Annotated in this window: 213 protein-coding genes, 4 tRNA genes and 1 pseudogene (1 of these 218 running past the window's edge); 98 read left to right on the top strand and 120 right to left on the bottom strand. The window is 66.3% G+C overall.

Annotation, left to right across the window (positions count from 1 at the left end):
- The 3 genes in view from ACZZZD_RS01700 to uxaC are tightly spaced (at most 3 nt apart) and all read right to left on the bottom strand, a layout consistent with a single transcriptional unit that may run on beyond the window.
- A protein-coding gene (locus ACZZZD_RS01700; protein WP_463432066.1) for a UxaA family hydrolase crosses the window boundary here: on the bottom strand, positions 1-1,433 show its 5' portion. Its footprint begins 67 nt before the window's first position; only the first 1,433 of its 1,500 coding nucleotides appear in the window; it begins with the start codon at positions 1,431-1,433; its stop codon lies off the left edge, out of view.
- Positions 1,434-1,436: 3 nt separating this feature from the next.
- Positions 1,437-2,921 (bottom strand): mannitol dehydrogenase family protein, encoded by a 1,485-nt coding sequence (locus tag ACZZZD_RS01695; protein WP_463432064.1) that lies wholly within the window; start codon positions 2,919-2,921, stop codon positions 1,437-1,439.
- Positions 2,918-4,333, bottom strand: coding sequence for a glucuronate isomerase (gene uxaC, locus ACZZZD_RS01690; RefSeq protein ID WP_463432062.1), 1,416 nt, complete (start codon positions 4,331-4,333; stop codon positions 2,918-2,920). The genes ACZZZD_RS01695 and uxaC overlap by 4 nt, the downstream gene beginning before the upstream one ends.
- A 177-nt stretch (positions 4,334-4,510) precedes the next feature.
- Between uxaC and ACZZZD_RS01685 the strand changes: the two genes are divergently transcribed.
- The 3 genes from ACZZZD_RS01685 to ACZZZD_RS01675 all read left to right on the top strand — a co-directional run bounded on the left by ACZZZD_RS01685 (position 4,511) and on the right by ACZZZD_RS01675 (position 7,551).
- Positions 4,511-6,742 carry a glycoside hydrolase family 88 protein gene (locus ACZZZD_RS01685; protein WP_463432060.1) on the top strand — a complete coding sequence of 744 codons (2,232 nt, stop codon included), beginning with the start codon at positions 4,511-4,513 and terminating at the stop codon, positions 6,740-6,742.
- Between the two features lie 84 nt (positions 6,743-6,826).
- Positions 6,827-6,902: transfer RNA gene (locus ACZZZD_RS01680), tRNA-Thr, on the top strand.
- Positions 6,903-6,924: 22 nt separating this feature from the next.
- Positions 6,925-7,551, top strand: coding sequence for a TetR/AcrR family transcriptional regulator (locus ACZZZD_RS01675; protein WP_346497511.1), 627 nt, complete (start codon positions 6,925-6,927; stop codon positions 7,549-7,551).
- Here the strand turns inward: ACZZZD_RS01675 and ACZZZD_RS01670 are convergent.
- From ACZZZD_RS01670 to ACZZZD_RS01660, 3 genes are all read right to left on the bottom strand, one after another.
- Entirely contained in the window at positions 7,548-8,300 is a 753-nt protein-coding gene (locus ACZZZD_RS01670; protein ID WP_463432058.1) for a prepilin peptidase, read from the bottom strand. The genes ACZZZD_RS01675 and ACZZZD_RS01670 overlap by 4 nt on opposite strands.
- A 161-nt stretch (positions 8,301-8,461) precedes the next feature.
- The gene (gene feoB, locus ACZZZD_RS01665) at positions 8,462-10,336 is read right to left on the bottom strand and encodes a ferrous iron transporter B (RefSeq protein ID WP_463432056.1); all 1,875 of its coding nucleotides are present in this window, start codon (positions 10,334-10,336) and stop codon (positions 8,462-8,464) included.
- Positions 10,336-10,602 carry a FeoA family protein gene (locus ACZZZD_RS01660; RefSeq protein ID WP_463432054.1) on the bottom strand — a complete coding sequence of 89 codons (267 nt, stop codon included), beginning with the start codon at positions 10,600-10,602 and terminating at the stop codon, positions 10,336-10,338. Before ACZZZD_RS01660 ends, feoB begins: the two co-directional genes overlap by 1 nt.
- Positions 10,603-10,752: 150 nt before the next feature.
- On the opposite strand from ACZZZD_RS01660, the gene ACZZZD_RS01655 reads away from it, so the two are divergent.
- The gene (locus ACZZZD_RS01655; RefSeq protein ID WP_463432052.1) at positions 10,753-11,244 is read left to right on the top strand and encodes a c-type cytochrome; all 492 of its coding nucleotides are present in this window, start codon (positions 10,753-10,755) and stop codon (positions 11,242-11,244) included.
- Positions 11,245-11,248: 4 nt separating this feature from the next.
- Here ACZZZD_RS01655 and ACZZZD_RS01650 read toward each other — a convergent pair whose 3' ends face one another.
- From ACZZZD_RS01650 to ACZZZD_RS01635, 4 genes are all read right to left on the bottom strand, one after another.
- Positions 11,249-14,455: an efflux RND transporter permease subunit gene (locus ACZZZD_RS01650; RefSeq protein WP_463436055.1), complete on the bottom strand. Its 3,207-nt coding sequence runs from the start codon at positions 14,453-14,455 to the stop codon at positions 11,249-11,251.
- Positions 14,455-15,573 (bottom strand): efflux RND transporter periplasmic adaptor subunit, encoded by a 1,119-nt coding sequence (locus ACZZZD_RS01645; RefSeq protein WP_463432050.1) that lies wholly within the window; start codon positions 15,571-15,573, stop codon positions 14,455-14,457. Before ACZZZD_RS01645 ends, ACZZZD_RS01650 begins: the two co-directional genes overlap by 1 nt.
- A gap of 112 nt (positions 15,574-15,685) precedes the next feature.
- Positions 15,686-16,438 (bottom strand): hypothetical protein, encoded by a 753-nt coding sequence (locus tag ACZZZD_RS01640; RefSeq protein WP_463432048.1) that lies wholly within the window; start codon positions 16,436-16,438, stop codon positions 15,686-15,688.
- 20 nt (positions 16,439-16,458) lie between these two features.
- Complete coding sequence (locus ACZZZD_RS01635) at positions 16,459-17,223, bottom strand: class II aldolase/adducin family protein (protein WP_463432046.1); 765 nt, start codon at positions 17,221-17,223, stop codon at positions 16,459-16,461.
- 174 nt (positions 17,224-17,397) lie between these two features.
- On the opposite strand from ACZZZD_RS01635, the gene ACZZZD_RS01630 reads away from it, so the two are divergent.
- The 3 genes from ACZZZD_RS01630 (at position 17,398) to ACZZZD_RS01620 (ending at position 19,881) form a co-directional block, all read left to right on the top strand.
- Complete coding sequence (locus tag ACZZZD_RS01630) at positions 17,398-18,525, top strand: DUF2336 domain-containing protein (RefSeq protein WP_463432044.1); 1,128 nt, start codon at positions 17,398-17,400, stop codon at positions 18,523-18,525.
- A gap of 31 nt (positions 18,526-18,556) precedes the next feature.
- Positions 18,557-19,342: an NAD kinase gene (locus tag ACZZZD_RS01625; RefSeq protein ID WP_463432042.1), complete on the top strand. Its 786-nt coding sequence runs from the start codon at positions 18,557-18,559 to the stop codon at positions 19,340-19,342.
- 62 nt (positions 19,343-19,404) lie between these two features.
- Positions 19,405-19,881: an Hpt domain-containing protein gene (locus ACZZZD_RS01620; RefSeq protein ID WP_463432040.1), complete on the top strand. Its 477-nt coding sequence runs from the start codon at positions 19,405-19,407 to the stop codon at positions 19,879-19,881.
- Between the two features lie 50 nt (positions 19,882-19,931).
- On the opposite strand, the gene spbR is transcribed toward ACZZZD_RS01620, so the two are convergent.
- Both spbR and ACZZZD_RS01610 read right to left on the bottom strand, forming a co-directional pair.
- A complete protein-coding gene (gene spbR / locus ACZZZD_RS01615; protein ID WP_463432038.1) occupies positions 19,932-21,071 on the bottom strand; it encodes a SpbR family protein in 1,140 nt (379 codons plus the stop codon).
- A gap of 88 nt (positions 21,072-21,159) precedes the next feature.
- The gene (locus ACZZZD_RS01610) at positions 21,160-21,957 is read right to left on the bottom strand and encodes a transglycosylase SLT domain-containing protein (RefSeq protein WP_463432036.1); all 798 of its coding nucleotides are present in this window, start codon (positions 21,955-21,957) and stop codon (positions 21,160-21,162) included.
- Positions 21,958-22,124: 167 nt separating this feature from the next.
- Here ACZZZD_RS01610 and ACZZZD_RS01605 point away from each other — a divergent pair, with 167 nt between their 5' ends.
- Positions 22,125-22,859: a TonB family protein gene (locus ACZZZD_RS01605; RefSeq protein ID WP_463432034.1), complete on the top strand. Its 735-nt coding sequence runs from the start codon at positions 22,125-22,127 to the stop codon at positions 22,857-22,859.
- Here ACZZZD_RS01605 and ACZZZD_RS01600 read toward each other — a convergent pair.
- A complete protein-coding gene (locus tag ACZZZD_RS01600) occupies positions 22,856-23,866 on the bottom strand; it encodes an NAD(P)/FAD-dependent oxidoreductase (RefSeq protein ID WP_463432032.1) in 1,011 nt (336 codons plus the stop codon). The genes ACZZZD_RS01605 and ACZZZD_RS01600 overlap by 4 nt on opposite strands.
- Before the next feature lie 50 nt (positions 23,867-23,916).
- Positions 23,917-25,764 (bottom strand): phosphoenolpyruvate carboxykinase (GTP), encoded by a 1,848-nt coding sequence (locus ACZZZD_RS01595; protein ID WP_463432030.1) that lies wholly within the window; start codon positions 25,762-25,764, stop codon positions 23,917-23,919.
- Between the two features lie 139 nt (positions 25,765-25,903).
- Between ACZZZD_RS01595 and ACZZZD_RS01590 the strand changes: the two genes are divergently transcribed.
- On the top strand, positions 25,904-26,596 hold the full coding sequence (locus ACZZZD_RS01590) for a DUF938 domain-containing protein (RefSeq protein WP_463432028.1): 693 nt from the start codon (positions 25,904-25,906) through the stop codon (positions 26,594-26,596).
- Here ACZZZD_RS01590 and ACZZZD_RS01585 read toward each other — a convergent pair whose 3' ends face one another.
- A complete protein-coding gene (locus ACZZZD_RS01585) occupies positions 26,597-27,088 on the bottom strand; it encodes a hypothetical protein (protein WP_463432026.1) in 492 nt (163 codons plus the stop codon).
- A gap of 279 nt (positions 27,089-27,367) precedes the next feature.
- On the opposite strand from ACZZZD_RS01585, the gene ACZZZD_RS01580 reads away from it, so the two are divergent.
- Positions 27,368-28,135 carry a pseudouridine synthase gene (locus tag ACZZZD_RS01580; protein ID WP_463432024.1) on the top strand — a complete coding sequence of 256 codons (768 nt, stop codon included), beginning with the start codon at positions 27,368-27,370 and terminating at the stop codon, positions 28,133-28,135.
- Between the two features lie 10 nt (positions 28,136-28,145).
- On the opposite strand, the gene ACZZZD_RS01575 is transcribed toward ACZZZD_RS01580, so the two are convergent.
- From ACZZZD_RS01575 to ACZZZD_RS01540, 8 genes are all read right to left on the bottom strand, one after another.
- Complete coding sequence (locus ACZZZD_RS01575) at positions 28,146-28,898, bottom strand: ATP12 family chaperone protein (protein ID WP_463432022.1); 753 nt, start codon at positions 28,896-28,898, stop codon at positions 28,146-28,148.
- Positions 28,899-28,914: 16 nt separating this feature from the next.
- A complete protein-coding gene (locus ACZZZD_RS01570) occupies positions 28,915-30,327 on the bottom strand; it encodes a putative 2OG-Fe(II) oxygenase (protein ID WP_463432020.1) in 1,413 nt (470 codons plus the stop codon).
- Between the two features lie 68 nt (positions 30,328-30,395).
- Positions 30,396-31,376, bottom strand: coding sequence for an RluA family pseudouridine synthase (locus tag ACZZZD_RS01565; RefSeq protein WP_463436054.1), 981 nt, complete (start codon positions 31,374-31,376; stop codon positions 30,396-30,398).
- 74 nt (positions 31,377-31,450) lie between these two features.
- On the bottom strand, positions 31,451-31,846 hold the full coding sequence (gene crcB / locus ACZZZD_RS01560) for a fluoride efflux transporter CrcB (RefSeq protein WP_463432018.1): 396 nt from the start codon (positions 31,844-31,846) through the stop codon (positions 31,451-31,453).
- A 40-nt stretch (positions 31,847-31,886) separates the two neighbouring features.
- On the bottom strand, positions 31,887-32,378 hold the full coding sequence (locus ACZZZD_RS01555; protein WP_463432016.1) for a CC0125/CC1285 family lipoprotein: 492 nt from the start codon (positions 32,376-32,378) through the stop codon (positions 31,887-31,889).
- Between the two features lie 62 nt (positions 32,379-32,440).
- The gene (locus ACZZZD_RS01550; RefSeq protein WP_463432014.1) at positions 32,441-33,163 is read right to left on the bottom strand and encodes an RluA family pseudouridine synthase; all 723 of its coding nucleotides are present in this window, start codon (positions 33,161-33,163) and stop codon (positions 32,441-32,443) included.
- Positions 33,164-33,202: 39 nt separating this feature from the next.
- Positions 33,203-33,646 (bottom strand): hypothetical protein, encoded by a 444-nt coding sequence (locus tag ACZZZD_RS01545; protein WP_463432012.1) that lies wholly within the window; start codon positions 33,644-33,646, stop codon positions 33,203-33,205.
- Positions 33,647-33,713: 67 nt separating this feature from the next.
- A complete protein-coding gene (locus ACZZZD_RS01540; RefSeq protein WP_463432010.1) occupies positions 33,714-35,027 on the bottom strand; it encodes a replication-associated recombination protein A in 1,314 nt (437 codons plus the stop codon).
- Positions 35,028-35,102: 75 nt separating this feature from the next.
- On the opposite strand from ACZZZD_RS01540, the gene ACZZZD_RS01535 reads away from it, so the two are divergent.
- Entirely contained in the window at positions 35,103-35,528 is a 426-nt protein-coding gene (locus ACZZZD_RS01535) for a VOC family protein (protein ID WP_463432008.1), read from the top strand.
- On the opposite strand, the gene bla is transcribed toward ACZZZD_RS01535, so the two are convergent.
- Complete coding sequence (gene bla / locus ACZZZD_RS01530; protein ID WP_463432006.1) at positions 35,525-36,412, bottom strand: subclass B3 metallo-beta-lactamase; 888 nt, start codon at positions 36,410-36,412, stop codon at positions 35,525-35,527. The two genes, ACZZZD_RS01535 and bla, sit on opposite strands and share 4 nt — an antisense overlap.
- 73 nt (positions 36,413-36,485) lie before the next feature.
- The gene (locus ACZZZD_RS01525) at positions 36,486-37,889 is read right to left on the bottom strand and encodes a Do family serine endopeptidase (protein WP_463432004.1); all 1,404 of its coding nucleotides are present in this window, start codon (positions 37,887-37,889) and stop codon (positions 36,486-36,488) included.
- Positions 37,890-38,713: 824 nt separating this feature from the next.
- Between ACZZZD_RS01525 and ettA the strand changes: the two genes are divergently transcribed.
- Entirely contained in the window at positions 38,714-40,381 is a 1,668-nt protein-coding gene (gene ettA, locus ACZZZD_RS01520; RefSeq protein ID WP_463432002.1) for an energy-dependent translational throttle protein EttA, read from the top strand.
- Positions 40,382-40,410: 29 nt separating this feature from the next.
- Complete coding sequence (locus ACZZZD_RS01515; RefSeq protein ID WP_463432000.1) at positions 40,411-41,337, top strand: 2-hydroxyacid dehydrogenase; 927 nt, start codon at positions 40,411-40,413, stop codon at positions 41,335-41,337.
- 2 nt (positions 41,338-41,339) lie between these two features.
- Here the strand turns inward: ACZZZD_RS01515 and ACZZZD_RS01510 are convergent, their stop codons facing one another.
- The gene (locus tag ACZZZD_RS01510) at positions 41,340-41,726 is read right to left on the bottom strand and encodes an EF-hand domain-containing protein (protein WP_463431998.1); all 387 of its coding nucleotides are present in this window, start codon (positions 41,724-41,726) and stop codon (positions 41,340-41,342) included.
- 119 nt (positions 41,727-41,845) lie between these two features.
- Between ACZZZD_RS01510 and ACZZZD_RS01505 the strand changes: the two genes are divergently transcribed.
- The 5 genes and pseudogenes from ACZZZD_RS01505 (at position 41,846) to metH (ending at position 48,347) form a co-directional block, all read left to right on the top strand.
- Positions 41,846-42,805: an ArsR/SmtB family transcription factor gene (locus ACZZZD_RS01505; protein WP_463431996.1), complete on the top strand. Its 960-nt coding sequence runs from the start codon at positions 41,846-41,848 to the stop codon at positions 42,803-42,805.
- Positions 42,805-43,755, top strand: a complete 951-nt coding sequence (metF, locus tag ACZZZD_RS01500) for a methylenetetrahydrofolate reductase [NAD(P)H] (protein ID WP_463431994.1) — start codon at positions 42,805-42,807, stop codon at positions 43,753-43,755. The genes ACZZZD_RS01505 and metF overlap by 1 nt, the downstream gene beginning before the upstream one ends.
- A 151-nt stretch (positions 43,756-43,906) precedes the next feature.
- Positions 43,907-44,990: pseudogene (locus ACZZZD_RS01495) on the top strand (homocysteine S-methyltransferase family protein).
- A gap of 10 nt (positions 44,991-45,000) precedes the next feature.
- A complete protein-coding gene (locus ACZZZD_RS01490; RefSeq protein ID WP_463431992.1) occupies positions 45,001-45,681 on the top strand; it encodes a class I SAM-dependent methyltransferase in 681 nt (226 codons plus the stop codon).
- Entirely contained in the window at positions 45,681-48,347 is a 2,667-nt protein-coding gene (gene metH, locus ACZZZD_RS01485) for a methionine synthase (protein ID WP_463431990.1), read from the top strand. The genes ACZZZD_RS01490 and metH overlap by 1 nt, the downstream gene beginning before the upstream one ends.
- Positions 48,348-48,399: 52 nt before the next feature.
- Here metH and ACZZZD_RS01480 read toward each other — a convergent pair whose 3' ends face one another.
- Positions 48,400-48,954, bottom strand: coding sequence for a hypothetical protein (locus tag ACZZZD_RS01480; protein WP_463431988.1), 555 nt, complete (start codon positions 48,952-48,954; stop codon positions 48,400-48,402).
- A 139-nt stretch (positions 48,955-49,093) separates the two neighbouring features.
- Positions 49,094-52,036, bottom strand: a complete 2,943-nt coding sequence (locus ACZZZD_RS01475; protein ID WP_463431986.1) for a TonB-dependent receptor domain-containing protein — start codon at positions 52,034-52,036, stop codon at positions 49,094-49,096.
- Positions 52,037-52,291: 255 nt separating this feature from the next.
- Here ACZZZD_RS01475 and ACZZZD_RS01470 point away from each other — a divergent pair, with 255 nt between their 5' ends.
- Positions 52,292-52,831, top strand: coding sequence for a hypothetical protein (locus ACZZZD_RS01470; protein WP_463431984.1), 540 nt, complete (start codon positions 52,292-52,294; stop codon positions 52,829-52,831).
- Positions 52,832-52,835: 4 nt separating this feature from the next.
- Here the strand turns inward: ACZZZD_RS01470 and ACZZZD_RS01465 are convergent, their stop codons facing one another.
- A complete protein-coding gene (locus tag ACZZZD_RS01465; protein WP_463431982.1) occupies positions 52,836-52,982 on the bottom strand; it encodes a hypothetical protein in 147 nt (48 codons plus the stop codon).
- Positions 52,983-53,048: 66 nt separating this feature from the next.
- Between ACZZZD_RS01465 and ACZZZD_RS01460 the strand changes: the two genes are divergently transcribed.
- Positions 53,049-53,951: an MBL fold metallo-hydrolase gene (locus tag ACZZZD_RS01460; protein ID WP_463431980.1), complete on the top strand. Its 903-nt coding sequence runs from the start codon at positions 53,049-53,051 to the stop codon at positions 53,949-53,951.
- Here ACZZZD_RS01460 and ACZZZD_RS01455 read toward each other — a convergent pair.
- Both ACZZZD_RS01455 and ACZZZD_RS01450 read right to left on the bottom strand, forming a co-directional pair.
- Positions 53,948-54,619, bottom strand: a complete 672-nt coding sequence (locus ACZZZD_RS01455; protein ID WP_463431978.1) for a DUF1499 domain-containing protein — start codon at positions 54,617-54,619, stop codon at positions 53,948-53,950. The genes ACZZZD_RS01460 and ACZZZD_RS01455 overlap by 4 nt on opposite strands.
- Before the next feature lie 17 nt (positions 54,620-54,636).
- Entirely contained in the window at positions 54,637-56,265 is a 1,629-nt protein-coding gene (locus ACZZZD_RS01450) for a long-chain-fatty-acid--CoA ligase (protein WP_463431976.1), read from the bottom strand.
- 168 nt (positions 56,266-56,433) lie between these two features.
- Between ACZZZD_RS01450 and udk the strand changes: the two genes are divergently transcribed.
- Entirely contained in the window at positions 56,434-57,081 is a 648-nt protein-coding gene (gene udk / locus ACZZZD_RS01445; protein WP_463431974.1) for a uridine kinase, read from the top strand.
- A gap of 901 nt (positions 57,082-57,982) precedes the next feature.
- Here udk and ACZZZD_RS01440 read toward each other — a convergent pair.
- Positions 57,983-58,765, bottom strand: coding sequence for a thiazole synthase (locus tag ACZZZD_RS01440; RefSeq protein WP_463431972.1), 783 nt, complete (start codon positions 58,763-58,765; stop codon positions 57,983-57,985).
- 115 nt (positions 58,766-58,880) lie between these two features.
- Between ACZZZD_RS01440 and ACZZZD_RS01435 the strand changes: the two genes are divergently transcribed.
- Together ACZZZD_RS01435 and ACZZZD_RS01430 are read left to right on the top strand one after the other, a co-directional pair.
- Complete coding sequence (locus ACZZZD_RS01435) at positions 58,881-59,153, top strand: type II toxin-antitoxin system Phd/YefM family antitoxin (protein ID WP_463431970.1); 273 nt, start codon at positions 58,881-58,883, stop codon at positions 59,151-59,153.
- Complete coding sequence (locus ACZZZD_RS01430) at positions 59,150-59,536, top strand: type II toxin-antitoxin system VapC family toxin (protein ID WP_463431968.1); 387 nt, start codon at positions 59,150-59,152, stop codon at positions 59,534-59,536. Before ACZZZD_RS01435 ends, ACZZZD_RS01430 begins: the two co-directional genes overlap by 4 nt.
- On the opposite strand, the gene thiS is transcribed toward ACZZZD_RS01430, so the two are convergent.
- Positions 59,537-59,737, bottom strand: a complete 201-nt coding sequence (gene thiS, locus ACZZZD_RS01425; RefSeq protein ID WP_135193027.1) for a sulfur carrier protein ThiS — start codon at positions 59,735-59,737, stop codon at positions 59,537-59,539.
- Positions 59,738-60,104: 367 nt separating this feature from the next.
- Here thiS and aroQ point away from each other — a divergent pair, with 367 nt between their 5' ends.
- From aroQ to lepB, 6 genes are all read left to right on the top strand, one after another.
- Positions 60,105-60,551, top strand: a complete 447-nt coding sequence (aroQ, locus tag ACZZZD_RS01420) for a type II 3-dehydroquinate dehydratase (RefSeq protein ID WP_463431966.1) — start codon at positions 60,105-60,107, stop codon at positions 60,549-60,551.
- Between the two features lie 46 nt (positions 60,552-60,597).
- Positions 60,598-61,083: an acetyl-CoA carboxylase biotin carboxyl carrier protein gene (gene accB, locus ACZZZD_RS01415; protein WP_463431964.1), complete on the top strand. Its 486-nt coding sequence runs from the start codon at positions 60,598-60,600 to the stop codon at positions 61,081-61,083.
- Between the two features lie 9 nt (positions 61,084-61,092).
- Positions 61,093-62,448, top strand: a complete 1,356-nt coding sequence (gene accC, locus ACZZZD_RS01410) for an acetyl-CoA carboxylase biotin carboxylase subunit (protein ID WP_463431962.1) — start codon at positions 61,093-61,095, stop codon at positions 62,446-62,448.
- A gap of 29 nt (positions 62,449-62,477) precedes the next feature.
- On the top strand, positions 62,478-63,494 hold the full coding sequence (locus ACZZZD_RS01405; protein ID WP_463431960.1) for a 2-hydroxyacid dehydrogenase: 1,017 nt from the start codon (positions 62,478-62,480) through the stop codon (positions 63,492-63,494).
- A complete protein-coding gene (aat, locus tag ACZZZD_RS01400; RefSeq protein WP_463431958.1) occupies positions 63,491-64,171 on the top strand; it encodes a leucyl/phenylalanyl-tRNA--protein transferase in 681 nt (226 codons plus the stop codon). The genes ACZZZD_RS01405 and aat overlap by 4 nt, the downstream gene beginning before the upstream one ends.
- Before the next feature lie 92 nt (positions 64,172-64,263).
- On the top strand, positions 64,264-65,028 hold the full coding sequence (gene lepB / locus ACZZZD_RS01395) for a signal peptidase I (RefSeq protein ID WP_463431956.1): 765 nt from the start codon (positions 64,264-64,266) through the stop codon (positions 65,026-65,028).
- Between the two features lie 178 nt (positions 65,029-65,206).
- Here lepB and ACZZZD_RS01390 read toward each other — a convergent pair whose 3' ends face one another.
- Genes ACZZZD_RS01390 through ACZZZD_RS01380 form a run of 3 tightly spaced genes read right to left on the bottom strand, consistent with a single transcriptional unit; the run spans position 65,207 to position 66,620 of the window.
- The gene (locus ACZZZD_RS01390; RefSeq protein WP_463431954.1) at positions 65,207-65,548 is read right to left on the bottom strand and encodes an EF-hand domain-containing protein; all 342 of its coding nucleotides are present in this window, start codon (positions 65,546-65,548) and stop codon (positions 65,207-65,209) included.
- A 26-nt stretch (positions 65,549-65,574) separates the two neighbouring features.
- A complete protein-coding gene (locus ACZZZD_RS01385) occupies positions 65,575-66,231 on the bottom strand; it encodes a DUF2155 domain-containing protein (RefSeq protein WP_463431952.1) in 657 nt (218 codons plus the stop codon).
- The gene (locus tag ACZZZD_RS01380; protein WP_428154832.1) at positions 66,228-66,620 is read right to left on the bottom strand and encodes an NADH:ubiquinone oxidoreductase subunit NDUFA12; all 393 of its coding nucleotides are present in this window, start codon (positions 66,618-66,620) and stop codon (positions 66,228-66,230) included. The genes ACZZZD_RS01385 and ACZZZD_RS01380 overlap by 4 nt, the downstream gene beginning before the upstream one ends.
- Positions 66,621-66,827: 207 nt before the next feature.
- Here ACZZZD_RS01380 and ACZZZD_RS01375 point away from each other — a divergent pair, with 207 nt between their 5' ends.
- The 3 genes from ACZZZD_RS01375 (at position 66,828) to ACZZZD_RS01365 (ending at position 70,976) form a co-directional block, all read left to right on the top strand.
- Positions 66,828-69,458: a TSCPD domain-containing protein gene (locus tag ACZZZD_RS01375; RefSeq protein WP_463431948.1), complete on the top strand. Its 2,631-nt coding sequence runs from the start codon at positions 66,828-66,830 to the stop codon at positions 69,456-69,458.
- Between the two features lie 57 nt (positions 69,459-69,515).
- Entirely contained in the window at positions 69,516-70,007 is a 492-nt protein-coding gene (locus ACZZZD_RS01370; protein ID WP_463431946.1) for a pentapeptide repeat-containing protein, read from the top strand.
- A gap of 81 nt (positions 70,008-70,088) precedes the next feature.
- Entirely contained in the window at positions 70,089-70,976 is an 888-nt protein-coding gene (locus tag ACZZZD_RS01365; protein ID WP_463431944.1) for a pentapeptide repeat-containing protein, read from the top strand.
- Positions 70,977-71,277: 301 nt separating this feature from the next.
- On the opposite strand, the gene tuf is transcribed toward ACZZZD_RS01365, so the two are convergent.
- The 4 genes from tuf to rpsL all read right to left on the bottom strand — a co-directional run bounded on the left by tuf (position 71,278) and on the right by rpsL (position 75,765).
- Positions 71,278-72,468, bottom strand: a complete 1,191-nt coding sequence (gene tuf, locus ACZZZD_RS01360; protein WP_159844820.1) for an elongation factor Tu — start codon at positions 72,466-72,468, stop codon at positions 71,278-71,280.
- A 109-nt stretch (positions 72,469-72,577) separates the two neighbouring features.
- Positions 72,578-74,656 carry an elongation factor G gene (gene fusA, locus ACZZZD_RS01355; protein ID WP_463431941.1) on the bottom strand — a complete coding sequence of 693 codons (2,079 nt, stop codon included), beginning with the start codon at positions 74,654-74,656 and terminating at the stop codon, positions 72,578-72,580.
- A gap of 179 nt (positions 74,657-74,835) precedes the next feature.
- Positions 74,836-75,309 (bottom strand): 30S ribosomal protein S7, encoded by a 474-nt coding sequence (rpsG, locus tag ACZZZD_RS01350; RefSeq protein WP_135195309.1) that lies wholly within the window; start codon positions 75,307-75,309, stop codon positions 74,836-74,838.
- An 81-nt stretch (positions 75,310-75,390) separates the two neighbouring features.
- Entirely contained in the window at positions 75,391-75,765 is a 375-nt protein-coding gene (gene rpsL / locus ACZZZD_RS01345; RefSeq protein ID WP_008260482.1) for a 30S ribosomal protein S12, read from the bottom strand.
- Between the two features lie 709 nt (positions 75,766-76,474).
- On the opposite strand from rpsL, the gene ACZZZD_RS01340 reads away from it, so the two are divergent.
- Positions 76,475-77,245 carry a hypothetical protein gene (locus tag ACZZZD_RS01340; RefSeq protein WP_463431925.1) on the top strand — a complete coding sequence of 257 codons (771 nt, stop codon included), beginning with the start codon at positions 76,475-76,477 and terminating at the stop codon, positions 77,243-77,245.
- Between the two features lie 60 nt (positions 77,246-77,305).
- Here the strand turns inward: ACZZZD_RS01340 and rpoC are convergent, their stop codons facing one another.
- Both rpoC and rpoB read right to left on the bottom strand, forming a co-directional pair.
- Positions 77,306-81,502 carry a DNA-directed RNA polymerase subunit beta' gene (rpoC, locus tag ACZZZD_RS01335; RefSeq protein WP_463431923.1) on the bottom strand — a complete coding sequence of 1,399 codons (4,197 nt, stop codon included), beginning with the start codon at positions 81,500-81,502 and terminating at the stop codon, positions 77,306-77,308.
- A 205-nt stretch (positions 81,503-81,707) separates the two neighbouring features.
- Positions 81,708-85,823 carry a DNA-directed RNA polymerase subunit beta gene (gene rpoB, locus ACZZZD_RS01330; RefSeq protein WP_463431921.1) on the bottom strand — a complete coding sequence of 1,372 codons (4,116 nt, stop codon included), beginning with the start codon at positions 85,821-85,823 and terminating at the stop codon, positions 81,708-81,710.
- A 399-nt stretch (positions 85,824-86,222) separates the two neighbouring features.
- Between rpoB and ACZZZD_RS01325 the strand changes: the two genes are divergently transcribed.
- The 5 genes from ACZZZD_RS01325 (at position 86,223) to ACZZZD_RS01305 (ending at position 92,893) form a co-directional block, all read left to right on the top strand.
- Complete coding sequence (locus ACZZZD_RS01325) at positions 86,223-86,774, top strand: FKBP-type peptidyl-prolyl cis-trans isomerase (RefSeq protein ID WP_463431919.1); 552 nt, start codon at positions 86,223-86,225, stop codon at positions 86,772-86,774.
- A 57-nt stretch (positions 86,775-86,831) separates the two neighbouring features.
- Positions 86,832-87,848: an alpha/beta fold hydrolase gene (locus ACZZZD_RS01320; protein WP_463431917.1), complete on the top strand. Its 1,017-nt coding sequence runs from the start codon at positions 86,832-86,834 to the stop codon at positions 87,846-87,848.
- A gap of 128 nt (positions 87,849-87,976) precedes the next feature.
- Positions 87,977-88,579: a hypothetical protein gene (locus tag ACZZZD_RS01315; RefSeq protein WP_463431915.1), complete on the top strand. Its 603-nt coding sequence runs from the start codon at positions 87,977-87,979 to the stop codon at positions 88,577-88,579.
- A 133-nt stretch (positions 88,580-88,712) separates the two neighbouring features.
- Positions 88,713-90,680 carry a M61 family metallopeptidase gene (locus ACZZZD_RS01310; protein WP_463431913.1) on the top strand — a complete coding sequence of 656 codons (1,968 nt, stop codon included), beginning with the start codon at positions 88,713-88,715 and terminating at the stop codon, positions 90,678-90,680.
- Positions 90,681-90,916: 236 nt separating this feature from the next.
- The gene (locus tag ACZZZD_RS01305; protein WP_463431911.1) at positions 90,917-92,893 is read left to right on the top strand and encodes a M61 family metallopeptidase; all 1,977 of its coding nucleotides are present in this window, start codon (positions 90,917-90,919) and stop codon (positions 92,891-92,893) included.
- Positions 92,894-93,059: 166 nt separating this feature from the next.
- Here the strand turns inward: ACZZZD_RS01305 and ACZZZD_RS01300 are convergent, their stop codons facing one another.
- Positions 93,060-93,740, bottom strand: a complete 681-nt coding sequence (locus ACZZZD_RS01300; protein WP_463431909.1) for a type 1 glutamine amidotransferase domain-containing protein — start codon at positions 93,738-93,740, stop codon at positions 93,060-93,062.
- 121 nt (positions 93,741-93,861) lie between these two features.
- Between ACZZZD_RS01300 and ACZZZD_RS01295 the strand changes: the two genes are divergently transcribed.
- Both ACZZZD_RS01295 and ACZZZD_RS01290 read left to right on the top strand, forming a co-directional pair.
- Entirely contained in the window at positions 93,862-94,773 is a 912-nt protein-coding gene (locus tag ACZZZD_RS01295) for a CE1 family esterase (RefSeq protein ID WP_463431907.1), read from the top strand.
- A gap of 10 nt (positions 94,774-94,783) precedes the next feature.
- Positions 94,784-95,050: a hypothetical protein gene (locus ACZZZD_RS01290; protein ID WP_463431905.1), complete on the top strand. Its 267-nt coding sequence runs from the start codon at positions 94,784-94,786 to the stop codon at positions 95,048-95,050.
- A gap of 114 nt (positions 95,051-95,164) precedes the next feature.
- Here ACZZZD_RS01290 and rplL read toward each other — a convergent pair whose 3' ends face one another.
- Both rplL and rplJ read right to left on the bottom strand, forming a co-directional pair.
- Positions 95,165-95,548, bottom strand: a complete 384-nt coding sequence (gene rplL, locus ACZZZD_RS01285) for a 50S ribosomal protein L7/L12 (RefSeq protein WP_135193045.1) — start codon at positions 95,546-95,548, stop codon at positions 95,165-95,167.
- Between the two features lie 62 nt (positions 95,549-95,610).
- Positions 95,611-96,126 (bottom strand): 50S ribosomal protein L10, encoded by a 516-nt coding sequence (rplJ, locus tag ACZZZD_RS01280; protein WP_135193046.1) that lies wholly within the window; start codon positions 96,124-96,126, stop codon positions 95,611-95,613.
- Positions 96,127-96,444: 318 nt separating this feature from the next.
- On the opposite strand from rplJ, the gene ACZZZD_RS01275 reads away from it, so the two are divergent.
- A complete protein-coding gene (locus ACZZZD_RS01275) occupies positions 96,445-97,152 on the top strand; it encodes a glutathione S-transferase (RefSeq protein WP_463431901.1) in 708 nt (235 codons plus the stop codon).
- Here ACZZZD_RS01275 and ACZZZD_RS01270 read toward each other — a convergent pair.
- From ACZZZD_RS01270 to ACZZZD_RS01255, 4 genes are all read right to left on the bottom strand, one after another.
- Entirely contained in the window at positions 97,149-97,706 is a 558-nt protein-coding gene (locus tag ACZZZD_RS01270; protein WP_463431899.1) for a DUF2059 domain-containing protein, read from the bottom strand. The genes ACZZZD_RS01275 and ACZZZD_RS01270 overlap by 4 nt on opposite strands.
- A gap of 69 nt (positions 97,707-97,775) precedes the next feature.
- Positions 97,776-98,225, bottom strand: a complete 450-nt coding sequence (locus ACZZZD_RS01265) for an NUDIX hydrolase (RefSeq protein ID WP_463431897.1) — start codon at positions 98,223-98,225, stop codon at positions 97,776-97,778.
- A gap of 123 nt (positions 98,226-98,348) precedes the next feature.
- Positions 98,349-99,422, bottom strand: a complete 1,074-nt coding sequence (locus ACZZZD_RS01260) for an AI-2E family transporter (RefSeq protein ID WP_463431895.1) — start codon at positions 99,420-99,422, stop codon at positions 98,349-98,351.
- A 90-nt stretch (positions 99,423-99,512) separates the two neighbouring features.
- On the bottom strand, positions 99,513-99,929 hold the full coding sequence (locus tag ACZZZD_RS01255) for a winged helix-turn-helix transcriptional regulator (protein ID WP_463431893.1): 417 nt from the start codon (positions 99,927-99,929) through the stop codon (positions 99,513-99,515).
- Positions 99,930-99,982: 53 nt separating this feature from the next.
- Here ACZZZD_RS01255 and ACZZZD_RS01250 point away from each other — a divergent pair, with 53 nt between their 5' ends.
- Both ACZZZD_RS01250 and ACZZZD_RS01245 read left to right on the top strand, forming a co-directional pair.
- A complete protein-coding gene (locus ACZZZD_RS01250; protein WP_463431891.1) occupies positions 99,983-100,591 on the top strand; it encodes an NAD(P)-dependent oxidoreductase in 609 nt (202 codons plus the stop codon).
- A 10-nt stretch (positions 100,592-100,601) separates the two neighbouring features.
- Positions 100,602-101,093, top strand: coding sequence for a nuclear transport factor 2 family protein (locus tag ACZZZD_RS01245; RefSeq protein ID WP_463431889.1), 492 nt, complete (start codon positions 100,602-100,604; stop codon positions 101,091-101,093).
- A gap of 130 nt (positions 101,094-101,223) precedes the next feature.
- Here ACZZZD_RS01245 and rplA read toward each other — a convergent pair whose 3' ends face one another.
- The 8 genes from rplA to aspS form a co-directional block, all read right to left on the bottom strand.
- Positions 101,224-101,913 (bottom strand): 50S ribosomal protein L1, encoded by a 690-nt coding sequence (gene rplA / locus ACZZZD_RS01240; protein WP_159844895.1) that lies wholly within the window; start codon positions 101,911-101,913, stop codon positions 101,224-101,226.
- A 3-nt stretch (positions 101,914-101,916) separates the two neighbouring features.
- Positions 101,917-102,348: a 50S ribosomal protein L11 gene (gene rplK, locus ACZZZD_RS01235; protein ID WP_135193053.1), complete on the bottom strand. Its 432-nt coding sequence runs from the start codon at positions 102,346-102,348 to the stop codon at positions 101,917-101,919.
- 230 nt (positions 102,349-102,578) lie between these two features.
- Positions 102,579-103,154, bottom strand: a complete 576-nt coding sequence (nusG, locus tag ACZZZD_RS01230) for a transcription termination/antitermination protein NusG (RefSeq protein ID WP_346495953.1) — start codon at positions 103,152-103,154, stop codon at positions 102,579-102,581.
- Between the two features lie 13 nt (positions 103,155-103,167).
- The gene (gene secE / locus ACZZZD_RS01225; protein WP_159844902.1) at positions 103,168-103,482 is read right to left on the bottom strand and encodes a preprotein translocase subunit SecE; all 315 of its coding nucleotides are present in this window, start codon (positions 103,480-103,482) and stop codon (positions 103,168-103,170) included.
- Positions 103,483-103,552: 70 nt separating this feature from the next.
- A tRNA-Trp gene (locus tag ACZZZD_RS01220) sits at positions 103,553-103,628 on the bottom strand.
- 95 nt (positions 103,629-103,723) lie between these two features.
- Positions 103,724-105,058 (bottom strand): hemolysin family protein, encoded by a 1,335-nt coding sequence (locus ACZZZD_RS01215; protein ID WP_463431883.1) that lies wholly within the window; start codon positions 105,056-105,058, stop codon positions 103,724-103,726.
- A 96-nt stretch (positions 105,059-105,154) separates the two neighbouring features.
- On the bottom strand, positions 105,155-105,289 hold the full coding sequence (locus ACZZZD_RS01210; protein ID WP_280643891.1) for a hypothetical protein: 135 nt from the start codon (positions 105,287-105,289) through the stop codon (positions 105,155-105,157).
- Between the two features lie 148 nt (positions 105,290-105,437).
- Complete coding sequence (aspS, locus tag ACZZZD_RS01205; protein WP_463436053.1) at positions 105,438-107,270, bottom strand: aspartate--tRNA ligase; 1,833 nt, start codon at positions 107,268-107,270, stop codon at positions 105,438-105,440.
- Positions 107,271-107,434: 164 nt separating this feature from the next.
- Between aspS and ACZZZD_RS01200 the strand changes: the two genes are divergently transcribed.
- The 5 genes from ACZZZD_RS01200 (at position 107,435) to ACZZZD_RS01180 (ending at position 112,935) form a co-directional block, all read left to right on the top strand.
- Complete coding sequence (locus ACZZZD_RS01200) at positions 107,435-107,722, top strand: YciI family protein (protein WP_463431880.1); 288 nt, start codon at positions 107,435-107,437, stop codon at positions 107,720-107,722.
- 86 nt (positions 107,723-107,808) lie between these two features.
- Positions 107,809-108,498, top strand: a complete 690-nt coding sequence (locus ACZZZD_RS01195; RefSeq protein ID WP_463431878.1) for a P-loop NTPase family protein — start codon at positions 107,809-107,811, stop codon at positions 108,496-108,498.
- A gap of 132 nt (positions 108,499-108,630) precedes the next feature.
- Complete coding sequence (locus ACZZZD_RS01190) at positions 108,631-109,134, top strand: DUF3617 domain-containing protein (RefSeq protein ID WP_463431876.1); 504 nt, start codon at positions 108,631-108,633, stop codon at positions 109,132-109,134.
- A gap of 97 nt (positions 109,135-109,231) precedes the next feature.
- Positions 109,232-111,448 (top strand): RNA degradosome polyphosphate kinase, encoded by a 2,217-nt coding sequence (locus ACZZZD_RS01185; RefSeq protein WP_463431874.1) that lies wholly within the window; start codon positions 109,232-109,234, stop codon positions 111,446-111,448.
- Entirely contained in the window at positions 111,448-112,935 is a 1,488-nt protein-coding gene (locus tag ACZZZD_RS01180; RefSeq protein ID WP_463431872.1) for a Ppx/GppA phosphatase family protein, read from the top strand. The genes ACZZZD_RS01185 and ACZZZD_RS01180 overlap by 1 nt, the downstream gene beginning before the upstream one ends.
- Positions 112,936-113,101: 166 nt before the next feature.
- On the opposite strand, the gene rnd is transcribed toward ACZZZD_RS01180, so the two are convergent.
- On the bottom strand, positions 113,102-114,250 hold the full coding sequence (gene rnd, locus ACZZZD_RS01175; protein ID WP_463431870.1) for a ribonuclease D: 1,149 nt from the start codon (positions 114,248-114,250) through the stop codon (positions 113,102-113,104).
- A gap of 79 nt (positions 114,251-114,329) precedes the next feature.
- Here rnd and purM point away from each other — a divergent pair, with 79 nt between their 5' ends.
- Positions 114,330-115,367, top strand: coding sequence for a phosphoribosylformylglycinamidine cyclo-ligase (gene purM, locus ACZZZD_RS01170; protein WP_463431868.1), 1,038 nt, complete (start codon positions 114,330-114,332; stop codon positions 115,365-115,367).
- A gap of 149 nt (positions 115,368-115,516) precedes the next feature.
- Here purM and ACZZZD_RS01165 read toward each other — a convergent pair whose 3' ends face one another.
- Entirely contained in the window at positions 115,517-117,127 is a 1,611-nt protein-coding gene (locus ACZZZD_RS01165; protein WP_463431866.1) for a S10 family peptidase, read from the bottom strand.
- Positions 117,128-117,270: 143 nt separating this feature from the next.
- Between ACZZZD_RS01165 and purN the strand changes: the two genes are divergently transcribed.
- Positions 117,271-117,873 (top strand): phosphoribosylglycinamide formyltransferase, encoded by a 603-nt coding sequence (gene purN, locus ACZZZD_RS01160; RefSeq protein ID WP_463431864.1) that lies wholly within the window; start codon positions 117,271-117,273, stop codon positions 117,871-117,873.
- A 153-nt stretch (positions 117,874-118,026) separates the two neighbouring features.
- Here the strand turns inward: purN and ACZZZD_RS01155 are convergent, their stop codons facing one another.
- Complete coding sequence (locus ACZZZD_RS01155; protein ID WP_463431862.1) at positions 118,027-118,887, bottom strand: glucose 1-dehydrogenase; 861 nt, start codon at positions 118,885-118,887, stop codon at positions 118,027-118,029.
- A gap of 16 nt (positions 118,888-118,903) precedes the next feature.
- Positions 118,904-119,713: an SDR family NAD(P)-dependent oxidoreductase gene (locus ACZZZD_RS01150; RefSeq protein ID WP_463431860.1), complete on the bottom strand. Its 810-nt coding sequence runs from the start codon at positions 119,711-119,713 to the stop codon at positions 118,904-118,906.
- A gap of 119 nt (positions 119,714-119,832) precedes the next feature.
- Between ACZZZD_RS01150 and ACZZZD_RS01145 the strand changes: the two genes are divergently transcribed.
- The 5 genes from ACZZZD_RS01145 to ACZZZD_RS01125 all read left to right on the top strand — a co-directional run bounded on the left by ACZZZD_RS01145 (position 119,833) and on the right by ACZZZD_RS01125 (position 123,031).
- Entirely contained in the window at positions 119,833-120,405 is a 573-nt protein-coding gene (locus tag ACZZZD_RS01145; protein ID WP_463431858.1) for an SRPBCC family protein, read from the top strand.
- A gap of 39 nt (positions 120,406-120,444) precedes the next feature.
- Complete coding sequence (locus tag ACZZZD_RS01140) at positions 120,445-121,623, top strand: zinc-dependent alcohol dehydrogenase (RefSeq protein ID WP_463431856.1); 1,179 nt, start codon at positions 120,445-120,447, stop codon at positions 121,621-121,623.
- 11 nt (positions 121,624-121,634) lie between these two features.
- Positions 121,635-122,210: an ATP-dependent DNA ligase gene (locus ACZZZD_RS01135; protein ID WP_463431854.1), complete on the top strand. Its 576-nt coding sequence runs from the start codon at positions 121,635-121,637 to the stop codon at positions 122,208-122,210.
- Positions 122,207-122,614 carry an ATP dependent DNA ligase gene (locus tag ACZZZD_RS01130; RefSeq protein WP_463431852.1) on the top strand — a complete coding sequence of 136 codons (408 nt, stop codon included), beginning with the start codon at positions 122,207-122,209 and terminating at the stop codon, positions 122,612-122,614. The genes ACZZZD_RS01135 and ACZZZD_RS01130 overlap by 4 nt, the downstream gene beginning before the upstream one ends.
- Before the next feature lie 165 nt (positions 122,615-122,779).
- Entirely contained in the window at positions 122,780-123,031 is a 252-nt protein-coding gene (locus tag ACZZZD_RS01125) for a hypothetical protein (RefSeq protein ID WP_463431850.1), read from the top strand.
- A gap of 160 nt (positions 123,032-123,191) precedes the next feature.
- On the opposite strand, the gene ACZZZD_RS01120 is transcribed toward ACZZZD_RS01125, so the two are convergent.
- The 10 genes from ACZZZD_RS01120 to guaB all read right to left on the bottom strand — a co-directional run bounded on the left by ACZZZD_RS01120 (position 123,192) and on the right by guaB (position 132,123).
- Positions 123,192-123,953 carry a Crp/Fnr family transcriptional regulator gene (locus tag ACZZZD_RS01120; RefSeq protein ID WP_463431848.1) on the bottom strand — a complete coding sequence of 254 codons (762 nt, stop codon included), beginning with the start codon at positions 123,951-123,953 and terminating at the stop codon, positions 123,192-123,194.
- Positions 123,954-124,130: 177 nt separating this feature from the next.
- Positions 124,131-125,123 carry a beta-propeller domain-containing protein gene (locus ACZZZD_RS01115; RefSeq protein ID WP_463431846.1) on the bottom strand — a complete coding sequence of 331 codons (993 nt, stop codon included), beginning with the start codon at positions 125,121-125,123 and terminating at the stop codon, positions 124,131-124,133.
- 31 nt (positions 125,124-125,154) lie between these two features.
- Positions 125,155-125,355 carry a hypothetical protein gene (locus ACZZZD_RS01110; RefSeq protein WP_463431844.1) on the bottom strand — a complete coding sequence of 67 codons (201 nt, stop codon included), beginning with the start codon at positions 125,353-125,355 and terminating at the stop codon, positions 125,155-125,157.
- A 178-nt stretch (positions 125,356-125,533) separates the two neighbouring features.
- Positions 125,534-126,052, bottom strand: a complete 519-nt coding sequence (locus ACZZZD_RS01105; RefSeq protein ID WP_463431842.1) for a hypothetical protein — start codon at positions 126,050-126,052, stop codon at positions 125,534-125,536.
- A gap of 276 nt (positions 126,053-126,328) precedes the next feature.
- Entirely contained in the window at positions 126,329-127,885 is a 1,557-nt protein-coding gene (gene guaA, locus ACZZZD_RS01100) for a glutamine-hydrolyzing GMP synthase (protein WP_463431840.1), read from the bottom strand.
- On the bottom strand, positions 127,882-128,583 hold the full coding sequence (locus tag ACZZZD_RS01095) for a 5'-methylthioadenosine/S-adenosylhomocysteine nucleosidase (protein WP_463431839.1): 702 nt from the start codon (positions 128,581-128,583) through the stop codon (positions 127,882-127,884). The genes guaA and ACZZZD_RS01095 overlap by 4 nt, the downstream gene beginning before the upstream one ends.
- The gene (locus tag ACZZZD_RS01090) at positions 128,580-128,960 is read right to left on the bottom strand and encodes a lysozyme inhibitor LprI family protein (RefSeq protein WP_463431837.1); all 381 of its coding nucleotides are present in this window, start codon (positions 128,958-128,960) and stop codon (positions 128,580-128,582) included. Before ACZZZD_RS01090 ends, ACZZZD_RS01095 begins: the two co-directional genes overlap by 4 nt.
- A complete protein-coding gene (locus ACZZZD_RS01085; protein WP_463431835.1) occupies positions 128,957-130,258 on the bottom strand; it encodes an RsmB/NOP family class I SAM-dependent RNA methyltransferase in 1,302 nt (433 codons plus the stop codon). Before ACZZZD_RS01085 ends, ACZZZD_RS01090 begins: the two co-directional genes overlap by 4 nt.
- Position 130,259: 1 nt before the next feature.
- A complete protein-coding gene (locus ACZZZD_RS01080) occupies positions 130,260-130,661 on the bottom strand; it encodes an MAPEG family protein (RefSeq protein ID WP_463431833.1) in 402 nt (133 codons plus the stop codon).
- A gap of 4 nt (positions 130,662-130,665) precedes the next feature.
- Positions 130,666-132,123, bottom strand: coding sequence for an IMP dehydrogenase (gene guaB / locus ACZZZD_RS01075; RefSeq protein ID WP_463431831.1), 1,458 nt, complete (start codon positions 132,121-132,123; stop codon positions 130,666-130,668).
- Positions 132,124-132,250: 127 nt separating this feature from the next.
- Here guaB and ACZZZD_RS01070 point away from each other — a divergent pair, with 127 nt between their 5' ends.
- The gene (locus ACZZZD_RS01070) at positions 132,251-132,796 is read left to right on the top strand and encodes a DUF2061 domain-containing protein (RefSeq protein WP_463431829.1); all 546 of its coding nucleotides are present in this window, start codon (positions 132,251-132,253) and stop codon (positions 132,794-132,796) included.
- Here ACZZZD_RS01070 and ACZZZD_RS01065 read toward each other — a convergent pair.
- Both ACZZZD_RS01065 and ACZZZD_RS01060 read right to left on the bottom strand, forming a co-directional pair.
- Entirely contained in the window at positions 132,793-133,845 is a 1,053-nt protein-coding gene (locus ACZZZD_RS01065) for a DUF2332 domain-containing protein (RefSeq protein WP_463431827.1), read from the bottom strand. The genes ACZZZD_RS01070 and ACZZZD_RS01065 overlap by 4 nt on opposite strands.
- Entirely contained in the window at positions 133,842-134,552 is a 711-nt protein-coding gene (locus ACZZZD_RS01060) for an RlmE family RNA methyltransferase (protein WP_463431825.1), read from the bottom strand. The genes ACZZZD_RS01065 and ACZZZD_RS01060 overlap by 4 nt, the downstream gene beginning before the upstream one ends.
- 73 nt (positions 134,553-134,625) lie before the next feature.
- Here ACZZZD_RS01060 and ACZZZD_RS01055 point away from each other — a divergent pair, with 73 nt between their 5' ends.
- The 3 genes from ACZZZD_RS01055 to ACZZZD_RS01045 all read left to right on the top strand — a co-directional run bounded on the left by ACZZZD_RS01055 (position 134,626) and on the right by ACZZZD_RS01045 (position 137,314).
- Positions 134,626-135,087 (top strand): peptidylprolyl isomerase, encoded by a 462-nt coding sequence (locus ACZZZD_RS01055; RefSeq protein WP_463431823.1) that lies wholly within the window; start codon positions 134,626-134,628, stop codon positions 135,085-135,087.
- A 72-nt stretch (positions 135,088-135,159) separates the two neighbouring features.
- Entirely contained in the window at positions 135,160-136,260 is a 1,101-nt protein-coding gene (locus tag ACZZZD_RS01050) for a glycosyltransferase family 4 protein (RefSeq protein ID WP_463431821.1), read from the top strand.
- On the top strand, positions 136,253-137,314 hold the full coding sequence (locus ACZZZD_RS01045) for a glycosyltransferase family 4 protein (protein ID WP_463431819.1): 1,062 nt from the start codon (positions 136,253-136,255) through the stop codon (positions 137,312-137,314). Before ACZZZD_RS01050 ends, ACZZZD_RS01045 begins: the two co-directional genes overlap by 8 nt.
- Here the strand turns inward: ACZZZD_RS01045 and ACZZZD_RS01040 are convergent.
- From ACZZZD_RS01040 to ACZZZD_RS01010, 7 genes are all read right to left on the bottom strand, one after another.
- Entirely contained in the window at positions 137,254-138,459 is a 1,206-nt protein-coding gene (locus ACZZZD_RS01040) for a glycosyltransferase family 4 protein (RefSeq protein WP_463431817.1), read from the bottom strand. The two genes, ACZZZD_RS01045 and ACZZZD_RS01040, sit on opposite strands and share 61 nt — an antisense overlap.
- A complete protein-coding gene (locus ACZZZD_RS01035) occupies positions 138,456-139,694 on the bottom strand; it encodes an O-antigen ligase family protein (RefSeq protein WP_463431815.1) in 1,239 nt (412 codons plus the stop codon). Before ACZZZD_RS01035 ends, ACZZZD_RS01040 begins: the two co-directional genes overlap by 4 nt.
- The gene (locus ACZZZD_RS01030; protein WP_463431813.1) at positions 139,679-140,593 is read right to left on the bottom strand and encodes a glycosyltransferase family 2 protein; all 915 of its coding nucleotides are present in this window, start codon (positions 140,591-140,593) and stop codon (positions 139,679-139,681) included. Before ACZZZD_RS01030 ends, ACZZZD_RS01035 begins: the two co-directional genes overlap by 16 nt.
- Positions 140,590-141,738: a UDP-galactopyranose mutase gene (glf, locus tag ACZZZD_RS01025; protein WP_463431811.1), complete on the bottom strand. Its 1,149-nt coding sequence runs from the start codon at positions 141,736-141,738 to the stop codon at positions 140,590-140,592. The genes ACZZZD_RS01030 and glf overlap by 4 nt, the downstream gene beginning before the upstream one ends.
- Positions 141,722-142,966 (bottom strand): oligosaccharide flippase family protein, encoded by a 1,245-nt coding sequence (locus ACZZZD_RS01020; protein ID WP_463436051.1) that lies wholly within the window; start codon positions 142,964-142,966, stop codon positions 141,722-141,724. The genes glf and ACZZZD_RS01020 overlap by 17 nt, the downstream gene beginning before the upstream one ends.
- Before the next feature lie 111 nt (positions 142,967-143,077).
- Positions 143,078-143,491, bottom strand: a complete 414-nt coding sequence (locus ACZZZD_RS01015) for a DUF2177 family protein (protein ID WP_463431809.1) — start codon at positions 143,489-143,491, stop codon at positions 143,078-143,080.
- Positions 143,492-143,501: 10 nt separating this feature from the next.
- Positions 143,502-144,527 (bottom strand): SAM-dependent methyltransferase, encoded by a 1,026-nt coding sequence (locus ACZZZD_RS01010; protein ID WP_463436049.1) that lies wholly within the window; start codon positions 144,525-144,527, stop codon positions 143,502-143,504.
- Between the two features lie 336 nt (positions 144,528-144,863).
- Between ACZZZD_RS01010 and ACZZZD_RS01005 the strand changes: the two genes are divergently transcribed.
- The gene (locus ACZZZD_RS01005; protein ID WP_463431807.1) at positions 144,864-145,607 is read left to right on the top strand and encodes a CoA transferase subunit A; all 744 of its coding nucleotides are present in this window, start codon (positions 144,864-144,866) and stop codon (positions 145,605-145,607) included.
- Positions 145,607-146,263 carry a 3-oxoacid CoA-transferase subunit B gene (locus ACZZZD_RS01000; RefSeq protein ID WP_463431805.1) on the top strand — a complete coding sequence of 219 codons (657 nt, stop codon included), beginning with the start codon at positions 145,607-145,609 and terminating at the stop codon, positions 146,261-146,263. The genes ACZZZD_RS01005 and ACZZZD_RS01000 overlap by 1 nt, the downstream gene beginning before the upstream one ends.
- Before the next feature lie 23 nt (positions 146,264-146,286).
- Here the strand turns inward: ACZZZD_RS01000 and ACZZZD_RS00995 are convergent, their stop codons facing one another.
- Positions 146,287-147,066: a hypothetical protein gene (locus ACZZZD_RS00995; protein WP_463431803.1), complete on the bottom strand. Its 780-nt coding sequence runs from the start codon at positions 147,064-147,066 to the stop codon at positions 146,287-146,289.
- A 76-nt stretch (positions 147,067-147,142) separates the two neighbouring features.
- Here ACZZZD_RS00995 and trmFO point away from each other — a divergent pair, with 76 nt between their 5' ends.
- Entirely contained in the window at positions 147,143-148,534 is a 1,392-nt protein-coding gene (gene trmFO, locus ACZZZD_RS00990; protein ID WP_463431801.1) for a methylenetetrahydrofolate--tRNA-(uracil(54)-C(5))-methyltransferase (FADH(2)-oxidizing) TrmFO, read from the top strand.
- A gap of 18 nt (positions 148,535-148,552) precedes the next feature.
- Here the strand turns inward: trmFO and ACZZZD_RS00985 are convergent, their stop codons facing one another.
- Positions 148,553-149,758, bottom strand: coding sequence for an MFS transporter (locus ACZZZD_RS00985; protein ID WP_463431799.1), 1,206 nt, complete (start codon positions 149,756-149,758; stop codon positions 148,553-148,555).
- A 65-nt stretch (positions 149,759-149,823) separates the two neighbouring features.
- On the opposite strand from ACZZZD_RS00985, the gene ACZZZD_RS00980 reads away from it, so the two are divergent.
- Positions 149,824-150,315 carry a MarR family winged helix-turn-helix transcriptional regulator gene (locus tag ACZZZD_RS00980; protein WP_463431797.1) on the top strand — a complete coding sequence of 164 codons (492 nt, stop codon included), beginning with the start codon at positions 149,824-149,826 and terminating at the stop codon, positions 150,313-150,315.
- Position 150,316: 1 nt separating this feature from the next.
- Here ACZZZD_RS00980 and ACZZZD_RS00975 read toward each other — a convergent pair whose 3' ends face one another.
- Both ACZZZD_RS00975 and ACZZZD_RS00970 read right to left on the bottom strand, forming a co-directional pair.
- A complete protein-coding gene (locus ACZZZD_RS00975; RefSeq protein WP_463431795.1) occupies positions 150,317-150,952 on the bottom strand; it encodes a squalene/phytoene synthase family protein in 636 nt (211 codons plus the stop codon).
- Positions 150,949-151,965, bottom strand: coding sequence for a polyprenyl synthetase family protein (locus ACZZZD_RS00970; protein WP_463431793.1), 1,017 nt, complete (start codon positions 151,963-151,965; stop codon positions 150,949-150,951). Before ACZZZD_RS00970 ends, ACZZZD_RS00975 begins: the two co-directional genes overlap by 4 nt.
- Before the next feature lie 122 nt (positions 151,966-152,087).
- Between ACZZZD_RS00970 and ACZZZD_RS00965 the strand changes: the two genes are divergently transcribed.
- The 4 genes from ACZZZD_RS00965 (at position 152,088) to ACZZZD_RS00950 (ending at position 154,826) form a co-directional block, all read left to right on the top strand.
- Positions 152,088-152,846 (top strand): tRNA1(Val) (adenine(37)-N6)-methyltransferase, encoded by a 759-nt coding sequence (locus tag ACZZZD_RS00965; RefSeq protein ID WP_463431791.1) that lies wholly within the window; start codon positions 152,088-152,090, stop codon positions 152,844-152,846.
- Positions 152,847-152,922: 76 nt separating this feature from the next.
- A complete protein-coding gene (locus tag ACZZZD_RS00960) occupies positions 152,923-153,396 on the top strand; it encodes a hypothetical protein (protein ID WP_463431789.1) in 474 nt (157 codons plus the stop codon).
- Positions 153,397-154,506, top strand: coding sequence for a tRNA guanosine(34) transglycosylase Tgt (gene tgt / locus ACZZZD_RS00955; protein WP_463431787.1), 1,110 nt, complete (start codon positions 153,397-153,399; stop codon positions 154,504-154,506). It begins immediately after the preceding gene.
- A gap of 2 nt (positions 154,507-154,508) precedes the next feature.
- Positions 154,509-154,826, top strand: coding sequence for a hypothetical protein (locus ACZZZD_RS00950; RefSeq protein WP_463431784.1), 318 nt, complete (start codon positions 154,509-154,511; stop codon positions 154,824-154,826).
- On the opposite strand, the gene ACZZZD_RS00945 is transcribed toward ACZZZD_RS00950, so the two are convergent.
- The 4 genes from ACZZZD_RS00945 to ACZZZD_RS00930 form a co-directional block, all read right to left on the bottom strand.
- Positions 154,810-154,947 (bottom strand): hypothetical protein, encoded by a 138-nt coding sequence (locus tag ACZZZD_RS00945; RefSeq protein ID WP_287928592.1) that lies wholly within the window; start codon positions 154,945-154,947, stop codon positions 154,810-154,812. The two genes, ACZZZD_RS00950 and ACZZZD_RS00945, sit on opposite strands and share 17 nt — an antisense overlap.
- A 46-nt stretch (positions 154,948-154,993) precedes the next feature.
- Positions 154,994-155,548, bottom strand: coding sequence for a hypothetical protein (locus tag ACZZZD_RS00940; protein WP_463431781.1), 555 nt, complete (start codon positions 155,546-155,548; stop codon positions 154,994-154,996).
- Between the two features lie 31 nt (positions 155,549-155,579).
- A complete protein-coding gene (locus ACZZZD_RS00935) occupies positions 155,580-157,355 on the bottom strand; it encodes an SLC13 family permease (RefSeq protein WP_463431779.1) in 1,776 nt (591 codons plus the stop codon).
- A 115-nt stretch (positions 157,356-157,470) separates the two neighbouring features.
- Entirely contained in the window at positions 157,471-158,037 is a 567-nt protein-coding gene (locus ACZZZD_RS00930) for a hypothetical protein (protein WP_463431777.1), read from the bottom strand.
- A 126-nt stretch (positions 158,038-158,163) separates the two neighbouring features.
- Between ACZZZD_RS00930 and rpmG the strand changes: the two genes are divergently transcribed.
- The gene (rpmG, locus tag ACZZZD_RS00925) at positions 158,164-158,331 is read left to right on the top strand and encodes a 50S ribosomal protein L33 (protein WP_003164451.1); all 168 of its coding nucleotides are present in this window, start codon (positions 158,164-158,166) and stop codon (positions 158,329-158,331) included.
- A gap of 189 nt (positions 158,332-158,520) precedes the next feature.
- On the opposite strand, the gene ACZZZD_RS00920 is transcribed toward rpmG, so the two are convergent.
- Together ACZZZD_RS00920 and ACZZZD_RS00915 are read right to left on the bottom strand one after the other, a co-directional pair.
- The gene (locus tag ACZZZD_RS00920; protein WP_463431750.1) at positions 158,521-159,882 is read right to left on the bottom strand and encodes a PleD family two-component system response regulator; all 1,362 of its coding nucleotides are present in this window, start codon (positions 159,880-159,882) and stop codon (positions 158,521-158,523) included.
- Positions 159,879-160,244, bottom strand: coding sequence for a response regulator (locus ACZZZD_RS00915; RefSeq protein WP_463436047.1), 366 nt, complete (start codon positions 160,242-160,244; stop codon positions 159,879-159,881). Before ACZZZD_RS00915 ends, ACZZZD_RS00920 begins: the two co-directional genes overlap by 4 nt.
- A 106-nt stretch (positions 160,245-160,350) precedes the next feature.
- Here ACZZZD_RS00915 and ACZZZD_RS00910 point away from each other — a divergent pair, with 106 nt between their 5' ends.
- The 3 genes from ACZZZD_RS00910 (at position 160,351) to ACZZZD_RS00900 (ending at position 163,867) form a co-directional block, all read left to right on the top strand.
- Positions 160,351-161,619: a DNA polymerase IV gene (locus tag ACZZZD_RS00910; protein ID WP_463431748.1), complete on the top strand. Its 1,269-nt coding sequence runs from the start codon at positions 160,351-160,353 to the stop codon at positions 161,617-161,619.
- A 175-nt stretch (positions 161,620-161,794) separates the two neighbouring features.
- On the top strand, positions 161,795-163,090 hold the full coding sequence (locus ACZZZD_RS00905) for a nicotinate phosphoribosyltransferase (RefSeq protein ID WP_463431746.1): 1,296 nt from the start codon (positions 161,795-161,797) through the stop codon (positions 163,088-163,090).
- Positions 163,091-163,126: 36 nt separating this feature from the next.
- Positions 163,127-163,867 (top strand): polysaccharide deacetylase family protein, encoded by a 741-nt coding sequence (locus tag ACZZZD_RS00900; protein WP_463431744.1) that lies wholly within the window; start codon positions 163,127-163,129, stop codon positions 163,865-163,867.
- A 130-nt stretch (positions 163,868-163,997) separates the two neighbouring features.
- Here ACZZZD_RS00900 and ACZZZD_RS00895 read toward each other — a convergent pair whose 3' ends face one another.
- A complete protein-coding gene (locus ACZZZD_RS00895; protein WP_463431742.1) occupies positions 163,998-164,912 on the bottom strand; it encodes a hypothetical protein in 915 nt (304 codons plus the stop codon).
- A 113-nt stretch (positions 164,913-165,025) separates the two neighbouring features.
- Between ACZZZD_RS00895 and ACZZZD_RS00890 the strand changes: the two genes are divergently transcribed.
- Both ACZZZD_RS00890 and ACZZZD_RS00885 read left to right on the top strand, forming a co-directional pair.
- Entirely contained in the window at positions 165,026-165,484 is a 459-nt protein-coding gene (locus tag ACZZZD_RS00890; RefSeq protein WP_463431740.1) for a RidA family protein, read from the top strand.
- Positions 165,481-166,626: a GNAT family N-acetyltransferase gene (locus tag ACZZZD_RS00885; protein ID WP_463436046.1), complete on the top strand. Its 1,146-nt coding sequence runs from the start codon at positions 165,481-165,483 to the stop codon at positions 166,624-166,626. Before ACZZZD_RS00890 ends, ACZZZD_RS00885 begins: the two co-directional genes overlap by 4 nt.
- A gap of 52 nt (positions 166,627-166,678) precedes the next feature.
- Here ACZZZD_RS00885 and clpA read toward each other — a convergent pair whose 3' ends face one another.
- The 3 genes from clpA to ACZZZD_RS00870 all read right to left on the bottom strand — a co-directional run bounded on the left by clpA (position 166,679) and on the right by ACZZZD_RS00870 (position 169,984).
- Entirely contained in the window at positions 166,679-168,979 is a 2,301-nt protein-coding gene (gene clpA, locus ACZZZD_RS00880; RefSeq protein WP_159845017.1) for an ATP-dependent Clp protease ATP-binding subunit ClpA, read from the bottom strand.
- Positions 168,980-168,992: 13 nt separating this feature from the next.
- Entirely contained in the window at positions 168,993-169,322 is a 330-nt protein-coding gene (gene clpS / locus ACZZZD_RS00875; RefSeq protein ID WP_159845019.1) for an ATP-dependent Clp protease adapter ClpS, read from the bottom strand.
- Positions 169,323-169,492: 170 nt separating this feature from the next.
- Complete coding sequence (locus ACZZZD_RS00870) at positions 169,493-169,984, bottom strand: phasin family protein (RefSeq protein WP_463431738.1); 492 nt, start codon at positions 169,982-169,984, stop codon at positions 169,493-169,495.
- Between the two features lie 276 nt (positions 169,985-170,260).
- Here ACZZZD_RS00870 and ACZZZD_RS00865 point away from each other — a divergent pair, with 276 nt between their 5' ends.
- Together ACZZZD_RS00865 and ACZZZD_RS00860 are read left to right on the top strand one after the other, a co-directional pair.
- Positions 170,261-171,742, top strand: coding sequence for a D-alanyl-D-alanine carboxypeptidase (locus ACZZZD_RS00865; protein ID WP_463431736.1), 1,482 nt, complete (start codon positions 170,261-170,263; stop codon positions 171,740-171,742).
- A gap of 63 nt (positions 171,743-171,805) precedes the next feature.
- The gene (locus tag ACZZZD_RS00860; protein ID WP_463431734.1) at positions 171,806-172,870 is read left to right on the top strand and encodes a PA0069 family radical SAM protein; all 1,065 of its coding nucleotides are present in this window, start codon (positions 171,806-171,808) and stop codon (positions 172,868-172,870) included.
- Here the strand turns inward: ACZZZD_RS00860 and ACZZZD_RS00855 are convergent, their stop codons facing one another.
- Positions 172,871-173,266 carry a hypothetical protein gene (locus ACZZZD_RS00855; protein WP_463431732.1) on the bottom strand — a complete coding sequence of 132 codons (396 nt, stop codon included), beginning with the start codon at positions 173,264-173,266 and terminating at the stop codon, positions 172,871-172,873.
- 2 nt (positions 173,267-173,268) lie between these two features.
- Positions 173,269-174,513 carry a class I SAM-dependent RNA methyltransferase gene (locus ACZZZD_RS00850; protein WP_463431730.1) on the bottom strand — a complete coding sequence of 415 codons (1,245 nt, stop codon included), beginning with the start codon at positions 174,511-174,513 and terminating at the stop codon, positions 173,269-173,271.
- A gap of 205 nt (positions 174,514-174,718) precedes the next feature.
- Between ACZZZD_RS00850 and ACZZZD_RS00845 the strand changes: the two genes are divergently transcribed.
- Positions 174,719-175,372 carry a glycine zipper 2TM domain-containing protein gene (locus tag ACZZZD_RS00845; protein ID WP_463431728.1) on the top strand — a complete coding sequence of 218 codons (654 nt, stop codon included), beginning with the start codon at positions 174,719-174,721 and terminating at the stop codon, positions 175,370-175,372.
- Between the two features lie 148 nt (positions 175,373-175,520).
- Here the strand turns inward: ACZZZD_RS00845 and ACZZZD_RS00840 are convergent, their stop codons facing one another.
- From ACZZZD_RS00840 to ACZZZD_RS00820, 5 genes are all read right to left on the bottom strand, one after another.
- Positions 175,521-176,252, bottom strand: a complete 732-nt coding sequence (locus ACZZZD_RS00840) for a TlyA family RNA methyltransferase (protein ID WP_463431726.1) — start codon at positions 176,250-176,252, stop codon at positions 175,521-175,523.
- A 25-nt stretch (positions 176,253-176,277) separates the two neighbouring features.
- Complete coding sequence (locus tag ACZZZD_RS00835; protein WP_463431724.1) at positions 176,278-179,031, bottom strand: valine--tRNA ligase; 2,754 nt, start codon at positions 179,029-179,031, stop codon at positions 176,278-176,280.
- Between the two features lie 117 nt (positions 179,032-179,148).
- Complete coding sequence (locus ACZZZD_RS00830; RefSeq protein ID WP_463431722.1) at positions 179,149-179,757, bottom strand: DUF2497 domain-containing protein; 609 nt, start codon at positions 179,755-179,757, stop codon at positions 179,149-179,151.
- 163 nt (positions 179,758-179,920) lie between these two features.
- The gene (locus ACZZZD_RS00825; protein WP_463431720.1) at positions 179,921-181,456 is read right to left on the bottom strand and encodes a TolC family outer membrane protein; all 1,536 of its coding nucleotides are present in this window, start codon (positions 181,454-181,456) and stop codon (positions 179,921-179,923) included.
- Between the two features lie 141 nt (positions 181,457-181,597).
- Complete coding sequence (locus ACZZZD_RS00820; RefSeq protein WP_463431718.1) at positions 181,598-182,227, bottom strand: protein-L-isoaspartate O-methyltransferase family protein; 630 nt, start codon at positions 182,225-182,227, stop codon at positions 181,598-181,600.
- Positions 182,228-182,362: 135 nt separating this feature from the next.
- Here ACZZZD_RS00820 and ACZZZD_RS00815 point away from each other — a divergent pair.
- Positions 182,363-182,436 (top strand) — tRNA-Cys (locus tag ACZZZD_RS00815).
- A gap of 54 nt (positions 182,437-182,490) precedes the next feature.
- On the opposite strand, the gene ACZZZD_RS00810 is transcribed toward ACZZZD_RS00815, so the two are convergent.
- Positions 182,491-183,321, bottom strand: a complete 831-nt coding sequence (locus ACZZZD_RS00810; protein WP_463431716.1) for a TrmH family RNA methyltransferase — start codon at positions 183,319-183,321, stop codon at positions 182,491-182,493.
- A 42-nt stretch (positions 183,322-183,363) separates the two neighbouring features.
- On the opposite strand from ACZZZD_RS00810, the gene ACZZZD_RS00805 reads away from it, so the two are divergent.
- The 7 genes from ACZZZD_RS00805 (at position 183,364) to mnhG (ending at position 189,642) form a co-directional block, all read left to right on the top strand.
- Positions 183,364-183,438, top strand: a tRNA-Asn gene (locus ACZZZD_RS00805).
- A 251-nt stretch (positions 183,439-183,689) separates the two neighbouring features.
- Positions 183,690-186,608: a monovalent cation/H+ antiporter subunit A gene (locus ACZZZD_RS00800; protein ID WP_463431714.1), complete on the top strand. Its 2,919-nt coding sequence runs from the start codon at positions 183,690-183,692 to the stop codon at positions 186,606-186,608.
- Complete coding sequence (locus ACZZZD_RS00795) at positions 186,605-186,949, top strand: Na+/H+ antiporter subunit C (RefSeq protein ID WP_463431712.1); 345 nt, start codon at positions 186,605-186,607, stop codon at positions 186,947-186,949. Before ACZZZD_RS00800 ends, ACZZZD_RS00795 begins: the two co-directional genes overlap by 4 nt.
- The gene (locus tag ACZZZD_RS00790; RefSeq protein ID WP_463431710.1) at positions 186,946-188,541 is read left to right on the top strand and encodes a monovalent cation/H+ antiporter subunit D; all 1,596 of its coding nucleotides are present in this window, start codon (positions 186,946-186,948) and stop codon (positions 188,539-188,541) included. The genes ACZZZD_RS00795 and ACZZZD_RS00790 overlap by 4 nt, the downstream gene beginning before the upstream one ends.
- On the top strand, positions 188,538-189,026 hold the full coding sequence (locus tag ACZZZD_RS00785) for a Na+/H+ antiporter subunit E (protein WP_463431708.1): 489 nt from the start codon (positions 188,538-188,540) through the stop codon (positions 189,024-189,026). Before ACZZZD_RS00790 ends, ACZZZD_RS00785 begins: the two co-directional genes overlap by 4 nt.
- Positions 189,023-189,304 (top strand): K+/H+ antiporter subunit F, encoded by a 282-nt coding sequence (locus tag ACZZZD_RS00780; protein ID WP_205681316.1) that lies wholly within the window; start codon positions 189,023-189,025, stop codon positions 189,302-189,304. Before ACZZZD_RS00785 ends, ACZZZD_RS00780 begins: the two co-directional genes overlap by 4 nt.
- Positions 189,301-189,642 carry a monovalent cation/H(+) antiporter subunit G gene (mnhG, locus tag ACZZZD_RS00775; RefSeq protein ID WP_463431705.1) on the top strand — a complete coding sequence of 114 codons (342 nt, stop codon included), beginning with the start codon at positions 189,301-189,303 and terminating at the stop codon, positions 189,640-189,642. The genes ACZZZD_RS00780 and mnhG overlap by 4 nt, the downstream gene beginning before the upstream one ends.
- Before the next feature lie 79 nt (positions 189,643-189,721).
- On the opposite strand, the gene ACZZZD_RS00770 is transcribed toward mnhG, so the two are convergent.
- Positions 189,722-190,480 carry a hypothetical protein gene (locus ACZZZD_RS00770; RefSeq protein WP_463431703.1) on the bottom strand — a complete coding sequence of 253 codons (759 nt, stop codon included), beginning with the start codon at positions 190,478-190,480 and terminating at the stop codon, positions 189,722-189,724.
- 111 nt (positions 190,481-190,591) lie between these two features.
- Here ACZZZD_RS00770 and ACZZZD_RS00765 point away from each other — a divergent pair, with 111 nt between their 5' ends.
- Positions 190,592-191,197 carry an LOG family protein gene (locus ACZZZD_RS00765; protein ID WP_159845085.1) on the top strand — a complete coding sequence of 202 codons (606 nt, stop codon included), beginning with the start codon at positions 190,592-190,594 and terminating at the stop codon, positions 191,195-191,197.
- A 105-nt stretch (positions 191,198-191,302) separates the two neighbouring features.
- The gene (locus tag ACZZZD_RS00760; protein WP_463431700.1) at positions 191,303-191,596 is read left to right on the top strand and encodes a CC_3452 family protein; all 294 of its coding nucleotides are present in this window, start codon (positions 191,303-191,305) and stop codon (positions 191,594-191,596) included.
- 16 nt (positions 191,597-191,612) lie between these two features.
- On the opposite strand, the gene gltX is transcribed toward ACZZZD_RS00760, so the two are convergent.
- From gltX to ACZZZD_RS00745, 3 genes are all read right to left on the bottom strand, one after another.
- Positions 191,613-192,947 (bottom strand): glutamate--tRNA ligase, encoded by a 1,335-nt coding sequence (gltX, locus tag ACZZZD_RS00755; protein WP_463431699.1) that lies wholly within the window; start codon positions 192,945-192,947, stop codon positions 191,613-191,615.
- A gap of 76 nt (positions 192,948-193,023) precedes the next feature.
- Entirely contained in the window at positions 193,024-193,458 is a 435-nt protein-coding gene (dksA, locus tag ACZZZD_RS00750) for an RNA polymerase-binding protein DksA (protein ID WP_463431697.1), read from the bottom strand.
- Positions 193,459-193,637: 179 nt separating this feature from the next.
- Positions 193,638-194,063, bottom strand: coding sequence for a flagellar assembly protein FliX (locus tag ACZZZD_RS00745; RefSeq protein ID WP_463431695.1), 426 nt, complete (start codon positions 194,061-194,063; stop codon positions 193,638-193,640).
- Between the two features lie 182 nt (positions 194,064-194,245).
- Between ACZZZD_RS00745 and ACZZZD_RS00740 the strand changes: the two genes are divergently transcribed.
- From ACZZZD_RS00740 to ACZZZD_RS00725, 4 genes are all read left to right on the top strand, one after another.
- The gene (locus ACZZZD_RS00740; protein ID WP_463431693.1) at positions 194,246-195,367 is read left to right on the top strand and encodes a flagellar basal body P-ring protein FlgI; all 1,122 of its coding nucleotides are present in this window, start codon (positions 194,246-194,248) and stop codon (positions 195,365-195,367) included.
- A gap of 2 nt (positions 195,368-195,369) precedes the next feature.
- Positions 195,370-195,672 carry a rod-binding protein gene (locus ACZZZD_RS00735; protein WP_135195238.1) on the top strand — a complete coding sequence of 101 codons (303 nt, stop codon included), beginning with the start codon at positions 195,370-195,372 and terminating at the stop codon, positions 195,670-195,672.
- A complete protein-coding gene (locus ACZZZD_RS00730; RefSeq protein ID WP_463431692.1) occupies positions 195,669-196,106 on the top strand; it encodes a flagellar basal-body protein FlbY in 438 nt (145 codons plus the stop codon). Before ACZZZD_RS00735 ends, ACZZZD_RS00730 begins: the two co-directional genes overlap by 4 nt.
- Before the next feature lie 88 nt (positions 196,107-196,194).
- Entirely contained in the window at positions 196,195-197,772 is a 1,578-nt protein-coding gene (locus ACZZZD_RS00725; RefSeq protein ID WP_463431691.1) for an EAL domain-containing protein, read from the top strand.
- A 214-nt stretch (positions 197,773-197,986) separates the two neighbouring features.
- On the opposite strand, the gene ACZZZD_RS00720 is transcribed toward ACZZZD_RS00725, so the two are convergent.
- Positions 197,987-199,498: an ABC-F family ATP-binding cassette domain-containing protein gene (locus ACZZZD_RS00720; RefSeq protein ID WP_463436044.1), complete on the bottom strand. Its 1,512-nt coding sequence runs from the start codon at positions 199,496-199,498 to the stop codon at positions 197,987-197,989.
- A gap of 31 nt (positions 199,499-199,529) precedes the next feature.
- Positions 199,530-199,655 carry a hypothetical protein gene (locus ACZZZD_RS00715; RefSeq protein WP_277928840.1) on the bottom strand — a complete coding sequence of 42 codons (126 nt, stop codon included), beginning with the start codon at positions 199,653-199,655 and terminating at the stop codon, positions 199,530-199,532.
- Positions 199,656-199,804: 149 nt separating this feature from the next.
- On the opposite strand from ACZZZD_RS00715, the gene ACZZZD_RS00710 reads away from it, so the two are divergent.
- Positions 199,805-200,299, top strand: a complete 495-nt coding sequence (locus tag ACZZZD_RS00710; protein WP_463431690.1) for a group III truncated hemoglobin — start codon at positions 199,805-199,807, stop codon at positions 200,297-200,299.
- A 105-nt stretch (positions 200,300-200,404) separates the two neighbouring features.
- Entirely contained in the window at positions 200,405-203,350 is a 2,946-nt protein-coding gene (gene uvrA / locus ACZZZD_RS00705; RefSeq protein ID WP_463431689.1) for an excinuclease ABC subunit UvrA, read from the top strand.
- A gap of 52 nt (positions 203,351-203,402) precedes the next feature.
- Here uvrA and ACZZZD_RS00700 read toward each other — a convergent pair whose 3' ends face one another.
- The 9 genes from ACZZZD_RS00700 to flgK form a co-directional block, all read right to left on the bottom strand.
- Positions 203,403-204,284: a hypothetical protein gene (locus tag ACZZZD_RS00700; protein ID WP_463431688.1), complete on the bottom strand. Its 882-nt coding sequence runs from the start codon at positions 204,282-204,284 to the stop codon at positions 203,403-203,405.
- Between the two features lie 82 nt (positions 204,285-204,366).
- Positions 204,367-204,996, bottom strand: a complete 630-nt coding sequence (locus ACZZZD_RS00695; protein ID WP_463431687.1) for an ABC-type transport auxiliary lipoprotein family protein — start codon at positions 204,994-204,996, stop codon at positions 204,367-204,369.
- 20 nt (positions 204,997-205,016) lie between these two features.
- Positions 205,017-205,955 carry an MlaD family protein gene (locus tag ACZZZD_RS00690; RefSeq protein ID WP_463431686.1) on the bottom strand — a complete coding sequence of 313 codons (939 nt, stop codon included), beginning with the start codon at positions 205,953-205,955 and terminating at the stop codon, positions 205,017-205,019.
- A 12-nt stretch (positions 205,956-205,967) separates the two neighbouring features.
- Positions 205,968-206,756 (bottom strand): ABC transporter ATP-binding protein, encoded by a 789-nt coding sequence (locus tag ACZZZD_RS00685; protein ID WP_463431685.1) that lies wholly within the window; start codon positions 206,754-206,756, stop codon positions 205,968-205,970.
- Positions 206,753-207,868, bottom strand: a complete 1,116-nt coding sequence (locus ACZZZD_RS00680; RefSeq protein ID WP_463431684.1) for an MlaE family ABC transporter permease — start codon at positions 207,866-207,868, stop codon at positions 206,753-206,755. Before ACZZZD_RS00680 ends, ACZZZD_RS00685 begins: the two co-directional genes overlap by 4 nt.
- A 229-nt stretch (positions 207,869-208,097) precedes the next feature.
- Complete coding sequence (locus ACZZZD_RS00675; RefSeq protein WP_463436042.1) at positions 208,098-209,456, bottom strand: UdgX family uracil-DNA binding protein; 1,359 nt, start codon at positions 209,454-209,456, stop codon at positions 208,098-208,100.
- A 203-nt stretch (positions 209,457-209,659) separates the two neighbouring features.
- Positions 209,660-210,898 carry a putative DNA modification/repair radical SAM protein gene (locus ACZZZD_RS00670; RefSeq protein ID WP_463431683.1) on the bottom strand — a complete coding sequence of 413 codons (1,239 nt, stop codon included), beginning with the start codon at positions 210,896-210,898 and terminating at the stop codon, positions 209,660-209,662.
- A 65-nt stretch (positions 210,899-210,963) separates the two neighbouring features.
- Positions 210,964-211,929: a flagellin gene (locus ACZZZD_RS00665; RefSeq protein ID WP_463431681.1), complete on the bottom strand. Its 966-nt coding sequence runs from the start codon at positions 211,927-211,929 to the stop codon at positions 210,964-210,966.
- A complete protein-coding gene (flgK, locus tag ACZZZD_RS00660) occupies positions 211,926-214,043 on the bottom strand; it encodes a flagellar hook-associated protein FlgK (RefSeq protein ID WP_463431679.1) in 2,118 nt (705 codons plus the stop codon). The genes ACZZZD_RS00665 and flgK overlap by 4 nt, the downstream gene beginning before the upstream one ends.
- Positions 214,044-214,442: 399 nt before the next feature.
- Between flgK and ACZZZD_RS00655 the strand changes: the two genes are divergently transcribed.
- From ACZZZD_RS00655 to ACZZZD_RS00630, 6 genes are all read left to right on the top strand, one after another.
- Positions 214,443-216,404, top strand: a complete 1,962-nt coding sequence (locus tag ACZZZD_RS00655; protein WP_463431677.1) for a flagellar hook-length control protein FliK — start codon at positions 214,443-214,445, stop codon at positions 216,402-216,404.
- Positions 216,405-216,408: 4 nt separating this feature from the next.
- Positions 216,409-217,137: a flagellar hook assembly protein FlgD gene (locus tag ACZZZD_RS00650; protein ID WP_463431675.1), complete on the top strand. Its 729-nt coding sequence runs from the start codon at positions 216,409-216,411 to the stop codon at positions 217,135-217,137.
- 48 nt (positions 217,138-217,185) lie between these two features.
- Positions 217,186-218,976 (top strand): flagellar hook protein FlgE, encoded by a 1,791-nt coding sequence (gene flgE / locus ACZZZD_RS00645; RefSeq protein ID WP_463431673.1) that lies wholly within the window; start codon positions 217,186-217,188, stop codon positions 218,974-218,976.
- Positions 218,977-219,148: 172 nt separating this feature from the next.
- Complete coding sequence (gene sciP, locus ACZZZD_RS00640) at positions 219,149-219,433, top strand: CtrA inhibitor SciP (protein ID WP_026108337.1); 285 nt, start codon at positions 219,149-219,151, stop codon at positions 219,431-219,433.
- 92 nt (positions 219,434-219,525) lie between these two features.
- Positions 219,526-220,737, top strand: a complete 1,212-nt coding sequence (gene mnmA / locus ACZZZD_RS00635; RefSeq protein ID WP_463431671.1) for a tRNA 2-thiouridine(34) synthase MnmA — start codon at positions 219,526-219,528, stop codon at positions 220,735-220,737.
- An 86-nt stretch (positions 220,738-220,823) separates the two neighbouring features.
- Complete coding sequence (locus ACZZZD_RS00630) at positions 220,824-222,749, top strand: S9 family peptidase (RefSeq protein WP_463431669.1); 1,926 nt, start codon at positions 220,824-220,826, stop codon at positions 222,747-222,749.
- A 93-nt stretch (positions 222,750-222,842) separates the two neighbouring features.
- Here the strand turns inward: ACZZZD_RS00630 and ACZZZD_RS00625 are convergent, their stop codons facing one another.
- The 3 genes from ACZZZD_RS00625 to ACZZZD_RS00615 are packed head-to-tail and all read right to left on the bottom strand — an operon-like array spanning position 222,843 to position 224,487.
- Entirely contained in the window at positions 222,843-223,190 is a 348-nt protein-coding gene (locus ACZZZD_RS00625) for a VOC family protein (RefSeq protein WP_463431667.1), read from the bottom strand.
- 58 nt (positions 223,191-223,248) lie between these two features.
- On the bottom strand, positions 223,249-223,950 hold the full coding sequence (locus ACZZZD_RS00620) for a helix-turn-helix transcriptional regulator (protein WP_463431665.1): 702 nt from the start codon (positions 223,948-223,950) through the stop codon (positions 223,249-223,251).
- Positions 223,951-223,998: 48 nt separating this feature from the next.
- Complete coding sequence (locus ACZZZD_RS00615) at positions 223,999-224,487, bottom strand: winged helix-turn-helix transcriptional regulator (RefSeq protein WP_135195212.1); 489 nt, start codon at positions 224,485-224,487, stop codon at positions 223,999-224,001.
- Positions 224,488-224,517 lie beyond the last annotated feature (30 nt).

Below are 224,517 nucleotides of genomic sequence, written 5' to 3'. Positions count from 1 at the left end.
GACGGTTCGCCCGAGGCGACGTCCAGCATCTTCTGGAAGATGACGGCGCCCACCTCGGCCATCGGGGTCCCGGTCAGGACGGGCGAGGCGTCGATGTCCATGTCCCCGTCCATCCAGTTCGCCAGTTTGGCGTTGGAGGCGACCTTGATCGACGGGGCGGGCTTGGCGCCGAAGACCGAACCCCGGCCCGTGGTGAAGACGATCAGATTGGCGCCCGAGGCGATCTGGCCCGTGGCCGAGCACGGGTCGTAACCGGGGCTGTCCATGAAGCTGAGCCCCTTGGCCTGCAGCGGTTCGGCATAGCCGATCACGTCGTTCAGGGGGGTCGAACCGGACTTGGCCACCGCCCCCAAAGACTTCTCCAGGATGGTGGTCAGGCCGCCCTTCAGATTGCCGGGCGACGGATTGTTGTTCAGCTCCATCTGATGGCGGTCGGCATAGTCGCGCCACCACGCCAGACGCGCGTTCAGCTTGTCCGCCACGTCCTGCGACGCCGCACGCCGCAGCAGCAGGTGTTCGGCGCCCCAGATCTCGGGCGTTTCCGACAACATGGCAGAGCCGCCGTGTGCGACCAGCAGGTCCACCGCCGCGCCCAGGGCCGGGTTGGCGGTGACGCCAGACCAACCGTCCGAGCCGCCGCATTGCAGGCCGACGGTCAGATGCGAGGCCGACACGGGTTGGCGCTGGACCTGCGCGGCCTCTTCCAGCAGTTCGCGCACGACCTCGGTCCCGGCCTCGATAGCGCGGGCGGTGCCGCCGGCCTCCTGGATGGTCAGGGCGCGCAGATGCGGGCCGGATTGAAGGCCTTCGTTGGCCAGCCAGGCGGGGATCTGGTTGGCCTCGCATCCCAGGCCCACGATCAGGATCGAATGGAAGTTCGGATGTCTCGCGTAGCCCGCAAGAGTCCGCTGCAGCAGGGTCACGTCGCTGGACAGCGACGACCCGCCGCATCCGCCCTGATGGGTGAAGGCGACCACCCCATCGACGCCTGCGGGCAGACTGGAATCCGGGAAGGCGTCGGCGATACGGCGCGCAACGGTGGCCGAACAGTTCACGCTGGTCAGGACGCCGATATAGTTGCGGGTGCCGACCCGGCCGTCCGGGCGAACGATGCCGTTGAAGGTCGCGCCCGATAACGGCGCGGGCGGACGCACGTCGGCGCCGACCTCAGCCTCACGCCCGTCCTCGGCCATGGCCAGGTTGTGGACGTGGACGTGATCCCCGGCCGCGATGGCGGTCCTGGCGCGGCCGATGACCTGACCGTAGCGGCGGACCAGACCGCCCTCCTCCACCGCATGGCGAGCGATCTTGTGCCCGGTGGCGATGTCGGCGCGCGCCGGCGCGTCCAGACCGTCGGGCGTGTCGCCTGTCACGATGTCGTCCAGGGCGATGGCGACATCGTCGGCGGGGTTAAGGATCAGGACGCGAGACATGGACTACTCCGCGACCAGACGCGCGGCCTCGACCGCGCCGTTCTGGCTGAGCGACAGATAGGCGCCCGTGACCGCGACCGCGAACCGGTCGTCGGCGGCGAGCGCGGGCGGGAAGACGGCGGACAGGCTCAGCAAGGCCGAAACCCGCGCCTGGTCGTCAGCGGCGCCGGCCAGCAGTTCGGCGGTTTTCGACGCCAGCGGATCGTCGACGACGACGATCTCGCCGCCTTCGGTCACACCCGACTGCCATTTCATCCAGGCTGCGACGCCCAGCGCCATGGCCGCGATGTCCAGCCCCGCCGCCAGACGCTCCGCGGCGCCGGTCAGCAGGCGTTGGGGCAGTTTCTGCGAACCGTCCATGGCGATCTGACGCGTGCGGTGCATCAGGGCGGAGTTGGAGAACCGGGCCATCAACTCGTCGCGATAGGCGGGAATATCCAGACCCGGCGGCGGGTTCAGCGTCGTCTGGGCCTCGTCCCACAGGGCCTCGACATAGGCGCGGAAGGCGGGAACCGCGACGGCCTCGTGGACATGCTCATGCCCCGACAGGGCGCCCAGATAGGCGATGGCCGAATGGGCGCCGTTCAGCAGACGCAGCTTGGCGTCCTCCCACGGTTCGACCGCGTCGGTCAGTTGCACACCGAGCGCGGCGAAGTCCGGACGTTCGCCGGCGAACCGATCCTCGATCACCCACTGGGTGAAGGGTTCGGCCTTGACCATGCCCTGGTCCTCGACGCCGAGACGGGCGGTCAGGCGGGCGATGTCGTCGGGGATGGTCGCCGGAACGATCCGGTCGATCATGGTCTGGGGGAAGGCGCCCTCGGCCTCGATCCAGTCGGCTAGGCCAGATCCCTCAGAGTTGGGGTCGATGTGACGCGCCATGGCGATGACGCCGGCGCGGATGCGCTTGCCGTTGTGGGGGATGTTGTCGCAACTGATGACGGTGAAGGGCTTCAACCCCGCCGCCTTCCTCGCCCGCAGCGCCGCGACGATGAAGCCGGGCGCCGTGCGAGGCGCGGTGATGTCCGCAAGATCGGCGGCGACATCCGCGTCGTCCAGCAGCAGGTCGCCCGTCGCCGAGTCGAGGCGATAGCCCTTCTCGGTCACGGTTAGGGTGACGATGTGGACATCCGCGTCGGCCATGGCCGCGACCAGGGCGGCGGGATCTTCTGGCCCGACCAGAACGCCGCGAGCGGCGCCGATGACGCGCAGATGCTCGTCCGATCCGTCGCGGACGACCAGGGTGTAGAGCCCGTCCTGCAAGTTCAACTGGTCCCGCACGCCGGGCGACCGGAGAGAGGCGCCCACCACCCCCCAGCGCAGATCGCCGCTCGCCAGCGCATCGTCGAACACGACCGCCTGGTGGGCGCGGTGGAAAGCGCCGATGCCCAGATGGACCACGCCGGTCTTCACCTGTGCGCGGTCGTAACCGGGAACGGCGACCTCGTCGGGCAGGCCGTTCAGGGCCGCTTGGTTCAGCCTGCTCACAGCTTGTAGGCCGCCTTCACCAGACCATACGTCAGGGCGTGGGCCAGTTCGTGGGCCTCGTCCTCTTCCATCCGGTGTTCGACCACCAGCTTGGCCAGGAAGCCGCAGTCCATGCGACGTGCCACGTCATGGCGCGCCGGGATCGACAGGAAAGCGCGGGTGTCGTCGTTGAAGCCGACGGTGTTGTAGAAGCCGGCCGTCTCGGTGACCTGTTCGCGGAAGCGACGCATGCCCTCGGGACTGTCGTGGAACCACCAGCTGGGGCCCAGCTTCAGCGCCGGATAGTGGCCGGCCAGGGGCGCCAGTTCGCGGCTGTAGCTGGTCTCGTCCAGGGTGAAGAGGATCAGGGTCAGGCGCGTGTCTGACCCGAACCGGTCCAGCAGCGGCTTCAGCGCCCGGACGTAATCGGTCTGGGTCGGGATGTCGCAACCCTTGTCGCGGCCAAAGCGGTTGAAAACGGTGGCCGAGTGGTTGCGGAAACTGCCGGGGTGCAATTGCATCACCAAGCCGTCTTCCACTGACATGGCGGCCATTTCAGTCAGCATCTGCCCCCGGAACAGTTCGGCGTCGGCGGCGCTGGCGGGCGCCGTCGAGACGCGGCGGAACAGGGCCTCGGCGTCGGCCTTGGACAGGTCGGCGGTGAAGGCGGTCGGGTGACCGTGATCGGTCGAGGTGGCGCCCATCTCGATGAAGACCGCACGGCGGTCGCGCAGCGCCTGCAGATAGCCGCCCCACGACAGGGTATCGCGGCCGGTCTGCTCAGCCAGGATCTTCAGATTGTCGCGGAAGCCCTCATAGTCGGGGTCCAGCACCGGGTCGGGGCGATAGGCGGTCAGCACCCGCCCCTTCCAGCCCGAGGCCGCAATGGCCTTGTGGTGTTCCAGCGTGTCGAGCGGGCTCTCGGTCGTGGTCAGGACCTCGATATTGTAGCGGTCGAACAGGGCGCGGGGCCTGAAGGCGTCGGTCTGCAGCGCCGCGTCGATGATGTCGTAGTAGTGATCCGCCGTCTCGGCCGACAGGCGCACGTCTATGCCGAAGGCCTCGGCATAGACCCAGTCATGCCACAGGCGCGACGGCGTGCCGCGGAACAGGTGATAGTTTTCGGCGAACCGACGCCAGATCTTGCGCGGATCGGTCTCGACCGGACCGCCGTCGGCGCGCGGAACCCCCAGATCCTCCATCGCCATCCCCTGCGAATGCAGCATGCGGAAGACATAGTGGTCGGGCGTGATCAGCAGTTCGGCCGGATTGGGGAAGGGCTGGTTCAGCGCGAACCAGCTGGGGTCTGTATGGCCGTGCGGGCTGATGATCGGCAGGCCCTTGATCTCGGCATACAGGCGACGCGCGACCGTGCGGGTGTCGGCGTCGGCCGGAAACAGGCGGTCGGGATTGAGCTTGAGCGGATGAGCCATGACGTCCTTCACTGTTCCTCGATGCGGAGACGTTGGATCGCCTCACGAGTCTGATCTCACCAGATACAATGTCGCATCGGAAAAGACACCGGTTACCTTGGCGAGAAGCGATGTCCATCTTATGGTACTAGAAAGCAAATAATGGAAGGCGTCGCCTGTCGGCGCTTCGGAGGATGTATGGCGTACCGTTCGTTCGCAGGCCTGACGGCCGTTTTGATGGCGACAACCTTGCTGGTCAGCCCGACGGCGGCGCAGACCGCCCTGCCCCCCGGCGTCGAAACCGCCTGGCTGGAGCCGACCCCGAGGCCGGCGCTGAATGCCGATCCGACCCGCCTGCCCTCGCGCGCCGAGGCCCTGGCCGCCGCCGAATATGTCACGACGTCGCAGATCGCGGCCATGGCGAGCGAGCCACTCGCTCTGTCGACCGGCAGCAATCTGACGCAGATGTCGTCCAACTGGGTGGCCGCCACCTTCTATGTCGGGGCGGCGCGTCTGGCGCGTGTGTCGGATGATCCCGAGACCCTGCGGTTCCTGACCGCCGTGGCCGAACACTATAATTACAGCGTGCGCGGCGCCCGGTCGGGGCCGACCATGCTGAACGCCGACGATATCGCCATCGGCGACCTGTACGAGGAACTCTACGCCCGACGTCGTCAGGAAGGCCTGCTGATGCCCCTGCGCCAGCGGCTGGACTGGCAGGTTCCGCACCTGAACCGCTCGGTCGAGACCCCGGCCCTGGTCTGGTGGTGGGCCGACGCCCTGTTCATGGCCCCACCGGTGCTGGCGCGGATGTCGGCCCTGACCGGCGATCCCAAATATCTGACGGCGGCCGACCGGGAATGGCGACGCACGGCCGAGCATCTGTGGGTCCCCGAAGAGCGGCTGTTCTTGCGCGACGAACGGTTCAAGGAACGCAAGGAGGCGAACGGCGCCGCCATCTACTGGTCGCGAGCCAACGCCTGGACCATGGCGGGTCTGGCGCGGTGGCTGGAGAGCCTGCCCGCCGATCATGCGAACCGGGCCTATTACGTCGATCTGTTTCAGAAGCTGTCGAGCCGGATACTGGAACTGCAGCAGGACGACGGCCTGTGGCGCGCCAGCCTGTTGGCGCCTGAGGTCTATCCCGAGGCCGAGACCTCGGGGTCGGGCTTCTATGTCTATGGCCTGGCGTGGGGCATCAACCACGGCCTGCTGGATCGCGAGACCTATCTTCCGGCGGTGACCAAGGGCTGGGCGGCGCTGAACCGCCATGTCCTGCCCAGCGGCCTGATCGGCGCGGCGCAGAAGACCGGCGACCAACCCGTCTCGACCAAGCCTGAGGAAACCGGCCTCTACGCCACCGGCGCCTATGTGCTGGCAGGGCTGGAAGTCGCGGACCTGAACGGCCCGGCCCAGGCCCTGCCCCAGGCCGAGCCTGAGCGCGACACGCCCGAGGTCATCGCCGCCACGACGCCGACGCCTCCGGCGCCCGTCACCGTCGTCGGCGAAGAGGAACTGCGTCGCCGCGCCGACGAGATGCGCGCCACCGCCGCCCTGTCCTATGATCCAGCCGGATTGAACCGACCCTCGACCATCGAGCGCCTGACGCCGCCGACGGCCGAAGAACAACGCCCGCGCGCCGTCGCCCGTTTCGCGCCGGATCGGTTCGACGACCTGCTCTGGGAGAACGACCGCGTCGCCCACCGCATCTATGGCCCGGCGCTGGAAGGTCGCGAGCCGCCGTCGGGATCGGGTATCGACGTCTGGGCCAAGCGCGTCCGCTACCCCTTCATGGACCGACAGCTCAAGTTCCCCAACTATCATACCGACCGGGGCGAGGGCCTGGACTACTACGATGTCGGTCGCGGTCGCGGCGCAGGCGGCCTGGGCGTCTGGCAGGACAACAAGCTGTGGACCAGCCGCAACTTCAAGACCTATCGCATTGAAGAGACAGGCGGAGACGAGGCGCGCTTCAGCGTCGATTACGCCCCCTGGCCCGTCGATGTGAACCGCCGGGTGTGGGAGACGCGCGACTTCTCCCTGCCGATGGGGTCCAACTTCACTCGCATGACCTCGACACTGAACTCGGACAGCACCGAGCCCCTGATCGTCGGTATCGGCATCACCCGGCGCACCAATGACCACGGCTCCAGCTTCGTCACCCGCGACGCCGCCAACGGCCGCCTGATGTTCTGGGAGCCGGAAAACCCCGAGCACGGCAGTATCGGCGTCGCCATTCTGGTCGATCCGGCCATGGTCGAAGGCTTTACGCAGGACGCCGACAACTATCTGATCCTGCTGCGCGTCACGCCGGGCCAGCCCTTCACCTACTATATGGGATCGGCCTGGGACGGCGGCCTGGACTTCAAGACCCGCGAGGCCTGGGAAAGCTTCGTCGCCGCCTATACGCCGCCGGTTCCCTGGCGCTGAAGGCCGATTTGTCCGCCCGGGACGCAAGCCCGTCTTGCGTCCCGGCGCGAGGCTGGACATAAGGGCCGAACACCGCACACGCGGGCCGGCTTAGCTCAGTTGGTAGAGCGCCAGTTTTGTAAACTGGATGTCGCGGGTTCGATTCCTGCAGCCGGCACCATCTCTATGCGACCATCGGGGACATGGCCGACACAACCAACAAGCTGGGCCACAAGATCGGTGCGCGCGGTGGGAGAACCCGCCAGGCGATCCTCGACGCGACCCAACGCCTGTTGAACGAGCGGCATTATGGCGAAATTCGCGTCGCCGACCTGGCCTCGGCCGCCGGTGTGTCACCGTCGAATTTCTACACCTATTTCAAGACGGTCGAAGAGCCTGTTCTGGCGCTGTGCGAAGTTGCAGCCACCGATTTCCAGGGCCTGGCGGCGCATTTCCAGGCCGACTGGCCGGGCGACAAGGCTTTCGCCATCGCCCGCGCCTTCATCCTGGACGTAATGGCGATCTGGCGAAGCCACGGCCAGGTGCTACGGGTCGAGCATATGCTGGCGGACAATGGCGACGTGGCCTTCGTCGAGAGCCGGGTGCGCCGCCTGCGCCGCCTGCACCTGGCCATCGAACGCCGCGTGGCCCAGGCCCACGCCAGCGGCCTGCACCCCAAGGATTACAATCCGCGCCTGGCCTCCTACCAGATCGCCTCAATCGCGGAATCGACGGCGGCCAGTTTCGACCTGCTGCGCCGCGCCGACACGCCGGAAGCCATTCTGGACACGGCGGCCATCATCATCGTCAAGCTGACGACAGGGCGTTAGAGCCCCAGCGGGCCGTAGAGCCAGGTCAGCCAGGTCCCCACGGCCAGGAAGACGCCGAACGGCAACTTCTCCGTCGGGCTGACCGTGCGCCGCACCACCAGCATCCCGAACACCAGGCTGAGCCCCACGGCGCAGGCCCACAGCAACACGCTGGGCAGACCCATCCACCCGACCCAGGCCCCTGCCCCGGCGAACAGGAACGGGTCGCCCCCACCTAGCCCCTGCCGCTTGCGGACCGCCTGATAAAGCCAGCCCACCAGCCACAGGCCGCCGAACCCGACCACCGCCCCGATCAGATGCGACAGGGCCAGGTCCCAGCCGATGATCGCCGCCGCCGCCAATCCCGTCGCGACCAGAGGCCAGGTCAGGATGTCGGGCAGCCAGAAGTTCTCGCCGTCGATGATGGCGATCAGCAGCAACTGCCAGCCCAGGACTGCGGTCACCCCCGCCATCAGCCACGAGGCGCCGCTGAGACCCGCCCAGACGCCGATGGCCGCCGCGGCCAGCTCGATCAGCGGATAGCGTTGGGAAATGCGGGTCTGGCACCGTGCGCAACGGCCGCGCAGGGCCAGCCAGCTGAACAGCGGAACCAGCTCCCATGAGCGTAAAGGCTGGTCACAGCCCCGGCATCGCGAGCGGGCGACGACGATGTCCTCGTCACGCGGCAGGCGCACGCTGACGGCGGCGATGAAACTGCCGAAAATCAGGCCCAGCCCGCCCATGACGGCGGCGGCGATCACAAGGTGCATCAAGACGTCCAGATAGGAGCGAACCGCCTTGGCTTAGAGCATGATCGTTTCTTGAGGAACCGCTTCGCGGCTCCGACAGAAGCGTGAATCATGCTCTCGCATTAAGCAGGAGCCTGATTCACGGCATCGGCGAAATCGCGACGCGATTTCTCTTCAACCGATCAGGCTCCGCCGCCCCCGAGAGCCACCGCCACATGATAGGTCACCAGCGACGCCAGATAGGCCAGACCGAACATGTAGCCGATCATGATCCAGGTCCATTTCAGCGAGTTGGTCTCGCGCCGCACCACGCCCAGAGTGGCCACGCACTGGGGCGCGAAGATGTACCAGGCCAGGAAGGACAGCGCCGTCGCCAGCGACCAGTGCGAGGCCAGGGTCGTAGCCAGAAGTCCGGTCGCATTCTCGGCGTCCGCGATGGCGTAGGTGGTGCCCAGCGCCGCCACCGCGACCTCGCGCGCCGCCATGCCGGGGATCAGGGCGATGACCATCTGCCAGTTGAAGCCGATGGGAGCGAAGATCGGCTCCAGCGCCCGGCCCAACATGCCCGCGAACGAATAGTCGATGGCAGGCAGGGTCGCGTTCTCGGGCGGATATGGGAAGGTCGCCAGCACCCAAAGGATGATCACCGCCGGCAGGATGATCCGGCCGGCGCGATTCAGGAAGATCTTGGCCCGGAGCCACAGATTGAAGCCCACGCTCTTCAGGTCCGGCGTCTTGTAGGTCGGCAGCTCCATCATGAAGGGCTCGACCGCGCCGCGCCAGAACACCTTGCGGATTACGAGTGACACGAGAAGCGCGCTGACGATGCCGGCGGCGTAGAGGCCGAACATCACCAGCCCCTGCAGATTGGCGAAGCCCCAGACCGTTTCGTTGGGAATGAAGGCGGCGATGATCAGCGTATAGACCGGGATCCGCGCCGAGCAGGTCATCAAGGGCGCGACCAGAATGGTGGTCAGGCGGTCACGCTTGGAATCGATCACCCGCGCCGCCATCACGCCGGGAATGGCGCAGGCGAAGCTGGAGAGCAGCGGGATGAAGGCGCGGCCGTGCAGCCCCGCCCCGCCCATGATCTTGTCCATCAGGAAGGCCGCGCGGGCCATATAGCCGAAGTCTTCGAGCGCAATGATGAACAGGAACAGGATCAGAATCTGCGGCAGGAAGACCAGCACGCTGCCGACGCCGGAAATGATCCCGTCCACGATCAGGCTTTGCAACAGACCATCAGGCAAAACCGTCGCGACCAAACCGCCCAGCCAGCCGATGCCGGCCTCGATGCCGTCCATCAGGGGCGCGGCCCAGCTGAACACGGCCTGGAACATGACGAACAGCAGGGCCATCAGGATCAGCAGCCCGCCCACCGGATGCAGCAGGACGGCGTCGATCTTGCCGGTCAGGGTGTCGGGCCGCTCGGGCGGGCGGACACAGGCCTTCATGATCCGCTCGGCCTCGCGTGCGGCGGTGCGCAGTTCGGCGGCGTCCGGGCTATGCCATTGGCTTTCAGTCACGGCGGCGACGGCGGCCTGATCCTCGATGGCGACGATCAGATCGTCGATGCCGCGCTTGCGCGTGGCGACCGTTGTGATGATCGGCACGCCCAGTTCGGCGCCCAGCTTCTCAAGGTCGATCCGCAGGCCCTGACGCTGGGCGATGTCGTACATGTTCAGCGCCAGAACCATGGGCCGGCCGACGGCCTTCAGCTCCAGGATCAGGCGCAGGACCAGGCGCAGGTTGGTGGCGTCGGCGACGCAGACCACCACGTCGGGCGGCGTCTCTCCGGCCAGACGCCCCAGGACGGCGTCGCGCGTGACTTCCTCGTCCGGGCTGCGGGCGCGCAGGGAATAGGTGCCGGGCAGGTCCAGCACCGACATCGTGCGGCCCGAGGCGGCGCGGATCAGGCCTTCCTTGCGCTCCACCGTGACGCCGGCGTAGTTGGCGACCTTCTGATGGGCGCCTGTCAGGGCGTTGAACAGGGCCGTCTTGCCGCTGTTGGGATTGCCGACAAGCGCGACGCGGGCGGTCTTCAGGGCGATGTCCATCAGGCGGCGTCCAGCTTAATCGTCAGGCTCTCGGCCTCATGCCGACGCAGGGCCACGCGCATGTCGTCCACCTTCATGGCGATGGGGTCCTGGCCGAACAGGCCTTCGTGCAGCAGCTCGATCTGCGCGCCTTCAACGAAGCCCAGTTCGAGCAGGCGGCGTTCCAGCTCGACCGCCTCTCCCTGGTGATGACAATGGGCGCCCACCTGGACGATGACGCCGCGATCGCCGCGTCGGGCCTGGCTCAGCTTGATGGTATCGGTCAATTCTACGCTCGCACGGGCGAGGCCGCTCCCCGGCGGCTCCGCGTTTCTTTGACACTGATTATCAGGTGCGAGCCCCCCGCGTCCAGCAGGACAGCTTGACCAATTGCCGCGCCGACGCATTGCGCTATCACAGGCTGAACAGGAGCCGTCATGACCCGTTTCGCCCTCGCCGCCCCGCTTCTTCTGGTCCTCGCCGCCTGCGGCCAGGGCGAGCCGTCCTCGACGACACCGGCCAAGCCTGTTCACGTCCTGACGGAGACGGAGAAGGCGACCCTGCTGGCCTCCCTGCCCGCCCCCTACAACGCCGGCGATCTGGAAAATGGCCGTCGCGCCTTCGCGCGCTGCCGCTCGTGTCACACCATCGGCGAGGGCGGCGCGGACATGACAGGGCCGAACCTGCATGGCGTGTTTGGGCGCGAGGCCGGCGCGAGGCCGCGCTACAGCTATTCCAACGCCCTGCGGAATGCGAACTTCGTCTGGGACGCCGAAAAGCTGGATCACTGGCTGCAGAACCCGCGCGGCTTCCTGCCCGGCAACAAGATGACCTTCCCCGGCCTGCCCGACGCCACGGACCGTCGCGACGTCATCGCCTTCCTGAAGGTGGAGACGGGCTACAAGCCGGAGCCGGCGCCCGCCTCCTGATCCATCAGCCTTCCGGCAGTTCCTTGGGTCCGCCTTCGCGCATTTCCTGAGCTTCCCATTCCTCGATCTTGCGGGCGGTCCATTCCGGCGACTTGGTGAAGCGCGCCAGGACGCCATAGATCACCGGCACCACGAACAGGGTCAGGACGGTGGCGAAGATGGCGCCGGTGAAGATTACCACCCCGATCGTCTGACGGCTGCCGGCGCCTGCGCCTTGCCACAGCACCAGCGGCAGGGCGCCGAAGGCCGTCGCGATCGAGGTCATGATGATCGGCCGCAGACGCAGGGACGACAACTCGATAATCGCCTCCCGAATCGACCGGCCCTGGTCGCGCAGTTGGTTGGCGAACTCGACGATCAGAATGCCGTTCTTGGCCGCCACCCCGATCAGGATGATCAGGCCGATCTGGCTGTAGATGTTCAGGCTGGACCCCGCCATTAACAGGCCGAAAAGGCCGCCCGCCGCCGCCAGCGGCACCGTCAGCATGATGACCGCCGGCGTGATCCAGCTTTCGAACTGGGCCGCCAGCACCAGGAAGACCAGCAGCAAAGCGAGGCCGAAGGCCGCCAGAACCGCCCCGCCGGCTTCCTGCTGATCGCGCGCCGCCCCGCCCCACTGGGTCACGACAGTCCCTTGCGGCTGTTTGGCCGCCTCGGCGCTGAGGAACTGGATCGCGTCGTCGATGGTCGTGCCGGGGTTCAGGTCGGCTTGCAGCGAGATCGACCGCTGGCGATCCAGCCGGCGACGGTCCGGCGTGTCGCCGGTGGTCTTGGTCGTGACCACCGCCGAAAGCGGCACCAGCTGCCCGCCGCCGGTCGCGACGTACAGGGCCTCCAGGTCCGAGACCTCGCGCCGGTTGTCGCGCTCGGTCTGCAGGATGACGTCATATTCCTGGCCGCCCTTGATGTAGGTCGTGGCGCGGCGGGATCCGAACATGGTCTCCAGCGTGCGGCCGATGGACTGGGACGACACGCCCAGCGCCGCCGCCTTCTGCGGATCGACATCGACCAGCAGGCGCGGCGAGTTCGGCTCATAGTTCAGGCGCGGCCGCGAGAAACCGGGATTGGCCTGGGCCGCCGTCAGCATGGGCTGAAGCCAGGCGTAGATCTGTTGGTAGTCGCTGCCCGTTGCGATCAGTTCGATGGAGTTGGAGTTGCCGCCCCCGCGCTGGAAGGCGCCGGGGGTCGAGGCGTTGACCTGGGCGTCCGTCTGCCCGCGCAGCTTGCCGTTCAACTCCTGCGCGATCTCGGCGGCCGTGCGGTCGCGCTTGGACCAGTCGGCCAAGGTCAGGACCGCATTGCCTGAGTTGAAGCTGCCTCCGCCGAAACCGGGCGCCGAGATGAGGTAGGAATCCGTCTCGCCGCTGGCCTTGTATTCGGCCAGCAGGGGCTCCAGCCCCAGCATGATCTTGCGCGTGTAGTCGAAGCCCGCGCCCTCGGGTCCGGCGACGCGCACCGTCACCCGGCCGCGATCCTCGTCCGGCACCAGTTCGTTGGGCAGGGTCAGGAAGATGCCCCCTGCGCCGGCGGCGACCAGCAGGATCAGGGCGCCGACGCCGATCACGGCGATGCGGCGGCCCAGCATCATGTCCAGCGACCGCGCATAGGAGCGTTTCAGCCGATCCATGCCCCAGTCCACCCGGCGCGCGACCCAGCCGCCGGTGTGCGCGGGCTTCAGGATTTTCGACGCCAGCATCGGCGACAGGCTCAGCGCCAGGAAGGCCGAGAAGGCCACGGCCGCTGCGATCGCCGCCGCCAGTTCGACGAACAGACGCCCGACATAGCCCGGCAGGAACAGCAGCGGCGCGAACACCGACAGCAGGACGATGGTCGTCGCCACGACGGCGAAGAAGACCTGACGCGCACCGCGTTCCGCCGCGACCAGGGGTGGCTCGCCCAAGTCCAGACGGCGCTGGATGTTCTCGACCACGACGATGGCGTCATCCACCACCAGGCCGATGGCCAGCACGAGAGCCAGCAAGGTCAGAAGGTTCAGCGAAAAGCCCAACGGCGCCAGGACGATGAAGGTCGCCAACAGGCAGATGGGCGCCACGATGGACGGGATCAGCGCCGCTCGCAGACTGCCCAGGAAGATGAAGTTGACCAGGGCCACCAGGGCCATGGAGATGCCGATGGTGATCCAGACCTCGTCGATGGCGTGCGAGGTGAAGACCGAGTTGTCCGAACCTATCTCGATGGTCACGCCCGGCGGCAGGGTCGGCCGGATCTGTTCGATCATCTCGTGGACGCCGTCGGAGATCGCCAGGTCGTTCGATTGGGCCTGACGGGTCACGGCCAGACCGATTTGATCCATGCCGTTGCCGCGGAACAGGCGACGATCTTCCTCCGGCGCCTCCTCCACACGGGCGATGTCGCCCAGACGAGTCACATAGGTCGGCTGGCCCTGGATGATGGCTGACGAGCCACTGCCCGTCCCGGTGGCGACCGACGCCGAGGCCGAGGCCGAACCGCGCGTGCCGATGGGCAGTTGGCGGAAGTCGTCGGGCCGGGCGTAGGTGCGGGCCACGCGGACGGTATAGTCCTTGTCCGTCGATTCCAGCGAACCGGCGGGCAGTTCGACGTTCTGGTTGGTCAGGGCCGTCTCGACGTCGTTGACCGTCAGCCCGCGCGCGGCCATGGCGGCGGAATCCAGCCAGACCCGCATAGAATAGCGCTGCTCGCCATAGATGTTGACCTGGGCCACGCCCGGAACCGTCGCCATCCGGTCGATCAGATAGCGGTCGGCATAGTCCGTCAGTTGCAGACGGTTCATGCTGGTCGAGCGCAGGAAGACGATGATGATCGGCTGGCTGTCGGAATCGGCCTTGGCCACTTCGGGCGGATCGGCCTGGTCCGGCAGGCGGCCGACCACGCGGCTGACGCGGTCGCGCACGTCGTTGGCGGCGTCGTCGATGTTGCGGTCCAGCGAGAACTCGATGTTCACGTTGGAACGGCCGTCGCGGCTGGTCGAGTTGATGCGCTCGACGCCCTGGATGCCGGCGATCTGCTGTTCGACCGGCTCGGTGATCCGGCTTTCGATCACCTCAGCCGAGGCCCCGGCATAGGTGGTGTTGACCGAGACGATGGGTGGATCGACGTCCGGCAGTTCGCGAACGGGCAGGAAGAAGAAGGCCGCCGCGCCGATCACGCACAGCACGATGGCGGCGACGGCCGCGAAGACGGGCCGCCGGACAGAAACGTCGGACAGCATCATTGGGCGGCGCCCGACTTGCGGTCGGCAGCCGACTTGCGATCTGCACCCGCGACGCTGACCGGCGCGCCCGGCTGGATGCGGTTCAGGCCCGAGCCGACGATGCGGTCGCCCGCCTCGATGCCCGACAGGATTTCCACGAAGCCGTTCTCGACCACGCCGGTCTCGACCTCGACCCGCTGGGCGGTCGAGCCGTTCTGGCCGGGCGCGATACGATAGACGAAGGCGCCAGCGCCCTCATATTGCACGGCCGATTCCGGGGCTGCCGCCGCCTGACGCTGACCCTGCTGGACCACGACCCGCAGCAGCATTCCGGGCCGGATGCGACCGCCGGGATTGGGGAACTCGGCGCGGGCCGTGGCGGCGCGGGTCGCTTCGTCGACGCGGGTGTCGATCAGGGCGATCCGGCCCTGGAAGGGTTCATCGCCATAGGCGTCCGCCGTCGCCGTCAACTGGGCGCCGGGCTGCAGCAGGTTCAGATACCGCTCGGGCAGCGGGAAATCGACGCGGATGGTCGCGGTGTCATCCAGCGTTGTGATCACGGCGCCCGGATTGATAAGCGTTCCGGCCGTCACCGTCGTCAGCCCCACGCGGCCGGCGAACGGTGCGCGGATCAGACGGTCGCCACGACGCGCCTGCGCCGCCTGCAGCGAAGCCTGGGCTGTTTCGAGGCCCGTCTCGGCCTGTTCCAGCAACACCTGAGGCGCAATGCCACGATCGGCCAGCACTTTGTAACGATCATATTCGCGCTGGGCCTGATTGACGTTGGCGCGAGCCTCGATGATGGCGGCGTCTTCCTCACGCGCCTGAAGCTCGACCAGCGGCGCGCCGGCGGACACCAACTGGCCGTCGGTGAACAGGACGCGCGTGATCAGTTCGGTGGTCGAGGAGGTGATGTTGACCGACCGCTGGCCTCTCGCCACGCCCAGCACCCGGATCTGATCCGAAAACTGACGCTGGGCGACCACGGCTTCCGACACCTGCTGGCCGCCACGTCGCCCGCCGCCGGGCGCCGGCGCCGCCTTGTCGTCTCCCATGGAGATTTTCACGATGGCGGCGATGACCATCAGCCCCAGCAGAACGGCTGCGGCGATGATGAAGAAGTGACGTTTGATCACGCAGGAGTCTCTCGGTCAGGGGGACGCCGCATGCATTAGCGAGTAATGAAGTGCGCGCAACGTTACGGATCAGTAACGCGGCAGATCACACTTTCCGTCGCGAGAATCTGCGTCAAAAACGACGCCAGATGGCCAAAACCGGTCCACGGGCGATGGCCGCCTCGCGCCCTGCGACGGTTTGCCTCCATCCGGCCTGCACGCTCCACTCGCCAAAGTCGCGCACGACCGAGGCCTCCAGCGACAACCAGCGCGACCCGCCGTCCGCCGCCCCGCCGAACGCCTGGCCCAACACCATCCAGTCGCGACCGATGCGGGCGCCCGCCGTGGCGTCGATGCGGGTCTCGTCCGGCAGGCCATCACGCAGGCGCCGCGCGGCCTGAAGCTCGACGAACGAACCCTCCATGCCCCAGCGCGCGCCCATATCGCCCAGGGATCGGCCGACCGAAACCCGCGCCTCCCAGTCGTGTTCGCCGACGCCCGGCGGGGCATAGCCGGCGTTTCGCCCCTCCCCGGCCCAGGTGTAGCCGCCATACAGGCTGACGGCGTTGCGGTCGTCGCGCCATACCTGCCAGGTCGCGCCGACCTCGATGGGACCGCGCCCTTCATAATCGACGAAGGCGTCCTCGCCGTCCTGCCAGTCGGCCTTCAACTGCAGGGTCAGACGATCCGACGCGCCATATTCGGCGAACAGGCCCAGCGCCGCGTCGCGCCGTTCGCCCGGCAGGTCGCGCTCTTCGCCAGAGGCGTCGAAACCGGCATCGGCGCTCAGTCGCTCATATTTGACGATCGCCTGTCCCTTGCCCTTGGGCTGGGTCCAGGCGCCGGCGAAGGCCTGGGCGGGCGCCAGCGCACTTAGCGCCAGCACCGCCCCAGCCCCGGCGAGACCTAGGCGTCGTAACCCGGCGACTTGCGATCCAGCTGACGCAGGGCGCCCGGCCAGGCCAGGGCCGAGATGAAGCCGATGCCCCGCCCCTGTTCCCTGGTTTCCGCCTGCGCCTCGTCGGGGGCCAGCAGGATGTGCTGACGCCCGCCCGACAGGGCCGCCACCTGCTGTGCGCAGGCCCTCTCCAGAAAGAAGATGCCAATCCATGCCTGAGCCGCCGTTTCCCCGACCGCCAGCGTGCCGTGGTTTCGCAGCAGCATCAGCGGTTTGTCCCCCAGGTCGGCCACCAGACGTTCGCGTTCGTCATGGTTCAGGGCCAACCCCTCGTACCCATGATACGCAACCTGATACTGTAGTAAACACGCGTTCTGGCTGATCGGCAGCAAACCTTCCGCCTGGGCCGCCACGCCGACGCCGTTCACCGTGTGCAGGTGGATGACGAATTTGGCGTCGTCGCGCGCGGCGTGGACGGCCGAATGGATGGTGAAGCCCGCCGGATTGATGAAGTTGGTCGTGTCCTGGACGATATTCCCCTCCAGATCGACCTTCACCAGCGACGAGGCCGTGATCTCGTCGAAATAGAAGCCGTACGGGTTGATCAGGAAATGATGCTCCGGCCCCGGCACGCGCGCCGAGATATGGGTGAAGATCATGTCGTCCCAGCCGTGCAGCGCCACCAGCCGATACAGGGCCGCCAGTTCTACGCGGACCTGCCATTCGGCCTCGGACACGCGCGATTTGATCGAAGGGCTTGTTCCGTCCGCCATAGTTTCCTCCTGCCTCTGAATGGGCTTTGGGAAACCGTCCCCCTGAGTGGGCGCGCCGTCAACCCGCCTTGACCAAGGTTGACGCCACGTCACAAGCGTCCGTCAGGTTTGCTTAACGCCCTCTTCACGACCCCACCTTATGGTTAAGCATCGTCGTCGGTTCGGGAAGCCGCTGTGTCTGTCGTTCAATTGGAGCCGCCCCGCGACGCTTGGGACGACCGGACCGTTTCCCAACTTCTGACCCTCGCGCAAAGCCGCTCGGCGGAAGACCGCCAGCGTCTGCTGTTGAAAGTGACCTCCCTTTGTGAGGCGACGCGGCCGCCCGCCGAGGTCGGTCCGCTGCTCAGCGACATCTTCCTGACCCTGGCGGCCCAGGCCGAGCGGGATATCCGACTGGCCCTGTCCGAGCGTATCGCCGGCGTCGACTGGGCGCCGCCCGCCCTGATCAACATGCTGGCGCTGGACGAGATCGAGATCGCCCGGCCGGTCATCACCTCCAGCCCGCTGTTGAAGGACGCCGACCTGATCCGCCTGCTGATCGAGGCGACGCTGGAGCATCAGATCGCGGTGGCTCGACGGCCCCAACTGCCTCGGCCAGTGGCGGACACCATCATCGACCGGGGCGAGGCCGTGACCATGACGGCCCTGGCGTCGAACCGTTCGGCGGACATCAGCGAAGAGGCCATGCGCAAGCTGGTGGAGCATTCCCGCCGCATCGCCGGTCTGCGCGCCCCGCTGACGCGTCATCCCCGGCTGAACGAACAACTGGCCCAACAGCTTTATCAATGGGTCGGTCAGGCCTTGCGTCAGTCGATCGGCGAACGGTTCCGCATCGACGACGCCCAGTTGAACGCCGCCGTGCAGCAGGCCGCCGCAAAGGCCGTGGGCAGCCCGGAGTGGCGAACGGCGCCGACCACCAAGCTGGCCGAAGATCGTGAACGCTCCGATATGGAACGCCGCCTGGTGGACAAGCTGAGGGCCGCCGGTCAGTTGCGGCCCGGTCTGCTTATCCGCGCCCTGCGGGAACAGCGATTCGAACTGTTCGAACAGGCGCTCGCGGCTTTGGGCGGGTTCAGCGACGCCCAGGTGCATCACGCCGTGCGCGCGCCGACCGCCGAACCCCTCTATCTGGCCTGTATCGCCGTGGGTGTGGACAAGGCCGTCTTCGCCTCTCTGTTGGTCGAGGTGCGAAAGTTGTCGGGCGGCATGCCTGGCGACGGCGGCTGGACGGCGACGCCGATGAACGCCCATTCCGCCTCGCGCGCCTTCCGTCAGATGATGGAAAAGCCCACGATCGTTTGACTTCGCCGTCAAGCTCGGTTCACGTCGCGCCGTGACCCAGACCAGTCCCTCCCCTACCCCTACGCTGGCCTTCATCGCCAGCGACCGGCCGGAAGCCCAGGCGGCGCGCAAGGCGCTGATCGCCCGCTATGGCGCGGTATCGGAAGCCGAGGCCGACGTCATCGTGGCCCTGGGCGGCGACGGCCAGATGTTGGAGACGCTGCACGGCAACCTGCGCCAACGCACGCCCGTCTATGGGATGAACCGCGGCTCGGTCGGCTTCCTGATGAACGACTACGAGGAAGAGGGTCTGCTGGAGCGGATCGCCGCCGCCGAACGCACCGTCATCCACCCCCTGCAGATGGATGCCTGGACCGAGAGCGGCGAGGTCCATACCGGCCTGGCCATCAACGAGGTCTCGCTGCTGCGCCAGACGCGCCAGACCGCGAAGCTGCGGATCACGGTCGATGAGCGCGTGCGGCTTGAGGAACTGTCGTGCGACGGCTGTCTGGTGGCGACGCCGGCGGGATCGACCGCCTATAACCTGTCGGCGCACGGCCCGATCATTCCCCTGGACGCCCGCATCCTGGCCCTGACGCCGATCAGCGCGTTTCGGCCGCGGCGCTGGCGCGGCGCCCTGTTGTCGCACGGCGCAAAGGTGCGGTTCGAGGTGCTGGAGGCCGACAAACGCCCTGTCTCCGCCACCGCCGACAACTTCGAGGTTCGACGCGTCGCCCGCGTCGAGGTGCGCGAACGTCGCGATCTCACCCTGACCATGCTGTTCGACGCCGGACGCTCGTTCGACGAACGCGTGATGGCCGAACAGTTCGCCAACTGATCCGGTCACGGCTTCTTAAGCCCGATCGCGTACTTTGCCGTCAAAGTCCTATGGAGCCCGCCATGAGCAATCCGGCGCAGATCACCCCCCCGACCAACGCCCTGCGCATGAAGGTCGGCGGCGGTTTCGGCATCAACGCCGACGCCATCGCCCGCGCCGAAGAGGCGCTGAAGGCCATGTCGGCCCAGTTCGGACAGTGGCTGAATGACGAAATCGTCAAGCTGGACAAGGCCCAGGCCGACATCCGCGAACAGGGCTATAACCCGACCACCGCCGAGGCCCTGTATTTCCGCGCCCATGACCTGAAGGGTCTGGGCACGACCTATGAGTATCCGCTGGTGACGCGCATCGCCGGGTCGTTGTGCAAGATGCTGGACGATAAGGATCGCCGCATGGCTGCGCCGCTCGCCGTGGTGGACGCCCATATCGACGCCATCCGCGCCGTGGTCCGCGACCAGATAAAGACCGACGAACACCCGACCGGCCGCGCCCTGGCCGAAACCCTGGAAGCGCGCGTCGCAGACCATCTCGCAGGCTGATCATCCGTCCAGCCGTTTGCAAAGGCCCGCCCTCCAGCGGGCCTTTTTCTTTATGCGGCGTTGGCGGCGTTGAGGCTCAGCGACGGCGACTGGTCCAGCCGCTCCATCAGATAGGCCAGGTCGTCGCGCAGAACGTTCGGCCTTTGGGTCAGGAACCGCTCCAGCATCTGCTCGCGGAAATAGGCGCTGGACGTATCGATCCCCTCGGACGCCAGCGCCCGCCAGGTGTCGACCCCGGCGCGGAAGGCCTGGAACAGGCGCGGCGGCAGGCCAGCCCGATCATAGATGGCCTTCAGCCCCAGCGGCCCCGCATCATGCACCATCAGCCAGGCCCGGTGATGGGGCGTATTGGCCAGCTCGGCCAAGCCATGTTCGAACATCGCCATCTGACCGCGAGCCAATCCACGCAGCAGCAGCGAAGCGTTCAGGACGCGACGCGCATTCAGATGGGTCATGAAGGTGGCCAGATCCGAACTGACGGCGGCCTGATCGACCAGATCGACGGTCGTGCGCTCGCGCGCATACTGGGCCAGACGGATGGCCGTCTCCGGTGCGACGGCGTGGCGGCTGATCAGATGCTCGCGCACCGCGTCGCTGGCCAGTTGGATCAGGCGCTCGGTCACGCTCAGCGGCAGAACCTGGCGATAGGCCAGAGCCGTCAGCACCTCTGGCGCCTCGGCGAAGCGATCGACAACGGCCGCCAGCGCGGCTTCCGATAGGTCGGCGTTGTCGTTCGCCGCCACGGTGCGAACCGCCTGTTCGCAGCCTTCCTCAGCCAGCACGGTCGCGACATCGCGCGAGACCCGCGACCGTCCCGCCACCGCGACCTGGCGCACCACCGACCCGGCGCGCACGATCTCGATCAGATCCTCGTCGCTGAAGGCCGGAGAAGAGGCGATGATCGGCAGAGCGACGCTGTCCAGATCGCCGGCCAGTTTGCGCGCCACATCATTGGGGATCAGGTCCGACGCCTTCAGCGTGACGGCCATGGCGCGCCGCACCAGTTCGGCCGCGTCATTGGCCAGCAGGCGCAGGATCTTCTGCGCCGCAGCCCGGTCGTCCTCGTTCAGATCGGCGCGTTCCATGTTGCGGCACAGCTTGTGCGCCGCCTCGGCCCGCTCGTCGTCGTCCGTCGCCTTGATGAGGCGTCGAATGTCCACTTCTGTCAGGCGTGCGCGGAAGGCGGTCATGGACGGCTCGTCATGGAATCGGGCGTTGATCCCAGAATGAGACTGCCATGCTTAACGGCTGGTTTACCATCGGTTGCAATGCAACGACTCAGGTCGATTGTTTGCCATTTGGCGAGAAAGCGCCGCCGAAGCCGTTGCTGGACGATCCGTCCTGACCCAGCAACAGGGCCAGCAGCCCCTGGTCCTGCTTCAACCGGTCCATCCGCGCCGCCAGCATCTGGTCCTTGTCGCTCAGATTCGGCACCGCATACTTGGTTTCGCCCGTGCCGGCCGCCGGCGCGCCCTCGCCCGCGGTGCGTTGCAGATTGGCGTGAACCTCGGCGACGGTGGCGGCGCGTCCGCTGCGATAGAAGATGCTGCGGTTGGCCCGCGCGGCGTCGGGGAACATGGCTACGGCGCTGGCGCCCGGATTGCGATCCATGGCCTGCATCAGGCCCGCCGCCCCTGCCGGCCCCAGGAAGTGGGCGGCATACAGATCGCCTGCCCCCGGCTCCTTGCCGGTACGCCCACGCAGATAGGCCGCGTTGGACGCCGTCAGTTCGGCCGCCATGGTCGATGCGGCTTGGGGGTCGAACCTCAGATCCAGCACGACATTGCGCGCCGAACCGTCCACTCGCCAACGACCGTCGCTGCCCCTTTGGATCAGGTCGGCATACTGGCCATAGCCGTGCTGGGCCCCGTGCTGCTTGACGGTGCCGAGCCAGGTCTGTTCGATGAACTGAAACAGGCCGGCCGCCGACGAGGTCGGCGCCTTGGCGGACGGGTTCATCGCGCTTTCGCGACGCGCCGTCTTGATCAGGAAGTCATAGTCCACGCCCACGGCGTTCGACGCGCGCCGAATGGCCGCCTCTACGCCGCCTGCCGATGGAATCGCTCCGATGCCCATGTGCGGATGGTCGGCGAACGTAGTTAACCAACCCTTAATTCTTAACGCCGCCGTTAACGGATCGACATTGGTCGAACCCCGAAACCTCTGCCGTAAAGCCGCCACAACCTGCGCGCTCAACTTGCAGTTACGGGCGCTGCGGGGGCGGTGAACGAGGGAGTGAAGTTATGATGATCCGTGCCGCCGGTGGACCCGGCTTGATCAGCCCCATCGACTTCGGGGAACGCAAGAAACCCATCCCGCGCTGGATGCTGGGCGCCATCGGCGTCTCGGTCGTCCTCCACGTCGCGGCAGGGGTGGTGCTGTATAATCAGCGGTTCGAGTTGAGCGGGATGACGCAACCCGCCGAGCCCGACAAGCCCATCGATGTCTTCTTCCAGACGCCACCCAAGCCCAAGCCGCTTCCGCCCACGGTCACAGCCGCTCCGCCCACGCCGATCCACAAGCCGGCGCTGACGGTGCCCGCCGATGTGCCGACGCTCGCCCTGACCCCGCCCGAGAACCCGACCAACACGGCTCCGCCCGGACAGGTGATCGTCAGCACAGCCCCCACCGGCGTCGAAGGCGGCACAGCCACGGTCGAGACCCCGCCGCGCGCACCGTCGGTAATCAACAACCCCACCTGGGCCAGCCGCCCGTCGCCGGCGCAGATGGCGCGCGCCTACCCCACCCGCGCGGCCGAGAACGGCACGCCGGGCTCGGCCAGCCTCAGCTGCATGGTTCGCGTGGATGGCGGCCTGACCGGCTGCCGTGTCATGGGCGAGACGCCGAGCGGACAGGGCTTCGGCCGCGCGGCTCAGAGCCTAACGCGCGACTTCCGCATGAACCCGCGCACGGTCGACGGCCGACCGGTCGACGGCGCCACGGTCAACTTCACCGTCCGCTTCGCGATGGCGGGCTAGAACCGACCAGGATTGAGGGCGCGGGCATCTGTCGAGGCCGTCCGCCCCTCGATCGCATCGGCGACGACCGCGCCCACCAGCGGCCCCAGCAGCCAGCCGTTGCGACGCGGCGCCAAGGCCATGAACAGACTCTGCCCGCCCGGCGCGGCGCCCGCCAGCGGCAGGCCGTCCGCCGTCGCCCCGCGCACGCCGGCTCGCCATGCGATGTCCAGCGGTTCTGACGATCGATCCAGCACGCGCCACGCCGCTTGGGTCAGGCGGTCGGATGTCTTGGCATCCGGCCCCGTGTCCCGCCGCCCCGGTTCCATCGTCGCTCCGATCACCACGCCCGACGCCATCGGCGCGACATAGGCCCCCGGCCCGCGCACGACATGATCCACCAGTTCTCGGGCCGCGACGCCGATCTGTCCCCGGATCGGCTGGATGGCGTCGATCAAAACTCGCGCGGCCTCAGGCAGCCCCGCGACGGCCTCGCCCGCGCCCGTCGCCAGCACCACCGCCTCGGCGTCCAAAGTCAGGTCGCCGACAGAGACCCGCCAGCCGTGATCAGTGCGGGCGATACCCGTCACCCGTCCTACGACAACGGCCTCGCCCAACGCCTGTTTCAGCGCCGCTAGGGCCTGTGCAGGATCGACCTGATAATCCTCGTCGGTCGTGACGGAGTCGCCCTCGCGCCGGGCGTCGAAGCCCAGCGCGCGCAGCCTCGCTTCCATCCCGTCCACGTCGCCGCCCCGCCATTCGGCCGGTCGATGCGCCAGAACGACCCTCGCCGCCGCCGCGAATACAGGCCACAGGTCGCGCCCTGCCCGAAACAGCCGGGCATGATCGGGCGACACGTCGTCGATGGCCGATTCCATCGCCGGCGCGATCATCCCCGCCGCGACCTGGGAGGCGTTCACCTCCCCGGGATCGACCACCACCACCGCCCGGCCGCGCCGATGCAGTTCGAACGCGGTGCAAAGGCCAAGCACGCCGGCGCCGACGATCACGATGGGAGGGGAAGACATCACGGGCCGTCTGATCGACCCGCGACGCCTCTATTGCAAGATGTCTGCGCCTATTCCGCCGCCATCGAGGCCGCGCCCGCATCGTCAAGGCGCGCGACCAGGGCCGCGTGCTGGTCCCACAGGGCGGTCGGCAGCCGGTCGCCGAACTGGCGATAGAAGTCGGGGATCAAGGCCGCCTCCTCGGCCCAGACGCCGGCATCCACATCCAGCAGAATCGCCAATTGCGCCGGCGTTAGCTCCAGACCCGACAGGTCCAGCGCCGCCACGGACGGCACACGACCGACCGCCGTCTCCACCGCCTCGGCCTCGCCATCGATCCGTTCGCTGATCCATTTCAGCACGCGCGCATTGTCGCCAAATCCGGGCCAGACGAACCGCCCGTCCTGATCCTTCCTGAACCAGTTGACGAAGAAGATGCGCGGCAGTTTCGACGCGTCGCGCCCCTGGCCCATCTTCAGCCAGTGGGCGAAATAATCCCCCATGTTGTAGCCGCAGAAGGGCAGCATGGCGAAGGGGTCGCGGCGCAGTTCCCCGACCTTGTTCTCGGCCGCCGCCGTGCCTTCGGACGCCACGGTCGAGCCCATGAAGACGCCGTGTTCCCAATCGAACGCCTCGGTGACCAGAGGCACGGCGCTGGCCCGCCGACCGCCGAACAGGATGGCGTCGATCGGCACGCCCCTGGGGTCTTCCCATTCCGGCGCGATGGCCGGGCACTGGCTGGCCGGGGCTGCGAAGCGGGCGTTGGGATGCGCCGCCGGGTCACCGGACGCGGGATCGTGCGGCTGGCCCTTCCAGTTCGTCAGACCTTCCGGCGCCTGTTTCGTCAGGCCTTCCCACCATACATCGCCGTCCGCCGTCAGGGCGGTGTTGGTGAAGATGGTGTTGGTGGCCAAGGTCTCCAGCGCATTGTGGTTGGTGTTGCGGCTGGTGCCGGGCGCAACGCCGAAGAAGCCGGCCTCGGGGTTCACCGCATACAGCCGCCCGTCGTCGCCGAACCGCATCCAGGCGATGTCGTCGCCGATGGTCTCGGCCTTCCAGCCCGGCAGAGTAGGCTGGAGCATGGCCAGGTTCGTCTTGCCGCAGGCGCTCGGGAAGGCGGCGGCGACATATTTCGCCCGGCCCTCCGGATCCGTCAGCTTCAGGATCAGCATATGTTCGGCCAGCCACCCCTCGTCGCGGGCCATGATCGAGGCGATGCGCAGGGCGTAGCATTTCTTGCCCAACAGGGCGTTGCCGCCATAACCCGAGCCATAGGACCAGATCTCCCGCGTCTCCGGGAAATGCACGATCCACTTGTCGTCGTTGCAGGGCCAGGGCACGTCGACCTGCCCTTCGACCAACGGCGCGCCCAGCGTATGAACGGCCGGCACGAACACGCCCGTGTCGCCCAACTGGTCCAGCGCCGGCTTGCCCATGCGGGTCATCACCCCCATCGACAGGGCGACATAGCCGCTGTCGGTAATCTCGACGCCCAGGGCGCTGATGGCCGATCCCAGCGGCCCCATGCAGAAGGGCACGACATACATCGTCCGCCCCGCCATGCAGCCGTCGAACAGCCCGTCCAGACGCGCGCGCATCTCGATCGGATCGGCCCAGTTGTTTGTGGGACCGGCATCGGCTTCGTCGTCCGAGCAGATGAAGGTCCGGCTCTCGACCCGCGCCACGTCGCGAGGATCGGACGCGGCGTAATAGCAGCCCGGCCGCTTGTCCTGATCCAGCGCCTTCAGCGTGCCCTTGACCAGCAGGTCAGCGGTGATGGCCGCCTTCTCCTCTTCTGATCCGTCGCACCAGTGGACCCGCGCGGGCTTGGTCAGGGCGGCGATCTGTTCGACCCAGGCGACGAGGCCGGAATGGACGGTCGGCGCGGGATGGAGTCCGAGCGTGGTGTAAATAGACAAGGGCGTCTCCTGAGCGAACAGGCCCGACGATCTGACGCCGTCGTGACCTTCAGCACGCGACTATCACGCACTGTTACAGGCGAGATGCTCCGGTCTTTTCGCCACGTCAAACCGTGCAAGAAAGCGCCGCTGTCCACCGGTGTCGTCGGCAAAAGATCGCAGGTGTCAGGGGCGCGCGTGGACGCTAGAAGGGCGTGTGCAAACGCTGGATTCCATCTCCGCCTTGCCCGACGGGGCTCTCAGTTCGCCCGCTGCGCGGCGCAATGCGGAGGCGATTCTTAGCGTGCTCTGCGCTCACCTGCCGGCGCGAGGATCGGTGATGGAGATCGCCTCGGGATCGGGCGAACACGCAACCGCCTTCGCCGCCGCCCTGCCCGGTCTGAACTGGACGCCCAGCGACCCCAGCGAACAGGCGCGAGACAGCATCGCCGCCTGGACGCGCCAACTCGCTCTGACGAACTTGAACCCGCCTTTGTCCCTAGACGCCGCCGATCCGGCGACCTGGCCCAAGGGGCCGTTCGACGCCGTCTATTGTGCGAACATGACGCACATCAGCCCCTGGTCGGCGACCGAGGGGCTGATGGATTTGGCCGGTCGCGTCTTGCGACGCCCCGGCGGTCTACTGGCGCTCTATGGCCCCTATCGCGAGGCCGGAGTTGCGCTGGCGGCGTCGAACGCCGCCTTCGACGACAGTCTGAAGACGCGAAACGCTGAATGGGGTCTACGCGACCGTGAAACAGTCGAGGCCCTGGCCCGCTCGCATGGCCTTGCGGCCACGCTGCGGGTTCAGATGCCGGCGAACAACCTCATCCTGCTGTTCCGCGCCATCTGATCAGGCGATCGCGCCGACGATCTTGGACAGTGCGCCGTTGTCGCCCAGCAGGGTGACAGCGCCGTCCTTGAACACCGCACCATCCGCCTCAGCCGGAACGCCGAAGATTTCGGCCGCCAATGCGACGCCGTCGGCGAAGGCGATGACCGTCAGGGCGTTCGCGCGCGCCAGGTCGAGCAGCGAACGCACGGCCGCCAACGACGCCTCGTCCGTCGAGCCGCCCGGAACGACCAGACCCTTCAACCGACCCTCGACGATGTCCTTGGCCGTCGCGGTGGCCAACACAGTCACGCCGCTGGTGATCAGGCTGGCGTCGCCCGTCGAGATCGGCGCCAGGCCCACGCCTTCGGCCCGCAACGCACCCTCCACGTCGCCCAGCTCGCCGAACGCCATGTCACGCCGCATCACCAGCCCCATACGCAGACGGGTGGGAACAGGACGGTTGTAACCGGTGCGACGGGGGCCTGCGGAAGATTTGTTTTGAGCGAACAAGACGTCTCCTTGAGATGTTTCAATACTGATCCAGATCCGACAAGCGCCGCTGTCGAACCGCCCACGCCAATGATCAGAAAAAAGAAAATCGACGGGCCCGACGACTGTCGTCCCGCACTCTGGATCATTTGTGGAATGCCGTCAGATATAGTGGCGATCGCGTCAGGATCAACCTGCCAATTCCAACAGACTGGCCTTCCTGATCCTGAAAACCGCGTCCGGCTTGCTCGCGCGCCCGCCCGGCTCTAGACAGCCGCATCGACTGGACGACGGAATCGCATGGCCTTCACCCGCACCTATGATGGCAACGAACCCGTTCGCGTGAACAAGTGGCTGGGCCAGACCGGCGTCTGTTCCCGGCGCGAGGCCGACACCCTGATCGCCAACGGCCTGGTCTCCATCGACGGCGAGACCATCAGCGATGCGGGCCGCAAGATTCAGCCCGGCGAGACCCTGACCCTGAACGACACCGCCCAGGCGGCCCTGGCGTCGGGCATGACCCTGGTGCTGCACAAGCCGGTCGGTTACGTCTCGGGCCAGCCCGATCCCGGCAAAATTCCCGCCGTGCGCCTGCTGAACAAATCCAACCGCATCGGCGAGGGTGAGATCCCCGCCCGCGACGCCTCCCTGCCCCCCATCGGTCGGCTGGACGAGGATTCGCGCGGTCTGCTGCTTCTGTCGTCGGACGGCGTCGTCGCCAAGGCGGTGATCGGCCCGGCGTCAGAGCTGGACAAGGAATATCTGGTCGTCGTCGAAGGCCTGATCACCGAGGGCAAGCTCAGCCGCCTGCGCCACGGCCTGGAACTGAACGACAAGCCGCTGAAGCCCGCCCGCGTCACCCAGATCGGGCCGCAACGCCTGCGGTTCATCTTGGACGAGGGCAAGTATCGCCAGATCCGCCGCATGTGCGAACTGGTCGGGCTGGAGGTCGTGGACCTGTACCGCACCCGCATCGGCCCGCTGGAACTCGGTGACCTGCCCGAGGGCCGCTGGCGTCACCTGACGAACGAAGAGCGCGCGATGCTTATCGCCCACTCAGCATCCTGAGTTCAGCCCCCTAATCGAGGGTTCTGAACCACTGATCCAGCAGCTGCGCCTCGGCGCGCCGCGCCTCGGTGCGTTCGGCCGCCTCGGCGTCCACGCCCCACTGTTCTTCCTGAAACAGTTCGTCGATCCGCGACAGGTCGAAAGCCGCTTCGCCGTCCAGCGCACCCTGCTCCACCGCCAGGGCCAGCACCGCTGATCCCAGCAGCGGCACCGCCGTCGCCAGCCCCGTCAGGCGGAAATCGTCCAGCGACAGGGCATGCGTCTTGACCCGCGCGATGGCGTCCGGCGACTGCGGCCGATGCACGATGCCGGCGACAGGCTCCAGCACCACCCCCATCTCGTGCGCGGCCCAGTCACGCCACGGCGCCCACTCCCGCGCCTGGCGCTCGACCAGCGGCGTCGGATGTTCGGCCAAATAGCAGACCACGTCCGATCCGGCGTAGGCGGCGATCTCGTCCGCCACCGGCTCGCGCGCCTGACCGATCCGGTCGATGGCGGTCGAGGCCAGGCGGGTCGCCGGCATGGTCGAGGGATCGAGGAACTTGCCCTGCGCCGCCCATTCGTCGGCGACTAGCTGGGCTGCGGCCTGCGTCGGCAGGACCAGCGCCGCCTTGTCCGGCGTCTTGGGCGTGCGTCCGTCCAGCAACACGGCCCAGCCGCCATCAACATGCGGACCCACGACCGCCTCTTTCCAGAAGCGCGAGATCCGATCCGGCGACTGTTCGACGAAACGCGGGCGGTGCGAGGCGGGCTTGTCTGTCATCAGGGTTCCGTTGAAATCAGGCCGGCACGACGTCGAACGCCAGCGTCAGGCGCGACGCCTCGCCGCCGAATGGCTGGGTGCCGTGCCACATATAGGAAGGAAACAGCACCAGCGTTCCCGGCTGGGGCTGCACATAATGCTCGGCCGCCAGGCTCGGCAGGCCGGGCGGCGCGCCGAACCGCAACCAGCCCTCGCGCCCCTCGCCTGCAACCGCAGGCGGCAGTTCGATATGGCAGGCCGACGACAGCCAGCCGTTCGAGTGGATATGGTCGGCGTGAAACCCGTTCGGCCGCAACCGCACAGACCAACTGCCCTGGATGCGATAGTCGCCGGTGTTGCGCGCCCTCAACGGACCGTCGCCCTGACCCACCGCCGCCATATAGTCGCGGATCGGCCTGTCGATGACCTGGAAGAAGGCCCGGATGGCCGGATCGTCGCTTTCGGACAGCGCAGCAGCGGTCTGCGATCCCCCGCGCAGCGACTGGCCCACGGGGTGGGTCTTCAGCGTGTGCAGCTCATGCAGCGCCCGCGCCAGATCGCCCAAATAGGCCTCCAGCGACGCCCACCCCTGCGGCGCTTCCAGCCGATAGGGACGCACGAAGGCGTCATAGTCGTACATCCGCCCATAACGATCATCGCCCAGCATCCGCCAGGCCGTCGCCTGAAAGGCCAGTACATGCTGGTTCAGCGGCTCACGCGCCCGCAACGCCTCGATTGGAACCAGCGCCGCCTCGGCCTCGCCCAGGGCCAGTAAACACTCCGCCTGGGTGACCATGATCGCCGCGACCTCGCCGCCCGCCAGCGCCGCCGCCTGGTTCACATGACCCAGCGCCCGGCGCGGGTCCAGCATCAGGCACGCCTGCGCGGCCGCCAGTTCCCCCGGTCCATCCAGCGGGCCGGCCACCAAGGTACGATACGCCCGCTCCGCCTCCCCTGCGTATTCCAGCAGCCGCGCCTTGATCTGACGCGGCATGGGCGCGGCGGGCGATGCGGCGATGGCGACGTCCAGCGGCGCGCAGGCGGCCTCAAGATCGGCGTCGCGCATCCAGATCAACTGGCACAGATCCCTCAGAGCATCGCCATAGTCGGGCCGCCGGGCCAGCGCCTGACGATAGGCGTCCTCGGCCTCGTCGAACTGGCTCTGCGCCTGAAGCGCACGCGCCAGCACCAGCCAGGTCTCCGGCGCATCCCCGCCGATGGCCATGGCTCCGCGACAGGCGGTCTCCGCCTCGGCCGCCCGACCGAGATCGCCCAGGGTGGAGGCCAAATTGTGCCGCGCCGGCACGCTGTGCGGTCGAACCGCGACCAGTCGCTGGGACAGATCCGCGCTGTCCGCCAGACGCCCCGCCCGCTTCAGCAGATCGGCCTGCACCGACAGCGCCTGCCACGGCGCATCGGCCTTCGCGACCACCGCCGCCAGAACCTGCAAGGCCTCGTTAAGCCGCCCGGCGGCAGCTAGCGCTTTGGCCCGTTCAACCTGTGCCTGCCCGACCGCCGTCACCGGATTCGCTTCACGCCCAGGAAGGGATCGTCTTCCGCCTCGTCCTCGGAGAAGCCGAAGTGGGCGAAGCCGGCCTTCATCTCGGGGCTCAGCGGCGCCGTGACCTTCAGCACGCCGCCGCGCGGATGGTCCAGCTCGATGCTGCGCGCGTGCAGTTGCAGCTTCAATGGGCCGGACAACTCCCTGGATTTCTCGTCGCCATATTTCGGATCGCCCAGGATTGGATGGCCGATCCCCGCCATATGCGCGCGCAACTGGTGTGTCCGTCCGGTGAAGGGCCGCAGCGCCATCCACGACGCCCGGTGCGAGGCGCGGCTGACGGTGCTGAACGCCGTCTCGGCCGGTTCGGCCTTGGGATCCTTGCGCTCGGCCGGACGCATCATCTCGAAATCGTTGATGCCGGTCTTTTTCAGCGGCATGTCGATCTGGCCCGAATAGGGTTTCGGATTACCGATCACGATGGCCCAATAGGTCTTCTTGGCCTGACGCCGCGCGAAGGCGCCCGCCAGCCGCTTGGCCGCCTCTGGCCCCTTGCCCAGCAGCAGGACGCCCGAGGTGTCGCGGTCCAGACGGTGCACCAGGCGCGGACGGTTGATCCCCTCGCCCCAGGCCGACAGCAGGCGATCGACGTGGCGGCTTGTCTTGGTGCCGCCCTGCACCGCCAGGCCGTGCGGCTTGTTGATCGCAATGACCATGTCGTCTTCATACAGGACCAGCGACTTTACGAACCGGATGTCCTGTTCGGACAGGGTGTGCATGTCCCCGGCCTGGCGCGAGGTATCGTCGGGGATCGGCGGCACGCGCACGGCGGCCCCGGCGGTCAGGCGACCCTCGGGCTTGATGCGGGCGCCGTCCACGCGGATCTGGCCGCTGCGCGCCATCTTCTGCACCTGGATATTGGACAGGTGCGGCCAGCGTCGGCGGAACCAGCGATCCAGACGAATGCCGTCCTCGTCCTCGGCGACATAGATGGTCAGGACTTCGCGCTTCGGGGCGTCCTTGGCGGTATCTTTTTCAGCCTCATGCGGCTCGTCGGCGGGAGAATAATCGGTCAAAGCGGAGCTCCAAGGGCGCGGCGGGCGATCATCAGGCCGACGAAAAGGGCCAGGATAGCCAAGACGACCGAGCCGACCACATAGGCGCAGGCCAAACCGATCTGGCGGCGCTCGATCATCTGCACCGCCTCCAGCGAATAGGACGAAAAGGTCGTGAACCCGCCCAGCACGCCGACGGCGGCGAACAGCCTCACCGCCTCCTGCTGCGCCCCGCCCCGGAACGCCAGCCAACCTACCAGCAGGCCCATCAACAGGCCGCCCAGAACGTTGGCCGCGAACGTGCCCAGCGGCCAGCCGACGTTAGGCGCCAAGCGCCCTGCGGCCAGCCCCAGGCCATAGCGTGCGACGGAGCCGATGGCCCCGCCTGCCGCGACGAGAAGAAAACGTGTCATCGTGCGGCCTTCTATACGCCGCACGCGCCGAAAGCGATGGTCAGCGCGGGATGGAACCCTGGACCGAGCGTGCATCGTAGGCGTTGGGGCGATCCGGCTTCTGGCCCCGGCCCAGCACGACTTCCAGCGTGGTCGACGTCGGTTGCGGACCGCTGAAGTTCAGACCCACGCCCACCCCGACGCCCGAGGCCGAATAGCCGCCATACCGGCTGCTTCCGCCGCCGATCGAAACGCTGGGGCGAACCCCGCCCGCCCCGCCTGGCCGACCGTCGGTCCAGCTCTGGGTCACCTCGAACCAGTCATAGCCCTGTTCGGTCGTCAGGTCAGCGGCGCGCAATAAGGCCCAGTCGGCGACGCGTCCAGCCGCCCCTACGCCGTTATAGCTCACGCGATAGCGGTTGGACTCGATCCTCTGTTCAGAGAACCCCTGCCCGTTCGGTCCCTGCTGGGCGCCGTAGGGGGCCAGGCTGGCGCAGGCGCTCAGCGCGAGGGCGGACAGGCCGGTCAGGGCGATGGCGAGACGCTTCATCATAGGTATCCTTTCAACGACATAGCGCCAAAACCGGCACGGCGTTCCCTAAAGAGACGGGCGACCTACAGCCCCAGCGCGGCGCGCAGTTTGGCGAAATCCTCTGGCGGCGGCGCCTCGACCGTGGTCGTACCGCCCTCAGGATGGGGGAAGCTCAGCCTGGCGGCGTGCAACATCAGGCGCGGCGCCGGCCCGACCGGCGTGGTCAGGGCGCCGCCGTAACGCACATCCCCGATCAAGGGCCGACCGATATGGGCCATATGCACCCGCAACTGGTGCATCCGCCCGGTCAGCGGCTCCAGCTCGACCACCGCCCCCTCCGGCCCGGAGGCCAGGGTCCGGTATTTGCTCTGCGAACCCTGCGCGCCCGGCGCATCAAAGGCGACGACGCGCATATAGCTCTCACGGCCGATCTCCTCGCGCCGCAGCGGCGCGTCGATGGTCGCGGATGCCGGTTCGGGCGCGGCCGACAGCAGGGCCAGATAGTGTTTCCTGAACCGCCGCATCTGCAGCGCCTTGCCCAGGAAACTCGCCGCCGGCTTGGTCTTGGCTGCAAGGATAACGCCCGAGGTGTCGCGATCCAGCCGATGCACCAGGTCCGGCCGCTTGCCGTTGGACCGCGCGAACGCCCACAGCAGATCGTCCAGCGTATGCGCCTTGATCCGCCCGCCTTGGCTGGACAGGCCCGACGGCTTGGAAAAGGCGATGACATGCGCATCCTCGTGGATCACCCACGAACGGACGGCGTCGATGTCTGCGGGCGATAGGTCTACGGGGGCACGGGTCACCGCGCGTCCATACGCGACGACGCGACCGTCGTCAGCCCATCAGCGCAGAACGCCGCGTTTGCGCATGTTGAAGGCATAACCAAACAGCAGAACCGCGATCAGCAGGATGACGAACGGCATCCAACTCATGGCCGCCATTTCAGGCGGCGCCGGTGGCGGCGGATCGATCACCTTGCCGTAGATCAGGCTGACCAGCGCCCCCAGCAGCGACAGGCCGAACGCCTCGACCGCCCAGCGCCGACGCAACAACAGCAGGACCGACCCAATCAACGCGCCCCACACGCCCAATGTCCACGGTACATACATCCACGCGGGCATGGCGTCGTAATAGGCGATCATGTCGTCGCCGAAGCCCATCTCGTGCATATAGGCCTCGCCCCGCGTCGTGGTCTGAACGAAGTCAAACGCCCCGAACCCGTTCCACAACAACGACAGCACGCCCACGACCCACAAATGCCAGGGCGTCTTCACCATCTTGATCATCGTCCCCTCCCAAGAATTTCAGACAGGGAGGCTAGACCCGATGCCGATGCGCGACAATGAACGGCGTTCAGTCAGACCCTTCGACATGCATCTGCGCCCGCATCTTGGCCCAGCGGTCCAGCCGCGCCTTGACCTTCTCCTCATGGCCCTCGCCCTTGGGCTTGTAGAAGGTGCGGCGCTCCATCTCGTCGGGGAAGAAGTTCGCGCCGGAGAAGCCCTCGGGCGTATCCGGGTCGTATTGATAGCCTTTGCCGTAGCCGAGCGATTTCATCAGCTTGGTCGGGGCGTTGCGGATATGGGCAGGCGGCATCAGCGAGCCGGTCTCATAGGCCGCCTTCTTGGCCGCCTTGAACGCCTCGTACACCCCCACAGACTTGGGCGCGGTCGCCAGGTGGACCACGGCCTGGGCCAGCGCCAGTTCGCCCTCGGGGCTGCCCAGGAAGTCGTAGGTATCCTTGGCCGCATTGGCGACCAGGATCGACAGCGGGTCCGCCTCGCCGATGTCCTCGACCGCCATCCGCACGATCCGCCGCGCCAGATAAAGCGGATCCTCGCCCCCGTTCAGCATCCGCGCCAGCCAATACAGCGCCGCATCGGGATCCGATCCGCGCACCGATTTATGCAAGGCGGATATGAGGTTGTAGTGCTCTTCTCTCGACTTATCATAAGCCGGCGCCCGCCTTTGCAGCACCCCGGCCAGCCCCTGCACGTCCAGTATTTCGCCTTCCGGCAAGTCGAACAGCACCTCCGACATGGTCAACAGATAGCGCCCGTCACCGTCGGCTAGGGCCAGCATCGCCTGCCGCGCCTCGGGCGACAGCGGCAGCGTCTGGTCCATATGCGCCTCGGCTCGCACCAGCAGCCGATCCAGCGCCGCATCGTCCAGCCGCTTCAGCACATAGACCTGGCTGCGGGACAACAGAGCGCCATTCAGCTCGAAACTGGGATTCTCGGTCGTGGCCCCGACGAGGGTGACGACGCCCGCCTCGACGAAGGGCAGGAAGCCGTCCTGCTGGGCGCGATTGAAGCGGTGGATCTCGTCCACGAACAACAGGGTCGACTGCCCGGCCGCCCGCCGCATCCGCGCCGCCTCGAACGCTTTTTTCAGATCCGCGACGCCCGAGAACACCGCGCTGATCGCCTGGTATTCATAGCCCGCCGCCTGGGCCAGCAGCCGGGCGATGGTGGTCTTCCCCGTTCCAGGCGGTCCCCACAGGATCATCGACCCCAGCCGCCCGGCCTCGATCATCCGCCGGATCGGTCCGCCCGTTCCCAGCAGGTGATCCTGCCCCACGACATCGTCCAGCGTGCGCGGACGCAGGCGGTCAGCCAAGGGCGCGTCGGGCGGCAGAATGCCGGAGGCTTCGAACAGATCGGTCATGCGTGCGACCTATGTAGTCATTCGCCTTGCGCTTTTCACGCGTTAGTATGGCGAACCGCCATGGAGACCGCCCCGATGACAGACGCCAATTCCAACCAGGGTCCGACCTCCGGCGTGACGCCCCACCTGACCGTTCCATCGCGCGGCGCATCGGCGGCGGTGGACTTCTACATCATCGCCTTCGGGGCCGAGGTTCTGGACCGCAGGCTGGCCGACGACGGCGAGCGGCTGATCCACGCCCATCTGAAGATCAATGGCGCCAGCGTCATGCTGAACGACGAATTCCCGGAATACACCGGCGTTCAGGACGTGCGTCCCGCCGGGGTCACCCTGCACCTCCAGGTCGTCGATCCCGACGCCTGGTGGACCCGCGCCATGACCGTCGGCGGCGCCGAACCGGTCATGGACATGGCCGACCAGTTTTGGGGCGACCGCTACGGCGTCCTCCGCGACCCCTTCGGCCACACCTGGTCCATCGGCGGCCCGACGAAGGGCGGCTAGTCGGCCGCCTCGCGCTCCAGCCGCGCCTGCAACCGTCCCCTCGCCCGCTCGGCATAGGCGCGGCACGCCGATGGATCGAGGAAGGGATTGACGACCGCGCCCGCTTCCAGCGCCGCAATCTTCACATCGCCGCCCGAGTTGTCCGGATGGGCCGAGACCAACAGGTCGCAATCCAGATCTTCGACCCGGTCGATGGACGCGCGCAACTGCGCCGTCACCTCGGGATGTCCGGTATAGGTGAAAGTCCCATTCGCCACGGCGTTCAGGCTGGACGCGAAGACCACATTCATGCACGCGTCGCCTTCGCAAGACCGCAAGGTCCAGCTGACGCTTCCGGGCGTGTGGCCGGGCGTGAAGACGGCCGTCACCGCCGTGTTCCCCAGCCTCAACACGCCACCGTCGTCGATCCCGCGGGTGTTGGAAAAGGGCGGCGATTTGGAGATATTGCTGGCTTGAGGATCATGGGCGTCGACCTCGCCGGCCCGAAGCGCGGCGGCCCCGATCGGGCTGGTGATCACTTCGGCGCCGCTATCGCGCGCCAGCGCCGCCAGACCGCCTGAGTGATCGAAATGCGCCTCGGTGTTCAGGATGTAGCGGATGTCTTCTACGCGAAAGCCCAGCTGCCGAATGTTCGCCTCGGTCGCCGCCACCGTCTGCGGCAAGGCGCCGTCGATCAAGATCAGGCCGTCGCCCGTATCGATCAGGACGATGCTGATCCCGCCTGTCCCCACAAAATAGGTATTCCCAAACAGCTTCAGCGGCGTCTGCGGCTTCAACCAGTCGGGATTTGCGGGCAACGCAGCCGTCAAGGGATCGTCATGACCCGCGCTCCAAGCTGCACAGAAAAACGCGGCGGCGGCGATGACACAAGATAGGTATTTCATGGCCTCATCCCGCACACGGCGGCCAACACGGTCAAGCTTGTGAAGGACTGTGTTGTGACTCGGTCGTGGACAACTATCTCAGCACGCCCCGGATCTGGCGGCCGCCGCGGTTGACGACAACTTCCCACGGGCCGCGACCGGAACTGGCGGCCTCGACGTCGCGGGCGCTGGCGATGGCGCGGCCGTTGATGCTGACGATCAGGTCGTTCTGGCGGAAGCCCGCGCGCGCCGCATAGCCACGGCCCGACACGCTGGTGACGATGACGCCCGTGGCGAAGGGATCACCGCCCAGACGGTCGGCCAGGGCCGGGTTCAGGGCCACGACTTCGGCCCCCGCGAAGGGACCGGCGGCGATGGTGACGCCCTGTTTCGGATCGGCGTCGCCCGGCAGGGGCTGCACTCGCGCCGTCAAGGTCTGGGCCCGCCCGTCGCGAAGAATGGCCACCTGGACCTGATCGTTCGGATTGCGTGAGCCGACGCGGTAGTTCAGCCCGCCCTGGTCGTTGATCTCCTGGCCATCGACGGCGGTGATCACGTCGCCCTGCCGCACGCCCGCGCGGGCGGCTGGGCTGTTCGCATAGACGTCGGTGACCACCAACCCCTGCGGCCGGGTCAGGCCCAGGCTGCCGGCGATGTCGCCGGTGACGGTGTCGCCCTTCACCCCCAGCCACGGCCGAACGACCGTCGTCGCCCCGCCCAGCGCCGAATCCACCACGCGCTTCACCATGGCGGCGGGCACGGCGAAGCCGACCCCGGCCGAGGAGCCCGAGCGCGAAAAGATCGCGGTGTTGATGCCGATCAGGTCGCCGTCCATGTCCACCAAGGCCCCGCCAGAGTTGCCGGGGTTGATGGCTGCGTCCGTCTGGATGAAGGAGCCGCTGTCGGAAATGCCCGTCTCTGTCCGATTCAGAGCCGAGATGATGCCGTTGGTCACCGTCTGGCCCACGCCGAACGGATTGCCGATGGCCAGGACCAGGTCGCCGACCTGCTGCTCTTCCTGATCGTCAATGGCCAGGACCGGCAGTCGGTCGCTGACGTTCTCCAGCCTCAGCACCGCGATATCGCTTCGCTCGTCGGCCAGGATGACGGTGGCGGGAAACTCGCGCCGGTCGTTCAGCACGACCTTGATCTGTTGGGCGCCCTGGATGACGTGATTGTTGGTCACCACGATCCCGTCCGAGCGGACGATGACGCCCGACCCGACCGATTCCGCCACCCTCGCCTGGGGAATGCCGCCGCCGAAGAACTGGAAGAAAGGATCGGCCTGGACCCGCTGCACGCTGCGCGCCGAGATATTGACCACGGCGGGCGCGGCGGACCGCACGACCGGCGCAAAGCTGGACTTCATCCCCGCCGCATCGGACGGCGCCGTGCGCGTCGGCTGGGCGAACTCGCCCTCCTGCGCCTTGGAGCTGTTGGGATTGCCGCACGCCGACAGGGCGAAGGCGGCGGCGAGCACGATCGATCGGGTCTTCATGGTCATCCGAGAAAGTCAGGCTTCAAGCGACGCCATACCGCACCCGGTTTCGGGCCGGATCAAGGCGTGGGAACCTCATCAACGGACAAGCTTTCGCGCCGTTCCGCACCATCGTCTCCTCCCCACTTGTGGGGATGGGGACCGCGAAGCGGTGGAGGGGCTCTTGAAGTCCCACAGGCGCCTGTGATGTGTCGCAGGGCCCCTCCGTCACGGCGCTGAAGAAGCGCCGCGCCTCCTCCCCATGAAATGGGGAGGAGACGATGGTCAGCCATCACAATGCCGCTGGTCCATTCGCTGCGATTCCAATCGCTTGCCGATTTATGTCCCCCTTCGCCTGCCCAAGGGGTCAAACCGCCGCATAATATACCCGTCCCGTCGCATGGAGGGCTCGCTTGGCCTGCGACCTTGCGGCGGCGGGAGCGGATGGAACGGGAGCGGGGGTGAAATCCCTCCGCGCTGACATCGACTCATGGAGCGGTGTCGGAGGGTCGAGGGGGATACTCGATCGCACTCGGGACAGCCCTCGCAGGGGCTGCCGACCCGTCGCAGGCTTATGGGGTTAGGCGATAAGACCGCCACCGCTCGACGCCCCGAGCCTGCAGGCCAACCTTCCGCGCGGAGCGTCATACCCTTCGTCGAAACGGTACTTACAAACTCACACTCCGGGCGAAGGCCCGGCGCTCCGCCCAGCCCTCCACCAACTTCGCAGCGAAAGCGCGAAGGCGAACACACCTGCGCGCCGCCTTATTTGCTCTCGGGCCTCAGGATCGCTACATCCGCCCCAACTCCCCAATCAGACGAACCCGAAGGGCGCACCGCACCTCATGGCGCAGCAATATATTTTCCAGATGCAGGGTCTGACCAAGACCTTCCCCGGCGGCCGCAAGATCTTCGAGAACATCTGGCTCAGCTTCTACAACGACGCCAAGATCGGCGTCGTCGGCGTCAACGGCTCGGGTAAGTCCACCCTGCTGAAGATCATGGCCGGCCTGGACACCGAGTTCACGGGCGAGGCCCGCGCCGCCGACGGCATCAAGCGCGGCTATCTCGAGCAGGAGCCTCAGCTCGATCCCGCCCTCAACGTTCGCCAGAACGTCGAATCCTGGTGCGAAGAGAAGCAGTGGGTCAACCGCTTCAACGAAGTCGCCGCTGAACTGGGCGAGAACTACACCGACGAACTGATGGAGGAGATGACCACCCTCCAGGAGAAGATCGACGCCGGCGACGTCTGGGACATCGACAGCCGCATAGAAATGGCCATGGGCGCCCTGCGCTGCCCCGACGACGACTGGGAAGTCACCAACCTGTCCGGCGGTGAAAAACGCCGCGTGGCCCTGGCCCGCTTGCTGCTGTCCAAGCCCGACATGCTGCTGCTCGACGAACCGACCAACCATCTGGACGCCGAATCCGTCGCCTGGCTGCAGCACCATCTGGAGAACTTCCCCGGCTGCGTCATCCTGGTGACCCACGACCGTTACTTCCTGGACCTCGTCACCAAGTGGACGCTGGAGCTGGACCGCGGCAAGGGCCACCCGCACGAGGGCAACTATTCCTCGTGGCTGGAAGCCAAGACCAAGCGCGTCATTCAGGAAAACTCGGAATCCGAAGCCCGCCAGCGCGCCCTCAGCCGCGAACTGGATTGGGTCCGTTCGGGCGCCAAGGCCCGTCAGGCCAAGTCCAAGGCCCGTCTGGCCGCCTATGAGCGGATGGTGGACGAACAGGAATCGATGCGCGGCGCCCAGACCCACGCCCACATCCAGATCCCGCCTGGCCCGCGCCTGGGCAATGTCGTCCTGGAAGTCGAGGGTCTGCAAAAATCCTATGGCGACAAGACCCTGTTCGACAACCTGACCTTCAAGCTGCCGCCCAACGGCATCGTCGGCGTCATCGGCCCCAACGGCGCCGGCAAGTCGACCATGTTCAAGCTGATCACCGGCCAGGAAACCCCTGACGGCGGCACCGTCAAGGTCGGCGAAACGGTCAAGCTGGCCTATGTCGACCAGTCGCGCGACGACCTGAAGCCTGACGAGACCATCTGGCAGGCCATTTCGGGCGGCACCGAAGTGATGATGGTCGGCAAGCGCGAGATCAACACGCGCGCCTATGTCGGCAGCTTCAACTTCAAGGGCGGAGACCAGCAGAAGAAGGTCGGCCAACTGTCCGGCGGTGAGCGTAACCGCGTCCACCTGGCCAAGACCCTGGCCTCGGGCGGCAACCTGATCCTGCTCGATGAACCGACCAACGACCTGGACATCGAAACGCTGCAGAACCTCGAAGAGGCCCTTGAGGGTTTCGCGGGCTGCGCCGTGGTCATCTCCCACGACCGCTGGTTCCTCGACCGTCTGGCCACCCATATCCTCGCCTTCGAAGGCGACGGTCACGTGGAATGGTTCGAGGGTAACTTCGAAGCCTACGAACAGGACAAGATGCGCCGCCTGGGCGCCGACAGTATCATCCCCAAACGCATCCAGCACCAGAAGTTCGGGCGCTGATCACCTGACCTGAAAAGAGGAGCCGCTGCATGACCCAACGCCCCGCCGTTCTCATCATGCAGCGGCATCTCGCCCCGCTCTCGGGCTTTCTTGAGAGCGCCTACGACGTCTATCGCTTCTGGGAAGGTCCGCCGATCGAGGCCGCTCACGACATCCGCGTCATGGTCGTCGCCGGCGAGGCGACGCTGGACAAGGCGCTGATCGAACGTCTGCCCAACCTCGACCTGCTGGCCTGCTTCACCTCGGGCTATGACGGCATCGACATCGACTGGTGCCGCGCGCGTGGCCTGCCCGTCACCCACGCCCCCGGCGTCAATCACGAGGATGTCGCCGATCATGCCTTGGGTCTGATCCTGGCCGCTCGTCGCCAGATCGCCTCCGGCGACCGTCAGGTCCGTTCCGGCGGCTGGACCGCCGAGACCCGCACCATCACCGGCTCCCTCGGCGGCCAGAAACTGGGCATCGTCGGCCTGGGCCATATCGGCAAGGCCGTCGCTGACCGGGCCGAGGCCTTCCGCATGGCGGTCAGCTGGTGGGGGCCACGTCCCCACGACGCCGAATGGCCCCGCGCCGAAAGCCTGGGAGCCCTGGCCAAGGCCAGCGACATCCTGGTCGTCGCCTGCAAGGCGGACGAGACCAATCGCGGCCTGATCTCGCGCGACATCCTCGACGCGCTCGGTCCCGACGGCCTGCTGGTCAACGTCTCACGCGGCCAGGTCGTGGACGAGGACGCCCTGATCGCCGCCCTGAAATCAGGCGCCCTGGGCCAGGCTGCGCTGGATGTCTTCATCGAGGAGCCGACCGACCCGAACCGCTGGGCCGGCGTGCCCAACGTCGTCCTGACGCCCCACACCGCCGGCGCCACGACCGCTGGCGTGCAGGGCATGCTGATGCTGCTGATGCAGAACCTTCAGGCGCATTTCGCGGGTGAACCGCTGAAGACGCCCGTGGCCTGACCTCAGCGCGGCCGCTGCGGCCGTTCGTCCGGCGTCACCACCCCGTCGCCGTTCTTGTCCAGAGCTTTGAACTGGGCGTCCAGACCCACGGTGAACTCCTCGCGCGTCACCCGCCCGTCGCCGTCCGCATCCATGCGCGTCAGCATCCGACCGCCGCGCGCATTGGCCAGTTCGGTCGCATCCACCACGTCGTCGTGATTGACGTCCAGCCGATCGAACATCTGGGTCATCCGCGCCTGCATCTGCGCCAGGCTCTCTCGCTCCGGCGGACGCATCCCCTCCATGGGAGGCCCCGACATCTGCGGCATCGGCGGCTCGGGAAAGTCGCTCTGAGCCAGAGCCGGACCGGCGGCGGCAAGAGCGAAGGCGGCGATCAGCAGAATACGCATGGGACCACTCCAAAAGGGCTGCGAACCCTTGAACGTACGCACGAACTATTCCCGTCGCCGCCCCGTCAGGAAAGCGATTTCGCTTGCCAAATCATATAAGGATATCCTTATATGAACATATGAGCCTGTCCGCCGATCAGACTGTCGAAGCCCTTCGCGCCGCCGGAGAACCCACCCGTCTGCGCGTCCTTTCGCTGCTCGCCGGCGAAGAGCTTTCGGTCATGGAGATGTCGCGAATTCTCGACCAGAGCCAGCCGCGGGTGTCGCGTCATTTGAAGTTGATGACAGACGCCGGGCTGATCGAACGCTTTCCAGACGGCGCTCGCGTCTACTATCGCCTGTCGCACGACGCCCAGGCGCGCCGCCTGATCGACACTGTGCTGGACATTCTGGCCGACGACGCCGGCGAGGCCGATCACCGCCGCCTCGACGAGGTTCGCAAGGACCGAGAAGAAGCCGCCGTCAGCTATTTCGAACAGGTCGCGCCACAATGGGACCGCCTACGCTCGCTCTACGTCAGCGAGAGCGCCGTCGAGGCGGCGCTGGAAAAGGCCGTCGGCCCCGGCCCGTTCGAACGCGTCGTCGATCTGGGCACCGGCTCGGGCCGGATGCTGACCCTGTTCGGCAAGAAGGCCAAGATGTCGGTTGGGCTGGACCTCAGCCAGAACATGCTGAACATCGCCCGCACCAATGTCACCAAGGCCGGGCTGGACAAGGTCGAGCTGCGCCACGGCGACATCTTCGCCACCCGCCTACCCGCCGCCAGCGCCGATCTGGTGATCGTGCATCAGGTGCTGCACTACCTGTCCGACCCATCCGCCGCGGTCGCCGAGGCCGCCCGCCTAGTCAGCCCGAACGGCCGCCTGGTCATCATCGACTTCGCCCCCCACGACTTCGAGCATATGCGCGAGGCGCACCAGCATCGACGCCTGGGTTTCGCCGATAGCGAGATCAACGGCTGGCTGCTCGACGGAGGCCTGACGCCGTCCGCTCCCATCGCCCTGCCGCACGACGCCGAGGGCCTGACCGTGACCATCTGGACGGCGGAACGCCGCGTCCAGGACAGAAAGACCGCTTGATGGCCTTCCCCGCCTCGTTGAATCTGGCTGACGCTCGCGCCCTGCTGCTGTCGCCCCTCGGCCCTGTCGCTCGCGCGGGGTCCAACCGCGATGACGTGCGCGTCTCGTTCGAATTCTTCCCGCCCAAGACGGACGAGGCCGAGGCCAATCTTTGGAAGGCGATCCGCCGGCTTGAGCCGCTGAACCCGGCCTTTGTCTCGGTGACCTATGGCGCCGGTGGCTCGACGCGCGAGCGGACCCATCGGACGGTCCAGCGCATCATCGCCGAGACGTCGCTTCGCCCTGCCGCCCACCTGACCTGCGTCGAGGCCAGCCGCGACGAGGTCGATGAGGTCATCGCGGGCTATAAGACCATCGGCGTCGATCACATCGTCGCCCTGCGCGGGGACCCGCCCGGCGGTTCCGGCATCGGCGGCGTCTATCAGCCCCGCGCCGACGGCTACGCCAACGCCACCGAACTGACCCAGGCCATCAGCCGCGTCGGCGGTTTCGACGTCACGGTCGGCGCATATCCCGAACGCCACCCCGAAAGCCCCTCCATCGACCACGACATCGATGTGCTGAAGGCCAAGGTGGACGCCGGCGCGACCCGTGCGGTCAGCCAATTCTTCTTCGACATCGACGCCTTCCTGCGCTTTCGCGACAGGGTGCGAGCGGCGGGCGTGATCATCCCCCTGATCCCCGGCGTCATGCCCGTGTCCAACTTCGCCGGCCTGACGCGCATGTGCGGCGCCTGCGGGACCAGCATCCCCGACTGGCTGAAGGCCCATTTCGACGGATTGGACGAGGATCCCGAGACCCGCAAGCTGCTGGCCGCCTCCGTCGCCGCCGAGACCTGCGCGCGTCTGCAGGAAGAGGGCTTCTCCGACTTCCACTTCTACACCCTGAACCGCGCCGACCTGGTCTATGCGATTTGTCGAGTGCTAGGCGTGCGTGAGGCCTCGCAATGACGCCGACGACCAAATCCTCCCCCGCCCCTTCGCGGGGGAGGGGGACCACGAAGTGGTGGAGGGGGCGACCCCAGACACCGGCGTGTGAAGTCGCCCCCTCCACCACCCTTCGGGCGGTCCCCTTCGCTTCGCTCGCTGTGGAGGATCAAATATGACCCGCGCCGAACGTATCGCCGCCCTGCATCAGGCGGCCAAGGAACGCATCCTGGTCCTCGACGGCAGCTGGGGCGTGATGATCCAGCGTCGCGGCCTGGACGAGGCCGACTTCCGCGCTGACCGCTTCGTCGCCGCCAACGGCTATGACGAAAAGCACCAGATGAAGGGGAACAACGACATCCTCTGCATCACGCGTCCTGACGTCATCTCGGACCTGCACGACCAGTATTTCGGCGCCGGCGCCGACATCTCCGAGACCAACACCTTCTCCGGCACCACCATCGCCCAGGAAGACTATGCCTTGGACGCCCAGGCGGTGTGGGACATCAATCTGGAAGGCGCCGAAATTGGCCCGCGCCTCAGCCGACCGTTGGACGGAAAAGGAGCCGCACAAGCCCCGGTTCGCCGCCGGTTCCATCGGCCCATTGAACAAGATGCTATCGATGTCGTCTGACGTGAACGACCCAGGCGCCCGCAGCGTGACCTTCGACCAGGTCTATGAGGCCTATCGCCATCAGGTGAAGGCGCTGAACGAGGGCGGGGTCGACCTCTATCTGATCGAGACCATCACCGACACGCTGAACTGCAAGGCGGCGATCAAGGCGATCAAGGACCTTGAAGATGAAGGCATGGACGCCCTGCCCATCTGGATTTCGGGGACTATCACCGACCGTTCGGGCCGCACCCTGTCGGGCCAGACGGCCGAGGCCTTCTGGAACAGCGTGCGCCACGCCAAGCCGTTCGCGGTCGGCTTCAACTGCGCCCTGGGCGCCGACCTGATGCGGCCCTTCATCGCCGAACTGAGCCGCGTCGCCGACACCCTGGTCGCCGCCTATCCCAACGCCGGCCTGCCCAACGCCATGGGCCAGTACGACGAGGAACCGCACGAAACCGCCCACTTCATCGAAGAATGGGCGGCGTCCGGCCTGGTCAACATCGTCGGCGGCTGCTGCGGCACGACCCCGGATCACATCAAGCACGTCGCCGAAGAGGTCGCGCCGCTGAAGCCGCGCGCGATCCCGGAACGGCCGGTGGCCTTGCGGCTGTCCGGGCTGGAACCGTTCGAGATGGTGGCGTGAGGAAGAGACTATGATCGAAAAGATGGCCGAGTTGTTCAAGGACCCTGAACACGCCAGAACCTACGCCGAGCGCCCGAAGAAAATCATTCCGGGCTTCGACGGCCTGCATCGCATCATGGCGCAACTGATCTCCGAAGCGTCGCCCGCGAACATTCTCGTTGTCGGCGGCGGCGGCGGGCTTGAGCTGAAGACCCTGATCGACGCCCTGCCCGAGACCCGCTTCTGCGCCGTCGATCCGTCTGCCGAAATGGTTACCCAAGGCAAGGCCTACCTTGGCGACCCAGCATCGGTGGACTGGGTCGAAGGCTATGTCTTCGATGCGCCGGAAGTGCGGTTCGACGCCGCCACCTGTATGCTGACGCTGCATTTCGTGCCCGACGACGGCGCAAAACTGGAGACGCTCAAGGCCATCCACAACCGCCTGAAGCCGGGCGCGCCCTTCGTCATGGCGCATGTCAGCGTCGACAAGAACGCCCCCGCGTCCGACCGCCAGTTCGACCGCTATATCCGCTTCTCCAGCGACAGCGGCCTCGACCCCGAAGTTATCGAAAAGGCCCACGAACGCGTGCGTACCCAACTGAACTGCGTCGGCCCCGCGCGCGACGAACAACTGCTGCGCGAAGCCGGCTTTGGCGCGATCGAGCCGGTGTTTCAAGGCCTCTCGTGGCACGGCTGGGTGGCCTACGCCTGATGCGCCCGATCTTCATCAACGTGGGCGAACGGACCAACGTCACCGGCTCCGCCAAATTCCGCAAACTGGTGGTCGAGGGCGACTATTCGGCTGCGCTGGACGTCGCGCGCCAACAGGTCGAGGCGGGCGCCCAGGTCATCGACATCAACATGGACGAGGGGCTGCTGGACGGCGTCGTCGCCATGCGGACCTTCCTGAACCTGATCGCGGCCGAGCCCGACATCGCCCGCGTGCCGGTGATGATCGACAGCTCCAAATGGGAGGTGATCGAGGCGGGTCTGAAGTGCGTCCAGGGCAAGCCCATCGTCAACTCGATCAGCATGAAAGAGGGCGAGCAGGCCTTCCGCGACCATGCGATCAAATGCCTGCGCTATGGTGCCGCCGTCGTGGTCATGGCCTTCGACGAGGTGGGCCAGGCGGACACCGCCGCCCGCAAGATCGAGATATGCACCCGCGCCTACGACATCCTGGTCAACGAGGTCGGCTTCCCGCCAGAGGACATCATCTTCGACCCCAATATCTTCGCCGTGGCGACGGGGATCGAGGAGCACGACAACTACGCCGTCGACTTCATCGAGGCGGTGAAGGTCATCAAGACCACCCTGCCCTACGCCCGCATCTCGGGCGGGGTGTCGAACGTCTCGTTCAGCTTCCGCGGCAACGAGCCGGTGCGTCGGGCGATCCACAGCGTCTTCCTGTACCACGCCATCGCGGCGGGCATGGACATGGGCATCGTCAACGCCGGCGACCTGCCCGTCTATGACGACATCGACGCCACGCTGCGCGAGGCCGTCGAAGATGTGATCCTGAACCGGCCGCAGCGGACAAACGTGTCCAACACCGAGCGGCTGGTGGACATGGCGCCCAACTACAAGGGCGAGAAGGGCGCGGCGCGGGTCGTCGATCTGAAATGGCGCGAACAGCCTGTCGCCGCCCGCATCGCCCACGCTCTGGTCAACGGCATCACCGAATATATTGAGGCCGATACCGAGGAAGCCCGCCAGTCGGTCGAACGTCCCCTGCATGTCATCGAAGGTCCGCTGATGGACGGGATGAATGTGGTCGGCGACCTGTTCGGCTCGGGCAAGATGTTCCTGCCGCAGGTGGTGAAATCCGCCCGGGTGATGAAACAGGCCGTGGCCTGGTTGAACCCGTTCATGGAGGCCGAGAAGGAAGGCAAACCCCGCGAACAGGCCGGCAAGATTCTGATGGCTACGGTCAAGGGCGACGTCCACGACATCGGCAAGAACATCGTTGGCGTCGTGCTCCAGTGCAATAATTACGAGGTCATCGACCTGGGCGTCATGGTTCCGGCCGACCGGATTCTGGAAGAGGCCAAGGCCCACAACGTCGACATCATCGGCCTGTCCGGCCTGATCACCCCCTCGCTGGACGAGATGGTCTTCGTCGGCGCCGAGATGGAGCGACGCGGTTTCGACATCCCCCTGCTGATCGGGGGCGCCACCACCAGCCGCACCCACACGGCGGTCAAGATCGAACCGGCCTATCGCCGCGGCTCCACCACCTATGTCATCGACGCCAGCCGCGCTGTCGGCGTGGTCTCGGGCCTGCTGTCCAAGACCGAACGGGCCAAGAACGAGGCCGCCACCCGCGACGAATACATCCGCATCCGCGAGCAATATGCCCGCGGCCAGGAGGTGAAGGCCCGCGCCACACTGACCCAGGCCCGCGAGAACCGATTCCGAATCGATCCCGCCCAGCCCATGCCCGGCAAGCCGTCCTTCATCGGCGTGAAGGCGTTCGACGCCTGGGATCTGCAGGACCTGGCCGACCATATCGACTGGACGCCCTTCTTCGCCAGCTGGGAGTTGATCGGTCGCTATCCGCTGATCCTGGAGGACGAGATCGTGGGCGAGGCCGCGCGCGACCTGTTCGACGACGCAAAGGTGATGCTGAAGCAGATCATCGACGAGAAATGGTTCACCGCCAAAGGCGTCGTCGGCTTTTGGCCTGCCCGCGCCGACGGCGATGATGTCGTGGTCTTCGCCGACGAAAGCCGTTCCGAAGAGATCGCCCGCTTCCACACCCTGCGCCAGCAGATCAAGAAGACGAACGGCAAGCCGAACCTGGCCCTGTCCGACTTCATCGCCGAGCAAGGCCAGGACTACATCGGCGCGTTTGCGGTCACCGCCGGTCACGGCGAATTGGAAATCGCCAAACGGTTCAAGGACGCCGGCGACGACTATTCGTCGATCCTGGCAACCGCCTTAGCCGACCGGCTGGCCGAGGCTTTCGCCGAACGCCTGCACAAGGAAGTCCGCACCCAGTTGTGGGGCTATGCGCCCGACGAAGCGGTCGGCATTCAGGATCTGATCGAAGAGAAATACCAGGGCATCCGCCCCGCCCCCGGCTATCCGGCCCAACCCGACCACACGGAAAAGGCGACCCTGTTCCGCCTACTGAAGGCCGAGGACAATGCCGGCATGGCCCTGACAGAGAGCTATGCCATGACGCCCCCGGCCTCGGTCTCGGGCCTCTATTTCGGCCATCCGGGCAGCCACTATTTCGGCGTCGGCAAGATCGATCTCGACCAGGTCGAGGACTATGCGCGCCGCAAGGGCTGGGACTTGGCGACGGCCGAACGCTGGCTGGCGCCGATCCTCAACTACGATCCCTACGCCGCCAAACGCGAAACGGCGGCCTGAGCCGAGGCTCAAGCCGCCGCTTCATGACTGGCGCCAAGGCGTCGCCGGGTAACTATTCCAGACCGACGCTTTCCGGCGTGGCCGGCGGCGTGGTGATGTTGTCGCGGATACGGCGCGCGGCGTGCTCGCAACGACCCGGCAGGCCAAAGAACAAACCGAACGACTGGCTGCGCGCCTCCGCATCCGTATTGGCCATCAACGGGGCCCACTGCGCCTTGACGGCGGCGACGGCCTGCTCGGCCTCAGCCTTCGACGCCGCCGACTGACGCGGCGCAGCGACCGCCAGGGCGCTGCGGAAATCCTGCGCCTCAAGCCGTCCCAGGCGAACCAGTTCGACATCCTCGGGCGCATGGGCCGTCAGGGTGTCGCCCAGATCCGCATGACCCGTCACCAGCGCATCGCACCACGCCACCAGCGGATAGTCCGCGCTGGGCGCCCCGCGCGGCAACGGCCGTGCATAGGCGATCGCCTCACGCATCTTCAACGCGTCGGCAGTCTCGGAACTCCGGTTGCCCGTGACGATCGGGCCATCTTGAGTTTGAGCGACGACAGAGCCGGCAGCCAACAGCGACAGGGCGGAAACAGCGGGTACGAGGCGTTTGAACATAGTCTTCCTTAAGGGGCGCCGCGAACAGGCGGCGATCATCAACGCTCGCCCGCCCCGATGGTTTTTCTACGGCGGCGCTTAAACGAAAAAGGCGGCGGATCGTTGCTCCGCCGCCTCAGTCTCGTGTCGTTGACCAGCCTTAGAACTTGGCGGTCATGCCGACATAGTAACGGCGACCCAGCACGTCATAGGTCGACGGATCGGTGTTGGCTTGAACGCCCGGCGAGAACACGTTCGGCTCTTCGTCGGTGAGGTTGTTCACCCCAGCGCGCACGGAGACGGTGTCGTTGACCGACCACGACCCGTTGAGGTCGAAGTAATCGATCGCCGGCAGTGTGTCACCGCCGCCGAAGACCGTCATTTCACCCACGCGGCGCCAGCGAGCACCGACCGAGAACGGGCCGTTCGCCCAGTTGATCGAACTCAGCGTCTTCCATTCCGGGAAGGTGTTGCCGAAGGAGCTGGCGATCGTGCCGGTCCGGTCGGTGAACACGCCGCCTTCGACGACGTTGTCTTCGCGGTTTTCCAACCAGCTGACGACCGTGTTCAGATCGATCGTGCCCCAGCTGGGGGCGCCCATGTCGGCGAGGTTGAAGCGCCAGTCGACCTGAAGGTCGACGCCCGAAGTCCGCAGAGCGCCCAGGTTGGCGTTGTTCTCGATCGTGTTGAAAACGTTGCCCGACAGCGGATCCCGTTGGAACAGCTGGCAGTAGCTGTTGTTCGGATCGAAGTCAGGGTTTTCGCCGGTCGCGTTGAAGCAACCTTGCAGTTGCTGGTCCACCGTGATCGCACCGATCGCATCAACGATCTCGATGTTCCAATAGTCGATCGAGGCCGACAGGCCCGACAGCCAAGGCGATTGGAACTGGGATTGGTACACCAGGCCCACCGACCAGCTGTCCGAGGTTTCTTCCGTCAGGTCGGGGTTGCCGCCGCTGACGCCCGGAACCTGATCGTTGCCAAACTCATAGTTGTCGATCGCGGCGGCGGAGACGCCTTGCGCCAGGCAGAGCGCCCGGACAGCAGCCGCATCAGGCCCTTGGCGATAGCTGCTGTTGATATCGCAGGGATCGCCTTCCAGACCGTCGTCCGACGGATCGCCGATCGCCGGGAAGCCAACGTTCTGCGGCGCGAACAGCTCACCCACGGAAGGCGCCCGAACGGCTCGGTTGTATCCGCCGCGAGCGCGGAGGCCGTCCACGATCGTCCAGTCGACATCCACACGATAGGCATTGGTGCCGCCGATGGTTTCGTAGTCGGCGTAGCGATAGCCGAGGGTCAAATCGAGCTGTTGAATGAACGGCAGGTTCGACAGCACCGGGATCAAGGCTTCTGCGAACAGTTCCTTGGAGCTAGTGCCGCCCGAGAGAGGCTGGCTCGGGTTGAAGCCGGCGATTTCATTACCACCCGTGGTGCTGCCGTCCGGCAGGGTCACGACCGGATTGATCTGAGCCAGAGACGTATCGGGATCGAACGAGAAGTCGTTCTGGCGGTATTGAGCGCCAACGGCGACCCGAACCTCGCCGGCCGGCAGGTCGAACGCCTTGCCTTGCAAGGTGCCCTCGACCACCCGCTGTTCCGACTCGGTGATGTTCTTCGCAGCACGACCGATGTAGTTGATGCAGTCGGCCGACAGGGCGTTGGCGCCGAAGGGGTTAAAGCCGCCTTCGCAGAGGCTGACGCCGCCGTCCGCTGCATTCAGCAAGGCTTGCACAGAAGAACGCGAGACGTTGCCGGATTGGATCGACGTGTTCGAAACGCGACCGAACGTGGCATAGACATCGTAGGTCCACGAGCTTTGCGGAACGTTGCCCCGGATGCCCGTGGTCAACTGATAGACATTGTACTCGCTTTGCTCATGCCGGCCGCCCAGGTCCGTGAAGCGCTTGTCCAAGCGGAACGTGGAGCCCGGGGTGGGACGAGAGGCAAGGAAGACCGCCAGATCGTCCGGAATGAACGGGTTGGTCACCGGGACGCGGAAACCGGTCGGCCCAGCAGCCGGGCTGGCGGCCAGTTCGGTGTCGGCGGTGTAGTTGGTGAACAGGGCGTTGGCGTAGACCTCGGCCGAGTCGTTGATCTTGTAACGGCCGCCCGTATAAACGTTCCAGCGATCCAGCGGCAGCTGCAGATAGTTCAGCGGGCCGGTGTTGAACGAATAGTTGGCGGGGGGGTTGTTGAAACCGTCATAAGCGATGCCGCCCGGGCTCTCGAAACCGCGGGTTCGGCTGTAGCTGAACAGCGTACCGCTGTTGTTGAAGCCAAATGCCGCCGTGTTGTTCAGCGTGGGATCGTTGAAGTAGGCTCGGACGAGAGCGATATCTGGAAGGTTGGCGCCGTCAAAGACAGTCGAGCCAAGGGGCGAAGTGCCAGAACCGCCGGATACCGACGAGAAATCACGTGCCGCGTTGAAGATTTGCTCGCGAGTAGAACGGCCCAGCGACAGCACCATGTTGCCACGGTCGTCGTCGAAGTTTCCGCCGACAGTGAGCGAATAGCTTTCGGTCTTGCCGTCGCTGCGGTCTGTTTCACCATATTGAGCGTCGAACTGAACGCCCGAGAAGTTCTCGTCGAGGATGAAGTTGGCCACGCCTGCGAGCGCATCCGAACCATAGGCCGCCGAGGCGCCGCCCGAGATGACTTCAATGTTCTTGATCAGGGCGGTCGGGATCAGGTTGACGTCGACCGATCCGTCGGAGTTCGACGGAACGATGCGGCGACCGTTCATCAGCACCAGGGTGCGAGCCGAACCAAGGCTGCGCAGGTCGATGTTCGCTTGACCGCCGTTCGACGGGTTGTTCGACGTAGACGAGATCGACGGCGTGAACTGCGGCAGGTCGTTGATCAGGCTGTCGATGGTGACGGCGCCAGTCGCCTGGAAATCCTGTGTATCGACGGTCACGATCGGGCTGCTGGAACGATAGTCTTGACGCGCGATGCGCGAACCGGTGACGACGATCTCGCCGACTTCGGTCGCCTGATCGTCCGTGGACTGAGCGAAGGAAGGCGTGGCGGCCATCGCCAATGCGGCGCCGCCGATGATCGTGGTCGCCAGCAGGCCGCGGCGATATCTGTTGGTGTTCAAGGCTTATTCTCCCGGGAAGAGCCAAAAATCGTTAAGAAACGAGCCGCTCAATCAATAGCCATTTACCGACCGTGCGATCGGTTGAACGCAAGAGCATACCAACCCTCATGCTAAGTCCAGCGAGAACGCAGCGTTTGGACACATTGAAGACACGCCTGTCGCAAAGACGACACACCACAGTCGCCTCTGAGACATGGCGCGCGGCTTGAATTCTAATGATATACTTCGTGGAAACATCAATTGGCCGAGATTATAATGACCCAGGAAACCGATAGCATCAGATCAAGGATCGCAGTTTTTCCAATTATAGCGGCATTTTTGGTCGCCACCCCCGCCATTGCGAGACAGAATACGGCCGCGGCAGGAAGCGACCTGATCGGCTCGGTGACGCGCTGCCGCGATATCCAGGCGGATGTTGCAAGATTAGCGTGCTTTGACGCCGCATCGGCCAGCTTGGCCGCAGCCGGAGAGGTCGCTGTCGTCAGCCGGCAGGATGTGGAGCAGAATCAGCGTCGGCTGTTCGGGTTCAATGTCTCGGCGCTCAATCCGTTCGACAGTTCGGGCCGGTCGGAAAGCCTGCAGTCCATATCGGCCACCATGACGTCCGCGAGAAGCCTTGGTCGGGGCGAGTGGTTGATCACGCTGGATGACGGGTCGACGTGGCGAAAGACGGACGGCGTGGAAACGCTGTTTTCGGCGAACCGTCAGTATCCTGTCACCGTGCGACGAGCGGCGCTGGGGAGCTATATGATGAAGGTGGCGAACGACCCGCCGTTCCGCGTCAAGCGCGAATAGACGTCTATCGCTCGATCATCACCCGCGCTGCATAGGGCGCGGGTTCGGGAGTGCAGGAGGCGGCGATCAGTTGCACCGCGGCGAGACAGAGGAAGGCGATCGCGACGAGCGGGAGCCGATTTGATACAGCGAAGGCGATCGAACGGGCCATGGCGGGCGCTCCAAGCATGATGACCGACGCGTTAACGCAAGCTCTGCGCCAGATGGAGCCGTGGCGATGATCCCTTTCGTCCGGGCCTTCGACTTCGCCTATGGGCGGCGCGATCAGGTCTCGCCGCTGATCCAACGGGTGATCGCCGACAATCCGGGGCCGTTCACCTTCACCGGGACGGGGACCTATATCGTCGGGCGGCCCGAGGCGGGGGCTGAGGTGGCGGTGATCGATCCGGGGCCGCTGGATCAAGCCCATCTGGCGGCGCTGATGAAGGCCGTCGAGGGGCGGCAGGTCAGCCATGTCCTGGTGACGCATACGCATCGGGACCATGCCCCTCTGGCGAGACCGTTTGCTGAGGCGACCGGGGCGCGGATTTTGGCGGCCCGGCCTCCGGTGCGGGAGACGCATGCGTCTGGTGCCTTGGACGAGGATGACGATGCGGAGTTTGCGCCCGATGTCGTGCTGACGGGCGGCGAAGTGATCGGAAGCGACGGCTGGACGATCGAGGCGATGTTCACGCCGGGTCATGCGTCAAATCATATGGCCTTTGCCCTGCGCGAGGAGAACGCCCTGTTCTGCGGCGATCATGTCATGGGCTGGTCGACGACGGTCGTGGCGCCGCCAGACGGGAACATGCGCCAGTATCTGGCCAGTCTGGACGCGGTCATTGCGCGGGAGTTCGACGTGCTGTGGCCGACGCACGGGGCGCCGGTGACGCAGGTGCGGCCGTTTCTGGCGGCGTATCGCGCTCACCGGCTGGAGCGGGAAGCGCAGATCCTACAGAGGCTGGCGGCGGGGGACCGGACGGTCGCCGAGATGGTGCCGGTTCTGTACGCCGCCGTCGATCAACGGCTGTGGCCAGCGGCGTCGCTGTCGGTGCTGGCCCATCTGATCAAGCTGGTGGAGGACGGGACGGCGTTCAGCGATGTCGAGCCAGGCCTGACCGCTCGTTTTCGTCTGGCCTAGCGTTCAGCCTCCAGGTTCCGGGCGATCTTGGCGGCGAGGCGGCAGGTGGCGCCGCCGTCGGGGCGGGCGTCGCGGGCGGCGACGCGGATGTCGGTGCGGCCGGGGCGGATGCGGACGACGGCGTCGCTGACGAAGCCGAACCAGGCCCCCTCATGCACGGCCTCGACCTGGAAGGTGGTGGCGCGGGTGACGACGAAGCCGGCGTCCACCAAGGCCGATGTCGCCTGCTGGGCCAGGACCTGGGTCGGGACGGCGTTCAGGTCGGGACAGGTCTGGGCCGCCGATCCGGCATGCAGGGCGGCGACGCGGGAGAAGGCCGGCGGCTCACCGACATTGGTGGTCACATCACGTGGGTTAGGCGCAGCGTCCTGCCCCTGACGCCAGACGAAGCCGGCCACCGTCGCGCCGGCCAGGACCAGGGCCGCCAGCGCATACAGCCCCCTGCCCTTCAGATCGCGCAGCGCCAGCACAGCCGCCGCCAGCGCGCCCGCCAGACCGACCCAGGCCAGGACGCGCGCCACCGTCCAGGTCAGCAGATCATAGCTGACCGACAGATCGACACCGCCGAATCGCGTCGCCGCGATCGCCGCCACGATCAGCACCGCCGGCGCCGCCGCGAGCGCGGTCAGCCACGGCAGGACGGCGGGGACAGGCTTTCTGGTCGGCATTCAGGCTCCGGTTCGGCTCAGGCTGCGGGGGGCAGACGGTAGTCCTTCATCCGCTCGCGCAGAAGCTTCTTGTCGATCTTGCCCGTGGCGCCCAGCGGGATGTCGTCCACGGCGACCACGTCGTCGGGCATCCACCATTTGGCGATCTTGCCCTGCAGGAAGTCGAGATGCTCCTGCTTGTTTAGGGCCTCGCCGTCTCTCAGCTTGAGCAGCAGCACCGGCCGCTCGTCCCATTTGGGGTGGGCGGCGCCGATGACGGCGGCCAGTTCGACCTTGGGATGGCCGACGGCGATGTTCTCGATCTCGATGGAGCTGATCCACTCGCCGCCCGACTTGATCACGTCCTTGGACCTGTCGGTGATCTGCATGAAGCCCCGGTCGTCGACCGTGGCCACGTCCCCGGTATCGAAGAAGCCTTCGCCATCGACGATGGAGCGCTCTTCCCGGAAATAGGCGGCCGCGACGGTGGGGCCCTTGACCATAAGGTGACCGACGGCGGCGCCGTCGTGCGCCAGGGTCTGGCCGGCGTCGTCCTTCAGTTTCAGCTCAACGCCCAACGGGGGCGTGCCCTGTTTGGTGCGATAGGCCAGCTGTTCCTCGAACGGCAGTTGGGCCAGTTCCGGCGTCATGTTGGACAGGGTGCCGATCGGCGACGTCTCGGTCATGCCCCAGCCCTGCAGCACCTCGATGCCGAAGTCGTCGTGGAAGGCGCGGATCAGGCTTTCCGGCACGGCCGATCCGCCGATCAGCACCCGGGTCACGGTTGACAGCTTCAGATCATGCTCGCGCATATGGGCCAGCAGGCCTTGCCAGACCGTCGGCACGGCGGCCGAGAAGGTAACCTTTTCGCTTTCCAGCAGCTCGTAGATCGAGGCGCCGTCCATCTTGGCGCCCGGCATCACCAGTTTCGCGCCCGAGGCCGGCCCGACGAAGGCGATGCCCCAGGCGTTGGCGTGGAACATCGGCACGACCGGCAGGATGACCTCGGTCGTCTTGGCGCCGACGACGGTGGATTGCATAGCCATGAAGGTGTGCAGGAAGTTGGAGCGGTGCGAATACAACACCCCTTTCGGATTACCCGTCGTGCCTGAGGTGTAGCAGAGGCCCCCCGCCGTGTTTTCCTCGAAGTCGCCCCAGACGACGTCCGCTGACTGGCCCGCGATGGCGTCTTCATAGGCCTCGGCCTTGGGCAGTTTGGTCTGCGGCATGTGGGCCGCGTCGGTCATGATGACGACGCGCTCGACCTTGGGGATGTGCGGCAGGATGGCTTCCAGCAGCGGCACGAAGGTCAGGTCGACGAAGATGATCCGGTCTTCGGCGTGGTTGATGATGTAGATCAGTTGTTCCGGGAACAGGCGCGGGTTCAGGGTGTGGCACACCCCGCCGATGCCCATGATGCCGTACCAGGCCTCGATATGGTTGGCGGTGTTCCAGGCCAGGGTGGCGACGCGGTCGCCCGGCTTGACGCCCCAGGCCTTCAGGGCGCTGGACACGCGTTTGGCGCGCTCGTGGATCTGGCCATAGGTCGTGCGGACGATGGGGCCCTCGACAGAGCGGGTCACCACCTCGCGGTCGCCGTGCCAGTGTTTGGCGTGGTCGATGATCTTGTCGACCGTCAGCGGCCAGTCCTGCATCAAGCCCAGCATGTCGTTTCCTGTTCCTTGGTTGCGTCTGATTGATCCGACGCTTGAACGGACGCTAACATCGGTGATCGACGATAAGCAACGTGACCTAACGTCAAGTCGGGGGTCGGCCAGGGCGCGACAGATCGTCCCCCGTGGCGCCGACTGCACGACCGCACTAGAAGACCGCCCATGACCATATTGATCGCGATCACGGGGGGCTCCGGCTCCGGCAAGAGCACCTTGGCGGAGGCGCTGGTTTCGGCCCTGCCCCAGGGATCGGCGGTGCTGGTTCGCGAGGACAGCTATTACCGCGATGCCGCCTCCCTGCCCGGCTTCGACGCCGCGACCTTCGACTTCGACGATGTGACGGCGCGCGATCACGACCTGATGATCGCGGACCTGAAGGAATTGAAGGCCGGGCGCGCGGTGACGGCGCCGGTCTATTCCTTCATCCACCACGGACGCGAGCCGGGCGGCGAGCCCATCGCGGCGGCCGAGGTGGTGATCGTCGAGGGCACCCACGTTCTCTGCACCCCCGACCTGACCGCCCTGTTCGACATCCGGGTGTTCGTGGACACCCCGTCCGACATCCGCTTCATCCGCCGCCTGCTGCGCGACCAGACCGAGCGGGGCCGGTCGGCGGATTCGGTCGTGGCGCAATATCTGGCCACCGTGCGGCCGGGCCACGAGCGCCTGACCGAACCGTCGCGCACCCACGCCGACTTCATCGTCGCCGACGCCACGGCGGCCGTGCGCCTGGAAGACCCACAGGCCGTGGTGCGTCTCGCCGCGCCGGTCCTGGCCCATCCGCTGCTGCAGGCATTGTTGGACGACTAACGAAAGAGATCCCCGACCCGGAATTCTCCGGGTCGAAGCGCGGCACGCTCTACTGGCGGATGGCCATTGAGAGCCCTGATGCGCGCGCGTTCGGCGGCCTCGGCCCGTTTCTCGACCAAGATGGCGTCCAGTCGGATGTATTCGATTTCCAGTTGAGCACGGAGCCGTTCGTCCTCGGCCTCCTCCTCGGGCGTCTGTCTATAAGGCGGCGGCAGGCCGCGACCGGGTTTGGGACGGCGAGGTTTTGGGCGGGCCATGCGGGTCTCCAGACAAAATTGATCGTCCTCGCGCTTTCGCAGCGAAGTTATTGGAGGGCTGGGCGGAGCGCCGGGCCTTCGCCCGGAGTGTGATTAGAGATTACCGTTTCGACGAAGGGTGCGACGCTCCGCGCGGGTGGTTGGCCTGCAAGCTCGGGGCGTCGAGCGGTGGCGGTCTTATCGCCTAACCCCATAAGCCTGCGACGGGTCGGCAGTCCCTGCGAGGACTGTCCCGAGTGCGATCGAGTATCCCCCTCGACCCTCCGACGGCGTGTCGCCACCGGCGCGGAGGGATTTCACCCCCGCTCCCGTTCCATCCGCTCCCGCCGCCGCAAGGTCGCAGGCCAAGCGAGCCCTCCGATGCGACGGGACGGGTGTATTATGGGGCGGTTTGACCCAGTGGGCAGGAGAACGGGGACATAAATCGGCAAGCAGCTGAAATCTTTAGAGATGAACCAGCGTCATCGTGATGGCTGATCATCGTCTCCTCCCCATTTCATGGGGAGGTGGCGCGGCGCGTCTTCAGCGCCGTGACGGAGGGGCTCTGCGACACATCGCAAGCGCCTGTGGGACTTCGAGAGCCCCTCCACCGCTTCGCGGTCCCCCTCCCCACACGTGGGGAGGAGACGATGTGCGCCGACGTCTTAAATCAGCCCCGCCAACGGCGACGAGGGGTCCGCGTACATCCGCTTCGGCATCCGGCCGGCCAGATAGGCGTCGCGGCCGGCGATGACGGCGTGTTTCATGGCGCGGGCCATGCGGATGGGGTCCTTGGCGCCGGCGATGGCGGTGTTCATCAGGACGGCGTCGCAGCCCAGTTCCATGGCAAGGGTCGCGTCGGAGGCCGTGCCCACGCCGGCGTCGACCAGGACCGGCACCTTGGCCTGTTCGACGATCAGGCGGACATTGATGGGGTTCTGGATGCCCAGGCCCGAGCCGATGGGGGCGGCGGCGGGCATGATGGCGGCGGCGCCGGCGTCTTCCAGCCGCTTGGCCATGACGACGTCGTCGGTGCAATAGACCATGACGTCGAACCCGTCCTTGATCAGCAGGTCCAGCGCCCGCAGCGTCTCGATCATGTCGGGATACAGGTGGGCGGTGTTGGACAGCACCTCCAGCTTCACCAGGCTCCAGCCGCCGGCCTCGCGCGCCAGGCGCAGGGTGCGGACCGCGTCCTCGCCGGTGAAACAGCCGGCGGTGTTGGGCAGGAAGGTGAAGCGATCCGGCTTCACATAATCGACCAGCATCGGCTGGTTCGGATCGGTCAGGTTCACGCGGCGCACGGCCACGGTCACGATCTCGGCGCCCGCAGCCTCGGCGGCGGCGGCGTTCTGGGCGTAGTCGGCGTATTTGCCGGTGCCGACGATCAGTCGCGAGGTGAAGGTGCGGCCGGCGACGGACCAGGTTTCGGAGGCTGTATCGGTCATGGGTGGTGACCTAAGCCTCTGGCCGCCGATGTCAAAGGCTGGATCGATCACGCCGCGTTGCGAGAATGCGCCGGGTGGACTAAACTAAGTGGACTAAGTTCATAGGAGCGACGTCATGGAGACGGTCAACATCCACCAGGCCAAGACGCATCTGTCCCGCCTGATAGAGAGGGCGGCCAAGGGTGAGTCCTTCATCATCGCCAAGGCCGGCAAGCCGATGGTTAAGGTGACGGCGATTGAGGAGGCTGCGCCAGTGGACACCTCGCGCCGGTTTGGATTCATGCGGGGCGAAATTCAGGTGCCTGATGACTTCGACACGATGGGCAAAGCCGAGATCGAGGCGATGTTCTACGGCGATGGAGTGCATGAGGACGGCCCCAGCCGATGAGGTTGCTGATCGATACGCATCTGCTGCTGTGGGCGTCGGAGAACCGGGCGCGCCTTCCCGTTGAAGCCGCCAGTCTGATGGCCGATCCGGATAACGATCTGATCTTCAGCGCCGTCAATATATGGGAGATCGTCGTCAAGCGTGGACTGAATCGTGCCGACTTCGGTGTTGATCCCCTCGCCTTCCGCCGCCGGTTGCTGGCGGCAAGTTACGAAGAGATTCCAGTGACCAGCCTGCATACTCTGGAACTGAGCGGACTGCCCTTGATCCATCGCGACCCTTTTGATCGCCTGCTCATCGCTCAGGCCATCGCCGAAGGCGCTCGTCTTGTCACCGCAGACAGTCAGATCGCCTTCTATCCTGGCCCGATCATCAAGGTCTGATCAGCCACCGCCGACGAACTGGACCAGTTCGATGCGGTCGCCTTGGGCGACGGGGGTGGCGGCGTGCAGGGACTTGGGCACGATCTCCAGATTGCGTTCGACGGCGACCTTGCGGGGGTCCAGCGACAGTTCCTCGACCAGAGCCAGAATGGTGGCGGCCTGGACCTGGCGGGGTTCGCCGTTGAGATGGATCTGGTGCACGCGTCTGGTCTCCGGGCGCTAAGAGGCGGATCTCAGATAGAGGCTGGCGCCACGCGACGCCAGACGGCGTACGGACTCAGCCGGCCTCGAACAGAAAGGCGCCGATCGCCACGGCCACGGCGACGAAGGCCGCAACGACGGATCTGATCACGATCTTGGCGTCCTGGCGCATCCTCCGCGCTCCTTCAGCCCTGTCCCGATCAGGGACGAATGAGACGAGGAATGCGAAATTTGCGCCATCCACGGTGACTGACCTTGCGTAAGGTTCGATGCGGCGACCGTTTGACCCAGGCTCCGCGTCGGCTAAAAGGCCCCTCTTGTGCTGAATCTCGCCAGCGCGATTCCCGGAAACGATTTTCTTCGCCCCATGTCCGACACGCCCGTCATTCATGTGCTGAACGGCCCCAATCTGAACCTGCTGGGGGTTCGGGAGCCGGACATCTATGGCCGCGACACCCTGGCGGACATCGAACAGCGCTGCGTCAAGGCGGCGAACGGCGCGACGGTCGTGTTCCGCCAGACCAACCACGAGGGCGTTCTAGTGGACTGGATCCAGGAAGCCCGCGAAGGCGTGGACGCCCTGATCATCAATCCGGCGGCCTATGGGCATACGTCGGTGGCGCTGCACGATGCGCTGAAGATGCTGTCGATCCCGGTGATCGAACTGCATCTGTCCAATCCGGCGGCGCGTGAGGCGTTTCGCCATCACTCCTATGTGTCGTCCGCGGCGACCGGCGTCATCGCCGGCTTCGGCGCAGCAGGCTATGAACTGGCCGTCCAGGCGGCTCTCACCAAGGTTCGGGAACGCGGCTGAGGCCCGTCCCGTTTACTCAAGACCACGAAAGACAAGGCGCACTCCAATGGCCGATGACAAGAAACACGCCGAAATCGACGCCGCCCTGGTTCGCCAGCTGGCCGACATCCTGAACGAGACCGACCTGACGGAAGTCGAAGTCGAGCGCGGCGACCTGCGCATCCGGGTCGCTCGCGAGATCACCGTCAACGCCGCCCCGGTGCAATACGCCGCCGCCCCGGCGCCGGTCGCTGCGCCCGCTGCTGGCGCCCCGGCCTCCATGCCGTCGGACCCGGCGACCATCGTCGCCCGTGCGGGCGAAGAGGTGAAGTCGCCGATGGTGGGCACCGTCTATCTGCAGGCCTCGCCGGAAGCCCCGGCCTTCTGCCAGCCGGGAGACAAGGTCAAGAAGGGCCAGACCCTGCTGATCGTCGAGGCGATGAAGACCATGAACCCGATCCAGTCCCCGCGCGACGGCGTCGTGGCGGACATTCTGGTCGGCGACGCACAGCCGGTCGAATTCGGCGAGCCGCTCGTCCTGCTGGAAGCCTAAGGCGCCCTGATGTTCACCAAGGTTCTGATCGCCAACCGCGGCGAGATCGCGCTGCGCATTCACCGGGCGTGCAAGGAGATGGGCATCTCCACCGTCGCCGTTCACTCCGAAGCCGACCGGGGCGCCATGTGGGTGCGGCTGGCGGACGAGAGCGTCTGCATCGGCCCGGCCTCCGCCGCCAAATCGTATCTGAACATCCCGTCGATCATCGCGGCCGCCGAGATCACCGGCGCCCAGGCGATCCACCCCGGCTATGGCTTCCTGTCGGAAAACGCCCGTTTCGCCGAGATCGTCGAAGCCCACGGCATGACCTTCATCGGTCCCAAGCCCGAACATATCCGGGTCATGGGCGACAAGATCAGCGCCAAACAGACGGTCATGGACGCCGGCATCCCGGTCGTTCCGGGCTCCAAGGGCGAGGTCGAGACCGTCGAGGCCGCCATCGAGGCGTCCAAGGCCATCGGCTTTCCCCTGATCGTCAAGGCGGCGGCGGGCGGCGGCGGACGCGGCATGAAGGTCGCCCTGACGCCTGACGACCTGGTCGAGGCGGTTCAGACCGCCCAGTCCGAGGCCAAGGCCGCCTTCGGCAACGGCGCCGTCTATATGGAGCGCTATCTCCAGAAGCCGCGCCACATCGAGATCCAGGTCATCGCCGACAGCCACGGCAATGTCGTCCACCTGGGCGAACGCGACTGCTCGCTGCAACGTCGTCACCAGAAGGTGCTGGAAGAGGCCCCCTCGCCCGCCCTGTCGGCCGAGGGTCGCAAGCAGATCGGCGAGACGGTCAACAAGGCCATCGCCGCCATCGGCTATCTGGGCGTCGGCACCATTGAGTTTCTGTGGGAGGACGGCGAGTTCTTCTTCATCGAGATGAACACCCGCCTGCAGGTCGAACACCCGGTCACCGAAATGATCACCGGCGTCGACCTGGTGCGCGAACAGGTGCGGATTGCCGCCGGCCTGCCGCTGTCCTTCACGCAAGAGGACATCGAGTTCAAAGGCCACGCCATCGAGGTACGGATCAACGCCGAGAACCCGGAGACCTTCACCCCGTCGCCGGGCAAGATCACCGACTTCCACGCCCCCGGCGGCCTGGGCGTCCGTCTGGATAGCGCCATCTACGCCGGCTATTCGATCCCGCCCTATTACGACAGCCTGATCGGCAAGCTGATCGTCCACGGTCGCGACCGTGAAGAGGCCATCGCCCGCCTGAAGCGGTCGTTGAACGAGATCGTCATCGGCGGCGTCGACACCACCATCCCCCTGTTCCAGAAGCTGTTGCAGGAGCCCGACATCCTGTCCGGCGATTATGACATCCACTGGCTGGAGAAGTGGGCTGCGCGCCAAAAGGGCGACAGCGCCTGACGCCTGGCTGAAACAAGAGGAACCGGCCCATGCGCATCGCGGTCTTTGCGACCAAGGCCTATGATCGCCGGTTCCTCGATCTCGCCAACGCCGACTTCGGCCATGAGTTGACCTGGTTCGAACCGCGCCTGGACGCAGCGACGGCGCCGTTGGCCGCGGGATTCGATGCGGTCTGCGTCTTTGTCAACGACAGGCTGGACGCCGCCACACTGACGCTGCTGGCGCAGGGCGGGGTGCGGGTCGTGGCGTTGCGGTGCGCCGGCTACAACAATGTCGATCTGCGCGCGGCCGAGGCGCTGGGCCTGACGGTCATCCGCGTGCCGGCCTATTCGCCCGAGGCGGTGTCCGAGTTCACCCTGGGCCTGCTGCTGGCGATGGATCGCAACATTCCCCGCGCCTCCGCCCGCGTGCGCGAGAACAACTTCGCGCTGGACGGCCTGATCGGCCGCAACCTGTCGGGACGCACCGCCGGGGTCGTCGGCACGGGCCGGATCGGCGCCTTGGTCGCGCGGGCGCTGAGGCTGGGTTTCGGCTGTGACGTCCTGGCGCATGACGTTGTCGAGGACGCCGAACTGGCGAAGATCGGCGTGCGCTATGTGGATCGCGAGACCTTGCTGCGTCAGTCCGACATCATCACCCTGCACTGCCCGCTGACGCCGGAGACGCGTCATCTGATCGACGCAGCGGCCCTGGCCATGGCCCGGCCGCGCGTGATGATCGTCAACACCAGTCGGGGCGCCCTGATCGACACCCAGGCCCTGATCGACGCGCTGAAAAGCCGACGCGTCGGCGGCGTCGCCCTGGACGTCTATGAACAGGAAGGCGATCTGTTCTTCGAGGACCTGTCGAACGAGATCGTTCAGGACGACGTGTTCCAGCGCTTGCTGACCTTCCCAAACGTCCTGATCACCGGACACCAGGCCTTCCTGACCGAGGAAGCTTTGACGGCCATCGCCGTCACGACCCTGTCGGGCCTGAGCGAGATCGAGGCCGGGCGCGTCCCCGAAAATCGCGTGACCCCAGACCAGATTCGCCCCGCCGCATGACCGAACCCGATTTCAGCGCCAGCGGCCCGTTCGGCGGTTTTGGCCCCGAGGACCTGCTGGCCTGTTACGCGCGCGGGGTGTTTCCGATGGCCGAGGCGCGTGACGATCCGCGCGTCTTCATCATCGAGCCGGAGCAGCGCGGCGTCGTGCCGCTGGACGCCTTTCACATCCCGTCGCGCCTGCGTCGCACCGTGAGGGGCGAGCCGTTCGAGGTGCGGGTCGATACCGCCTTCGAGGCGGTTCTGGACGGCTGTGCGGCGGCGCAGGGGCCGGATCGCGAGGACACCTGGATCAACGGGCCGATCCGGCGGCTGTATGCGGCCTTGTTCGCCATGGGGTTCGTCCACTCCATCGAATGCTGGCGAAACGAACGGCTGGTCGGCGGTCTGTATGGCGTTTCGCTGGGCGGGGCCTTCTTCGGCGAGAGCATGTTCAGCCGCGAGCGGGATGCGTCCAAGGTCGCGCTGGTGCATCTGGTCGCACGGTTGAGGAAGGGCGGCTGGACCCTGTTGGACGCACAGTTCCTGACCGACCATCTGAGCCAGTTCGGCGCGGTGGAGACGCCACAGGCGGAATATCTGGACCGGCTGGCCCCTGCCCTGTCCGTCAGGCCGGATCAGGCGGCGTTGCGTGCGCCCCTGACCGGCGCCGAGGCGGTGGCCCTGGCCACGGCATGACGGCGACCGTCTGATCTGTCCGGACACGATTTCCGGCCTGTCCCGACAGGTTCGGATTGGCGTCGGCGGCGGGTCTGGCGGTCAATGGCGGCATGACCCAGACCGCACCCCAAGCGCCGCCCCGCTCGACCGTCCTGCGCGAAGTGCGAGAGATCGCACTCACGCTCGCCATCGCCCTGATCGTGGCGACAGCGCTCCGCATCCTGCTGTTCCAACCCTTCACCATTCCCTCGTCGTCGATGGAGCCGGGACTGGTGACCGGCGACTATATCGTCGTGTCCAAATACGCCTACGGATGGAGCACGGCGTCGCTGCCGTTTTCGCCGCCGATCTCGCGGGGGCGGGTGATGGCGCGCGAGCCCCGGCTCGGGGACGTGGTGGTGTTCCGCCTGCCGCGCGATCCGAAACAGACGTGGATCAAGCGGGTCGTGGGCCTGCCCGGCGACACGGTTCAGGTGCGCGGCGGCGTGGTTTTCGTCAATAGCGACGCGGTGCGCCAGACCCGGCTGGATGTCGTCGCCGACCATGACGCGCGCCAGCGCCGGGTGCAGCAGGTGCGCGAGACCCTGGCCGACGGGCGGACCTATGTCACCTATGACGGCGGGCCGGACCTGCCGGGCGACGACACGCCCCTGCGCCGCGTGCCGCCGGGCCAGTATCTGATGATGGGCGACAACCGCGACAACTCTCTGGACAGCCGCTGGCCGGTCGAGGTCGGGGTCGGCCTGCTGCCCGCCGAGAACATCGTCGGTCGGGCCGAGATCGTCATGGCGTCATGGAAGCCGGGTGCGGGCCTGTTCAAGCCCTGGACCTGGCTGAACCTTCAGTGGGACCGGTTTTTGGTTCGGATTAGGTAGGTCGGAATACAGCCGTCCCAACAAGTTCCGTCACCCTCGGGCTCGTCCCGAGGGCCCACCGTTGACCTCACTCGGGCGCTAGATGTTGGAACGCGCTGCCTGAATGCCGATCCACCGCATCTGCATCTGCCGTAGGCCCTCGGGACGAACCCGAGGGCGACGGATAATGAGGTGGGACCTAACGCGCGCGATATTCGTCGAAGCTGACGACGCCGTCGTGATTGCGGTCCATCCGGTCGAAGGCGGCGCGGCTGGGCGGCGAAGATTGCGCCAACGACGGCGCGGCCACGGCGCCCAGGGCCAGGCCGGCGACGGCGGCGGCCAGCAGCGGACGCCAGCTTAGGCGGGGCGAACGTCGCGTCGAAGACGTCTGGCTCAGTTCGGCGTCGATGAAGCGGCGGATGGCGTCGCTGGCGGTGCGGCCCTCGGCGCGGCAGCGGGCCATGAAGGCGGCCTTGGTCGCATGCGGCAGTCGGATCTCGACCGTTTCGCTTTTCTTGAGCGGCTTGTCGCGATCCATCCTCAGCCTCCTCGCGGCGTGAAAGGTCAGTTCTTACAGCCCACAATCCAGGCGTCGTAATAGGGGTTCTGGATGCCGCTGACGGAGGGCGACGAGGCGAACATCCAGCCGCGGAAGATCTGGCGGGGCGAGGCCTGCTGGCCGCGCGGCTGAAGCGACACGTCGATATAGGCGATGGCGTCCTCGGTCAGCTCGTCCGGGGTCGTCACCTCGCAGGCGCGGGCGGCGAAGATCAGGTTGCGGTTGAAGCGGACGGGCCGACCGCCGACCTCGACCTCGAACTTCATGGACTCGGCCGTGACCTTGTCGATGGCCTGGATGACCGCGAACTTGCGGCGCTGGCGACGAGCCGGGGTGTCGGGCTGGTCGATGGCCTTGGTCGCGACGGGTTTCTCTGCAGCGACCTCCTGCTCGGCCTTTTCCTCGACCGCGGCGTCTTCGGCGATGATGATGGTCGGGGGCGGCGTCACGGCGACGGGCGAGCGGGGCGCCGGCGCGCCGGCAGGCGGGGTCTCGGCCGGCACGGGAGGCTGGCTCGGCGTGGTGCGCAGGATGTCGCCGATCGGATCCTGGACCGGGCGGGCGTCGCGCGGCGCGTCCTGAAGCACGCTGGCAGTGACCGCGCCTGCGCTCAGCACGCCCGCGACGGCAGCTGCGCCCAACAGGATGCGGCGCGTTTTCACTCGGGCGTCCAGGCCTGATAGTCGCCGGTCGCGGCCGGACGCTTGGCCTCGTTGGCCAGCGAGCCGGGCGGACGCCATGCCAGGGGCGTGCCGGTCATATTGGGCATATGATCCTTTTCCCAGACGCGACGCGGCAGAGGCTGCTCAGTCGGGGGCAGGTCGAAGGTGTAGTGCAGCCAACCGTGCCAGTCGGGCGTCACCTTGGAGGCCTCGGCATAGCCGTCATAGATGACCCAGCGACGCTTGCGGCCGTCGTAGCTGACATTGTCGCGGCTCTCGAAATAGCGATTGCCGTTCTCGTCCTGGCCGACGAAGCGACCGCGCTTGGCGATGGTGAAGCGGGTGCCGATCGTGGCGCCCTCCCACCAGCCGAAAATCTTGCTCAACACGTCGTGGAATCCAACCGTAAGGGGTCGCCGAAAAGGGAGGCGGCGTCTGGCGCGGATCATAGAAACCCGCGCCCCCTTCGTCCAGCGTTCAGAAGGGTCAGGTCGAATCGATATCTTGTGGGCAACATGGCCTGAGCACACCAGATGTATTGGCGAAGGGGCGCGCGACCGCCTAGGCTGGGCAGAACCTTTCGGAGAGACGCCGCCATGCGCTTTCAATCCGGCTTCGCCATTCGCGCTGAACGAGTCGCGATGGAGACCCGCGCCGTCGAACGCCCCGCCAGCGTGCAACAGGTGCTGGCGCCTGCGGGCTGGTCCGACGCCCAGATCGAGGCCTGGCTGGACTGGGTGGATGCGGCGGGGTTCGCAACACCGATGTCCGGCGACTGGCTGAACGGCGGCGTCGACGCCTGGGCCGAGCGGCTGGCGGCGACGGGCGTGGCCGAAGGGGTATTCGCCGACCGCATCGAGGCCGCCGCGTTCGCGGGCGAGCTGTCGGGCGCGTTCAAGCTGGGCCTGGCGGCGCCGGCGGGATCGGGGCCGGTCGCGGCCGGTATCGTCGATCTGAACGATCCCGGCGCGGGCGCCAATCTGAGGACACACAGCGGCAAGCGGGCTGCGGCGCGCCTGGGCGCCCAGGCGGCGCAGGCCCTGGCCGAGGCTCTGGCGGGGGTGGCTGATGCGGTGGACCGTTGCGAAGGACCGCGCGGCGACTGCGGCGATCCCTCGCGCAATCCGGCGCTCGGCCGTGCGGCGGCGCTGGCGCGACGCTGCGGGGCCAGCGACGCAGACATTCTCAGAGCCATCGACGGCGAACGGCCCGCCATGGCGCTGGAGCCAATGGTCGAGGGCGCGCCGCTGGTCGCCCTGGCGGACCGGACGCAGATCGCGGCGGGCGCGCCGGAGGCCCTGCTCGCGGCGGAAGCGGCGCTGGACGGCGGGCTGATCGTCGCCTTCGATCCGCGCGATGCTGAGACCGCGACGGCGTCTGCGAGCCGGGCCGTCATCGACCTGGGCGCCGTGCTGGCGCTGGGCGGCGACGCGGCGGCCGATTTGACGGCCCTGGCACGGTTGCTGACGGTGGCGCTAGACCTTCAGGCGGCGACGCTGGACGTGATGGCCCTTGGGCTGGACGGGTTGCTGGAGGCCCTGGCGGCGGACAATGACCGCACGGCTCGGGCGCAGGCGTTCGCGGGACTGATCGCGGCGACGGCGGCGCAGACTTCGGCCGAATTGGCGAGCGTGCGCGGTCCTTGCCCCGACTGGGACGACCTGAAGGGCGCCGCCGCCGAGACCATAAGCGCGCGGCGCGACGTGCTGAAAGGGCTGACAGAACCGCTCGCCGCCGTGGCGTCGCAAGCTCTGGCGGTCGCGCCCAAGGCGCGGCGGCACTCGGCCATCGGCCTGTTCGTCGACGATGCAGAGGCGCGGCTGCGGCTGGGCTTGGGGCGGATCGGGGCGGTCAATGTATTCCAGACGGCGGACGACGAGATCGGTCGCCGGCTGCACCCTGCCCTGGCGGCGGCGCTGACGGCGGCGGGCGGCGATGTCGAGGCGGCGGAGCGGTGGACGTTCGGGCGCCGCACCCTGGTCGAGGCGCCGGGCATCGACCATGCGTCGCTGCGCGCGCTGGGCTTCACCGACATCGAACTGGCCGCCATCGAGAACGCCCTGGCCTGGGCCGAGGATTTCGACACCGTGTTCGCCGCCCCCGTCCTGGACCCCGGCTTCATCCGCGACGTGCTGGGCGTCGAGGACGGCGACGGTCTGCTGCTGACCCTGCTGGGCGTGTCCGAAGAAGCCGAAACGGCGGCGGCGCGCTGGGTTTTCGGTCATGGCGACCTGAGCGATTGGCCCGAGGCGCCCGCGTCCGTCGCCGCCCTGCTGGCCGATCCGACGGGCGCCGTGGCGGACCTGCGGCGCGCCACCGAGCCGTTCAGCGACACCCCGGACATCGCTGTCGAACCGATGGACTGGCGCGCCACGCCAGCCCAAGCCGCGAGACTGCTGAGCCAGGGCGCATTGGACGGCCGTCGCGCCATCCGGCTGGCCCGCGCCGCGCCGCCGGCCGGTCCGCTGCTGTCATTGCCGAACATCGATGCGACGCGTGCCGAGCCTGTGCGCGACGCCCCCCGCCCCGCGCCGACGGAACGGGTTGTCGAACGCGTGATCGAGCGCGAACGGGCGCGCCGCAAACTGCCCGACCGGCGCAAGGGCTATATCCAGAAGGCCGCCGTCGGGGGCCACAAGGTCTATATCCACACCGGCGAATATGAAGACGGCGAGCTGGGCGAGATCTTCATCGACATGCACAAGGAAGGCGCCGCCTTCCGCAGCCTGATGAACAACTTCGCCATCGCCATCTCCATCGGCCTGCAATACGGCGTGCCGCTGGACGAGTTCGTGGACGCCTTCGTCTTCACCCGGTTCGAGCCGGCCGGGCGCGTCACCGGCAACAACTCCATCAAGTCGGCGACCTCGATCCTGGACTATATCTTCCGCGAACTGGGCGTTTCCTATCTGGACCGCGACGAACTGGCCAACGCCGGGACGGACGACCTCAATGCCGATGGTTTGGGCGATGGAAAGCCCGACGCCAACGCGGCCGTGCCCGCCGCCCGGTTCATCTCCAAGGGGTTCGCGCGCGGATCGGCGCCCGACAATCTGGTCGTCCTGCCCTTCGGCAAGAAGACAGAGCCCGAGCCGCGTCACATCGCCGACAGCGAGGCGGTCGCCTGCCCCGCATGCGGCGACTTCAGCCTGCAGCAACGCGGCGCCGCCTGGGTCTGCGACACGTGCGGGGCGGCGCCGGCGCTCAAGGGCGGCGATCAGGGGTAGGTTAAGGGTTATGGCCTAGGGTTTGCTGCAAGACGATCAAACGTCGGAGCCCAGTCCATGAAACGCACACTCTCCCTCGGCCTGATCGCCGCCCTGCTGGCCGTTGCCGCACCCGCCCTGGCCCAGAACGCGAGCCAGATCGCCAGCGTGAAGCGCGGCGCCGCCTGCCCCGGCTGCAACCTGTTCCAGGGCGACTTTTCCGGCCTGGAGGCGCGAGGCCTGAACCTGTCGGGTGCGCGGCTGCGTCAGGCGGACCTGAGCCTGAGCGTCATGAACCGCACGCGGTTTTCCAACACCGACATGCGCGACGTCGAGGGCTATGGCGGCGTCTTCTCCGGCTCGAACTTCTCGCGCGCCAACCTGACCAACGCCAGTTTCGTGGGCGCCTATCTGGAGGGCGCAAGCTTCGCCGGCGCGACCCTGACGGGCGTGAACCTGTCGGGCGCCCAACTGACCCGGGCGACCGGCCTTACGCAAAGCCAGCTGAACCAGGCATGCGGCGACGGCTCCACGATCCTGCCGCGCGGGCTTCGCATTCCCGCCTGCTGAATGGCGCCGACCTTGCGCAGAGTTCATGATGTTACCTCGATTTAAGTAGGTGCAGCAGGGGTTTCGAGGCATTCAGGTCTCGTGAAACAGATCGCTGAACATATCCGGTTCCGACCTTCCCTGGCCCTGCTGGCCCTAGGCGCGGCGCTCGTCGCCTCTCCCGCCTTCGCCGGGGTCGAGATGTCGATGCAGGACCGCGACGTGGCCCGTTCGGTGTCGCTGGGCGGATCGTGCAACCGCTGCGAACTGTCGGGCCGCAACCTTTCGGGCGCCACCTTCACCGGCGCCAGCTTCATGAACGCCACTCTGGTCGGGGCCAATCTGCGCGGCGCCGAGATGATGGGCTCCAACTTCACCGGCAGCGACTTCAGCCGCGCCAATCTGTCGGGCGTCGAGATCGTCGGCGCCAACTTCACCTCGGCCAACTTCACCAGCGCCGTTCTGGTCGGGGCCGAGGCGCAGGGGTCGTCCTTCGTTCGCGCCAACCTGAGCCGCGCCGACCTGTCAGGCGGCGAGATGCACGGGGTGAACTTCAACGGCGCGACCCTGGCGGGGACCAACTTCTCCAACAGCGAACTGTTCGGGGCGACGATCACCAATGTCCGCGCGGCCGGCGCCAACTTCTCCAACGCCGAGGTCAACGCCTCCAACCTGTCGGGCGGCGACTTCTCGAACGCAGACTTCTCGAACGCCAGCCTGGACGGAGCGCGACTGAGCGGCGGAACCTTCTCCCGGGCCAATTTCAGCAACGCCTCCCTGCGCCGCACCGACATCCGGGGGGCCGACATGTCAAACGCGCGCGGCCTGACCCAGGACCAGATCAGTGAGGCCTGCGGCGACGGCTCGACCCGCCTGCCCGGTCGCCTGACTGCTCAGGCCTGCCGCAGCAGCTCGATCCGCATCATCCGCTCGCCGCCCGCCCCTCCGGCGCCGCCGCGCGTGCGCAACTTCGTCAACGCCGGGAACTGAACGGCGCGCCGCCAAGGCTAACGCGGGCGACGTTTCCCAAACTCCCCACCTCCCCTTCCCTCTCACATAGGGAGAGGGCTTGAGCGCACGGCGGCGCAGCCGTCGTCCTGGCGCGAAAGGGTGAGGGGTTACGCTATGCGACGCCGTTCACACCGTAACCTCTCATCCGGCTCTGCGAGCCACCTTCTCCCCATGGGAAAAGGGAAGTGACGCATGTCCCACAGCAAAACGGCCCCCGGATCACTCCGAGGGCCGCTCTGTTACGCTTACTGTTCGGCCCTAAGGCCGGATCGTGTGTCGACTACTCGACGATCTTGGCGACGACGCCGGCGCCGACGGTGCGGCCGCCTTCACGGATGGCGAAGCGCAGGCCCTGGTCCATGGCGATCGGGGTGATCAGTTCGACGTTCAGCTCGGCGTTGTCGCCGGGCATGATCATTTCGACGCCTTCCTTCAGGTGAACGATGCCGGTCACGTCCGTCGTGCGGAAGTAGAACTGCGGGCGATAGTTCGTGAAGAACGGCGTGTGACGACCGCCTTCTTCCTTGGTCAGGATGTAGGCTTCGGCCAGGAACTTGGTGTGCGGGGTGATGGAGCCCGGCTTGCACAGCACTTGGCCGCGCTCGACGTCTTCACGCTTGGTGCCGCGCAGCAGGACGCCGACGTTGTCGCCGGCTTGACCCTGGTCCAGCAGCTTGCGGAACATTTCAACGCCCGTGCAGGTCGTCTTCTGGACCGGACGGATGCCGACGATCTCGACTTCCTCACCGACCTTGACGATACCCTTCTCGACGCGACCCGTGACCACGGTGCCGCGGCCCGAGATCGAGAACACGTCTTCGACCGGCATCAGGAAGGGCAGGTCGACCGGACGTTCCGGCTGCGGGATGTAGGCGTCGACGGTTTCCATCAGGGCCAGAACGCGCTCTTCGCCGATTTCCGGGTTCACGCCGTCGGTCGCGGCCTTGGCCGAGCCCTTGGTGATCGGAATGTCGTCGCCGGGGAACTGGTACGACGAAAGCAGCTCGCGCACTTCCATCTCGACCAGCTCGAGCAGTTCTTCGTCGTCGACCAGGTCGACCTTGTTCATGAAGACCACCAGGGCCGGCACGCCGACCTGACGGGCCAGCAGGATGTGCTCGCGGGTCTGCGGCATCGGGCCGTCGGCGGCCGAAACCACCAGGATCGCGCCGTCCATCTGAGCGGCGCCGGTGATCATGTTCTTCACATAGTCGGCGTGGCCGGGGCAGTCGACGTGCGCATAGTGACGGTTGGCCGTCTCATATTCCACGTGCGCCGTGTTGATCGTGATGCCGCGAGCCTTCTCTTCCGGCGCAGCGTCGATGTCCGCATAGGCCATGGCCTTCGCGCCGCCGGCCTTCGCCAGCGTCATCGTGATCGCAGCCGTCAACGTCGTCTTGCCATGGTCAACGTGACCAATCGTGCCGATGTTGCAGTGCGGCTTGTTCCGTTCGAACTTTTCCTTGGCCATTTTCTAGCTCCTAAGGTCCCCGAACCGGGGTTCCTGCAGTTTGGGGGTTAAGGACGCCCGGTCCTTACGGTCCGGGCGCATATAGGTCCGCTTTCCGAAAAGTGAAAGCTTAGGCGTACTTCTTGATCACTTCGTCGGCGACGTGTTGCGGCACCGGCTCGTAGTGATCGTATTGCATCGTGAACTGGGCGCGGCCCTGCGACATGCCGCGCAGCGTGTTCACATAGCCGAACATGTTGGCCAGCGGCACGAAGGCGTTCACGACGGTGGCGTTGCCGCGCATGTCCTGACCCTGGATCATGCCGCGACGACCGTTCAGGTCGCCGATGACCGAGCCGAGGTATTCCTCGGGGGTCACGACCTCGACCGCCATGATCGGCTCGAGCAGCTTCGGAGCGCCCTTTTCCTTCAGTTCGCGGAAGGCGGCGCGCGATGCGATTTCGAACGCCAGCACGCTGGAGTCGACGTCGTGGTACTTGCCGTCCGTCAGGGTCGCCTTGAAGTCGATCAGCGGGAAGCCCGCCAGCAGACCCGAATCCTTGATGGAGTTCAGGCCCTTTTCGACGCCGGGGATGTATTCCTTGGGCACGGCGCCGCCGACGATCGAGTTCTCGAACACGAAGCCCGAGCCCGGCTCGCCGGGTTCGAAGGTCAGCATGACGCGGGCGAACTGGCCCGTACCGCCGGTCTGCTTCTTGTGAGTGTAGTCGATGTCGACCTTGCGGCCCAGCGATTCACGATAGGCGACCTGCGGCGCGCCGATGGTGGCCTCGACCTTGTAGGTGCGCTTCAGGATGTCGATCTTGATGTCCAGGTGAAGCTCGCCCATGCCCTTCAGGATCGTCTGGCCCGACTCGTGGTCGGTCGAGACGGTGAAGGACGGATCTTCCGAAGCCAGCTTGGCCAGGGCGACGCCCAGCTTCTCCTGGTCGGCCTTGGTCTTGGGCTCGACCGAGATCTCGATGACCGGGGCCGGGAATTCCATCTTCTCGAGGATGACGGGCGACTTCAGCGGATCGCACAGGGTGTCGCCGGTGCGGGTGTCCTTCAGGCCGGCCAGAGCGACGATGTCGCCGGCGTAGGCTTCCTTGACGTCTTCACGGTTGTTGGAGTGCATCTGCAGCATCCGGCCGACGCGCTCTTTCTTGTCGCGGCTGGAATTCAGCAGGCTCATGCCCGTTTCCATCTTGCCCGAATACAGGCGGCAGAAGGTCAGCGAACCGACGAAGGGGTCGTCCATGATCTTGAAGGCCAGGACCGACAGGGGCTCGTCGTCCGACGCCTTGCGGACGACGGGCTCTTCCGTCTTGAAGTCGATGCCCGGCGTCGGCGGGATGTCCAGCGGCGACGGCAGGTAGTCGACGACGGCGTCCAGCAGCGTCTGCACGCCCTTGTTCTTGAAGGCCGAGCCGCACAGGATCGGATAGAAGGCGCCGGTCAGCACGGCCTTGCGGATGCACTTCTTAAGCACTTCAACCGAAGGCTCGGTGCCTTCGAGGTAAGCTTCCATCGCCTCGTCGTCCAGCTCGACGGCGTTGTCGATCAGGTACTGGCGGGCTTCGTTGGCCTTGTCGACCAGATCAGCCGGGATCTCGCCGACGGTGAAGTTGGCGCCCAGGGCGTCGTTGTCCCAGACGACCGAACGCATTTCGACGATGTCGACCAGGCCGGTCAGCGAGGACTCAGCGCCGATCGGGAACTGGATCGGCACGGCCTTGGCGCCCAGGCGGTCGCGGATCGACTGGACCGAGGCGTCGAAGTCGGCGCCGATCTTGTCCATCTTGTTGACGAAGACGATGCGCGGCACCGAATATTTGTCGGCCTGACGCCAGACGGTTTCGGTCTGCGGCTCGACGCCGGCGTTGCCGTCCAGCACCGTCACGGCGCCGTCGAGCACGCGCAGCGAACGCTCGACTTCAATGGTGAAGTCCACGTGGCCCGGGGTGTCGATGATGTTGAGGCGCTTTTCTTTCCAGAAAGCGGTCGTCGCGGCGGACGTGATCGTGATGCCGCGCTCCTGCTCCTGGTCCATCCAGTCCATGGTCGCGGCGCCGTCGTGGACTTCGCCGATCTTATGGTTCTTGCCGGTGTAATACAGGATCCGCTCGGTCGTCGTCGTCTTGCCCGCGTCGATGTGGGCCATGATGCCGAAGTTGCGGTAGTCCTTGAGCGCGTGCGTACGTGCCATGAAAGCGTGCCTTGCCAAGAATTTCGGGCGCCGCCGGCGCCCTTTGGGAATGTTTTCAGGACGCGGACGGCGCCCTCAGGAAGTCTGTCTGTGCGGATAAGCGAGCGCGGGCGATTTAGCTCAAACCGCCCGCGCCGGATAGTCTTAGATAGTGACCGCAGTTGGCGCTTTTAAGACGCTTACCAGCGATAGTGGCTGAAGGCGCGGTTGGCTTCGGCCATCTTGTGGGTGTCTTCGCGCTTCTTGACCGCAGTGCCGCGGTTGTTCGAGGCGTCCAGCAGCTCTGCGGCCAGCTTTTCCGTCATGGTGTTCTCGCCACGCTTGCGCGCAGCATTGACCAGCCAGCGGATCGCCAGGGCGCGACGGCGCTCGGGGCGGACTTCGACGGGCACCTGATAGGTGGCGCCGCCGACGCGACGCGAACGGACTTCGACCGACGGTGCGACGTTGTCCAGAGCGGCGTGGAAGGTCGCGACCGGCTCTTGGTCTTTCTTCTTGTCGGCCAGGATATCGAAGGCGCCATAGACGATGTTTTCGGCGACGGCCTTCTTACCTTCGTACATGACGTAGTTCATGAACTTGGTGACGATCAGGTCCCCGAACTTGGGATCCGGCAGAACTTCACGCTTCTGGGCGCGGTGACGACGCGACATAGGTTATTCCTTGCAGTGCCCGGCGCACGCCGGGAAAATCTCGAAAAGGCCTCCGGGCGCGACGGCCCGGAGAGGAATGGCTTACTTCGGACGCTTGGCGCCGTAGTGCGAACGACGCTGCTTGCGGTCCTTGACGCCTTGCGTGTCGAGCACGCCGCGCAGGATGTGGTAGCGAACGCCGGGAAGGTCCTTCACGCGGCCGCCGCGGATCAGAACAACCGAGTGTTCCTGAAGGTTGTGGCCTTCACCGGGGATGTAGCAAACGGCTTCATAGCCGTTCTTGGCCAGACGGACCTTGGCGACCTTACGCAGAGCCGAGTTGGGCTTCTTCGGGGTCGTCGTATAAACGCGGGTGCAGACGCCGCGACGCTGGGGCGAACCCTCCAGAGCCGGCACCTTGTTGCGGGTGGGCTTGGGCTTGCGCGGCTTGCGGATCAGTTGGTTGATCGTAGGCATTCGAAACTTATCTCGACTTCTGATGGAGGCGTGTGTCTTTCGACCGAAGCGCCTCTCGCCTTCTTGTGAACGGGGGACCATCCCCTCGCCCGGGTGTCAACGAGACTGAGGGTGTGACGCTCAAACAGCCCCCGGTTCGCCCCGGCGAACCGGAAAACACAAAGGGCCGGAACGCGCGCTTTGGGCGTTCCGGCGGGCACAGCCCGTCCGTTAGATTGTCACGATCTCAGCGACCGGCGAACCGGCCACGCCTCGAAAGTGGGCGGCTTCTACGCCAGACGGGGGCTCAGGTCAACAAGACCCTAATTAGCCAAGCGGAAAGGTATCCTGAGCCTCACCTTGTCGCCGGGTTTCGATGAGCCGTTCGGTGCAGAACCCCTTTGTCCAATTTCGATGGCCGCCTGACCGAATCCTTGCCCGAAAGGCTCTTCAGACACCACAACGCACGCCGCCAGACCTCTGCCCGCTGCGACCCTGCATTCCAGAACGACGACGCCCGACAGCTTAGCCAGAGGGTCGTGGCTGACGACAGGCGTCCCGTCCGGTAAGACGGCCGTCGTCGGGGCCGTACAGCCCGCCACCGCGCTCAGGACGAAGACGAGCGGAATGGCGAATCTTCCCAGCCGCATATCTTGTCCCTCCCTCTGTGTCCGCCCGAAAGCGGCCATGCTTCTAGCACAGCTTGCATCGGTTCAAGGGGAGAGGCGCATTGGCGTTCGCACAGGTGACGCGGCCCGACTGGCGCAAGGCGGGGCTGGCGACGGCCTCGGTCGCCATCAACACAGCCCTGATCGCCTTCCTGTCCTTCACGGCCCCCGGCATCAAGAGAGCCGCCGTCGTCCCGGAGCCGCCGCCGATCTACGTCGAGATCACCCCGCGCCCCCTCCTGCCCGACGAGCAGCCGCGCATCCCGGTTCAAACGCCCCCCGCCAGCGACGACACGACGACGCCTCGCAACGCCCGCGAGGTCGTCGCCGCCCCCTCTGCGCGCTCAGAGACATCCCAGGACGTTCGCCCCGCGCCCCTTCGCCCCCGCATCGCCGCCCCCTCGCCTCAGGGCGTCCCCGCCCCGCCCGATGCCTGGACCGTCAATCCGAACGACCGAACCAACGCCATGGCCCGCTCCCTGCGTCAGGGCCTGATCGGCTGCACCACACCCCAGCAACTCAGCACCGCCGAGCGCGACAATTGCCGCCAAGACGCAGAGCGGCGCGGCCGAAACGCGGCGCCCATCACCGGCACGGGCAATCCCGAACGCGACGCCGCCTTCGCTCGCGCGGGTGCGCGTCGTCTGGCCCAATGGGAGGCGCAGCGTCGTCCCCTGTCCGGCGGCGTGGGCGTGGTCGGCCCGGCGGACTGTGTCGGCTCGAACTTCGGCACAGGCTGCGCGGGCGCTCAGCTACCCAGCGTCCCCGGCGTGGACATGCGCCAAGGCGCAGAAACGACAATCAACCGAGGCGAACGTCGCCGTCAGCAATAGAAAAAGGGCGGCGCCGTCGCCGGCGCCGCCCTCTTCATGTCTTCTCTCCGAAACGGAAGATCAGCTTTCGCTGTTCTCCAGTTCCAGTTGCAGATCGGCCGGCAACGGCTCGATCGCATCTTCGCGGGCCGAGGTCAGCTCTGCGTCGCGATCGTTGGCGATCTTCTGCAGGCTGCGCAGGTAGGCTCCCGTACCGGCCGGGATCAGGCGGCCGACGATGACGTTTTCCTTCAGGCCTTCCAGCATGTCCTTCTTGCCGTGGACCGAGGCGTCGGTGAGGACGCGGGTGGTCTCCTGGAAGGACGCCGCCGAGATGAAGCTGCGGGTCTGCAGCGACGCCTTGGTGATGCCCAGCAGGACGGGCTGGGTGGTGGCCAGACGGCCGCCACGCTTCTCGACCTTCTGGTTTTCCAGAACGGCTTCGGCGACTTCGACGGTGTCGCCGCGGATCAGGGTGGTTTCACCCGAATCCAGGACTTCGACCTTCTGCAGCATCTGACGCACGATGACTTCGATGTGCTTGTCGTTGATCGGCACGCCTTGCAGTCGATAGACCTCCTGCACTTCGTTCACCAGATACTCGGCCAGCGCCTCGACGCCCTGGATGCGCAGCAGGTCGTGCGGATCCGGGTTGCCGTCGATGATGTAGTCGCCCTTCTGGATCAGATCGCCGTCCTGAACGGAGATATACTTGCCCTTCGGGATCAGGAACTCGACCGGTTCGCCCTGCACGCCGTCGGCGTTGACTTCCGGCGTGATCTTGATGCGGCGCTTGTTCTTGTAGTCGCGACCGAATTCGACGCGACCATCCATCTCGGCGATGACCGCGCAGTCCTTGGGACGGCGAGCTTCGAACAGTTCGGCGACGCGCGGCAGACCGCCGGTGATGTCGCGGGTCTTGGCGCCTTCGGTCGGGACGCGGGCGATGATCTCGCCCGGCTTGACCTCGTCGCCGTTCGACACGGACAGAACCGCGCCCACGGGCAGCAGGTAACGGGCGTCTGAGCCCGAGGCCAGCTTGGCGTAGGCGTCACCCAGGGTGACGCCCATGGCCGGACGCAGGTCCGAACCACGCGGGCTGGCGCGCCAGTCGCTGACGACGCGCTGGGCGATGCCCGTCGCTTCGTCGGTTTCTTCCTTGACTGACAGGCCTTCGACCAGATCCTCGAAGCGCACGACGCCGCCGACTTCCGTCAGGATGGGGGTGGTGTAGGGGTCCCACTCCGCCAGACGTTGGTTCTTCTTGACCTCGCTGCCTTCCTTGACGCGGATGCGGGCGCCGTAAGGGGCCTTGTGCGTCTCGCGATCCTTGCCGTCCACGACCACGGTCACGATGACGTTGCGGCTCATGGAGACCAGGTCGCCGTGGGCGGCGATGACGGTCGGGCCGGTGATCTTGGCCACGCCGGCGTTGGTCGCCTCCATGAAGGAGGTTTCCGCAACCTGCGCCGTACCGCCGATGTGGAAGGTCCGCATCGTCAGCTGGGTGCCCGGCTCGCCGATCGACTGGGCGGCGATGACGCCGACCGCTTCGCCGATGTTGACGTTGGTGCCCCGCGCCAGGTCACGCCCGTAGCAGTGGGCGCAGATGCCGGCTTCCGCCTCGCAGGTCAGGCCCGAGCGGACCTTGACCGACTGGACGCCGGCCGCTTCGACGACTTCGGCGACTTCTTCCACCAGATAGGTGTCGGCGGGGAACAGGACGTTATCGGTGCCCGGCTCCTTGATGTCCTCGGCCGCATAGCGACCCAGGATGCGCGCGCCCAGCGAGACCAGCACGTCGCCGCCTTCCATGACCGCCCGCAGCGTGATGCCGCGCGTCGAGCCACAGTCGATCTCGGTGACGATGCTGTCCTGCGCCACGTCCACCAGACGACGGGTCAGATAACCCGAGTTGGCGGTCTTCAGCGCGGTGTCGGCCAGACCCTTACGGGCGCCGTGGGTGGAGTTGAAGTATTCAAGAACGGTCAGGCCTTCCTTGAAGTTCGAGGTGATCGGCGTCTCGATGATCTCGCCGGAAGGCTTGGCCATCAGGCCGCGCATGCCGCCCAGCTGCTTCATCTGCGCCTGCGAACCCCGGGCGCCGGAGTTGGCCATCATGAACACCGAGTTGATGTCGGGATTTTCACCCTCGATCAGCACGCGCGGTTGCGCGATCTCGGCCATCATGGCGTCGGCGATCCGGTCCGTAGCCTTGGACCAGGCGTCGACCACCTTGTTGTACTTCTCGCCGCGCGTGATCAGGCCGTCGGCGTACTGTTGTTCGTACTCCTCGACCTGGGTGCGGGTTTCGGCGACCAGCTCGACCTTCTTGGCCGGGATCACGATGTCGTCCTTGCCGAACGAGATGCCGGCCTTGGCGGCTTCGCGGAAGCCCAGGCCCATCATCTGGTCGGCGAAGATCACCGTCGCCTTCTGACCGCAGTGGCGATAGACCACGTCGATCAGATTGCCGATTTCCTTCTTGGTCAGGTTCTTTTCGAGCAGGCGATAGCCGACGTTCGGGTTGCGCGGCAGCAGGGCCGCCAGCTTCATCCGGCCCGGCGTCGTGTCGATGACCTTGGTCACCTCCTTGCCTTCGGCGTCCTGTTCCGTCCAGCGCGCCTTGATGCGCGTGTGCAGGGTGACGACCTTGGCGTCCAGCGCAGCGTCGATCTCGCCGATGTTGGCGAACAGCTTGCCTTCACCCGGCTCGCCGTCCTTGACCAGCGACAGATAGTACAGGCCCAGGACGATGTCCTGCGACGGCACGATGATCGGCTTGCCGTTGGCAGGCGACAGGATGTTGTTGGTCGACATCATCAGGACGCGCGCTTCCAGCTGGGCCTCAAGGCTCAGCGGGACGTGAACGGCCATCTGGTCGCCGTCGAAGTCGGCGTTGAACGCGGTGCAGACCAGCGGGTGCAGGCGGATGGCCTTGCCCTCGATCAGCTTGGGTTCGAACGCCTGGATGCCCAGACGGTGAAGCGTCGGCGCACGGTTCAGCAGGACCGGGTGCTCGCGGATGACCTCGTCCAGGATGTCCCAGACGGCGGGCTGCTCGCGCTCGACCATGCGCTTGGATTGCTTGACGGTGCCCGACAGGCCCTTGGCGTCAAGACGCGCATAGATGAACGGTTTGAACAGCTCCAGCGCCATCTTCTTGGGCAGGCCGCACTCGTGCAGCTTCAGTTCCGGTCCCACGGTGATGACCGAACGGCCCGAATAGTCGACGCGCTTGCCCAGAAGGTTCTGACGGAAGCGGCCTTGCTTGCCCTTCAGCATGTCGGCCAGCGACTTCAGCGGACGCTTGTTGGCGCCCGTGATGACGCGACCGCGACGGCCGTTGTCGAACAGGGCGTCAACGGATTCCTGCAGCATCCGCTTTTCGTTGCGGATGATGATGTCCGGCGCGCGGAGCTCCATCAGGCGCTTCAGGCGGTTGTTGCGGTTGATGACGCGGCGATACAGGTCGTTCAGGTCGGAGGTCGCAAAACGACCGCCGTCCAGCGGCACCAGAGGACGCAGTTCCGGCGGGATGACCGGCACGATGGTCAGGATCATCCACTCGGGCTTGTTGCCCGATTCCAGGAAGGCCTCGATCAGCTTCAGGCGCTTGGACGCCTTCTTGGCCTTCATTTCCGACGGGCTGTCCGCCAGCTCGCCGCGGTGCTTTTCAGCCTCGGCGTGCAGGTCGATGCCCATCAGCAGGTTGCGGACCGCCTCGGCGCCGATCTCGGCGGTGAAGCCATCGTCGCCGAACTCTTCCTGATAGCGATAGAACTCGTCTTCCGTCAGCAGTTGGTTCTGCTTCAGCGGGGTCAGGCCCGGCTCGGTGACGATGTAGTTCTCGAAGTACAGGACGCGTTCCACGTCCTTCAGCGCCATGTCCAGCATCAGCGAGATGCGCGACGGCAGCGACTTCAGGAACCAGATGTGGGCGACCGGGGCGGCCAGGTCGATGTGACCCATGCGCTCGCGGCGAACGCGAGCCAGCGTGACTTCGACGCCGCACTTCTCGCAGATGATGCCCTTGTATTTCATGCGCTTGTACTTGCCGCACAGGCATTCGTAATCCTTGGTCGGGCCAAAGATACGCGCGCAGAACAGGCCGTCACGCTCGGGCTTGAACGTGCGGTAGTTGATGGTTTCCGGCTTCTTGATCTCGCCGAACGACCACGAACGGATCTTCTCCGGCGAGGCCAGGGCGATCTTGATCTGGTCGAAGGTCGGGGTGACCGGGACCGGGTTGAAGATGTTCAGGACTTCCTGGTTCATCTTGTTTTCCTTCTGCGGACTTGCCGCGAAAATTCAAAGAGGAGGACGGCGAACCCGTCTCCTCCCTGTCGCCTCTTGGCGATGGGGAGGGGGACCGCGAAGCGGTGGAGGGGCTTTTCACGCCGCACGGGCGGCAACAACCCCTCCACCATCCTTCGGATGGTCCCCCTCCCCATCCCTTCGGGACAGGGAGGAGACGTCAGGCTCAGCTGTTCCCCAGCTCCACGTTCAGACCCAGCGAACGCATTTCCTTGATGAGCACGTTGAAGCTCTCGGGAATGCCGGCCTCGAAGCTGTCGTCCCCGCGGACGATGGCCTCGTAGACCTTGGTCCGGCCGGCCACGTCGTCGGACTTCACCGTCAGCATCTCCTGCAGGGTGTAGGCGGCGCCGTAGGCTTCCAGAGCCCAGACCTCCATCTCCCCGAAGCGCTGACCGCCGAACTGCGCCTTGCCGCCCAGCGGTTGCTGGGTGACGAGCGAGTACGGACCGATGGAGCGGGCGTGGATCTTGTCGTCGACCAGGTGGTGCAGCTTCAGCATGTAGATGTAGCCGACCGTGACCGGACGCTTGAACTGCTCACCCGTTTGACCGTCGTACAGGATCGACTGGGCAGACTTGCTCAGCCCGGCTTCTTCCAGCAGACGCTCGATGTCGCCGATGTGCGCGCCGTCGAAGACCGGGGTCGCGAAGGGCACCCCCTTGGACAGGTTTTTCGCCAGTTCGATGAGCTCTTCCTCATCCTGCGGCAACGGGGTTTCCGGACCGTAGATATGCGTCAGACGATCGATCAGGGCCTGCTTCTGACCACCACCCTGCCAGGCTTCCAGCAGACCGGAGATCTGCTTGCCCAGACCGGCTGCGGCCCAACCCAGGTGGGTTTCGAAGATCTGGCCGATGTTCATGCGCGAAGGCACGCCCAGCGGGTTCAGAACGACGTCCACGTGCGTGCCGTCTTCCAGGTGCGGCATGTCCTCGATCGGCAGGATCTTGGAGATGACGCCCTTGTTTCCGTGACGGCCGGCCATCTTGTCGCCGGGCTGAAGCTTGCGCTTCACGGCCACGAAGACCTTGACCATCTTCATCACGCCGGGGGGCAGTTCGTCGCCGCGTTGCAGCTTCTCGACCTTGTCTTCGAAACGACGATCCAGTTGCTTGCGAGCGTCTTCGAACTGGCGCTTCATCGCTTCCAGCTCGCCCATGGCCTTTTCGTCGTCCAGGGCGATCTGCCACCACAGACCACGGCTGACCTCGGCCAGCTTCTCGTCGGTCAGTTCGCCACGGCCGATACCCTTGGGCCCGGACACGGCGTTCTTGCCGACGATCAGCGGCTTCAGGCGGCCATAGACGTTGCGCTCAAGGATCTTGAGCTCGTCGTCGCGGTCCTTGCCCAGGCGTTCGATCTCGGCGCGTTCGATCGCCATGGCGCGCTCGTCCTTGTCGACGCCGTGACGGTTGAAGACGCGAACGTCCACGATCGTGCCGGCGACGCCGGGCGGCAGGCGCAGGGAGGTGTCGCGCACGTCCGAAGCCTTCTCGCCGAAGATGGCGCGCAGCAGCTTCTCTTCCGGCGTCATCGGGCTTTCGCCCTTCGGCGTGACCTTGCCGACCAGGATGTCGCCCGGCTGGACTTCGGCGCCGATGGCCACGATGCCCGCTTCGTCGAGGTTGCGCAGGGCTTCCTCGCCGACGTTGGGGATGTCGCGGGTGATTTCTTCCGGGCCCAACTTCGTGTCACGCGCCATCACTTCGAACTCTTCGAGGTGGATGGAGGTGAAGACGTCGTCGCGCACGATGCGCTCCGAGATCAGGATGGAGTCTTCGAAGTTGTAGCCGTTCCAGGGCATGAAGGCGACGAGGGCGTTGCGGCCCAGGGCCAGTTCGCCCAGGTCCGTCGACGGGCCGTCGGCGATGACGTCGCCGGCCTTGACCTGGTCGCCCACGCGCACGATCGGGCGCTGGTTGATGCAGGTCGACTGGTTGGAACGTTGGAACTTCGACAGGCGATAGATATCGACGCCCGAACGGGCGGCGTCCACGTCGCCGGTGGCGCGCACGACGATCCGGGTGCCGTCGATCTGTTCGACGACGCCTTCACGACGAGCGACCACGACAGCGCCGGAGTCCACAGCCACGACCGCTTCCATGCCGGTGCCGACCAGCGGTGCGTCCGACTGCACCAGAGGCACGGCCTGACGTTGCATGTTCGCGCCCATCAGTGCGCGGTTGGCGTCATCGTTTTCCAGGAACGGGATCAGGGCGGCGGCGACCGAAACGACCTGTTTCGGCGACACATCCATCATGTCCACGGCGTCGCGGTTCAGCAGCTGGGATTCGCCGTTGATCCGGCCGGGGACCAGGTCCTCGACGATGCTGCCGTTCTTCAGTTCGATGTTGGCCTGGGCGATCGTGTATTTCAACTCTTCCATGGCCGAGATGTAGACCACCTCGCCCTGGGCCACGCCGTCCTTCACGCGACGGTACGGGCTCTCGATGAAGCCGTATTTGTTGACGCGCGCGTGGGTGGCCAGCGAGTTGATCAGGCCGATGTTCGGGCCTTCCGGCGTTTCGATCGGGCAGATGCGGCCATAGTGGGTCGGGTGCACGTCGCGGACTTCGAAGCCTGCGCGCTCACGCGTCAGACCGCCCGGGCCAAGCGCCGAAAGGCGACGCTTGTGGGTGATTTCCGACAGCGGGTTCGTCTGGTCCATGAACTGCGACAGCTGCGACGAACCGAAGAACTCGCGAACCGCAGCGGCGGCCGGCTTGGCGTTGATCAGGTCGTGCGGCATCACCGTGTCGATATCGACCGAGGACATGCGCTCCTTGATGGCGCGCTCCATCCGCAGCAGGCCGACGCGATACTGGTTTTCCAGCAGTTCGCCGACCGAACGGACCCGGCGGTTGCCCAGGTTGTCGATGTCGTCGATCTCGCCGCGGCCGTCCTTCAGGCCGACCAGGATCTGCAGCACCTTCAGCACGTCGTCCTTGCGCAGGACGCGGATCTCGTCGGAGACCTCGGGGGTCTCCAGGCGCATGTTCATCTTGACCCGGCCGACGGCCGACAGGTCGTAGCGTTCGCTGTCGAAGAACAGCGAGTTGAACATGTTCTCTGCGGCTTCGGGGGTGGGCGGCTCGCCCGGACGCATCACGCGATAGACGTCGAACAGCGCGTCCTCGCGGTTGTCGTTCTTGTCCACCCGCAGGGTGTTGCGCATGTAGGCGCCGACCGTGACGTGGTCGATGTCCAGCACGTCGATGGTGGTGAAGCCGTTTTGCTCCAGCACTTCGATGGTCGGGGCGTCCAGCTCGTCGCCGGCCTCGGCGAAGATCTCGCCGGTCTCGAAGTTGACGGCGTCATTGGCCAGATATTTGGTGACCAGGGCGTCGGCGGCCAGCGACAGCGACGTCGTGGTGTCGCCCAGCTTCTTGGCGGCGCGCGCGCTGATCTTCTGTCCGGCCTGGGCGATCACTTCGCCGGTGTCGGCGTCGACCAGGTCGAACTCCGGCTTCACACCGCGCCAGCGCTCGGCCTTGTACGGCGTGACCCAGCCCTCGCCGCGCTTCTCGTAAGGCACGGTCTCGTAGAAGGTCTTCAGGATTTCTTCGCCGTCCATGCCCAGACCCATCAGGAAGGTCGTGGCCGGCAGCTTGCGGCGGCGGTCGATGCGGACATAGACCACGTCCTTGGCGTCGAACTCGAAGTCGAGCCACGAACCGCGGTACGGGATCACGCGGGCGGCGAACAGCAGCTTGCCCGAGCTGTGCGTCTTGCCCTTGTCGTGGTCGAAGAAGACGCCCGGCGAACGGTGCATCTGCGAGACGATCACGCGCTCGGTGCCGTTGACGATGAAGGTGCCCTTGTCCGTCATGAGCGGGATGTCGCCCATATAGACGTCCTGCTCCTTGATGTCCTTGACCGAACGGGCTCCCGTTTCCTCGTCGGTCTCGAACACGATCAGGCGCAGCTTGACCTTCAGCGGCGCGGCATAGGTCATGTCGCGCTGGATGCACTCCTCGACGTCGTACTTCGGCTCTTCGAACTCGTACGAGACGTATTCCAGGATGGCGCGTTCGTTGAAGTCCTTGATCGGGAACACCGACTTGAAGACCGCCTCGATGCCCTGTTCCTTGCGGACGCCCGGACGGACCTCACGCTGCAGGAACTGTTCGTAGGAGGCGCGCTGGACCTCGATCAGGTTGGGCATCGCCACCGCTTCGGGGATACGCCCGAAGGATTTGCGGATGCGCTTCTTGCCGGTGAACGAGGTGGCGGAAGCGATCTGACCGTTGATGGCGAGATCGTGGGCGACGTCAGTCATTCAGTGTTTCCCATGACGCACGACCCGGGAAAGTCGCGCGTGAAATGCAGCAGCCACGGCGCGCGTTTCCGCGTCCGCAGCCAGGGTTTCGGCATCCACCCTCGGCCCGCTGCCGGGCCAGGACGCCTGAAATGTACCGGCTCCCTGGGGAAGGAGCCGCGCCTTCGCACGGTCGGAGGGCGACGGACCGGGCCTCGGCGCTTGCGCGCAGACTCATATGGAGTGTTGCGGGAACGCGCACATATACGCGCATTCGCGACGAAATAAAGGCCCCCGCGGAACCTTTTCCTCCCCATCGCTCGCGATGGGGAGGAGGACCGCCGGCGCAGCCGGTGGTGGAGGGGCTGTATCCGCATGACCGCCATTGCAGAGGCAAATGGCGTCATCTAGCGTCGCCATATGACACGCATCGCCCTGCCCCTGCTCGCCCTTCTCGCCCTGTCCGCCTGCGCCACGCGCGGCGAGCCGGTCACCTATGCCGAGACCGCATCGGCCGCCGCCCATGCGGCCGCCGCCGTCGCTGGCCAAGGCGGTCAGACCACGCAGCAAGCGTGGGACGCCGGCAACACCGCCTACCTCGCCTGGAACGGCGCCCGTCGCGGCTGGACCACCACCGAGAGCGGCCTGCAGTATCGCCGCGTCGGCAAGGCTCATCCCGAGGGCGCCCAGCCCTCCGGCTCCGACACGGTCAAGGTCCACTATCGCGGGACCTTCATCGATGGGCGCGAGTTCGACAGCTCCTATGCCCGCAACGAGCCCGCCGAGTTCCCGCTGAACCGCGTCATCAAGGGCTGGACCGAGGGCGTCGCCCTGATGCGCGTGGGCGAGATCTACGAGTTCGTCATCCCCGCCTCGCTGGGCTACGGCTCGCGCTGGGTCGGCGACGACGAACTGCCGCCCAACTCGACCCTGCGCTTCTCGGTCGAACTGCTGGACGTCAAGCCGGGCTGAGCCGGACAACAGGTCGCGGGGCGGAACGACGACGGGACTTGTAGGGTTCGCCCTGTCATGATCCGCACCCTCCTCTCCGCCTCGCTTGCCGCCCTCCTCGCCGTCTCCGCCCCGGCGTCGGCCCAGGAAAGCCAGCCTGACCGCCCCACCTATGGCCCCCGACTGGAGGGGTACGACTACCCCTTCCCGGTCCGCACCTACGGCTTCACCTCCCAGCGCCAGCCGCTGGAGATGACCTATATGGACGTGGCCCCGACCGGCCCCGCCAACGGCCGCACGGCGGTGCTGCTGCACGGCAAGAACTTCTGCGCCGCCACCTGGGCGCCGACCATCCGCGTCCTGGCCCAGGCCGGTTTCCGCGTCGTCGCCATCGACCAGATCGGCTTCTGCAAGGCCTCCAAGCCCGCCGCCTATCAGTTCAGCCTCCCGCAGCTGGCGACCAACACCAAGGGCCTGCTCGACAGCCTGAATATCGACCGCGCCGTCATCGTCGGCCACTCGATGGGCGGCATGCTGGCGGCCCGCTTCGCCATCCAGCATCCCGACGCCGTCGAGCATCTTGTCCTGGTCAATCCCATCGGTCTTGAGGACTGGCAGGCCGAGGGCGTCCCCTACGCCCCGCTGGACGCCGCCTACGCCAACGAGCGTCGCACCAGTTTCGACAGCATCAAGGCCTATCAGCAGAAGGTCTATTACGACGGTCAGTGGCGACCCGAATACGACGAACCCGTCGCCATGCTGGCCGGCATGTACGCCGGGCCGGGCGGCGACGCCGTCGCCTGGAACCAGGCCCAGACCTCGGACATGATCTTCACCCAGCCGATCGCGCACGAGTTCGCCCGCATCGCCGCCCCCACCACCCTGATCATCGGCGGCACGGACCGCACCGCCCCCGGCGCCAACCGCGCCTCGCCCGAGATCCAGGCGCGCCTCGGCCAGTATCCCGCCCTTGGCCGCCGCACCGCCGAGGCCATTCCCGACGCGACCCTGATCGAGTTTTCAGACCTGGGTCATGCGCCCCAGACCCAGGACCCGGACCGCTTCCACGCCGCCCTGCTGAAGGCCCTGAACTGACGAACTATGCAGGCTGGTGAGGGCCTTCCATCCTAACACCGAACACAACTCTCACGCCTTTCAGTGGGTTGGAACTTTGAACCGGCTTTCTTCCGGCCTTAGGTAGCGCCGCCCGCATCATGGTCGGCATGACCGATGAAAGCCAATACCTCCCCGACTCCCCGCCGCCCCAGACGCGACGTTCCGCCGAGACCTGGGCCGCCGCCCGCGCCGATTATCTGGCCGGCGGTTCCGCCGCCGAGGTCTGCGAGCGCCACAGCCTCTCCCTCTCCACCTTCCGGTGGCGCGCTCAACAGGAGGGCTGGCGAAAAATGGATCAACCGCTCTCCGCCCCTTTCCACGTCACCGACGATCCCGGCGACTATCGCAACTGGATGCCAGCGCCCACGCCGATGGACGACGACGCCGACACCGGCGCGCCGGCGGACACGACCGCGGCTGCGGCCGACGATGCTGCTCCCGCCTCATTCGCCCACGAGGACGCATATGAAGACGCCCTGCCCGCCGCCGCCGACCTGTGCGAACAGGCCTGGTACAACGCCGCCCGCGCCATCCGTCACGGACGTATGATCGAGGCGCGCGGCTGGACCCGTCTGCACAAGGAGTTGGCCGCAATCGCCCATGATCGCGACGCCGACCGGATGCGGCGCCTCAACGACAGGATCGGCCGCGACCTGGCGGACCTCAAGGCCTCGATCGGCGCCATGCGCACGGCCCCAAAGGATTTGTGACCCCATCGGCTGAAGTTGGACTCTTGGACTCGTTGGACTGTTTTTTCGGGAGTCCAACTTCCGGGCCGGGTTGACGCCCCGCCCCCTGCGGCGGACTGTCGCGGCTGCCCCATGTAGCCTTCAAGAGTCCGCGATGATCCGTCCCTCCCTGCGCGCCGCCCCTCTCGGTCTTGGCCTCGCCTTCCTGCTCGCCTCGACCGCCCCCGCCGCCCTGGCGCAACAGGCCTCGACCTATCCGCCCGCCCTGCCCGCAGCCCTGCCTTCGATCCCCGACGCCCAGGACGTGGCCTATCCCGGCGTCATCACGCTCGACATCGACGCCACCAACCTGGCCCAGCACATCTTCGCCGTGACCGAGACCATCCCCGTCGCCCAGGCCGGCCCCATGACGCTATTCTTCCCCGAATGGCTGCCCGGCAATCACGGCCCTGTCGGCCCCGTCGCCCAGTTGGCGGGCATCGAGATCACCGCCAACGGCCAGCGCATCGAGTGGGTGCGCGACACCCTTCACCCCTTCGCCTACCACGTCGTCGTCCCGGCCGGCGCGACCGCGCTGAACATCACCATGCAGCACCTGTCGCCGACGACGGGCGCCCAGGGCCGCATCACGATGACGCCCGAGATGCTGAACATCCAGTGGGAGAAGATGCTGCTCTATCCCGCCGGCCACTGGTCGCGGAACATCACGGTCCAGCCCACGGTCAAGTTCCCGACCGGCTGGCAGTTCGGCACGGCGCTGGAACCCGACACCAAGACCGGCGACGTCCAGACCTTCAAGCCCGTCAATCTGGAAGTCCTGATCGACAGCCCGGTCTTCGCCGGCGTCCACTATCGCCAGATCGACCTCGATCCCGGCGGCCGCTCGCCCGTCCGCGCCAACTTCGTGGCGGACAAGGCCGACAGCCTGAACGCCACCGACGAGCAGATCCAGATCCTGCGCAATCTGGTCGACCAGATGGACCGCCTGTATGGCGCGCGCCACTTCGACCACTACGACTTCCTGATCGCCATGACCGAGAAGCTGGGCGGCATCGGACTGGAACATCACCGCAGTTCGGAGAACTCGGTCGATCCCGCCTTCTTCACCGGCTGGGACACGCATCTCGGCGACCGCGACCTGCTCAGCCACGAGATGAACCACTCGTGGGACGGCAAATGGCGTCGCCCCGCCGACCAGTATGTGCCCAACTTCAACTCGCCCCTGCAGAACAGCCTGCTGTGGGTCTATGAGGGCCAGACCCAGTATTATGGTCAGGTCATCGCCGCCCGCTCGGGCCTGCTGACCAAACAGCAGGCGATGGACTCCCTGGCCATGACCGCCGCCACCTATGACACCCGCGTCGGCCGTGAATGGCGCGCGATGCAGGACACCACCAACGACCCAATCATCAGCCAGCGCCAGCCCAAAGGCTGGCTGTCGTGGCAGCGGGACGAGGACTACTATTCCGAGGGCCAGCTGATCTGGCTCGACGTGGACACCACGATCCGCGAGAAGACCGATGGTCGCAAATCGCTCGACGACTTCGCCCGCGCCTTCTACGGCGTCCGCGACGGCGATTACACCCCCGCTCCCTACACCTTCGAGGACGTGGTCGCGGCCCTGAACGGCGTCGTCGCCAACGACTGGGCGACCTTCCTGCGCGCTCGGCTGGACGCCGACGGCCCCAACGCACGCGCCCCGCTGGACGGCCTAACGCGCGGCGGCTGGCGCCTGGCCTTCACGGACAAGCCCACCGACTACATGAAGACCCTCTACGCCGAGCTGAAGCGCAACGACTTCACCTATTCGCTGGGCTTCCAGACCGGCGAGGCCAACAAGATCCGCAGCGTCCAGTGGAACAGCCTGGCTTTCAAGTCCGGTCTCGCCGCGGGCATGGAGATCGTCGCCGTCAACGGCTCGGCCGCCACCCCCGACCGCCTCACCGAGGCCGTCACCGCCGCCAAAGACCCCGCCACCCCCATCACCCTGATCGTCAAGGACGACGACCAATACCGCACCGTCGTCTTCGACTACCACGACGGCCTGCGCTACCCCCGCTTGGAACGGATCGAGGGAACCCCCGACCGCCTCGGCGACATCCTGACGCCCCGCCGGCGCTAAAAAACGTCCTTCTCCCGGTGGGAGAAGGTGGCCCCGAAGGGGTCGGATGAGGGTCGGATGGTGGGCCAAGTCGCATTACCCGTCCCTCACCCTTTCGCGCCAGAACGCCGGCTCCGCCGTCGTGCGCTCAAGCCCTCTCCCAACGGGAGAGGGTTATGGGTCGCGGCCATCTGTCCCTTGACGCATCGCGCCCCGCCCCCGACGGTGCGGCTTGCCCTGCCGATGTGGATGACCGAATGCCGCGTACCCGCCTGACCGCCGCCTGCCTCGCCGTTCTGATGACGACCGCCGCCGCGCCAGCGATGGCCCAGACCTTCCAGTCCACCCCCGTCGTCACCGATGCGACCCAGGCGCCGCTGGCCCTGCCCCGCGCCCAGCCGGTCATCCCCGCGCCCCAGGACAAGCCCTATCCCGGCGTCATCCAGTACCGCGCCGACATCACCGATCTGGACCGCCGCGTCATCAGCGTGCGCCAGACCATCCCCGTCGCCGGCCCCGGCCCGCTGACCCTGCTGTATCCCAAGTTCCTGCCCGGCAACCACGCCGCCACCGGCCCGATCCAGCTGATCTCCGGCCTGACCGTCACCGATGATGGCCAGCGGATCGAGTGGCTGCGCGACACCCTCGACCCCTACGCCTTCCACCTCGACATCCCGGCGGGCGCGACGAGCATCGAGGTCGCCTTCCAGCAACTGACCCAGCCCGACAGTTCCAACTGGCGCGTGCTGATGACCCCGGCCATGGTCAATCTGCAGTGGGAGAAGGCCATCCTCTATCCGGCCGGCTATTTCAGCCGCCAGATTCAGGTCGCCCCCAGCGTCGTCCTGCCAGCCGGCTGGAAATACGGCACCGCCCTGAGCACAGCATCCCAGGACGGCGACGTGGCGACCTTCGCCCCGACCGACCTCTACACCCTGATCGACAGCCCCATCTTCGCCGGCGCCCACTATCGCCGCGTGGACATCGACCCAGCGGGCGACCGCGTCCATCTGAACATCCTGGCCGACGAGGCCAAGGGCCTGGCCGCCACCGAAGACCAGCTCAAGCTCTACGAGAACATGGTCCAGCAGGCCGATCGCCTGTTCGGCGCCCGCCACTTCGATGACTATGAGTTCCTGTTCGCCCTGACCGATCAGATGGGCGGCATCGGGCTGGAGCATCACCGCTCCTCCGAGAACACCGGCGCCCCCGACTTCTTCACCAACTGGGCCAAGAGCGCCGGCGACCGGGGCCTCTTGCCCCACGAATACACCCACTCCTGGAACGGCAAGTTCATGCGCCCGGCGGACGAGCTGACCGCCAACCACAATGTCCCGACCCAGAACACCCTGCTGTGGGTCTATGAGGGTCAGACCGAATACTGGGGCGACGTGCTGGCCGCCCGTTCGGGCCTGCATTCCAAAGACGTGGCGCTGGCCACCCTGGCCAATGTCGCGGCCTTCTATGACGAGCAGCCGGGCCGCCAGTGGCGCGCGCTGCAGGACACCAACAACCACAATCTGCTGGGCTACCGGGTGCCAGGTCAGTTCACCTCGTGGATGCGCGGCACCGGCGACTATTACCGCGAAAGCCTGCTGGTCTGGCTGGACGCCGACACCCTGATCCGAGAGGGCACGAACGGGCGCAAGTCGCTCGACGACTTCGCCAATGGCTTCTTCGGCCACGACGACGGCGAATGGGCGCCCCAGGGCTACCGGTTCGAGGATGTGGTCGCGGCCCTTAACGCCGTCTATCCGCACGACTGGACCGGGTTCCTGCGCAGCCGCCTCGACGCCGTCGGCCCCGACGCCAAGGCGCCCCTGGCCGGGATCGAGCGTGGCGGCTGGCGCCTGACCTACACCGACACGCCGTCGGCGGCGGAAAAGTCGGTCCAGACCGGCTGGGCCAACGACTTCCAGTATTCGCTGGGCTTCACCCTGACGGCGGACAGGCTGACCAACATCCGCTGGGGCGGCCCCGCATTCGAACAGGGCATCGGCGCCGGCTGGAGCCTGGTCGCCGTCAACGGCCGCGCCGGTTCGGCCGAAGTGCTGCGCGACGCCGTCACCGCCGCGAAAGGGACCGACGCCCCCATCGAACTGCTGCTGAAATCCGGCGACCGCTTCCGCACCGTGGCCTTCGCCTATCACGACGGCCTGCGCTATCCGCGCCTTGAACGGATCGAGGGAACCCCCGACCGACTGTCGGACATCCTCGCGCCCAGACGGCGCTAAACACGTCTCCTCCCCACGCGTGAGGAGGGGGACCGCGTAGCGGTGGAGGGGCTCTTTGAAGTCCCACAGACGGCCGTGGCGCTTAAAAGAACCCCTCCGTCACGGCGCGAAGACGCGCCGCGCCACCTCCCCATCGCTTCGCGACGGGGAGGAGACGGTCGTCGTTCTAGCCCTTCAACAGCCCCAGCAGCGCCTCGGCCGCTTCACGCGACGAGCCTGGGTTCTGACCCGTCACCAGCTTGCCGTCGGTCTGCACATACGAACCCCAGTCCGGCCCCTTGGAATAGTCTGCGCCATTGGCGATCAGCACGTTCTCGACCAGGAACGGCACCACGTCCGTCAGGCCCACCGCATCCTCTTCGGAATTGGTGAAGCCCGTCACCTTGCGCCCCTGCACCAGCGGCTTGCCGTCCGGCCCGGTCACCGATTTCAGCACGCCCGGCGCATGGCAGACGAAGCCGGTCGGCTTGTCCGCCTTGGCGAAGGCCTCGATCAGGGCGATGGAGTCCGCATCGTTGGCCAGGTCCCACAACGGCCCGTGGCCGCCGGGATAGAAGACCGCGTCGAATTCATCGGCCTTCACCGACGAGAGCACGACGGTCGAGGCCAGCTGGCCTTGCGCCTCGGCATCGGCCTTGAAGCGGCGCGTGTCGTCGGTCTGGGCGTCGGCGTCGTCGCTCTTGGGGTCCAGCGGCGGCCGCCCGCCCTTGGGCGAGGCCAGCACGACCTGCGCGCCCGCATCCTTCAGCGCGTAATAGGGGGCCGCCAACTCTTCCAGCCAGAAGCCGGTCTTCTTGCCTGTGTCGCCGAGTTGATCGTGCGACGTGAGCACCAGCAGGATGTTCATAGGGGAAGGCTCCGTCTCTTGGGGTGTCCACAGATGGGAAGCCCCACGCCGCCCCTCAAGGCTGGCCTCCACGGCGAAATCCCCCCACCCTGCCGGCTTTCTTCACAAGAGGCGAAATCGTATGAAGCGCTGGATCGGCCTGTTCGCCGCCCTGCTGGGCCTGATGACCTTCAGTCAGACCGCACAGGCGTCCGCGCCCTGCGCCATCGGCCAGGCGGGCGCGACCCAAGCCGTCGCCATCGGCCGCACCGGCCGCACGATGCTGCTCCACCTGCCCGCCGGTTTCGACCCCAGCAAGCCCGCGCCCCTGGTCTTCCTGCTGCACGGCAGCGGCGGCACGGGCGAGAAGATGCTGGCCTCGTCTCGGCTGGCGGAAACGGCGGACAGGCACGGTTTCATCGTCGCCGCGCCCGACGCCGGCATCCCGGTCGAGCGGGGCTTCGTCTGGAACATTCCCGGCGTCCCGACCATCACCGGCGCCGTTCCCGGCCCCCGCGACGCCGACGACGTCGCCTATCTGACGACCGCCATCCGCTATCTGGCGGACCAGGGCTGCGTCGACGACAGCCGCGTCTACGCCACCGGCCTGTCGGGCGGCGGTCGAATGACCTCCTGGCTGGGATGCGTCGCCGCCGACCGGTTCGCCGCCATCGCCCCTGTGGTCGGCCTGCGCGCCGGCAATCCGAGCAAGGACCGACCGGAAGAGCCCGATCCCGCCACCTGCCGCCCATCGCGCCCCATGCCGGTCATCGCCTTCGCTGGCGACGCCGACACGACCAATCCGATCCAGGGCGGCGGCGCAGGCTACTGGCATTACACCATGCACGCCGCCGAACAGCGCTGGGCCCAGTCGAACGGCTGCACCCAGGTGCGCGACACCCGCTGGGTCGCCGACACGGTCTATGAGGAAGGCTACGCCGCCTGCCGCGACGGCGCGGACGTGGTGGGCCGCATTACCGCCGGCGGCGGCCACAGCTGGGTCGCCGACAACGACGCCCTCTGGGCCTTCTTCGCCGCCCGTTCGCTCCGCTAGGAACCGGCCAATGGCTCTGCTGAGATTTGAGATTTGGGAAACTGCGAACTCACAGGACTGCGCCGCCGTCAGTGAGACCTGGGATCGTCTCCGGGATCCCGACGCTCGCTTTGTCGAAGCCTTCCACGCATCGACACAAGAGGAAGCGATGGCCTACCGCAACAAGCGCAATGGCTGGCGCCCCTATCAGTCCGTTCCCGGATTGACCGACCAGATCTTCAGCGACGCCCAACACGCAGAACAGGAAGCTTACCTGGCCGTCCGCACAGTCAGATAGTCAAGAGGTCCACAGACGGCCTCAAGTAGCGCTACGCGCGATAGGCCAAAAGAAAAGACCCGGCGGTTTCCCGCCGGGCCTTTCCGATATTCAGCAAATGCCGAAAGTCAGATCTTACTTGATCTGGACCTTGGCGCCGGCTTCCGTCAGCTTCTTGGCGACTTCGTCGGCGTTCTGCTTGGAGACGTTCTCGACGACGTTCTGCGGAGCGCCTTCGACCAGGTCCTTGGCTTCCTTCAGACCCAGGTCCGAACGCACGCCACGGACTTCCTTGATCACGTTGATCTTCTTGTCGCCACCGTCCAGCAGGACGACGGTGAATTCGGTTTGCTCTTCGGCAGCTTCAGCCGGAGCGCCGCCACCGGCAGCCGGAGCAGCCATGGCGACGGGAGCAGCGGCGCTGACGCCCCACTTTTCTTCAAGCAGCTTCGACAGTTCAGCAGCTTCGAGAACGGTCAGAGCGGACAGGTCTTCGACGATTTTGGCGAGATCAGCCATTGTCAGTTTTCCTTCGGAGGATTGGTTTTAGAGAGTGATGCAGAGATGAAAGGCTGGGCCGCTTACGCGGCTTCCTTGGTGGCGTAGGCGTTGAACACGCGAGCCAGCTGACCGGCGGGTGCTTGCAGCACGCCAGCGATACGAGTCGCAGGCGCGTTGAGCAGGCCGATGAGTTGGCTGCGGACTTCGTCGAGCGTCGGGAGCTTGGAAAGAACTTCCACGCCCTTTTGATCGACGACGGTGTCGCCCATGAAGCCGCCGATGATCTTGAAGCGATCATTGGCCTTGGCGAACTCGGTGGCGACCTTGGCGGCCGTACCAGGGTTCTCGGAATAGGCGATGCCCACGGGACCCTTGAACAGGCCGTGGAATTCGCTGCCTTCTTCGGCTTCGAGCGCCTTCAGCGCCAGGCGGTTCTTGACCACCTTGAACGCGCCGCCTTCTTTACGAAGGCGACCACGCAGATCTTCCATTTCCGCAACGGTCAGACCCAGGTTTTGGGTCACGACCACGGAGCCGGCGTCGGCGAATACGCCCTTGAGCGTTTCGATCGACTCGGCTTTTTGAGCGCGGTCCATTGCGGTCTCCAGTCTTGGTATTCGCCGCCGGGCTTATTCCCGACGACGGATTGGCCAAAGCGCCGCGCATCGCTGCGAAACGTTCGGGCCGGTCGTATTGTCCGAAGGATGCGTCTGACGGCGTCCGTCCCGGAATGCGGGCTGACAGCGCAGGGTCGCGTCCCCATCTCCCCACGGCGTCAGAGGGCTCTCTGACAGTTATGGCTTGGGTGACCCCCACGCCCCGAAGTTCTCGGACAGGACCGTCAAAGGAATGAACCAGTGACGGGAAGCGGCGCTCTTACAGGGACCCCGACAGGAAATCAAGGAGCCGAACGCATGGCCTATGAACTCTACTACTGGCCGACCATCCAGGGTCGGGGTGAGTTCGTCCGTCTGGCGCTGGAGGCGGCCGGCGCCGACTATGTCGATGTCTCGCGCCAGGACGATGGCAAGGCGATGACAGCCCTGATGAAACAGGCCGCCACGCCGTCCTTCGCCCCACCCTTCCTGCGCCTGGGCGACCGCACCATCGGACAGGTCGCCGCCATCCTGGCTTGGCTGGGACCGCAACTGGGCCTCAGCCCGAACGGCGACAGCGACCGCGCCTGGCTTAACCAGATCCAGCTGACCCTGGCCGACCTGGTCGCGGAGGCCCACGACACCCATCACCCGGTGGATCTGATGGCCTATTACGACGACCAGAAGCCTGAGGCGGCACGCCGCGCCGAGAGCTTTCGCAAGGAGCGGATCGGCAAGTTCCTGGGCTGGGCCGAACATGTGCTGAACCGAAACCCGCACGGCTCGGACTGGATGGTGGGCGACCACCTGACCTATGCCGACCTGTCGCTGTTCCAGGTCGTCGAAGGCCTGACCTACGCCTTTCCCAAGGCGTCGGCGCGGGTCCTGAAGACGACGCCGCTCGTGTTCGCCGTACGCGAGCGCGTCGCCGCCCTGCCCCGCATCGCCCGCTACCTGGCCAGCCCGCGCCGCATCCCCTTCAACGAGGACGGCATCTTCCGCCGCTACCCCGAACTTGACGGCTAGCGCGTGGACTTGGCTGTCGTCTGACCCGCATCACCGCACTGGAAACGGGCGCAGTATTTGGCGTAGAATTCCGCATACAGGCTGCTCACGGCTTCAGTCTGAGCCTCCTGCAAAGCGACACTCAGCGATATGGTTTTGGTGGCGACCGAGCGCCCTACCGGACTGCGATAAAAATCGATTTGTCCACGCAGCTCTTCCTCGGTGAAGATCGCGGCATAGGTCGGAGCCATCTCGTCCAGCAGCCGACTGACCATACGCGTCAGCATCGGCGGCATGTTGGTCCTGACCCAGGCAGCTTCGTCGCCGCCTTTCCCGTCGGCATTGCCCAGCATATCGGTCATCGCACGCTCGAATTCCTTGGCGAAGTTCGGCCCTGCCGACAAATCGATCAGTTCGCGGGCCAACGTTTCGCGCCGCGTGAGACCGTCGTCCTGGCGCACGACAACTTCGATCCGGTCTTCCCTGACGACGCCCGCCTCGTCGTCCTGCGCCTGCGCCGTCGTCGCGGCCAGGCCGAGCGTCAGTCCCAGCGCCAGATTACGTATAATGGTCATGATGGCCTCCCCCGCGCCTTATCGGCAAGGCTCATCCCATGTGACCAGTCCAAATCGACCGTCGGTTGTTCAATCTTCCAGGGGCGTTGCGTCGAAGTCGCGGATCAGGGCAGCCAGGTCCGGTTCGTGCACCAGGTCCGCCGCCTCGCTCAGACTCATCCAGCGCCGCTCGCGCTGGTGCGCCTCGGGCCAAGCGCCTAGCTGGACCAGCACTTCAAGCGGATAGACCGAGACCACGCACTGGCGCGCGCCGCCGTCCTTCAGGCCCTTGGCGTAGCGGAAGACGCCGATGGAGGTCTGGTCCATCTCGCCGCGCACTCCAGCTTCTTCCATCGCCTCCTGCGCCGCCGCCTCGGGATCGGTCTTGCCGACCATCCGTCCGCCCTTGGGGATGACCCAGCGACGCGTCTCGCGGGAGGTGATCATCAGGATCTGACGACCGTCTTCCGTCTGGCGCCACGGCAGGGCGGCGACCTGACGGGTCTCGGATCGCACGGTGCGTTTGGTGCCCGACGGCATCAGGCGCGGTTCCGCGAGGATCGGGTCTTGGGACAGGCCATGCGACGTTTTGCACCAGCGAAAGGATCAGCCCGTTCCAAAGGCGATGGCGCCGCCTGCGTCAAGCGAACTGACGCATGCGTCCTATTTTTCGCCGGGCGCCTTCGCATCGGGGTCCCCCAGGACATCCTGTCGATAGAGCATGGTGACCAGAGTATGCAGCACCAGCGCCAGCGGCGTGGCGAACAACACCCCCAACGGTCCGAACAGCGTCCCGATCCCAACGACCGCGAAGATGCCCAGCACGACCGGGAGGTTGGCCACGTTCTTCTGAACCATCGGGGTGATGAAGTTGCTCTCGAGCTGGGACACCACGACATAGAGGGCCAGCGTCATCAGGGCGGTTTCCCAGCCCTGCGTCGCTCCTACCAGCACCGCAGGAATGGTCGAAACGATCGGCCCGACGATGGGCACGAACTGCGCAAGGCCCGTCAGCAGCCCCAGACCCAGCGCCGAGGGCACGCCGATGATGGCCAGCCCTACGCCCGTCAGCGTGCCCACCAGCACCATCGAGAACAGCTGCGCCTTCAACCAGCCCTTCAGCGCCTTGCCGCAACTGTTCAGCACTTCGCGCAGACGCGGCCGCCGATCCATCGGAACCATGGACAACAGGCCCTCGCGCGACTTGGCCGGCTCGATGGCCAGGAACACCCCGGCGACGATCACTAACACCATCGTCGTTATGCCCGAGGCGAAACCCAGTGCGAACTTCTGCGCGACCTGCAGCGCCTGACCGGCGCGCCCGCCCAGGCCTTGCAGCTGGTCCAGAATCTGGGCGGCGTAGGGTTGGGCCTGTATCCACGACTGAACCTGAGCCCAGCCCTGGGGCACGACGGCGGACAGGGCCACGACCTGCTCGGCGATCTGCGTCCCGAATAGCGTCAGCACGCCGGCCAGCACGGCGACCACGATCAGCAGGGACAGAAACACTGCCAGGGGGTCCGGTGCCTTCAGCCAGCGCACGATAGGATCGGCCAACGCCCGCAGGATCACCGCGACCACGATGGCTCCGAAGATCAGCAGCCACAGCGTCTGCAGCGTCACGATCAGTTGGACCGCGAAATAGGCCGAGACCAAGACGATGGCGCCGAACGCCAGCCGCCCCTTCCACGGATCGCCCCCACCGGCGCCCACGCCTACGCCGGGCTTGTCGCCCATGAATCTTCCCAGTCCGAACATGTCGCCCCCTTCAAGGTCGCGACAGGAACGCAGGTCGAGCGTGGCCGTTCGCCGCACCCGATAATAAAGTCACTGGGGGTCGGGCGACCGCGCGTCATAGGCCGTCTGGGCCGCCGCGACCTGAGGCATCTGGGTCTCGGCCCAGTCGATCATCGACTGCATGGCGGCCATCAGGGTGCAGCCCAGCGGCGTCACCGCATAGGTCACGGAAACCGGCACGGTCGCCACGACGGATCGCGACACCAGACCGTCGCGCTCCAGCGACTTCAGCGTCTGGCTCAGCATCTTCTGCGACACGCCGTCGACCCGGTGCTTCAGCGCATTGAACCGGATCGGTCCTTCGCCCAGCACGATCAGGACAAGGGTGCTCCATTTGTCAGCGATGCGGTCGAGCAACTGCCGCGTCGGACAGTTCGCCGCGAACACGTCGCCGCGCGTCCAGGTTTCCTGCGGGTGACCAGGTGTGGAAAAGGTGCCGTCTTGCATGGTCGCATCCCATAGCGCACCTGGTATCCATTGGATACCCAAAGGAGCCTTCCATGAAAGTCGCAGTCCTCGGCGCCAGCGGTCGCGCCGGCTCGGAAATCACCAAAGAGCTGGCCGCGCGCGGTCACACCGTCACCGCCATCGCGCGAAAGCCCGAAGCCATCCCCGCCGCCGACGGCGTCACGCCAGTCGCGGGCGACGCCTCGGACGCCGCCGTGCTGGCCGACCTGATCAAGGGTTCGGATGCCGTCATCAGCGCCCTGCATTTCGACGTGCCCGCCGAGACCGTGCTGAGCGCGCTCAAGACCGCAGGCGTGCCGCGGCTGCTGGTCACCGGCGGCGCCGCCAGCCTGGAGGTTGCGCCCGGCGTCCGCCTGATCGACACGCCCGAGTTCCCCGAGGAATGGAAGGCCTTTGCCCAGGGCGGCATCGTCTTTCTGGACGCCCTGCGCCACGAGACGGACATCGACTGGACCTTCTTCTCGCCCGCCGCCGTGATCGAGGAAACGCCTCGCCTGGGCCGTTACCGCACCGGCGGCGACCAACTGGTCGTGGACGACAAGGGTGAGAGCAGGATCGGCTTTTCCGACTATGCCATCGCCATGGTGGACGAGCTGGAAAACCCCCAGCACAGCCGCGCCCGCTTCACCGCGGCCTATTGAGGATCGTCATATGAAGTCGCTGCTCATCGCAGGTCTGATGGCTGTGGGTCTGGCGGCGGGGTCGATGCCCGCCGCCGCCGAGACGCCGACCGAGGGCCGCACGCCCACCGAGGCGGCCAATGCCCAGGTCGTCACCGCCTTCTACGACCTGTCCTTCAACCAGCATCGCCCGACCGAGGCCGCCCGCCTCTACATCGGCGAGCGCTATATCCAGCACAATCCGCAAGTCCCGAACGGCGCGGCGGCCTTCTACGGCTATTTCGAAGGCTTCTTCCGCGAGCATCCACAGTCGCACGTCACCATCCACCGCGTCATGGCTGACGGCGACCTAGTGGCCCTGCATCTGCACTCGCAGGAGACGCCGCAGGATCCCGGCCGCGCCATCGTCGATATCTTCCGGCTCGAGAACGGCAAGATCGTCGAGCATTTCGACGTGATCCAGGATGTCCCGACCACGACCGCCAACGGCAACACCATGTTCCAGGGCGACAAGGCGGACTGACCGCCGCCTCTCGTCACCCAACAGAAACGGCCCCGGAGATCGCTCTCCGGGGCCGTCATTCTTCGTGGCCTATCGCGCTTCGCGCTGCATGAGGCCGATCAGGGTCGGCTCAAACGACGCGTCGTGCGGATCAAGCGCCCAGCGAGGACGGGTCGACCTTGAAGCCCGGGCCCATCGTCGAAGACAGGCTGATACGCTTCACATAGGTGCCCTTGGCGCCCGACGGCTTGGAACGCACCAGGGCGTCCACGATGGCCTTCACGTTGGCTTCCAGGGCGTCCTGGGTGAACGAGACCTTGCCGATGCCGGCGTGGACGATGCCCGCCTTCTCGACGCGGAACTCGACGGCGCCGCCCTTGGCGTCCTTGACGGCCTGGGCCACGTTCGGGGTCACGGTGCCGACCTTGGGGTTCGGCATCAGGCCGCGCGGGCCCAGCACCTTACCCAGACGGCCGACCAGGGCCATCATGTCCGGCGACGCGATCACGCGGTCGAACTCCATGAAGCCGCCGGCGATCTTCTCGTACAGATCTTCGGCGCCGACGTGTTCGGCGCCGGCTGCGGTGGCTTCGGCGGCCTTGGCGTCCTTGGCGAAGACGGCGACGCGAACGTCACGGCCCGTACCCGACGGCAGGTTCACCACGCCACGGACCTGTTGGTCGGCGTGACGGGGATCGACGCCCAGGTTGACGGCGATCTCAAGGGATTCGTCGAACTTCGACTTGGCGTTTTCCTTGGCCAGCTTGATGGCGTCGGAGAACGGCAGCAGGTCTTGGCTGACGCCGGTGCGGGCTTTTTGAGCCTTGGTTTGCTTGGCCATGGTTTAGCCCTCCACCACTTCGAGGCCCATCGCGCGGGCGGAGCCTTCGATGATCTTGGTCGCGGCGTCGAGGTCGTTCGCGTTCAGATCTTTCATCTTCTTTTCAGCGATCTCGCGCAGTTGCGAAACCTTGACCGTACCGGCCGTCTCACGACCGACCAGCTTGGAGCCCGACTTCAGGCCCGTGGCCTGCTTCAGGTACCAGGTCGCCGGCGGCGTCTTGGTCAGGAAGGTGAACGACTTGTCCTGATAGACGGTGATCACGGTCGGAAGCGGGGTGCCCTTGGCTTCCTTCTCGGTGCGCGCGTTGAACTCCTTGCAGAAGCCCATGATGTTCACGCCGCGTTGACCCAGAGCCGGGCCGATCGGGGGCGAAGGCGTGGCCGAACCGGCCGGCACTTGCAGTTTGATATAGCCGAGAATCTTCTTGGCCATTGGTCTCTCCTATGAATGACCCGGCGGATAAACGCAGGGCCGGTGAGCCGTGGTCCGGCATGGCTGCCTCCCACGGATTTGACGCTCCACGAACCGAGGCCCGCCGAGCGAAGGCGCGCGTGTAACAGAGAGGGGGCGCAAAGGCAACGCGCCGCCCTCCTCTCAGCGCCACAACGGAAAAGCCGCGCCCTTTCGGACGCGGCTTCAAAATCTCGACGGATGCGTGAGCCTCAGCCCGCGACCTTCTCCACCTGAGCGTATTCCAGCTCGACCGGCGTGGCGCGGCCGAAGATGGAGACGGCGACGCGCAGGCGGGCGTGTTCTTCGTCCACGCTCTCGACCGAACCGTCGAAGCTGGCGAACGGGCCGTCTATGACCTTGACCTTCTCGCCGATGTCGAAGCGGATGGTGGGCTTGGGACGTTCGACGCCCTCTTCCACCTGGCCGATGATGTTCTGAACTTCACGTTCCGAGACCGGCAGGGGCTTGGTGCCGCCCGCGGCGCCCAGGAAGCCGGTGACCTTCGGGGTGTTCTTGACCAGGTGATAGGCTTGGTCGGTCATTTCCATCTTCACCAGCACGTAGCCGGGGAAGAACTTGCGTTCCGAGTTCACCTTGCGGCCGCGACGAATCTCGACGACGTCCTCGGTCGGAACCAGGATTTCGGAGAAGGCGTCTTCCAGGCCCTGCTGCTTGGCCTGGTCGCGGATCTGCTCGGCGACCTTCTTCTCGAAGTTCGAGTAGGCGTTGACGATGTACCACTTGTGGCGCGGATTGGCTGGCTTTGCGGGCGCTGCATCGGTCATGGGCGCGTCTTTCTCAGGATCCGAGAGCGATGATGTAGCGGAAGGCGAAGCCCAGGCCGGTGTCCACGATCCAGAAGAAGATCGCGGCGATGATAACCATGATGAAGACCATCACCGAGGTGATCCAGGTCTCCTTGCGGCTGGGCCAGACGATCTTGCGGCCCTCGGCGCGAACCTGGCTCAGGAACTGGCCAGGGCTGGTGCGAGGCTTCTTGGGCTCGGGCGAATCGACCGTGATGGCGGCGGCGCCCGCGGCTTGCGGCTTGGCGCCGATCTGCGGCTTTGCATTGCCCTGAGGCCGCTTGCCGGGAGTTTTGGCCTTGGCCATCAGTTGCTCTTCACACAATTGTTCCTGTCGCCCCAGATGGGAAGTCCCATCCGGAAGCGACAGGGGGGATTGGCAGGAGTTGGGGGACTCGAACCCACGACCCCCGGTTTTGGAGACCGGTGCTCTACCAGCTGAGCTAAACTCCTAGACAACCGCTCGAACCCAGAGGTCCGTGCGTTCGCCAGAGGGGGGCGTATGCCCGACACCGCCCTGCATTTCAAGGGCGATGTGACACTTGCGACTAGTCTTCCAGATGCGCGGCGATGGCGGCCCGCTCGTCCTGGGCTTTGACCAGTTCCTTGAAGATCAGCTTGTCGATGCGGCGGTCGTCCATGTCCACGACCTCGACCTCGAATCGTCCGACCTGCAGCACTTCGCCCTCGTCCGGCACGCGCGAGATCTGATGCAGAATCAGGCCGGCGACAGTGTGATAGCCTTCGTGCTCGCCGAAGTTCTCGCCCAGCTTGTCGGCCAGTTCGTCCAGATCGGTCTGGCCGTCGACCAGCCAGCTGCCGTCGGCGCGCTGATGGATCCAGGCCTGTTCCTCGTCGTGACCCTCGTTGAAGTCGCCGGCGATCATTTCCAGGATGTCGGTCGCCGTCACCACGCCTTCGAAGGCGCCGTATTCATCGACGATGAAGGCCATATGGACCTTGGAGCCCTTCAGGATCTCCAGCGCCTTCAGCACCGAGGTCGACTGGGGAATGAAGGCCGGTTCGGCGACCAGCGGCTCGATGTCGAACTTGCCGTGCGTCAGCAGGCTGTCCAGCAGGTCCTTCTTGTGGACCACGCCGAGCGGATTATCGACGTCGCTCTCGCGCGCCACCACGATCCGCGAATAGGGGCAGGTGCGAATCTCTTCGCGCAGCATCTCTTCGGGGTCGTCCAGCGCGATCCAGAACACGTCGTGGCGCGGCGTCATGGCCACCCGCACCGGGCGGTCGCCCAGGCGCAGGATCTCCTCGATCATCACCTGTTCTTCGGGCTCGATCAGGCCGGCCGAGGTGCCTTCCGCCAGGATGGTCGCCACCTCTTCCTGGGTCACGTCCGAACCGTCGCGGTCCTTGACGCCCAAGAGCTTGAGGATGCCCGAGGTCGAGGCCGTCAGCAGCAGGACGAAGGGCTTCAGCACGATCGCCAGCTTGGAGATCGGCCCCGCCATCTTGGACGCCACCGCCTCGGGGAAGATCAAGGCGATACGTTTCGGCACCAGTTCGCCGATGATCAGCGACACATAGGTGATGCACACGACCACCAGGGCCGTGGCGAAGAATTCGGTGTAGGCGGTCAGCGCCGGAAAGGCGACTTCCAGAATGCGGTCCAGCTCGCCGGCGATGGTCGCCTGGCCGTAGGCGCCCGCCAGAATGCCGATCAGGGTGATGCCCACCTGGACGGCGGACAGGAACTGAGTCGGTTCTTCTGACAGCTTCAACGCCGCCTTGGCCCCCCGGTCTCCCCGTTCCGCCCTCGCCTGGAGTTTGGATTTCCGCGAGGAGACGACCGCCAATTCAGTCATGGCGAACAAGCCGTTGAGCACCACCAGGAGCAGAACGACGACAATAGCGATGAGTAACATCTAGGGGGGTGTGGGGACCGACGCGGCGCAACATTCGGCGTCCGCAGCGCTACAATAGGGCAGGATCGCGACCAGCGCCACGTTTTCCTTTGCGCCTCAGCCCGCCCGCCCCGCATCGACCGAGCCGTAAGCCCCCGAAACCGGCCGCCCGTCCGCATCATACTGGGTCGCACAGGCGCTCATGCCCAGGACGGTGCCGATGAAAAGACCCAGGCGGATGGCGCGTCGCATTTGGTTACCGAAAGATTAACGTCCGATCCGAACGTAAACCCCGGTTTCCGGTTGCAGGCAACAACGCTCGCCCTGAACGCGAATGACGCGTGCAGCAAAAAGGGGACGCCTCGCGGCGTCCCCTTTGTCGTATTTGGTGCTGCTCCGATCAGACCTTGATCGGCAGGGCCGTGCGGATGTGAACGTCCTTGAGCTGGCGTTCTTCCGCCTCGGTCGGGGCGTTCATCAGCAGGTCCTCGCCCTGCTGGTTCAGCGGGAAGGCGATGACCTCGCGGATGGCCGTTTCGCCGGCCAGCAGCATGACGATGCGGTCGATGCCGGGGGCCAGACCGCCGTGCGGGGGCGCGCCGTAGCGGAAGGCGTTCAGCATGCCGCCGAACTGTTCCTCGACCACCGAGGCGTCATAGCCGGCGATCTCGAAGGCCTTGAGCATGATCTCGGCCTTGTGGTTCCGGATCGCCCCCGAGCACAGCTCATAGCCGTTGCAGACGATGTCGTACTGATAGGCGCGGATGGTCAACGGATCCTGACCTTCCAGGGCTTCCAGCCCCCCTTGCGGCATCGAGAAGGGGTTGTGGCTGAAGTCGACCTTCTTCTCTTCTTCCGACCATTCGAACATGGGGAAGTCGACGATCCAGCAGAACTTGAACTGGTTCTCGTCGATCAGCTTCAGCTCCGTGCCCACGCGAGTGCGGGCAAGGCCGGCGAACTTGGCGAAGACCGACGGCAGACCGGCGGTGAAGAAGGCGGCGTCGCCCTGGCCCAGGCCCAGCGAGGCCATCAGGGTCTCGGTCGGCTCCTGTCCCAGGTTCTTGGCGATGGGACCGCCCCAGGCGCCCTGGTCTTCCGACCAGAAGATATAGCCCAGGCCCGGCTGGCCCTCGCCCTGCGCCCAGGAGTTCATACGGTCGCAGAAGGCGCGCGAACCGCCGGTCGGCGCCGGGATGGCCCAGACGGCGTTCTTGTCGTCCGCGCCCAGGATCTTGGCGAACAGGCCGAAACCACCGTCGCGGAAGTGGTCGGACACCACCTGCATCTTGATCGGGTTCCGCAGGTCCGGCTTGTCCGAACCATACCAGGCCATCGACTGGGCGTAGGTCAGGCGCTCGAAACCCTTGTGCTCGAACGTCTCGCCGAAATCGTTGGTGAAGACATGGGCGCCGTCGATGGGCGACACCGGCTTGCCGTCGCCAAACTCCTCGAACACGCCGTGCATCAGCGGCTCGATGGCGGCGAAGACGTCTTCCTGGGTCACGAAGCTCATCTCGACGTCGAGCTGGTAGAATTCCAGCGAACGGTCGGCGCGCAGGTCTTCGTCGCGGAAGCAGGGGGCGATCTGGAAATAGCGGTCGAAGCCCGAGACCATCAGCAGCTGCTTGAACTGCTGCGGCGCCTGCGGCAGCGCATAGAACTTGCCCGGATGCAGACGCGACGGCACCAGGAAGTCGCGTGCGCCTTCCGGTGACGAGGCCGTCAGGATCGGGGTCTGGTACTCCAGGAAGCCCTGGGCGACCATGCGCTGGCGGATTGAGGAGATGACCCTGGAGCGCAGCACGATGTTCTTGTGCAGGCGCTCGCGACGCAGATCCAGGAAGCGGTTGGCCAGGCGGATGTCCTCGGGATACTCCTGATCGCCGAAGACCGGCATCGGCAGTTCGGCGGCTTCCGACAGGACCTCAACGCCCTGGACGCGGACTTCGATCTCGCCGGTCGGCAGGTTGGGGTTCACCACCCCGGCCTCGCGAGCCACGACCTCGCCGTCGATCTTGATCACGCTCTCGGCGCGCAGGCGCTCCACGGCGGCGAAGCCGGGCGTCTCGGGGTGCAGCACCAGCTGCGTCAGGCCGTAGTGGTCGCGCAAGTCGATGAACAGCAGGCCGCCGTGGTCGCGCTTCCTGTGCACCCAGCCGGACAGGCGAACGGCGGAACCGGCGTCGGAGGCGCGCAGGGCGCCGCAGGTGTGAGAGCGATAGGCGTGCATGAAACGAACCGTCTGGAGTATCTGGCGGTGGAATCCGACGCCGTCGGCGCCCGAAATCGAAGCGGCGTAGGGCGCATCATCGCCCCGGAAAGTCAAGGTTTCAGCCGTTGCAAAGCCTGTCGCCAAGCATGATAGCTGGCGCTCCTGTCCCACCCGAGGCCGCCATGTTCATCGTCACCATCACCTACACCCAGCCGATCGAAGCCATCGAGGCCAAGACGGTCGAGCACCGCGAATGGCTGGACACCCATGTCGCTAGCGGTCTGGTCATCGCCGCCGGACCGATGGTTCCGCGCACCGGCGGCATTCTGGTGGTGCGCAGCGGGGGGACGAAGGAAGAACTGGAGGTCCTGCTGAAGGCCGACCCGTTCCAGGTCCACGGCTTGGCCGACTACACGGTCACCGAGTTCAAGGCGGGCAAGTTGAACCCCGCCTTGGTCGAATTCGCCTGATTCCATCCACAGGGGCGAGGTTCGCTCCCCGGAACCAACAGAGGCGGGCTGACGCGGTTAACCCTGGCCTCTGCTAAGACGGGGGCATGACCGCGCTGAGCGCCCTGCCCCGTCCGACCGCCGAACAGCTGCGTCTGCCGCTGGAGCGTCACGTCGTGGGCGAGGCCTTCGTGACCTCGGACAGCAACGCCGAGGCCGTGCGCGTGCTGGCGCGCTGGCCCGATGGCGCGGGGGCGGTGCTGGCCCTGCATGGCCCGGCGGGATCGGGCAAGAGCCGCCTCGCCGCCGAATGGGCCGAACGGGTCGGGGCCGTGCCGCTGAACGGCGCCGAGGCCGCCCTGATCGATCCGCTGGAGCTGGAGGGCCGGCCCGTGCTGCTGGACCGGGCGGCCGATGCGGATGACGAGAGCCTGTTTCACCTGATCAACCTGGCCAACTCGGGAGGCGGCGCCCTGCTGCTGGTGTCGCGCTCAGCGCCGCGTCAGTGGTCGGTGGATCTGCCCGACCTGCGCTCGCGCCTGGACGCTGTGCGCACCGTCTGCATCGCCGCGCCCGACGACGCCGTCCTGTCGGCCATCCTGCGCGCCCGGTTCGCCGCGCGCAGCATCACCCCAGCCGACGACGTGATCGACTATCTGGTGCGTCGTCTGGACCGGTCGGCCGACACCGCCGCCGTCGTGGTGGAGCGGCTGGACGCCCTGCATCGCCCGGTCACCCGCGTCTTGGCTCGCCAGGTGCTGGACGCGATGGATGGCCCGCTCGACATCGAGGCCTGAAGCCGACAAAGCCCACATATCGGGATATGCACAGCTTTGCCGTGAAATCGCGCGTGGATTTTGAACGCACAGCTTGGCCCTGTCGTTGAGCCTGCGGAGCGGCAAAGCGCTCCACAAACAGGAAACGTCCAAATGCGTGTTCAGCTTGTCCTGATTTCCGCCGTCGCCCTGCTCGCGGCCTGTTCCAACTCAGAAGAAACCAAGACCGCCGCCAATGGCGAGCCTGCTGCGGCCACGCCCGCCGCCCTCGCCGCGCCCGAACCGGGCCTGTGGCAACAGACCGTGTCCGGCGCCCAGATGCCGCAACCGATGACGGTGAAGATCTGTGTCGGCGAAACGGCGCCGGGTTCCAACCCCTTCAACGCCCCGCAAGCCGGCGTGACCTGTAGCGAGAACACGGTCAAATCCGCGCCCGGCGGGGCCGAATTCCATTCGGTCTGTAACGCCCAGGGCATGACCGTCACCTCGGACGGCAAGGTCACGGGCGACATGCGCACCGCCTACAAGGTGGATATCACCACCAAGACCAGCGGCGCCAACGTCCCGCCCACGATGGCCGAAATGAAGATGAGCGTGGACGCCAAACGCCTGGGCGACTGCCCCGCCGGGGTCGCGCCGAACGCCGTGGTTCAGTAATCGAAGGGGATCGGGGTGACACCGCGTCGCCCCGATCATCTCACGATTTTCGCCGCGCCCGCTTGCGGCCGTCACAGACGCGGGCGAGAACCGGATCATGACCGACGCCGCCATCCATGACGACACCCGAGGCGAGGAGGTTCCCGCCTCTCGCGCCCCTCAACTGGCGCTCAGCGAAGAGCTGATGGCCTCGCCGACCCGGTTCTTCAATCGGGAGATCTCGTGGCTGGCGTTCAACGAGCGCGTGCTGGAAGAGGCGGCGAACGCCAATCACCCACTGCTGGAGCGTCTGCGCTTCCTGTCCATCTCGGCCAATAACCTGGACGAGTTCTTCATGACCCGCGTCGCCGGCCTGAAGGGCCAGTTGCGCGAACGGGTGCGCGTCCTGTCCGCCGACGGCCTGACGCCAGGCGAGCAACTGGAGCAGATCAACATCGCCGCCGGCGAGCTGATGGCCGAGCAGCAGCTGCGCTGGCGTCAGCTGAAGAAGGAACTCACCACGGCCGGGATCGAGGTCGTCGATCGCCAGAAGATCACCAAAACCGAGAAGGATCGGCTGGAGCCCGAATTCCTCAACCAGCTGTTCGCGGTCCTGACTCCGCTGGCCATCGACCCGGCGCACCCCTTCCCCTTCCTGCCCAACCTGGGTTTCTCGCTGGCGCTGAAGCTGAAGCGCAAGGGCGAGACCAAGACCTTCTACGCACTGGTGCCGGTGCCGACCCAGGTGCAGCGGTTCTGGCAACTGCCCACCGACGGCCGGTCCACGCCCGGGCACAAACGGTTCATCACGCTGGAAAACGTGCTGCTGCTGTTCATCGACCATCTGTTCCCCGGCTGTGACGTCATGGAGAAGGGCGTGCTGCGCCTGATCCGCGATTCGGACATCGAGATCGAGGAAGAGGCCGAGGACCTGGTGCTGGAGTTCGAGGAGGCGCTGAAGCAGCGTCGCCTGGGCTCGGTCGTGCGGGTCAAGATCGAGGCGTCCATGCCGTCCGACCTGCGCGACTTCATCGTCGGCGAACTGGAGGCCGCGCCCCAGGACGTGGTTCTGGTCGACGGCATGCTGGGCCTGGCCCAGCTGTCGGACCTGATCGGCGGCGGCCACCCGGACCTGAAGTTCAAGGGCTATGAGCCCCGCTATCCCGAACGCGTGCGCGATAACGGCGGCGACGTCTTCGCGGCCATCCGCGAGAAGGACCTGCTGATCCACCACCCGTTCGAGAGCTTCGACGTGGTGGTTCAGTTCCTGCGTCAGGCGGCGCGCGACCCCAACGTGATCGCCATCAAACAGACGCTGTACCGGACCTCCAAGGACAGCCCCATCGTCGCGGCCCTGATCGAGGCGGCAGAGAACGGCAAGAACGTCACCGCCCTGGTCGAGTTGAAGGCTCGGTTCGACGAAGAAGCCAACCTGCGGTGGGCGCGGGCGATGGAGCGGGCCGGCGTCCACGTCGTCTTCGGCTTCGTCGAATACAAGACGCACGCCAAGCTGAGCGTCGTCGTGCGGCGCGAGGGTGAGGCCCTGAAGACCTATTGCCACTTCGGCACCGGCAACTATCACCCGGTCACGGCCAAGGTTTACACCGACCTGTCGCTGTTCAGCTGCGACCCGGTGCTGGGACGCGACGCGACCAAGGTGTTCAACTACATCACCGGCTACGCCACGCCGGACCATCTGGAGGCGGTGGTCGTCTCGCCGCTGAACATGAAGTCCACGCTGATCGAGCTGATCGGCAAGGAGATGTCGGCCGCCGCCATGGGCAAGCCGGCGGCCATCTGGGTCAAGCTGAACTCGCTGGTGGATGTCGAGATCATCGACGCGCTTTATCGCGCCAGCCAGTGGGGCGTGCGTATCGACCTGGTGGTGCGCGGCATCTGCTGCCTGCGGCCCGGCGTGACGGGCCTGTCGGAGAATATCCGGGTCAAATCCATCGTCGGCCGTTTCCTGGAACACAGCCGCATTGTCTGTTTCGCCAACGGCAAGGACCTGCCGCACGACAAGGCCAAGGTCTTCATCTCCTCGGCCGACTGGATGACGCGCAACCTGGACCGCCGGGTGGAGCTGATGACGCCGATCCGCAACGCCACCGTCCACGATCAGGTGCTGGACCAGATCATGGTCGCGAACCTGAAGGACGACGCGCAAAGCTGGGTGCTTGACGCCGAGGGGCGCTATACACGCGTCACCCCTGCGGACCCGGAGCGGCCGTTCTCGGCCCACAAATACTTCATGACTAATCCCAGCCTGTCGGGACGCGGCCGCAAGGCCAAGAGCCTGCCTGCCGTCCTGCGTTACGAGCGTCCGGGCCGCTGATGCCCACCGACACGCTTACCGACCGCGACATCGCCGCGATCGACATCGGTTCCAACTCGGTGCGCCTGGTGCTGTACCGGCTGGAAGGCCGGGCGATCTGGACCGTCTATAACGAGAAGGTGCTGGCCGGCCTGGGCCGCGACCTGCCGACGACCCGCAAGCTGTCGCCCGACGGCGTCGTCATGGCGATGACGGCGCTGCGCCGCTTCGCCGCCGTGCTGGAAGGGGTTCGCCCCGACACGACCCTGATCGCCGCCACCGCCGCCGTGCGCGAGGCCATTGACGGGCCGGAGTTCTGCGAGCGTGTGGCGGCCGAGACGGGGTTGAATATCCGCGTCCTGACTGGCGAAGAAGAGGCGAAATACGCCGCCATGGGCGTGCTGGCCGGCGCGCCGATGGCGCACGGCGTCTCGGCTGACATGGGCGGCGCCAGCCTGGAGCTGACGCGGTTGAATGGAAATGGGGTCGAACACGGCCTGACCCTGCCGCTGGGGCCGTTCGCCTTGGCCGAGGGCAAGGGGTTCGACGCCGAACGCATCAAGACCCGCATCGACCAGACGCTGAAACCCGTCGCTGCCCAGTTCCAGAGCGATCGCCTCTATGCCGTCGGCGGCGCCTGGCGCACCCTGGCTCAGGTGCAGATGGCGCTGAAATCCTATCCGCTGAAGGTGGTGCATCAGTATCAGATGTCGGCCGAGGACGCTCTGGAGACCGCGCGTCTGGTGGCCCAGCAGTCGGCGGCGGGCCTGGCCAAACTGCCCGGCGTTTCCAAGAAGCGGGCCGAGACCCTGCCCTACGCCGGACTGGTGCTGGAGGGGCTGATCAAGCACCTGGGCTTGAAACAGATCGAGATGTCGGCCTGGGGCGTGCGCGAGGGCCTGTTGTTCGAGACGCTGGACGAGGCGACGCGCACGGCCGATCCGCTGCTGGCGGGCTGCACGGCGCTGGGCGGCCGACAGGGCGTGGCCCCAGCCCTGCCCGGCGCGCTGAACGGCTGGATTTCCGAGATCGTCGCCGCTCTGCCAGAGGTCTTTGGCGAGGAACGCGACGCGGTTCTGGTCGGCGCTGCCTGTCGCCTGGCGGATCTGGGCGCGCGGCTGCATCCCGATCACCGGCTGGAACTGGTGTTCGACCAGGTGCTACGCGCGCCGGTCGCCGGCATCAGCCACATGGAGCGCGCCTTTCTGGCCAGCGCCATGAACGCCCGCTACGGCGGCGGTCCCGCCACGCCCCAGCCCGAGATCATCGACCGGCTGCTGAACGGCGACGCCGCCAAACGCGCCCGCGCCATCGGCCTGGCCATCCGCCTGGCCTGCGACCTGTCGGGCCGCTCGCCGCAACTGCTGGCCAATGCGACCGCCAAGGTGAAGGGCGGCGACCTGCGCCTGACGGCGACCGAAGGCTATGCCGACGTCCTGCTGGGCGAACAGACCAGGAAGCGCGCCAAGGCCCTGGCCGAAGCGATGGACCTGGGATTGAAAATCTAACGACTACCGTCTCCTCCCCATGAAATGGGGAGGTGGCGCGGCGCGCCTTCGCGCCGTGACGGAGGGGTTCTGCACCGCATCACCAACGCCTGGGGGGGGGCTTCAAGAGCCCCTCCACCGCTTCGCGCGGTCCCCCTCCCCATTTCATGGGGAGGAGACGCTGTCCCTACTCGATCTCGACGACCTCGACGCGCGCGCCGTTCAGCACCAGGGCGATCTCGCCGCGTTTCAGCTTCAGCGCATCCTCGCCGAAAATCTCGCGGCGCCAGCCTTTCAGCGCGTCGATATCGGCGTCGTCGCTGATGGCGATCTTTTCCAGGTCGGACACGGTGGCGATCAGCTTGGAGGCCACGCCGGCGTTGTCGCTCTTGGCCTTCAGAAGCACTTTCAGCAGTTCCACCACCGACGGCGGGGCCGGCTGGCGGTGCGCCGGGCGTTCCATTTCGGGCGCAAAGGCTTCGGGATCGGCCAGAACCCGCTTCAGCTCGTCCGCCAGTTCCAGGCCCAGGCGCGAACCGCCGAAGCCCTTGGGCACCGAGCGCAGACGGTTGAACGCCTCCACGTCCGTCGGCGTCTGTTGGGCGATTTCGTCGATGCCCTCGTCCTTCAGGATGCGGCCGCGCGGCTGGTCGCGCTCCTGCGCCGCCCGCTCGCGCCAGACAGCGACGGCCTTGAAGGCCGCCATATATTTGGCCGAGAATTTCTTGGGCTTCAGCCGCTTCCAGGCGTTTTCAGGGTTGGTGTCATAGATCGCAGGATCGACCAGACTCTCCATCTCCGACATCACCCAATCCAGCCGCCCCTCCTTGCTGAGCCGATCGCGCAGCTTGGGATATAGCGCCGCCAGGTGGGTCACGTCGCCCAGGGCATACACCAGTTGGCTGTCCGACAGCGGGCGTCGCGCCCAGTCGGTAAACCGGCTGCCCTTGTCCACTTCGATGCGCAGCATCTGCCGCACCAGCGAATCATAGGCCACCTGTTCGCCGAATCCGGCGGCCATGGCGGCGACCTGGGTGTCGAACATCGGCTTGGGCATGGCCCCCAGGCGCACGAAGATTTCGACGTCCTGGCGACAGGCGTGGAAGACCTTGATGATCTTTTCGTCGCGCAACAGGGCCAGGAACGGCTCCAGGTCCAAGCCCTCGGCCATCGGATCGATGATCGCGGCATGGTCGGCCGAGGCCGCCTGGATCAGGCACAGCCTGGGCCAGTAGGTCGTTTCCCGCATGAATTCGGTATCGACCGTGATGAAGGGTGCTTTGGCTACGCGGGCGCAGAATTCGGCCAGCGCCTCGGTGGTGGTGATCGGCGTCATTCCGATGCTATAGCCCCCCGCATCCTACCTGTGGCAAGAGCCGCGCTGCATTTCCGCCCCGATTCAGGCCCGAGATCCCATGAGCGACACCCAAAAGCCTCTCGAAAACGGCCTGACCTACGCGGATGCGGGCGTGGACATCGACGCCGGCGAACTGCTGGTCGAACATATCAAGCCCCTGGCGAAATCGACGGCGCGCCCCGGATCGGAGCCCTCGCTGGGCGGATTCGGCGCCCTGTTCGACCTCAAGGCCGCCGGCTTCGAAGATCCGCTGATCGTCACCACCACCGACGGCGTGGGCACCAAGCTGAAGATCGCCATCGAAACCGGCCGTCATGACGGCGTCGGCGTCGACCTGGTCGCCATGTGCGTCAACGACCTGTTGGCTCAGGGCGCAGAGCCCCTGTTGTTCCTCGACTACTACGCCACCGGCCGTCTGGAGATCGACGCCGCCCGCCGCGTCGTCGCCGGCATCGCCGAGGGCTGTCGCCAGGCCGGCTGCGCCCTGGTCGGTGGCGAGACCGCAGAAATGCCGGGCATGTACACCGATGGCGACTATGATCTGGCCGGCTTCAGCCTGGGCGCGGTCGAGCGCGGCCACGCCCTGCCCTATCTGGATCGCCAGGCGGCCGGCGACATCATCATCGGCCTGGCCTCCACCGGCCCGCACTCGAACGGCTATTCGCTGGTGCGCAAGGTGGTCGAGAAGTCCGGCCTGGCCTGGGGCGACGACGCCCCCTTCGCCAAGGACCGCTCGCTGGCCCAGGCCCTGATGGAGCCGACCCGCATCTATGTGAAGCCGGTCCTGCCGCTGATGAAGGCGGGCCTGATCAAGGGCGCGGCCCACATCACCGGCGGCGGCCTGATCGAAAACCCGCCCCGCTGCATCGCCGAAGGCCTTCAGGCCGCCTTCGACTGGAACGCCTGGCCCATGCCCGCCGTCTTCCAGTGGCTGGCCGAGACCGGCGGCATCAGCGACCACGAGATGCGCCGCACCTTCAACTGCGGCGTCGGCTTCATCCTGATCGTCTCGCCCGAAAACGCCGAGCCGGTCCTCGCCGCCCTGCTCAACGCCGGCGAAGTCGCCTTCGTCTGCGGACAGCTGGAAGCGGCATAAAGATCACCCCATCACCCTCGGGCTCGTCCCGAGGGCCCACCGTTCCGCCCGCAACGGTGACGACCAGCTATCTGACACGCCGAAGGCTCTCTTCTGCATCAACCGTAGGCCCTCGGGACCAGCCCGAGGGTGACGGATATGTTTAATGCCTAACGAACCCCGCCGTTGGCCGTCTCGCGGTAGAAGCGCGACAGATCCGTGTGCAGCTTCACCAGAGCGTCGTGGCTCAGGTACATCATGTGCCCGCCCTCGTAGTAGGTGAACTCCAGGTTCGGGCGCAGGCTGGGTTCCAGCATCATCTGCGCTAGGTCGAACTCGGTCGAGAAGAAGGGCGTGGCGGCGTCGTAATAGCCGTTCAGCGCCATCACCTTCAGATACGGATTGCGCCGCATCGCCGTAGCCAAATCGACCGCCGTGTTCGGCGTCGTCTGCGGTCCACCCACCGGCGGACGGTGGCTCCAGTTCCAGTTGAAGCCCGGCAGGCCCCGCGCCGACATCCGGTATTCCACGTCGGTCTTATAGTTCAGCTCGTTGGCCACATAGTCGCGGAAGATGCCGAAATAGGCCCCCGTCACGGCCGAGCTGGACGGATCCTCTTCCGGCTCGCCTCCCGACGCGTCCTCGTCCAGCCCCATATAACGGGTGTCCAGCCGTCCGATGGTCTGACGCCGATCGCGCAGCAGTTCCTTGCGGAACGCGCTCAGGTCCACCCGCATATTGGCGTTGTCGATGAAGGTGGTCGATAGGCCGGTCAGTTCGCTCATCTGCCGCACGATGTCGGCGCGCTCGGCGTCCGAGATCATATGCCCCTTGGCCAGGGCCGAGGCATAGGGGCCGAGCGCAAAGTCGCGCGCGCGCTGAACCTGTTCCTCGACGGTCGCCGCCGGATTGGCCAGCTTGCGATGATACCAGGCCGTCGCCGCATAGGTGGGCAGCAGGGTGACGAAGTTCTGGGGATAGCCCGGCTGGCGCACGCCATAGTTCATGATCGACGACAACAGCACCACGCCGTTCAGCGACATGCCCCTGTCTTCCAACTGGAAGGCCACGGCGCCGGTGCGCAACGTGCCGTAGGATTCGCCGATGATGTATTTCGGGCTGGACCAACGGCTGAACTTGGTCGTGTAGCGCATGATGGCGCGAGCGAAGGCGTCCGCGTCCCCGTCCACGCCCCAGAAGGTCGAACCCGCCGTCTCGCCCAGCGGCCGCGAGAAGCCGGCGCCCACCATGTCGATGAAGACCAGGTCCGTCTGGTCCAGCAGGGTCATGTCATTGGGACCGAAGGCGAAGGGCGCAGGCCGCACCACGGTCGGCTCATCCGTCTGGACCCGCATAGGCCCGAAAGACCCCATGTGCAGCCATACCGTCGGCGAGCCCGGCCCGCCGTTGTACAGATAGGTCACCGGCCGCGTCCCGACCGGCTGACCGTCCAGCGTATAGGCGGTGTAGAACAGGCTGGCGGTCGGCATGCCGGCATCGTCGCGGATCGTAAGGGTGCCCGCCGTCGCCTTGTAGCGCAACGTCTTGCCGTGAGCATTGACCGAATGGGCCGTCGTGACCTCGGCCTCCTCGACCGGCGCGCGCGCCCAGTCCTTCTCGATCGCCTCGGCGTTGGCGTTGCGGAATTGGTCGGTCGCCGAGCGCATGGCCGAGCCGCCGCCGTTATTGCTGCTGCTGTTGGCGCCGCTTTCCTGAGCCAGCGCCGCCACAGGCGCGCCCAGCATCGCGGCGATGGCCGCGAGGCAGATCAGTCTCTTCATGCGATAGTCCCCTGTACGCGCCGATCACAACGCCCCTCTTCGGACGACCGGCGGCGCACGCTACCGTCCGAACGCGGCCGACAACAAGCGGCGATCGCGTTTGAACCTTGCCAAGGCCCGCGCGCGCCGTCATGCGGAGCGCCATGTCGTCCGAAGTCACCTCACCCGTCCGCGTCGCCGTCCTGATCTCCGGGGCCGGCTCGAACATGGCCGCCCTGATCGACGCGGCCCGGGCGCAAGACAGCGGCTATGAGGTCGTGCTGGTCCTGTCCAACGTCGAGGGCGCGGGCGGTCTGGCCATCGCGGCGGCCAAGGGGGTTGCGACCCTCGCCATCCCGCACAAGCCGTTCGGCAAGGATCGCGAGGCGCACGAGCGGGTGGTGGACGAGGCCCTGCGCGCAGCCGGGGTCGAGGTCGTGGCCCTGGCCGGATATATGCGCGTGCTTACCCCTTGGCTGGTCGGCGGCTGGCGTGAGCGGGTGCTGAACATCCACCCCAGCCTGCTGCCCCTCTATCCCGGCCTCGACACCCACGCCCGCGCCATCGCCGCCGGCGACGCCGAGGCCGGCTGTACCGTCCATCTGGTTACCGAGGGCGTGGACGAAGGCCCGATCCTGGGTCAGGCCCGCGTGCCGATCATCCAGGGCGACACGCCGGAAGCCTTGGCCGAACGGGTGAAGACGGCGGAGCATGGGCTCTATCCGCAGATGCTGGGCGCGTTCTGCCGAGGCTTGGATCGAACCTAAGGACGCTGTCCTGATTACAGAAATCTAGACGGAACCACTACGGCCGCCGAACCGCGTCGAGCGCTGAGGCGATCGACCTGGGCGTGACCGGTGGTGGCCGAGGCCAACGTAAGACACCGTCTTCGGACTTGCCGAACGCCTTGCGATGAAGCCCTAGAGGATAGGCTTGCCACCCGTGACGGCGATGGTCGCCCCGGAAACGTAACTCGCATCGTCGCTGGCCAGCATGACATAGGCCGCCGCGAGTTCGCAGGGCTGAGCCGGCCGTTTCATCGGGACCTGTTCGCCGAAATTCCTCACCTTCTCTGCCGGCATGGTCGATGGGATCAGCGGCGTCCAGACCGGGCCAGGGGCGACGACGTTCGCCCGGATATTCTTTTCGGCGAGCAGTTGGGCTAGACCGGCCGTGAAGTTCTGGATCGCCCCCTTGGTCGTCGCATAGGCCAGCAGCTGCGGGCTGGGCGCATCGGCGTTGATCGAGGCGGTGTTGATGATCGCCGAGCCGGCCGCCATGTGGGGCACGGCCGCCTTGGTGATGTAGAACATGGCCGAGATATTGACCGCGAACGTCCGCTCCCATTCTGCGTCCGGGATGTCTTCGATCGCCTCGAAACTCATCTGGTGGGCGGCGTTGTTGACCAGGATGTCGACGCGGCCGAACGCCTCGACGGCCTTCGCCACGAGAGCCCTGCAGACCGCAGGGTCGGCGAGATCGCCGGCGAACAGCTCGCACCTGCGGCCGGCGGATTCCACCAGGCGGCGCGTTTCCTGAGCGTCTTCTTCCTCGCTGAGATAGCCGACGAAGACATCCGCGCCCTCCCGGGCGTAAGCGAGCGCAACGGCCCGTCCGATACCGGAATCGGCACCGGTTATGAGCGCAATCTTGTCCTTGAGACGTTCGGATCCGCGGTAGGTGTCTTCGCCATAGTCCGGTCGGGGGTTCATCCGGTCGTCGAAGCCCGGAACCGGTTGTTGCGGGGTGTCGAAGGGCGGCTTGGGGTAGGTTCGAAACATGAGGGCGCCTACTGTTCTATGCCTGGCCGGAGCCGGGCTCCGCCATCTTGCGATGCTGTTCCGCCAACATGTTTTGAGGCGTGACCGCCGCAATCGCGGCCTGAAGCTTGTTGCCCAGACCAGCGACGACATCGCCGTCGCCCCGATTCATCGCGTCGTAGCCGTATATGGCGACGTCGGCCGGATCCATCTTCTTGTCGTCCTGGCCGACCTTGGTGTCCATTAAGCCGGCGCGTTCGAAGAACTCGGTGTCCGTCGGGCCCGGCATCAGCACCGTCACGGTCACGCCCGTGTCCTTCAGCTCGTTGCGCAGGGCGAAGGAGAAGCTGTCCACGAAAGCCTTGGAGGCGTTGTACACGGCCTGGAAGCTGCCGGGCATCAAGCCGGCGATCGATCCGGTGAAGAGGATCCGGCCCCGACCCCGGTCGCGCATGTCGCGTCCCAGGAGATGGACGAGACGCACCGTGCCGGTGATGTTTGTATTGATCACATGCAGGATGTCCTCGAAGCTCTCGTCGAGAAAACCCTTGCCCAGACCATGGCCTGCGTTGGCGGCGAGCGCATCGACCGGCCGGCCCGCGATCTTGGCGTAGAGGGCCTGGACGCCCTGCTCTGTCGCCAGATCGACCTGGACGGCCTCGACGGTCGCACCCACGGCTTGAAGTCCCTGAACGGCTTGCGCCAACGAGGTGTCGGCGGCGGCGATCAGGTCATAGCCATCCTCGGCGAACAACTTGGCCAACTCATAGCCTATTCCGCTCGAAGCGCCGGTTACGACGGCAAGGGGACGGATCGCGTCTTCCGCTGAATGTTCATCACTGGACATAGGGTTCTCCAGACAAAGCTCTGATCTCAGAAGCAAAGCCCGCTGATGCGGTTCCGTATCGCCACGCTGGAACGCGGCCGCCTCAGACGGATTGGTTAGCCGACCAGACGGAGTTTCCCATGCCCTCATCCGATCCGATTTCGACCGACGCCCAGGTCGCCTCCCCCGCCTTCATCGACAAGGACAATGTCGAGGGCGATCACGCCGCAGCCAGCGTCCGCGCGGCCATGATCAACCGACCTCGCCCGGAGCTTTATGCGTTCTGGCGCGACTTCACGAACCTGCCGTCCTTTACCGAGAACGTCACAGAGGTGGAAATTCTGGACACCAAGCGCTCGCAGTGGACGGTCGCCGGGCCTGGGGGAATGGACATCGACCTGGTCACCGAAGTCACTGAGGACATCCCCGGCGAGCGGATCGCCTGGCGCTCGACCGAAGGCTCGGATGTGGATCATGAAGGCTGGATCGAATTCAAGGACAACGCCTTCGGGCGCGGATCCGAGGTCCGCATCTTCATCAGCTACGATCCGCCCGCCGGCGCGATTGGCAAGATCGTCGCCAAGGTGATGCAGCGCGAGCCGCGCATCCAGGCTCGGCGTGAACTGCGGCGCTTCAAACAGCTGATGGAGACCGGCGAGGTCTCGACGTCAAAGGCGCCCGACGCCGCGCCCCGCGCCAGCCGCCATTTCTGATCGGCCCCGCCGACACACCTTTCAAACAGCGAGATTTCCATGCGCGCACTCACATGGCACGGCAAACACAACGTCCAGGTCGACACCGTTCCCGATCCCAAGATCGTCAATCCCCGCGACGCCATCATCAAGATCACAGCGACCGCCATCTGCGGCTCGGACCTACACCTCTACGACAACATGATCCCGGGCATGTCGAACGGCGACATCCTGGGGCACGAATTCATGGGGGTGGTCGAGGAAGTCGGCCCGGCCAATACGACGCTGAAGCGCGGCGACCGCGTCGTCGTCCCCTTCGTCATCGCCTGCGGCAAATGCTTCTTCTGCGACCACAAGATGCCGGCCGCCTGCGACAACTCCAATCCGGCTGACAAGGCGGATGCGACCGAAATCGCCTATGGCTATTCGGTCGCCGGACTGTTCGGCTATTCGCATCTAACCGGTGGATATGCCGGAGGTCAGGCCGAGTACGCCCGCGTCCCCTACTCCGACTACGGGCCGATCAAGATCCCCGACGGCCTCGAGGACGAGCGGGTCCTGTTTCTCTCCGACATCTTCCCGACCGGCTGGATGGCGGCGGAGAACGCCCAGATCCAGCCGGGCGACACGGTGGCGATCTGGGGCTGCGGCCCGGTCGGCCTGTTCGCGATCAAGAGCGCCATCCTGCAGGGGGCCGGCCGGGTCATCGCCATCGACCACCATCCGCGCCGTCTCGAGCTGGCCAAGCAGAACGGCGCCGAGGTTCTGAACTATCACGAGGTCAAGGTGCGCGAGGCCCTGATGGAGATGACCGCCGGGATCGGCCCCGACAGCTGCATCGACGCGGTCGGCATGGAGGCCCACGGCTTCTCACCCGACAACATCGTCGATGCGATCAAGCAGGAGACCAAGATCCTCGGCACCGACCGTCCCCATGTCCTGCGCGAGACCATCATGGCCGTGCGCAAGGGCGGCACGGTCTCGGTCCCCGGTGTCTACGGCGGGTTCGCCGACAAATGGCCGATCGGCGCCTTCATGGAAAAGGGACTGACCCTGAAGACCGGTCAGACCCATGTGCAGAACTACCTGCCGCAACTGCTCGAACTGATCCTTGAGGGCAAGATCGACACCACCGATCTGATCTCGCACCGCCTGCCGTTGGAACAGGCCGCAGAGGGCTACAAGAACTTCAAGGAAAACCAGAACGAGTGGACAAAGGTCGTTCTCAAGCCGGGCTGAGCGCGCGCCCGATGACCAACGACCTGAACGCACGCCCGATGGAGGCCCGCTCCCGACCCGCTCTTCCCGAGGGACCGGGCTGGGTCTACGAGCCCAAATGGGACGGCTTCCGCTGTCTCGCCTTCAAGCGGGACGGCGAGGTTCACCTGATCGCCAAATCCGGAAAATCGCTGAACCGCTTCTTCCCCGAAGTGGTCGATCGTTTGGCCGCCCTGCCAGAAGCGCGCTTCGGTCTCGACGGCGAGTTGCTGGCCCGCGACGGCGACGCCTTCTCGTTCGAGGTGCTGCAGGCTCGTCTCCATCCCGCCGAAAGTCGGATCAAGCGACTGTCGCAAGAGACGCCGGCGATCTACGCCGTCTTCGACATGCTCATCGACAGCGATGGCGCCGACCTTCGTCCTCAGCCCTGGACTGATCGCCACCGTCGCCTCGAGGCCTTCCTCAAACGCCGCCAATCCCCAGACCTGAGCCTGACGCCCGGCACGACCGACAGGGTCCAGGCCCAAGCCTGGCTCGACGGCGGCAAACTGGAAGGCGTCGTCGCCAAGGCTGAATCCGGTCCCTACCTCGATGGCGAGCAGCCATGATCAAGGTCAAACGCGCCCGTACGGCGGACTGCGTCATCGGCGGCTTCCGCTATGCGTCGGACGCGCCGGTCGTCGGCTCGCTCCTGCTCGGTCTCTATGACGAGAACGACAAGCTCAACCATGTCGGACATACGTCCGGCTTCGCCGGGATCGACAAGATCGCTCTGACCCGCGACCTGAAAGCGCTGCGCGGCGGTGATGGCTTCAGCGGTCGCGCGCCCGGTGGACCCAGCCGATGGTCCACCGACAGGTCGGCGGCCTGGGAACCGTTGCGGCCCGAACGGGTGGTTGAAGTGGGTTTCGACCAAGTCTCTGACGCGCGCTTCCGGCACGGTACGAAGCTGCTGCGTTTTCGCCCAGACAAAACGCCCGCCCAATGCCGCATGGAGCAGTTGGAAAGCTAGGCGCAGGCTGACGCCCGGACCCGTTGGTTAGGTGCCGATGTGGGAACCACCGCCAGCTCCGTCCGCTTCCTTTCTGAAGCAAAGGAGCTTGATCATGACCCATTCAAACACCCCTCGCCGCCGCGCGGGCGCTGGCGTGCAACACCCCGATTTCCGGAGCGGCACATGAGCTTGCGTCTATACCGTGTCGCGCTGGGCCGAGGCGACGCCTCCCCCCGAACCGTCCATGTGATGTCAGAAACCGACGTTCAGGCCGGCGACGCCGCCGCGCCGTTGATGGCGTCGGACGAAGCGATCCTGTCGATCAATGAGATCGAAGACGACGGCTCCGTCGTCGTCGATGCGCCGCCGCCCAAATCCCAGGCGGACGAACTCGCGCCGGTGACGCCCGGCGCGGCCGCCGCAGACCCGACTTGATGGCAATTGTAACCATCGGTCAGCGGCGTGAAGGCTTGGCCGATGGCCCACGGGCAACTAATCAGGACTTGATGGTGGACCATGGGATGAGGCGGCGCTGATACACCCAGCCACCCGGCCACCCGCCGAAGCTTGCGCCGACAAAGCGAGCCTGATCCCGTCACTCGGCGACGGATTGGCGGTTTATCGGTTCCGTCTTCAGATGCAGATAGCGCTCGTTGAAGTCCGCGATCTCCGCGAGACGCTTCCACGATGGGATGAAGATGTTGCGTTTGTTACGCTGGACAAACCCGCCGTGTTCAAGCTCGCGAAGGGTCCGGTTGACGTGGACGGTGGTCAGCCCGACCGCGTCCGCGAACTGTTCTTGGGTGATCGGCAGTTCGTAGCTGTGATCTCCAGCGAGACCGGCAATTCGCATGCGAAGGGCGAACTCGCACAAAAGATGGGCCATCCGGCTCTTGGCGTCTCGCCTACCGACGTTGAGCACCCATTCGCGGAAGATCGACGCCTCGACCAAAGTCCGCCGGGAAATCGCCCGGTTCACCGAGGGATTGGTATCGACGAGATGCTGTAGATCCCGCATGGCGATCAGGGCGACCTCACCGCGGGTTAGCATCTGGACGCTGTGATCCGCGATCTCCAGGAACAGATGCTGCAAGTCCAGGGCCTCGCCCGGGATGTGCAGCGAAACGATCTGCCGCTGGCCCCCGCTGGTCTGTTTCTGGCGGTAGGAGAAGCCGGAGATCATCACGGCGCAATGAAGGGGTCGCTCCCCCTCGCGAACCAGATAGCTGGCGGATTCGAAAGTCCGCAGTCGGTAGGGAAGATCGAGGATGGCCTGCCGGTCCTCTTCCGTCAGGACAGAATGCAGTTCGAGATTAGCCACGAGGCTATTGAGCGAATTCTCGCTGGAAAAGGACATCAATCTGCTCCGGCACGGGGCGGGAGCATGAAGGACTCTCTGTCGCCAACGCCCGGGATAACCGGTCAGCGATTTGTCACCATAAACCCTGATGGCATCTCGACACCAAACATATGATTGGCTTGCCCTGTGAGATCATGCGGGCGCCGGCGGAAGAGCTAAGGCTTCGAGAAGGCCTCATCGCTCCGTCGCCTGGTCGAGAAGCTGGATTGACGTCGCCGGTCCGAGCCGGGGCGAAGTCCAGGACGACAGACGCCACACCACGTCCTTGATCGGCGTGACCTCGAAAGCCTGCACGGTGCCGTCCCACTGGGATGGCTGGAGCGCGCCCGCGACCCAGTTCGTGATCAGGGTATTGCCATTGGCCAGGCGAGAGACGTCCTGAACATTGTGGAGGTCGATGCCACGCTCCGCCGCCTCTGCGCGAGTGAAGGACCAGACGATGGAGCCGTCAGGGCTAAACTCCCGAACGAAGCCCATGTTGGAGGACACAAGGGTATTACCGTTGGCCAGACGAACGGCGTCCCAAGGCGACTCGACATCGACCGACCAGAGGACCCTCCCGTCCGGATCATACTCGATCACCTTGCCTAGATCCATCTGGGGAACAAGGTAGGCGCCGGTCGCGGTGAGGGTCGTGCGGCGCAACTGTCCGTGGACGCCTTCCGGGTTGCGGACCGGGACGACGAAGGCGCTGACGACCGTGTTGGTGGGCTTGTCGATCACCATGGCCCTGGCGGGATCGCCATTCTGGGTCAGCAGAACGCGGTCGAGCCCCAGCGCCTGAAGCGAGTGGATTTCGGTGTTGTCCGGGGCGAAATATTGCCAGACGATCGTCTTGTCCTCAGTCACCTCGGCGGCGCCGAACCGGGTCGTGAAGATGATGTTCCCGTTTGGCAGCAGCGTGCAGTCGCCCAGTTCCTGGATGTCCGGCTTCCCGTTTCGCATGACCCGAAAACGGATCTGATAGTTCCAGACTTCGCGGCCGTCCCGGATGAGGTGGATCGTCTGTTGATCGGCGTCGTGCTCGTACTCACCGCAGTACAGAAAATCATGGCCATCCAGACCAGTGGTTTCGACTTGGGTCGCGACCGTCGCTGACGCGGACGTCATCACCAACAGGGCCAGGGCGGCCGCGAGGCGGGCGAATACGGAAGGTTTGAGCGACATTGCGCAGGCTCCGAGAGGCGTGAAGGATTTTTCAGATGAAGGGGCGGCGGTCCAGGACCAGCCGCAAAGGTCGTTCGGTCAGGATCACATCACTGCCCAGAAAGCGCTGAGCCTCCGCTGCGATACTGATGGCTGCCATCACGGAATGGGTCGGTAGGGCGCCGTTGAACGTGCGCACCCGGCCTTCCGGGCTGTAGATGTCCCGGGCCAGCGTCCGCAGGGTCTCCGCCACGATGCGACGCACCTCCGCGAACCGGTGCGTGGTGAGCCGAAGCGTTCGCGTCAGCAGATACAGAGCGTCGAGCGTCAGCCAGAGACGATTCTGGGGGTGCCAGTATCCATCCGCCTGTCGCAAACCCGATGACGGCGTCGATACGCGCCTCAGCGAACGGCATGGGCCGATGGAAGGTCTAGTACAAAAAGCCGTAGTGGAAGGCGCCGCCCAGAGCATCGAAGTCCCCGCCAGCCGGCTTGTCGCGTCCCATCATTCCAAAGCGCGGGTCGAAGAGGCTGTCGCATTTGGCGAAAGAGGCGGCGAACCAGTCGGGGTCGGGACCGTGCAGGAGATAATGGATCGAGCCCGCGCCGGCGCCCTTGTGGCCGCCGAGATAGACGTCGGCGCGCCAGTCGAGGATCTCCAGGAAGGCGGCGGGGTCGGCATCGCTCGACAGTCTCACTTCCCGCGTCGGCTTCAGATCCAGCAACTGCATCGCCGATAGGGCATAGGCGGTGTTGTGCAACGGATCATGAGAAGGCGCCCGCTCAATCAGCAGGCCATCTTCCGCACGCTGAAATTGACCGAACGCGGCCGCCCAACCCTGTCGTTCCGGCGAGACGTACACATACAAGCCGTCCCTGTCGATCTCTTCTAGGCCTTTGATTTTGAGCGTAAATTCTTCAGCGCGACATGTGTGAGCACGGTAAAACACCGCAGTCCGCACCATTGCGAAAACGCAGAGGATCGCCTGAATATTTCCTCTTCAGATCAGTAGGCTGGTCTGAAAAAATACCGTCGCGCCCCCTCAACCAAAATGACGGTACGAGCCGAGTCCCGCGCTGCAACGGCGCGCCATACCGTCGCAGTTGATGGCAAAATGAAAAAGACCCTCCGATAGGTATCGGAGGGCTTCGTCAGAATTTACGATGTAATCAGCATCTTATCGCAACATTCTCAAGTGATGCCGAAAGATGCCGAGAGGCCCGGACTATTCCCACTCGATCGTCCCGGGCGGCTTGGAGGTCACGTCATAAACAACGCGGTTCACGCCTCGCACCTCGTTAATGATCCGCGTCGCGGTCTTGCCCAGGACATCCCAAGGAAATTGGTAGAAGTCAGCGGTCATGCCATCCGTGGAGGAGACGGCGCGCAGGGCCAGAACCTTCTCGTAAGTGCGGGCGTCGCCCATGACACCGACGGTCTTGACCGGCAGCAGGACGGCGAAGGCCTGCCAGATCTGGTCGTAGAGGCCGGCCTTGCGGATCTCGTCCAGATAGATGGCGTCGGCCTGTTGCAGGGTCTCGACGGCCTCGGGCGTGATCTCGCCGGGGATGCGGATGGCCAGGCCCGGTCCGGGGAACGGGTGGCGTCCCACGAAAGCGTCGGTCAGGCCCAGTTCGCGACCCAGGGCGCGGACCTCGTCCTTGAACAGTTCGCGCAGGGGCTCGACCAGTTTCAGTTTCATATAGTCGGGCAGGCCGCCGACGTTATGGTGGCTCTTGATCACGTGGGCCTTGCCGCTGGACGAGGACACGCTCTCGATGACGTCGGGATAGAGGGTGCCCTGGGCCAGGAATTCGGCGCCCTCGATCTTACTGGCTTCGCGGTCGAAGATCTCGATGAAGACGCGGCCGATGATCTTGCGCTTGGTCTCGGGGTCCGACTGGCCGGCCAGCTCACCCAGAAATTCTTTCGACGCATCAACATGAACGAGCGGGATGTTGTAGTGCTCTCGGAACAGGGTCGTGACTTGGGTCGCCTCGTCCTTGCGCAACAGGCCGGTGTCGACGAAGACGCAGGTCAGTTGATCGCCGATGGCCTCGTGGATCAGCACGGCCGCAACCGATGAATCGACGCCGCCCGACAGGCCGCAGATCACCTTGGCGTCGCCGACCTGTTCGCGGATCTGGGCGATCTTCTCGTCGCGATAGGCTGCCATGGTCCAGTCGCCCTTCAGCCCGGCGATGCCGTGGGTGAAGTTCTTGAGCATCTGATGGCCGCGCGGGGTGTGCATCACCTCCGGGTGGAACTGCACGCCATAGAAGCGGCGGGCCTCGTCGGCGATCACGGCATAGGGCGAGCCGGCCGAGGACGCGACGACGTCGAACCCTTCGGGGATGGCGACGATCTTGTCGCCGTGGCTCATCCAGACGGTTTCTTCCTCACCGACCGGAGCCAGGTCGGCGAGGAGGGGCGAGGTCTTCTCGACGGTGATCTCGGCGCGGCCGAACTCGCGGGTGTGCCCACCCTCGACCTTGCCGCCCAGTTGTTCGCACATGGTCATCTCGCCGTAGCAGATACCCAGCACCGGCACGCCGGCCTCGAACACGGCCTGGGGCGCGCGAGGGCTGCCCTCCTCGTGCACGCTCTCGGGACCGCCCGACAGGATGATGGCCGCCGGGTTCATCGCCACCAGGGCGCTTTCCGCTTTCTGGAACGGATGGATTTCGCAATAGACGCTGGCCTCGCGCAGGCGGCGCGCGATCAGCTGCGTCACCTGGCTGCCGAAATCGACGATGAGAACCTTCTGGTGCGGCGTGGTCATGGCGTGATCGAATCCGGGGAGAGTTGCGCGGGGTCTTGGCCTTGTGAGGCCAGAATTTCAAGCGCGGCGAGGCCCTCGGCCTCCAGCACGGCGATCAGGCGATCCAGAACCGCAGCCAGGTTTTCGTCCACGTGGTGCAGGGTCGAGGTCCAGTCCTCCAGCGCCTTCAGTTCGGCGCGGCCGTCCGACACGCCGCGCAGGGCGACGATCGGCACGCCGAAGGTCTGGGCTGACCGGACCAAAGCCCAGGTCTCCATGTCCACCATCTCGGCGTCGATGGCGTCATAGGCGGCGCCGGAGACGACGTTCGCACCCGTAGACAAGGTCGCCGCCGGCACGCCAGGGATGGGGCATGGCAGAGGCAGGATCGCGGGCTGGTCCAGCAGCGGCGTCACCCCCTTGGCGAACCCCAGGGCGCTGGCGTCCATGTCACGATAGGCGACCGACGCGGCTTGATAGACGCAGGCGTGTTCCAGCCCCCTCGACCCGCACGACCCCAGCGACACGATCAGGTCCGGCAGATCTCCCGCCGCCTCCCGCCGCGCCAGGGCGGCCGTCAGGGCGATGGCGGCCTCGACCGGGCCCACGCCGGTCATCAGCGGCTGGACGCGGGCCTGAAGGTGGGCGCCATATTCGGCGGGCGCGGCCATGACGCACAGGACGGACACAGGTCCGAACCGGTGCAGGCCGTGGCTCACTTGCGCGACCCCGTCAGATAGGTGTTCTCAAGCCACAGACTGCGCTCCGCCGTCCAGGTCAGCAGGCAGTCGGTGCGTGTGGCGGTCCCCGAAGCCGGATCGGATTGATCCGCTGCGCGGCTGTCGCAGGCCGCGTCGCGCGCCCGGATCCAGGCGCGTTGGCGGTCGCGTAGTTGCAGCGCTTCGGCACGGTCCAGGCCCTGACGCGCCGCGCGATAGGCGGCGTTCAGCGCGCGGTCCTCGTCCGCCAATGCGTTGTCGAGACAGGTCTGAAAACCCGCGCCCTTGGACTGCGACTGGCAGATCAAATAGGTATCCGAGCGATCCTGAACCGCCATAGAACCGGCGGTCAGGGCGAGAACCAGCGACGCGATCATGCCGTGCGCTCGTAAACGGCGGCGAAGAAGCCGTCGGTGTCGGCCGAGGCCGGCGACAGGCGCAGACGCGCGCCGGACGCCAGTTCGGCGAACTTGGCGCGGGCGGCGTCGGTCAGTTGCGGCGCCGACAGGACGTCGGCGACGGCGACCGGGCGGAAGTCGGGGTTGGCGGCCTCGAACGCGTCCGCGCTGGCCTCGTTCTCGCGCGCCAGCATCGAACAGGTGACATAGACCAGGCGGCCGCCCGGCTTCACCAGCTTGCCGGCCTGGCCCAGGATGCGGACCTGCAGCGCATGCACCTTGTCGACCTCTTCAGCCGTCAGACGCCAGGCGTCCTCGGGGCGACGACGCCAGGTGCCAGACCCCGAACAGGGCGCGTCCACGAAGACCAGGTCGGCCTGGCCGTTGACGGCTTCCAGCCCGCCGCCGTTCTGACCGATCAGGACCAGGTCCGCCTCGACGCCCGCGCGTTTCAGGCGCGGACGGATGTTCTCCAGCCGCTTGTTGACGACGTCGGCGGCGATCAGCTTGCCCTGCCCCGTCATGGCCTGGGCCAGACCCAGGGTCTTGCCGCCGCCGCCGGCGCAATAGTCCACCACCGTCGTGCCGGGTTGCGCCCCGGCCAGCCAGCAGACGACCTGGCTGCCTTCGTCCTGGATCTCGAACTTGCCGGCCTTGAAGCCGTCCAGCGCCTGGATGTTGGGCGGCGGCTCCGACGGCACGCGCAGGCCCAGCGTGGACCAGGGCGTGCGCGAGACCTCAAGCCCGGCGGCCCGCAGTTCGGCCTCGACCTCGTCCACCGTCGCGGCGGCGCCATTGACGCGCAGGTCGATGGGCGCGCGCGGCGCCATCAGGGCGTGGGCTTCTTCGGTCCAACGCTCGCCGAAGGTCGCCTTGAAATCCTCGACCACGAACTCGGGCAGGCCGGCCGCGACCCAGCCGGGCAGTTCGCCCTGCCCGCCGGTGATCCGGCTGCGTTCCTGTTTCGACAACGGACGCGGGCCATAGCCGTCGCCGGCGTGCAGGGCCTCGATCTCTTCGACGGACAGACCGTCGATGGCGTGCAGCGATCCGATCACCAGGGCGCGGCCGTCCTCGCGCCCGCCCATGATCCACGACAGGCGGCCGCGCGCGCGCAGCACTTTGTAAACCCGGTCGGCGATGGCGCGTCGGTCCTTGGACCCGGCGTAGCGGTTGGCGGTCCCCCAGGCCTTCATCACGGCCTCGGCCGGTTGGCGGCCCTGAGCGATGGAGTCCAGGACGGAGGCGGCGGCGGCGAGGCGGGCGGCTGGGGTCAAGTCAGGCTTTCAGGAAAAATAGGGACGCCAGGACCATGACCAGTCCCGCAAGCGAGACCACCCAGACCAGCGATCGGACATAGGGAACGCCAAAGGCGTAGAGCGGCACATAGACGACGCGCGCCCAGAAATAGAGCGCCGTCCCCCACACGGTCAGCGGACCGGCCGCGCCGATCACATGGGCGATCAGCACGGCGCCGATGAACAGCGGCAGGGTCTCATACAGGTTCGCCTGGGCGCGTTCGAGACGGCCGGTCAGCGGCTTCTTCGCCGCCGGCGTCTCGTCGCGCGCACCCGCATTCCACTTCGAGCCGAACTCGACCGTCCGCGCCCCGGCCGGCAGGAAGACCTGCACCAGCGCCAGGATCAACGTCAGGGCCAGATAGGTCAGTTCGGTCGTCATGGCCTTATCCCTGTCTGTAGTTCGGCGCCTCACGCGTGATCATCACGTCGTGGACGTGGCTCTCCCGCAGGCCCGCGCCGGTGATGCGCACGAAGCGCGCGCGCTCCTGGAAGTCCGCGATGGTGCCGGCGCCGACATAGCCCATGGAAGCGCGAAGCCCCCCGACCATCTGGTGAAGGACCGGGCTGATCGGCCCCTTGTAGGGCGTCTGACCCTCGATACCCTCCGGCACCAGCTTCTCGGACGAGACTTCCTTTTGGAAATACCGGTCCGCAGAGCCGCGCGCCATCGCGCCGACCGATCCCATGCCGCGATACGACTTGTAGCTGCGCCCCTGGTACAGGAAGACCTCGCCGGGGCTTTCGTCGGTGCCCGCGAACATCGAGCCCATCATGGCGACATTGGCCCCGGCCGCGATGGCCTTGGCCAGGTCGCCCGAATATTTGATGCCGCCGTCGGCGATGACCGAGGCGCCCGTACCGCGTGCAGCCCGCGCCGAGTCCATCACGGCGGTCAGTTGCGGCACGCCCACGCCCGCAACGATCCGGGTGGTGCAGATGCTGCCCGGCCCGATGCCGACCTTGACCGCGTCGGCGCCCGCGTCGATCAGGGCCCGCGTAGCATCATAGGTGGCGACGTTTCCGGCGATGATCTGCAGCCGGTTGTTCTCGCGCTTGATGCGCTCGACCACCTGGGCGACCGAGGCCGAGTGGCCGTGGGCGGTGTCGATCACCACCACGTCGCAACCCGCCTCGGCCAGCGCCATCGCCCGCTCGTAACCGGCGTCGCCGACCGTCGAGGCCGCGCCCACCAGCAGACGACCCTGGTCGTCCTTGGCCGCATGGGGGAAGGCCTGGGCCTTCTCGATGTCCTTCATGGTGATCAGGCCGACGGCCCGATAATCCTCGTCCACCACGATGACCCGTTCGATCTTGCGGGTCTTCAGCAGCTCGCGCGCCTCTTCGCGGCTGGCGCCCTCGCGCACCGTGATCAGATCGCCCGTGGTCATCAGCGAGGCCGCCGTGACGTTCAGGTCGCTCTCGAACCGCATGTCGCGGTGGGTCAGCATCCCGACCAGCTTGCCGGTGGCAGGATCGACGACCGGGAAGCCGGTGATCTTCTTGCGCGCCACGATCTCGCGTACTTCGCCCAGCGTCGTCTGCGGGCCGACCGTCACCGGATTGACCACCATCCCGCTCTCATAGCGTTTGACGGCGCGGACCTCGTCGGCCTGCTCCTCGATGGTCATGTTGCGGTGCAGAACACCCAGGCCGCCGGACTGGGCCATGGCGATGGCCAGGCGGCTTTCCGTCACCGTGTCCATGGCGGACGACAGCAGCGGGATGTTCAGTCTGATGTCGCGTGTCAGCTGAGTCGAGACATCGACCATCGCCGGCATGAACTCGGACGGGCCGGGTTCCAGCAAAACATCGTCGAAGGTCAGTCCTTCGCGTATCTCCATAGGGAGTCTCCGTTTTGCGGGCCGCGTATAACGGTCAGGAGGGGTCAACGGCAAGGGTCTTGCGGCTTATGGGCACAATAGATTTTATTGCTTTGCAACCCGCCGGGCCGACCACCATTCTTTTCACATGGTCGGCGTCATCCTCAGCACCGCGCGCAAACTGGCTCTGAAGATCGCCAGCTATGGCGTCATGCACCTGATCGTGGCGATCCTGGTGGCCTTCGCCATCACGCGCGATTGGCGCATCGCCCTGGCCGTCGGCATGGTCGAGCCGATCTTCCAGACCATCGCCTATTCTGTCCACGACCGCGTCTGGCACAAGGTCGAGCGGCGCCGCACGGCCTCCAACATCGAAGAAGCGACCGAGGCCTTCACCGCCCGCCTCGATATCATGTCACCGCAGGAACAGCGCCGTTCGCACGACGCCCATCACGGCCACAGCCACGCCCTGCCCCGATCCTTCAAACAGATCGCGTTGAAGACGATGACCTACGGCGTCATGCATTTCGCCGTGGCCGTCGCGGTCGCCTATGCCCTGACCAACGACATCCGCACGGCCCTCGCCATCGGCATGATCGAGCCTTTGGTTCAGACGGTCTTCTTCACCCTGCACGACCGCATCTGGGCCAGGATCGAAGACCGCCGGGCACGCGCCGCCGCCGTCACAGCCTAAAGCCAGTCGATCTCGGCGCCATGCGGCTGGCAGATCGTCAGGCGGCGCGTCTCGCTGCCGGGCCAGATCGTCAGGTCCAGCGCCGGTCTTCGATCCACGCTGCCCGAAGCCGCTTCGAAACGTAGCCAGGCCAGGGGCGCGGCCTCGGTCGCCTTCGCCCCGACCGCTTCGATATGCGCCCGGATACGCGCCTGGCTGTCGGGCGGGAAATACTGATAGGCGACGGTGTGCATGACGACGCGACAGACGCCCGGCTCTGGCGGCGGCCCCAGCTTCGCCTCCAGCCAGTCCGCCGCATCCGCCTTGTCGATCACGGCCGGATCGCCCCCAGCCAGATCCAGCGCCGCCTCCAGCCGCGCCAGACGCGCCCGCTGATCCGCCCAGACATAGGCGCTCAACCGTTCGCGCGTCGCCGGATCGCGCACATCCAGCGGGTTCTGATCGACGCCAGCCCGGCGCGCCACGATCACCTGCACCGACGGAGGCGAGGCGCCCGTCCACACAGGCTCCAACCGCACCGGCGATCCCGACGCACCCGCTTCGGTCTCACCCAGCCGATAGCCATAGCGATCCAGCACGGTGTTCAGCCCGGCGCTGGCGCCCAGCTCATACAGGGCGAAGGGCAGGCCGAATCGTTCGGCCAGCACCAGCAGACCCGCCATCAAGGCCGCCGACCGCCCGACCTCGTTGGTCTGCGGCGGCCCGTCCAGCCAGGGCGACAGGAACTCGGCCTGTTCGACCAGAACCCGCTCTACGACCGCCCAAAGCCCCTCGTCATCATCAGCGGCCGCCGGCGGATAGAGAGCCGACAGCGCCTTATCCCGTCCCGAACGCGCCAGGGCGTGCAGCCCGCCCATCAGCCTCAGCGGCAAGGCGTCGCCCTGGTGCGACGGCACGCCGGCCCACCTCAGCACCCGCCGCCCGATCTCGCCATCGGCCGTCAACCGCTCCCCGACCAGCCGACAAACCCGCCCGGTGAAGGGCGCCCCCGCCGCGGTGCAGATTACCGCCTGATCCAGAAACGCCTGCCGGACCAGCGCTTGGCTCATCGCTTGTTCAGCGCCACCAGGAAGACCTCGGCGCTGTTCTTTCGGCTTGATTCCGGCTTGACGTATTTCACCGTCTCGAACTCCTCACGCAGCCGCGCCAGAACCCCGCCGGCGTCGCCGCCCTGGAAGTTCTTGGAGACGAAGTTTCCGCCTGGCCTCAGCGTCCGAATGGCGAAGTCGGCGGCGATCTCGATAAGGGCGATGATCTTCAGGTGGTCCGTCTGACGGTGGCCGACCGTATTGTGCGCCATATCCGACAGCACCAGGTCCGGCGCCCCGCCGATGGCGTCGATCAGTTGCTGGTCCACGCCCGGATGGGTGAAGTCGGCCTGCAACAGGGTCGAACCGGGAATCGGCTCGATCATCAGCAGGTCCACGCCCGCCACCGCGCCCGCGCCGCGATTGACCGCCACCTGGATCCAGCCGCCCGGCGCCGCGCCCAGGTCGATGACCTTGCAGCCGCGCTTGATCAGGTGAAATTTGTCGTCGATCTCGATCAGCTTGAAGGCCGCGCGCGAGCGCCAGCCCTCGGCCCGCGCCTTCTCCGACCATTTGTCGGCAAGTTGCCGTTTGATCCACTGCTGGCTCGACATCGACTTGGTGTCGGCCGTCTTCATTTTCGTGCCCATGCCGCGTCCGGCGGCGGTTCCGCCGGTGGGCGGTTTGACCATTCGGCGGCGCTCTTGGGGCTTTTCGTCTTCACTCATCGTTCCCACATAGCCCCGACCGGCGTTGCGGGCTATGTCCCGCCTCAAATCAACCCCCAAGAGGACGACCGAAATGGCCGAAACCCTGACCTTCACCCTGGACACCGGCGACGGCGAAGCCCGCGAGGTGGTCATCAAACTGCGCTCGGACCTGGCCCCCGGCCACGTCGAACGCATTACCGAACTGGCCTCGGAAGGCTTTTATGACGGCGTCGTCTTCCACCGCGTGATCCCGGGTTTCATGGCCCAGGGCGGCGATCCGACCGGCACCGGCACCTCGGGTTCCAAGAAGCCGAACCTGAAGGCAGAGTTCTCGGCCGAGCCGCACAAGCGCGGCGTCTGCTCGATGGCCCGGACGTCCGATCCCAACAGCGCCAACTCGCAGTTCTTCATCTGCCTGGACGACGCAACCTTCCTGGACCGCCAGTACACCGTCTGGGGCGAAGTCGAATCCGGCATGGAACACGTCGACGCCCTGCCCAAGGGCGAGCCGCCGCGCGCCCCCGGCAAGATCGTCAAGGCGACGGTCAACTAAGGCTACAATCTTGACGTTTCTCGACGATGGCTTTCAGTTGCGAGACTGATCCATCGTCGGGGGACGATCACCGTGCGTATTCTTCTGGTCATCGAGCCGTCCGGCGGCGGCTCGGGACGTCACGTGGTCGATCTGGCCCGCGCCCTAATCCAGAGCGGCCATCAGGTTTCGCTGATCTATTCGCCGCAACGCGCCGACGGCTGGTTTCAGACCGAGGTCGCCGCCCTCACTCTCAACGCGCTCGAACGCCTGCCCATGCGGCGCGGCGTCGGTCCTTGGGACATCGCCTCACTCCGCGCCCTTAATCGCCTTATCGCCCGCCTGGGTCCGTTCGAGATCGTGCACGGCCACAGCGCCAAGGCCGGCGCCCTAATTCGTCTGGCCCGCGCCCCCGGCGCCGCCCGCATCTACACCCCCCACGCCTTGCCGATGATGGGTCCGCCCGGCCCGTCGAAGACCGTCGCCGGCATAGCGGAGTTCCTGCTGGCCCAAGTAGGCGGTGACGCCATCATCGCGGTGTCCGAAGAGGAAGCCGCCGTCGCACGCCGCTGGGGCCTGCCTCCACGTCGCCTCCACGTCGTCCCCAACGCCTTGGCCGCCCTGCCGTCCACGGATCGTCAGGCGGCCCGACGGGCACTGGACCTCCCCGACGACGCCCTCGCGGTCGGTTTCGTCGGCCGCCTTTGCGCGCAGAAGGACCCCGTCCGCTTCGCCCAAGCCGTGCGTCTGGCGAACGCCGCAGACCCGCGCGTCATCGGCGTCCTGATCGGCGACGGCGACCTGGCCCCGGCGGTCCAGGCTGCGGACGGCAAGGCCGTGCGGCTGATGGGCGGCCGCGACGCTCGCTCCCTGATGGCGGGCTTCGACCTGTTCGCCATGACGAGCCGATACGAGGCCGGTTCCTACGCCATGATCGAGGCCGCCGCCTTGGGCCTGCCGATCGTGACCACCGACGTCGGCGGCGTCGCTCACCTGATCCAGGCCGGCGCCCGCATCAACCGCCTGCCCCAGGACGCCGCGCCGGACGATCTGGCCCAGGCGATGCTCGCCGCGCTCCAAAGCCGAGTTGTTCCCCTCCCCGTCGCGAGGACCGCCCTGTGCGCGTCGCGGATGGCCGACCAAACGGTCCAGATCTACCGCGACGCCTTCGCCCTGAGGCGCCTGGGTGGCTGAGCCCCTCTTCATCAACGGCCGCTTCCTGACCCAGCCTATGAGCGGGGTGCAACGCTATGCCCGAGAGATCGTCCGCGCCCTGGACCACCGGCCCGGCGCCGCCGACCGCTACGTCCTGCTGACGCCCGTCGGCGCCGACGATCTCAAGCTTACAAAGATCCCCGTCCAGACCGTGCCGGGCGGACGCGGCCACCTTTGGGAGCAGACCGCCCTGGCCTGGGCGTCGCGCCACGGCCGCCTCTTGTCGCTGGGCGGCTCAGGCCCCGTTCTGCATCCCCGACAGGTCGTCGTGGTCCATGACGCCGCCGTCTTTCGCCATCCCGACCATTTCCGTCGAGGCTACGCCGCCTTCCACCGGACCCTCGGCCGACTGCTGGCACGCCGCGCGCGACTGGCGACCGTGTCCGAGTTTTCTCGGCAAGAATTAGCGGCCGTGCTCAATCTGTCGCCCTCCGACATCACCGTGGCCCCGAACAGCGCCGACCATCTTCGCAACATCACGCCAGACCCCGCCGTCATCGACAGCCTAGACCTGACGGGCCGTCCCTATTTCGTGGCTCTCGGCAATCTGACGCCGAACAAGAATCTGGCCGTCGCAATCCGCGCTCTCGCCCGCCTGGACGACCCGACCATTCGCCTGGTTCTGATCGGCGCGCGCCCGTCCGCGATCTTCGATCAACCCGCCATCCAGACCGACCCGCGCCTGATCTTCGCCGGCCGGCTTTCCGACGCCGAAGTCGCAGCCCTGCTCGACGGCGCGCACGGCCTCATATTCCCAAGCCTCTATGAAGGTTTCGGCATTCCTCCGCTGGAAGCCTTCGTACACGGCTGCCCGGTCATCGCCTCGGACATCGCCGCGACGCGAGAGGTCTGCGCCGACGCCGCCCTCTATTTCTATCCCCACGACGACGCGACCCTGGCCGACCACATGACCCGCCTGCTGACCGAAACAGACCCCGCCCGCCGCGACGCCGGTCTGCACCGCACCGCGCTCTATTCCTGGTCCCGCTCTGCCGAAATCCTGGACGATCTTCTGACCAGCACCTGCCGATAGATCGCCCTGTGGGCGTCGATGATGGAGGCTTCGGTCCACATCGGCGCGCCGCCCCCGGCGAACCGCCAACGCTCCGGCCTCGCCAGCACCTCGCCCATGGCCCGCGCCAGCGCGCCTTCGTCACCCGGCTCCACCAGGGTCGCCGCACCGGCGCCGCTCACCGCATCCGGCAGTCCACCGATGCGTGACGCAATCACGCCCCGCCTCTGCTGCACCGCCTCGACCACGACCCGCCCGAACGGCTCGGCCCAGACGGACGGTGCGATCAGAACATCCACAGTGGGCCAGAAGTCAGCCGCCTCCACCTGCCCCAGCCAGACGATGCGCGGATCGGCATAGACCCGCCTCAGCCGCTGCACATAGGCGGCCTCGCCCCGCCCTGCGATCCGCAGCCGCCAGTCGCCCTCCAATATCGTCGCCGCGCGCAACAGGACTTCGATCCCCTTCTCCGGCTCGACCCGCCCCATGAAGCCGAAGGTCACGACCGGATCGTCCGCCAGCGACGGCCGACCCGAAACCATCGCCTCCGCCGCCGCATTGCCGACCACGGACGCCGCCGCACCCCGAAAATACCCGGCGGCCCTATGCGCCTCCAACACCGGCCGGCTCAGTGCGATCACATGATCCACCGCCTGCGCGCGCTTCGCCGCCGTCAGCACCACGCACGATCCGCAACGCCGCTCGCAGCGCCGCCCGCGCCGGAACATCGACGCCCGCGCGCACATCATCGACCAGTCCCGCAGCGTCTGCACCAGCGGCAGGTCCCGCCGCGCCGCCGCCCGATAGACCGACAGCGAAAATCCCGTCGTCAGATGCAGATGGATCAGGTCGGGCCGAACACACTCCACCACCCGATCGACCGCCCCATCCATCCACGGATTGGCGGCCTCCACCCCATGCCACCCGGCGCGCCGGACCGCCGACCGACGCTCGCCGTCATAGGGCCAATAGAGATTGTTCAGCGGCAGGCGATGCACCGAAACGCCCTCGACCGCCGCCTCGACCGTCTCGCGTCCGGGCTGAAGCGTCAGCACCGACACCTCCGTCCCCGCACGCACCAGCCCCTGCGCCAACTGCGCCACGCTGCGTTCCGCGCCCCCGACCTGGGCCGGCGGATACAGGGCGTTGACGATCAGCACCCTCACGGCGCCACCGGCCTTCGCAACGCCAGCGCCGCGACCAGACACGACAGGAAGACGAACCCCGCCCCCTGCGTCAGGTCCTCGCTGAACAAGGTCATCAGCAGATAGACGGACAGCGGCGTCAACGCGTCCAACCGCGCCGCCGACCACAGATGCAGCCCCAGCATGATCAGGGCCGCGATCACACCCACGGTCCGCGCCATGAACAGATAACCGTTGTGGCTGACCGACAGCGCCCGAAATGTCCCCATCTCCTCCGCCGACACCCAGCCCGCGCCCAGCGGCCGTTGAAACACCAGATCGACGGTTCGTCCCCACGTGGCCATCCGCCCCGCAAGATTTTCCTCAAGAGTCGCTCGGTCGAACCGACCCGCAAACCGGCCGCCATCGATATCGAAACGCCCGGTCTGTAGCGCCAACAATCCGGCCGCCAGCACGCAGATCGCCAACACCATCCCCAGCGGCCTGACCCGCTCGCGCCGCCGCCATCCCACAACAATGCGAGCCAGAACCGCGAGAACGCCGGCCGCAATCCCGCCCCGTGACAAGGTGCTGACGAAGCCCATGATCGCCAGGGCGCCCCCGCCCCACGTCGTCGTTCCTGCCATCCAACGCCGCCCCGCCAGGATCACCCCGGCCGGAACGGCAAGGCCGATCATGGCCATCGCCGCGTTCGGATGTTCAGTCAGGGTCGTGATCCGAACCTGAGCGGACGCCGTGGTGACGACCGCCCGCGGAGACGCCAGCCCGACGCCCTGCAGCGCCTCCAACCCAAACAGCAGCGTCAGCCCATAGGTCGCCAGATGGCCCACCGCCCCGATCAGGATCGCCGCAAACAACAACCGCCGCCGCGCCGCATCCCTCAGGATCAGGCTCGCCACCGCCGGCGCGACCCCCGCCGATGCGATCCAGCGAAACCAGAAGGCCGCGTCCGACGCATTCAACCGCTCGCCGACCCGCGACGCCTGAAGCAACAGCGTGACCATCAGAAAGAAGACCGCGACCACTCCTGCCGCCTTCAGCACCCGCCTCATCCGTCGCCATTCCACGCCGATCAGCGGCAGGGCGAACAGCAGCGCCAAATCCCCCAAACGCGGCCCGCCGACATGACCCGGCGTCAGAAAGATCGGCGCCGTCACACCCAGCCCCAGCAGGACCAGCACCACCCGCTGGTAGACCGCGCCAACCTGGGACCGCCTCAGGCCGGCTCGCCGCCTCGGCCCTAGGACGGCGTGCAATGCTCGACCTTCGGATCGAACTGCGCGCCATCGGCGACGCCCGCGACCAGAACCCCAGCCTTTCGCCATCGCCCCCGCAATGCCAGCCGGCCGGCGATCCGCAAACGCGACGCGACATAGCGCAAAGCCGACGCCCGCCCCTCATGCCGTCGCTTGGCCAGGATGACGTTGCGCGTCAGATAACGGTGCAGCCGCTCCCGCCCCGGATCGACCTCGGTCTCTATGCTCAGCCGTCCCGGGGCCGCGCGCACATGGACCACCCGGCTGGCGGCGACCAGATACCCCGCCCCGTCGCGCGACAGGCGCAGCGTATATTCCGTATCGTCGCCCCAGATGAACATGGGCGCCAGCGGCAGGCCGTGCCGCATCACCGCCGCCCGGCTGACCAGCACCGAGACGAACGTCGCCTGCCGCACCGGGACCAATCCCTGCTCCAGCCGCTCTCCCCAGGCCGGATAGCCCAGCGCGTTCTCGCGCCGGTCGATCTCCGGCGTATTGGTCAGATGCCCTTGTGGCGAGCGCACACTGGAGCACAGAAAGGCAGGCGCTACGCCATCGGCCGCCAAAGCCGCCTCCGCCTGCAACAGCGCCTCCAGCGCATCGGGCGCGGCAAGCACATCGTCGTCCATCAGCCACAGCCGATCAGCTCCGGCCTCGACCGCCGCACGAATCCCCGCGTTGAACCCGCCCGCCCCGCCGGTATTGACCGGCATCCGCACCACCATCGCCTTGCCCGCCCAGGCGTCAGCCAGCATATCGGCCGTGCCGTCGTCGCTGGCGTTGTCGACCACCACCACCCCATCGCAGTGCCGCGTCTGGGCGATCAGATGCGCCAGACAGCGCTCCAGCAGCGCGCGCCGGTTCCACGTCACCACGACGGCCCAGACCGAGCGTTTCACGCCGCCATCCTGGCCACGGCCCGCGCCAGCGATTTCTCGACCAAACTCAGCGCCCGCCCCACCGCCTGATCCATGTTGTAATACTGAAAATCCGCCAACCGCCCGGCGAACCAGACCTTGCCCGCCAACGTCGCCGCCATCGCCCGATACTGGGCCGCCAAACCGCGAGAAGCCTCGGACAGGACCGGATAATAGGGCGCGTTCACCCCGACCTCATGCGCGACCGGATATTCGGTCACGGTCGCCGTCGTCGCGCCCCGCTCGCCGGTCAGATGGCGAAAGTCGGTGATGCGGGTGAAGTCGAACTCATTGGGATAGTTGACGGTCCCGACGGGCAGGCCGTCCTCGACATCCACCACCTGATGGTCGAACCGCACGCTGCGATAGGGCAAGGCACCCGCCGACCGCCCGAAATAGTCGTCTAACGGCCCGCAATAGACCATGCGGTCCCACGTCTGCGCCTCGATCTGATCCATGCCGGTGTTCAGCGACACATGGATGTTGGGGTGGTCGAGCAACCGGTCGAACAAGGCCCCATAGCCGTCGCGCGGCATGGCCTGGTATCGGTCGGTGAAATAGCGGTCGTCACGGCTGATCGCGACCGGCACGCGCGCCAGGACCGACGCGTCCAGCGCATCGGCGGCCATGCCCCACTGTTTGGCGGTGTAGTTCGCGAACAGCTTGTCGAACACATAGTCCGACAGGACCTTCAGGTCCGCGTCATCCGCCGCCTGCCTCAGGTCATGAATGCTGGGGCGCGCGCCGAACCCGAACCTCTGGACCAAGGTGTCCGACAGCCGTTCCGCCATCCGCTCGGGAAACAGCAGCCGCATCGAATCCAGATTGAACGGCACGGGAACCAGCCGCCCGTCCACATGCCCCCGGACCCGATGGAAATAGGGCCTCCACGCCGTGAATTGGCTCAGATAATCGAAGATGCGCCCACTGTTGGTGTGAAACACGTGGGGGCCATAGGGGTGTATCAACCGCCCGCCCTCGTCGCGCCGGTCGTACGCATTGCCGCCGACATGATCGCGCCGGTCGATCACTAGCACGGTCTGATCCAGCCCGCGCGCCAGCCGCTCGGCGACCACCGCGCCGGTGAAGCCCGCCCCGACGATCAGCCAGTCATACCGCCTGGACATCACGCCTCCCGCCGCCCTGGAACAGCGACGCCCAGTGCGCCTTCAGGCAGACCAGACAGGCGAGGACCACCGCCGTCTCACCGACGATCCGCGCCCACGCCATGCCGGCGGCCCCGAACGTCGGCGCCAGCAGAACCGCCGGTCCCAGCGTCGCGACGCACCCCACCCCCACGATCAGGGCGAACCGCCGATCCATGCGAAGCGGCGTCATCAGGTGCAGCCCCAGCACCTGGCTGATCGCCACTAGCGGCAGAACCCAGGCCAGCGGCCTCAACACCTCCACCGCCGGCGCGAACCCCTCCCCAAACAACAGCCGGACAATGATCGGCGCCCCCAGCGTCAGACCCGCCGCCAGCACGAGGAAGACCGCCACGGAAAGCGCCAACACCCAGCGCGCGGTGTGAAAGGCCGCCTCCGCATCCTCGACCAGCAGCCCCGCGATCCGGGGCGCGATCAGTCCGGCCAGCGGCCGCATCAACGACCCCGACGCCGAGACCAGCCGGTCCGCCACGCCATACAGCGCCGCCTGCACAGGCCCGGCCAGGGCCGCGACCATCAGAACCCCCGCTCCCGTATAGGCCACGACTGCCGCCCGGCTGGCGAACAGAGGCGCCCCCTCGACCAGCGCCCGCCGCACGAATCCTCGTCCGGGCGCCGTCACCGCCTGACGCCGCAACAGCAGCACTCCGCTCGCGATCAACCCGGCCCAAACGCCCGACGCCTGAACCGCCATCACCCCGCCGACCGTCAGGCTGGGCCACGCCAGGACTGCGACCGTCGCCGCCAACGCAAATCCGACCTCCAGCATCGCCGCCGGCGCCGGATCGCGGATCCCCTGAAAGAACCACAACAGACTGGCGCCCTGCCCCACGCCCAGCAGAAGCGCCATCGCCACAACGACCCCCGCGCCGTCCAGCACAGGATTGATCACCGCCAGACCGACGCCGACGACGACGGCCGGCGCCACCAACACGCCACGCATCGCCAGCGCCTGCCCCACGATGGCGGCCCGCCCCTCGACCGTCCCGGCGATGTCGCGCGGCCCGGACAGCGAAAGCCCATAATCGACGACCACCGCCACGATCAGCGCCAGCGCGATCCCCGCCGCATAGACCCCGAACCCGTCCAACCCCAGGCGTCGGGTCAGGACCGGATAGAGCAACAGGGGCGAGACATACCGGGCGACATGGGCCCCATACAGCCAGCCGGCGTCGGCCAAGCCGCGCACAGACAGCAATCGGTGACCGTCTTCTCCCAATTGCCGCCCCCGCGATCAACTCAGGGGTGAGATTTAGACACGCACAACCATGTTCGCAAGCCCGTCGTCAGCTCGCCTTGGTCAGCCGAAACGGCCCTCGGCCCAGCGCGCGGCGAAATAGCCGCCCGTCGCCGCCGCCATGGTCAACACCGTGCCCCAGATCAGATCGATCACCGTCAGCTTGGTCTGCCAGACCGCCAGCGTCGCCTGATTGGTCAGGTCGTAGGTGGCGTAGGCGACGAAGCCCAGGACCGCCCCGTTGATCGCCGCCCGCGTCCAGTTCCCCTCCTTCAGGGCCGGGACGATGGCCAGGAAGACCGTTCCCGCGATGGAGATCAGATAGAAGGCCACCGCCGCCTTCATGTCCGGCTTGTCCAGCATGATCGGCCCGAGCACCGGCTTGTACAGCCGGTCGGTCATGGTCGTCAGCCAGACGAAATCGATGGCTGCGAATGTCAGGCCCGCCCCAAGGTATGCCGCGACATATTTGATCATGCTCGTATCCTCAGACGGGTTTCAGGCGATAGTGGCTGACCGCCCAGGTGCGGCCCTCGTCGTTGCCGAACAGGCCGGCGGTCGCCAGGTAGAACCGCCGCCAGCGCCGGGTCCACAGTTTGGCGTCGTCGCCATAGGTCTCGCGCATCAACACCGCGACCCGCTCGGCGTTCCGGTCCATGTTCGCCAGCCAGTCGTTCGCCGTCCTGGCGTAATGTCCGCCGTTCCAGGTCCATTCCTGCTCGACTGCGAACAGGTCGGGGAATTGCCGGATCAGGCCGTGACTGGGCATGACGCCGCCGGTGAAGAAGTGCTGGGCGATGAAGTCGCCGCTGTCGGTGTGATCGAACCGATAGGGGGCGTCGCGGTGCGTGAAGACGTGGATGAACATCCGCCCGTCGTCCTTCAGCCAGCCCCGCGCCTTGGTCAGCAGGGCGCGCCAGTTTGCCATATGCTCGAACATCTCGACCGAGACGATACGGTCGAACCGCTGATCGGTCTGAAACGCGTTCATGTCCCGCGTGATGACCGTCAGGTTGGTCAGGCCCCGCTGCGCCGCCTGGGCCTCGATATGGCCGCGCTGGCCATGGCTGTTCGAAACCGCCGTGATCTTTGAATTGGGATATTTCTCGGCCATCCACAGCGACAGCGAACCCCAGCCGCAGCCCATCTCCAGGATCGTCTGCCCGTCGCTCAGCTCGGCATGGGCGCAGGTCTCGGCCAGCGCCGCCTCCTCCGCCTGATCCAGCGTCTCGCGCCCCGTCGGATAAAGGCAGCACGAGTATTTCAGCCGCTTGCCCAGGCACAGCTGGAAGAACTCGGGCGGCAGTTCGTAATGCTGTTCGTTGGCCGCATCGGTGTGTTCGGCGATGGCGCGCTGGGCCATCTCGTGCGCGAACGCCGCCTCGTCGTGCGGGCCGTCGCGATCCAGCCGCTTGCGCGCCTCGCTCACCAGGCTGTCGATCGCCGGCCGTGTCACGAAATCCGGAAACGGCGCGTCCTGAAGCTGGCGAATGGCGACATTGGTCAGGTTCATCAGGGCGTCCTTGGCGATCAGGCAGAGCTTGCAGGTTTCATGGAATACGCCGTTCCGCCACGGGCGGATGCATCCGCCCTTGAACACGGCGCCGACGATGCCGACATCAGGTCCGAGCCTGCATGATTTCAGACGAAGTGCACACTTTGCACCCTGTTTTTTCGAAGCCGGGTCGGCGTCGTTTCAGACCAATCAGACGAATTAGACTCTGTTTTTTGCGTCGACCGTCTGAAATCGCCGCGTCGGATCGACGCCACGACTTGCCCCTCGCCTTCCCCCGCGTTAGGCGTGATCCAAAGCGCCGATATTCATCAGGCAATGAAAAAAGGGAGAGCGATGGGAAAGATCTACGCTGACGTCACGTCCGCGCTGGAGGGGCTGACCTTCGACGGCATGACGGTCATGTCCGGGGGCTTCGGCCTGTGCGGCATCCCCGAGAACCTCATCGCCGCCCTCCGCGACAGCGGCGTCAAGGGCCTGACGGTCATCTCCAACAACGCCGGCGTCGACGGTTTCGGCCTGGGCCAGCTGCTCGGCACCCGCCAGATCGCCAAGATGATCTCGTCCTACGTCGGCGAGAACAAGGAGTTCGAGCGCCAGTATCTGGCCGGCGAGCTGGAGCTGGAGTTCAATCCCCAGGGCACTTTGGCCGAGCGCATCCGCGCCGGCGGCGCGGGCATCCCCGCCTTCTTCACCGCCACCGGCGTCGGCACCCTGGTCGCCGAGGGCAAGGAAGTCCGCAACTTCGACGGCCGCGACTACGTCATGGAGACCGGCCTGATCGCCGACCTGTCCATCGTCAAGGCCTGGAAGGCCGACGAACGCGGCAACCTCGTCTTCCGCAAGACCGCCCGCAACTTCAACCCGATGATGGCCACGGCCGGCAAGGTTACGGTCGTCGAGGTCGAGGAGATCGTCCCCGTCGGCTCGCTCGATCCCGACCACATCCACACGCCGGGCATCTACGTCGACCGCCTGGTGCAGACCGTGTCCGAGAAGCGCATCGAACAGCGGACCGTGCGTCCCCGCGCGACGGCGGGCTCAAGTAGCGAAGCGGTAGCCCGCAAGGAGCAAGCATAATGCCCCGCACCCGCGAACAACTCGCCGAACGCGCCGCCCAGGAACTGCAGGACGGCTTCTACGTGAACCTGGGCATCGGCATCCCGACCTTGGTCGCCAACTACATCCCCGCAGGCATGACCGTGACCCTGCAATCCGAGAACGGCATGCTGGGCATGGGCCCCTTTCCCTATGAGGGCGACGAGGACCCCGACCTGATCAACGCCGGGAAACAAACGATCACCGAGATCCCGGAGTCGTCCTACTTCAGCAGCGCCGACAGCTTCGCCATGATCCGCGGCGGCCATATCAACCTGTCCATCCTGGGCGCGATGGAAGTGGCCCAGAACGGCGACATCGCCAACTGGATGATCCCCGGCAAGCTGGTGAAGGGCATGGGCGGCGCAATGGACCTGGTCGCGGGCGTGAAGCGCGTGGTCGTGGTCATGGAACACGCCAACAAGCACGGCCAGTCCAAGGTGCTGAAAGCCTGCACCCTGCCCCTGACGGGAACCGGCATCGTCAGCCGCATCATCACCGACCTGGCGACCTTCGACGTCAAGCCGGACGGCGCGGGCCTTGAGCTGGTCGAACTCGCCGACGGCGTCACCCTGGATGAGGTCGCCGCCAAGACCGAGGCCGCCTATACCGTTGCGGCGGCCTTGCAGGCCGCCTGACGCACCTGCCGCCGCCTCGGGATCTACCGGGGCGGCGCAGGCTCCAGCCTGCGATAGGCGGCGCCGACGAAGGCCAGGGTCAGCGGCGCCTGAACGCCCGTCAGCACGACGGCGAAGACGACCCAGCCCGCCAACCCCGACAGCAACCCCGCGCCCCATAGCAACACCAAGCCGATCTTGGGCGCCGCCGTCACGATCAGGCCGGCCAGCAATGGCCAGAAGGCGCCGCGCGCGATGCTCATGCTTTGCAGGGACACCATATGGCCGCGCCCGATGGTCGCCGGCGCAAACAGGGACAGCCGAACCGTGAAGGCGACGACGGCGAACAGGGCGAAGACCGTCACCAGCGCCAGAAGCACCAGCTTCCAGACCGGACCGACCGCGCTCCACTGGCGCAGTTCGATGGCTTGGGCGTTCAGCTCGGCCATGCCGAACAGGGCCAGCAGCACCAGGGCGACGACCGACAGGATCATGGCCAGGAAGACCGCGCACAGCAGGCCGGCGCCGAGCAGGCGCAACTCGGGCCGGCCGAACTGAAGCCCCGCTGGCCCCAGGCCCAGCCGCCGCGCCTGCGGCAAGTCCTCCGTGATGGCTATCCGGCCAAGCGCGCCGGCCAGCACCAGCGTCGCTACCAAGCCGAACGGCGCCCAGATCAGGCTCGCAGCGCCCACAGCCGACGGCTGGATGCCCCAGACCACGGCTGCCGCCAGGATTGCGCCCCAGGCCGCGCGCCACAGGCGAGGCAGGGCATTGACCGTCGCCGACAGCGTCTCGCCCAGTCGCAGAACCCGATGCCCGTTCAAATCTCGCCCCCGATTACCGGCGGCGGATATAGCAGGGGACCATGACACCGCGCCACCCGCCCGCTAGAAGGCCGCGATGATCGCTTCCTCTCCCTCCCCCATCCACGTCATCGGCGGGGGCCTGGCCGGCTCCGAGGCCGCCTGGCAGATCGCCAACGCCGGCGTGCCCGTTATCCTGCACGAGATGCGCGGCGTTCCCGGCGTCAAGACCGACGCCCACCATACCGACGGCCTGGCCGAGTTGGTCTGCTCAAACTCCTTCCGCTCGGACGACTGGGAGCACAACGCCGTGGGCCTGCTGCATGCCGAGATGCGCGCGCTGGATTCGATCATCATGGCCTGCGGCGACATCAATCAGGTGCCGGCCGGCGGCGCCCTGGCCGTGGACCGCGACGCCTTCTCCCAGGCCGTAACCGCAAAGCTGTCGGCCCACCCCCTGATCACCATCGTGCGCGAGGAGGTCGCCGGCCTGCCGCCCGAGGACTGGGACAATGTCATCGTCGCCACCGGCCCCCTGACCTCGCCCGCCCTGGCCGAGGCCATCCTGAAGGCGACGGGCGAGGAAAGCCTCAGCTTCTTCGACGCCATCGCCCCCATCGTCCACGCTGACTCGATCGACTTCGACATCGCCTGGCGTCAGTCACGCTATGACAAGGAAGGCCCCGGCGGCGACGCCGCCGCCTACGTCAACTGCCCGATGGACAAGGCGCAATACAGCGCCTTCATCGACGCCCTGATCGACGGCCCCAAGGCCGAGTTCAAGGAATGGGAGAATGTGCCCTATTTCGACGGCTGCCTGCCCATCGAGGTCATGGCCGAGCGTGGCCGCGAGACCCTGCGCCACGGCCCGATGAAGCCCGTCGGCCTGACCAATCCGCGCGATCCGCTGGTCAAGGCCTACGCCATCGTCCAACTGCGCCAGGACAACGCCTTGGGCACCCTGTTCAACATGGTCGGCTTCCAGACCAAGCTGAAGCATGGCGCGCAGGCCGAGACCTTCCGCATGATCCCCGGACTGCAGAACGCCCAGTTCGCGCGTCTGGGCGGCCTGCACCGCAACACCTATCTGAACAGCCCGCACCTGTTGGACCGCCAGCTGCGCCTCAAGGCCATGCCGCGCCTGCGTTTCGCCGGTCAGGTGACGGGGGTCGAAGGCTATGTCGAAAGCGCCGCCATGGGCCTTCTGACCGGCCGCCTCGCCGCCGCCCAGGCCCTTGGTCGCGACCTGTCGCCGCCGCCGCCCGAGACCGCCATGGGCGCCTTGGTAGAGCACATCACCGGCGGGCACCTAGCAGGTTCGAAGTTCCAGCCGATGAACATCAACTACGGCCTGCTGCCCCCGCTGGAGGCGCCCAAGGTCGACGAGGCCGGCGTCAAGATCCCCCTCAAGGAACGCGGCCGCGCCAAGAAGCGCCTGATGAGCATCCGAGCGATGGAAAGCCTCAAGGCCTGGCGCGACGCGCGCTGATCCTCAAGGCCGGGTCGCTCAGCGCAGCTTGGGCAGGCCCGGCCGGAACCCCAGCGTCATCACGCCCAGCAGGATCACGCCGACGCCCATCAGCACCCAGGCCTGGGTCAGGTCGGCCAGGTGGTCGCGCAACAGGCCGGCGCCCAGCGGCGACAGGCTGGCGATGATGTAGCCGCCGCCCTGAACGAAGGCGAGCAGGTCGCCGGACCGGGCAGGATCGTTGATCTGATCCATCGCCAGGATCAGGCTCAGGGGGAAGATGGCGCCGATCCCCAGCCCGAGGACCAGCACCACCGGAACCGCCAGACTGACCGGCGCGACCACCAGTCCCGCCAGACCAATCAGGGCCAGAACCAGCGCCGCCAGGATCGGGCCGCGCCGATCCGGGAAGCGGCCGATGGTCATCGACACCAACAGCCCCGCCATGACCTCGGCGCCGGTCATCCCGCTGAGCAGATAGCCCGCCGTCGCCCTCGGCTGCCCCAGATCGATGTAAAAGGGCGGCAGCCAGGCCAGCACCAGCGTATAGGCCGACGTGCCCAACCCCATGATCAGGATCAGACGCCAGGCCCGTCCCTGGCGCCAGAAGGGAAGCTCCGGGTCCGTCGCCTCGACCACGGCGGCGCGGTTCGGCTCCTCGGCCGCCGGATCGCGTGAAGCCGCCAGCCAGATGATCGCGGCCGCAAAGGCAGGCACGCTCCACAGCGCCAGCGTCCCTGCCCAACCGACCGCATCGGCCAGGCCCGCAGCCGTCGCCGCCGCAATAGCCGCACCGCCCATGATGCCGGTGGTGTAGAGCGCCATGACCGTGCCGAACTGAGCCGGAAAGGCCCGCTTGATGACGACCGGCGCTAAGGCCTGAATCAGCGCCACGCCCACCCCGACGACCGCCGCGCTGGCGATCAGGCCCGCCGTATCGCTCAGCACCGCGCGAACCAGGCATGCCCCGCCGATCAGCAGAGCGCCCAGCAAGACCCCGCGCCGCTCGCCCAGCCGACGACGCAACGGCCGGATCGACAGGGCGCCGAGACCGATCATCAGCACGGGCAAGGTGGTCAGCAGGCTGGCGGCGGTCGAGCCCATGCCCGTCGCGCCTTCGATCAGGTCCAGCAGCGGCCCGACCGCCGCCATCGCCGGACGCAGGTTCAGCGCCAGGGCGACGATGGCCGCCAGCACCAGCAGCGAAGCACCACGCGTCGGCGCGGCGTCTGGTCGTGCGGTCATGATGAGACTCCCACTGAAAATCGCGCTAGTCTCTCCACCTCAAGTATCTTGATGTCAAGGTAACCATGCCCGACAGAGCCTCTCGCGCCGCCGCCCAATGGGCCATCCAACGCCCCGATCTGGACATGCTGCCGATGGAGGTGTTGGGCCGCCTGAATGAGGCGTCGCAGCTGGTGATCCGCGAACGCCAGACGCCGCTGTTTGCGGGTTATGGCCTGCAGCATGGCGAGTTCGACGTGCTGGCGACGCTGCGTCGCTCAAGCGAGCGAGACGGGCTGACGCCGACGGCGCTATTCGAGGCGGCGATGATGTCGTCCGGCGGCATGACCGCCCGCATCGACCGGTTGGAAAAGGCGGGTCTGGTCGAGCGCCGCCCGCACCCGAGCGACCGCCGCGCCACCCTGGTCCGCCTGACCGACAAGGGTTTCGACCTGATCGATTCGATCATGCCCAGCCATCAGGACACGGCGCGAGAGGCGCTGGCGGGGTTGTCGCTTGAGGAACAGAAGACGTTGAACGCTCTGCTGGCGCGCCTGATCGGCGGCCTGACCGGCTAGGTCAGATCCGGCCGCGCAGCACGGCCCAGAGCAGGCGCAATCGCTTCAGCGGTTCGGGCTTATCCGGATCAGCCAGGGCGGCGTGGGCGACGGCGGGAAAGCCAACGGGCGGCAGGCGCTTCAGTGTCGCATTGGCTGTGGGGCGTAGGTCCGCAGCCTCTTGCACCCTGCCGGTCTGCGCCAGTGCCCAGACACGGCCCGCGTCGGCGACGGCCGCATCATGGCCCTCGCCGGCCAGGATCCGCACCGCGACCTGCATCGGGCCGACATAGAAGGCGTCCAGGTCGTGCGGTTCTTCGCGCACACGACCGATATGGGCCTCTATCAGGGCGTTGAAGGGGGCGCGGTCCAGGCTGTGGCGGACGACGAGGTCGGTCAGGGCCTCCAGCACCGGATGGCCCTTGCGGGGGATGCCGGCGAAGACGCCGTCCATCTGTTCCGCCCACCAAGTGTAACGCATCTCGGCCAGCAGCGGCTGGGTCACGCGCGTGGGGATGGTCATCAGCTCGGCCTCGAAGGCGTAGAGCGCGATCAGGTCGGCGCGCGCGCGCGCATCCGCGACCAAGCGGCTGGACAGCCAGCGGTCGAGGTCGGCGGTGCGGACCTGTTGGGCGAGCGTATCCGCAGCCTCGGTCAAGCTGCGCGCGACACCGCGAAATCGGCCAGGTCTTCCAGCGCGATGCGCCAGTCGCTGGGCGGCAGCACTGACAATGCGGCCTTGGCCTGATCGGCATAGTCGCCGGCCAGGTCCAGCGTCGCGCCGATGGCGCCCGAGCCGATGATCAGTTCGCGGGCGCGGGTGAAGTCCTCGGGCGTACGCTCGCCCTTGGTCACGGTGCGTTCCCAGAAGGCTTCTTCGCGGCCCTTGGTGCGCGCGACGGCGAGCAACAGCGGCAGGGTCGCCTTGCCCTCGTTGAAGTCGTCGCCGGCGTTCTTGCCCAAGGCCTCGGTCGTCGCGCCATAGTCCAAAGCGTCGTCAGCCAATTGGAAGGCGATGCCCAACGCCATGCCATAATCGCGCAGGGCCTTGATCGCGACCGGATCGGCTCCCGCGCCCACCGCGCCCGCCTCGGCGGCGGCGGCGAACAGTTCGGCCGTTTTAGCCGAGATGATCTGCAGATAGGTGGCCTGGTCCAGGTTCAGGTCGTGGGCGCGAGTGAGTTGCAGCACCTCCCCCTCGGAGATCACGCGCGAAGCCTCGGCCAGAATGCCCAGGGCGCGCATCGAATCGGTCTCGACCATCAGTTCGAAGGCGCGTGCGAACAGGAAGTCGCCGACCAGGACGCTGGTGGGCGCGCCCCAGATCAGGTGGGCGGCGACCTTGCCGCGACGCAGCTCGGACGCATCGACGATGTCGTCGTGCAGCAGGGTGGCGGTGTGGATGAACTCGACCGCAGCGGCCAGCTTCAACGGCGCGGCGATGTCTCCGGTCGCGCCCGTGGCGCGGGCGGCGGCGACGGTCATCAGGGGACGCAGGCGCTTTCCGCCGGCCGAAACCAGATGCTCGGCCAGCTTGGGGATGATCGGCACGTCCGACTGCATCCGGTCCAGGATCAGGGCGTCGACGGCCGCCATATCGACCTCGGCCAGCCGGACAAGGGCGTTGACATCCCCCTTCGGGCGGGGAGAGGCGGCGATGGCGACGTCCAAACGGATACTCTTTCACTGGCGCGGCGGACCGCGTCGAAGGATTTTGCAGACGGGCCGTCTTGCCCCCGCGAGTTGCGGCGCACAATGATGTTCGCCCCCTTGAGGGTCAAGGAGATTGAGGCTTGGACGCGGTCGAAACGACACCGCCCGACATCGTCGAGAACGGTGTGCTGAACGGCCGGGTGCGCCTGCGTCAACCCGCGCGCGGCTATCGCGCCGGCATGGATGCGGCCCTGCTGGCGGCGGCGGTTCCGGCCGAGGCGGGTCAGCGCATGGTCGAGGCAGGATGCGGCGCGGGCGCTGTCCTGATGCAGATCGCGGCACGCCGGCCGGGCGTCGTCCTGACGGGGGTGGAGCGCGATCCGACCATGGCGGCGCTGGCGGTGGAGAACGCGGCGCTGAACGGCGTGGCCGCGACCACCACGATTCGGCAGGGCGACGTGGCGGCGGGGTTCAGGGTGCTGGGCGTCGAACCGGCAGACTGGGCCGTGTCCAATCCGCCCTTCTTTGACGATGCGGGGGCTTTGCGTGCGCCGGCCGAGGGCAAACGCGGGGCGTGGATGGCCGACGACGGGCTGAAGGCCTGGACCGAGTTCCTGCTGAAGGCGGTGAAGGAAGGCGGGCGGATCGTGGTGGTTCACCGGGCGGATCGGCTGGCGGACCTGCTGGCGCTGCTGGGCGAGAAGGCCGGTTCCTTCGCCATACGGCCCGTCCACTCTTTCGCCGAAGAGCCGGCAAAGCGCGTGCTGGTCCACGCCATAAAGACCGGGCGGGCGCCGCTGCGACTGCTGCCGCCGCTGGTGCTGCACGACCGCGATGGCGCCAAACATACGGATCAGGCCGAGGCCATATTGCGCGGCGAGGCGGCGCTGGACTGGTGATCCGGCACGGCGCTCGGGTGGTCAATCGCCGCCGAAACGCCTAAATGCCGCCTCCTGACGAAAACGAGCGCGACCCGTGTCAACCGACGATCTCCCGCATGAGCTTCAGGACGGCCTGATCGCCGTCGGCGAGGCTGCGCGCGATCTGCGCGACCCGTGGTGGATTTTCGGCGGAGCGGCCATGGCGCTGTATGGCCTGACCGACCTGCACGTGCCGGACATCGACGTCCTGTGTTCGCCCCGCGACGCTCGCGCCTTGCTGGCCGCGCTGGACGGTGAGGTGGTGGCCGATCCAGGTGAAGGCCTGTTCCGCTCGGCCGTCTTCGGTCGTGCGCCGGACCAGCCGATCCTGGTCGAGGTCATGGCCGATCTGGAGACCCGCGATGGCGCAGAATGGCAGGCCGTCGGCTTTACTTCGCGGCGTCGGGTCTTCATCGACGACGTCCCGCTGTTCGTGCCCGACATCCGGGACCATATCGCCCTGTACCGCTTGTTCGGCCGCCCCAAGGATCTGGTGCGCGTCGAGCAGCTTGAACGACTGATCGCCTGAATGCCCTTCCCCTTCGAAATCTCCGCCACCGAGGGCCGCGCCCGCACCGGCGTGCTGAAGACCCCGCGCGGCGACATCCGCACCCCCGCCTTCATGCCCGTCGGCACCGCCGCGACGGTCAAGGCGATGACGGTGGATCAGGTCAAGGCGACGGGCGCCGACATCCTGTTGGGCAACACCTACCACCTGATGCTGCGCCCCGGTCCCGAGCGGATGGAGCGGCTGGGCGGGCTCCACAAATTCATGGGATGGGACAAGCCGATCCTGACAGACAGCGGCGGCTTCCAGGTCATGTCCCTGGCCGGGATTTCGAAGGTGAAGGAAGAGGCGGTGACCTTCTCCAGCCATATCGATGGTTCGAAACACGTCCTGACGCCCGAACGCTCGATCGAGATCCAGGCCGACCGGATCGGCGCCGACATCTCGATGCAGCTGGACCAGTGCGTCGCCTATCCCGCCGAGAAGGATGCGGCCAAGAAGGCGATGGAGCTTTCGATCCGTTGGGGCGCCCGGTCCAAGGCAAGGTTCGGCGAGCGTGAGACCCAGGCCCTGTTCGGCATCCAGCAGGGTTCGACGTTCGAGGATTTGCGTCGCCAGTCATCGGAACAGCTTCAGGAGATCGGCTTCGACGGTTACGCCATCGGCGGCCTGGCCGTGGGCGAAGGCCATCAGGCCATGTGCGAGGTGCTGGACTATGCGCCCGAGTTTCTGCCTAAGGATCGCCCCCGCTACCTGATGGGCGTCGGCAAGCCGATCGACCTGGTCGAGGCGGTCTTTCGCGGCGTGGACATGTTCGACTGCGTCCTGCCGACGCGGGCCGGTCGCCACGGTCAGGCTTGGACCTGGGACGGTCCGCTAAACCTGAAAAACGCCCGCTTCGCCGAGGATCAGGACCCGCTGGACCCGAGCATCGAGGGGCCGTCTTCGCAGTATTCGAGGGCCTATCTGCACCACCTGATCCGGGCCGACGAAATCCTCGGCAAGGTGCTGCTGAGCTGGCACAACATCGCCTTCTACCAGGCGCTGACGGCGGCCATGCGCGCCGCGATCTCGGAGGGCCGCTTCGAAGCCTTCCGCCGCGACTTCCACGCCCGCCATACGTCGAACTGACCATGCGAATCGAGAAGTCAGGTTTCCACGCCTACAACACATATCTGGAAGAGCAGCCGCGCGACGAGGGCAACGAAACCGCGCTGCATCGCCACGTCATCATCATCGGCGGCGACAAATATGCGTTCTTCGCCCACTGGTCGGGCAAGTTCGCGCACAAGGGCGAGCGCATCTCGTTCGACTGGGACTGGGACGGAACCGGCGAGTTCAGGAACATCGAAAAGTCGTCATTCGAAGCCTTCGCCAAGGACGGCACGGTCCAGATCAGGGGCGACCGTCGCGACAGGCGACGGACCTCCAGCGTTAAATCCCGTCGGTGAAGCCGATGATCATGCCGTCCATGAAGCCGCCGATCGCGTCGCCCAAAAGAATCTGTATCGCGTAAGCCACAAACAGGATGACGGCGATCTGCTGGAAACGGGACGGCTTGGTGCGCGACATGGCTTAACTCCAGGACGCAACACGTTCGCCGCGATGGATTAGGCTGTCAACGCTGCGACCGCGCCGCAGGCCGGAACCAGCTGGGGGCCGCGGGCGGAGCGCAGTTCCGCTGCATCCCCATGCCTTTCAGGAAGGCGCGGCGCATCCGGCCTGACTGGATGGCGGACTGGACATGTTTTGAGTGCTGTTCGGCCCCGCTCAGGCGGCGAATCCAGCTTCGCCCCGGAATGAAGTCGGTCGCTGTGCCGCGAATGGCGTCCAGCGTCGCCTTCGCGGCTGCATCCGCCGCGCGCTCGCTCATGTAGGAGCCGTCCTCACGCGGCGGCTCGTCCGTGTCCGGCCCCAGCGCCTCGTCCAGCCGCGCCACTTCTGCGCCGATTGTGGTGCAATGGTTCAGATTGCGCAGATCGTAGGGATTGGCTTCCGCCTGCAACAGCACCGTCGGGATAGTCTGGCGGCGCAGGTTGAAGTCTTCCAGCGGCGCAGTCGCCGCCGCCGCGAACCCCGACCCCACCTGTTCGGCGCCGCCAACGGCGGACCGACTGGCATTGCAGCCAGCCAGGCTGGCGGCGGCCAATATCAAAAGAACGATGCGTGTCATCAGAGCCTTAGACCACGATCAGGCCGCACCCTCAAAGCGGCCAAAACGTCAGGATCAGCGGCGGAGCGGCGATCAGCACCATCAAACTGAGCGGCGCTCCCAGCCGAGGGTAGTCGGAAAACCGGTATCCGCCCGGCCCCATCACCAGCGTATTGCACTGGTGTCCAATGGGGGTCAGGAAATCGCAGGCCGCCCCGACCGCCACCGCCATCAAAAACGGATCGGCGTTGAATCCCAACTGCTTGGCCAGGGTCGCGCCGATGGGCGCCACGATCAGAACGGTCGCGGCGTTGTTCAGGAAGGGCGTCACCGCCATCGAAGCCAGCAGGACGCCTGCGACCGCCACCACGCCCGGCAAACCGTTGAATACATTGCGCAGCAGGCCGGCGATCAGGTCCGATCCGCCCGTCTGCTGAATGGCGTCCGACACCGGGATCAGGGCGGCGATCAGGACTAACAGCGGCCCGTCCAACGCGGCATAGGCCTCGCGCATCTTCAAGCCCCCCAGCGCCACGATCACCACCGCCGCGCCAAAGAAAGCGACCGCGACCGGCGCGACGCCCAGGCCGACCAGGATCATGGCGGCGGCCAGAACGGCGGCGGGCAGGAATCGTTTCTTGCTGCTGCCCAGCCGCACTTCCCGCTCAGCCAGCGGCAACAAATCCAGCGCCTTCAGCGCCGTGGGCAGGCTCTGTTCGGCGCCTTGCAGCAGGACGATGTCGCCGGGCGCCAGTTTCGCGGTGCGCAAATGTTGGGTCAGTTCGTAGCCGCTGCGAGACACCCCCAGCAGATTGATGCCGTGTTTGCCGTAAAGATCGGACTGTTTGACCGACTGACCCTGCAGCGCCGAGTTCCGACCGATGACCGCCTCAATCACGGCGATCTCCTCGGACGGGCTGTCCATGGCGATGGGCCGATCCTCGCGGATCAGCTTGAGGCGTGAGCGGCCGATAAAGGATTCCAGGGCCTGCTGTTCGCCTTCCACCAGCAGCACGTCACCCGGCTTGACCACGACATTGCCGCGCGGGTTGGCCCTGCGCTTGCCACCGCGGATCAGGGCCATGATCCGAACGTCCCCCTGGCCGCAGTCCCCCAGCGCGGACACGGTCATGGACCCCGCGGCCCAATCGTCCGGCGCGCTGACCTCGGTGGCATAGGCGTTGGCGGCCAAGGCGGCGTTCATCTGTGTCGCGCCCTGTCGGTCCTTCGGCAATATCCGATAGCCGATAGCCAGGAAGGCCAGGGCCATGGCGGTGATCGCCAGACCGACCGGCGCAAAGTCATACATCCCGAACGGCTGGCCCACGATCTCCTGACGAACCTCGGCGACGATGATGTTGGGCGCCGTCCCGACCAGGGTGACCATGCCCCCAGCCATCGCCCCGAACGCCATGGGCATCAGCAGGCGCGACGGCGCAGAGCCCGTGCGACGCGCGACCTGCAACGCCACCGGCATCATGATCGCCAGCGCGCCGACGTTCTTGGTCGCCATGGACAGGACGGTCACGGCGGCGGTCAGAACCGGGACCTGGCTACGCTCGGTCTTCAGCAGAGGCAGGATGCGCCGCATCGCCAGTTCCACGATCCCCGACCGCGCGAAGGCGGCCGAAACGATCAGGGCGCAAGCGATGATGACGGTGACGTCGTTCTTGAAGCCGTCAAAGGCGGCCTCGGCCGGGATGATCCCCAACGCCAAGCCGACGACCAGGGCGACCACCGCCACCAGATCGAATCTGAACCGCCCCCAGATGAAGGCCCCGATGGTCAGGGCGATCAATGCGAACGCCAGTCCCTGTTGCAATGTCACGCGTCGCAGCCCCTCGATCTCGCCGGCTAAACGCCGTCCCAGGACAATCGATGCAAGGGCGCCGCCTTTGTCGAGCGGGCGTCCGCTGTGGGGATGCCTTCCGCCTTGATCAACTCTAGTCGGTGATCGGCTTGGTCAGGTCGAACTCGACGCGGAAGTGCCGATTGGAACGGCGCAGTTCATAGGCGAACATCCGGTCGGGATGGACCTCCATCGCCCAGACATTGGTGGTCGAGACCGCCGCATCGTTGGCGTTGAACAGGGCTATCGATTCGGCGTCGACGGGGAATTCCTGCCGCTCGGCCGTGCCCGCGCTGGCCGTATCGCCGCCGTACCAGTGCAGGACGTCGGTCGTGCCGTCCTCATGCCGGTGGTCGTGTTTCAGCCGCAGGCCCGTTTCGGTCTTGGTCACGACCCAGGTGCGCGAACGGTCCTCGCCCACGGCGAAGGGAATGTGCACCTCGTCCGCCGAACAGCCGCGGACGTGCATGATCAGCCGCTCGCTGGCGAACGTGGCGTCGGCGGCGTCGGTCGTGACGACCCGGCCTTCGAATCGCTGGCCGCACAAGGCGTTCAGACGCGCCAGGAATGCGTCCTGCCCCGGAGCGGGAGAAGCCTCCGCGACGCTGACGGACGACAGGGAAACCAGGGCCGCAGCGGCCAGCAAGGATGCGATTTTCATACGGTCACACTATATGTGCATCCGACCGCATCAACGTGGCATCGCGCCCGTTGACTTTGGGGCGATCCTGAGTATGTTCCGCGCCTCTTATTTTAAGCGGCTTTCGCCGTCGCAGAGGTAATTCCGATGGCCAAACCGGCTTCCATCAAGATCCGCCTGAACTCCACGGCCGACACCGGCTTCTTCTATGTCACCAAGAAGAACGCCCGCACCATGACCGAGAAAATGGTCGTCAAGAAGTACGACCCCGTCGTGCGCAAGCACGTCGAGTTCAAGGAAGGCAAGATCAAGTAAGCACTTGATCGGCTGAGAAATTGAAAACGCCCGGCTGGTCTCCAGCCGGGCGTTTTTCGTTCTGTCCGTCATCGTCATCCTCGGGCTTGACCCGAGGACCGGAGGTTCTGCCGCATTGCGCTTGAGGCGACGCACAGCCCGATCAGCGCCCGGTCCTCGGGTCAAGCCCGAGGATGACGGGGCCTAAACTTAAGCCGCCTTGGCGATGACCTTGTTGCGGCCGGCGGCCTTGGCCTCATAGACGCCCTCGTCGGCGCGTTTCAGCAAGCCCTCGGGCGTGTCGCCGTCACCGGTCGTGGCGGCCACGCCGATCGAGATGGTGATGGTGATCTGTTCCTTGCCGCCCATGACCCGGAACGGGGCGGAGGCGACATCGCGGCGTATCCGTTCGGCGACGCGGCCGGCGTCTTCCAGGCTGGCGCCCGGCATGACGACCACAAACTCTTCCCCGCCCATCCGGCACGGCAGGTCCACGGCGCGGACATTGGTGGCCAAGCGCACGGCGAACTCGACCAGAACCTCGTCCCCGGCGTCGTGGCCAAAGCTGTCGTTGACGGACTTGAAGTGGTCGATGTCCAGCACCAGCGCCGCGACCTGGGACCCGCCCTGGGCGGCGCGCCCGACCAAGGCCTGTAGCTGACCGGTCATGTAGCGACGATTGTGCAGGCCGGTCAGAGCATCGGTGACAGCCATCTCCATGCTGCTGTCCAGCTTCTGGCGCAGGAAGTCGGTGTAGCGTTTGCGTCGGATCTGGGTGCGGACCCGCGCCGACAGCTCCTCGGTGTCGATAGGACGCGGCAGGATGTCGGCGGCGCCCAGTTCCAGCGCCTTGACCATGCGCGGCCGCTCGACCGGCTCCACCACCGCCAGGATCGGCGCACGGCGCGCATCGCCCGACTTGGCCTGGGCTACGATCCGCAGGCCGTCGAAGCTGGCGGCGGCGACATTGACGATGATCAGGTCTAGCGCGCCCTTGGCCGCGACCAGCGCCGCCTCGGGATCGGATTCGATGGTGACGCGGTGCTCGCCGCTCAGCTCGGCCGCTATCTTCTCGGCCTGGCGCAGGTCGTCATCGACGATCAGCACCCGCCCGCCTTCGCTACGCAGCCGCGCGGCGCCGTCCGAATCGACGCCCAGACGGCGACCGCTTTCCTCGCGCTCGCGCAGTTCGTCCATGACGTGCTTCAGCCGGGTCAGCGACTTGACCCGCGCGAACAGGATCACGTCGTCGATGGGCTTGGTCAGGAAGTCGTCGGCGCCGGCTTCCAGCCCCCGGATGCGATCCTGGCGACCGTCCAGCGCGGTGACCAGCACGACGGGGATATGGCGCGTCTCGGCCTGAGCCTTCAGCCGGCGACAGGTCTCGAACCCGTCCATGCCGGGCATCATGACGTCCAGCAGGATCAGGTCCGGCTGATGCTCGGCGGCGATGGTCAGGGCCGACGCGCCGTCGTTGCAGCTCAGGACGTCGTAATATTCGATGGTCAGCTTGGCTTCGAGCAGGCGGACGTTCACGTCCACATCGTCGACGACGAGGATTCGGGCGCTCATCCGAGGTGCTGCCGGATGGTTTCGAGGAAATGCATCACCGAGATGGGCTTGGAGATATAGGCCTCGCACCCGCCCTGACGGATCCGCTCCTCGTCGCCCTTCATGGCGAAGGCGGTCACGGCGATGACGGGGATATGGCTCAGCTCCTCGTCGTCCTTCAGCCACTTCGTGACTTCAAGACCCGAAATTTCCGGCAGCTGAATATCCATCAGGATCAGATCGGGAAGATGGGCGCGCGCCAGGGCCAACGCCTGCAGGCCCTCGCGGGTCTGCAGCGTCTCGTAGCCCTGGGAATCGAGCAGATCATGAAAAAGCTTCATGTTCAGCTCGTTATCCTCGACGATGAGGACTTTCTTGGACATCATCACCTGACCTGCGCGCCCCTCGAACGCGGGACGCCTCGTTGGTCGCATTCGTAGGCGAGCAGTCTTAAGTTGGGGTGAAGCCAACCTTACGGAGACCTTAAGCGTGGCCATCAAGGCCATCTGTCGCGACTGCCTGTGGACCGGCGAAGATCCCGCCGGGCCGCACGAGAACCGCTGTCCGGCGTGCGGATCGCGTCGCGTGGTCGCAGATGCCGAACTGGACCAGCTGTCCATCGCCCACATGGACTGCGACGCCTTCTACGCCTCGGTGGAGAAGCGCGACCGGCCGGAGCTGCGCGACAAGCCGGTCATCGTCGGCGGCGGCAAGCGCGGGGTCGTCTCCACCGCCTGCTATGTCGCGCGCCAGTACGGCGTCGGGTCCGCCATGCCGATGTTCAAGGCGCTGAAGGCCTGTCCCGAGGCGGTGGTCATCAAGCCCGACTTCACCAAATACGTCTTCGAATCGCAGCGCATCCTGGGCGCGCTGGGTCGGCTGACGCCCTTGATCCAGCCCCTGTCGCTGGACGAGGCCTGGGTCGATCTGTCGGGCACCGAACGACTGAACGGCGGTCCCCCGGCGTTTCAGTTGATCCGTTTTCAAAAGCAGATCGAGGAGGAGACCGGCCTGACGGTCTCCATCGGCCTGGCGCCCAACCGTTTCCTGGCCAAGATGGCGTCGGAGATGGACAAGCCGCGCGGCTTCTCCGTTGTCGGCGCCGCCAACGCCCAGGCCCTGCTGGCGCCGCGTCTCGTCACTACCCTGCCCGGCGTCGGCCCGGTGTTCGGCAAGGCGCTGCGCAGCGATGGCTATTCGACCATCGGCGATCTGGCCCGCGCGGACGTGCGCGATCTGGTCAAACGCTATGGCGAGTCGGGCCTGCGCCTGTACGACCTGGCCCACGCCCGCGACGCCCGCGCCGTGAACCCCGAACGCGACCGCAAGGGAATGAGCGCCGAAACCACCTTCAACGAAGACCTGACTTCGGCCGAGGCGCTGGAGGCCGAGCTGTGGCCTCTGTGCGAGAAGCTCGCGTCCAAGGCCCGGCGCGACGGCGTCGCCAGCCGTGTGCTGGTGCTGAAACTGCGCCGCACCGACTTCAAGATCATCACCCGCCGCATCACCCTGCCCGACCCGGTCCAGACGGCGCGCGCCCTGTTCGCCGCCGGGCGGGATCTGCTGAAGCCGGAATTGGGCCAGTCCTATCGCCTGATCGGCATCGGAATGGCCGACGTCCAAGACGCCGAGGACGCGCCCGTCGGCCTGTTCCAGACCCCCGAGACCCGCACCCTGAAGACGGAACGCGCCATCGACAAGCTGCGCGAAAAGTTCGGCAAGGACGCCGTGGTGGCGGGGCGTGCACTGAAGGGGTGATGTGATCCCCACCCGTCATCCTCGGGCTTGACCCGAGGACCGGATTTTCCCCCGCGTTGCGCAATAAGTGACGCACAGTCCGACTAACGCCAGATCCTCGGGTCAAGCCCGAGGATGACGGAGGGAGTGACGGAAAGAACGTGCACATCCTCTCGCCATCCGCTCAAATGCCGCCATGGACCTCGCCAAACGCGCCTATGACCACGGCTTTCGCCTGGACCCGATCGTCCGCAGCCTGCTGGATACGGATTTCTACAAGCTGCTGATGCTGCAGATGATCTGGCGCGAACATCGCGACGTGCCCGTCGTCTTTCAGGTCATCAACCGCACGAAATCCGTCCGCCTGGCAGACGAGATCGACATCGACGCCCTGCGCGAACAGCTGGATCACGCCCGCACCCTGCGCTTCACCAACAAGGAACTGGTCTGGCTGTCGGGCAACAGCTTCTATGGCGTGAAGCAGATCTTCTCGCCCGACTTCATCGCTTGGCTGACCGACTACCGCCTGCCGGACTACGATCTGTCGGGTCAGGACGGACAATATGTGCTGACCTTCTCGGGCGGCTGGGCCGAGGTGACGCTGTGGGAAATCCCGGCGCTGGCCATCCTGAACGAGCTGCGCTGCCGTGTCGGCATGCGCCGGCTGGGCCGGTTCGAGCTGGACATCCTGTATTCGCGCGCCAAGACTCGGCTGTGGTCCAAGGTCGAGCGGTTGCGCGCCTTGCCTGATCTGGCGCTGTCGGATTTCGGCACGCGGCGACGGCATGGCTTCCTGTGGCAGCGCTGGTGCATCCAGGCGCTGAAGGAAGGGCTGGGATCGTCCTTCATCGGCACGTCCAATGTCCTGCACGCCATGGAGAACGACCTGGAGGCCATCGGCACCAACGGGCACGAACTGCCGATGGTGATGGCGGCCCTGGCGCCCGACGACGTGGTGCTGGCCCAGGTTCCCTATGACGTTCTGGACGAGTGGCGCAGGCATTATGCGGGCAATCTGCTGATCGTCCTGCCCGACGCCTTCGGCACCGAGGCGTTTCTGGAACAGGCGCCTGATTGGGTGGCGGACTGGACCGGATTCCGGCCCGACTCGGCCCCGCCCATTCCGGCCGGAGACCGCTTGATCGACTGGTGGCGGGCGCATGGGCGCGATCCGAACGAGAAGCTTCTGATCTTCTCGGATGGCATGGACATCGACGGGATCGAGGCGACCCACGCCCATTTCCACGGCCGGGCGCGGCTCAGCTTCGGCTGGGGCACAAACCTGACCAACGATTTCCGCGACTGCTCGCCCGCCTTCGCGCCCGAGCTGGAGCCGATCTCCCTGGTCTGCAAGGTGGTCGAGGCCGGGGGGCGGCCCGCGATCAAGCTGTCGGACAATCCGGAAAAGGCCGTCGGCGACCCGGCCGAGATCGAACGCTATCGCCGGGTGTTCGGCGTGCGCGGCCTGACCGCCCAGCCCGTCACGGTTTGAAACGCGACCTTAAGCCCGTTCGGTCATAAGGGTGGGATGAACGCCTTTCTCGACAAGATGCGCCGTCGCGCCGGCCGCTATCTCGATGTCCGTCCCGCCACGGTCCAGCACGCGCGCGGTGTCCTCAGCCTGTCGTTCGACGACATCCCGGCATCGGCGTGGACCGAGGCCGGACCGATCCTGGCCCAACACGGCGTCAAGGCGACATACTATGTCTGCGGCGGCCTGGCGGGCGGCCGCAATCTGGACCTGCCGCAGTTCGAGGTGGAGCATCTGCAGGCGCTGCATGAGACCGGGCACGAAGTCGGATGCCACACCTATGAGCATGTCTCGACCCTGACCCTGTCGCCCGCAGAGCTGGACGCCAGTCTGGCCCGCAACGCCGCCTGGGTGGCCGAGCGGTTGGACGGCTATCAAATGCAAACCTTCGCCTATCCATTCGGCGACTGCGCCCTGGGGTCCAAGGCGATCATCGACAAACGTTTCCTGTGCGGGCGTGGCGTGCGCGACGGGATCAACGCCGGTCGCACCGACCGCAACCTGCTGCAAGCCATCGGCCTGGAGAGCCGTCGCTTGCCCGGCTATGATCTGGAGGCGCTGGTGGCGGAGACGGCGGCGTCCAGGGGTTGGCTGATCGCCTATGGCCACGACGTCAGCGACACCCCGACGCCGTATGGCTGCCGTCCCGAGGACATCGACCGGTTGATCCGCTTGGCGAAGGCGGCCGATCTGGACATCCAGCCGGTCGCGGCGGCGTGGCGGGTGGCGACGGCCTGAACTCGTTAACGATCGTCATCCTAGGCCTTGTGCCTAGGATCCATACGCTCGGTGTCAGCCGCTCAATGACCGACGTCTAACACCCTCAGTAAACGGTGAAGCCTGAGTCTATGGATCCTAGGCACAAGGCCTAGGATGACGAATCAGGGAGTGGGGTTGCCGCCTTGCGCCGATCCGCCCAGGCGATCAGTTCCTTGCGAGGCCAGATCATCAGCCACGACCGGGCGGTGTATTCCCCGCTGTCGATCAGCGCCTTCCTGGACGCCGAGGCCGTCGCCGCCCGTTCGGTATGGATGGGCGCCGGGCCCTGGTGGACCATGAAGGCGCCGCCGTTCAGCGGGTTGAGCCGCAGGTGCGCCAGGCGCGGGCTGATCTCGGTCAGGGGCGGGTCATAGAACCAGCTGGAGCCGATCATGCCCGCCAGTTCCGGCCGGGCGCGGCACAGCTCCGCCGCCGTCGCCCAGGCCTCGTTCCAGCCGTCCTCGTTGAAGCCGCGCAGCCAGCGGCTTTCGGTGTGCACCTCCAGCCACGGCTCGCGCTTGGCGCCCGCCGCCAGATAGCGAAACAAGGGTTTGATGCCCCAGCCGTCGCGGACGTGCTTGACGATCTGGCCCGGTCCGACCGGCGAACTCAGATCGATCACCTGGCTCTTGGCGCCCGGCACGCTGAGCGCCAGCGTGAAGCGCACGTCCTTGGACCAGTGGTCGAAGACATAGTCGCCCTCGGCCTTGCCCAGAAACGCCGCCAGCTGTTCGATCCAGTAGGGATAGAGGGCCCTGACCTCGGCCGGCAAGCGCATCGCCGCCGCACGATCGGGCAGTTGCAGCGCCCAGGCCGCGACCAGACCCCGCCGCACATCGTCCGATGCGTCCGCGCCCAACAGGGCGTCCACCGCCTTGGCCGACATTTCGAAATCCCAGTGCGGCGCGGCCTCGGCGGCCTTTTGCGCGGCCGGTCCGGCGGCGGCGTCGACGCGCGCCCGGTCGTCGGGGGACAGTCGCGCCAGCACGGCATGGAAGGCGGCGACGTCGGGGGTCAGGTGCATATCCATGCTCGGCACAATGACACGGCGCGGTTGGCGAACCTTTAAAGCCGCGCGACGGACGTGACGCCGCTCTTGCCGCGCGCTAAACCGCGCCCAGATAAACAGGAGCCCCCATGAGCATCGAAGCCCGCATCGCCGAACTCGGCCTCACCCTGCCGGAACCCGCCAAGCCGGTGGCCAGCTATGTCTCCTATGTCCGCTCGGGCAATCAGGTCACCATCTCGGGCCAGCTGTCGAACGACGCCTCGGGCGGGATCAAGGGCACGGTCGGCGTGGACGTGACGCCGGAACAGGCCACGGAGGCGGCCCGCCTGTGCGGCCTCAACCTGATCGCCCAGATCAAGGCCGCCTGCGACGGCGATCTGGACCGGGTGGTCCGCATCGTCAAACTGGGCGGTTTCGTTCAGGCCGGTCCTGACTTCGTCGCCATTCCCGCCGTGATCAACGGCTGTTCGGACATGATGGTCGAGGTCTTCGGCGACGCGGGCAAGCACGCCCGTTCGGCCGTAGGCGTCTACAAGCTGCCACTCGGCTTCGCCGTCGAGATCGATGCGATCGTGGAGATCCGCTGATCTTTCAGATCTCGGTTCACGAAGGGATCGCCGACATCGGCCGCGAGGCCTGGGATGCGTGCGCGCTTTCCACCGGCGATCCCTTTGTCTCCTATGACTTCCTGCACGCCTGCGAGGCCTCAGGCAGCGCCGCGCCGAGGCAGGGCTGGGCCCCGCGTCATCTGGCCCTGAGGGGTGAAGACAACGCCGTGCTCGGCGTCATGCCCCTCTATCTGAAGGGCAACAGCCAGGGCGAATACGTCTTCGACCACAGCTGGGCCGACGCCTATGAGCGGGCGGGCGGACGCTATTATCCCAAGCTGCTGGGCGCCGTGCCCTTCACGCCGGCGACCGGGCCGCGCTTCCTGAACCATCCCGAAACCGACGCCGCTACCGTGCGTCGGGCCCTGATCCAGGGGGCGGTGACATTGGTCGAGCGGCTGGGCGTCTCGTCCCTGCACGTCAACTTCCCGACCGAGCCGGAATGGTGGGCCATGGCCGAGGCGGGCCTGCTGCCGCGCCAGGACATTCAGTTCATCTGGCGCAACAACGGCTATCGGACCTTCGACGACTTCCTCGCCGCCCTGTCGGCCAACCGCCGCAAGACCATCAAGCGCGAACGCCGCGACGCCCAGGCCGATCTCGATATCCGCGTCCTGACCGGCGCCGACATCACAGAGGCCCACTGGGACGCCTTCTTCGCCTTCTATATGGACACCGGCTCGCGCAAATGGGGCCAGCCCTATCTGACGCGCGACTTCTTCAGCCGCGTCGGCGCCACCATGGCCGACCGGATCGCCCTGGTCATGGCGTTTCGAGACCAGACGCCCATCGCCGGCGCGCTGAACTTCATCGGCCGCGACGCCCTGTACGGCCGCCAGTGGGGCACGCTGGAAGACGTGCCCTTCCTGCATTTCGAGCTCTGCTACTATCAGGCCATCGAGTTCGCGATCTCGCGGGGCTTGTCCCGCGTCGAGGCCGGCGCCCAAGGCGACCATAAGATCGCGCGCGGCTACCTGCCCTCCCCCGTCTATTCCGCCCACTTCATCGCCGACTCCGCCCTGCGCGATCCCGTCGCCCGCTATCTGGACGGCGAACGCCCGGCGATGCAGGCCGAGATGGCGGCGATGACCGAGGAACTGTCGCCCTACAAGGTGACATAGAAAAAGGCCCGGCTGTTTCCAGCCGGGCCTTCCGCCTTCAACCTTTCGAGGATCAGGCCGTCTCTTCTTCCTCGGCCTTCGCGGGCGCGTTGGCGCTGGCGATGTCGAAGTCGATCTTGCCGTCCTTTAGCTGGACCTTGACGTGTCCGCCGCGCGTCAGACGCCCGAACAGGATGTCGTCGGCCAGCGGCTTCTTGATCGAGTCCTGGATGACCCGCGCCAGCGGACGCGCGCCGTACAGTTCGTCGAAGCCGTTCTTGGCCAGCCAGTCGGCGGCTTCGTCGGTCAGTTCGATGGTGATGTTGCGATCCGCCAGCTGGGCTTCCAGCTGAAGGATGAACTTGGTCACCACCGAGCGGATCGTGTCGGCCTGCAGGGGCTTGAAGGCCACGATGGCGTCTAGGCGGTTACGGAACTCCGGCGCGAACAGGCGCTGGATGGCCTTGTCGTCTTCCCCCTCGACCTTGCCCCGGCCGAAGCCGATGGAGGCGCGGGCGTTGTCGGCGGCCCCGGCGTTGGTGGTCATGATCAGGATGACGTTCCTGAAGTCCACCTTCTTGCCAACCGCGTCGGTCAGCATGCCGTTGTCCATCACCTGCAACAGGATGTTGTAGACGTCCGGATGCGCCTTCTCGATCTCGTCCAGCAGCACCACCGAGTGCGGATGCTGATCCACGGCGTCGGTCAGAAGCCCGCCCTGGTCATGGCCAACGTAGCCGGGAGGCGCCCCAATCAGGCGGCTGACGGTGTGGCGCTCCATGTATTCCGACATGTCGAACCGCTGCATCTCGATGCCCAGGGTGGCAGCGAGTTGCTTGGCCACCTCGGTCTTGCCAACACCAGTCGGACCGCTGAACAGGAAGCTGCCAATGGGCTTGTTCGGATCGCGAAGACCCGCCCGCGCCAGCTTCATCGCGGCCGAGACCTGTTCGATGGCCTGCTCCTGGCCGAAGACAGCGCGTTTCAGATCGATCTCAAGTTCGCGCAGGCTCTCGGTGTCGGACTTGGACACCGACTTGGCCGGGATGCGGGCCATCTTGGCGATGACGGCCTCGACCTCCTTCTGGCCGATGACCTTCTTGCGCTTGGACTCGACCAACAGCATCTGGCCGGCGCCCGCCTCGTCGATCACGTCGATTGCCTTGTCCGGCAGTTTGCGGTCGGTCATGTAGCGAGCCGACAGCTCGACCGCCGTGCGGATGGCGCTGTCGGTGTAGCGGACCTTGTGGTGCTGCTCATAGTAGGTCTTCAGACCCTTCAGGATCTTCACCGTGTCCTCGACCGTCGGCTCGTTGACGTCGATCTTCTGGAAGCGACGCACCAGCGCGCGGTCCTTCTCGAAGTGCTGGCGATATTCCTTGTAGGTCGTCGATCCCATGCAGCGCAGCGAACCCGACGCGAGGGCCGGCTTCAGCAGGTTGGAGGCGTCCATGGCTCCGCCCGAGGTCGCGCCGGCGCCGATCACCGTGTGGATTTCGTCGATGAAGAGCACGGCGTTCTCGTGGTTCTCCAGCTCCTTGACCACCTGTTTCAGGCGTTCCTCGAAGTCGCCGCGATAGCGGGTGCCGGCCAGCAGCGCGCCCATGTCGAGCGAATAGATGGTGGCGTCCTTGAGGACGTCGGGCACCTCGCCATTGACGATCTTGCGGGCCAGACCTTCGGCGATGGCGGTCTTGCCGACGCCGGGATCACCAACCAGCAGCGGGTTGTTCTTGGTCCGGCGGCACAGGATCTGGATCGAGCGATCCACCTCGGCCTGGCGACCGATCAGCGGATCGACCTTGCCTTGGCGCGACTTCTCGTTGAGGTCGACGCAATAGGCTTCCAGCGCCTCGCCGCCCGACTTGACGGCCGAGGCGTCCTCGGTCTCTTCGGGCGAAGAGCCCTTGGCGGGACGGGCCTCCGTGGCGCCCGCCTTTTTGGCGATGCCATGAGCGATGAAGTTGACCGCGTCATACCGCGTCATGTCCTGCTCTTGCAGGAAATAGGCGGCGTGGCTCTCGCGCTCGGAGAAGATTGCGACCAGCACGTTTGCGCCGGACACTTCCTCGCGGCCGGAAGATTGAACGTGGATCACCGCGCGCTGGATCACGCGCTGGAAGCCGGCGGTCGGCTTGGCGTCCTCGCCATCGGCCGTGGCCAGGGCGGCGAGATCGTTGTCGACATAAAGCGTCAGCGCCGCCTTCAAGGCCGTCAGATCGACGTTGCAGGCCTGCATGACGCCGGTCGCATCGGGGTCGTCGATCAGCGCGAGCAGCAGGTGCTCCAGCGTCGCATATTCGTGCCTACGCGCATTGGCGTATCCCACCGCGCGGTGCAGAGTTTCTTCGAGAGGACGGGAAAATGAAGGCATCGGGAGGTTCCTCTCAGTCCTTTTCCATCGTGCATTGCAGAGGGTGCTGGTGGCGACGCGCGGTCTCGATGACCTGCGCGACCTTTGTCTCGGCGACCTCGTAGGTGAAGACGCCGCAGACGCCCACGCCATGCTGATGCACATGCAACATGATGCGGGTGGCCTCTTCGCGGCTCTTCTGGAAGAACCGCTCCAGCACATAGACGACGAATTCCATCGGCGAATAATCGTCGTTCAGGATCAGCACCCGATACAGCGAGGGCTTCTGAAGCTTCGGCTTTGTTTCGGTGACGGTGGCGGTATCTTGACCGCCACCGCTATCACCGGGCCTTTGTATGGGCATTCGTATTCCGTAATCGGGGAGTCGTCTTGTCTCCAACAGATAGGGAATGATGGCGTGAATTGAAGCCGCGTCCAGTCACGGATTGCGTGAAGTGCAAACGACGGATCCAAAACGAAAAAAGCCCCGGAGCGAACTCCGGGGCCTTATCGATCCTCAAGACGGCTCGCTGTTTAGCGAGCGGCCTGGAAGTTTTCGACCGAGGCGGTGACGCGCTCGTTGATCGGCTTGATGCTGTCCTTGACCGTGGCGGTGACGATCTCGTTCGTCTTGGTCAGTTCGGCGACGTAGCGCTCCATGGACTTCTTGGCCCAGGCGGTTTGCAGCTCGAAGAACTCCTGCACCGAACGAGCGGTCGACAGTTCCTTGGAGGCGGCGACGCCTTCTTCCCAGGACGACTTGGCGAAGCCGAGCGCCTGTTGCGACAGGGCTTCGGCGCCCTTCTGGGCGACAGTGGCCGACTCGACCATGGCGTCCAGGTTCTTCTTGCTGTGAGCGTTCAGCTCGGCCAGCGAGGCGGTCGACTTCTCGATGCCTTCGCGGAAAGCCTGCGTGCCGGCGGCCTGCATGGTCTCGGCCTGAGCCTTGACCTTGGCGCCGGCCGAAGCGGCAGCGCCGGTGACTTGATCGGCGGTCTTCTTCACGGTTTCGGTAGCGTCGGCCATGGTCGTCTCTCCGATAAATGTTGCCCGCGGGGACGGGCGCTGGGCGAAAATGTTCAGGCGAGGATGATCCTCGCAGGCCCCCTATATGCTGCAAGTGCGAAGGTTTTTCAAGCTTATTGTGCAATGCAGCATATTATCGGTGATAACCTTGGTTGGCGGTTCAAATTCCCGTTGACGAGCGGTTAACCACCACGAAACCCGTGCTTCCTATGCTAACCCTTCCATCGCGTCGGCCGGGGGGCCTGTCGCGCCCTGCTCACTGAGGGTTGTACACCCATGATTGCTTTTCTCCGCCGTGGCCTGTTCGCCGTTCTCGCGCTTTCGCTGGTCCTGGGCGCGAACGTCAGACCGATTGAGGCCCAATCCCAGGAGAACAGTCGCTATGCCGCCATCGTCATAGACGCCGCGACCGGCGAGGTTCTGTTCGCGCGCAATGCCGACAGCCGCCGCTATCCGGCGTCCCTGACCAAGATGATGACCCTGTATCTGACGTTTGAGGCCCTTTCTCAGGGCAAGGCGAACGTGAACGACGTGCTGACGATCTCGCCGCGCGCCGCCTCGCAGCCGCCGTCGAAACTGGGCCTCGCCGCGGGCCAGACCATCACTCTGGACGACGCCATGCGCGCCACGGCCGTCCGATCCGCCAACGACATGGCCCTGGCCATTGGCGAGCATATCGGCGGTTCGGAAGCCCGCTTCACCAACATGATGACGTTGAAGGCGGAACAGCTGGGCATGAGCCAGACCCGCTATTACACCGCCAACGGCCTGCCCGACGCGCGCCAGCTGACCTCGGCGCGGGACCAGGCCATCCTGGCGCGCGCCATCATGCGAGATTTTCCACAATATTACAGCTACTTCGGTCTGCACGACTGGGCCTATAACGGGCGCAACTATCGCAACACCAACGGCCTGCTGCCCACCGGGCGCGGCTATGACGGCATGAAGACCGGATACACCAACGCGTCGGGCTACAACCTCGCCGCCTCGGCGGTGCGTGACGGGCGTCGGCTGATCACCGTCGTGCTGGGCGGCCGCTCGACCGCCAGCCGCAACGCCCATGTCGCCGAACTGATGGACACCGGTTTCGAGGTCGAACGCCGTCGCTCCCAAGGCGAGCGGATCCAGGTGGCCCAGACCTTCTTCGAACAGCGCGGCTTCGGCGTGGGCGGTGTATCGGCCGACGCCCCGATCGCCTACGCCTCGGTCAATGACGACGAAGACGGCATCGGCGCCGAATCCACCACCGCCGTCGCCTATACGGCGGCCCCTCCACCCGCAGCCCTGCCGGCCCGCGTCGCCCCCGCCCCGTCGGAACGCGCCGCCAACCAGCGCGCCGCCGCGACCGCCCAGGCCATCGGCCAGGCCGCAGCCTCGTCATCCAATAACCGCGCCCCCCACAACGTCACCGCCTCGCTGAATGGCGCGCCATCCAGCGCAGCCGTCGCGCCCTCGACCACGCCGCGTCGGGCGACCCCGCCCCCGGCGCGAGAGCCGGCCCGCGCCGCCGCCCGCACGCCCGCCGGACGCTGGGCCGTTCAGGTCGGCGCCTTCCGCGAGGAGAAGGTCGCCAACGACTGGCTGGCCGAGGTCAACCGTCGTTTCCGCACCCAGTTCGCCACCGCCGAGCGCAACGTTCAGACGGCCGGCGACTGGTATCGCTCGCGCTTCGTCGGCCTGACTGAAGCGGGGGCCAAGACCGCCTGCGAGGCCCTGGCTGAACGCCGTGTCACCTGCATGGTCATCGGCCCCGACTGAGGCGCTCAGGAGTGAGAACGAATGTTCTTGCTTTGTTCTGAATGATGTCGCATCGTCCTTCCCATGGAAACCGCCAAGGGAAGAGGCGCGCGTTCGAATGCCACCGGCCGCTACGAGCCTGAACAGCATCAGTCGTTCGACGACGGCTGGACACGCGACGACGCCGAGGCCGCGCCGCTGCGCACCACCCTCACCCCGGAGCATGCCCGCACCATCATCGCCCGGAACGACAGCCCGGACATCGGATTCGACCGCTCCATCAACCCTTACAAAGGTTGCGAACATGGCTGCATCTACTGTTACGCCCGTCCGTCCCATGCCTGGATGGGCCTATCCCCGGGCCTGGATTTCGAGAGCCGGATCTTCTTCAAGCCCCAGGCCGCAAGTCTGCTGGAACAGGCGTTCCTCGCACCCCGATACCGGTGCAAACGCATCCACATAGGCGGCAACACCGACCCCTATCAGCCGGTGGAGCGCGATCTGAAGTCGACGCGCTCGATCCTGGAGGTCATGCAGCGGTTCAACCACCCCTTCAGCATCATCACCAAGTCAGTGTTGATCGGGCGCGATGCCGACATCCTGGGTCCCATGGGCAAGGCGGGTCTGGCCTCGGCCTTCGTCTCCATCACTACGCTGGATCGCGGTCTGGCCCGCGCGATGGAGCCCCGCGCCTCGACCCCGGCGAAACGGCTAGAGGCCATCAGCCGCTTGGCGGATGCGGGCTGTCCCGTCGGTGTCGGGTTCGCGCCCGTCATCCCCGGCCTGAACGACCACGAACTGGAATCGATTTTGGAGGCGGCGGCCAAGGCTGGGGCGACACGGGCCATGTACGTCACCCTGCGCCTGCCGCTGGAGATCAAGGATCTGTTTCGCGAATGGCTGGCTGACGCCCGGCCGGACCGCGCCGCTCGCGTCATGTCCCTGATTCGCCAGACGCGCGGCGGCAAGGATTACGACGCCGACTGGTCCCAGCGCATGAAGGGAACCGGCCCTGTGGCCGAACTGATTGGCGCGCGGTTCAAGGCCGCCGTCAAACGCTATGGTCTCGATACGCCGCACCGCCTGCTGGATGAGACACAGTTCCGCGTGCCGGCCGACGCCCGGCCGCAGCTTGAGCTGTTTGGTTGATCAGTCGTCCGCCGCCGACGGATCGATGGCGCGGGTAACCAGGTCGCGCCAGGTCGGATCGGTATCGTCCACCAGATCGACATCCTCCATCAGGGCCACCGCCCCCTCCCCGTCCGGCAGGATCAGGCCAAGGATCTCCATCTCTTCGCCGTCTGGGCCGAGGTGGCTTTCGGCTTGCACCGCCACAGCTGCCTGCTCGCCATCCTCCTCCCACCAGATCACAGGTTGGGGCAGGTCCATGACGATGGGCCGGGGATCGTCCGTCTCCCCCAGGGCGAAGACCGCGCGGCGCGCCTGAACGTCGTCCAGCGTGGCGACCGCGCCGACGAACGGCTTCAGCCGCGTCCAGTCCTCGGCGTCGAAACCGCCGCCGTCCTGGTCGGTCTGATCGTCCATGGTCATCGTTTGAAAACTCCCACCAGTTCGACATGCGACGACCACAGGAACTGGTCGATCGGCGTCACCGTCTCCAACCCAAATCCGGCGTCGATCAGAACGCGGGCGTCGCGCGCAAAGGTCTGGGGATTGCACGACACCCCGACCACGACCGAGGCCTTGGTCGCAGCGATCTGAGCCGTCTGGTCGATGGCGCCGGCGCGCGGCGGGTCGAACACGATGGCGTCGCAACCCTTCAGATCATAGGGGTTCAGCGGACGCCGAAACAGATCGCGCGCCTCGGCCGTGATCGCCTTCATCCCCTTGGCCGAACCAACGGCGGCCTTCAGCGCCGCGATACCCGCCTTGGACGCATCCGCCGCGATCACCGGCGCCACGGTCGCCAGGGGGAAGGTGAAAGTCCCCGCGCCGCAGAACAGGTCGGCGATCTTCCTGGATCCCTTCACCGCCGCCATGGCGCGCGCGACCATGGCCTCTTCGGCCTGAGGCACGGCTTGCAGGAAACCGCCGGCCGGCAGGGACACGGTCGCGGGGCCGAACGCCACCATGGGCTGGCGCGCCATGACCAGGGTGTCGCCCGCCAGGCTGAGTCGCGCCAGATCGGCCCGGTGCGCGGCCTGGATCGCCTTCATCTGGGCGTCGGCGGACAGGCCCCCGCCCGAGCGCCGCTCGACCCCCGTCACATCGACGTCCAGTCCCGACAGCGTCCAGGTGACATGCAGCGTGGGCGCGGACTTGGGATGTTCGAAGAAGGCTGCGGCCACCTCGACCAGAGCCGGAATGGCCGCCACGATCCGGGGATCGGCGACCGGACAGGCCAGAACCTCGACCAGCCGCCACGACCGCCGCGCCTTGAACCCCAGCACCATCCGCCCGTCCTGGGTCCGGCGGGCATGCAGCGCCACGCGGCGGCGCGTTCCCGGCGGCGTGGCCACCGTCGCCTCAATCTCGGTCTCGACCCCCTCGCGCGCCAGCGCCAACCGCACCTGCTCGCGCTTCCAGTCCAGATACGGTCCTTCGGACCAGTGTTGCAGCGAACACCCGCCGCAGTCGCCGTATTGCGGCGAAACCGGCGCGATGCGGTCAGGGCTTGGGGTGACGATCTCGACCTGTTCAAGCCGGCCGTCCACGATCGCGCCGCGCACCGTCTCGCCCGGCAGAGTCAGGCCGGCGAAGACCGGCCCTGACGGCGTCTGGGCGATGCCGTCGCCCTGGCCGCCGACGCGGTCGATGGTGAAGATGTCCATCGGCGGGCTTCTAGCCGCGCGCCCCGCGTCGCTCAACCCACACGCCGTCTCGCGGATGTGATGGCGGGCCCGCAAAGATGAACGAAGATGAACGCGCCGATCAATTGCCGTTCAGCTTCGCGGTCGTAAATCTCATTGCAACGAGACACGAGGCTTTGCCGTTAACGATTGACGGAAACCGTTCGGTCCTCAGAGGGTTGGAAAAATGCGTCTCACCAAAACATCGCTCGCCGCCGTCGCCGCCCTGGCGCTCGGCGTCACGGCCGCCCCGCTCACGGCGTCGGCGCAAGTCTATTACGGCAACGGCTATAGCCAGAACTACGGCACCGGCTCTTATGCTCCGTCCTACAACTACGGGCGCGGCCAGTCCTATGATCCCTGCTCGCGTGAACGCCAAGGCCGCACCGGCGCCGGCGCTGTGATCGGTGGCGGCGCGGGCGCCGTCATCGGCTCGCAACTGGCCGCACGCGGTCGCCGCACCGAAGGCAGCATCCTGGGCGGCGTGCTCGGCGCCGTGGTCGGTTCGCAGGTCGGTCGTTCCAACTCCGACGCCTGCCGCAGCTATCAGAGCAGCTATGGCCAAAACGGCTACTATGCCCAAGGCTATAGCCAGCCCAGCTACTACGATGATCGCTACACCGGCGATCAGGGCTATCGCTACGACGATTACAGCCGTCGCGACGACTATGCCTATGACCGTGGCGCCTACGACGACCGCTCGCGCCCGGTCGAATCCTATCAGAATTCAGACGGATGCCGTCTGGCCGAAAGCCAGGTCCGTCTGCCCGATGGTCGCACGGACACCCGCTACGTTCGCACCTGCCCCGACCAGTACGGCCGCTATCGCGTCGTCGATTAATTTTCAGCCCCCCTGTCGATCGACGACGTGACGGAGCCGCCGGAGGAGCAATCCTCCGGCGGTTTCTCTTTTTTCTAAGGGGCTATCGGCCTTCGGCCTACTTGAGCCCCGTGTTGGGGCTATCGCGCGTCGCGCGACTTGAGCCGGGTCAGTGGGAATTCTTCGCCCACAGCAGAAACTCGACATTGCCGTCGCCGCCCGTGATCGGGCTTTCGGTCGTCGCCTGCACCGCCCAGCCCAGCGCCTCCAGCCAGTCGCGCACCCGCGACACAGCCGCAGTATGAGCCGCCGCGTCCTTGATCACGCCCTTCTTGCCGCCGCCGGGTCCGTCGGCCTCGAACTGCGGCTTGACCAGGGTGACCAGGTCCGCATCCGGCGCCGCGAGATCGAGCGCTGCGGTCAGAACCTTGACCAGGCTGATGAAACTGGCGTCGCAAACGATCAGCGACGGCGATTGAGGGATCAGATCGGTCGTCAGGTCGCGTGCATCCGTCCGCTCCAGCGACACCACGCGCGGATCCGCCGATACCCGCTCGTGCATCTGGCCGAAACCGACATCGACGGCGAACACCTTCGCCGCACCACGATCCAGCAGCACCTCGGTGAAGCCGCCGGTGGACGCTCCGACATCCAGCGCCACCCGCCCCTCGACCGCCACGGGCCACAGGGTCAGGGCGTGGTCCAGCTTCAGCGCTCCTCGCCCGACCCAGCGGTGGGCGGGTTGGGCGTCAATCGCCGCGTCGTCTGCAAACTGCTCGGACGGCTTCTTCACCACCAGGCCGTTGGCGAGCACCAGCCCCGCCTCGATCGCCGCCCGCGCCTGGGACCGGCTTTCGAACAGGCCGCGCGTCACCAGTAACTGATCGATCCGCGCCTTCATGTCCTTGGATCGAGAGAAGAAGGATTCACAGCGACGCCAGACGCGCCAACGCCGCCTGCAGCTTGACCTTGCCGGCCTCGGCCTCGGCCAGTTTGGCGCGCTGTTCGTCCACGACTTCCGGCGCGGCGCGCGACACGAAGTTGGGGTTGCCCAGCTTCTTGTTCACATGGCCGATGTCGCTGTCGAAGGCGGCGATTTCCCTTTCCAGCCGTGCGCGTTCGGCGGTCAGGTCGATGATGCCGGCCAGCGAAAGCGCGACCGTCGATCCGCCCGAGACGAAGGTCACTGCCCCGGTGGGTGCGGCGTCCGCCGATCCGACCTCGGACACGCGGCCCAGGGTCAGGATCAGGTCGCGGTGGCGTGCGAGCCGTTCAGCCGTGACGGGGTCCGGCGCGACGAAGGCCAGCGGCGGCTTGGCCGACGGCGGCACGTTCATCTCGGCGCGCAGTCCCCGGATCTCGCCGACCAGATCGACCAGCCAGCCGATCTCGGCCTCGGCCGAGGCGTCGATGAAGGCGTCCGGCAGGATCGGCCATTCGGCGCCGATCAGCAGGCTTTCACGCGCGGGGCCTTCCCTGCCCAGTTCGGCCCACAGTTCCTCCGTGATGAAGGGCATGACCGGATGGAGCAGCTTCAAGGTCTGATCCAGCGTCCAGGCGGTCATGGCCCGCGTCTCGGCCTTGGCCGCTTCGTCCGCGCCGTTGAACACCGGCTTGGCCAGTTCCAGATACCAGTCGCAGAAGACGTTCCAGACGAACCGGTACAACGCCCCCGCCGCATCGTCGAACCGCCCACCCTCGATGGCCTCGGACACCGCCCGCTCGGCCTTGGTCAGTTCGCCACGGATCCAGCGGTTGATCGTCTGTTCGACCGCCGCCGGATCGAAGCCCTCGACGCGTTGCACCTCGTTCATCTGGCTGAAGCGGGCGGCGTTCCACAGCTTGGTGCCGAAGTTGCGGTATCCCTCGATCCGCTGCTTCGACAGCTTGATGTCGCGCGTGCCCGACAGGATGGCCATGGTGAAGCGCAGCGGATCGGCACCCAGTTCGTCGATGATGCTCAGGGGGTCGATGACGTTCCCCTTGGATTTGCTCATCTTCTGGCCCTTCTCGTCGCGGACCAGCCCATTGATGATGACCCGCTTGAACGGGACCTCGCCCATGAAATGCTGGCCCATCATCATCATCCGGGCGACCCAGAAGAAGATGATGTCGGCCGCCGTGACCAGATCGCTGGTCGGATAGAACCGCTCCAGATCCTCGGTCTTCTCGGGCCATCCCATGGTGGAGAACGGCCACAGGGCCGAGCTGAACCATGTGTCCAGGACGTCCTCGTCCTGGGTCAGGGCGACCTCGGAATCATAGTCCGACATCGCCTGTTCGCGGGCGTCCTCTTCCGTCTCGGCGACATAGATCTCGCCGTTCGGGCCGTACCAGGCCGGGATCCGGTGACCCCACCACAGCTGGCGCGAAATGCACCACGGCTCGATGTTGCGCAGCCATTCGAAATAGATTTTCTCGTAGGACTTCGGCTCGAACACCGTGTCGCCCTGCTCCACCGCCTTCAGCGCGGGCTGGGCCAAGACCTTGGCGTCGACGTACCACTGGTCCGTCAGCCATGGCTCGATGACGACGCCGGAGCGGTCGCCGTGCGGGACGACGTGCTTGGTCTTCTCGATCTCGCGCAGCCAGCCCTCTTCTTCGGCCCGGGCGACGATGGCCTTGCGCGCGGCGAAGCGGTCGAGGCCGACGTATTCAGCAGGGACGTCGGGCGTGTCGTCTCCGGTTATGCGGCCGAAGGCGTCGAGGATGTTCAGCGACGGCAGACCCGCCCGCTTGCCAACCCCGAAGTCGTTGAAGTCATGCGCGGGCGTGATTTTCACCGCGCCCGAGCCCTTGGTCGGGTCGGCATAGTCGTCGGCGACGATGGAGATGCGGCGACCGACGATGGGCAGGGTCACGAACTTGCCGACCAGCCCGGCGTAGCGTTCATCCTCGGGGTGGACCGCCACGCCGGTGTCGCCCAGCATGGTCTCCGGCCGGGTCGTGGCGACGACGATGAAGTCGCGCGTCTCCCATTCCGTGGCCTTGCCGTCCTCGTCGAAAGCGATGGGGTGTTCGTAGGTGACGGGCTTTCCGTCTTCATCGGGGGCCAGCGGATAGGCGAAATGCCAGTATGCGCCGTCTACCTCGCGCTGTTCGACCTCCAGATCCGAGATCGCGGTCTGGAAATGCGGGTCCCAGTTCACCAGCCGCTTGTCGCGATAGATCAAGCCTTCCTTGTGCAGTTGCACGAAGACCTTGCGCACGGCGGCGTTCAGCCCCTCGTCCAGGGTGAACCGCTCGCGCGACCAGTCGCAAGACGCGCCCAGGCGACGCAGTTGCTGGACGATGGCGCCGCCGCTCTCGGCCTTCCATTCCCAGACCTTTTCGATAAAGGCGTCACGGCCCATGTCGCGCCGGCTGATATTGCCGGCTGCGGCCATCTGGCGTTCGACCACCATCTGGGTGGCGATACCGGCGTGGTCGGTGCCGGGCAGCCACAGCACCGCCTTGCCCTTCATCCGGTGATAACGGGCCAGGATGTCCTGCAGGGTGTTGTTCAGCGCGTGGCCGACGTGCAGGCTGCCGGTCACGTTCGGCGGCGGAATGACGATCGAATAGGCGTCGGCGGCGCCATCGGTCGCGGCGGCGGCGCGCGGCGCGAACAGGCCGCTGTCTTCCCACTGGGCGTACAGACGGGGCTCGGCGGCCTTGGGTTCGAATGTCTTTTCAAGCATGGGACTTCTTTGATCGTTGTCGTGCGGCGCAAGCGGCGCGGCCGCACGGGGCCTCGAATGACAAAGGGCGGCCCCAGCAGGAGCCGCCCTTCGATTAGTCTGCGGTGAAGCGAAGGGCTAGGCGCTGCGCGCGATGCGTTCGACTTCCTTTTGTACCGCCGCCTGAACGATGCCGGGCAAATTGGCATCCAGCCAGTCCTTTAGTAGGGGCCGGAGCATCTCGCCGACCATGGCCTCGACGGTGTTGCCGCTGAGGAAAGGCAGGTCGCCCGACGCGGCCTGGGCCGGCTCCGGCTTCTTGAAGGACGCGGCCAGGCCGGCGAAGGCCGAGGCGGCGCTGGCGGCCGCGCTGTCGCCGACCAGGGTGTCATAAGAGGGCGCGGGCTCGGCCGCCGATTCGGCATAGACGGGCGCGGGTTCGGGCTCGGGCTGATAGGGCTCGGGCGTGTGTTCGACCACGTCCAGGTCGCCGATGGTTTCGGCCGGCGCCTCATAACGGTCTGTCAGCTCCAGCACGTCGTCCTCGACGGCGGCGGGTTCCGGCGTCGGCTCGACCGGTGCGGCGAAGATGGTCTCGGCCGCCAACGGCTCGGGCACCGGTTCAGGCGTGGCTTCAGGCGCAGCCGCAGCGGGCGTCTCGGCCGGAGCGTCGTCTTCGGAGATGATCCGGCGAATCGACGCCAGGATCTCTTCCATGGTCGGTTCCTGGGCGGACTGATCGGTCATGGCGCAACCTTGGGCGAGGCCTGGGAAGAAGTTGGCTTACGGAACGCTCCGCACGCCGCGAAAGGCGGGTTCCGAACGACGGATCGTCCGGGACCTTGAGCCTTGTCGTCGCATCTTCGCCCGTCGGAATCAACGGGCGGTTTCAGTCCGTATTCGCCGTTCGTCAGTTCTGCGGCGCGGTGCGAACGACCTCGCCTTTCAGCTGGGCGTCGATCGGCGCATCGGCGGCGTCGGCGGCCGCGACGATCGGCGGCGAGGCCACGCGGTCCAGCGTCTCGATCACACCGTCCCAAGGCAGGCCGCCACGCCCCTTGACCCGGTCGTAGTTGGTCGCGGGATCATAAGCGTCGAGGGTGGGATTCAGCGCGGGGCCTTCCAACTGGCCCATGGCGGCCAGCAGCGAGGCGCGGGCGACATATTCGGCGGCGCGGGCGTTGGCCACGGCGGTTTGCGAGCTGCGCAGCGTCAGTTCCTGGTTCAGCACGTCCAGCGTGGTGCGCAGGCCGACCTGGGCCTCCTGACGAACGCCCTCGGCGGCGACCGAGGCGGCGCGGACAGCTTCGGTTCCGGCCGAGACGGTGGCGCGGGTCGACAGAACCTGGGCGTAGGCCGAGCTGACATTCTGCAACACTGTGCGGCGCTCGCCCTCGATGGCGATCTGGGCGGCGTTGGCGCGCTCCAGCGCCTGGGCGACGCGCGAGCGGTTCAGGCCGCCTGTGAACAGCGGCACCGACAGGGTGGCCCCGGCGGTGAAGCTGCGACGGTCGGCCAGTTCGCCCAGATCACCCAAATCATTGGTCGATCCGCCATAAGACGCTGTGGCGCGAACCGACGGCAGATATTCGGAGCGAGCGGCGGCGACGGCGGCCTCTGCGCCTTGCAGCGTGTAGGTCGCCGACAGCACGGCCGGGTTCCGTTGCAGCGCGGTCTCGATGGCGACGTCGAAATCGGTCGGCACGGCCGGCAGGGCCGGCGCGGCTTCCAGATCGGCAGGCGACTGGCCCACGACGGCGGCATAGGCGGCGCGCGAGGTGGACAGCTGGGCCTGAGCGTTGGCCAGGTCGGCCTCCGACTGCGCCTGCGAGGCCTCGGCCTGGGCCACGTCGGTGCGGGTGATCTCGCCGACCTCGAAGCGGGCGCTGGTCTCTTCCAGCTGACGCTGCAGCACGGTCAGGTTTTCCTGGCGGATGCGCAGGATTTCCATGTCGCGGGTGACGTTCACATAGGCCTGGATGACCGACAGCATCACCGATTGTTCGATCTCGCGCAGGTTCTCGCGGCCGGCCAGGACGCTGGCGCGGGCCTGGTCGATGGCGCGCGAGGTGCGGCCTGCGGTCCAGATGTTCTGGCTCAGGCTGACCCCGACATTGGCGCCGTCGGTCTCGGACGAGGACGACGAGACCTGGGTGTCCGGCACCCCATCGTTGTTCGTATCGACGAACTGGGTCACGGTGGGGAAGTCGCTGCGGGTGTAATCCACGCCCGCCGAGGCGCTGAGCGTCGGACGCAGGCCCGAGCGGGCCTGGACCACAGTCTCATCCAGCGCGCGCTGGTTGGCACGCTGGGCCAGCAGGTTGGGATTGGTCCGGTACGCCAGGGCTATCGCGTCCTGAAGCGTCTCGGCCCAGGCAGGCGCGCCCAGTCCGGTCATCACGGCGACCACTGCGGCCGAAGCCAGCACACGCGAGCGTTTCAACATTGTCCGTCCTTGCCTGACGCCCCCCGAGGAACGCCCGAATGTTATCTCAAGCGTAACTGCGGCCTGACCGAACCACACGCCAGTTAAGTTTTCTTCACGGTTGCGAACGGGATTTCCGTCGCAACCGCGTGTCTCTTGGTCTTACAGCGCGAAAGTGGGGGCCGGCGTCAGCTCGGCAAGGACCGACGGCGACGAATCGAACAGTTCGCGTCGCGACAGCCCTTCGCGCGTCTGCACATACAGGGCCGCCTTGCCGATGGCGCCGCGTCGTTCCACCACGACGATACGACCGCCGGGCCGCAGGGCGTCGCCCCACGATTCGGGCAGGCTCTGCACGCCGCCCTCGGAAATGATCAGGTCCCAGCCCTCGCCCGCGGGCTGGGCCAAAGGCGCGACGACCGTCGTCACGCCCTCGGCCGCCAGGGCCTCGCCGACCACGGCGAAGACGGCGTCGTCCGATTCCTGGGCGGTAACCGTCACGCCCATGCGCGACAGCAGGGCGGCGGCGTAAGGAGCGGCGATGGCCAGGGCCTTTTCGCCTGTCCGCGCATCGGCGGCTTGCAGCAGTTTGGCGACATCGCGGGCGGGCATCAGGCGACGCGCGCCGGCGATGACGACCGATTCTTCGGAATAGGCGGCGAAGGCGCGGTCGGGCGCGCAGTACGATTCACGCGGCACGGCCATCATGGCCAGGTGAATCGCGCGATCCGTCACGTCGTTCACCCGCACCTGCGAGTCGACCATAGCCTTGCGCTCTGCGGTGAAATCCATCTGTAGGGCAGCCTTCAACGATAATCCGGGAGGAAAACTCGCGCGCTTATAGGTCCGTGCGTTGCAGCGGACAATCCGATCTGATAGCGAACGCCCCTCGCGATGACCGCCCCCGAGATTTCGGGGACAAAAAGCGGCCTGATGGCGGAGTGGTGACGCAGAGGACTGCAAATCCTTGCACCCGGGTTCGATTCCCGGTCAGGCCTCCATCGCGACGATACGGACGAAGGCCGCCCCTCGGGGCGGCCTTCGCGTTTCCGGTCTCAATCAGAATGAGCCGTCGTCGTAAGATGATGCAGGGCCACCGCGCTGGTGGCGGCGACGTTCAGCGAATTGAATCCCCCCGCCATGGCGATGCCGATGGGTCGGCAGCGGTCGATCAGCTCTTTCGGGAGCCCCGGCCCCTCCGACCCCAGCACAAGCGCGACCGGCCCCAAGCGCCGATAGTCCGAAAGGCGCTCTGTCGCCGACGGCGTCAGGGCCAGCACCTCGACGCCCGCCTGTTGCAAGGCATCCACGATGACCGCCGCCTCGGCGATGGCGAACGGCGTGCGCAACGCCGCCCCGACCGAGACGCGAATGGCTTTGCGATAGAAGGGATCGCAGCAGGTCGCATCCAGCAGCACAGCCCTGGCCCCGAAGGCGGCGGCGTTTCTGAACAGCCCGCCCATATTGTCGTGATTGCCGATGCCGCTGGCGACGACGAACACATCATGAGGCCTCACATCCGCCAGCAGCTCGGCCAGCGACGGCGGCGCGGGCTTTTCGCCCAAGGCCAATATACCCCGGTGCAGTTCGAACCCTGCGATCCGGTCCAGCACCGGCTGGCGCGCCACATAGACGGGCGTCGCAGGCGGCAGGGCCTGAATCACATGTGTCAGAGCCGCCACTCTCTTCTCGGCCAGCAGCAGAGACAGCGGCCGACAGCGCGACGCCGCCGACGCCAGCCCACGCACCACCACCTCCCCTTCGGCGACGAACAGGCCCTGGCGGCCCGTCAGATCGCGTTCGCGGATGTCTCGATAGGCCGCGACACGCGGGTCTTCGGGATCGTCGATAATTATCGGGTCGATTTGCTCAATTTCCCATTGCAAGATCAGAACACGCGCTGCTATAGGCCCGCCTCCCGAGCATGTTCCGCGGTAGCTCAGTGGTAGAGCAGCCGACTGTTAATCGGCTGGTCGTAGGTTCGAATCCTACCCGCGGAGCCACTCGGGAGTAAAGGCCGCCGTTCCTACAGGCCTCTGATCTAAAACCCCTTTCAGACAAGCAATATTCGCCAGGCATTGCCCGTCGGGCTGCTTGTGATCGTGCGCTCCCCCGTCCGCCATCAAGCGCCGCGCCGTGGTGTCGCTTTGACGCCTCTCTTGCCAGTTCGTAGGTGTCGCAGGCGTCGAACCATGCTCAACCTTGAGCGTTCGGCCATGCCGCTCGCGAGACTTCGGAGAGACGCCCCGCCTCAATGTCCATCAGCTTCCTCCTCGTCGTCATTCTCGTCCTGCCCTTCCTCGGCGCCATCGTCGCGTCCGGCCTGCCGCGTCACGCGCGCACGTCCGCCGCCATCCTGTCGTGGGTCGTGGCCCTGGTCAGCCTGGGATGTCTGGCGGCGTTGTGGCCGATGTTCCAGGACGGGGAGACGCTGCGCTACGAGATCCCCTGGCTGCCGTCGCTGGGGGTCAATCTGGTGCTGCGGCTGGACGGGCTGTCGTGGCTGTTCAGCGCCCTGATCCTGGGGATCGGGGCCTTGGTGGTGCTGTACGCCCGTTACTACATGTCGCCGAAGGACCCGGTGCCGCGCTTCTTCTCCTTCCTGCTGGCCTTCATGGGCGCGATGCAGGGTGTGGTGCTGTCGGGCAACCTGATCCAGCTGGTGGTCTTCTGGGAGCTGACCAGCCTCTTCTCCTTCCTGCTGATCGGCTATTGGCACCAGAATTCGGCCGCGCGCGAGGGTTCGCGCATGGCCCTGACGGTCACGGCGACGGGTGGGATCGCGCTGCTGGTCGGCATGATCCTGATCGGGCGAATCGTCGGCAGCTATGATCTGGATGTCGTGCTGGCGTCGCGCGAAGTGATCCAGGCCAGTCCGCTGTATCTGCCCGCCCTGATCCTGCTGCTGCTCGGCGCCATGACGAAGAGCGCCCAGTTCCCCTTCCACTTCTGGCTGCCGCGCGCCATGGCCGCGCCGACGCCGGTTAGCGCCTATCTGCATTCCGCAACCATGGTGAAGGCGGGCATCTTCCTGCTGATCCGGTTCTGGCCCGTCTTTTCTGGAACCGAGAGCTGGTATCTGATCGTCGGCGGCATGGGTCTGGCGACCCTGTTGCTGGGCGCCTGGTGCGCCATCTTTCAGCATGATCTGAAGGGCCTGCTTGCCTATTCGACCATCAGCCACCTGGGGCTGATCGTACTGTTGCTGGGGCTGGGAAGCCCGCTGGGCTGTATCGCCGCCATCTTCCACACCGTGAACCACGCCACCTTCAAGGCGTCCCTGTTCATGGCCGCCGGCATCATCGACCACGAAGCGGGCACCCGAGATATGAGGAAGCTCAGCGGCCTGTTCCGCTTCATGCCCTTCACGGCGACCCTGGCCATGGTGGCGGCGGCGGCCATGGCGGGCGTGCCGCTGCTGAACGGTTTCCTGTCCAAGGAGATGTTCCTGGCCGAGGCGGTGGCCAGCGTGAACACCCACGGACTGAACCTGCTCCTGCCCGCCTTGGCGACCTTGGCCAGCGCGTTCAGCGTCCTGTATTCGCTGCGCTTCATCCACACGACCTTCTTCGGCCCGCCGCCGACCAAGCTGGACCGCGTCCCGCATGAGCCGGTCGCCTGGATGCGGCGTCCGGTCGAGGTGCTGGTGGCCCTGTGCCTGGTCGTGGGCATCTTCCCGGCCGTAACGGTGGGCCCCTTCCTGAAGAGCGCGGCCGTCTCGGTGCTGGGCTTCGACCTGCCCTATTACAGCTTGGCCCTGTGGCACGGGTTCAACCTCCCGCTGGTGCTGAGCCTCATCGCCCTGGCGGGGGGCGTGGGCCTGTATGTCGTCTTCGGCAAACGGATCAACGCCAATCCACGCGGCGGCCCGTGGGGCTGGAAACGTCTGAACGGCGGTTGGCTGTTCGAGCGCGCCATGACCGGCCTGTTCAAGGGGTCGGAAACCCTGATCCGGCTGTTCGGGGCGACGCGACAACAGCCGCAGTTGCGCGCCATCGTCCTGGTCGCCTTGCTGGCAGGAGGCTTAGCCGCCCTCGGCGCGGGCCTGATCATCAAGCCGGTCATTCCGACGCCTGATCTGGCGAGCTGGGCCTTCGCGGGTTTGTGGCTGGTCGGCGCCAGTTGCGCCGTCGCGGCGGCCTGGCAGGCGAAGTATCACCGGCTGGCGGCCGTCGTCCTGATGGGCGGGGCAGGCCTAGCCAGTTGCCTGTCCTTCGTCTGGCTCTCGGCGCCGGACCTTGCCGTGACCCAGTTGCTGGTCGAAGTCGTCACCACCGTCCTGCTGCTGCTGGGCCTGCGCTGGCTGCCCAAACGGCTGGAAACTATCCGCCTGCCTCAGGCGATGGAGCGGCGTTCGCGTCGCCGCCGTCGCATCGACCTGATCATCGCCGCCGCCGTCGGCGCCGCCTTGGCCGCCATATCCTATGCCATCATGACCCGGCCTTCGGTCGAGGGGATTTCGCGCTTCTTCGTCGAGCACGCCTACAAGGACGCGGGCGGGCGCAACATCGTCAACGTCATCCTGGTCGACTTCCGCGCCTTCGACACCTTCGGCGAGATCACGGTCCTGGGCATCGTCGGCCTGACCGTCTTCGCCCTGCTGCGCCGCTTCCGCCCGGCCGACGACACTTTGTCGGGGCCCAGCCAGCAGCGCGTCCAGAACGCCTCGGATCGGGATCACGAGACGCGGTCTGAGGGCGACACGCTGAAGGAGACCATGCTGATCCCCCGCGTGGTTATGCGCTGGATCTTCCCCTTCATCATCCTGTTGGCGGTCCACCTGTTCCTGCGCGGACATGACCTGCCGGGCGGCGGATTCGCGGCTGGCGTGGCCCTGTCGATCGCCTTCATCCTGCAATACATGGCCTCGGGCGCGCGGTGGGTGGAGGAACGGCTGGCCATCCGGCCCATCTTCTGGATCGGCGCCGGCCTGGTGATCGCCGCACTCAGCGGGATCGGGTCGTGGCTGTTCGGCTACCCGTTCCTGACCTCCTGGTTCCAGTATGCCGACCTGCCGATCCTGGGTCGCGTGCCCTTGGCCAGCGCGGTGCTGTTTGACCTGGGCGTGGTGGTCCTGGTCGTCGGCGCCACCGTCCTGACCTTGGTCGCCCTGGCGCACCAGTCGCTGCGCAAGCCCAAACAAAGAAATGCGGAGGAAGGAGAGCCGTCATGATGGAACTGGTTCTCGCCCTCGCCATCGGGGTGCTGGCCGCATCGGGGGTCTGGCTGATGCTGCGGCCCCGCACCTTCCAGGTGATCATGGGCCTGTCGCTGCTGTCCTATGCGGTCAACATCTTCATCTTCGCCATGGGACGGCTGAAGTCGGGCGCCCCGCCGGTGCTGGCGGGCGAGGTCTCCGATCCTGCGCGCTATGCCGACCCGACGCCCCAAGCCCTTGTCCTGACCGCAATCGTCATCAGCTTCGCCCTGACGGCCCTGTTTTTGGTGGTCATTCTGGCCGCGCGCGGCATCACCGGCAGTGACCATGTCGACGGCAAGGAGCCTGACGCATGACCGATTGGCAAAGCCATCTGATCATCGGCCCCATCGTCCTGCCGATGACCATCGCCTCGGCCATGCTGCTGGTGGACGAGCGCCGCCGCATCCTGAAGGCCTCGCTCAGCCTGGCCGCCATGGCGGCCATTCTGGTCATGGCCCTGATCCTGCTGCACGAAAGCGCCAATGGCGCGGTGGGCGGCGGCGACACCGCGCGGGTCTATCGTCTGGGATCATGGGCCGCGCCCTATGGCGTCGTCCTGGTCGCCGACCGCCTGTCGACGATGATGGTGGCCCTGACCAGCGTCCTGGGCGGCTGCGCCCTGATCTTCGCCCTGGCGCGGTGGGACCGGGCCGGGCCGCGTTTCCACGCCCTGTTTTTGCTGTTGATAATGGGGGTGAACGGCGCGCTTCTAACCGGCGACCTGTTCAACCTGTTTGTCTTCTTCGAGGTGATGCTGGCCGCCTCCTACGGCCTGGCCCTGCACGGCTCGGGCGAGGCCAGGGTGCGGGCGGGCGTGATCTATATCGCCGTCAACCTGACCGCCTCCCTGCTGTTCCTGATCGGGGTCAGCCTGATCTATGGGGTGACGGGCACGCTCAACATGGCCGATCTGGCGACGCGGGTTCCGACCATTGCGGCGGAGGACCTGGGCCTGTTTCACATCGGGGCGGCAGTGTTGGGCACGGCCTTCCTGATCAAATGCGCCATGTGGCCCGTGGGTTTCTGGCTGACCTCGACCTATTCGGCCGCCAGCGCCCCGGCGGCGGCGGTCTTCGCCATCCTGTCCAAGGTCGGGGTCTATGTGATCATCCGCCTCAGCCTGCTGCTGTTCGGCGCCGGCGCAGGCGCATCCGCCGGGTTCGGCCTGACCTGGCTGATGTTCGGCGGCCTGGCGACCATCGCATTCGGCACCTTCGGCCTGATCGCCTCGCGCGATCTGTCCCGCGCCGCAGGGTTCGGGGTGATGATCTCGTCGGGCACCGTGCTGGCGATCCTGGGCGTCGGCGACACGGCGGCCCTCAGCGGCGCGCTCTTCTATCTGATCGGCTCGACCCTGGCCTGCGCCACCCTGTTCCTGCTGGCCGAAATCCTTCAGCGCGGACGTGAGGCCGATGTGGGCGAGGCGCGCGCCGTCTTCGACGACGAATATCGCGATCCCTTCGATGACGAGGAACGCAACGAGCCCGGCCTGGTCATTCCGGCGGCGGTGGCGGCCCTGGGCGGGGCCTTCCTGATCTGCACCCTGATGGTAGCGGGGATGCCGCCCCTGGCGGGCTTCATCGGCAAGTTGTCGATGATCGACGCTCTGGTCAGCGTCGGCGGCCCGGCGCAGTGGACGCTGGCAGCGGTGCTGTCGGTGTCCAGTCTCGGCGCCCTGATCGGCCTGACCCGCCTGGGCGTCGGCGCCATCTGGACCCGCGACGAGGATGCGCCGGCGTTCGTCGTGGGCGCGGCCGAGCTGACGGCGGTCGCCGCCCTGCTCGGCGCCTGTGTGTTTCTGGCCATCTTCGCTGGGTCCGCGCTGATCTACACAGACCATACGGCCGCCTGGCTGGCCGAGCCGCAGGGCTACATCCACGCCGTCCTGGGCGGAGGCGGCCGATGAGACGCATCCTGCCCCACCCCGTCCTGTCGCTGGGCCTGTTCGTCGCCTCGATCCTGCTCAGCGCCTCGGTCGCCCCGCCTTCGCTGCTGCTGGCCCTGCTGCTGGCCTTGCTGGCGCCGATCATAATGCTGACCCTGGGGGTGGATCGCGTGCGGCTGAAGGCGCCCAAGGCCATGGCGCGCCTGGCCATCGACGTCATCGGCGACGTGGTGCGTTCAAACTGGGCGGTGTCGCAGATCATCCTGGGTCGTCGTCGTCACGAGCGGACATCCGGCTTCATCCATATCCCGCTTGACCTGCGCGACCGATACGGCCTGGCGGTCCTGGCCATCATCGTCACCTCGACGCCCGGCACCCTGTGGGTCGAGTATGAGTCCGCGACCGGCCGGCTGCTGCTGCATGTGCTCGATCTGGTGGACGAAGAGACCTGGGTGCGGCTGATCAAGGACCGCTACGAGCGCCGGCTGATGGAGATCTTCGAATGACGGCGGCGGTGCTGACCTGGGGCCTGGGTCTGGCCCAGTTGATGCTGATCTGCGCCATAGGCCTGGCGGCGTGGCGGATCATCCACGGCCCGCGCGCCCAGGATCGCGTGCTCGGCATGGACACGCTCTATCTGAACGGCATGCTGCTGGTCGTGGTGTTCGGCATCCGCACCAACAGCCAGCTCTATTTCGAGGCCGCCCTGGTGATCGGCATGCTGGGCTTCGCCGCCACCGTGGCCCTGGCCAAGTTCCTGATGCGCGGCGAGGTGATCGAATGACCCAGGCTGAAGTTCCTGCATGGGCCGCCTTCGTCGTCGTGGGACTGGCGGTCGCCGGCTCGGCCCTGTCGCTGCTGGGCGCGGTCGGCCTGACGCGGCTGAAAACCTTCTACGAGCGTGTCCACGCCCCGACCCTGGGGGCGACCCTGGGCATGGCGCTGGTGCTGGCGGCGTCGGTGGTGTGGTTCACGACAGTCGAGCGGCGCTTCATGCCGCGAGAAATCCTGATCGGCCTGTTCCTGACCGTCACCACGCCGGTCACCCTGATCCTTCTGGCCCGCGCCGCCCTGTTCCGCGACCGCACGGAAAAGACGAAAGACACGCCCGACAAGGGCTGAGCTTTGATCAAAAAAGAAGCCCGGCGGGGGCGCCGGGCTGAAACAAGGTTCGGTGATGGTGTCCCTGAGGACGATCCTCTTAGTTAACCGAATTGGTTTCCAGGGCGTTAACGCCACGATCCGGCAGCCATGTTGATTGGCGGTCATTCGGCGCCACAGGCCAGGTGATCCGCCAGCCCTGCCCCGCTCGCTCGATGACAAACCCCGTCGCCCCGCCCGCGCCGGGATAGTCGACGCTCTTGCCGTTCACCGTGATCGTCGCAGCGCCTGACTGCCCTGTGACGGCGCGCCACCGCCCGCGCCCGATCGCCGTCGCCGTCACGCCGACGCCATTGATGGTCACGACAGGCGCCGTGTTTTCCGCCTGACCCGACGCCATAAGCGTTGCGCCGTCCGAATCCATCGCGTCCAAACCGCCCGCGCCGTCCAGACGGACGGTCGGCTGGCCCGCGGCGATCAGCACGACAGGCCCCGCTCCGCCCTGGATCACCACCAATGTCTCGGGCGAGACGGCGGCGTCCTCGCCCACCTGCACCTCGGGCGTGAACCGCACATCGCCGTGCAGGGGCGGCAGCCGAAGCTCGAATCGGCCCGCCCCGTCCGCGCTGGCGGCCACAGCAGCCGCACCCGGCGCACGCAGCACGACACGCGCATTCGGACCTGCCGCCCCGCGCACGACCAGCACCCCGCCGTCACGTGTCACACCGTCGATCAGCGGCGGCCGGACCCAAGGCGACGCTTCGTCCGCCCCTGTCGGCCCCGCCACGCCGCCCTGCGGATCGGAACAGGCGGCCGCAGCCAGGACCGCGACACACGCGACGATCATCCGACGTTTCATCCTTCGCCTCTACGATATAGGACTGGCGACCCAGCGGCTTGAGCCTGTGTTAGCTTGAGCGCCGTCGGTTTGGCCATGGCCAGGCCGAGTATTCGTTTTCTTCGAGGCCCCATGTCCCTGCCCCCCGTTTCGTTCCTGCCGTTCGACGGCTCTTCCGTCTGCCTGTTCTGCGGCGCCTCCGAGACCGCCGATCCTTCCTACACCGAGGCGGCCTATGCTTTCGGCAAGGCGACGGCCGAGGCGGGCTGGCGGCTGGTCTATGGCGGCGGCGGCGTGGGCCTGATGGGCGCATCGGCGCGCGGCGCGCATGAAGCGGGCGGCCGGGTCGTCGGCATCATGCCGGCCTTCCTGCGCAGCCGCGAACGCCTGTTCGACGAGGTCGAGACCGTCGTTGTCACCTCGATGCACGAACGCAAACAGTTGATGTACGATCAGTCCGACGCCTTCGTGGTCGCCCCCGGCGGCATCGGCACCCTGGAAGAGGTCGTCGAACTGCTGTCGTGGAAGCGGCTGGACTTGCACCACAAGCCGGTTGTCTTTTTAAACCTTAACGGCTTCTGGAACGGCTTCTTCGCCCTGATGAAGCACAGCGTCGAGGAAGGCATGACCCCGCCTTCGTTCCTCGACGCCTGGACGGTCGCCGACACGGTCGAAGAGGCGATGGCCCAGGTTCAAGCCGGTGGCGACGTGCCGCAGTTGAAACATGATCAGCGGTAAGTGATCGTCGCTAATATTCGCGCGACTACGTATTGACAGTTTTTATGGAAAACTGACATTGGGGCGCAGCGGCATGCCGCCGTTCTTCATTTCGGAGAGTTTTTCATGCGCGCCCTGCTCATCGCCGCAGCCCTGTTCGCCGCCGCTCCGGCCGTCGCCCAGTCGCCGGCCGCCACCAGCCTGACCCTCGCGGACGCCGCCAAAGCCCCTGCCCGCGCCACCATCATCGACGGCGCACGCTGGTCCTGCGAAGGCGCGACCTGCACGGCCGCCGGTGGCACGGAACAGCCCGCCACGCGCGCCTGCCGTCGTGTGGTTCAGAAGTTCGGCCCGGTGACCGCCTTCTCCTATAAGGGCGTCGAACTCAGCGCCGACGAACTGGCCGTCTGCAACGCCTAATGAAGCGTGAGGCGGCTTATGCCGCCTCACCTTTCAGACGCCGCTGGATGGTCTCGCGACCGATCAGCGGCGCCATGGCGGCCATGTCGGGACCATGCTGCTGACCCGTCAACGCCAGCCGCAGCGGCATGAACAGCGCCTTGCCCTTGGCGCCCGTCTCGGCCTTCACGGCCGAGGTCCAAGCCGACCAGGCGTTTTCGTCGATCACGTCCGGCAATAGACGCAGCGCCGTCTCGATGAAGGCGACGTCCTCGATGACCGGCTGAACCGGACCCTGGACGATCTTCGCCATTTCAACGACATCGGCGAACTTGGTCAGGTTGCCGCGCACCACCGACCAGAATGTCTCGCCCAGATCGGCGCCCAGCGCGTGAAGACGCGGCTGAGCCGTCGCATAATCCATGACATGCAGGGCCTGGGCGTTCAGACGGTCCAGATCGGCCGTGTCGTACCGCGCCGGCGACCGGCCCATCTTGGAGAAGGCGAAGCTCTGGCCCAGGGCCTCGACCGAGGTGCCGACTTCCAGCGGATCCGACGTGCCGATCCGGCCCAGGTGGCTGGTGATGGCGATGGGTTCATAGCCCTGGTCGCGCATGTCGCTGATCGACAGCGAGCCCAGACGCTTGGACAGGGCTGCGCCGTCGGCGCCGACCAGCAGCGGCATGTGCGCGAAGCCCGGAACCGTCGCCCCAAGCGCCTCGAAAATCTCGATCTGCGCGCCGGTGTTGGTAACGTGATCCTCGCCCCGGATGATGTGGGTGATCGCCATGTCGATGTCGTCAACGACCGACGGCAGGGTGTACAGGAACAGGCCGTCCTCGCGGATCAGCACCGGGTCCGACATCGAGGCGGTGTCCACCTCGGCATGACCGCGCGCCAGGTCTTCCCAAGCGACCCGCTTGCCATCCAGCTTGAAGCGCCAGTGCGGGCGCCGCCCCTCCGCCTCGTAAGCGGCCTTCTGTTCGTCCGTCAATTCCAGGGCGGCGCGGTCATAGATCGGCGGCAGGCCGCGCGACAGTTGCACCTTGCGGCGGCGATCCAATTCGTCGGCCGTCTCGTAGGCGGGATAAAGCCGACCAGAAGCCTTCAGCTTGACGGCCGCCTCCTCGTAGCGGTCGAACCGCTTGGACTGGTTGTCACGCTCGTCCCACAGCATCCCCAGCCAGGTCAGATCGTCCTCGATCCCCTGTTCGAACTCGGGCGTCGAGCGCGCCAGGTCGGTGTCGTCGATCCGCAGCACGAACGACCCGCCCTGCCCCTTGGCGAACATCCAGTTCACCAGGGCGGTGCGGACATTGCCGACGTGCAGCTTACCCGTCGGCGACGGGGCGAAACGAACCTTGACGGACATGGGTAGACGACCTTGAAAGCGAGGCGGCTAGGTCGCCCCGCAACCCGGCGAAGTCAAGGCGCGGAGGCCTTAATCCTCAATCGTCGCGGTGGACGCGTTCGCGGCGTTCGTGGCGTTCCTGGGCTTCGACCGACAGGGTCGCCGTCGGGCGGGCTTCCAGACGACCCAGGCTGATCGGCTCGCCCGTATCCTCGCAATAGCCGTAGGAGCCGTCCTCGATACGGCGCAGGGCGTCATCGATCTTGGAGATCAACTTGCGCTGGCGATCGCGAGTGCGCAGCTCCAGGGCCCGGTCGGATTCCGATGACGCGCGATCCACCAGATCGGGGTGGTTTTCGGTCTCGGCCTTCAGATTGACCACCGTGCCTTTGGACTCTCGAAGGATGTCTTCCTTCCAGGCCAGCAACTTCTTCTTGAAATAGGCTTGTTGCCGTTCGTTCATGAACGGCTCGCTGTCAGACGGCCGATACGGGCCGGTTTCGTCGGACACAACGGACGCCAAAGCGTTCATCGATCTCACGCTCTCTAACACGCCCCCCTGTGGCGTAGATGGCCGTATAATCAGCCTGTCGAGTCGCGGCAATGTGGTTCTCGAATCCGTGATCCGATTATGGCGATCCGAGGGCTTACAGTGACAAATGTCACTCACTGACCAAGCTTAGCGTTCTGAGATTAGGCGATTTTTCCGCCTCAGCCGCGTTTATTGCGCATTTCGGCCTTGGCCAGTTCCACCGAGGCCCTGAGGTCGATCTGGTCCAGCAGGGCGCTCAGCCCTTCGTCGCCGTCGTCGGTGCGCTCTTCTCGCAAGGTGCGCGCCAGTTGATCCAGCGAGGCCTCGTCGGCGTCGCCCGTCAGAAGCGCCAGCTTGAGGTCTTCCAAGCGGTCAAGCAGCCCCCCGCCCCGTCGGATTGCCCGGCGACGCTTCTCCAGCGGCCCGTCGATCCCTTGCAAGGCCATAAGGGCGGACACGTCGGAAACGCCGCCGGTCGCAGCGCTGGCCGTCGCCGCCGAGGTAGAGGCCGCAGCCGGCGCCTGACCCAGCGAAAAGCCGCTGGCGGATCGCGTCGAACGTGTGCTTGCGGGCGTGCTGACGCCGTTGGGGCCGACAACCTTCATGCGTAGGTGCTCCGCGTCATGCCCCATGCATGACGGGCGGCGGTGACTGTTTGGTTAACGCCCCGGCAAATCCTGCCGCTTCCATGCCGCAGAAAAGCTAGCCGGCGTTGAATTCACGTCGTTTATTATCCGGCATGATCCTCGCAGGGATGCAGGCGTAACCTTGCGTGGACGCCTGACCGATGCAAAATCTGCTTGCCCGCCTCATCGCCTCCGTCGCCGCGACGATCGTCGTCGCAGCCGGATCGAGCCCGGCGCTGGCTCAGTCGCAATCCCGTATCAAGGACATCGCCGCCGTCGAGGGCGTGCGCGGCAACCAACTGGTCGGCTACGGCATGGTCATGGGGCTGAACGGCACGGGCGACAGCTTACGCAACTGCCCCTTCACCCGTCAGTCGCTGGAAGGCATGACGGAGCGACTGGGCGTCAATATCCGTGGCGCCAACGCCAACACCAAGAACATGGCAGCCGTCATGGTCACGGCCGATCTGCCGGCCTTCGCCACGCCCGGCTCGCGCATCGATGTGTCTGTCGCCTCCATGTGCGACGCGAAAAGCCTGTTGGGCGGCTCACTGGTCGTCACCAGCCTTCAGGGCGCGGACGGTCAGGTCTATGCGGTGGCCCAAGGCTCGGTCCAGACCGGCGCCGTCTCGGCCTCAGGCGGTTCGGGGTCTTCGGTGACGCGCGGCGTGCCGACCGCCGGCCGCATCGCCTCGGGCGCCCTGGTCGAACGCGAGACCGGCTTCCAGATGGCCAATATGAACGAAGTTCGCCTGAACCTGCGCAACCCGGACTTCACCACGGCCCAGCGTGTCGCCGCCGTCGTCAACGCCGCCTACCCCGGTTCGGCCCTGGCCGAGAATGGCACGGTCGTCGCCCTGCGCGCGCCCGGCGAGCTCGGGATGGCGGGCTTCATCAGCCGGATCGAGAACCTGGCGGTCAGCGTCGACACCCCCGCCAAGGTCATCATCGACGAGGTCAACGGCGTCATCGTCATGGGTGACGCGGTGCGCGTCTCTCGGGTCGCCATTGCTCAGGGCAACCTGACCATCTCGGTGGACGAACAGCCGATCGTCAGCCAGCCCGCGCCCTTCAGCCGAGGCCAGACCACCGTCGTCCCCTCCACCCAGGTCAGCGTCGAAGAGGACCTGGGCACCCAGATGCGCATGGTTGGGGGCGGGGCCAGCCTGTCCACCCTGGTCAACGGCCTGAACGCCCTGGGCGTCAGCCCGCGTGACATGATCAGCATTCTTCAGGCCATCAAGGCCGCCGGCGCCCTTCAGGCCGACATCGAGGTGATGTGAACATGAGCGACCTGACCGTCTCCCCCGATCTGCTGCGTCCCGCTGCGGCCGCGCCCACAGCGCCGAACCGCGACAAGATCGAGGAAACCGCCAAGGCCTTCGAGGCCACCTTCATCTCGCAGATGCTGAAGCCGATGTTCGAAGGCCTGTCGACCGACGGCCTGTTCGGTGGTGGCCAAGGCGAGGCGACCTGGCGCAGCTTCATGCTGGATGAAATGGCCAAGAGCACGGTCAAGGCCGGCGGCATCGGCCTGAGCAACACCGTCATGGCCGAAATGCTGAAGATGCAGGAGGGGCGACAATGAGCGACACCGAACTGGCTCAGGCGCGTGTGCGGCAACTGACCGCGCTAACGCTGCGCCTGACCGAGCGCCTCGAAGCCGAGACCCTCGCCTTCGCCGACGGTCGTCCCCAGGACGTGGCCTCAGGCTTGGCCGAGACCCAGGAGATGGCCAATCTCTATCGTCGCGATTCCGCTCACGTAAAGGCGAACCCAACCCTGCTGAGCGGGGCGCCGCTCGAAGATCGCAAGACTCTGATCGACGCCACCCGCGAATTCGACGCCGTTCTGACCCGCCACGGACGCGCCGTCGACGCCGCGCGTCAGATTTCCGAGGGCCTGGTCCGCGCCATCGCCGCCGAGGTCACCGCCGCCCGCACGCCGGCCTCCGCCTATGCCGCGGACGGACGTGCAGCTTTGGGCGACGGGCGCGCTGTCGCCATCAACCGGATGGCCTGAGGGGCGACGGCATCGACGCCGCAAATCACGGTTCGCGCCCTATGGATTATTGCCTATTTTTTAAGTCACTGCGTGTCAGCATGCCTTCATGACGCTGACCACCCGCCTGCTAGGCCTGGCCTTCGCATCCGCCGACACACTGGTGGAGGTAGACCCGAAGGGCGTTGTCTCCTTCGCGATCGGCGCCGGGGCCTCGGCGGGCGAGGACGCCGGCGCGACCTGGACCGGTCGACCACTTCTCGATCTGTTGCACGATGGCGCATCCACCCTGATGGCCCTGCGCAACATGGCGTCCGGCGTGCGTATTCCTTCGACCTCCATCCTCGTGGCGGCAGGACCCGACCGTGTGCGTCGCGCCACGTTCCGAGCCTTCGTCCTGCCGCAGATGGCGCCGGCCGTGTCCTGCGCGATCTCCTATGAAGGCCCGGCCTTCGCCCTCGAAGATCTCGAAACCCGCCCTCTGCTGGAGGCCGAAGACTTCTTGGCCGACGCCGGACGCGTGCTTGAGGCCAACACGGATCTCGCCCTGTCCTTCCTGGACATTCGCGGTTTAGAGAACGTCAGCGGCGACGCCGCCGACCGCCTGAACCGCCGCATTGAGGCGACCCTGCAATCGGCGGCCGTCGATGGTTCGGGCGCGGCCCAGCTGACCGGCGTCCGGTTCGCCCTGCTGCGTCCCGCCAACGACCGTCGCGACATCGCCGCCGAAATCGTCGAGGCCGGCCGCGCAGAAGGCCTGTCGCTCGGCGCCGAAGCGTTCAGCTCGCCGGTGCCGCCCGGATCGGATTCGCTGTGCGTGCTGCGCGCCATGCGGTTCGCCATCGAGGGCTGCCTAAAGGGCGACGGTCTCGCCAACCCCCAGATCGCCTTTGCGGACTCGCTGAAACGCACCTTCCGGGATGCCGAGACCTTCCGCAACCTGGTCAAGTCGCGCGAGTTCCAGGTCCACTATCAGCCCATCGTCCACCTCGACTCCCGCGCGGTTCACCACTTCGAGGCTCTGACCCGCTTCAACGCCAACAGCGGCCCCGCCGACGCCATCCGCATGGCCGAGGAGTTGGACCTGATCGAATCCTTCGATCTGGCCGTTGCGGAAAAGGTGCTGAAGCGGATGCGCCAGTCGGGCGCCGGCTTGCTGAAGATGGCGATCAACGTCTCGGGCGCCTCGTTGGGCGACAACTCCTATGTTGAACAACTTCTGCGCATGACGGCCGGCGCGCCAGAGGAACGTCGGCGCCTGATGGTCGAAGTCACCGAGACCTCCGCCCTCGCCGATATTGAGGCCGCTAATCGCCGCCTGGCCGCCCTGCGCGAAGCCGGCATCAAGGTCTGCATCGACGACTTCGGTGCAGGCGCCGCCGCCTTCGACTATCTACGCAAACTGTCGGTCGATGCGGTCAAGATCGACGGCGCCATCGTGCGCGACATCCAGACCGACGAACGGTCCAAGGCCATGCTGCGCAGCATCGTCGAACTGTGCCGCTCGATGAAGCTGGAAACCATCGCCGAGATGATCGAGACCGACGGCGTGGCCGCCGAACTCAAGGCCGCCGGCGTCGAATACGGCCAGGGTTGGCTGTTCGGTCGCGCCGAAGCCGAGCCGCGCACACAGCTCACCAGCCCCTCGATGGTCCGTCGCAAAGGCGCCGTCGAAGCCTGGGGCTGACGGCTGGAGGCGACATCCGTGGCCTAGCCATCCTGTTCCCGGCCGCAAAGCCTAGACGGATCAGAGACTTGACTTCAATCATCGACAATCAACCTGTCATGGGGTCAAGCCGTGCGATGATGATCCGTTCGGTCTTTGAAAACTCAAACCCATCCGTAAGTTGGACTCGTTAAACTCGTTGGACTGTTTTTTCTGACTTGGAGTCCAAGTCCGATCACAGGACCAACGTGCGCGTGACCTCCAGCGCGGCCAGAAAGTCCGCATCGTGGCTGACGACGACCAGCGCCCCATCATAGGCGGTCAGCGCCGCCTCCACGGCCGCGATGGCGTCCAGATCCAGATGGTTCGTCGGTTCGTCCAGCACCAGCAGTTGCGGCGGCGGCGCGCCGGTCATGACGCACGCCAGGGCCGCCCGCAGCCGCTCACCGCCTGATAGGTCGCCGACACGTCGTTGCGCCGCCGTATTGCGAAACAGGAACCGCGCCAGCGCCGCCTGGGCGTCGTTGACGCTCCCTTGCGGGTTCAGCCGCCGCCATGCCTCGACCAGCGTCTCTTCCGGCCTGAGAATAGCCGCCTCCTGATCCAGCAGGACCGCCCGCACCGGCCGCTCGACGGACCCGGCGGTGGGTTCCAGATCGCCCGTGATCAGCCGCAACAAAGTCGTCTTGCCCGCCCCATTCGCTCCGGTCACCGCGATCCGCTCGGGCCCGACCAGCCGGAGGTCGATCGGCCCGACGATGGTCCGCCCCTCGGGCGTCGCCCACGACGCCTGATCCAGCGTCAGCACCGTTCGCCCGGCCGCCAATCCTGTCGTCGGCATCGGGATGGCCAGCGCACGCGTCCGCTCCACCCGCTCCTGCGCCGCCGCCAGTGCGCCCTGCGCCGCCTCGGCCTGTCGCGTGGCCAGCAGTCGCTCGCGCCCGCCGCTGTTCTCGGCCCGCTCGGCCCGTGCGCCCAGCAGGATTTTCGGCAGGTCGCCCTTGGCCGCCTTGCGACGCCCCGCCGCGTCGCGCTTGGCCTTGGTTTCCGTTCGTCTTTGCGCCTCGGCGCCCGCCCGCGCGACATCGCGCTCGGCCTCGACCAGCTCGCGCTCCGCCGCCTCCCGCTCGGCCGCCTTGCGCGCGACATACAGGTCATAGCCGCCGCCGTAGATCGTCACGCCCAGGCCCGACACCTCCACGATCCGGTTCATCCGACGCAGCAGGTTGCGGTCATGGCTGACCACCACGGCCCCGCCGTCCCAGCGCCCGATCACCTCGGCGACCAGCGCCCGCGCCGCCACGTCCAGATGATTGGTCGGCTCGTCCAGCAGGATCAGATCCGGTCCCGCCAGCATCAGGCCCGCCAGCCTCAGCCGCGTCTGCTCGCCTCCGCTCAGGCTGACGGTCAGCCGATCCAGCGCCACCCCCGACAACCCCACGGCGGCCAGCGCCTCACCCAGCCGCGCCTCCAGCGTCCAGTCGGCAGCGGCCAGGTCATTGGCTGTCCCCTCGCCCGCCAACAGCCGCGCGATGATGGCCAGCTCTTCTGCGACGCCCAGGGTCTGCGCCGCCGTCTCATTCGGCGCGGGTTCGTACCGCTGATCCAGCACACCGACCGAGCCGGCGCGCGCCACTACGCCCTCGGCCGGCTCCGCAGCGCCCGAGATAAGACGCAGCAACGTGCTCTTGCCCGCGCCATTGCGGCCGACGACGCCCGTGCGCTCGTCGCCGAACGTCAGGCTCAGATTATCGAATAGGGTTACGCCGTCAGGCGTCCTAGCGGCGACCTTGTCGAGTGTCGCGCGTGCGGACGGGGACGCGTTTCGGCTTGGGCTGGTTGGCATTGAGGATCACGAGCAGCATGGCGGACAGGGCGGAACCGGTGGCCAATGCGATGATCATGATCGTCAAACCTTCTGCAACAAACGCGTCAGAACGAGGAGAATGGGTCGTAATCCTGCAAGGCGCAAGTCTGGCATCGAACACGGCCGCGTGAAGCCACACGGATCGCCCAGTGGCGCGACGCCCGCCGCGCGGCTATCTGAGTCGGCATGGAAAGCCGTTTCCGCATCGAAGACCCTTCCGGCGCCGCCGCTCGACGTGAGGCCGGCGTCCAACGCCTTCGCGACGAGACCGGCATAGACGAAGCCATGATCGACGCATTGGTCGAAGGCTTCTACGCCCGCGTCCGCGACGACGCCCTCATCGGCCCGGTCTTCGCGGCCCGCATCACCGACTGGGCGCCGCACCTGGCGCAGATGAAGCTGTTCTGGTCGTCGGTCGCCCTGTCCACCGGCGTCTATCAGGGCCGGCCCATGCCAAAACACCTGCCCCTGCCCATAGACGCCCGCCACTTCGACCGTTGGCTGGAACTGTTCACCGAGACGGCCCGCGCCCTGTGCCCGCCCCTCGCGGCCGCCCATTTCATCGAACGCGCCCGCCGCATCGCCGAAAGCCTGGAACTGGGGATCGCCACCGCCAACGGCGTGATCCTGGCCAAGGGCGAACGGTTCGTGCGGCCGACACAGGCGTGGACGCCCGACTGAAGCCGCAATGTTCACACATTGTTCTTGCTTCAATCCTGCGATTCATCCCCATATAGCGATGTCGCGCCGGACCCGACCGGCCCTCATCCGCGTTCTCCGGACAGCATGACCGAAAAGCATAACTTCATCCGCGTTCGCGGCGCCCGCGAGCATAATCTCAAGGGCGTGGACCTCGATATTCCGCGCGAGCAGTTGGTGGTGATGACCGGGCTGTCGGGCTCGGGCAAGTCGTCCCTGGCGTTCGACACCATCTATGCCGAGGGCCAACGTCGCTATGTCGAGAGCCTGTCGGCCTATGCGCGCCAGTTCCTGGAGCTGATGGGCAAGCCGGACGTGGATTTGATCGAGGGTCTGTCCCCCGCCATCTCCATCGAACAGAAGACGACGTCCAAGAACCCACGCTCGACCGTCGGCACGGTGACGGAGATCCACGACTATATGCGCCTGCTGTGGGCGCGGGTCGGCGTGCCCTATTCGCCCGCCACCGGCCTGCCGATCGAGAGCCAGACCGTCAGCCAGATGGTCGACAAGCTGATCGCCCTGCCCGATGGCGAGCGCATCCTGCTGTTGGCCCCCGTCGTGCGCGGCCGCAAGGGCGAGTACAAGAAGGAAATCGCCGAGTGGCAGCGGCAGGGCTTCCAACGCCTGAAGATCGACGGCCAGTTCTACCCCATCGATGAAGCCCCGACCCTGGACAAGAAGTTCAAGCACGACATCGACATCGTCGTCGACCGGATCGTCACCAAGCCTGACCAGGAAGGCCGCTACGCCGACAGCCTGCAGACCGCGCTGGGTCTGGCCGACGGCATCGCCAACGCCGAATGGGCGAGCACGGCCGAGGGGGAGACGGCGCCCCGCAGCCTGCTGTTCTCCGAACGGTTCGCCTGTCCGGTGTCCGGCTTCACAATCAGCGAGATCGAGCCGCGGCTGTTCTCGTTCAACAATCCGTTTGGCGCCTGTCCAGTCTGCGACGGCCTGGGGGTCAAGCTGGCCTTCGACGCCGATCTGGTGATCCCGGATCGCGACAAGACCCTGCACAAGGGCGCCGTCGCCCCTTGGGCGCGTGGCCCGTCTCCCCTCTACACCCAGACGCTGCAGTCGCTCAGCCGCCACTACGGCTTCTCAATGGACGTGGCGTGGCGCGAGCTTCCGGCCCAGGCGCACAAGGCGATCCTGTACGGAACCGGCGCCGAGAAGATCAAATTCACCTACGACGACAACGCCCGCAAATACGAGGTTTCCAAGCCGTTCGAGGGCGTGCTGCCGAACCTAGAACGCCGCTGGCGCGAGACGGACAGCGCCTGGGTCCGCGAGGAACTGGCCCGCTACCAGTCCGAGACCCCGTGCGACGCCTGCCACGGCAAGCGGCTGAAGCCCGAGGCCCTGGCGGTCAAGGTGGGCGCGCAGGACATCGCCGACATCTCCACCCTGTCGATCAAGAAGGCCTATGACTGGGTCCAGGCCCTGCCAGAGGCGCTCAGCGACAAGCAGATGGAGATCGGTCGGCGCATCCTGAAGGAGATCGGCGACCGGCTGCGGTTCCTCAACAACGTCGGCCTCGATTATCTGTCGCTATCGCGCGCCTCGGGCACCCTGTCGGGCGGCGAGAGCCAGCGCATTCGCCTGGCGTCGCAGATCGGCTCCGGCCTGACCGGCGTCCTTTATGTGCTGGACGAACCGTCCATCGGCCTGCACCAGCGCGACAACACCCGCCTGCTGGAAAGCCTGAAGGGGCTGCGCGACCTCGGCAACTCGGTGCTCGTCGTCGAGCATGACGAGGAAGCCATCCTGACCGCCGACTATGTCATCGACATGGGACCCGCCGCCGGCATCCACGGCGGCGAAGTCTGCGCCGAAGGCACGCCCGCACAGGTCATGGCCAATCCCAAATCCCTGACCGGCAAATATCTGACCGGTGAGCGCGAGATCGAAATCCCCGCCGACGGCCGCCGCCCCATCGACCGCAAGCGGATGCTGAAGATCAGCGGCGCCAGCGGCAACAATCTGAAGAGCGTGACTGGCGAAATCCCCGTCGGGGTCTTCACCTGCATCACCGGCGTCTCCGGCGGCGGCAAGTCGACCTTCACCATCGAGACCCTGTACAAGGCCGCCGCGCGTCGCCTGAACAATGCGTCCGAAGCCCCCGCCCCCTTCGACCGGATCGAAGGGCTGGAGCATTTCGACAAGGTCATCGACATCGACCAGTCGCCCATCGGCCGCACCCCGCGTTCGAACCCGGCCACCTACACCGGCGCGTTCGGGCCGATCCGCGACTGGTACGCCGGCCTGCCGGAATCAAAGGCGCGCGGGTACGGCCCCGGCCAATTCAGCTTCAACGTCAAGGGCGGCCGCTGCGAGGCCTGTCAGGGCGACGGCGTCATCAAGATCGAGATGCACTTCCTGCCCGATGTCTATGTCACCTGCGACGTCTGCAAGGGCAAACGCTACAACCGAGAAACGCTTGAGATCGTCTTCAAGGGCAAGTCCATCTCTGACGTGCTGGACATGACGGTCGAGGAGGCCGCGACCTTCTTCAAGGCCGTGCCGCCGATCCGCGACAAGATGCTGACGCTGGAGCGGGTCGGCCTGGGCTACGTCAAGGTGGGCCAGCCAGCCACCACCCTGTCGGGCGGCGAGGCCCAGCGGGTCAAGCTGTCCAAGGAACTGTCGAAACGGGCCACCGGACGGACCCTGTATATCCTCGACGAGCCGACGACGGGCCTCCATTTCGAGGATACGCGCAAGCTGCTGGAGGTGCTTCAGGAACTGGTCGAGGCCGGCAACACCATCGTGGTGATCGAGCACAATCTCGACGTCATCAAGGTCGCCGACTATCTGCTCGACTTCGGCCCCGAGGGCGGCGACGGCGGCGGCGAGATCGTCGCGGTCGGCACGCCCGAACAGGTGTCCGACAACAAGGCCAGCTGGACCGGCAAATACCTCAAGGAGGTGCTGGATCGGCATGAGACCCGTCGCAAGGCGCGGGTCGCGGCCTTGGGCGGATCGGTCGGCGAGCCGGCCAAGAAGAAGCGGGCGAAGGCTTCCGCCTAGCCGACTGACCCTCCATCGCCGCCGCACATGGGCGGCGGTGGAGCGGGAAAGCTCAGCGCGGCTTCAGCGCCGCCCAGGCTGCCGAGAAGGGCGCATAAAGCACGGCCAGTTGCAGCGCCGACAGGAAGGCGTTGACGACCGAGGACACCAGAAGGGCCGGCCAGGCTTGGGCCAGGATTTGCATCGTTCCCACGCCGTCGAAGCGGGCTAGGGTCTGAATCCCGCCAGTCATCAGGTCGGTCGCCGCCCCGATGATCATGCCCAGGATGCTGACGATCAGGGACATGATGACCGCGATCACAGCCATGCCCAGCAGCGCCCAGAAATGCCCCTTGGTGGCACCGAAGGACTCAAACAGCGTGATCTTGCGGCGATCGACGGTCATCGGCACGGCCAGGCTGAACTTGATCGCCAGCCAGACGATCAGGGCGAAGACGGCGAAGACCAGCAGCACGCCCGCCAGGATCAGCAACGGCTGGCCGGATGCGGAGCCGAAGCCGATGGCGGCGCCCACCATCGCCATGCCGACGCCGGACGCCAGACCCACGATGATGCTGACCAGCAGGCTGACGACCAACACACGCACCTCGTCCATGCCCACGCGGACATAGCCCCAGCGCGACTCTTCGGGACGCAGAACAGAGCGGGCGACGGCGGCGCTCAGCACCGTCCCGATCAACAGCCCTGCCGGTGCCGCCCAGGCCAGCGCGCCCGCATAGACCTGACCCAGGGCCTGGAAGTCCGCCATCGACGGATTGGCCGACTGTTCCAACGCCTCGCCTGCCGCCATCAGGGCCGCCCATTTGTCGGCACCCAGGCCGAACATGACCACATACATCAGCAAGTAGACCAGCCCCCAGGCCAGGGCGACAACCGGATGACGGCGAACGACCCGAAAGCCTTCGAAGGCGGCGTCGGTAGCGGAAAAACTCATGACAACTCCGGGTCAGATTCGGAGCCAGCTTAGCGCATCCGCGCGCCTGCGTCCTGCGGCCCTGGGTGAAGGCCGCCGGCCGTCAGTTGGCGGAACTGATGGTCCAGTCGGCGATCTGGGTGTTGATGTCCCGCGTGGCCGTATCGAACGCCGCCACGATGGCCGACACCCGATTGTCACCCGCCGGCTGGGCCACCGTGAAGACGCGTTCGACCGAACGCCCTTCCTCCGGGCGAATGGTCCCGCTCGCTGCGGCTCTTCGTTCGGGCGTGGAGCGCAGTTGCGCGCGCGCGGTCACAACCACGTCCGGCACCGCGCCCGGCGCGGCATAACGCGCCTCGAAGGTGGTCACCGTGACCTGCAGCACTAGCGGCGGCGTGCCCGGTTCGCGACGACCCAGGACGCGGATACGGTCAGCCCGATTGGCGAACGCCGCCTTCAGACTATCGTCAAACAGCGTCGAGGCCGGCGACACCCACCGCGCTCCGCCGATATAGGCCGTCTCCAGCCCCGTGACGCCCAGGATGCGGTCATCGCCAGTCGCCTGGGGAAACTCGATGCGGCGGATCGAGACCGTCAATGGCGCCGGCGTGTCACCCTCGGCCGACGGGGCCTCGACCGGCAGGCCGAACCGATAGTTCTGCACCGGGTCGGGGCTCGACAGCAGGGCGCACCCGCTCAATGCCGTCAGGACTGCGGCGGCTGCCGCCATTCGAAGGACAGGACGAAGGATCACGGCTGCACCTCCAGCTCTTTGGATTGGGGACGACCGATGAAGTCGCGCGGGCTGGCGCGGACATCGTCGATCAGGGACTGCAACGAACGGGTGGCGTCCTGCAGTTCTTCGATCGTGCCGCTCAGTTGCGGCAGACTGTTGGTGGTGAAATCGCCCAGCGGACGCTCAAGCCCTGTGATCGAACGGTTGGCCGAAGCGATGGCCGCACGGGCTTCGCCGGTCGCCGAGTTGATGTTGGCGATGGCTTCGCGGCCATCCGTATTGATGATCTGGCGCGTATCGACGGCCAGGGCCTGGTATTCCTTCACCGCAGCGTTGGCGTTGGTCACGGCCTCTTCCAACTGCTGGAAGATGGCCTTGCGGGCCTCAAGCTCGGTGGTCAGGGATTCCACATTCTTCACGCTGGTCGAGAAGCTGCGGATATTGTCGTCGGACATGACGCGGTTGATCCGATTCAGCGCATCCACCGTCTGGGCCAGCACCGTGCCCGAACCGCTCAGCAGCTCGGCGATGGGCGACGGCTGGCTTTGCAGCACCGGCACGACGTTGTCGGGATACTGCTCCTTCAGCAGGGCGCTGTTGGGCGAACCGGCGGTGATCTGGATGTAGTTCAGGCCGGTGATCCCCTGCGGCTCCAGCTGGGCGCGCGAGGTGACACGCACCGGCGTGGTGCCGTCCACGCGGACGCGAGCAATGACTTGGTCGCCGCGCTTGGTGTCGATGTTCAGGTCCGTGACCTCGCCGACGCGGATGCCGTTGAAATGCACCTCGCCGCCTTCCGACAAGCCGTTCACCGGCCCGTAGAAGACGATGTCGTACATGTCGTAATCGCTGTTGAACTGAAGCCGGGCCAGCCAGATAGTGAACACGGCCAGCGCCGCCAGAAGGCAGACGGTGGCGATCCCGACTGCGGCGTAATGTGCGTCTCTTTCCATAGTCGGCTCTCCTCAGGCCGCCGTCTTGGTGGCTGCGCGACCGCGCGGCCCCAGGAAGTATTCCTTGATCCACGGATGGTCGGAGCGTTCCAGCTCCTGCACCGTGGCCTTTTCAACGACCCGCTTGTCCGCCAGCACCGCCACCTTGTCACAGATGGCGTACAGCGTATCGAGGTCGTGGGTGATCATGAAGACGGACAGACCCAAGTCGTCCGCCAGCTGCCGGATAAGGTCGTCGAACGCCGCCGCGCCGATAGGGTCCAGACCCGCCGTCGGTTCGTCCAGGAACACCAGTTCCGGGTCCAGCGCCAGCGCTCGCGCCAGGCCGGCGCGCTTCTTCATCCCGCCCGACAGCTCGGCCGGTTTGAGGTGATGGTGCTCGGGCTTGAGCCCCACCATGGCGATCTTCAGTTCGGCCAGCTCATAGATGACGGCCTTGGGCAGTTTGGTGTGCTCCACCAGGGGCGAGGCGACATTCTCCAGCACGCTCAGCGACGAGAACAGCGCCCCCTGCTGGAACAGGATGCCGGTGCGCCGCTCGATGTCCGCCGACTGATCGTCGGTCAGGGTCGCACGGTCGTAGCCCAGCACTTTGACCGAACCGCCTTCGGGCTCCTTCAGGCCGATGATGGTGTTCAGCAGCACGGTCTTCCCCGCGCCCGACCCGCCGACCACGCCCATGACCTCGCCCCGCACCAGATCGAGGTCCAGGTTCTCGTGGATGGTGCGCTCGCCGAACTGGCTCAGCAGGCCGCGCACCTCGATCAGGTTTTCCGTCTCAGCCTTGAGGGCGTCGGTCATATGTTCAGCTCCAGGAAGACCAGAGCGAACACAGCGTCTAGCAGGATGATGGCGAAGATCGCCTGCACCACGGCGGCCGTCACACGGCGACCAAGGCTCTCGACGTCGCCGGCGACCGACATGCCCTGACGGCAGCCGATGGCGGCGATGACCAAGGCGAAGACCGGCGCCTTCACCAGGCCCACCATCATGTGCTGTGCCATGGTCCCGTCCTCAACCAGGCGTTGGAAGAAGAAGGCGGGGCCAAGGTTCAGCGAGGTCCAGCACACCACCAGACCGCCCATCAGACCGCCGATCATGCCCATAAAGGTCAGCAGCGGCAGCATCAGCACCAGAGACGCCACGCGCGGGATCACCAGGGCCTGGAACGGATTGACGCCCATGACCTGCATGGCGTCGACTTCCTGGTTCATCCGCATCGAGCCGATCTCGGCCGCGAATGCGGACGCGGAACGCCCGGCCAACAGCACAGAGGCGATCACCACCGCGAACTCGCGGAACATGGCCACGCCGATCAGTTGCACCGCAAAGACCTGGGCGCCGAAGTCGGTCAGCAGATCCACGCCGATGAAGGCGACCACCGCTCCGATGAAGAAGTTGGTGATCATGACGATCGGGATGGCGTCCAGCCCCGCCCGCTCGGCTTGGCTGACCCAGGCGGGCCAGCGGATGCCGCCGGGGTGTTTGGCGGCCTCGACCACGGCCGCCATCAGCCGCCCGAGAAAGGCCAGAGACAGCATGGCCTCGCCGCCGAAATCATAGACGCCCCGGCCGATCTTGGCGAAGGTGCGGATGAAAGCGCTGGGGCGCTTGGGGGCCGGGGCGCTCTCGCGCTCCAGCACTTCGATCATGTGGTAGATGCGGCCTGCCTCGGGGCGGTCTTTCCACTGACTTTTCGACAGACGACCGCTGGACGCCTGCACCAAGGCCAGAGCGCCGGCCGTGTCGAACCGGCCTAGATCGGCGGTGTCGATGCTGGCGATCTCGCGCCCTTCCAGGTCGCGGCTCAGCTCCGTCGGCAGGCGGCCGAGCGCCGTCGTCGTCCAGTCGCCGGACAGGCGCAGTTTGGCTGCGCCGTCCGCATCCACGATTTCATACTGCGGCTGGTTCATCGGGCCTCGAACGACCAGTCGGACATCGCGATCTTCCCCAGACCGCCCCTCAAGACAGCCAAAATCCCTACCGCGCTAATGGTCAAGCCGGAGTACGATGTCAACGCGCGATGACATTCACGCGGATGTTTGCCGTTCAACCGTGTCGAGACCGCCTCCCCCATTCGATTTCCCCAACCGTCACGCTGACGCTGATGCCAAACGCGGCCGAACGGGATTCGTTCTCGGATCAATCCATACGACCCCGAACCGCGACTAGATCGTCGATGAACAGCCGCCGCGCCTGAGCCTTGGCCTCCGCATCGGGCAGGCGCAGCAGGTAGGACGGGTGGACGGTCAGGACGGCGCTCGATCCATCCTCCAGCGGGATCGGCGCGCCGCGTTCCTGCATCACGGCGGGCTTGCGACCCAACAGCGCCAGACCAGCCGTCGCACCCAGGGCCAGCACCACCCTGGGCTTGATCAACCGCCGCTCCGCATCCAGCCACCAGCGGCAGGCCTGGACCTCGCCCGCGTTCGGGGTCTTGTGCAGACGGCGCTTGCCGCGCGGCTCGTGCTTGAAGTGTTTGACGGCGTTGGTGACATAGACGTCGGATCGGTCGATGCCGGCCTCGGCCAGAGCCGCATTCAGCACCTGACCGGCGGGTCCGATGAAGGCGCGGCCGGCCAGATCTTCCTGGTCACCGGGCTGTTCACCAACGATCATCAAACGCGCCGCCTTTGGGCCTTCGCCGCAAACGCCTTGTGTGGCGTCTCGATAAAGCGGGCAGCGCCGGCAGGCCTGAACACCGCTCGCCACCTCGGACAGGCTGTCAGGCACGGCCTCGGCGCCCGGTCGCGCGGAGTGAATATCCGGCGCCGTCACGCGCGCGAAACGTGGATTAGGTTCGGGTGCAGGCGTCGCGACCATGGCGTCAGTGCGAACCGCCGATGCCGCAACCAGTTCCGGAATCAGGACAGCCTCGGGCAGATTTTTCCAATAGGACTTGGCCATCTCGCCCTGCATCATCTTCACTTTCAGGCGGGCGGGGTTGAAAGTCGAGGCATAGTAGGTCTTCCAGAACTCCTCGATCTCGTCCTCGTCCGGCGCCATGTCGCGCGTGGCGGGCGGACCGAACCGCAGAGTCGCGCCGTCCCAGAAGGCCGATCCGTCCGGTGTCAGGATCGACCAACGCATGGTCGTGAACCGCCGCTGGAAGAAGGGCGCCGTCTTTTCCAAGACCCGGTGCGGCGGCTCGAACCACGCCACCCAAGCCTCGCCGCAGTCGTCGTGAACCTGACGAAAGCGCACGAAGGCCTTCATCTTGTGCGACGCCCGGCTGACGTTCTTGGCTCGCTCAAGGGCGTCGGCCACGTCTCGGTCAGAAATCACCTTTATCAGATCGGGTTCGTCTCTCAGCCGCCACAGCAGCCGATACATCAGGTCGAACCGGTCTGCAGATCGGTGCAAGATCACGTTATTGGCCAGATCGACGAAGGCGGCGGGGACGGAGAACTCCTTTTCTCTCCGCTCATCCCCGCGAAAGCGGGGACCTAGTTCTTTGGGCGTTCCACCTTCTACGGATGTCCCGCTGCCAATCCCCGACATCGCGCCACACGACAGCACTGGATCCCCGCTTTCGCGGGGATGAGCGGAAGAGGGGATATCAAACAATCCGCCTTGAGCAGCCTCCGATCCGCCGCGCACTACAAAACGCGCCGCCGCTGGCTCCACTCCAGCCAGTCGCAACGCCCGCGCCGCTTTGCGCCAGCCGTCGAAGTCCGTCTCACCGTCCAGCACCGCCGTCGCCATCAGAACAGGCTCAACTGCTCAGGCGTTCGGCTGGTCACGCGCGCCCTCAGATCCGCTGCATCCGTCAGCCCTCCCGGCGTCCAGTCCAGCGCTGTGATGAACGGGCGGATCTTGGCCACCGACCGCGTCAGCCGGCCGACATCCTCCAACCGCAAGGTCCGATAGCGTCGAACCGACACGATCCGGTCCACCGCCTTTACGCCCAACCCCGGCACCCGCAGCAGCATCTCGCGCGGCGCCCGGTTCACATCGACTGGAAACTGCTCGCGCTTGTTCAGCGCCCAGGCCAGCTTGGGATCGACCGCTAGGTCCAGCATCCCGTCCGCCGCCCCCTCCCCGATCTCGGGTGCGGAGAAGCCGTAGAACCGCATCAGCCAATCGGCCTGATACAGGCGATGCTCGCGCATCAGCGGCGGCTTGGACAGGGGCAGGATCGCGCTGGAATCCGGGATCGGGCTGAACGCCGAATAATAGACCCGCCTCAAGCCATAGCCGCCATATAGCGACGCACTGCGGTCCAGGATTTCCGTGTCCGGCGCACCGTCGGCGCCGATGATCAGCTGGGTGCTCTGACCGCCCGGCGCGAACTTCGGCGGCTTGATCTTATCGCGTTTGCCCGGCTTGGCCGCCTCGACGCCCAGCCGCACCTGGCTCATCGCCTTCTTGATGACCCCGACGTCCTTCTGCGGAGCCAGTCGGGCCAGGGCTTCGTCGCGGGGAAGTTCGATATTGGCCGACAGGCGATCGGCATACAGGCCCGCCATCTCCACCAGCTTGGGATCGGCCTCGGGGATCAGCTTCAGGTGGATATAGCCGCGAAAGTCGTGAACCTCGCGCAGGGTCTTGGCCACCAGAACCAGCTGCTCCATCGTATAGTCGCCGGACCGGATGATGCCCGACGACAGGAACAACCCCTCGATATAGTTGCGCTTGTAGAAGTTCAGCGTCAGGTCCACGACTTCGTCCACATCGAACCGCGCCCGCTCCACGTTCGACGACACGCGATTGATGCAATAGACGCAGTCGTAGATGCAGAAATTGGTCAGCAGTATCTTCAACAGGCTGATACAGCGACCATCCGGCGTATAGGCGTGACAAATGCCCATGCCCTCGGTCGAACCAATCCCCTTGCCGCCGACCGAGTTCCGTTTCGACGTTCCAGATGACGAGCAAGACGCATCGTATTTCGCCGCATCAGCGAGGACAGACAGTTTTCGACGCAGATCGAGACGAGCCATTGTTCATGATACGTTCTCGGATCATAAACGGTCCAGCGTCACCGTTATTTTTTCGAAAAGGCCGCTTAGCGCAGCAGATTCAACAGCGACGTATTCTTCAGCGAGTTGATGATCTGAGCCGAGGCCTCGATGGCGACCTGGGCCATCTGAAGGTCGGTGATCGCGCGCGCGGGGTCATAGCCGGACTTGTCCTGCATCATCTTCTGCAGGGCCGTCTTCTGGCCCTCCTGCGAGTCCAGCGCCGCGTCGACATGGTTCTGCATCAGGCCGTTCTTGGCCGTCTGGTTGGTCAGGCCGACGTTCGCCTTGTCCAGCTCGCCCAGCTGCGCCTTCAGGAAGGCGGTGACGTCGGCGTTCGGTTGCCCGGTCAGGGTTCCGGCCCCGGCCGGCGTATAGGTCACCCCACCCACCGTCACGGGCGTGCCGTTCTGGAAGGCCTGGATGTTGCGGAAGACCTCCGTCAGCGGCCCGCCGATCTCGCTGGCCAGGAAACCGGTCTCGACCGTCGTCTTCTCGTCGATGCGCGACTTCTGCTTCAACGTGTCGTTGGCGAAGGTCGAGGCGACCGAGGGCGCCGTCGCGAGATCGGCCATGGATCCCGCCGTCGCCGGGGCGATGTCGCCCTGACCGCCAGCAAATAGATACGATCCCTGGTGCTCGGCGTTCAGTCCGCCCTGGACCGTCTGATAGTTCAGGCTCAGCTCGGTCATCAGGTTGGTGATGTTGCCCGCCGCCATGCTGGTGGCGATGGCCTCGCGTGCGCCGGTTCCGCCTTCGTAGATGCGGCTCATGGCCAGATCCTGCGCGCTTAACCGCGCCGCCACGGCCTCTCCGGTGGAGATGAAGCCCTCCAGACGCGCCTGGGTCGAGGTTAGGCTGGTCAGTTGTTCTGCGCCTCGGCCATAGCCGGACATGTCGGTGGCGATCTTCTCGCTGTCGATCCGCTCCTGGGCCTGTTGCGCACGGCTTTGCGCATTCATCAGGCTGAGCAGGGCCGACTGGTAGTTCCCGTGGGTCGCGACGCGCGTCATTGCAGGATTCCGATCAGAACATCGTACATGTCCTTGCTCGCCTGGATCAGGCGCGCAGAGGCGTTATAGGCTTGCTGGAAGGTGGTCATGTTGACCAGTTCCTCGTCCATATTGACCCCTTCGGCCGAGGTGCGACGGCTGTCCGCCTCCTTGGCCAGGGCGGACGCGGTTTCGCTGCGGGTCTTGGCCGCCGAGGCCTTGCCGCCGATCTCGCCGGCGAAGTCCGCCGCATAGGACGACAGGGTCTTGTTCCCGCCCGAGTTGCCACCGGCCGCGCTGAAGGCGACGTTCTTCTTGCCCACGTCGCCCAGCACGAGCCCGCCGCGCCCGTCGCTCTTGCTCAACGCCGGCGTTCCCGCCGCCGCGGACAGGTTCAGTTGCGCCAGGGCCAGCTTGCCCGGATCCTGCTGGATGTCGCTGCGGACCGTATAGGCTTCGGCGCGCGTCGATCCGGTCGCGCCCAGGCCGAACAGTTGCGACATCGATACGCCGGACGGATCCTGGGTCGTGCCGTCCTTGACCACGCTCATGGTGGTGACGGAGGGATCGTAAGCCTTGAACGACAGCTTGCCCGCCGCATCCAGGCTGAAGGCGCCGTAGCGCCCGACGCCCGTGATCGGATCGTTCAGCGCACCCAGCATCTCGCCCATCGTGCCCGTCCCGGCCGGGACCGAGACGGTGATGTCGCGTTGCCGCGATCCCGACTCGCCGGCGAAACGCAGCGTCAGGCTCTCGCCCGGATCGAAGCCGTGTTGCGACGTCAGGCTCAGGCCGGTCTCGTAGAAGCTCGGCGTGTTGGTCGAGACCAGATCGTTCAGCCCGAACCAGTGCGAGAAGCCACGACCGCCCTTGGCGCTGGGCGATGTCGCATCGTCGGCGATGGCGACCCCGTTGCCGCCCGCGCCGTCCAGTTGCAGCCGCCCTTCCGAGAAGCTGGCCGTCGCGGCGCCCCCCATCTGGGCGTTCAGCACGCTGAGGAAGGTCGAGGGATCGGCGGCGACGCCATTGACGGTCATCGTGGCGCCGGAGAAGACGATCTGGGCCGAGGCCTGCACCACGCCCGCCGCATTGACCGCCGTGATCGTCGTCGTTCCGGTAAAGCCGGTCAGGGCGTTCTCCAGCGACTGACCCGTGTTGCGTCCGGCCAGAGTGGTCGGCGCCGGCACGCTGCTGTTGGCGTTGTGGGCGCGGTTCAGTTCGTCCGCCAGCTTGGCGGTCAGCTCGCCCAGACGTGCCGCAGCCGCCGGCGCATCGACATCGCGGATCTCGACCAGACCCTTGATCTGCCCCGACGATACCCCGTCCAGCAGGGGCCAGCGCGTGCCGCTCGGCTCGGTGATCATGATGTCGGAGAAGGCCGTCATGGCGCCGACCGTGCCGGCCGCCTGATAGGACAGGGTCGCGGCGCCTTCGCCCACCAGGGTCGTGCCGGCGTTTGTGCGCAGGGTCACGCCGCCGTTCGAGCGAGCCTCGACCTTCACATCCATATATTTCGACAACTCGTTGATCAGGCCGAGTTGTGCGTTCTGTGCGCCGGTCACGTCCTCATTGGTGACCGTGCCGGAAGCGATGGTCTTGTTCAGCTTGGCGATCTGTTCCAGCAGCGGATTGACGGTCTCGATCGCGCTTTGCAGACGGCCGTCCGCTTCCTGGCGCGCCGACTGGATCTGGGCCGCGATGCCCGAGGCCTGATTGAAGATCGCCTGGGTCTTGTAGATGGTGTCCTGACGGCCTGCGGACGAGGTCGGGCTTTCGGCCAGGGTGGCGTAGCTGGCGAACAGCTTATCGACCTGGGCGAAAAAATTGCTGTCGCTGCTGGGATCGCCGAACTGGTTCTGGATCTGGTCGTACAGTTCGTAACGCACGGTCTGGCGCGCCGCGTCCGACCCCGCGCTCAAACTCGCCGCCTGGAGGAAACGGTCTGTAGCCAGGCGAACCCGCGTGACATCGACGCCGGAGCCATAGCCGTTGGTGACGGCGGCGGATTGATCGGCGATCTTGCGGACGTAGCCGGGCGTATCGACGTTGGCGATATTGTCGGCGGTGACGCGCAACTGGGCCTGGGCGGTCTTCAGGCCCGACGTGGCGATGTTCATGATCGAGTTCAGCGACATTGACGCGTCTCCCCCGCCCTACCCGGCAACCGCTGCATTGTCGCGCGCAGTTCTTGCCCAGCCACGCGCCGCCCTCGCTCGCACAGAGCGTTGTTTTTCAACAGGATCACAGATCGGGCAGCCGTCATGATCGGCAAGACGCGCAAAGGTCGGGCCAACAGCGACAGATGCGGTTTTGGACTGGGCGCCGCTTTGAAGCGTATTCGTCCACAGCCGGGCAAAAAATGGCGATAGCGCGGCAATAAACGACCGCCGCCATGACGACCGCTCACCGGACGGACTGTATTACCCACTGTTTTTGTTCGACTAAGGTCTTGGCCCGACCCTTGCGTCGATGACGGCGAACCCTTGGGCGCAGCAGGCGCCGACCTTACCCCTCACGAAAGCCGCCGCGCTTCCATGTCGATCGCCTCCGCCCTGTTTGCGCCTGCCGCTCCGGTTTCGACCGGAACGCCGGCTGCCGCCTCGGGCGCAGACATGGCCGACGCCGGCCTGTTCTCCAGCAAGATCACCGCTGTCCTCGACGCAAGCCTCGACACTGCGCCGGTCGAGCGGGTCGCGCCCGGTCGTTTGACGACCGCTCAAACCCTCGGCGTCATACTGACCCAAGCCGTCGGTGACGAAACGAGCGCCGTCGCGCCTGACCTGATGGTCGAGGCTCCCGCGCCGGCCACACTCGAGACTGCAGACTCCAAAATCCTCTCCGGGACCTCGGACGAGACGGCGACAGGCGTCCAGGACTCGGCGAACGATGACGATGATGCGAGCGTCATCATCTCGTCACCGTTCCCCACGCCGCAACAAACACCGCCGGTTTCACCTCTGTCGGCGGCGACGCCGCAGCCGCTCGCCGTAGACGTGTCCGCTGAGCAAGCCGCTGAGACCACACCCCCGACGACGCCAACTGTCGAGATGAAGGCGCCGCAAGGCCTCGCGACGGTCACGCTCCTCTCTTCGACGACAGGATCGTCGGCGACGCTGCCCCCCGCCACAACAGACGGCATTGCATCGGATGTCGCCGCTGCGACGGCTTCATCATCGACCGAGGCCAACGCCAAAACTGCTGCTGCCGTCGTTCTACCCGAAGCCGCCAAAGCGGTTGCAGCCGAACTGGGCGATCTCCTCGCGGTTGCAAAGGCGACGCCGTCGCCGACCGCAGCGATGACTTCGGACAAGGCCACGGCCGATAACGACCAGAGCGAAGCTGCTCAATCGGCATCAATGGCGAGCGCCCAGAAGCCCTCAGCCGCCCCCACGCCTGCGGTTCAGCCTAGGGCGGATGCCGCTACGCGGCCGGCTGAAGCTGCGGCGCTGACCATTGCCGCGCCGAACACCGCCAAGGCCGCCGTTCAGCCGACACCAGCGGACGCCGCCAAGCCGTCCGCCTCCTCGCCGATCGCCCACGCCATGACGGCCGCCCAGATTCCGGCGGCCCAGGTGCAGGTCTCGGTCGCGGCGGCGTCGTTTAAACCAGCTCAGACCATACCGGCCGATATCGCCGCAGCGGCGGTCGTGACCGAGCGTTCCGCCAAGTCCGAAACGGCCTCCGTATCCGACCAACCCGCCCAGGCCGCATCTGGCGACACGCCACCGCAGACGCTACCCGCGCCCACTCAAGCCGCGCTGCCTCTTAAGCCTTCGCGCCACGAACTGGCTCAGCAAACCAGCAACACCGCCACGACGCCTGTCACGGCCGAAACGACCGATGCGAAGACGACAGACGTAGAGACGACATCTCTGGCGGACGCCGGCGCCGTGCAGCCAGCCAAGCCGACGGTGACGACCGACACGGCGGCCGCCCCAGCGCTTCTCGCGGTCGCTCCTACCGCCGCACAGACGACCAACGCTGCTCCCGCCGACACCCAGGCGATCCAGCAGGCCGCTGCGCCGGACCGCGACCTGGGCCTCTCGACCCTGTCGCGCGCGACAGCCGAAACCACCGCCCAGCTCGCTGCGCAGATCGCACGCAAGCTGGACGGCCGTTCGACCCGGTTCGACATGGTGCTGACGCCTGAGGATTTGGGCCGCGTGGATGTGCAGTTGGAGATTGGAAAGGACGGCCAGCTGTCCGCCCGTCTCGCCTTCGACAATCCTGCCGCAGCCGCCGATCTGAAAGGCCGCGCAGACGAACTGCGTCGCCAACTTCAGGACGCCGGCTTCCAGGTCGCGGGCGATGCGCTCGACTTCTCGCAACGTGATCCGTCCGCAGGCGGCGGCGCCTTCGAGCGCCAACAGCAACGCAACGCCCTGTTCGCCGGCGGCTCTCGCCTGGCCGCCCAGGCCGACACCCCCATAACTCCAGCGCCCGGCGCCTGGATCAACCATTCCCAGACGCCTGACCGCGTCGATCTGAAGGTCTGACCCCATGGTCGACGCCATCTCCACTGCCGACGCCTCTGGTCGTCTGAACAGCAGCAACACCATGCTGGCCTCGAACTTCGAGACCTTCCTGACACTGCTCACGACGCAGATGAAAAATCAGGACCCGCTGTCGCCGCTGGATTCCAACGAGTTCACCGGACAGCTGACCCAGATGGCCGGCGTCGAGCAACAACTGCTCACCAACGATCTGCTGACCAGTCTGCTGTCGGCTCAATCCGCAGGCGGGCTCGACAACGCGTCCAACTACATCGGCAAGAGCGTGACCGCCGCCTGGACAGCGACCGAGTTCAACGACGGCAAGGCTGCATGGGCCTACGAACTGGGCGCCGACGCCGACAAGGCCACATTGCAAGTCGTCGACAGCAAGGGCGCCGTCGTCTGGGAAGGCGCCGCGCCTGACAAGACGTCCGGCCTGCACACTTTCAACTGGGATGGCACGTTGAAGGACGGGGGCAAGGCCGAGGACGGCGGCGTCTATACCCTGAAGGTCGCCGCGACAAACGCCACCGGCGCTAAGGTCGACGCCCAGGCCCTGATCCAGGGCCGGGTGACCGGCGTCGAAATGTATAACGGCGCGCCATACCTGGTGATCGGCGACTCCATCCTTCCGCTTTCGACCGTGATCTCGCTGAACGAGATCAAGGCGCAGGCAGACAACGACACCGACGATACGGAGAATCCGAACGTCCCCACCGAGGAGGCGGCCGCATGATGCGATCCGCCGCCTTCCCGATGATCTTCATTTAAGGAGCGTTCTTCCATGAGCCTCAACAGCGCAATGCTGGCCGGCGTGTCCGGTCTCGCCGCCAACTCCGCCGCCCTGGCGGCCATTTCCCAGAACATCGCCAACGTCAACACCGTTGGCTACAAGCGCACGGCCAGCGAGTTCCAGACCCTGGTCAACAGTCAATCGGCCTCGGGCGGCAGCTATTCGGCCGGCGGCGTCACCACCAACACTCGGTCCTTCATCGGCCAGGAAGGCCAACTGCAGCGCACGAGCGAGAGCACCGATCTCGCCGTCAGCGGCCAGGGCTTCTTCGTCACGACGACCCAAGCCGAGGGCGTCGGCGCCACCGACAGCCGCCTGTTCACCCGCGCCGGCGCGTTCCGCGTCGACAAGCAGGGCTATCTGAAAAACAGCGCCGGCCTGTATCTGCAGGGCTGGCCGGTGGACTCCAACGGCGAGATCGCAACCGACCCGTCCGACCTGTCGCGACTGCGCTCGATCAACATCGGTTCGGTGGGCGGCACCGCAGAGCCGACCACTCGCGTCCAGATCAACGCCAACCTGCGCTCGACCCAGGTCGCCACCGCCGCCGGCAGCGCCAGCTCCTATACAGAACCCTCGACGCCCCCCACCGCTACCGATCACACTGTGGACGTCAAATACGAACCGGTTCGCGATCCGCTCGTCGCCGGTGGTTATGTGCCCAACCAATATACCGTGAAGATCAAATCCGGCACGCAGACCGCGACGGGCCTGGCGACGTTCGATCCCGCCACCGGAAACATCACGGCGTTGACGATGAACGCCCCCAACAACGGCACGATGACGCCAGTAGGGACGACAGCACTCACGTTCACCCCCGCGACCGGCGCGCCGTTCACGATGAACCTGTCGGACATCGGGCTCGCCACGAATGTCGCCGCCACCCAGAAGTACGACCCGAAGTCGAACTCGATGGCCGAATACAATGCGGACGACGACGCGCCCACCGGCGTGAAGCCGGACTTCAAGATGAACATTCCGGTTTCGGACTCCAAGGGCGGCCAGCGCAACCTGGAAATCCGCTTCCTGAAGAGCGACGAGCCGAACATCTGGTACGCCGAAGTCGTCGCGGTGCCCGCCGACGACGTCGTGACGGGGGGCGCGTACGCCAACGGCCAGATCAAGACCGGGAAGATCGCCTTTACGCCTTCTGGTCGCCTCGACGTCGAGACAATGCAAAACTGGCCCGCCGGCACGGGCCTGTTCGACGATCCGACCCAGGCGACGCTGAATTTCGGTGAGTCCGATCCCACCCAAGTCATCGATCCTCTGGTCGCGGCCGATAACTATCAGGTCAAGTGGGCCGACGGCTTGGGCATCGCTGCCCAGACCGTCACGTTGGATCTTAACACTTCGGCGGGGGGTCTCAGCCAGTTGAACACTGCCTCGGTGGTGCAATCGACTGTCACCAACGGCACGGCCTTCGGCAATCTGAGCGACATCACGATCGACGAGGGCGGCTTCGTCACCGCCGTCTTCGACAATGGCGTGATGCGCCGCATCGCCCAGGTCGCGATCGCCACCTTCCCCAGCCCCGACAGCCTGAAAGAGGTTTCCGGCAACGCTTACAGCGTCAGCCTGCAGTCCGGCACCTTTAACCTCAAGGCGGCAGGAACCGGAGGTGCAGGCACCATTGCCGCTCAGCAGCTGGAGTCCTCGACGGTCGATCTGTCGGCTGAATTCACCGGCCTGATCACCACCCAAAGGGCCTATTCCGCCTCATCCAAAATCATCACCACGGCCGATGAAATGCTGGCCGAGCTGATCAACATCAAACGCTGATCGGCGAGTAAGTAAGCGTTAGTCTCGATGAATTGTCGCGCAATCAAGGTTGACAGAGTCGTTCGCGGAGGGACGGATTTTATTCGTTCCTTCACCACGACGCTTAAACGGACCTTAGTCGGGCCGACCTACCTTCATGACACTACGGTGTTGGTGAAAGAGGCATAAGCCCATGTTGCAAGAGCGACGCCTGAATAGCAAAGGCGAACAATACGTGGTCGGACCGACTGGCACGCCCCTGACCCTGAACGATCTGCCGCCGTCCAACACGGACCGGTGGGTGATCCGGCGCAAGGCCGAGGTCGTCGCCGCTGTGCGCGGCGGTCTGCTGAGCCTTGACGACGCCCTGGCGAAGTATCGCCTGACGGCGGAAGAATTCCTCGCATGGCAGAAGGCCATCGACAAATGGGGCATGCAGGGTCTGCGCACGACGCGGATCCAGAGCTACCGCTCCTAAGGGTTTCCCCGAAGACGAAGAAGGGCCGCATCCGGCGACGGGTGCGGCCCTTTTCGTATGTGGGCCTCGAAATCGCGCCGGTTCCGCACTAAATGGCCGCAATGACCCTGGTCGAAGACATCTGCGCCGTTCCGAACATCGTCCGCACCGACATGGATGCGGCGGTCGAGAGCGCGCGGGCGGCGGTCGGCCTGCCGGTCGGGGCGCGTGTCGTCGCGGCCATGTCGGGCGGGGTGGATTCCACCGTCGTCGCGGCACTGCTGCACAAGGCCGGTTACGATGTCGTCGGCGTCACCCTGCAACTCTACGACCATGGCGCGGCGCTGAAGAAGAAGGGCGCCTGCTGCGCGGGCCAGGACATTCACGACGCGCGACTGGCCGCCGACATGATCGGCATCCCCCATTATGTTCTGGACTACGAAAGCCGGTTCAAGGACGCGGTCATCGACCAGTTCGCCGATAGTTATCTGAAGGGCCAGACGCCGGTCCCCTGCATTCGCTGCAATCAAACGGTGAAGTTCCGAGACCTGCTGGACGTCGCCCGCGACCTTGGGGCCGAGGCCATGGCCACGGGCCACTATGTGCGCCGCGCCGTCGCCGGCAACCGCTCGCAGATGCGCAAGGCGATCGACCATTCGCGCGACCAGTCCTATTTCCTGTTCGCCACCACCCAGGACCAGCTCGACTATCTGCGCTTCCCCTTAGCCGATCTGGAAAAGCCCCAAGTGCGCGGCGTCGCCGCCGAACTGGGCCTGAAGATCGCGTCCAAGCCGGACAGTCAGGACATCTGTTTCGTGCCCTCGGGCGACTACCGCACCCTGATCGACCGCCTGCGTCCACAGGGGCGCGAGGCGGGCGAGATCGTTCACATGGACGGCCGGGTGCTGGGAAGCCACGCAGGCATCACCGACTACACCATCGGCCAGCGCCGGGGGCTGAACGTCGCTGTGGGCGAACCCTTGTTCGTGACGAAGCTAGAGCCGGATACCCGCCGAGTCATCGTCGGCCCGCGCGAAGCCCTGCTGACCGCGTCCCTGACCTTGGAAGAAACCAACTGGCTGGGCGACGAAGCCACCATCGTCGAGGCCGCCGGGGCGAAACTGCCCGTGCTGGCCCGTGTCCGCTCGACCCGTCAGCCCTCCCCTGCCCGCCTGACCCTGATCGACGGCAACGTTCGCGTTGTCTTCGATGACGGCGAAGAAGGCGTGGCCCCCGGCCAGGCCTGCGCCCTTTACGATCCCGTGGACACCGAACGCGTCCTGGGCGGCGGCTTCATTCGGGATACGACGGCGGTCGTCGCATAGCGGCGGTTCATTAAATCGGAGACAGGCCGCATCCGACGTGATGTTCTGTCGCCTCCCTACGGTCATCACACCGACGAGAGGTTCCGATGCGCACCACCGCCTGCCTGGTTTCCGTACTGGCCTTGATGGCCGCCCTTCCCACCGCAGCGATGGCGCAAGCCGCACCGCCGCCCGCCGCCAGCACAGCCGCGCCGTCTTATACGGCGGCCCAGTTCTTCGACACGACCACCTATGGCCTGGGCTACGGCGGGGCCAAGGCCTTCTCGCCCGATGGCAGGTCGGTGCTCATCCGGTCAGACAAGACAGGGGTGTTCAACGCCTACGCCCTGCCCGTCGCCGGCGGCGACCCCGTGCAGTTGACCAACTCGATCACCAGCGCGGTCAATCCGGTCACCTACTTCCCCGCCGATGCGCGCATCCTGTTCACCCAGGACGGGGGCGGCGACGAACTGAGCCATCTGTTCGTGCGAACACCGGACGGCGCAATCACCGACCTGACGCCGGGCGACAAGGTCAAGGCGGACTTCCTGAGCTGGAGCCAGGACGGCAAGACCTTCTTCGTCACCTCGAACGCACGCGACGCCTCGGCTTTCGACGTCATCGCCTATGACGCGACCACCTATGCGCACCGGATGGTGTTCGAGAACACCGGCGGTTTCTCACCGGCCGCCCTCTCACCGGATGGCCGGTGGCTGGTGCTCGACAAGGCGCTGACCAGCGCGAACAACGATCTTTATCTGGTGGATCTGACGGCGCCGGGCGAGCCCAAGCTGCTGACCCCGCACGAAGGCAATGTGGCTTATACCGCCTTCGACTTCACGCCGGATTCCAGGGCCGTCCTGATCGGCACGGACCAGAACGGCGAGTTCCAGCAGGCCATTCGCCACGATCTGGCGGCCAGCACCAACACACCTCTGATCCAGGCGGATTGGGATGTCAGTTTCGTCTTCTATTCGCCGACCGGCCGCTATCGCGTCTCAGGCCTGAACGCCGACGCCAAGACCGAACTGACCCTGCTGGACGCCACGAGCAACCAGTCCGTCGCCTTGACCGGCCTGCCGGACGGCGACATCGGCAATGTGCGTTTCAGTGATGACGAGAAGACCATCGCCTTCACCGTCTCGTCCGACACCTCGCCCGCCGATGTCTTCGTCGCCGATCTGACCACCGGCCGGGCCACTCGCCTGACCCACGCCCTGAACCCCGCCATCGACGAGAACGCCCTGGTCGAGGCGACCATCGTCCGATACCCCGGCGAAGGCGACGTCATGATCCCGGCGGTCCTCTACAAGCCCAAGGGCGCGTCTGCCGCCCACCCTGCGCCGGCCATCGTCCTGGTCCACGGCGGCCCCGGCGGCCAGACCCGTCGCGGTTATTCGGCCATGGTCCAGCATCTGGTGAACCACGGCTATGCGGTCCTGGGCGCCAACAACCGGGGCTCGTCCGGCTACGGCAAGACCTTCTTCCACCTGGATGACAAGAAACACGGCGAGGCTGATCTGCGCGACATCGTCGCCGGGGGCGAATGGCTGAGACAGCAGGATTGGGTCGCCGACGATCAGGTGGCGGTGATGGGCGGATCCTATGGCGGATACATCACCGCCGCCGCACTGGCCTTCCACCCCGAGGCCTTCGCCGCCGGTGTGGACATCTTCGGCGTCACCAACTGGGTGCGGACGCTGGAGTCGATCCCGCCCTGGTGGGGCGCCCAGCGCATCGCCCTGTATGACGAGATGGGCGATCCGGCCACCGACGCCGAGCGCCACCGCCGCATCTCGCCGCTGTTCCACACGCAAGGCATCAACAAGCCGCTGCTGGTCGTCCAGGGTGAGAACGACCCGCGGGTGCTCAAGGTCGAGAGCGACGAACTGGTCGCCGCCGTCCGCGCCAACGACGTGCCGGTCGAATACGTCCTCTTCCCCAACGAGGGTCACGGCTTCACCCGCCGCGACAACCGCATCACCGCCCAGGACGCCTATCTGACCTTCCTGAACAAATACGTGCGGAAATAGGCCTGGCCGGAGGAGGGGCGCGTCGATGCTGCGCCCCTTTTTTTCGACTGTGGAGACGCAATGGATCGACTATCGGCTCGAAGCCGACTGCGCTTACGCCGCGACAGCGTAGACCCTTAGGCGATGCCCGTCCGGATCGCCGGCCACGAAGCTGCGGCCAGGCTGCGTATCCATCGGCGGCGTCAGGATGCGCGCGCCCCGGTCCCACCAGTCGATGTGCGCCTGATCAACCGCCTCGGCCCCCTCCAGAGGAAAATCGACCTCGCAAATTTCCCCGCCGCCTATCCGCCGCAACAGCCCCAGCGCCCGCCCCGAACTCAGCACGAACAAGGCCCGATCCGGCCCCGCCATCACCGGCCCACAGCCGAACAGGCCGGCGTAAAACCGCGCGCTGGTCTCAGGATCCGCGACGGCCAGAAGAATGTCCTCGATCTCGGTCATCGGCCCTGCCCTCGTTTCCAACAGGACTGACCCTAGTCGCCGATGCTGCCAGTTTCCGTCAGCAGTCGTCAGACGCTCTCGACCTTTCGTGCGCCTCGCGCCAGGTCTTCATCAAGGCCTGCCGACGCGCGGGATAGCGCGCCTCCGTCACCTCGGCCTCGACAATGCGATCCGTTCGGAAGCTACGGAAATCGCCTCGCAATTCGCACCAGGCGATCAGCAGTCGCACCCGGTCGAAGAACGCCAGGGCGAAAGGCCACACCACCCGTTCGGACGCCGCGCCCGCCTCGTCGCGATAGCACAGCCTCAGCCGCCGCTCGGTGCGGATCGCCTTCCTCAACAGCCCCGGATCGACCTGGTCCGCCGGGAACGGCGCCCCCGGCACGACCAGCAGGGCCGAGGTCTCCATCTCGTCGCGCAGATCGGGCGGCAGCACCGCCGAAATTCGGCCGAGGGCCGCCAACGCCGCATCCCGCATGCGAGGGTCGGCCCGGTCTGCCACCCAGCGCGAGCCCAGCACCAGGGCCTCGACCTCTTCCGGCGTGAACATCAGCGGCGGCAGCATGAAGCCCGGCTTCAGCACATAGCCGACCCCCGCCTCCCCCTCGATCGTCGCGCCTTGCGCCTGCAGGCTGGCGATGTCGCGATACAGGGTGCGCAGGCTGACGCCCATCTCATCCGCCAACACGTGCCCACTCACCGGCCGACGATGCCGTCGCAGGACGTTCAGCAGATCAAGAAGGCGTTCGGACCGTGACACGCGACGACCCTAGCAGAACTCCTGCCAGAAAACGGCAGCAGGCCGAACCTAGGCCGCTTCCTTTGGCATCACATCGCCGACCGTCGGCCGGTTCTCGGCGCGGGTCAGCAGGATGTCCCTGGGTTTGACGATCTCGTTGCAGCAGCCGCAGGCGATGCGCGGCGTCAGGGTCGAGCCGCAGGTCTTGTGGATCATGTCGATGCCGCTGTCGGCGTCGCCATAGACGTGTTTGGCGCCCCAGCCATGAAGGGTCACCAGCACCCCGTACAAATCCTTGCCCTTTGCGGTCAGGACATATTCGTTGCGCGGCGGGCGTTCGGAATAGAGCTGCGGCTCCAGCACCCCGTGCTGGACCAGGCTTTTCAGACGGGCGGCCAGGACGTTGCGCGCCACGCCCAGATTGTCTTGCCACTGTTCGAACCGGCTAACGCCGTTGAAGGCGTCGCGGATGACCAACAGGGTCCAGGGGTCGCCGATCACCTCAAGCGTGGCGGCGATGGAGCAGCTTTGGCGGCTGTAGTCGGCGGTGCGTCCCATGCGACGAAAGTGACCCCGCGTCAGGCGTTT

It is taken from the genome of Brevundimonas sp. AC546, from assembly GCF_979258305.1.
This window is presented reverse-complemented; position numbering and strand designations above follow the sequence as displayed.

Excerpts from the sequence above, each read along its gene's own strand:
- ACZZZD_RS01605 (WP_463432034.1), top strand. The coding sequence starts at position 22,125 with ATGATGATCCGTGCCGCCGGTGGACCCGGCTTGATCAGCCCCATCGAC.
- ACZZZD_RS00830 (WP_463431722.1), bottom strand. The coding sequence starts at position 179,757 with ATGACCGATCAGTCCGCCCAGGAACCGACCATGGAAGAGATCCTGGCG.
- flgE (WP_463431673.1), top strand. The coding sequence starts at position 217,186 with ATGAGCCTCAACAGCGCAATGCTGGCCGGCGTGTCCGGTCTCGCCGCC.
- rplJ (WP_135193046.1), bottom strand. The coding sequence starts at position 96,126 with ATGGACCGCGCTCAAAAAGCCGAGTCGATCGAAACGCTCAAGGGCGTA.
- ACZZZD_RS01165 (WP_463431866.1), bottom strand. The coding sequence starts at position 117,127 with ATGAAGAGACTGATCTGCCTCGCGGCCATCGCCGCGATGCTGGGCGCG.
- ACZZZD_RS01670 (WP_463432058.1), bottom strand. The coding sequence starts at position 8,300 with ATGCACCTTGTGATCGCCGCCGCCGTCATGGGCGGGCTGGGCCTGATT.
- ACZZZD_RS00690 (WP_463431686.1), bottom strand. The coding sequence starts at position 205,955 with ATGGAAAGAGACGCACATTACGCCGCAGTCGGGATCGCCACCGTCTGC.
- ACZZZD_RS00650 (WP_463431675.1), top strand. The coding sequence starts at position 216,409 with ATGGTCGACGCCATCTCCACTGCCGACGCCTCTGGTCGTCTGAACAGC.
- ACZZZD_RS01620 (WP_463432040.1), top strand. The coding sequence starts at position 19,405 with ATGAGCAATCCGGCGCAGATCACCCCCCCGACCAACGCCCTGCGCATG.
- ACZZZD_RS01370 (WP_463431946.1), top strand. The coding sequence starts at position 69,516 with ATGAAACGCACACTCTCCCTCGGCCTGATCGCCGCCCTGCTGGCCGTT.
- ACZZZD_RS01270 (WP_463431899.1), bottom strand. The coding sequence starts at position 97,706 with ATGACCATTATACGTAATCTGGCGCTGGGACTGACGCTCGGCCTGGCC.
- ACZZZD_RS01080 (WP_463431833.1), bottom strand. The coding sequence starts at position 130,661 with ATGACGACCGAACTGACCTATCTGGCCCTGACGTTGATCCTGGCGCTG.
- ACZZZD_RS01470 (WP_463431984.1), top strand. The coding sequence starts at position 52,292 with ATGACCCAGGAAACCGATAGCATCAGATCAAGGATCGCAGTTTTTCCA.
- ACZZZD_RS01320 (WP_463431917.1), top strand. The coding sequence starts at position 86,832 with ATGATCCGCACCCTCCTCTCCGCCTCGCTTGCCGCCCTCCTCGCCGTC.
- ACZZZD_RS01150 (WP_463431860.1), bottom strand. The coding sequence starts at position 119,713 with ATGTCCAGTGATGAACATTCAGCGGAAGACGCGATCCGTCCCCTTGCC.
- ACZZZD_RS01650 (WP_463436055.1), bottom strand. The coding sequence starts at position 14,455 with ATGCTGTCCGACGTTTCTGTCCGGCGGCCCGTCTTCGCGGCCGTCGCC.
- trmFO (WP_463431801.1), top strand. The coding sequence starts at position 147,143 with ATGATCGCTTCCTCTCCCTCCCCCATCCACGTCATCGGCGGGGGCCTG.
- ACZZZD_RS00655 (WP_463431677.1), top strand. The coding sequence starts at position 214,443 with ATGTCGATCGCCTCCGCCCTGTTTGCGCCTGCCGCTCCGGTTTCGACC.
- ACZZZD_RS01130 (WP_463431852.1), top strand. The coding sequence starts at position 122,207 with ATGATCAAGGTCAAACGCGCCCGTACGGCGGACTGCGTCATCGGCGGC.
- rpoC (WP_463431923.1), bottom strand. The coding sequence starts at position 81,502 with ATGAACCAGGAAGTCCTGAACATCTTCAACCCGGTCCCGGTCACCCCG.
- ACZZZD_RS01135 (WP_463431854.1), top strand. The coding sequence starts at position 121,635 with ATGACCAACGACCTGAACGCACGCCCGATGGAGGCCCGCTCCCGACCC.
- ACZZZD_RS00685 (WP_463431685.1), bottom strand. The coding sequence starts at position 206,756 with ATGACCGACGCCCTCAAGGCTGAGACGGAAAACCTGATCGAGGTGCGC.
- sciP (WP_026108337.1), top strand. The coding sequence starts at position 219,149 with ATGTTGCAAGAGCGACGCCTGAATAGCAAAGGCGAACAATACGTGGTC.
- ACZZZD_RS00980 (WP_463431797.1), top strand. The coding sequence starts at position 149,824 with ATGCCCGACAGAGCCTCTCGCGCCGCCGCCCAATGGGCCATCCAACGC.
- ACZZZD_RS00765 (WP_159845085.1), top strand. The coding sequence starts at position 190,592 with ATGTCCCTGCCCCCCGTTTCGTTCCTGCCGTTCGACGGCTCTTCCGTC.
- ACZZZD_RS00795 (WP_463431712.1), top strand. The coding sequence starts at position 186,605 with ATGATGGAACTGGTTCTCGCCCTCGCCATCGGGGTGCTGGCCGCATCG.
- ACZZZD_RS01600 (WP_463432032.1), bottom strand. The coding sequence starts at position 23,866 with ATGTCTTCCCCTCCCATCGTGATCGTCGGCGCCGGCGTGCTTGGCCTT.
- ACZZZD_RS00860 (WP_463431734.1), top strand. The coding sequence starts at position 171,806 with ATGGAAACCGCCAAGGGAAGAGGCGCGCGTTCGAATGCCACCGGCCGC.
- ACZZZD_RS01580 (WP_463432024.1), top strand. The coding sequence starts at position 27,368 with ATGGCCTTCACCCGCACCTATGATGGCAACGAACCCGTTCGCGTGAAC.
- ACZZZD_RS01555 (WP_463432016.1), bottom strand. The coding sequence starts at position 32,378 with ATGATGAAGCGTCTCGCCATCGCCCTGACCGGCCTGTCCGCCCTCGCG.
- ACZZZD_RS00825 (WP_463431720.1), bottom strand. The coding sequence starts at position 181,456 with ATGTTGAAACGCTCGCGTGTGCTGGCTTCGGCCGCAGTGGTCGCCGTG.
- ACZZZD_RS01575 (WP_463432022.1), bottom strand. The coding sequence starts at position 28,898 with ATGACAGACAAGCCCGCCTCGCACCGCCCGCGTTTCGTCGAACAGTCG.
- ACZZZD_RS01450 (WP_463431976.1), bottom strand. The coding sequence starts at position 56,265 with ATGCTGGGCTTGATGCAGGACTGGCCGCTGACGGTCGACAAGATCATC.
- ACZZZD_RS00680 (WP_463431684.1), bottom strand. The coding sequence starts at position 207,868 with ATGAACCAGCCGCAGTATGAAATCGTGGATGCGGACGGCGCAGCCAAA.
- rpsG (WP_135195309.1), bottom strand. The coding sequence starts at position 75,309 with ATGTCGCGTCGTCACCGCGCCCAGAAGCGTGAAGTTCTGCCGGATCCC.
- ACZZZD_RS01325 (WP_463431919.1), top strand. The coding sequence starts at position 86,223 with ATGACACGCATCGCCCTGCCCCTGCTCGCCCTTCTCGCCCTGTCCGCC.
- aat (WP_463431958.1), top strand. The coding sequence starts at position 63,491 with ATGACCGAACCCGATTTCAGCGCCAGCGGCCCGTTCGGCGGTTTTGGC.
- ACZZZD_RS01455 (WP_463431978.1), bottom strand. The coding sequence starts at position 54,619 with ATGCCGACCAGAAAGCCTGTCCCCGCCGTCCTGCCGTGGCTGACCGCG.
- tgt (WP_463431787.1), top strand. The coding sequence starts at position 153,397 with ATGCCCTTCCCCTTCGAAATCTCCGCCACCGAGGGCCGCGCCCGCACC.
- guaA (WP_463431840.1), bottom strand. The coding sequence starts at position 127,885 with ATGACCACGCCGCACCAGAAGGTTCTCATCGTCGATTTCGGCAGCCAG.
- ACZZZD_RS01275 (WP_463431901.1), top strand. The coding sequence starts at position 96,445 with ATGGCCTATGAACTCTACTACTGGCCGACCATCCAGGGTCGGGGTGAG.
- gltX (WP_463431699.1), bottom strand. The coding sequence starts at position 192,947 with ATGTCCGTCAAGGTTCGTTTCGCCCCGTCGCCGACGGGTAAGCTGCAC.
- ACZZZD_RS01490 (WP_463431992.1), top strand. The coding sequence starts at position 45,001 with ATGATCGAAAAGATGGCCGAGTTGTTCAAGGACCCTGAACACGCCAGA.
- ACZZZD_RS00800 (WP_463431714.1), top strand. The coding sequence starts at position 183,690 with ATGTCCATCAGCTTCCTCCTCGTCGTCATTCTCGTCCTGCCCTTCCTC.
- accC (WP_463431962.1), top strand. The coding sequence starts at position 61,093 with ATGTTCACCAAGGTTCTGATCGCCAACCGCGGCGAGATCGCGCTGCGC.
- ACZZZD_RS01180 (WP_463431872.1), top strand. The coding sequence starts at position 111,448 with ATGCCCACCGACACGCTTACCGACCGCGACATCGCCGCGATCGACATC.
- ACZZZD_RS01515 (WP_463432000.1), top strand. The coding sequence starts at position 40,411 with ATGACCCAACGCCCCGCCGTTCTCATCATGCAGCGGCATCTCGCCCCG.
- ACZZZD_RS01435 (WP_463431970.1), top strand. The coding sequence starts at position 58,881 with ATGGAGACGGTCAACATCCACCAGGCCAAGACGCATCTGTCCCGCCTG.
- ACZZZD_RS01015 (WP_463431809.1), bottom strand. The coding sequence starts at position 143,491 with ATGATCAAATATGTCGCGGCATACCTTGGGGCGGGCCTGACATTCGCA.
- ACZZZD_RS01655 (WP_463432052.1), top strand. The coding sequence starts at position 10,753 with ATGACCCGTTTCGCCCTCGCCGCCCCGCTTCTTCTGGTCCTCGCCGCC.
- ACZZZD_RS00945 (WP_287928592.1), bottom strand. The coding sequence starts at position 154,947 with ATGTCGCGCACCAAGCCGTCCCGTTTCCAGCAGATCGCCGTCATCCTG.
- ACZZZD_RS01430 (WP_463431968.1), top strand. The coding sequence starts at position 59,150 with ATGAGGTTGCTGATCGATACGCATCTGCTGCTGTGGGCGTCGGAGAAC.
- ACZZZD_RS01290 (WP_463431905.1), top strand. The coding sequence starts at position 94,784 with ATGGCTCTGCTGAGATTTGAGATTTGGGAAACTGCGAACTCACAGGAC.
- ACZZZD_RS00930 (WP_463431777.1), bottom strand. The coding sequence starts at position 158,037 with ATGAAAATCGCATCCTTGCTGGCCGCTGCGGCCCTGGTTTCCCTGTCG.
- glf (WP_463431811.1), bottom strand. The coding sequence starts at position 141,738 with ATGTCCAGGCGGTATGACTGGCTGATCGTCGGGGCGGGCTTCACCGGC.
- ACZZZD_RS01195 (WP_463431878.1), top strand. The coding sequence starts at position 107,809 with ATGACCGCGCTGAGCGCCCTGCCCCGTCCGACCGCCGAACAGCTGCGT.
- ACZZZD_RS01465 (WP_463431982.1), bottom strand. The coding sequence starts at position 52,982 with ATGGCCCGTTCGATCGCCTTCGCTGTATCAAATCGGCTCCCGCTCGTC.
- rplL (WP_135193045.1), bottom strand. The coding sequence starts at position 95,548 with ATGGCTGATCTCGCCAAAATCGTCGAAGACCTGTCCGCTCTGACCGTT.
- ACZZZD_RS00870 (WP_463431738.1), bottom strand. The coding sequence starts at position 169,984 with ATGGCCGACGCTACCGAAACCGTGAAGAAGACCGCCGATCAAGTCACC.
- ACZZZD_RS01060 (WP_463431825.1), bottom strand. The coding sequence starts at position 134,552 with ATGAGTGAAGACGAAAAGCCCCAAGAGCGCCGCCGAATGGTCAAACCG.
- feoB (WP_463432056.1), bottom strand. The coding sequence starts at position 10,336 with ATGGACATCGCCCTGAAGACCGCCCGCGTCGCGCTTGTCGGCAATCCC.
- ACZZZD_RS00700 (WP_463431688.1), bottom strand. The coding sequence starts at position 204,284 with ATGAGTTTTTCCGCTACCGACGCCGCCTTCGAAGGCTTTCGGGTCGTT.
- ACZZZD_RS00790 (WP_463431710.1), top strand. The coding sequence starts at position 186,946 with ATGACCGATTGGCAAAGCCATCTGATCATCGGCCCCATCGTCCTGCCG.
- ACZZZD_RS01545 (WP_463432012.1), bottom strand. The coding sequence starts at position 33,646 with ATGATCAAGATGGTGAAGACGCCCTGGCATTTGTGGGTCGTGGGCGTG.
- crcB (WP_463432018.1), bottom strand. The coding sequence starts at position 31,846 with ATGACACGTTTTCTTCTCGTCGCGGCAGGCGGGGCCATCGGCTCCGTC.
- ACZZZD_RS00730 (WP_463431692.1), top strand. The coding sequence starts at position 195,669 with ATGAGCGACACCGAACTGGCTCAGGCGCGTGTGCGGCAACTGACCGCG.
- ACZZZD_RS01310 (WP_463431913.1), top strand. The coding sequence starts at position 88,713 with ATGATCCGTCCCTCCCTGCGCGCCGCCCCTCTCGGTCTTGGCCTCGCC.
- uxaC (WP_463432062.1), bottom strand. The coding sequence starts at position 4,333 with ATGGCTCATCCGCTCAAGCTCAATCCCGACCGCCTGTTTCCGGCCGAC.
- ACZZZD_RS00865 (WP_463431736.1), top strand. The coding sequence starts at position 170,261 with ATGATTGCTTTTCTCCGCCGTGGCCTGTTCGCCGTTCTCGCGCTTTCG.
- rpsL (WP_008260482.1), bottom strand. The coding sequence starts at position 75,765 with ATGCCTACGATCAACCAACTGATCCGCAAGCCGCGCAAGCCCAAGCCC.
- ACZZZD_RS01155 (WP_463431862.1), bottom strand. The coding sequence starts at position 118,887 with ATGTTTCGAACCTACCCCAAGCCGCCCTTCGACACCCCGCAACAACCG.
- ACZZZD_RS00915 (WP_463436047.1), bottom strand. The coding sequence starts at position 160,244 with ATGTCCAAGAAAGTCCTCATCGTCGAGGATAACGAGCTGAACATGAAG.
- rnd (WP_463431870.1), bottom strand. The coding sequence starts at position 114,250 with ATGACGCCGATCACCACCACCGAGGCGCTGGCCGAATTCTGCGCCCGC.
- ACZZZD_RS00985 (WP_463431799.1), bottom strand. The coding sequence starts at position 149,758 with ATGACCGCACGACCAGACGCCGCGCCGACGCGTGGTGCTTCGCTGCTG.
- ACZZZD_RS01070 (WP_463431829.1), top strand. The coding sequence starts at position 132,251 with ATGGTCGGCGTCATCCTCAGCACCGCGCGCAAACTGGCTCTGAAGATC.
- ACZZZD_RS01005 (WP_463431807.1), top strand. The coding sequence starts at position 144,864 with ATGGGAAAGATCTACGCTGACGTCACGTCCGCGCTGGAGGGGCTGACC.
- ACZZZD_RS00735 (WP_135195238.1), top strand. The coding sequence starts at position 195,370 with ATGAGCGACCTGACCGTCTCCCCCGATCTGCTGCGTCCCGCTGCGGCC.
- ACZZZD_RS01295 (WP_463431907.1), top strand. The coding sequence starts at position 93,862 with ATGAAGCGCTGGATCGGCCTGTTCGCCGCCCTGCTGGGCCTGATGACC.
- ACZZZD_RS01190 (WP_463431876.1), top strand. The coding sequence starts at position 108,631 with ATGCGTGTTCAGCTTGTCCTGATTTCCGCCGTCGCCCTGCTCGCGGCC.
- bla (WP_463432006.1), bottom strand. The coding sequence starts at position 36,412 with ATGAAATACCTATCTTGTGTCATCGCCGCCGCCGCGTTTTTCTGTGCA.
- accB (WP_463431964.1), top strand. The coding sequence starts at position 60,598 with ATGGCCGATGACAAGAAACACGCCGAAATCGACGCCGCCCTGGTTCGC.
- rplK (WP_135193053.1), bottom strand. The coding sequence starts at position 102,348 with ATGGCCAAGAAGATTCTCGGCTATATCAAACTGCAAGTGCCGGCCGGT.
- ACZZZD_RS00890 (WP_463431740.1), top strand. The coding sequence starts at position 165,026 with ATGAGCATCGAAGCCCGCATCGCCGAACTCGGCCTCACCCTGCCGGAA.
- ACZZZD_RS01000 (WP_463431805.1), top strand. The coding sequence starts at position 145,607 with ATGCCCCGCACCCGCGAACAACTCGCCGAACGCGCCGCCCAGGAACTG.
- ACZZZD_RS01525 (WP_463432004.1), bottom strand. The coding sequence starts at position 37,889 with ATGAAGACCCGATCGATCGTGCTCGCCGCCGCCTTCGCCCTGTCGGCG.
- ACZZZD_RS00760 (WP_463431700.1), top strand. The coding sequence starts at position 191,303 with ATGCGCGCCCTGCTCATCGCCGCAGCCCTGTTCGCCGCCGCTCCGGCC.
- aspS (WP_463436053.1), bottom strand. The coding sequence starts at position 107,270 with ATGCACGCCTATCGCTCTCACACCTGCGGCGCCCTGCGCGCCTCCGAC.
- clpS (WP_159845019.1), bottom strand. The coding sequence starts at position 169,322 with ATGCCCATACAAAGGCCCGGTGATAGCGGTGGCGGTCAAGATACCGCC.
- ACZZZD_RS00900 (WP_463431744.1), top strand. The coding sequence starts at position 163,127 with ATGAACGCCTTTCTCGACAAGATGCGCCGTCGCGCCGGCCGCTATCTC.
- rplA (WP_159844895.1), bottom strand. The coding sequence starts at position 101,913 with ATGGCCAAGCAAACCAAGGCTCAAAAAGCCCGCACCGGCGTCAGCCAA.
- mnmA (WP_463431671.1), top strand. The coding sequence starts at position 219,526 with ATGGCCGCAATGACCCTGGTCGAAGACATCTGCGCCGTTCCGAACATC.
- ACZZZD_RS01480 (WP_463431988.1), bottom strand. The coding sequence starts at position 48,954 with ATGTTCAAACGCCTCGTACCCGCTGTTTCCGCCCTGTCGCTGTTGGCT.
- ACZZZD_RS00950 (WP_463431784.1), top strand. The coding sequence starts at position 154,509 with ATGCGAATCGAGAAGTCAGGTTTCCACGCCTACAACACATATCTGGAA.
- ACZZZD_RS01065 (WP_463431827.1), bottom strand. The coding sequence starts at position 133,845 with ATGAGCCAAGCGCTGGTCCGGCAGGCGTTTCTGGATCAGGCGGTAATC.
- ACZZZD_RS01510 (WP_463431998.1), bottom strand. The coding sequence starts at position 41,726 with ATGCGTATTCTGCTGATCGCCGCCTTCGCTCTTGCCGCCGCCGGTCCG.
- ACZZZD_RS01125 (WP_463431850.1), top strand. The coding sequence starts at position 122,780 with ATGAGCTTGCGTCTATACCGTGTCGCGCTGGGCCGAGGCGACGCCTCC.
- ACZZZD_RS01685 (WP_463432060.1), top strand. The coding sequence starts at position 4,511 with ATGGCGTACCGTTCGTTCGCAGGCCTGACGGCCGTTTTGATGGCGACA.
- ACZZZD_RS00710 (WP_463431690.1), top strand. The coding sequence starts at position 199,805 with ATGGAAAGCCGTTTCCGCATCGAAGACCCTTCCGGCGCCGCCGCTCGA.
- udk (WP_463431974.1), top strand. The coding sequence starts at position 56,434 with ATGACCATATTGATCGCGATCACGGGGGGCTCCGGCTCCGGCAAGAGC.
- ACZZZD_RS01540 (WP_463432010.1), bottom strand. The coding sequence starts at position 35,027 with ATGACCGATCTGTTCGAAGCCTCCGGCATTCTGCCGCCCGACGCGCCC.
- mnhG (WP_463431705.1), top strand. The coding sequence starts at position 189,301 with ATGACCCAGGCTGAAGTTCCTGCATGGGCCGCCTTCGTCGTCGTGGGA.
- spbR (WP_463432038.1), bottom strand. The coding sequence starts at position 21,071 with ATGACCGCCTTCCGCGCACGCCTGACAGAAGTGGACATTCGACGCCTC.
- ACZZZD_RS00665 (WP_463431681.1), bottom strand. The coding sequence starts at position 211,929 with ATGACGCGCGTCGCGACCCACGGGAACTACCAGTCGGCCCTGCTCAGC.
- ACZZZD_RS00855 (WP_463431732.1), bottom strand. The coding sequence starts at position 173,266 with ATGGACGATCAGACCGACCAGGACGGCGGCGGTTTCGACGCCGAGGAC.
- ACZZZD_RS00770 (WP_463431703.1), bottom strand. The coding sequence starts at position 190,480 with ATGAAACGTCGGATGATCGTCGCGTGTGTCGCGGTCCTGGCTGCGGCC.
- ACZZZD_RS01055 (WP_463431823.1), top strand. The coding sequence starts at position 134,626 with ATGGCCGAAACCCTGACCTTCACCCTGGACACCGGCGACGGCGAAGCC.
- ACZZZD_RS00850 (WP_463431730.1), bottom strand. The coding sequence starts at position 174,513 with ATGGACATCTTCACCATCGACCGCGTCGGCGGCCAGGGCGACGGCATC.
- ACZZZD_RS01200 (WP_463431880.1), top strand. The coding sequence starts at position 107,435 with ATGTTCATCGTCACCATCACCTACACCCAGCCGATCGAAGCCATCGAG.
- ACZZZD_RS01090 (WP_463431837.1), bottom strand. The coding sequence starts at position 128,960 with ATGATCGCGTCGCTGGTTCTCGCCCTGACCGCCGGTTCTATGGCGGTT.
- ACZZZD_RS01610 (WP_463432036.1), bottom strand. The coding sequence starts at position 21,957 with ATGGGCATCGGAGCGATTCCATCGGCAGGCGGCGTAGAGGCGGCCATT.
- metH (WP_463431990.1), top strand. The coding sequence starts at position 45,681 with ATGCGCCCGATCTTCATCAACGTGGGCGAACGGACCAACGTCACCGGC.
- lepB (WP_463431956.1), top strand. The coding sequence starts at position 64,264 with ATGACCCAGACCGCACCCCAAGCGCCGCCCCGCTCGACCGTCCTGCGC.
- ACZZZD_RS01300 (WP_463431909.1), bottom strand. The coding sequence starts at position 93,740 with ATGAACATCCTGCTGGTGCTCACGTCGCACGATCAACTCGGCGACACA.
- nusG (WP_346495953.1), bottom strand. The coding sequence starts at position 103,154 with ATGACCGATGCAGCGCCCGCAAAGCCAGCCAATCCGCGCCACAAGTGG.
- secE (WP_159844902.1), bottom strand. The coding sequence starts at position 103,482 with ATGGCCAAGGCCAAAACTCCCGGCAAGCGGCCTCAGGGCAATGCAAAG.
- ACZZZD_RS01255 (WP_463431893.1), bottom strand. The coding sequence starts at position 99,929 with ATGCAAGACGGCACCTTTTCCACACCTGGTCACCCGCAGGAAACCTGG.
- ACZZZD_RS01120 (WP_463431848.1), bottom strand. The coding sequence starts at position 123,953 with ATGTCCTTTTCCAGCGAGAATTCGCTCAATAGCCTCGTGGCTAATCTC.
- dksA (WP_463431697.1), bottom strand. The coding sequence starts at position 193,458 with ATGAACGCTTTGGCGTCCGTTGTGTCCGACGAAACCGGCCCGTATCGG.
- ACZZZD_RS01145 (WP_463431858.1), top strand. The coding sequence starts at position 119,833 with ATGCCCTCATCCGATCCGATTTCGACCGACGCCCAGGTCGCCTCCCCC.
- ACZZZD_RS01675 (WP_346497511.1), top strand. The coding sequence starts at position 6,925 with ATGGCCGACACAACCAACAAGCTGGGCCACAAGATCGGTGCGCGCGGT.
- ACZZZD_RS00745 (WP_463431695.1), bottom strand. The coding sequence starts at position 194,063 with ATGAAGGTTGTCGGCCCCAACGGCGTCAGCACGCCCGCAAGCACACGT.
- fusA (WP_463431941.1), bottom strand. The coding sequence starts at position 74,656 with ATGGCACGTACGCACGCGCTCAAGGACTACCGCAACTTCGGCATCATG.
- ACZZZD_RS00630 (WP_463431669.1), top strand. The coding sequence starts at position 220,824 with ATGCGCACCACCGCCTGCCTGGTTTCCGTACTGGCCTTGATGGCCGCC.
- ACZZZD_RS01250 (WP_463431891.1), top strand. The coding sequence starts at position 99,983 with ATGAAAGTCGCAGTCCTCGGCGCCAGCGGTCGCGCCGGCTCGGAAATC.
- ACZZZD_RS01460 (WP_463431980.1), top strand. The coding sequence starts at position 53,049 with ATGATCCCTTTCGTCCGGGCCTTCGACTTCGCCTATGGGCGGCGCGAT.
- ACZZZD_RS01505 (WP_463431996.1), top strand. The coding sequence starts at position 41,846 with ATGAGCCTGTCCGCCGATCAGACTGTCGAAGCCCTTCGCGCCGCCGGA.
- ACZZZD_RS01405 (WP_463431960.1), top strand. The coding sequence starts at position 62,478 with ATGCGCATCGCGGTCTTTGCGACCAAGGCCTATGATCGCCGGTTCCTC.
- purM (WP_463431868.1), top strand. The coding sequence starts at position 114,330 with ATGAGCGACACCCAAAAGCCTCTCGAAAACGGCCTGACCTACGCGGAT.
- ettA (WP_463432002.1), top strand. The coding sequence starts at position 38,714 with ATGGCGCAGCAATATATTTTCCAGATGCAGGGTCTGACCAAGACCTTC.
- ACZZZD_RS00820 (WP_463431718.1), bottom strand. The coding sequence starts at position 182,227 with ATGGATTTCACCGCAGAGCGCAAGGCTATGGTCGACTCGCAGGTGCGG.
- guaB (WP_463431831.1), bottom strand. The coding sequence starts at position 132,123 with ATGGAGATACGCGAAGGACTGACCTTCGACGATGTTTTGCTGGAACCC.
- ACZZZD_RS00695 (WP_463431687.1), bottom strand. The coding sequence starts at position 204,996 with ATGGCGGCAGCCGCCGCAGTCCTGACGGCATTGAGCGGGTGCGCCCTG.
- ACZZZD_RS01635 (WP_463432046.1), bottom strand. The coding sequence starts at position 17,223 with ATGGCGGACGGAACAAGCCCTTCGATCAAATCGCGCGTGTCCGAGGCC.
- ACZZZD_RS00625 (WP_463431667.1), bottom strand. The coding sequence starts at position 223,190 with ATGACCGAGATCGAGGACATTCTTCTGGCCGTCGCGGATCCTGAGACC.
- metF (WP_463431994.1), top strand. The coding sequence starts at position 42,805 with ATGGCCTTCCCCGCCTCGTTGAATCTGGCTGACGCTCGCGCCCTGCTG.
- rpoB (WP_463431921.1), bottom strand. The coding sequence starts at position 85,823 with ATGACTGACGTCGCCCACGATCTCGCCATCAACGGTCAGATCGCTTCC.
- ACZZZD_RS01210 (WP_280643891.1), bottom strand. The coding sequence starts at position 105,289 with ATGCGACGCGCCATCCGCCTGGGTCTTTTCATCGGCACCGTCCTGGGC.
- ACZZZD_RS01185 (WP_463431874.1), top strand. The coding sequence starts at position 109,232 with ATGACCGACGCCGCCATCCATGACGACACCCGAGGCGAGGAGGTTCCC.
- uvrA (WP_463431689.1), top strand. The coding sequence starts at position 200,405 with ATGACCGAAAAGCATAACTTCATCCGCGTTCGCGGCGCCCGCGAGCAT.
- ACZZZD_RS01115 (WP_463431846.1), bottom strand. The coding sequence starts at position 125,123 with ATGTCGCTCAAACCTTCCGTATTCGCCCGCCTCGCGGCCGCCCTGGCC.
- aroQ (WP_463431966.1), top strand. The coding sequence starts at position 60,105 with ATGTCCGACACGCCCGTCATTCATGTGCTGAACGGCCCCAATCTGAAC.
- ACZZZD_RS00940 (WP_463431781.1), bottom strand. The coding sequence starts at position 155,548 with ATGACACGCATCGTTCTTTTGATATTGGCCGCCGCCAGCCTGGCTGGC.
- ACZZZD_RS00920 (WP_463431750.1), bottom strand. The coding sequence starts at position 159,882 with ATGAGCGCCCGAATCCTCGTCGTCGACGATGTGGACGTGAACGTCCGC.
- ACZZZD_RS01390 (WP_463431954.1), bottom strand. The coding sequence starts at position 65,548 with ATGGATCGCGACAAGCCGCTCAAGAAAAGCGAAACGGTCGAGATCCGA.
- ACZZZD_RS01315 (WP_463431915.1), top strand. The coding sequence starts at position 87,977 with ATGACCGATGAAAGCCAATACCTCCCCGACTCCCCGCCGCCCCAGACG.
- flgK (WP_463431679.1), bottom strand. The coding sequence starts at position 214,043 with ATGTCGCTGAACTCGATCATGAACATCGCCACGTCGGGCCTGAAGACC.
- ACZZZD_RS00845 (WP_463431728.1), top strand. The coding sequence starts at position 174,719 with ATGCGTCTCACCAAAACATCGCTCGCCGCCGTCGCCGCCCTGGCGCTC.
- ACZZZD_RS00840 (WP_463431726.1), bottom strand. The coding sequence starts at position 176,252 with ATGAAGGCGCGGATCGATCAGTTACTGGTGACGCGCGGCCTGTTCGAA.
- ACZZZD_RS01215 (WP_463431883.1), bottom strand. The coding sequence starts at position 105,058 with ATGTTACTCATCGCTATTGTCGTCGTTCTGCTCCTGGTGGTGCTCAAC.
- ACZZZD_RS01375 (WP_463431948.1), top strand. The coding sequence starts at position 66,828 with ATGCGCTTTCAATCCGGCTTCGCCATTCGCGCTGAACGAGTCGCGATG.
- ACZZZD_RS01535 (WP_463432008.1), top strand. The coding sequence starts at position 35,103 with ATGACAGACGCCAATTCCAACCAGGGTCCGACCTCCGGCGTGACGCCC.
- ACZZZD_RS00785 (WP_463431708.1), top strand. The coding sequence starts at position 188,538 with ATGAGACGCATCCTGCCCCACCCCGTCCTGTCGCTGGGCCTGTTCGTC.
- ACZZZD_RS00725 (WP_463431691.1), top strand. The coding sequence starts at position 196,195 with ATGACGCTGACCACCCGCCTGCTAGGCCTGGCCTTCGCATCCGCCGAC.
- ACZZZD_RS00905 (WP_463431746.1), top strand. The coding sequence starts at position 161,795 with ATGGACCTCGCCAAACGCGCCTATGACCACGGCTTTCGCCTGGACCCG.
- tuf (WP_159844820.1), bottom strand. The coding sequence starts at position 72,468 with ATGGCCAAGGAAAAGTTCGAACGGAACAAGCCGCACTGCAACATCGGC.
- ACZZZD_RS00715 (WP_277928840.1), bottom strand. The coding sequence starts at position 199,655 with ATGATCATCGCATTGGCCACCGGTTCCGCCCTGTCCGCCATGCTGCTC.
- ACZZZD_RS01440 (WP_463431972.1), bottom strand. The coding sequence starts at position 58,765 with ATGACCGATACAGCCTCCGAAACCTGGTCCGTCGCCGGCCGCACCTTC.
- clpA (WP_159845017.1), bottom strand. The coding sequence starts at position 168,979 with ATGCCTTCATTTTCCCGTCCTCTCGAAGAAACTCTGCACCGCGCGGTG.
- ACZZZD_RS01260 (WP_463431895.1), bottom strand. The coding sequence starts at position 99,422 with ATGGGCGACAAGCCCGGCGTAGGCGTGGGCGCCGGTGGGGGCGATCCG.
- ACZZZD_RS01245 (WP_463431889.1), top strand. The coding sequence starts at position 100,602 with ATGAAGTCGCTGCTCATCGCAGGTCTGATGGCTGTGGGTCTGGCGGCG.
- ACZZZD_RS00670 (WP_463431683.1), bottom strand. The coding sequence starts at position 210,898 with ATGGCTCGTCTCGATCTGCGTCGAAAACTGTCTGTCCTCGCTGATGCG.
- ACZZZD_RS01265 (WP_463431897.1), bottom strand. The coding sequence starts at position 98,225 with ATGCCGTCGGGCACCAAACGCACCGTGCGATCCGAGACCCGTCAGGTC.
- ACZZZD_RS00615 (WP_135195212.1), bottom strand. The coding sequence starts at position 224,487 with ATGGGACGCACCGCCGACTACAGCCGCCAAAGCTGCTCCATCGCCGCC.
- ACZZZD_RS00895 (WP_463431742.1), bottom strand. The coding sequence starts at position 164,912 with ATGCACCTGACCCCCGACGTCGCCGCCTTCCATGCCGTGCTGGCGCGA.
- ACZZZD_RS00675 (WP_463436042.1), bottom strand. The coding sequence starts at position 209,456 with ATGTCGGGGATTGGCAGCGGGACATCCGTAGAAGGTGGAACGCCCAAA.
- ACZZZD_RS01010 (WP_463436049.1), bottom strand. The coding sequence starts at position 144,527 with ATGAACCTGACCAATGTCGCCATTCGCCAGCTTCAGGACGCGCCGTTT.
- ACZZZD_RS01305 (WP_463431911.1), top strand. The coding sequence starts at position 90,917 with ATGCCGCGTACCCGCCTGACCGCCGCCTGCCTCGCCGTTCTGATGACG.
- ACZZZD_RS00835 (WP_463431724.1), bottom strand. The coding sequence starts at position 179,031 with ATGCTTGAAAAGACATTCGAACCCAAGGCCGCCGAGCCCCGTCTGTAC.
- ACZZZD_RS01140 (WP_463431856.1), top strand. The coding sequence starts at position 120,445 with ATGCGCGCACTCACATGGCACGGCAAACACAACGTCCAGGTCGACACC.
- purN (WP_463431864.1), top strand. The coding sequence starts at position 117,271 with ATGTCGTCCGAAGTCACCTCACCCGTCCGCGTCGCCGTCCTGATCTCC.
- rpmG (WP_003164451.1), top strand. The coding sequence starts at position 158,164 with ATGGCCAAACCGGCTTCCATCAAGATCCGCCTGAACTCCACGGCCGAC.
- ACZZZD_RS00740 (WP_463431693.1), top strand. The coding sequence starts at position 194,246 with ATGCAAAATCTGCTTGCCCGCCTCATCGCCTCCGTCGCCGCGACGATC.
- ACZZZD_RS00780 (WP_205681316.1), top strand. The coding sequence starts at position 189,023 with ATGACGGCGGCGGTGCTGACCTGGGGCCTGGGTCTGGCCCAGTTGATG.